Origin of the sequence: Kitasatospora sp. NBC_01300 (assembly GCF_041435235.1) — a bacterium.
In the GTDB taxonomy this organism is placed as follows: Bacteria; Actinomycetota; Actinomycetes; order Streptomycetales; family Streptomycetaceae; genus Kitasatospora.
Genome location: NZ_CP108408.1, coordinates 1,135,243 through 1,363,847, shown reverse-complemented (window position 1 = coordinate 1,363,847; position 228,605 = coordinate 1,135,243). Strand labels below are relative to the sequence as shown.

At 73.6% G+C, this 228,605-nt stretch carries 193 protein-coding genes, 3 pseudogenes and 1 riboswitch (2 of these 197 only partly in view); of the genes and pseudogenes, 106 read left to right on the top strand and 90 right to left on the bottom strand.

Features of this window, described 5'->3' with window-relative positions; all coding sequences use genetic code 11:
* Both metK and OG556_RS05845 read left to right on the top strand, forming a co-directional pair.
* A protein-coding gene (metK, locus tag OG556_RS05850; protein ID WP_371516183.1) for a methionine adenosyltransferase crosses the window boundary here: on the top strand, positions 1-815 show its 3' portion. The gene continues 394 nt to the left of window position 1, outside the view; 815 of the gene's 1,209 nt are visible here — the last part of the coding sequence; its start codon lies beyond the left edge, outside the window; its stop codon occupies positions 813-815.
* A 94-nt stretch (positions 816-909) separates the two neighbouring features.
* Positions 910-3,006 carry a primosomal protein N' gene (locus OG556_RS05845; RefSeq protein ID WP_371516182.1) on the top strand — a complete coding sequence of 699 codons (2,097 nt, stop codon included), beginning with the start codon at positions 910-912 and terminating at the stop codon, positions 3,004-3,006.
* Positions 3,007-3,158: 152 nt separating this feature from the next.
* Here OG556_RS05845 and OG556_RS05840 read toward each other — a convergent pair.
* Positions 3,159-3,712 (bottom strand): annotated as a pseudogene (locus OG556_RS05840) (hypothetical protein); the annotation flags it as partial.
* Between the two features lie 313 nt (positions 3,713-4,025).
* On the opposite strand from OG556_RS05840, the gene def reads away from it, so the two are divergent.
* The 3 genes from def to OG556_RS05825 all read left to right on the top strand — a co-directional run bounded on the left by def (position 4,026) and on the right by OG556_RS05825 (position 7,058).
* Positions 4,026-4,571, top strand: coding sequence for a peptide deformylase (def, locus tag OG556_RS05835; protein ID WP_371516180.1), 546 nt, complete (start codon positions 4,026-4,028; stop codon positions 4,569-4,571).
* Between the two features lie 40 nt (positions 4,572-4,611).
* On the top strand, positions 4,612-5,556 hold the full coding sequence (gene fmt, locus OG556_RS05830; RefSeq protein ID WP_371516178.1) for a methionyl-tRNA formyltransferase: 945 nt from the start codon (positions 4,612-4,614) through the stop codon (positions 5,554-5,556).
* Between the two features lie 68 nt (positions 5,557-5,624).
* Entirely contained in the window at positions 5,625-7,058 is a 1,434-nt protein-coding gene (locus tag OG556_RS05825) for a transcription antitermination factor NusB (RefSeq protein WP_350877831.1), read from the top strand.
* Between the two features lie 46 nt (positions 7,059-7,104).
* On the opposite strand, the gene OG556_RS05820 is transcribed toward OG556_RS05825, so the two are convergent.
* Positions 7,105-7,575: a hypothetical protein gene (locus OG556_RS05820; RefSeq protein ID WP_371516177.1), complete on the bottom strand. Its 471-nt coding sequence runs from the start codon at positions 7,573-7,575 to the stop codon at positions 7,105-7,107.
* A gap of 135 nt (positions 7,576-7,710) precedes the next feature.
* The gene (locus OG556_RS05815) at positions 7,711-8,043 is read right to left on the bottom strand and encodes a sulfurtransferase TusA family protein (RefSeq protein WP_371516176.1); all 333 of its coding nucleotides are present in this window, start codon (positions 8,041-8,043) and stop codon (positions 7,711-7,713) included.
* Here OG556_RS05815 and OG556_RS05810 point away from each other — a divergent pair.
* Positions 8,042-8,365 (top strand): hypothetical protein, encoded by a 324-nt coding sequence (locus tag OG556_RS05810; protein ID WP_371516175.1) that lies wholly within the window; start codon positions 8,042-8,044, stop codon positions 8,363-8,365. The genes OG556_RS05815 and OG556_RS05810 overlap by 2 nt on opposite strands.
* Positions 8,366-8,436: 71 nt before the next feature.
* Here the strand turns inward: OG556_RS05810 and OG556_RS05805 are convergent, their stop codons facing one another.
* From OG556_RS05805 to OG556_RS05790, 4 genes are all read right to left on the bottom strand, one after another.
* On the bottom strand, positions 8,437-8,988 hold the full coding sequence (locus tag OG556_RS05805; RefSeq protein ID WP_371516174.1) for a MarR family winged helix-turn-helix transcriptional regulator: 552 nt from the start codon (positions 8,986-8,988) through the stop codon (positions 8,437-8,439).
* Positions 8,989-9,061: 73 nt separating this feature from the next.
* A complete protein-coding gene (locus tag OG556_RS05800; protein ID WP_371516173.1) occupies positions 9,062-9,415 on the bottom strand; it encodes a DUF6204 family protein in 354 nt (117 codons plus the stop codon).
* 50 nt (positions 9,416-9,465) lie between these two features.
* The gene (locus OG556_RS05795; protein WP_371516172.1) at positions 9,466-10,167 is read right to left on the bottom strand and encodes an alpha/beta hydrolase; all 702 of its coding nucleotides are present in this window, start codon (positions 10,165-10,167) and stop codon (positions 9,466-9,468) included.
* A 156-nt stretch (positions 10,168-10,323) separates the two neighbouring features.
* Positions 10,324-11,778, bottom strand: a complete 1,455-nt coding sequence (locus OG556_RS05790; protein ID WP_371516171.1) for a protein kinase — start codon at positions 11,776-11,778, stop codon at positions 10,324-10,326.
* A gap of 268 nt (positions 11,779-12,046) precedes the next feature.
* On the opposite strand from OG556_RS05790, the gene OG556_RS05785 reads away from it, so the two are divergent.
* Both OG556_RS05785 and OG556_RS05780 read left to right on the top strand, forming a co-directional pair.
* Complete coding sequence (locus tag OG556_RS05785; RefSeq protein ID WP_371516170.1) at positions 12,047-13,561, top strand: PQQ-binding-like beta-propeller repeat protein; 1,515 nt, start codon at positions 12,047-12,049, stop codon at positions 13,559-13,561.
* Between the two features lie 125 nt (positions 13,562-13,686).
* Positions 13,687-14,496 carry an alpha/beta fold hydrolase gene (locus OG556_RS05780; RefSeq protein WP_371516169.1) on the top strand — a complete coding sequence of 270 codons (810 nt, stop codon included), beginning with the start codon at positions 13,687-13,689 and terminating at the stop codon, positions 14,494-14,496.
* Between the two features lie 134 nt (positions 14,497-14,630).
* Here OG556_RS05780 and OG556_RS05775 read toward each other — a convergent pair whose 3' ends face one another.
* From OG556_RS05775 to OG556_RS05755, 5 genes are all read right to left on the bottom strand, one after another.
* Positions 14,631-15,233, bottom strand: a complete 603-nt coding sequence (locus OG556_RS05775; RefSeq protein ID WP_371516168.1) for a hypothetical protein — start codon at positions 15,231-15,233, stop codon at positions 14,631-14,633.
* Entirely contained in the window at positions 15,230-16,372 is a 1,143-nt protein-coding gene (locus OG556_RS05770; RefSeq protein WP_371522585.1) for a serine hydrolase domain-containing protein, read from the bottom strand. Before OG556_RS05770 ends, OG556_RS05775 begins: the two co-directional genes overlap by 4 nt.
* A gap of 152 nt (positions 16,373-16,524) precedes the next feature.
* Positions 16,525-18,048 (bottom strand): glycosyl hydrolase family 18 protein, encoded by a 1,524-nt coding sequence (locus OG556_RS05765; RefSeq protein WP_371516167.1) that lies wholly within the window; start codon positions 18,046-18,048, stop codon positions 16,525-16,527.
* Between the two features lie 216 nt (positions 18,049-18,264).
* Positions 18,265-18,498 (bottom strand): DUF397 domain-containing protein, encoded by a 234-nt coding sequence (locus OG556_RS05760; protein ID WP_371516166.1) that lies wholly within the window; start codon positions 18,496-18,498, stop codon positions 18,265-18,267.
* Positions 18,495-19,355 (bottom strand): helix-turn-helix domain-containing protein, encoded by an 861-nt coding sequence (locus OG556_RS05755; RefSeq protein WP_371516165.1) that lies wholly within the window; start codon positions 19,353-19,355, stop codon positions 18,495-18,497. Before OG556_RS05755 ends, OG556_RS05760 begins: the two co-directional genes overlap by 4 nt.
* A 178-nt stretch (positions 19,356-19,533) precedes the next feature.
* On the opposite strand from OG556_RS05755, the gene OG556_RS05750 reads away from it, so the two are divergent.
* The 4 genes from OG556_RS05750 to OG556_RS05735 all read left to right on the top strand — a co-directional run bounded on the left by OG556_RS05750 (position 19,534) and on the right by OG556_RS05735 (position 22,620).
* On the top strand, positions 19,534-19,977 hold the full coding sequence (locus tag OG556_RS05750; protein WP_371516164.1) for an ATP-binding protein: 444 nt from the start codon (positions 19,534-19,536) through the stop codon (positions 19,975-19,977).
* A complete protein-coding gene (locus OG556_RS05745; protein WP_371516163.1) occupies positions 19,974-20,165 on the top strand; it encodes a hypothetical protein in 192 nt (63 codons plus the stop codon). Before OG556_RS05750 ends, OG556_RS05745 begins: the two co-directional genes overlap by 4 nt.
* A 19-nt stretch (positions 20,166-20,184) precedes the next feature.
* Positions 20,185-20,934 (top strand): hypothetical protein, encoded by a 750-nt coding sequence (locus OG556_RS05740; RefSeq protein WP_371516162.1) that lies wholly within the window; start codon positions 20,185-20,187, stop codon positions 20,932-20,934.
* 240 nt (positions 20,935-21,174) lie between these two features.
* Positions 21,175-22,620, top strand: a complete 1,446-nt coding sequence (locus tag OG556_RS05735; protein WP_371516161.1) for a pyridoxal-phosphate dependent enzyme — start codon at positions 21,175-21,177, stop codon at positions 22,618-22,620.
* A 36-nt stretch (positions 22,621-22,656) separates the two neighbouring features.
* On the opposite strand, the gene OG556_RS05730 is transcribed toward OG556_RS05735, so the two are convergent.
* Positions 22,657-23,391, bottom strand: a complete 735-nt coding sequence (locus OG556_RS05730; RefSeq protein WP_371516160.1) for a TetR/AcrR family transcriptional regulator — start codon at positions 23,389-23,391, stop codon at positions 22,657-22,659.
* A 99-nt stretch (positions 23,392-23,490) separates the two neighbouring features.
* Here OG556_RS05730 and OG556_RS05725 point away from each other — a divergent pair, with 99 nt between their 5' ends.
* The 3 genes from OG556_RS05725 to OG556_RS05715 all read left to right on the top strand — a co-directional run bounded on the left by OG556_RS05725 (position 23,491) and on the right by OG556_RS05715 (position 26,415).
* The gene (locus OG556_RS05725) at positions 23,491-24,462 is read left to right on the top strand and encodes an ATP-binding cassette domain-containing protein (RefSeq protein ID WP_371516159.1); all 972 of its coding nucleotides are present in this window, start codon (positions 23,491-23,493) and stop codon (positions 24,460-24,462) included.
* Positions 24,462-25,304: an ABC transporter permease gene (locus OG556_RS05720; protein ID WP_371516158.1), complete on the top strand. Its 843-nt coding sequence runs from the start codon at positions 24,462-24,464 to the stop codon at positions 25,302-25,304. The genes OG556_RS05725 and OG556_RS05720 overlap by 1 nt, the downstream gene beginning before the upstream one ends.
* Positions 25,305-25,428: 124 nt before the next feature.
* Positions 25,429-26,415 (top strand): aldo/keto reductase, encoded by a 987-nt coding sequence (locus OG556_RS05715; protein ID WP_371516157.1) that lies wholly within the window; start codon positions 25,429-25,431, stop codon positions 26,413-26,415.
* Between the two features lie 69 nt (positions 26,416-26,484).
* Here the strand turns inward: OG556_RS05715 and OG556_RS05710 are convergent, their stop codons facing one another.
* The 5 genes from OG556_RS05710 to OG556_RS05690 form a co-directional block, all read right to left on the bottom strand.
* The gene (locus OG556_RS05710; RefSeq protein WP_371516156.1) at positions 26,485-30,648 is read right to left on the bottom strand and encodes a hypothetical protein; all 4,164 of its coding nucleotides are present in this window, start codon (positions 30,646-30,648) and stop codon (positions 26,485-26,487) included.
* Positions 30,649-30,782: 134 nt separating this feature from the next.
* Positions 30,783-31,820 carry a hypothetical protein gene (locus OG556_RS05705; protein ID WP_371516155.1) on the bottom strand — a complete coding sequence of 346 codons (1,038 nt, stop codon included), beginning with the start codon at positions 31,818-31,820 and terminating at the stop codon, positions 30,783-30,785.
* Positions 31,817-32,113 (bottom strand): DNA-binding protein, encoded by a 297-nt coding sequence (locus OG556_RS05700; RefSeq protein ID WP_371516154.1) that lies wholly within the window; start codon positions 32,111-32,113, stop codon positions 31,817-31,819. The genes OG556_RS05705 and OG556_RS05700 overlap by 4 nt, the downstream gene beginning before the upstream one ends.
* On the bottom strand, positions 32,110-32,862 hold the full coding sequence (locus OG556_RS05695; protein WP_371516153.1) for a hypothetical protein: 753 nt from the start codon (positions 32,860-32,862) through the stop codon (positions 32,110-32,112). The genes OG556_RS05700 and OG556_RS05695 overlap by 4 nt, the downstream gene beginning before the upstream one ends.
* A complete protein-coding gene (locus OG556_RS05690) occupies positions 32,853-33,632 on the bottom strand; it encodes a hypothetical protein (protein ID WP_371516152.1) in 780 nt (259 codons plus the stop codon). The genes OG556_RS05695 and OG556_RS05690 overlap by 10 nt, the downstream gene beginning before the upstream one ends.
* A gap of 237 nt (positions 33,633-33,869) precedes the next feature.
* On the opposite strand from OG556_RS05690, the gene OG556_RS05685 reads away from it, so the two are divergent.
* Entirely contained in the window at positions 33,870-34,586 is a 717-nt protein-coding gene (locus tag OG556_RS05685; protein ID WP_371516151.1) for a Crp/Fnr family transcriptional regulator, read from the top strand.
* Positions 34,587-34,615: 29 nt separating this feature from the next.
* On the opposite strand, the gene OG556_RS05680 is transcribed toward OG556_RS05685, so the two are convergent.
* The gene (locus OG556_RS05680; RefSeq protein ID WP_371516150.1) at positions 34,616-35,080 is read right to left on the bottom strand and encodes a hypothetical protein; all 465 of its coding nucleotides are present in this window, start codon (positions 35,078-35,080) and stop codon (positions 34,616-34,618) included.
* 106 nt (positions 35,081-35,186) lie between these two features.
* Between OG556_RS05680 and OG556_RS05675 the strand changes: the two genes are divergently transcribed.
* The 3 genes from OG556_RS05675 (at position 35,187) to OG556_RS05665 (ending at position 37,395) form a co-directional block, all read left to right on the top strand.
* Positions 35,187-35,816, top strand: a complete 630-nt coding sequence (locus OG556_RS05675; RefSeq protein ID WP_371516149.1) for a TetR/AcrR family transcriptional regulator — start codon at positions 35,187-35,189, stop codon at positions 35,814-35,816.
* Positions 35,817-35,928: 112 nt separating this feature from the next.
* Positions 35,929-36,537, top strand: coding sequence for a DUF4188 domain-containing protein (locus OG556_RS05670; RefSeq protein WP_371522583.1), 609 nt, complete (start codon positions 35,929-35,931; stop codon positions 36,535-36,537).
* 69 nt (positions 36,538-36,606) lie between these two features.
* A complete protein-coding gene (locus OG556_RS05665) occupies positions 36,607-37,395 on the top strand; it encodes a C39 family peptidase (protein ID WP_371516148.1) in 789 nt (262 codons plus the stop codon).
* 143 nt (positions 37,396-37,538) lie between these two features.
* On the opposite strand, the gene OG556_RS05660 is transcribed toward OG556_RS05665, so the two are convergent.
* Positions 37,539-38,390 carry a hypothetical protein gene (locus OG556_RS05660; protein ID WP_371516147.1) on the bottom strand — a complete coding sequence of 284 codons (852 nt, stop codon included), beginning with the start codon at positions 38,388-38,390 and terminating at the stop codon, positions 37,539-37,541.
* 264 nt (positions 38,391-38,654) lie between these two features.
* On the opposite strand from OG556_RS05660, the gene rpe reads away from it, so the two are divergent.
* The gene (gene rpe, locus OG556_RS05655) at positions 38,655-39,338 is read left to right on the top strand and encodes a ribulose-phosphate 3-epimerase (RefSeq protein WP_371516146.1); all 684 of its coding nucleotides are present in this window, start codon (positions 38,655-38,657) and stop codon (positions 39,336-39,338) included.
* 169 nt (positions 39,339-39,507) lie between these two features.
* Positions 39,508-40,467 carry a pirin family protein gene (locus OG556_RS05650; RefSeq protein ID WP_371516145.1) on the top strand — a complete coding sequence of 320 codons (960 nt, stop codon included), beginning with the start codon at positions 39,508-39,510 and terminating at the stop codon, positions 40,465-40,467.
* A gap of 25 nt (positions 40,468-40,492) precedes the next feature.
* Here the strand turns inward: OG556_RS05650 and OG556_RS05645 are convergent, their stop codons facing one another.
* A complete protein-coding gene (locus OG556_RS05645) occupies positions 40,493-41,155 on the bottom strand; it encodes a hypothetical protein (protein ID WP_371516144.1) in 663 nt (220 codons plus the stop codon).
* Positions 41,152-41,712 carry an RNA polymerase sigma factor gene (locus tag OG556_RS05640; protein ID WP_371516143.1) on the bottom strand — a complete coding sequence of 187 codons (561 nt, stop codon included), beginning with the start codon at positions 41,710-41,712 and terminating at the stop codon, positions 41,152-41,154. The genes OG556_RS05645 and OG556_RS05640 overlap by 4 nt, the downstream gene beginning before the upstream one ends.
* 423 nt (positions 41,713-42,135) lie before the next feature.
* Here OG556_RS05640 and OG556_RS05635 point away from each other — a divergent pair, with 423 nt between their 5' ends.
* Positions 42,136-42,951 (top strand): SAM-dependent methyltransferase, encoded by an 816-nt coding sequence (locus OG556_RS05635; protein WP_371516142.1) that lies wholly within the window; start codon positions 42,136-42,138, stop codon positions 42,949-42,951.
* A gap of 178 nt (positions 42,952-43,129) precedes the next feature.
* Here OG556_RS05635 and OG556_RS05630 read toward each other — a convergent pair whose 3' ends face one another.
* Positions 43,130-45,739, bottom strand: a complete 2,610-nt coding sequence (locus OG556_RS05630) for an ABC transporter permease (protein ID WP_371516141.1) — start codon at positions 45,737-45,739, stop codon at positions 43,130-43,132.
* A 384-nt stretch (positions 45,740-46,123) separates the two neighbouring features.
* Here OG556_RS05630 and OG556_RS05625 point away from each other — a divergent pair, with 384 nt between their 5' ends.
* The 3 genes from OG556_RS05625 (at position 46,124) to OG556_RS05615 (ending at position 51,353) form a co-directional block, all read left to right on the top strand.
* Positions 46,124-48,730, top strand: a complete 2,607-nt coding sequence (locus tag OG556_RS05625; protein ID WP_371516140.1) for a tetratricopeptide repeat protein — start codon at positions 46,124-46,126, stop codon at positions 48,728-48,730.
* A 51-nt stretch (positions 48,731-48,781) separates the two neighbouring features.
* Positions 48,782-49,735, top strand: a complete 954-nt coding sequence (locus OG556_RS05620; RefSeq protein ID WP_371516139.1) for a Gfo/Idh/MocA family protein — start codon at positions 48,782-48,784, stop codon at positions 49,733-49,735.
* 208 nt (positions 49,736-49,943) lie between these two features.
* Positions 49,944-51,353 carry a DUF2079 domain-containing protein gene (locus tag OG556_RS05615; RefSeq protein ID WP_371516138.1) on the top strand — a complete coding sequence of 470 codons (1,410 nt, stop codon included), beginning with the start codon at positions 49,944-49,946 and terminating at the stop codon, positions 51,351-51,353.
* A 161-nt stretch (positions 51,354-51,514) separates the two neighbouring features.
* Here the strand turns inward: OG556_RS05615 and OG556_RS05610 are convergent, their stop codons facing one another.
* Entirely contained in the window at positions 51,515-52,069 is a 555-nt protein-coding gene (locus OG556_RS05610; protein WP_371516137.1) for a hypothetical protein, read from the bottom strand.
* Between the two features lie 522 nt (positions 52,070-52,591).
* On the opposite strand from OG556_RS05610, the gene OG556_RS05605 reads away from it, so the two are divergent.
* Positions 52,592-52,795, top strand: coding sequence for a cold-shock protein (locus tag OG556_RS05605; RefSeq protein WP_371522581.1), 204 nt, complete (start codon positions 52,592-52,594; stop codon positions 52,793-52,795).
* A 16-nt stretch (positions 52,796-52,811) separates the two neighbouring features.
* Here the strand turns inward: OG556_RS05605 and OG556_RS05600 are convergent, their stop codons facing one another.
* Positions 52,812-53,864 carry a bile acid:sodium symporter family protein gene (locus tag OG556_RS05600; RefSeq protein WP_371516136.1) on the bottom strand — a complete coding sequence of 351 codons (1,053 nt, stop codon included), beginning with the start codon at positions 53,862-53,864 and terminating at the stop codon, positions 52,812-52,814.
* Between the two features lie 124 nt (positions 53,865-53,988).
* On the opposite strand from OG556_RS05600, the gene OG556_RS05595 reads away from it, so the two are divergent.
* From OG556_RS05595 to OG556_RS05585, 3 genes are all read left to right on the top strand, one after another.
* Complete coding sequence (locus OG556_RS05595; protein WP_371516135.1) at positions 53,989-54,867, top strand: LysR substrate-binding domain-containing protein; 879 nt, start codon at positions 53,989-53,991, stop codon at positions 54,865-54,867.
* 218 nt (positions 54,868-55,085) lie between these two features.
* Complete coding sequence (locus tag OG556_RS05590) at positions 55,086-55,367, top strand: helix-turn-helix domain-containing protein (protein ID WP_371516134.1); 282 nt, start codon at positions 55,086-55,088, stop codon at positions 55,365-55,367.
* Between the two features lie 39 nt (positions 55,368-55,406).
* Positions 55,407-55,571 carry a hypothetical protein gene (locus tag OG556_RS05585; RefSeq protein WP_371516133.1) on the top strand — a complete coding sequence of 55 codons (165 nt, stop codon included), beginning with the start codon at positions 55,407-55,409 and terminating at the stop codon, positions 55,569-55,571.
* Between the two features lie 70 nt (positions 55,572-55,641).
* Here the strand turns inward: OG556_RS05585 and OG556_RS05580 are convergent, their stop codons facing one another.
* Positions 55,642-56,016 carry a helix-turn-helix transcriptional regulator gene (locus OG556_RS05580; RefSeq protein ID WP_371522579.1) on the bottom strand — a complete coding sequence of 125 codons (375 nt, stop codon included), beginning with the start codon at positions 56,014-56,016 and terminating at the stop codon, positions 55,642-55,644.
* 486 nt (positions 56,017-56,502) lie between these two features.
* On the opposite strand from OG556_RS05580, the gene OG556_RS05575 reads away from it, so the two are divergent.
* Together OG556_RS05575 and OG556_RS05570 are read left to right on the top strand one after the other, a co-directional pair.
* A complete protein-coding gene (locus OG556_RS05575; protein WP_371516132.1) occupies positions 56,503-59,199 on the top strand; it encodes an SdrD B-like domain-containing protein in 2,697 nt (898 codons plus the stop codon).
* Between the two features lie 170 nt (positions 59,200-59,369).
* A complete protein-coding gene (locus OG556_RS05570; protein ID WP_371516131.1) occupies positions 59,370-60,134 on the top strand; it encodes a hypothetical protein in 765 nt (254 codons plus the stop codon).
* Positions 60,135-60,176: 42 nt separating this feature from the next.
* Here OG556_RS05570 and OG556_RS05565 read toward each other — a convergent pair whose 3' ends face one another.
* Positions 60,177-61,541: a nitrous oxide reductase family maturation protein NosD gene (locus OG556_RS05565; RefSeq protein WP_371516130.1), complete on the bottom strand. Its 1,365-nt coding sequence runs from the start codon at positions 61,539-61,541 to the stop codon at positions 60,177-60,179.
* Between the two features lie 85 nt (positions 61,542-61,626).
* Here OG556_RS05565 and OG556_RS05560 point away from each other — a divergent pair, with 85 nt between their 5' ends.
* The gene (locus OG556_RS05560; protein ID WP_371516129.1) at positions 61,627-62,781 is read left to right on the top strand and encodes a Dyp-type peroxidase; all 1,155 of its coding nucleotides are present in this window, start codon (positions 61,627-61,629) and stop codon (positions 62,779-62,781) included.
* Positions 62,782-62,857: 76 nt separating this feature from the next.
* Here the strand turns inward: OG556_RS05560 and OG556_RS05555 are convergent, their stop codons facing one another.
* Positions 62,858-64,069: a cytochrome P450 gene (locus tag OG556_RS05555; RefSeq protein ID WP_371516128.1), complete on the bottom strand. Its 1,212-nt coding sequence runs from the start codon at positions 64,067-64,069 to the stop codon at positions 62,858-62,860.
* 149 nt (positions 64,070-64,218) lie between these two features.
* Positions 64,219-65,796: an FAD-dependent monooxygenase gene (locus tag OG556_RS05550; RefSeq protein ID WP_363627522.1), complete on the bottom strand. Its 1,578-nt coding sequence runs from the start codon at positions 65,794-65,796 to the stop codon at positions 64,219-64,221.
* 105 nt (positions 65,797-65,901) lie between these two features.
* Between OG556_RS05550 and OG556_RS05545 the strand changes: the two genes are divergently transcribed.
* Together OG556_RS05545 and OG556_RS05540 are read left to right on the top strand one after the other, a co-directional pair.
* Positions 65,902-66,525: a TetR/AcrR family transcriptional regulator gene (locus tag OG556_RS05545; RefSeq protein WP_371516127.1), complete on the top strand. Its 624-nt coding sequence runs from the start codon at positions 65,902-65,904 to the stop codon at positions 66,523-66,525.
* Positions 66,526-66,589: 64 nt separating this feature from the next.
* Positions 66,590-67,132: an MOSC domain-containing protein gene (locus OG556_RS05540; protein ID WP_363627524.1), complete on the top strand. Its 543-nt coding sequence runs from the start codon at positions 66,590-66,592 to the stop codon at positions 67,130-67,132.
* A 96-nt stretch (positions 67,133-67,228) separates the two neighbouring features.
* Here the strand turns inward: OG556_RS05540 and OG556_RS05535 are convergent, their stop codons facing one another.
* Positions 67,229-67,549, bottom strand: a complete 321-nt coding sequence (locus tag OG556_RS05535; protein ID WP_363627525.1) for a cation transporter — start codon at positions 67,547-67,549, stop codon at positions 67,229-67,231.
* Positions 67,550-67,799: 250 nt separating this feature from the next.
* Here OG556_RS05535 and metF point away from each other — a divergent pair, with 250 nt between their 5' ends.
* The 3 genes from metF (at position 67,800) to OG556_RS05520 (ending at position 72,456) form a co-directional block, all read left to right on the top strand.
* Positions 67,800-68,738: a methylenetetrahydrofolate reductase [NAD(P)H] gene (gene metF / locus OG556_RS05530; RefSeq protein WP_371516126.1), complete on the top strand. Its 939-nt coding sequence runs from the start codon at positions 67,800-67,802 to the stop codon at positions 68,736-68,738.
* Positions 68,739-68,841: 103 nt separating this feature from the next.
* A complete protein-coding gene (locus tag OG556_RS05525; protein WP_371516125.1) occupies positions 68,842-70,005 on the top strand; it encodes a permease in 1,164 nt (387 codons plus the stop codon).
* A gap of 210 nt (positions 70,006-70,215) precedes the next feature.
* Positions 70,216-72,456 carry a heavy metal translocating P-type ATPase gene (locus OG556_RS05520; RefSeq protein WP_371516124.1) on the top strand — a complete coding sequence of 747 codons (2,241 nt, stop codon included), beginning with the start codon at positions 70,216-70,218 and terminating at the stop codon, positions 72,454-72,456.
* Positions 72,457-72,599: 143 nt separating this feature from the next.
* On the opposite strand, the gene OG556_RS05515 is transcribed toward OG556_RS05520, so the two are convergent.
* Positions 72,600-74,390, bottom strand: a complete 1,791-nt coding sequence (locus OG556_RS05515) for a protein kinase (protein WP_371516123.1) — start codon at positions 74,388-74,390, stop codon at positions 72,600-72,602.
* A gap of 242 nt (positions 74,391-74,632) precedes the next feature.
* On the opposite strand from OG556_RS05515, the gene OG556_RS05510 reads away from it, so the two are divergent.
* The 7 genes from OG556_RS05510 (at position 74,633) to OG556_RS05480 (ending at position 85,253) form a co-directional block, all read left to right on the top strand.
* On the top strand, positions 74,633-78,814 hold the full coding sequence (locus OG556_RS05510; protein ID WP_371516122.1) for a hypothetical protein: 4,182 nt from the start codon (positions 74,633-74,635) through the stop codon (positions 78,812-78,814).
* A gap of 128 nt (positions 78,815-78,942) precedes the next feature.
* The gene (locus tag OG556_RS05505; protein WP_350883251.1) at positions 78,943-79,368 is read left to right on the top strand and encodes a hypothetical protein; all 426 of its coding nucleotides are present in this window, start codon (positions 78,943-78,945) and stop codon (positions 79,366-79,368) included.
* Positions 79,365-80,144: a nucleotide exchange factor GrpE gene (locus OG556_RS05500; protein ID WP_363585954.1), complete on the top strand. Its 780-nt coding sequence runs from the start codon at positions 79,365-79,367 to the stop codon at positions 80,142-80,144. The genes OG556_RS05505 and OG556_RS05500 overlap by 4 nt, the downstream gene beginning before the upstream one ends.
* Positions 80,145-80,175: 31 nt before the next feature.
* Positions 80,176-82,743, top strand: coding sequence for an Hsp70 family protein (locus OG556_RS05495; protein WP_371516121.1), 2,568 nt, complete (start codon positions 80,176-80,178; stop codon positions 82,741-82,743).
* Positions 82,740-83,150, top strand: a complete 411-nt coding sequence (locus tag OG556_RS05490) for a hypothetical protein (protein ID WP_371516120.1) — start codon at positions 82,740-82,742, stop codon at positions 83,148-83,150. Before OG556_RS05495 ends, OG556_RS05490 begins: the two co-directional genes overlap by 4 nt.
* 92 nt (positions 83,151-83,242) lie before the next feature.
* Positions 83,243-83,482 (top strand): chaplin, encoded by a 240-nt coding sequence (locus OG556_RS05485; RefSeq protein WP_363585957.1) that lies wholly within the window; start codon positions 83,243-83,245, stop codon positions 83,480-83,482.
* A gap of 139 nt (positions 83,483-83,621) precedes the next feature.
* Positions 83,622-85,253, top strand: coding sequence for an AMP-binding protein (locus tag OG556_RS05480; RefSeq protein WP_371516119.1), 1,632 nt, complete (start codon positions 83,622-83,624; stop codon positions 85,251-85,253).
* Positions 85,254-85,390: 137 nt separating this feature from the next.
* Here OG556_RS05480 and OG556_RS05475 read toward each other — a convergent pair whose 3' ends face one another.
* The 4 genes from OG556_RS05475 to OG556_RS05460 all read right to left on the bottom strand — a co-directional run bounded on the left by OG556_RS05475 (position 85,391) and on the right by OG556_RS05460 (position 88,607).
* Positions 85,391-85,792, bottom strand: coding sequence for a YccF domain-containing protein (locus tag OG556_RS05475; protein ID WP_063346584.1), 402 nt, complete (start codon positions 85,790-85,792; stop codon positions 85,391-85,393).
* A 173-nt stretch (positions 85,793-85,965) separates the two neighbouring features.
* Positions 85,966-86,493: a hypothetical protein gene (locus OG556_RS05470; protein ID WP_371516118.1), complete on the bottom strand. Its 528-nt coding sequence runs from the start codon at positions 86,491-86,493 to the stop codon at positions 85,966-85,968.
* Positions 86,490-88,202, bottom strand: a complete 1,713-nt coding sequence (locus tag OG556_RS05465) for an alpha/beta hydrolase (protein WP_371516117.1) — start codon at positions 88,200-88,202, stop codon at positions 86,490-86,492. Before OG556_RS05465 ends, OG556_RS05470 begins: the two co-directional genes overlap by 4 nt.
* Positions 88,203-88,205: 3 nt before the next feature.
* On the bottom strand, positions 88,206-88,607 hold the full coding sequence (locus OG556_RS05460; protein ID WP_363585961.1) for a hypothetical protein: 402 nt from the start codon (positions 88,605-88,607) through the stop codon (positions 88,206-88,208).
* A 199-nt stretch (positions 88,608-88,806) separates the two neighbouring features.
* Between OG556_RS05460 and OG556_RS05455 the strand changes: the two genes are divergently transcribed.
* The 3 genes from OG556_RS05455 to OG556_RS05445 all read left to right on the top strand — a co-directional run bounded on the left by OG556_RS05455 (position 88,807) and on the right by OG556_RS05445 (position 93,156).
* Positions 88,807-89,217 carry a DUF6153 family protein gene (locus OG556_RS05455; protein WP_363585962.1) on the top strand — a complete coding sequence of 137 codons (411 nt, stop codon included), beginning with the start codon at positions 88,807-88,809 and terminating at the stop codon, positions 89,215-89,217.
* Between the two features lie 98 nt (positions 89,218-89,315).
* Positions 89,316-90,917 carry a multicopper oxidase family protein gene (locus OG556_RS05450; protein WP_371516116.1) on the top strand — a complete coding sequence of 534 codons (1,602 nt, stop codon included), beginning with the start codon at positions 89,316-89,318 and terminating at the stop codon, positions 90,915-90,917.
* A 235-nt stretch (positions 90,918-91,152) separates the two neighbouring features.
* Positions 91,153-93,156, top strand: a complete 2,004-nt coding sequence (locus OG556_RS05445) for an amino acid transporter (protein ID WP_363627536.1) — start codon at positions 91,153-91,155, stop codon at positions 93,154-93,156.
* A 76-nt stretch (positions 93,157-93,232) separates the two neighbouring features.
* Here the strand turns inward: OG556_RS05445 and OG556_RS05440 are convergent, their stop codons facing one another.
* Entirely contained in the window at positions 93,233-93,877 is a 645-nt protein-coding gene (locus OG556_RS05440; RefSeq protein ID WP_371516115.1) for a transglycosylase family protein, read from the bottom strand.
* A gap of 243 nt (positions 93,878-94,120) precedes the next feature.
* On the opposite strand from OG556_RS05440, the gene OG556_RS05435 reads away from it, so the two are divergent.
* A complete protein-coding gene (locus OG556_RS05435; RefSeq protein WP_371516114.1) occupies positions 94,121-94,972 on the top strand; it encodes an S-methyl-5'-thioadenosine phosphorylase in 852 nt (283 codons plus the stop codon).
* On the opposite strand, the gene OG556_RS05430 is transcribed toward OG556_RS05435, so the two are convergent.
* Positions 94,947-95,369: a hypothetical protein gene (locus OG556_RS05430; protein WP_363579888.1), complete on the bottom strand. Its 423-nt coding sequence runs from the start codon at positions 95,367-95,369 to the stop codon at positions 94,947-94,949. The genes OG556_RS05435 and OG556_RS05430 overlap by 26 nt on opposite strands.
* On the bottom strand, positions 95,369-96,472 hold the full coding sequence (locus OG556_RS05425; RefSeq protein ID WP_363579889.1) for a molybdopterin-dependent oxidoreductase: 1,104 nt from the start codon (positions 96,470-96,472) through the stop codon (positions 95,369-95,371). The genes OG556_RS05430 and OG556_RS05425 overlap by 1 nt, the downstream gene beginning before the upstream one ends.
* 113 nt (positions 96,473-96,585) lie before the next feature.
* Here OG556_RS05425 and OG556_RS05420 point away from each other — a divergent pair, with 113 nt between their 5' ends.
* Complete coding sequence (locus tag OG556_RS05420; protein WP_371516113.1) at positions 96,586-98,001, top strand: glycosyltransferase 87 family protein; 1,416 nt, start codon at positions 96,586-96,588, stop codon at positions 97,999-98,001.
* Here OG556_RS05420 and OG556_RS05415 read toward each other — a convergent pair.
* The 3 genes from OG556_RS05415 to OG556_RS05405 all read right to left on the bottom strand — a co-directional run bounded on the left by OG556_RS05415 (position 97,922) and on the right by OG556_RS05405 (position 102,426).
* Positions 97,922-100,336: an ATP-binding domain-containing protein gene (locus OG556_RS05415; protein WP_371516112.1), complete on the bottom strand. Its 2,415-nt coding sequence runs from the start codon at positions 100,334-100,336 to the stop codon at positions 97,922-97,924. The genes OG556_RS05420 and OG556_RS05415 overlap by 80 nt on opposite strands.
* Positions 100,337-100,426: 90 nt before the next feature.
* Positions 100,427-101,641, bottom strand: a complete 1,215-nt coding sequence (locus tag OG556_RS05410; RefSeq protein WP_371516111.1) for a glycosyltransferase — start codon at positions 101,639-101,641, stop codon at positions 100,427-100,429.
* 311 nt (positions 101,642-101,952) lie between these two features.
* The gene (locus tag OG556_RS05405; RefSeq protein ID WP_363579893.1) at positions 101,953-102,426 is read right to left on the bottom strand and encodes a hypothetical protein; all 474 of its coding nucleotides are present in this window, start codon (positions 102,424-102,426) and stop codon (positions 101,953-101,955) included.
* A gap of 298 nt (positions 102,427-102,724) precedes the next feature.
* On the opposite strand from OG556_RS05405, the gene OG556_RS05400 reads away from it, so the two are divergent.
* From OG556_RS05400 to OG556_RS05385, 4 genes are all read left to right on the top strand, one after another.
* On the top strand, positions 102,725-103,438 hold the full coding sequence (locus OG556_RS05400) for a molybdopterin-dependent oxidoreductase (RefSeq protein WP_371516110.1): 714 nt from the start codon (positions 102,725-102,727) through the stop codon (positions 103,436-103,438).
* On the top strand, positions 103,422-104,030 hold the full coding sequence (locus OG556_RS05395) for a cytochrome b/b6 domain-containing protein (protein WP_371516109.1): 609 nt from the start codon (positions 103,422-103,424) through the stop codon (positions 104,028-104,030). The genes OG556_RS05400 and OG556_RS05395 overlap by 17 nt, the downstream gene beginning before the upstream one ends.
* Before the next feature lie 321 nt (positions 104,031-104,351).
* Complete coding sequence (locus tag OG556_RS05390) at positions 104,352-105,875, top strand: amidase (protein ID WP_371516108.1); 1,524 nt, start codon at positions 104,352-104,354, stop codon at positions 105,873-105,875.
* Positions 105,872-107,116 (top strand): MFS transporter, encoded by a 1,245-nt coding sequence (locus OG556_RS05385; RefSeq protein ID WP_371516107.1) that lies wholly within the window; start codon positions 105,872-105,874, stop codon positions 107,114-107,116. Before OG556_RS05390 ends, OG556_RS05385 begins: the two co-directional genes overlap by 4 nt.
* 115 nt (positions 107,117-107,231) lie before the next feature.
* Here the strand turns inward: OG556_RS05385 and OG556_RS05380 are convergent, their stop codons facing one another.
* The 3 genes and pseudogenes from OG556_RS05380 to OG556_RS05370 all read right to left on the bottom strand — a co-directional run.
* Entirely contained in the window at positions 107,232-107,888 is a 657-nt protein-coding gene (locus OG556_RS05380) for an SAM-dependent methyltransferase (protein ID WP_371516106.1), read from the bottom strand.
* Positions 107,885-108,412, bottom strand: a complete 528-nt coding sequence (locus tag OG556_RS05375; protein WP_371522577.1) for a DUF2064 domain-containing protein — start codon at positions 108,410-108,412, stop codon at positions 107,885-107,887. The genes OG556_RS05380 and OG556_RS05375 overlap by 4 nt, the downstream gene beginning before the upstream one ends.
* A 99-nt stretch (positions 108,413-108,511) precedes the next feature.
* Positions 108,512-109,225 (bottom strand): annotated as a pseudogene (locus OG556_RS05370) (glycosyltransferase family 2 protein); the annotation flags it as partial.
* A gap of 244 nt (positions 109,226-109,469) precedes the next feature.
* Here OG556_RS05370 and OG556_RS05365 point away from each other — a divergent pair.
* Entirely contained in the window at positions 109,470-110,273 is an 804-nt protein-coding gene (locus tag OG556_RS05365; RefSeq protein ID WP_371516105.1) for a response regulator transcription factor, read from the top strand.
* Positions 110,270-111,442 carry a HAMP domain-containing sensor histidine kinase gene (locus tag OG556_RS05360; protein WP_363618462.1) on the top strand — a complete coding sequence of 391 codons (1,173 nt, stop codon included), beginning with the start codon at positions 110,270-110,272 and terminating at the stop codon, positions 111,440-111,442. The genes OG556_RS05365 and OG556_RS05360 overlap by 4 nt, the downstream gene beginning before the upstream one ends.
* Positions 111,443-111,476: 34 nt before the next feature.
* On the opposite strand, the gene OG556_RS05355 is transcribed toward OG556_RS05360, so the two are convergent.
* Both OG556_RS05355 and OG556_RS05350 read right to left on the bottom strand, forming a co-directional pair.
* On the bottom strand, positions 111,477-113,018 hold the full coding sequence (locus OG556_RS05355) for an AMP-binding protein (protein ID WP_371516104.1): 1,542 nt from the start codon (positions 113,016-113,018) through the stop codon (positions 111,477-111,479).
* Positions 113,019-113,057: 39 nt separating this feature from the next.
* Positions 113,058-114,176: an NAD-dependent epimerase/dehydratase family protein gene (locus tag OG556_RS05350; protein ID WP_371516103.1), complete on the bottom strand. Its 1,119-nt coding sequence runs from the start codon at positions 114,174-114,176 to the stop codon at positions 113,058-113,060.
* A gap of 253 nt (positions 114,177-114,429) precedes the next feature.
* On the opposite strand from OG556_RS05350, the gene OG556_RS05345 reads away from it, so the two are divergent.
* The 4 genes from OG556_RS05345 to OG556_RS05330 all read left to right on the top strand — a co-directional run bounded on the left by OG556_RS05345 (position 114,430) and on the right by OG556_RS05330 (position 118,092).
* Positions 114,430-116,064 carry a purple acid phosphatase family protein gene (locus OG556_RS05345; RefSeq protein WP_371516102.1) on the top strand — a complete coding sequence of 545 codons (1,635 nt, stop codon included), beginning with the start codon at positions 114,430-114,432 and terminating at the stop codon, positions 116,062-116,064.
* Positions 116,065-116,418: 354 nt separating this feature from the next.
* On the top strand, positions 116,419-116,886 hold the full coding sequence (locus OG556_RS05340) for a hypothetical protein (RefSeq protein ID WP_371516101.1): 468 nt from the start codon (positions 116,419-116,421) through the stop codon (positions 116,884-116,886).
* Positions 116,886-117,320: a cupredoxin domain-containing protein gene (locus OG556_RS05335; protein ID WP_371516100.1), complete on the top strand. Its 435-nt coding sequence runs from the start codon at positions 116,886-116,888 to the stop codon at positions 117,318-117,320. Before OG556_RS05340 ends, OG556_RS05335 begins: the two co-directional genes overlap by 1 nt.
* Before the next feature lie 142 nt (positions 117,321-117,462).
* Positions 117,463-118,092 (top strand): hypothetical protein, encoded by a 630-nt coding sequence (locus tag OG556_RS05330; protein WP_371516099.1) that lies wholly within the window; start codon positions 117,463-117,465, stop codon positions 118,090-118,092.
* 10 nt (positions 118,093-118,102) lie between these two features.
* Here the strand turns inward: OG556_RS05330 and OG556_RS05325 are convergent, their stop codons facing one another.
* Positions 118,103-118,555, bottom strand: a complete 453-nt coding sequence (locus OG556_RS05325; RefSeq protein ID WP_063346563.1) for a hypothetical protein — start codon at positions 118,553-118,555, stop codon at positions 118,103-118,105.
* A 505-nt stretch (positions 118,556-119,060) separates the two neighbouring features.
* Between OG556_RS05325 and OG556_RS05320 the strand changes: the two genes are divergently transcribed.
* The 4 genes from OG556_RS05320 to OG556_RS05305 all read left to right on the top strand — a co-directional run bounded on the left by OG556_RS05320 (position 119,061) and on the right by OG556_RS05305 (position 125,665).
* Positions 119,061-119,960 (top strand): xanthine dehydrogenase family protein subunit M, encoded by a 900-nt coding sequence (locus OG556_RS05320; RefSeq protein WP_371516098.1) that lies wholly within the window; start codon positions 119,061-119,063, stop codon positions 119,958-119,960.
* Positions 119,957-122,692 carry a molybdopterin-dependent oxidoreductase gene (locus OG556_RS05315; RefSeq protein ID WP_371516097.1) on the top strand — a complete coding sequence of 912 codons (2,736 nt, stop codon included), beginning with the start codon at positions 119,957-119,959 and terminating at the stop codon, positions 122,690-122,692. Before OG556_RS05320 ends, OG556_RS05315 begins: the two co-directional genes overlap by 4 nt.
* Before the next feature lie 61 nt (positions 122,693-122,753).
* Positions 122,754-123,965: an alpha/beta hydrolase gene (locus tag OG556_RS05310; RefSeq protein WP_371516096.1), complete on the top strand. Its 1,212-nt coding sequence runs from the start codon at positions 122,754-122,756 to the stop codon at positions 123,963-123,965.
* A 188-nt stretch (positions 123,966-124,153) separates the two neighbouring features.
* Complete coding sequence (locus OG556_RS05305) at positions 124,154-125,665, top strand: ABC transporter ATP-binding protein (RefSeq protein WP_371516095.1); 1,512 nt, start codon at positions 124,154-124,156, stop codon at positions 125,663-125,665.
* Between the two features lie 35 nt (positions 125,666-125,700).
* Here the strand turns inward: OG556_RS05305 and OG556_RS05300 are convergent, their stop codons facing one another.
* Entirely contained in the window at positions 125,701-126,189 is a 489-nt protein-coding gene (locus OG556_RS05300; RefSeq protein ID WP_371516094.1) for a universal stress protein, read from the bottom strand.
* 169 nt (positions 126,190-126,358) lie between these two features.
* Entirely contained in the window at positions 126,359-128,581 is a 2,223-nt protein-coding gene (gene kdpB, locus OG556_RS05295) for a potassium-transporting ATPase subunit KdpB (protein ID WP_371516093.1), read from the bottom strand.
* A gap of 379 nt (positions 128,582-128,960) precedes the next feature.
* Between kdpB and OG556_RS05290 the strand changes: the two genes are divergently transcribed.
* The gene (locus tag OG556_RS05290; protein WP_371516092.1) at positions 128,961-129,161 is read left to right on the top strand and encodes a hypothetical protein; all 201 of its coding nucleotides are present in this window, start codon (positions 128,961-128,963) and stop codon (positions 129,159-129,161) included.
* 50 nt (positions 129,162-129,211) lie between these two features.
* Positions 129,212-130,603 carry a diaminopimelate decarboxylase gene (gene lysA / locus OG556_RS05285; RefSeq protein ID WP_363579911.1) on the top strand — a complete coding sequence of 464 codons (1,392 nt, stop codon included), beginning with the start codon at positions 129,212-129,214 and terminating at the stop codon, positions 130,601-130,603.
* Positions 130,604-130,659: 56 nt separating this feature from the next.
* Here lysA and OG556_RS05280 read toward each other — a convergent pair whose 3' ends face one another.
* The gene (locus OG556_RS05280) at positions 130,660-130,848 is read right to left on the bottom strand and encodes a hypothetical protein (RefSeq protein ID WP_371516091.1); all 189 of its coding nucleotides are present in this window, start codon (positions 130,846-130,848) and stop codon (positions 130,660-130,662) included.
* 191 nt (positions 130,849-131,039) lie between these two features.
* On the opposite strand from OG556_RS05280, the gene OG556_RS05275 reads away from it, so the two are divergent.
* The 8 genes from OG556_RS05275 (at position 131,040) to OG556_RS05240 (ending at position 140,105) form a co-directional block, all read left to right on the top strand.
* On the top strand, positions 131,040-131,633 hold the full coding sequence (locus OG556_RS05275) for an isochorismatase family protein (protein WP_371516090.1): 594 nt from the start codon (positions 131,040-131,042) through the stop codon (positions 131,631-131,633).
* Positions 131,634-131,925: 292 nt separating this feature from the next.
* Positions 131,926-132,660, top strand: coding sequence for a hypothetical protein (locus tag OG556_RS05270; RefSeq protein WP_371516089.1), 735 nt, complete (start codon positions 131,926-131,928; stop codon positions 132,658-132,660).
* A 20-nt stretch (positions 132,661-132,680) separates the two neighbouring features.
* Complete coding sequence (locus OG556_RS05265; protein ID WP_371516088.1) at positions 132,681-133,907, top strand: radical SAM protein; 1,227 nt, start codon at positions 132,681-132,683, stop codon at positions 133,905-133,907.
* A gap of 210 nt (positions 133,908-134,117) precedes the next feature.
* Positions 134,118-135,461, top strand: coding sequence for an extracellular solute-binding protein (locus OG556_RS05260; RefSeq protein WP_363579917.1), 1,344 nt, complete (start codon positions 134,118-134,120; stop codon positions 135,459-135,461).
* Positions 135,458-136,378, top strand: a complete 921-nt coding sequence (locus OG556_RS05255; protein WP_363579918.1) for a sugar ABC transporter permease — start codon at positions 135,458-135,460, stop codon at positions 136,376-136,378. Before OG556_RS05260 ends, OG556_RS05255 begins: the two co-directional genes overlap by 4 nt.
* A 71-nt stretch (positions 136,379-136,449) precedes the next feature.
* Positions 136,450-137,280, top strand: a complete 831-nt coding sequence (locus tag OG556_RS05250) for a carbohydrate ABC transporter permease (protein ID WP_363579919.1) — start codon at positions 136,450-136,452, stop codon at positions 137,278-137,280.
* A 2-nt stretch (positions 137,281-137,282) separates the two neighbouring features.
* Complete coding sequence (locus OG556_RS05245) at positions 137,283-138,995, top strand: glycoside hydrolase family 36 protein (protein ID WP_371516087.1); 1,713 nt, start codon at positions 137,283-137,285, stop codon at positions 138,993-138,995.
* A 57-nt stretch (positions 138,996-139,052) separates the two neighbouring features.
* A complete protein-coding gene (locus tag OG556_RS05240; protein WP_371516086.1) occupies positions 139,053-140,105 on the top strand; it encodes a LacI family DNA-binding transcriptional regulator in 1,053 nt (350 codons plus the stop codon).
* 8 nt (positions 140,106-140,113) lie between these two features.
* On the opposite strand, the gene OG556_RS05235 is transcribed toward OG556_RS05240, so the two are convergent.
* Entirely contained in the window at positions 140,114-140,938 is an 825-nt protein-coding gene (locus OG556_RS05235; protein WP_371516085.1) for a DeoR/GlpR family DNA-binding transcription regulator, read from the bottom strand.
* Between the two features lie 199 nt (positions 140,939-141,137).
* Here OG556_RS05235 and galT point away from each other — a divergent pair, with 199 nt between their 5' ends.
* Both galT and galK read left to right on the top strand, forming a co-directional pair.
* Entirely contained in the window at positions 141,138-142,238 is a 1,101-nt protein-coding gene (galT, locus tag OG556_RS05230; RefSeq protein ID WP_371516084.1) for a galactose-1-phosphate uridylyltransferase, read from the top strand.
* Between the two features lie 56 nt (positions 142,239-142,294).
* Positions 142,295-143,437 (top strand): galactokinase, encoded by a 1,143-nt coding sequence (gene galK / locus OG556_RS05225; RefSeq protein ID WP_371516083.1) that lies wholly within the window; start codon positions 142,295-142,297, stop codon positions 143,435-143,437.
* 43 nt (positions 143,438-143,480) lie between these two features.
* On the opposite strand, the gene OG556_RS05220 is transcribed toward galK, so the two are convergent.
* On the bottom strand, positions 143,481-144,194 hold the full coding sequence (locus tag OG556_RS05220; RefSeq protein WP_371516082.1) for an NADPH-dependent F420 reductase: 714 nt from the start codon (positions 144,192-144,194) through the stop codon (positions 143,481-143,483).
* A 99-nt stretch (positions 144,195-144,293) separates the two neighbouring features.
* On the opposite strand from OG556_RS05220, the gene OG556_RS05215 reads away from it, so the two are divergent.
* Together OG556_RS05215 and OG556_RS05210 are read left to right on the top strand one after the other, a co-directional pair.
* A complete protein-coding gene (locus OG556_RS05215; protein ID WP_363579926.1) occupies positions 144,294-145,112 on the top strand; it encodes a glucose 1-dehydrogenase in 819 nt (272 codons plus the stop codon).
* A 159-nt stretch (positions 145,113-145,271) separates the two neighbouring features.
* Positions 145,272-146,117, top strand: a complete 846-nt coding sequence (locus OG556_RS05210; protein WP_371516081.1) for a helix-turn-helix domain-containing protein — start codon at positions 145,272-145,274, stop codon at positions 146,115-146,117.
* Positions 146,118-146,229: 112 nt separating this feature from the next.
* Here OG556_RS05210 and OG556_RS05205 read toward each other — a convergent pair whose 3' ends face one another.
* The 4 genes from OG556_RS05205 to OG556_RS05190 all read right to left on the bottom strand — a co-directional run bounded on the left by OG556_RS05205 (position 146,230) and on the right by OG556_RS05190 (position 151,265).
* Positions 146,230-148,107: an acetolactate synthase large subunit gene (locus OG556_RS05205; protein WP_371516080.1), complete on the bottom strand. Its 1,878-nt coding sequence runs from the start codon at positions 148,105-148,107 to the stop codon at positions 146,230-146,232.
* 258 nt (positions 148,108-148,365) lie between these two features.
* Positions 148,366-149,586 carry an MFS transporter gene (locus tag OG556_RS05200; RefSeq protein ID WP_363632354.1) on the bottom strand — a complete coding sequence of 407 codons (1,221 nt, stop codon included), beginning with the start codon at positions 149,584-149,586 and terminating at the stop codon, positions 148,366-148,368.
* Between the two features lie 78 nt (positions 149,587-149,664).
* The gene (locus OG556_RS05195; RefSeq protein ID WP_363587036.1) at positions 149,665-150,144 is read right to left on the bottom strand and encodes an Rrf2 family transcriptional regulator; all 480 of its coding nucleotides are present in this window, start codon (positions 150,142-150,144) and stop codon (positions 149,665-149,667) included.
* A gap of 134 nt (positions 150,145-150,278) precedes the next feature.
* Positions 150,279-151,265, bottom strand: a complete 987-nt coding sequence (locus OG556_RS05190; RefSeq protein ID WP_363587037.1) for an NADPH:quinone reductase — start codon at positions 151,263-151,265, stop codon at positions 150,279-150,281.
* 273 nt (positions 151,266-151,538) lie between these two features.
* On the opposite strand from OG556_RS05190, the gene OG556_RS05185 reads away from it, so the two are divergent.
* The gene (locus OG556_RS05185) at positions 151,539-152,768 is read left to right on the top strand and encodes an IS701 family transposase (RefSeq protein WP_371516079.1); all 1,230 of its coding nucleotides are present in this window, start codon (positions 151,539-151,541) and stop codon (positions 152,766-152,768) included.
* Between the two features lie 38 nt (positions 152,769-152,806).
* Here the strand turns inward: OG556_RS05185 and OG556_RS05180 are convergent, their stop codons facing one another.
* Complete coding sequence (locus OG556_RS05180; protein WP_371516078.1) at positions 152,807-154,678, bottom strand: helix-turn-helix domain-containing protein; 1,872 nt, start codon at positions 154,676-154,678, stop codon at positions 152,807-152,809.
* 318 nt (positions 154,679-154,996) lie between these two features.
* On the opposite strand from OG556_RS05180, the gene OG556_RS05175 reads away from it, so the two are divergent.
* The 6 genes from OG556_RS05175 to OG556_RS05150 all read left to right on the top strand — a co-directional run bounded on the left by OG556_RS05175 (position 154,997) and on the right by OG556_RS05150 (position 161,808).
* Entirely contained in the window at positions 154,997-155,746 is a 750-nt protein-coding gene (locus tag OG556_RS05175; RefSeq protein ID WP_363632359.1) for a 50S ribosomal protein L11 methyltransferase, read from the top strand.
* Positions 155,747-156,241: 495 nt separating this feature from the next.
* A complete protein-coding gene (locus OG556_RS05170) occupies positions 156,242-157,414 on the top strand; it encodes a 3-deoxy-7-phosphoheptulonate synthase (protein WP_371516077.1) in 1,173 nt (390 codons plus the stop codon).
* A 106-nt stretch (positions 157,415-157,520) separates the two neighbouring features.
* The gene (locus OG556_RS05165; protein WP_363587042.1) at positions 157,521-158,291 is read left to right on the top strand and encodes a 2,3-dihydro-2,3-dihydroxybenzoate dehydrogenase; all 771 of its coding nucleotides are present in this window, start codon (positions 157,521-157,523) and stop codon (positions 158,289-158,291) included.
* Positions 158,292-158,333: 42 nt separating this feature from the next.
* Positions 158,334-158,963 carry an isochorismatase family protein gene (locus OG556_RS05160; RefSeq protein ID WP_063346539.1) on the top strand — a complete coding sequence of 210 codons (630 nt, stop codon included), beginning with the start codon at positions 158,334-158,336 and terminating at the stop codon, positions 158,961-158,963.
* Entirely contained in the window at positions 158,960-160,915 is a 1,956-nt protein-coding gene (locus tag OG556_RS05155; protein WP_371516076.1) for an anthranilate synthase family protein, read from the top strand. The genes OG556_RS05160 and OG556_RS05155 overlap by 4 nt, the downstream gene beginning before the upstream one ends.
* 35 nt (positions 160,916-160,950) lie before the next feature.
* Positions 160,951-161,808, top strand: coding sequence for an arylamine N-acetyltransferase (locus OG556_RS05150; protein WP_363587044.1), 858 nt, complete (start codon positions 160,951-160,953; stop codon positions 161,806-161,808).
* 56 nt (positions 161,809-161,864) lie between these two features.
* On the opposite strand, the gene OG556_RS05145 is transcribed toward OG556_RS05150, so the two are convergent.
* The 7 genes from OG556_RS05145 to OG556_RS05115 all read right to left on the bottom strand — a co-directional run bounded on the left by OG556_RS05145 (position 161,865) and on the right by OG556_RS05115 (position 170,543).
* Entirely contained in the window at positions 161,865-163,433 is a 1,569-nt protein-coding gene (locus OG556_RS05145; protein ID WP_371516075.1) for a class I adenylate-forming enzyme family protein, read from the bottom strand.
* 73 nt (positions 163,434-163,506) lie between these two features.
* Entirely contained in the window at positions 163,507-165,030 is a 1,524-nt protein-coding gene (locus OG556_RS05140) for an adenylosuccinate lyase family protein (RefSeq protein WP_371516074.1), read from the bottom strand.
* A complete protein-coding gene (locus OG556_RS05135; protein WP_371516073.1) occupies positions 165,027-167,018 on the bottom strand; it encodes an FAD/NAD(P)-binding protein in 1,992 nt (663 codons plus the stop codon). Before OG556_RS05135 ends, OG556_RS05140 begins: the two co-directional genes overlap by 4 nt.
* 73 nt (positions 167,019-167,091) lie before the next feature.
* Positions 167,092-168,663 (bottom strand): class I adenylate-forming enzyme family protein, encoded by a 1,572-nt coding sequence (locus tag OG556_RS05130; protein WP_371516072.1) that lies wholly within the window; start codon positions 168,661-168,663, stop codon positions 167,092-167,094.
* Positions 168,664-168,891: 228 nt separating this feature from the next.
* Positions 168,892-169,437: an SRPBCC family protein gene (locus OG556_RS05125; protein ID WP_371516071.1), complete on the bottom strand. Its 546-nt coding sequence runs from the start codon at positions 169,435-169,437 to the stop codon at positions 168,892-168,894.
* A gap of 181 nt (positions 169,438-169,618) precedes the next feature.
* Complete coding sequence (locus OG556_RS05120) at positions 169,619-170,020, bottom strand: GNAT family N-acetyltransferase (protein WP_371516070.1); 402 nt, start codon at positions 170,018-170,020, stop codon at positions 169,619-169,621.
* Positions 170,021-170,126: 106 nt separating this feature from the next.
* Entirely contained in the window at positions 170,127-170,543 is a 417-nt protein-coding gene (locus OG556_RS05115; RefSeq protein ID WP_371516068.1) for a Fur family transcriptional regulator, read from the bottom strand.
* 200 nt (positions 170,544-170,743) lie between these two features.
* Between OG556_RS05115 and katG the strand changes: the two genes are divergently transcribed.
* Positions 170,744-172,978 carry a catalase/peroxidase HPI gene (gene katG / locus OG556_RS05110; RefSeq protein ID WP_371516067.1) on the top strand — a complete coding sequence of 745 codons (2,235 nt, stop codon included), beginning with the start codon at positions 170,744-170,746 and terminating at the stop codon, positions 172,976-172,978.
* 168 nt (positions 172,979-173,146) lie between these two features.
* Here the strand turns inward: katG and OG556_RS05105 are convergent, their stop codons facing one another.
* Positions 173,147-173,716 (bottom strand): hypothetical protein, encoded by a 570-nt coding sequence (locus OG556_RS05105; RefSeq protein ID WP_371516065.1) that lies wholly within the window; start codon positions 173,714-173,716, stop codon positions 173,147-173,149.
* A 367-nt stretch (positions 173,717-174,083) separates the two neighbouring features.
* Here OG556_RS05105 and OG556_RS05100 point away from each other — a divergent pair, with 367 nt between their 5' ends.
* From OG556_RS05100 to OG556_RS05090, 3 genes are all read left to right on the top strand, one after another.
* Positions 174,084-174,263, top strand: coding sequence for a hypothetical protein (locus tag OG556_RS05100; RefSeq protein ID WP_371516064.1), 180 nt, complete (start codon positions 174,084-174,086; stop codon positions 174,261-174,263).
* A gap of 163 nt (positions 174,264-174,426) precedes the next feature.
* Complete coding sequence (locus OG556_RS05095; RefSeq protein ID WP_371516063.1) at positions 174,427-177,678, top strand: type 2 lanthipeptide synthetase LanM family protein; 3,252 nt, start codon at positions 174,427-174,429, stop codon at positions 177,676-177,678.
* 377 nt (positions 177,679-178,055) lie between these two features.
* A complete protein-coding gene (locus OG556_RS05090; protein ID WP_371516062.1) occupies positions 178,056-180,041 on the top strand; it encodes an ATP-binding cassette domain-containing protein in 1,986 nt (661 codons plus the stop codon).
* Between the two features lie 125 nt (positions 180,042-180,166).
* On the opposite strand, the gene OG556_RS05085 is transcribed toward OG556_RS05090, so the two are convergent.
* The gene (locus tag OG556_RS05085) at positions 180,167-181,189 is read right to left on the bottom strand and encodes a JmjC domain-containing protein (protein ID WP_371516061.1); all 1,023 of its coding nucleotides are present in this window, start codon (positions 181,187-181,189) and stop codon (positions 180,167-180,169) included.
* Between the two features lie 39 nt (positions 181,190-181,228).
* Positions 181,229-182,275, bottom strand: a complete 1,047-nt coding sequence (locus OG556_RS05080; RefSeq protein WP_371516060.1) for a cytochrome P450 — start codon at positions 182,273-182,275, stop codon at positions 181,229-181,231.
* 506 nt (positions 182,276-182,781) lie between these two features.
* On the opposite strand from OG556_RS05080, the gene OG556_RS05075 reads away from it, so the two are divergent.
* Positions 182,782-183,252, top strand: a complete 471-nt coding sequence (locus OG556_RS05075; RefSeq protein WP_371516059.1) for a DUF5990 family protein — start codon at positions 182,782-182,784, stop codon at positions 183,250-183,252.
* 90 nt (positions 183,253-183,342) lie between these two features.
* On the opposite strand, the gene OG556_RS05070 is transcribed toward OG556_RS05075, so the two are convergent.
* On the bottom strand, positions 183,343-185,646 hold the full coding sequence (locus OG556_RS05070) for a M9 family metallopeptidase (RefSeq protein WP_371516058.1): 2,304 nt from the start codon (positions 185,644-185,646) through the stop codon (positions 183,343-183,345).
* A 277-nt stretch (positions 185,647-185,923) separates the two neighbouring features.
* On the bottom strand, positions 185,924-186,985 hold the full coding sequence (gene tsaD, locus OG556_RS05065; protein ID WP_371522575.1) for a tRNA (adenosine(37)-N6)-threonylcarbamoyltransferase complex transferase subunit TsaD: 1,062 nt from the start codon (positions 186,983-186,985) through the stop codon (positions 185,924-185,926).
* 175 nt (positions 186,986-187,160) lie between these two features.
* Between tsaD and OG556_RS05060 the strand changes: the two genes are divergently transcribed.
* A complete protein-coding gene (locus OG556_RS05060) occupies positions 187,161-187,763 on the top strand; it encodes a superoxide dismutase (RefSeq protein WP_363587062.1) in 603 nt (200 codons plus the stop codon).
* Positions 187,764-187,818: 55 nt separating this feature from the next.
* Here OG556_RS05060 and OG556_RS05055 read toward each other — a convergent pair whose 3' ends face one another.
* The 4 genes from OG556_RS05055 to OG556_RS05040 form a co-directional block, all read right to left on the bottom strand.
* The gene (locus OG556_RS05055) at positions 187,819-188,979 is read right to left on the bottom strand and encodes an XRE family transcriptional regulator (RefSeq protein WP_371516057.1); all 1,161 of its coding nucleotides are present in this window, start codon (positions 188,977-188,979) and stop codon (positions 187,819-187,821) included.
* Between the two features lie 3 nt (positions 188,980-188,982).
* Positions 188,983-189,843, bottom strand: coding sequence for a tetratricopeptide repeat protein (locus OG556_RS05050; RefSeq protein WP_371516056.1), 861 nt, complete (start codon positions 189,841-189,843; stop codon positions 188,983-188,985).
* Between the two features lie 319 nt (positions 189,844-190,162).
* Positions 190,163-191,362 carry a methyltransferase domain-containing protein gene (locus OG556_RS05045; protein ID WP_371516055.1) on the bottom strand — a complete coding sequence of 400 codons (1,200 nt, stop codon included), beginning with the start codon at positions 191,360-191,362 and terminating at the stop codon, positions 190,163-190,165.
* Positions 191,359-191,532, bottom strand: a complete 174-nt coding sequence (locus OG556_RS05040; RefSeq protein WP_371516054.1) for a hypothetical protein — start codon at positions 191,530-191,532, stop codon at positions 191,359-191,361. The genes OG556_RS05045 and OG556_RS05040 overlap by 4 nt, the downstream gene beginning before the upstream one ends.
* A 265-nt stretch (positions 191,533-191,797) precedes the next feature.
* On the opposite strand from OG556_RS05040, the gene OG556_RS05035 reads away from it, so the two are divergent.
* The 3 genes from OG556_RS05035 to OG556_RS05025 all read left to right on the top strand — a co-directional run bounded on the left by OG556_RS05035 (position 191,798) and on the right by OG556_RS05025 (position 194,178).
* Positions 191,798-192,910, top strand: a complete 1,113-nt coding sequence (locus OG556_RS05035; protein ID WP_371516053.1) for a helix-turn-helix domain-containing protein — start codon at positions 191,798-191,800, stop codon at positions 192,908-192,910.
* A gap of 13 nt (positions 192,911-192,923) precedes the next feature.
* Positions 192,924-193,505 (top strand): HD domain-containing protein, encoded by a 582-nt coding sequence (locus OG556_RS05030; protein ID WP_350887191.1) that lies wholly within the window; start codon positions 192,924-192,926, stop codon positions 193,503-193,505.
* 85 nt (positions 193,506-193,590) lie between these two features.
* On the top strand, positions 193,591-194,178 hold the full coding sequence (locus OG556_RS05025; RefSeq protein ID WP_371516052.1) for a class IV adenylate cyclase: 588 nt from the start codon (positions 193,591-193,593) through the stop codon (positions 194,176-194,178).
* 14 nt (positions 194,179-194,192) lie between these two features.
* Here the strand turns inward: OG556_RS05025 and OG556_RS05020 are convergent, their stop codons facing one another.
* The 3 genes and pseudogenes from OG556_RS05020 to OG556_RS05010 form a co-directional block, all read right to left on the bottom strand.
* Positions 194,193-194,726 (bottom strand): hypothetical protein, encoded by a 534-nt coding sequence (locus OG556_RS05020; protein ID WP_371522573.1) that lies wholly within the window; start codon positions 194,724-194,726, stop codon positions 194,193-194,195.
* A gap of 45 nt (positions 194,727-194,771) precedes the next feature.
* Positions 194,772-194,996 (bottom strand): annotated as a pseudogene (locus OG556_RS05015) (putative quinol monooxygenase); the annotation flags it as partial.
* Between the two features lie 3 nt (positions 194,997-194,999).
* Positions 195,000-196,340, bottom strand: a complete 1,341-nt coding sequence (locus OG556_RS05010; protein ID WP_371516051.1) for a hypothetical protein — start codon at positions 196,338-196,340, stop codon at positions 195,000-195,002.
* 168 nt (positions 196,341-196,508) lie between these two features.
* Here OG556_RS05010 and OG556_RS05005 point away from each other — a divergent pair, with 168 nt between their 5' ends.
* Complete coding sequence (locus OG556_RS05005) at positions 196,509-196,988, top strand: ATP-binding protein (protein ID WP_371516050.1); 480 nt, start codon at positions 196,509-196,511, stop codon at positions 196,986-196,988.
* 228 nt (positions 196,989-197,216) lie between these two features.
* On the opposite strand, the gene OG556_RS05000 is transcribed toward OG556_RS05005, so the two are convergent.
* On the bottom strand, positions 197,217-197,453 hold the full coding sequence (locus OG556_RS05000) for a hypothetical protein (protein WP_371516049.1): 237 nt from the start codon (positions 197,451-197,453) through the stop codon (positions 197,217-197,219).
* A 476-nt stretch (positions 197,454-197,929) separates the two neighbouring features.
* Between OG556_RS05000 and OG556_RS04995 the strand changes: the two genes are divergently transcribed.
* Complete coding sequence (locus OG556_RS04995; protein WP_371516048.1) at positions 197,930-198,748, top strand: hypothetical protein; 819 nt, start codon at positions 197,930-197,932, stop codon at positions 198,746-198,748.
* A gap of 140 nt (positions 198,749-198,888) precedes the next feature.
* Complete coding sequence (locus tag OG556_RS04990) at positions 198,889-199,362, top strand: DIP1984 family protein (protein WP_371516047.1); 474 nt, start codon at positions 198,889-198,891, stop codon at positions 199,360-199,362.
* 299 nt (positions 199,363-199,661) lie between these two features.
* Here the strand turns inward: OG556_RS04990 and meaB are convergent, their stop codons facing one another.
* The 3 genes from meaB to OG556_RS04975 are packed head-to-tail and all read right to left on the bottom strand — an operon-like array spanning position 199,662 to position 204,745.
* Positions 199,662-200,663, bottom strand: a complete 1,002-nt coding sequence (meaB, locus tag OG556_RS04985) for a methylmalonyl Co-A mutase-associated GTPase MeaB (RefSeq protein ID WP_371516046.1) — start codon at positions 200,661-200,663, stop codon at positions 199,662-199,664.
* A 12-nt stretch (positions 200,664-200,675) separates the two neighbouring features.
* Positions 200,676-202,880, bottom strand: coding sequence for a methylmalonyl-CoA mutase (scpA, locus tag OG556_RS04980; RefSeq protein ID WP_371516045.1), 2,205 nt, complete (start codon positions 202,878-202,880; stop codon positions 200,676-200,678).
* On the bottom strand, positions 202,877-204,745 hold the full coding sequence (locus OG556_RS04975; RefSeq protein WP_371516044.1) for a methylmalonyl-CoA mutase family protein: 1,869 nt from the start codon (positions 204,743-204,745) through the stop codon (positions 202,877-202,879). The genes scpA and OG556_RS04975 overlap by 4 nt, the downstream gene beginning before the upstream one ends.
* Positions 204,746-205,047: 302 nt before the next feature.
* On the opposite strand from OG556_RS04975, the gene OG556_RS04970 reads away from it, so the two are divergent.
* From OG556_RS04970 to OG556_RS04960, 3 genes are all read left to right on the top strand, one after another.
* On the top strand, positions 205,048-206,118 hold the full coding sequence (locus tag OG556_RS04970) for an NlpC/P60 family protein (RefSeq protein ID WP_371516043.1): 1,071 nt from the start codon (positions 205,048-205,050) through the stop codon (positions 206,116-206,118).
* Between the two features lie 214 nt (positions 206,119-206,332).
* Positions 206,333-207,832, top strand: coding sequence for an APC family permease (locus OG556_RS04965; protein WP_371516042.1), 1,500 nt, complete (start codon positions 206,333-206,335; stop codon positions 207,830-207,832).
* Positions 207,829-208,848, top strand: a complete 1,020-nt coding sequence (locus OG556_RS04960; RefSeq protein WP_371516041.1) for an acetamidase/formamidase family protein — start codon at positions 207,829-207,831, stop codon at positions 208,846-208,848. The genes OG556_RS04965 and OG556_RS04960 overlap by 4 nt, the downstream gene beginning before the upstream one ends.
* 41 nt (positions 208,849-208,889) lie before the next feature.
* Here the strand turns inward: OG556_RS04960 and OG556_RS04955 are convergent, their stop codons facing one another.
* From OG556_RS04955 to OG556_RS04940, 4 genes are all read right to left on the bottom strand, one after another.
* A complete protein-coding gene (locus tag OG556_RS04955; RefSeq protein ID WP_371516040.1) occupies positions 208,890-209,837 on the bottom strand; it encodes a M56 family metallopeptidase in 948 nt (315 codons plus the stop codon).
* The gene (locus OG556_RS04950; RefSeq protein WP_363589677.1) at positions 209,834-210,202 is read right to left on the bottom strand and encodes a BlaI/MecI/CopY family transcriptional regulator; all 369 of its coding nucleotides are present in this window, start codon (positions 210,200-210,202) and stop codon (positions 209,834-209,836) included. Before OG556_RS04950 ends, OG556_RS04955 begins: the two co-directional genes overlap by 4 nt.
* Before the next feature lie 145 nt (positions 210,203-210,347).
* The gene (locus OG556_RS04945) at positions 210,348-213,098 is read right to left on the bottom strand and encodes an FtsX-like permease family protein (RefSeq protein ID WP_371516039.1); all 2,751 of its coding nucleotides are present in this window, start codon (positions 213,096-213,098) and stop codon (positions 210,348-210,350) included.
* Positions 213,095-213,961, bottom strand: a complete 867-nt coding sequence (locus tag OG556_RS04940; protein WP_371516038.1) for an ABC transporter ATP-binding protein — start codon at positions 213,959-213,961, stop codon at positions 213,095-213,097. Before OG556_RS04940 ends, OG556_RS04945 begins: the two co-directional genes overlap by 4 nt.
* A 167-nt stretch (positions 213,962-214,128) precedes the next feature.
* A riboswitch (M-box (ykoK) riboswitch) is annotated at positions 214,129-214,305 on the top strand.
* A gap of 360 nt (positions 214,306-214,665) precedes the next feature.
* Between OG556_RS04940 and OG556_RS04935 the strand changes: the two genes are divergently transcribed.
* From OG556_RS04935 to OG556_RS04925, 3 genes are all read left to right on the top strand, one after another.
* Entirely contained in the window at positions 214,666-216,315 is a 1,650-nt protein-coding gene (locus OG556_RS04935; protein WP_371516037.1) for an NRAMP family divalent metal transporter, read from the top strand.
* Positions 216,316-216,444: 129 nt separating this feature from the next.
* Positions 216,445-217,179, top strand: a complete 735-nt coding sequence (locus OG556_RS04930) for an MgtC/SapB family protein (RefSeq protein WP_350883503.1) — start codon at positions 216,445-216,447, stop codon at positions 217,177-217,179.
* A gap of 262 nt (positions 217,180-217,441) precedes the next feature.
* Complete coding sequence (locus OG556_RS04925) at positions 217,442-218,119, top strand: YoaK family protein (protein ID WP_371516036.1); 678 nt, start codon at positions 217,442-217,444, stop codon at positions 218,117-218,119.
* Between the two features lie 42 nt (positions 218,120-218,161).
* Here OG556_RS04925 and OG556_RS04920 read toward each other — a convergent pair whose 3' ends face one another.
* The gene (locus tag OG556_RS04920; protein WP_371516035.1) at positions 218,162-218,830 is read right to left on the bottom strand and encodes a hypothetical protein; all 669 of its coding nucleotides are present in this window, start codon (positions 218,828-218,830) and stop codon (positions 218,162-218,164) included.
* A 533-nt stretch (positions 218,831-219,363) separates the two neighbouring features.
* On the opposite strand from OG556_RS04920, the gene OG556_RS04915 reads away from it, so the two are divergent.
* From OG556_RS04915 to OG556_RS04905, 3 genes are read left to right on the top strand one after another with little or no spacing between them, the layout of a single operon-like run.
* Positions 219,364-219,888 (top strand): PadR family transcriptional regulator, encoded by a 525-nt coding sequence (locus OG556_RS04915; RefSeq protein WP_063346498.1) that lies wholly within the window; start codon positions 219,364-219,366, stop codon positions 219,886-219,888.
* A complete protein-coding gene (locus OG556_RS04910; protein WP_371516034.1) occupies positions 219,885-220,595 on the top strand; it encodes an ABC transporter ATP-binding protein in 711 nt (236 codons plus the stop codon). The genes OG556_RS04915 and OG556_RS04910 overlap by 4 nt, the downstream gene beginning before the upstream one ends.
* Positions 220,592-222,832, top strand: a complete 2,241-nt coding sequence (locus tag OG556_RS04905; RefSeq protein ID WP_371516033.1) for an FtsX-like permease family protein — start codon at positions 220,592-220,594, stop codon at positions 222,830-222,832. The genes OG556_RS04910 and OG556_RS04905 overlap by 4 nt, the downstream gene beginning before the upstream one ends.
* Before the next feature lie 77 nt (positions 222,833-222,909).
* Here the strand turns inward: OG556_RS04905 and OG556_RS04900 are convergent, their stop codons facing one another.
* Positions 222,910-223,362, bottom strand: a complete 453-nt coding sequence (locus OG556_RS04900) for an NUDIX hydrolase (protein WP_371516032.1) — start codon at positions 223,360-223,362, stop codon at positions 222,910-222,912.
* Between the two features lie 41 nt (positions 223,363-223,403).
* Positions 223,404-224,912 (bottom strand): SDR family NAD(P)-dependent oxidoreductase, encoded by a 1,509-nt coding sequence (locus OG556_RS04895; RefSeq protein WP_371516031.1) that lies wholly within the window; start codon positions 224,910-224,912, stop codon positions 223,404-223,406.
* A 279-nt stretch (positions 224,913-225,191) separates the two neighbouring features.
* On the opposite strand from OG556_RS04895, the gene OG556_RS04890 reads away from it, so the two are divergent.
* Positions 225,192-226,631, top strand: coding sequence for a GuaB1 family IMP dehydrogenase-related protein (locus tag OG556_RS04890; protein ID WP_363623589.1), 1,440 nt, complete (start codon positions 225,192-225,194; stop codon positions 226,629-226,631).
* Here the strand turns inward: OG556_RS04890 and OG556_RS04885 are convergent.
* The 3 genes from OG556_RS04885 to OG556_RS04875 form a co-directional block, all read right to left on the bottom strand.
* Positions 226,592-227,518, bottom strand: a complete 927-nt coding sequence (locus OG556_RS04885) for a DUF5995 family protein (protein ID WP_371516030.1) — start codon at positions 227,516-227,518, stop codon at positions 226,592-226,594. The genes OG556_RS04890 and OG556_RS04885 overlap by 40 nt on opposite strands.
* A gap of 113 nt (positions 227,519-227,631) precedes the next feature.
* On the bottom strand, positions 227,632-228,021 hold the full coding sequence (locus tag OG556_RS04880) for a DUF3224 domain-containing protein (protein ID WP_371516029.1): 390 nt from the start codon (positions 228,019-228,021) through the stop codon (positions 227,632-227,634).
* Between the two features lie 140 nt (positions 228,022-228,161).
* Positions 228,162-228,605 carry the 3' portion of a PP2C family protein-serine/threonine phosphatase gene (locus OG556_RS04875; RefSeq protein ID WP_371516028.1) on the bottom strand. 645 nt of this gene lie beyond the right edge of the window, so only the last 444 of its 1,089 coding nucleotides appear in the window; the start codon falls outside the window, past its right edge — the gene reads right to left on this strand; the stop codon is at positions 228,162-228,164.

The window sequence follows — 228,605 nt, the reverse complement described above, 5'->3', positions numbered from 1 at the left end:
TGATGTTCGGCTACGCGTCCGACGAGACGCCCGAGCTGATGCCGCTGCCGATCACCCTCGCGCACCGCCTCTCGCGCCGCCTGACCGAGGTCCGCAAGAACGGGACCATCCCGTACCTGCGCCCCGACGGCAAGACCCAGGTCACCATCGAGTACGACGGCGACAAGGCCGTCCGCCTCGACACCGTGGTGGTCTCCACCCAGCACGCCAGTGACATCGACCTGGAGTCGCTGCTCACCCCGGACATCCGCGAGTTCGTGGTCGAGCCCGAGCTGAAGGCGCTCGCCGAGCAGGGCATCAAGCTCGTCACCGAGGGCTACCGCCTGCTGGTGAACCCGACCGGCCGCTTCGAGATCGGCGGCCCGATGGGCGACGCCGGCCTCACCGGCCGCAAGATCATCATCGACACCTACGGCGGCATGGCCCGCCACGGTGGCGGCGCCTTCTCCGGCAAGGACCCGTCCAAGGTCGACCGCTCGGCCGCGTACGCGATGCGCTGGGTGGCGAAGAACATCGTCGCCGCCGGCCTCGCCCGCCGCGCCGAGGTGCAGGTCGCGTACGCGATCGGCAAGGCCGAGCCCGTGGGCCTGTTCGTCGAGACCTTCGGCACCGAGACCGTGCCGGTGCTCACCATCCAGAAGGCCGTCACCGACGTCTTCGACCTGCGCCCGGCCGCGATCATCCGCGACCTGGACCTGCTGCGCCCGATCTACTCCCAGACCGCTGCGTACGGCCACTTCGGCCGTGAGCTGCCCGACTTCACCTGGGAGCGCACCGACCGGGTGGAGCAGCTGAAGGCGGCCGTGAAGGGCTGAACGGCCTGATCGTCCGGAAGCGGCGCCTACCCCGGGGCGGGGTGGGCGCCGCTTCTGTGCGTTCTGTCGGTGTGACCTGGTAGTACTGGGAGCGATGAGCAGCACAGGGGAGACGGAGAACACGGAGAACGGGGCCGAGCCGGAGCAGCTGGCGTTCATCCGGGAGACGGTCAAGCGGGCCAAGCCCCGGACGTGGCGCGGCGCCAAGCGGGCCGAGCACCTGCCGGTGGCCCGGGTCGTGGTGGACAAGGGCGTGCTCACCATCGACAAGTTCTTCGACTACGAGGTGCCGGCCGCGATGGCCGAGGAGGCCCGCCCGGGCGCCCGGGTGCGGGTGCGCTTCGGCGCGCGCGTGGTGAAGGGCCAGCGCGAGGGAGGGGAACTGCACGACGGGTTCATCGTCGCCCGGCTGGAGAAGAGCGACTTCCCCGGCCCGCTCGCCCCGCTCGCCCAGGTGCTCTCGCCCGAGCCCGTGCTCACCCCCCAGCTGCTCCGGCTCTGCCGGACCGTCGCCGACCGCTACGCCGGCACCCTCGCCGACGTCCTCCAGCTGGCCGTCCCGCCCCGGCACGCCAAGGCCGAGGCCGAGCCCTCGCCGCCGGCGCTCCCGCGCCCCCCGGCCCCCGCCCCCGGGGGCTGGCAGCGCTACCCGGCCGGGCCCGACTTCCTCACCGCGCTGGCCGACGGCGGCGCGCCGCGCGCCGTCTGGGCGGCGCTGCCCGGCCCCGGCTGGCCGTACGAGATCGCGCGCGCCGTCGCCGCCACGCTGTCGGGCGGGCGCGGCGCGCTCGTCGTGCTGCCCGAGGGGCGGTCGGTGGCCCGGGTCGACCAGGCGCTCACCGAACTGCTCGGCGCGGGCCGGCACGTGGCCCTGGAGGCCGACCTCGGCCCGCGCGAGCGCTACCGGCGCTGGCTGGCGGTGAGCCGCGGCTCGGTGCACGCCGTGATCGGCACCCGCGCCACCATGTTCGCGCCGGTGCGCGACCTCGGGCTGGTCGTCGTCTGGTCCGACGGCGACAACAGCCACAGCGACCCGCGCGCCCCGCACCCGCACGTGCGCGAGGTCGCGCTGCTGCGCGCCGCCGACGAGGGCGCGGCCGTGCTGCTCGGCGGCCACGCCGTCACGGTGGAGGGCGCGCAGCTGGTCAGCACCGGGTGGGCCCGCCCGCTGGCGGCCGACCGGGAGACCGTGCGCCGGATCGCGCCGCGGGTGCGGACCGTCACCGACGAGGACCAGCACCGCGACGGCGCGGCCCAGGCCGCCCGGCTGCCCTCGGTGGCCTGGGAGGCCGCCCGGGAGTCGCTGGCCGCCGGGCACCCGGTGCTCATCCAGGTGCCCCGGCGCGGCTACGTGCCCCGGCTGTCCTGCGGGCGCTGCCGCACCCCCGCCCGGTGCCGGCGGTGCGAGGGCCCGCTGGAGGCGCCCGCGGCCGACGCCGCGCTGAACTGCGGCTGGTGCGGGGAGGCGGAGACGGACTGGCACTGCCCCGAGTGCGGCTCGTTCCGGCTGCGCGCCCAGGTGGTCGGCGCCCGGCGCACGGCGGAGGAACTGGGCAAGGCGTTCCCGCGCATCCCGGTGCGCACCTCCGGACGGGACGCGGTGCTGGCCACCGTCCCGGACGAACCGTCGCTGGTGATCTCCACGCCCGGTGCGGAGCCGGTGGTGGACGGCGGCTCCGGGTACGGGGCGGCGCTGCTGCTGGACGGCTGGGCGCTGCTCGGCCGGCCCGACCTGCGGGCCGGGGAGGAGACGCTGCGGCTCTGGCTGACGGCCGCCGCGCTGGTCCGGTCCGCCGAGGAGGGCGGCTCGGTGGTCGTGGTCGCCGAGCCGTCGGCGCGGCCGGTGCAGGCCCTGGTCCGCTGGGACCCGCTGGGCCACGCCGGGCTGGAACGCGACGAGCGGGCGCAGCTGCACTTCCCGCCGGTGTCGCGGATGGCGTCGGTCAGCGGCAGCCCGGCGGCCGTGGCCGACCTGCTGGGGCTGATCCGGCTGCCCTCGGAGGCGGACGTGCTCGGGCCGGTACCGGCCCCGGCCCTGCGCGGGGAGGAACAGGAGCGCGCGCTGCTGAGGGTGCCGCCCGGGCAGGGGGCGGCGCTGGCGGCGGCCCTCAAGGCGGCGCAGATCGCGCGGATCGCGCTGCGGACGCCGGAGGCGGTACGGGTGCGGGTGGATCCGACCGACATCGGGTGAGGCCGGCGGGGGCGGGGTGAGTGGCCACCCCGCCCCGGATGGCGCTGGTCGGACGGCGGCGTCAGCCGCGCAGCGGGATGCCGGTGCGGTCGACCGGGGTGCGGTCGATCGGGGCGCGGTCGATCTGGGTGCGCTCGGGGGTGGTGCGGTCGACCGGGGGGCGGTCCGGGAGGGGGGTGCGGTCGTGGCTGCCGCGCTCCAGGGCGTTGCGGTCGAGGCTGCTGCGGTCCAGGCCGCCCTGGCGGGCCGCCGGGACGGTCGCCGCCAGGCCGCCGGACGGCGCGGCGGGCAGCTCCTCGGAGCGGTCCGGGCGGCTCTGGCCCGGGACGGCGCCGCTGGCGGCGAGGAGCTCGCTGGTCGGGCGGCGCATCCCGTACCGGCGGTGCACGGCCTGCTTGGTGACCCCGAGGGCCGAGCCCACCGAGTCCCAGGAGAAGCCCAGCGCCCGGTCGAACTCGACCGCCGCCGCGACCAGGGTCTCCACGCTCTCCCTCAGCTCCTGCGCCAGGCGCACGGTCGGCGCGGGCGCCCGCCCGTACACGACGAAGCCGGCCGACGTACTGGGCCGGCGCGGACGGTAGACGTTGCCCAACTGGGCGGTGAGCGTCCGCAGCGCGTCGACCTGCCGCCTCACCCGCTCGATGTCCCGCACCAGCAGGTGCAGGCTCGCCCGCGCCCGGGCGTCGTGGTTGATCTGCTCGGCCATGGCCTACGTGCCACCTTCCGTACGGTTCAGCTCGGCCGGGGCGCGGTGTCCCGTGCGCCCGGCCCCGGTCAATCTCACTTGACCAACGCCGAAGCGGGGGCCGGGGTAACGCCGCCGGGCACACTCGGGATATGCCAGAAGCCGCTGCCGGGGTGGGCGAGGGGCGTTCGGGGCGGTGTGAGGGAGGCTCCGAGGGGCGGTGCGAGGGGCCGCGTGAGGGCATGGGCGGCGGGCCCGGTGCGTTGCATAGACTTGCCGGGAACCCGTAGTTGCCCGCAGCCCCGGACCCTCGACGGACAGGAGCCCGTACCCCGTGGCGATCCAGCCGATCCGGCTCTTCGGAGACCCCGTCCTGCGGGCCACCGCCCAGCCGGTGACCACGTTCGACAAGGAACTGCGCACCCTGGTCAGCGACCTCACCGAGACCATGCTCAACGCCCCTGGTGCCGGCCTCGCCGCGCCCCAACTCGGCGTCTCCCTGCGGGTGTTCACCTACCACGTGGACGGCGTCACCGGGCACCTGATCAACCCGGACCTGTCGCTGACCGAGGAGGAGCAGGACGGCCCCGAGGGCTGCCTCTCGCTGCCCGGACTGCGCTACGACACCAAGCGCGCCTACGGCGTGGTCGCCAAGGGCTTCAACATGTACGGCGATCCGGTCACCCTGGAGGGCACCCAGCTGCTCGCCCGCTGCATCCAGCACGAGACCGACCACCTCGACGGCATCATCTTCATCGACCGGCTCGACCGCGAGCAGCGCAAGGCCGCGCTGAAGGCGATCCGCGACGCCGACTGGGGCGGCGCGCCCGCGCCGGTCGTCAAGGTCTCCCCGCACAGCACGTTCGGCGCCGCGCGCTGACCCCTCTGATCCCCAACGTTCTCTTGCAGAAAGGCACTTGATGCGTCTCGTCTTCGCCGGCACCCCCGAGGTCGCCGTTCCCGCCCTGGACGCCCTGCTCGCCTCCGACCGGCACGAGGTCGTCGCGGTGGTCACCCGCCCCGACGCCCCCGCCGGGCGAGGGCGCAAGCTGGTCGCCAGCCCCGTCGCCCAGCGCGCCGAGGAGGCCGGGATCGAGGTCCTCAAGCCGGCGAAGCCCAGCGACCCGGAGTTCGTCGCCCGGCTCACCGAACTCGCCCCCGACTGCTGCCCGGTGGTCGCCTACGGCGCGCTGCTGCGCCCCGGCACCCTGGAGATCCCCAAGCACGGCTGGGTCAACCTGCACTTCTCGCTGCTGCCCGCCTGGCGCGGCGCGGCCCCCGTCCAGCACGCGGTGCTGGCCGGCGACGAGGTCACCGGCGCGGCCACCTTCCTGATCGAGCAGGGCCTGGACTCCGGCCCGGTCTACGGCGTGATCACCGAGGAGATCCGCCCGACCGACACCAGCGGCGAACTGCTCACCCGCCTCTCGGTGTCCGGCGCGCGCCTGCTCACCGCCACCATGGACGGCATCGAGGACGGCTCCCTGCACGCCCTCCCGCAGCCGGCCGAGGGCGTCACGCTCGCCCCGAAGATCACCGTCGAGGACGCCCGCATCGAGTGGAGCCACCCCGCCCTGCGGATCGACCGCGTGGTGCGCGGCTGCGCCCCGGCGCCCGGCGCCTGGACGGAGTTCCGCGGCGAGCGGCTGAAGATCACCGGGCCGGTGAAGCTGCTGACCGACTCGTCCGCCCTGGCGCCCGGGGAGCTGGCCGTGGTCGGCAAGAACAGCGTGCGGGTCGGGACGGGCAGCCACGACGTCGAACTCGGGGAGGTCCGCCCGCAGGGGAAGAAGGAGATGCGGGCGGCGGACTGGGCGCGCGGGGCGCGGCTGGAGTCCGGGGAGCGCTTCGGCTCCGAGGGCTGAGGCTCAGGTTTAGCGTTACTGTTCGTCTGATAACCACCGATAACCACCGCAGCACCTTGAGGCACCCTGTGACCACCCCCAGCGCCCAGCGCGCCCCCCGCCCGCACCGCCGCCCGAAGAAGGACCCGGCCCGGATCGTCGCGTTCCGCGCGCTGCGCGCCGTCGACGAGCGCGACGCGTACGCCAACCTGATCCTGCCGTCGCTGCTCCGCGAAGCCGAGCAGAAGGGCATGGACCGGCGCGACGCCGCCCTCGCCACCGAGCTCGTCTACGGCACCCTGCGCCTTCAGGGCACCTACGACGCGATCATCGCCGCCTGCATCGACCGGCCGCTCAGCAAGGTCGACCCGCCGGTCCTGGACGTGCTCTCGCTCGGCGCCCACCAGCTGCTCACCACCCGCATCCCCAGCCACGCGGCGGTCTCGGCCACCGTCGAGCTGGCCCGGGTGGTGCTCGGCGACGGCAAGGCCAAGTTCGTCAACGCCGTCCTGCGCCGGATCAGCGCCCACGACCTGGACGCCTGGATCGAGAAGGTCGCCCCGCCGTACGAGAAGGACGCCGAGGACCACCTCGCCGTCGTCCACTCGCACCCGCGCTGGGTCGTCTCCGCGCTCTGGGACTCGCTCGGCCGCTGGCAGCCCGACGCCTCCGGGCGCAGCGCACTGGAGGACCTGCTGCGCGCCGACAACGAGCGGCCCGAGGTGACCCTCGTCGCCCGACCCGGCCGGATCGACGTCGGCGAACTCGCCGACGCGCTGCCCGAGGCCGAGCCCGGCCGCTGGTCCCCGTTCGCGCTGCGGCTCGCCGAAGGCGGCGACCCGGGCTCGCTGGAGGCCGTCCGGGACAACCGGGCGGGCGTCCAGGACGAAGGCAGCCAGCTGGTCGCCCTCGCCCTGGCCAACGCCCCGCTGGACGGCCCGGACCGGCTCTGGCTGGACGGCTGCGCCGGCCCCGGCGGCAAGGCCGCGCTGCTCGCGGCGCTGGCCGCCGAACGCGGCGCCGGACTGGTCGCGAGCGAGAAGCAGCCGCACCGCGCGCGGCTGGTCGCCCGGGCGCTGGAGGGCAACCCCGGCCCGTACACGGTGATCACCGCGGACGGCACCCGCCCGGCCTGGCGCTCCGGCGGCTTCGATCGGGTGCTGGTCGACGTGCCGTGCTCCGGCCTGGGCGCCCTGCGCCGCCGCCCGGAGGCGCGCTGGCGCCGCCGCCCCGCCGACGTCGCGGCCTTCGGCCCGCTCCAGCGGGACCTGCTGCGCTCGGCGATCGACGCCACCCGGGTCGGCGGGGTGGTCGGGTACGCGACCTGCTCGCCGCACCTCGCGGAGACCCGGGCCGTCGTGGACGACGTGCTGCGGGCCGAGGGCGGCCGGGTCGAGTGGATCGACGCCCGCCCGCTGCTGCCCGGCGTCCCCGCGCTCGGGGACGGGCCGGACGTGCAGCTCTGGCCGCACCTGCACGGGACGGACGCGATGTACCTGGCGCTGCTACGGCGGACGGCGTGATCCGCTGATCCCGTGACCCGGTGGGGGGCCGGGGAGGTCGGTGTGCTCAGCCGGGTGAGGGGGGCTGCGGCCGGGCGGGCGTGGGGCCGGGGAGGTCGGTGAGGAGGGCGTGGGCCTGGGCGCGGAGGCGGTCGACCGGGGGGTCCTCGCAGATCACCTCCAGGCCGAGCCCGCTCGCCTGCCCCCAGTGGTAGTACGACTGGTAGGCGAGGTAGGGCCGGTGGCCGTCGGTGGGGTCCAGCCCGACGGCGAGCGTCGCGAAGTGGGTGCGCTCGTTCTCGGTGCGCTCGAACTCCGTCCGGGAGAGCCGCCATTCGAACTCGTACGGCTCCGGATCGGACGGCAGGTCCAGCAGCGCCTGGGCGAGCCGGCGGACGTCCTCCGGCTCGGCGAACGGGAGCGACTCCGACCAGTGGGGCGCGGCGGCGAGCAGCTCCCAGCCGTCGCCGTTGCGGCTGACGGACAGTGCCCACTCGCCGTCCTGGTCGTGCCAGTGGCAGCTGAGGATCGGATCCATGGTGGTCAACCTCCCTGTGAGGCTTGGCCGTTCGGCTCTCCTCATCGTGGCACACCGGACCGCCGAACGGAGCCTGGCGGCCGGCGGTGGGCGGGGGCGCGCGGGGCTTTCGGGCCGGAGGCGGGGCCGGGGTGGTCAGTCGGTGGCTGGGTCCGGCGCGGGGTGCCAGGGGCGGTCGGCGCGGGTCGGGCGGGCCGCGGCGGTGAGGCCCAGGGCGTACACCTCGCGGTCGGTGGCCGGGTGCGGGACGGGGCCGAGGTACTCGTGGCCGGTCAGGTGGCACCAGGCGGGCAGGTCGAGGGGGGCGGCGGGGTCGGTGGTGTGGATGTGCACCACCGCGCCGGCGGGCAGGTCGGCGATCCGGGCGCGCAGGCGCAGCAGCAGTTGGACGCAGAGCAGGCCGGTGCCGTCGACGGTCAGGTCGGGGGCGGGTTCCTGGCCGGGCTGCTGTCCGGGGGTGTGGGTCATGGGGGTGCTGCCCTTCGAGGTGGTGCGGCGGTGCCGGGGTGCAGGGGTGCAGGGGTGCCGGGCTCAGCCTAGGAGGTGGGCCCGGGCGGGGCGCCGGGAGGGTTCGGAAAGCCGCGCCCTGCTGACGCGCCGCCACGTCGGCGACGCCCCGGCGCTCTGCCTGGCATCCGTCGCTGTCCTGCCCGAGTACCAGCGCACGGGTGCCGGCTCCGCCGCCACCCGTGCCGCCCTGGACGAGGCGCTGATGGCCCTCGCCCTGGACCCGGAGCGGCACCCGTTGCCGTCCGGGACGGTGCGGTACGCGGCGCCGTTCGGGATCTAGCGGTTTCTTAGTCCGGCAGTCCGGCAGTCCGGCAGTTCGACAGTTCGACAGTTCAGCAGTCCGCTGGTTCGTCAGTCGCGGGTTGTGGCCGCCCCCGGCCGTTGGTCGGGGGCGGTGCCGCCGAGGCGGGTGAGTAGGACGGCGAGGCGGCCGAGGTCGTCGGGGCTCCACTGGTCGTCGGCGAAGAGGTCGTCGGCGACCTTCCGGGCCGTGTACAGCATCTCGGTGAGCCGTTCGCGGCCGGTCGGCGTCAGGGCCGCGTAGGCGACCCGGGCGTCGCGGGCCGCCGCCTCCCGGCTCACCAGGCCGATCCGCTCCAGCGGCGCCAGCCCGCGGGTGACGCCCGAGGCGGTGAGGCCGAGGGCCTCGGCGAGGTCGACCCGGCGCATCCGGCCGCCGGGGGCGTGGCCGAGGTGGAGCAGCAGGGTGAAGTCGGACAGGCTCACGCCGTGCAGGCCGCCGAGGCTCGCGTCGAAGCGCTTGGCCACGGCCGCCTGGGCGCGGACCAGTCGCAGGGCGGTGTCCAGCGGGTCGGGCCGGGTGTCCGGGTGTGGGTCGGCCGGGGGGTCGGTCTGCGGGTCGGCCTGCGGGTTCGGGTGCGGGTCGGCGTGCGGGTCTGTCATTGCTACCTCCTTGACCACTCAAGCATACCGGTGCGGAGAGCCGTCAAGGAGGTAGCGGGAGGGGGGGAGGGGGCTAGCCGGCGTTGGCGGCGCGGCGCTGGCGCTTGCCGAGCGGTGCCTGCGAGAGGTCCTCGGCCTGGGACCGCAGGTTCTTGTGGTCGTAGCCGCGCTCGGCCAGCCAGGCCCGCGCCGCCTGCTCGGCCCGCTCGGCGGCCGCCAGGATGTCCTCCTCCGCCTCGCCCGAGTCGAGGAAGCGGAAGGTGAAGGCGGCCCGCGCGCCGAGGTCGTAGCTGAGGTGTCCCTCGGGGGTGAAGGCCGCGCGCAGCACGTCGTGTTCGGGCGCGCGGGCGAGGAGTTCGGCGTGCTGCTCGGCGCTGAGGTCGTCGAAGACGCCGCGCACCATGATGCGGAAGGTTCGAGTGGTCATCCACCGACCATAGGCAGAGCGAGCGGTCGACCGCCAACCCGATTTCGACGCTAGGCGCGTCTGGTGGGCAGGCGGGTGCAGACGGTGCCGGTGGCGAGCTGGGCCGGTTCGGCCTTGAGGGCGTCGAGGGTGAAGTCCGTGGTGAGGGCGCTGATGTCGGCGGTCTGCCGGATGAGGTAGTGGTTGGCGCCGGGGGCTTCGTAGCGGGCGAGGTCGGGGACGACCGGGCGGGCCCGCAGGGCGTATTCGAGGGACTGGTTGGCGTTGGCGGCGCTGTGGTCGCCGGTGCCGTGGACGATCAGGACGCGCCGGCCGGCGAGGTGGTCGACGGGGTCGCCGCTGGGCAGCCAGGGTGCGATGCCGGCGACGCCGACGACGTTGGGGTGCCCGGCGCACCAGAAGGCGGCGCGCCCGCCGAGGGAGTTGCCGATGAGGACGACGGGCACGTCGCCGTAGCGGCGGGCGAGTTCGTCGAGGGCCCAGCGGGTGTCGACGGCGGTGTCGGCGTCGGCGCCGTTCCAGCCGCTGTAGCGGTAGCGCAGCAGGTGGACGGCGAGGCCGTGCGGGCGGCCGCGGTCGGCGAGTTCGGCGGTGAGGTCGCGCAGGCCCAGTTCGGCGACCTTCAGCGGTCCGCGCCGGCTGCGCAGGAACCCGCCGGGCAGCAGCAGGGCGACGCCGTCGACCCGCCCCGTCCCGTCGTCGCCGAGTCGTGGGGTCAGTTGTGCGGTGCGCGGCCGCTGCGCCTGGAACACGCGAAATCCCTCCCTGGTGTCTACCTGCGGATTCTACGGTTCCGCGGGCGGGTCGCGGTGCGCGTGCGGGGGCCGCGGGGCCCGGCCGGTGGCGCGGGTGCGGGGCGTTGGGTGGTCGGCCCAACTCGCCTTCGGGTGCGAGGCGTTGCGGCGAGGTCAGGTGGAGCGGCCCGGCTGGTCGCCGCCGGTGGAGCGGCTCCGGCCGGAGAGCAGGTCCTGCATGCTCGGGAGCTTCCGGCGCTGCGAGCCGGTCGGCGAGCCGGGTTGGGAGCCGGTCTGCGAGCCGGCGGGCGGGGCGATCGAGCGGCGGGGTTCGGGGGCCGGGCCGAGGCCGGCCTTGGCGGCCGCGTCGGCGAGGAAGTCGGAGGCCTGGCGGCGGGCGTTGTCGACCGTGCGGCGCAGGCTCTCGGCGTCGTTGCGCAGCTTGTCGGTCTGCCGGCGCAGCAGGTCGGTGCGCTGTTCGGCCTCGGTGAGCTGCTTGAGGCTGGCGGCCGCCCGGGCGGCGGCCTCCCGTTCGAGTTCCTCGCCGCGCTGCTGGGCCTCGGTGACGATCTGCTGCGCCCGGGCCTCGGCGCGGGCCCGCTGGTCGGCGAGGTCCTGGTCGAGCCGGCGGCGGCGCTGGGCGATGCTGGTCTCGAACTGCAGCGCGACCTGGGCGGCCTGGTCGCGGGTGCGCTGGAACAGCGCGTCCGCCTCCTGCCGGCGGGCGAGGACGTACGGGTCCTCCTCGGCGGCGGGGACGTCCCGGACGGTGGCGTGGTAGCCGGCCGGGGGCCGTTCTGCCTGCTCGGCGAGGCGGAGCAGGCGTTCGGCGACCTGGTCGGCGTGCGGCGGCCGCCGGTCGGGGTCCTTGGCGAGCAGTTCGAGGACGAGGGTGTCGACGTCGGCGGGCAGGCCGGGCCGCAGGGTGCCGGGGGCGGCCGGGTGGACCTCGCCGTGCTGGCGGATGAGTTCGTAGAGGGTGCCGCGGAACGGCGTGCGGCCGGTGAGGAGTTCGTACAGCAGGCAGCCGAAGGCGTAGAGGTCGGAGCGGGCGTCGAGGCCGCCGCTGTCGAAGCGTTCGGGGGCCATGTAGGCGGGGGTGCCGACGATGACGTTGGTGCTGGTGATGCCGTCGTCGGCGGTGCCGACCCGGGCGATGCCGAAGTCGACGACCTTGACCTCGCCGGAGGACTGGATCATCACGTTGGCCGGCTTGACGTCCCGGTGGACGACGCCGGACCGGTGTGCGGTGGCGAGGGCCTGGGAGATCTGGACGGCCCAGGTGAGGGCCTGGCGCAGGGGCAGCGGCCCGTCGCCGAGGTGGCGGCTGAGCGGGGCGCCGTCGAGCAGTTCCATGACCAGGAAGTAGAGCGGCCGACCGGCCTCGTCGTGCCGGCCGAAGTCGTGCACGGTGACGATGGACGGGTGGTTGAGCGCCCCGGCGGTGGCCACCTCGCGGACGAACCGGGCCGCGTCCTTGGGGGTGTTGTTGCTGCCCGGGAGCATCACCTTGACGGCGACGAGCCGTTGGATCCGCGCGTCGCGGGCCTTCCAGACCGCGCCGAAGGCGCCCTCGCCGATCTGCTCGACCAGCTCGTACCGCCCGTCGAGTACGTCGCCCGGCTGCATCCCCGCCCCTTTCGCGCCCCGGTGCCGCGCCCCGGCCCCCGGGCCAACCTACCGCCCCCGGCCGGGAGCCCACCGGGGTGGCCGTGTTCCCGGGGCTGCACGGCAACCGGGTGGGGAGCGGTCGCCGGGCGGGGAGTAGCACCGGGGTCGGTTCGTCGGTGCGGCTGGGAGTTTTCCGTTGTCTTTGTTCAGGATCGAGCCAGGCTCTGCGATCATCCGATGATCGTCGTTCGTGCGGTGGGCGGCGCTTGACGGGGGAGTGACCGACATGGCCGAGGGGCCCGTGGACAGTGCCGCCGGGGCCGGGTGGGCCCGCAGGTCCGTCCGCCTCGCCAGGGGCGGGTTCGCGATGGACAAGGAGGCCTGGATGGTGGTCTCCGGCGGGGTGCTGGGGGCCATGTTCGCGAGCATGGGCCTGGCCGTGCTGATCGGGCCGTCCCAGGGCTACGGCGGCGAGAGCCTCGACTTCATGGGCATCGTCAGCATCCTCGGCCTGATGCCCTGCGGGGCCGGCCTGCTGTGGGCGCTGCTCCACCCCCGGCGCGGCTTCCCCGCGGTCGCCGTCGGGATCCTGTTCGGGCTCGCCGTGTTCGTCTCCTTCGCCGGGACCGGCCTCAACGACGCCTGGGAGGCGCCGCTGGACCGGCCGTCGTCGATCCGCGCCGTCGGCAGCTGGACCAGCGGGGACGTGGTGGTGCGGGTCCGCCCCGACCAGGTGGTTGCCTACCGCGGCACCACCGGGCAGGTCGCGTGGCGGTGGACGCCGCCGGGGGAGGACTCCGTCTGCGCCATGAGCCGCGGGACGGGCCACGGCCTCGGACTGCTCGGCCACTCCCCGCACGACCGGCCCTGCGCGGCGGTGACGGCGCTCAACCTCGCCAACGGCACGGCCGCCTGGACCGCCGCTGCGGACGCGCCCGGCCGGGTCGGGGACACGGCGGCGCCCGATCTGCTCGCCGTCGCCGGGGACGAGGCCGTCCTCCAGGAGCGGACCGGCTGGCGCGCGGTGCACCTGGCCGACGGGCGCGCCGCCTGGCGCGGCGACGCGGACGCCGGCTGCTCGCCGCTGCAGGTGGCGGGCGGGCCGGCGGAGGTGGTGACGGTCGCGCAGTGCGGCGACGCCGCGCCGGTGCTGCGGTCGCTGGCCCCGGCGGACGGGCGGGAGCGGACCAAGGTCGCCCTGCCGGTCACGGGCGGGCTGAAGGACGTCGCGGTGGTCTCCACCGAGCCCCTCGCGGTCTGGGTCGACGCGCAGGGCGAGCGCGGGACGCACGCCGTCCTCAGCTTCGACGGGGCGGGGAGGCAGCGGGCGTCGATCCCGGTCGCGGGGGACGAGTACGACCTCGACGTCATGCTGGGCGGCGCCCACGCCTACGACGCGTTCGCCGCCCGCCCGCTGTTCGGCGGGGTGGTCGTCGGCGACCAGCTGATCGTCCCCGGCGAGAAGCCGGACGACGTCCGGATCAGCGGGGGGAAGAACCCCAGCCGCATCGCCACCGGGCGCCTGGTCGCCTACTCGCTCGCCGACGGCGGGAAGCGCTGGACGTCCGGGCTGGACGACCAGGTGACGGGGCTGCTGGTGGACGGCGCGTCGGTGTGGGCGCTGACCCGGGACAAGCTGACCCGGGTCGACGCCGCGACCGGGCGGAAGAGCAGTGAACTGGACGTCAACGACTCGAAGTCCGTCCACCCCGTGGACCTGTCGGTCTCCGGGCCCGGCCGGTTCACGGTGGTGGCGGAGGACGGCACGCGGGACGAGCCGCCGGCCCGGGGCATGGGCTGAGCCCGTCCGGGGCCCTCGACCGCCCGCTCTTCGTCACGCTCGGTCACGGCGGCGGCTCGGGGGTGCCGCCCCGAGCGGCTGTGTCAGGCTGGTGGTGGAGCACCGCCGAGATCGGGAGGCTCATGATGGCCGAGATCAGGGTGAACGGGGTGTCGCTGCACTACGAGGCCCGTGGCGAGGGGCCCGGAGTCGTCCTGGTGCACGGCTCGTGGAGCGACGCCGACAGCTGGGCGCGCGTGATGCCGGGCCTGGCCGAGTCGACCACCGTCGTCGCCTACGACCGGCGGGGCCACAGCCGCAGCGAGGACCCGCTCACCCAGGGTTCGGTCTACGAGGACGCGGCCGACCTGGCCGGACTGATCGACGGGCTCGGACTCGCGCCGGCGTTCGTCTGCGGGAACTCGTACGGTTCGCTGATCACGCTGCGGCTCGCCGCCGCCCGGCCCGACCTGCTGCGGGGGATCGCCGTGCACGAGCCGCCCGGCGCCAGTATCCTGCTCGCCGACCCCGAGCTGCGGCCGGTCGCCACCGCGCTCGCCGACCGGATCACCGCCGTCCGGGAGCTGCTGGAGCAGGCCGAGTCGGCCGCGGCGGCGGAGCTGTTCGTGGAGACGGTCACCTTCGGGCCGGGGGCCTGGGCGCAGCTGCCCGCGCCGGTGCGGCACACGTACGTGCGCAACGCGCCGACCTACCTGGACGAGCTGCGGGACCCGGACGCCCTGGACCTCGACCTGAACGCGCTGGCCCGCTTCACGGAACCGGCTCTACTCACGCAGAGTGACAACAGTCCGCCGATGTACGGCGAGGTGCTGGACATCATCGACCTCACCCTGTCGAAGGTGGAACGGCACCTGTACCCGGGGGCCGGGCACGCGCCGCACCTGTCGCAGCCGGAGGAGTGGGTGCGGGTGGTGCTGCCGCGCGCCCTGGCGTGAGCCCTCACGCCGGGGGCGCGCCCGGCCCGTTGCGCGCGGGGGCGCAGCGGGCCGAGCGCAGCGGGCTGAGAGCAACGGGCCGAGCGCAACAGGCCGAGCACAACGGGCCGAGCGCAACGAGCTGACCGTGCAGGTCAGTTGGGCGAGGCGCCCCAGCCGTCGTCCGGGAGGGTGCGGTCCGGCTCGGGGCAGTCGGTGTGGTCGTAGCCCCACAGCAGGGCCTTGTTCAGCAGCCAGTCCTCGGGCGGCGGCGCGTCACGGCCCTCGCGGTCCGCGCGGCCGTCGCGGGCCTGGTGACCGTCGCGGTCGGTGAGGACGAACGCCACCCGGACCTCCTCGGCCACCGCCACCTCCAGGGTGCGCTGGTCGGGGACGTTCTCGTACGTCACGGTCTCCCAGCGGCAGCCGGCGGAGGTCAGCGCGGCGATCAGCGCCGACTCGGCGACGTGCGTGTCGAGTGTCACCAATCCGCCACCGGCCACCGGGAGTTCGAGTTCGCCGTGCCACACGGGCAGGGACAGCGACTGGAGCCGGCGGCAGTGGCAGAACACCGTCTGCACGTCGCCCCAGCTGAAGCCGTGCGGCCAGCGGGACTCGCGGTGGATCCGCCCGCCGTCCCAGGGATCGCCGTAGTGGGCGGCGAGTTCGGGCAGCGAGGCGTTGTAGCGCAGCCCGTCCGGGCCGTCCAGGCCGCCGGTGGCCGCCAGCGCGGTGAGCCGCGCGAGGAAGTCCGTCACCCCAGGCACCCGCGCACCGCCTCGATCAGCCGGTTGGCGCGGGCGTCGCCGTGACCGATCATCCGGTTGGCGACGTAGCCGAAGCCGACGCCGAACTCGTCGTCCCCGAAGGCGAACTGGCCGCCCGCGCCGTCGTTGCCGAAGCTGCGCGCGCCCAGCAGCGGGCGGAAGGCCGGGGAGTCGAGCAGCAGGCCGGAACCCCAGCGGGCGCCCATGTCGAAGCCCAGGAAGCCCGCGCCGGAGGAGACTTCGCGCACCGCGTCGGTGACGGTCCCGTGCGAGAGCAGGCGCGGGCCGCCGTCCAGGCCGGTGGCGGCCGCCGCGTACAGCCCCGCCAGCCCGGTGGCGGAGGCGACCGCGCCCGCACCGGGCAGCTCGATCGCGTGCAGGGCCGGGTCGTTCCAGCCGTGCGGCACGTCCAGGCCGGGGAAGACCAGGGCGCCGTTCATCGTCACGATCCGGGTCAGCAGGTGCTCCGGGCCGGGCATCGGGCGGCGGCCCTCCGCCTCCACCAGCCGGGCCAGGCGCGGGAGTTCGCTCTCCGGCAGGCCGATCCAGAGCGGCAGGCCGAGCGGCTCGGCGATCTCCTTGCGGAGGAACCCGCCCGGCGTGAGCCCGGTGATCCGGCGGATCACCTCGCCGACCGCGAAGCCCAGGACGTGGCCGTGGTACTCGTAGGCCGTGCCGGGCTCCCAGAGCGGTGCTTGTTCCTCGATCGCGCGGACGACGGGAGCCCAGGCGGCGATCTCCTCGAAGGGGAGCACCGCGTCCAGGGCCGGGATGCCCGCGCGGTGGCCGAGGATCATGCGGGTGGTGATGTCCTGCTTGCCGTGGCGGGCGAACTCGGGCCAGTAGCGGGCGATCGGCGCGTCGAGGTCGAGGCGGCCCTGCTGGGCGAGCAGGTGGGCGCTGATGCTCACCGCGCCCTTGGCGCAGGAGAAGACCGGGACGAGGGCGTCCTGCGTCCAGGCCCGGCCGGTGCGTTCGTCGGCCGTCCCGCCCCACAGCTCGACCACCTTGCGGCCGTCGGCGAACACCGTGACGGCGGCGCCCAGTTCGGGGAACTCGTCGAAGTTGCGGGCGAACACGTCCGCCACGGCGCCGAACCGTTCGTCGGCCCAGCCCTGGTACTGCTGCATGGTGTCCAGCCCCGTCCTCTGGTCCTCGTGGAGTCGCTGCCCCAAGATCGTCGACCGGACCACGGTACGGCGTCGGGCCGCTCGGCACGACCGGTTTCCCACCCGGGCGGCGGTGGGGAGCCGGCGCCCGGGCGGTGGTCCGTCACCCGCCGTCAGCTGCGGCCGGTGACGTAGAGGGGCTTCATGTCGACGGCCGTCGCGGTGGCGGTGTGCCCCAGGCCCTCGCGGGCGGCGTTGGTGAGCACGCCGGGGTCGGCCTCGGCGTGCTCGGCGAACAGGCCGCCGAGGCCCCGGGCGCGGGCGTACTCGGCCTTGGCGCGGACGGAGCGCGGGGTGTCGAGGGAGAGGAAGACGCCGGTGCTCGGGTTGTGGAGGTAGTCGGCGTCGGCGACGGCGTCCGTGTACAGCTCGAAGCCGTTGCGGCCCTTGCCCTGCTCCAGGTCGAGGTAGTTGCGCAGCACGTCGGCGTAGGTGCTCGTGCCGGGGGCGAAGGAGCCGACCGTCTCGCCCGAGCCGTTGTCGTACCTGCCGCGCAGGGGCGAAAGGCCGGTGATGTGAGCGCGCTTGGCGTTGCGGGTGGTGGTGGCGTAGCCGAGGTGGATGCGGTGAGGAGCCACGCCGGCGTGCTCGATGAGGTGGGTGACGGCGTTGTCGACGCAGTCCGTCTGACTGCTGTTCTGGTCGCGGCGCAGCGAGGTGTGGTGCCCGAGCTTCTCGGACCAGGGGCTGCCGAAGAAGTCGAAGGACATCAGGTCCAGCCGGTCGGCGCCGGCCTCGATGAGGAGCGGGACGTTCATCGCGTCCAGTTGGGCGGCGGAGGCCGGCACCGCGACGGCGATCGTCGCGCTCAGGTCGGCGGCGGCGGACAGTGCGGCCCTGGTCTCGCGGATGAGTTCGGCGAAGTTCCCGGCGTCCTCCGGGCCGTACCCGGCCTCCGGGGCGCCGGCCGAACCGGGCCAGCGCCAGTCCAGGTGGAGGGTGGAGAACATCGGGAAGACGCGGAAGATCCGTACGACGGACTGGGCGAACCGCTGCCGGGAGGCGGGCTCCTGGGCGATGGCGTGGAAGGCCTCGCTCAGGTCCCAGCCGCCGATGTGCAGGCCGACCGAGAGGTCGGGGTTGCGCTCCTTGAGGCGCCGGACGGCGCCCAGCAGGCCCTGGGCCTTCGGCTGGGTGAACAGGTCCTGGTAGTCGTTGGAGACCCAGCCGTCGAACCCGTAGCCGAGGTAGGCGGCCGCCGCGCTCCAGGCGTCGATGAAGGTCACGGCGCCGCGCTCGGAGGAGGCGATGCCGAAGTCCTGGGCGGCCTGGGAGGTGGCGGCCGCCAGGCTGCCCTGGCCGCCGACGAGGCCGACCAGGCCGAGGACGACCTCGTCGAAGGCGCCGTTCGCGGCCTCCAGCCGGGTCAGGTCCGCGCCCGGCCCGCCGGTGGGGCCGCCGCTGTCGTCGGTCAGGCGGCTGTCGTAGGCCCAGGTGGTGTCCAGGAAGCCGGACACGGTCTGCTCGCCGCTGCGCCGGTAGGTGTTGAAGGCGGGCTTGGCGACCCGGCAGGGGGTGTAGGAGAGCTTCGAGTCCTCCCGCGCCGGGTCGAAGCCGTTCATCTCGTACGTGCGCTCGGCCGCGTCCACGGCTTGGCCGTTGAGGCCGGGGTCGGACGGGTACACCAGCTCGCTCATGGCATGCGCTCCCTGTGGTGGTGATGACGGAATGCGCCCGGATCGACGCCGGGCGTGATCACGCTTGGGAGCGTAATGGCGGGAGCTGTGCGTGTGGGGCAGTTCGGATGAACTGGTTGACGGTCGATCAGATGAGCGGTAATGCCGACGCCGCTCACCGCAGGGCATGCGGTGAGCGGCGCCGGGTGGTGCGGGGCGGGGCGGGGCGGTGGGTGGTCAGGCGGTGAAGCGGGGGTCGCGGGCTTCGATGGCCTGGACGAAGGCGGTCCATTCGGCTTGGTCGAAGGCGAGGTGGGGGCGGTTCGGGTTCTTGTCGTCACCGAGCCAGACGTCGCCGTTGGGGAAGCGGGCGATGATCACGCAGTTGCCATTGGAGTCGCCGGAGAAGGGGGACTTGGTCCAGTCGGCGTCGGCGGGGTTGTGGTTGTACGGGTCGCGCTTCTCGCTCACGTGATCTCTTCCAACTTGCGTTCAAGGGCGGCAATGGTGGCGGTCGGCGAAAGCGCGTACCGCTTCAGCCGAGCGAAGGCCCGCTCGGCCCGACGGACTTCACGTCCCGATTTACGCGGGAGCATACCGCCGACGGCTTCGACGAATGCGAAGCTCTCACCTGGCTCCCCGGGGAAGCGAAGAAGCGTAAGCCCTGACGCCAGAATCCCAGGTCGCCCGGCGCTGAGCGGAACCATGCGAAGGATGACGTTGGGGTACTGAGCCACCTTGAGAACGTGCCGGATCTGACCGGCAAGAACATCTTCGTCGCCGCCAACGAGTAGGGCTACCTCGCCAAAGTAGGCGTCGAGATTGAGCAGTGGCGCTTTGGTGAGCCTGCGTTGGCGAAGAATGCGGATCTCGGCAGCAGCCTCGTTCTGGTCCTCACTGAGACCGTCGAGACCGGCGGCGATCACCTCGCGTGCGTAATCCTCGGTCTGCAGCAGTCCGGGGAAGGCCGACAGGTAGTAGTCGAGCATCTGAGTGGCATCGGCCTCAAGACTGAGGTACTCAGCGAAAGCGGAGCTGATCGTGTCGGCAAACTCGTGATCCTGCCACCAGTGCCGTGAAGGGCCGTCAGCGGCCAACGCCTCGATCTCTGCTCTTTCCGGGCCGGTGATCCCGCAGTGGTCCATGAACGCGGCCAAGTCGACTGCGGTCACCGGCAGCAGCGCCCTCTCAACCTTGCTGAGCCGGGCCGGGTTCCAGCCCTTCAGGCCGGCGGTCACGTCGGCGAGCGTCTTGTTGTTCTCTGTGCGCCATGCTCGTAGCTCGTCTCCGAGCCGGATCTGCCTGATCGCTGACGGGTCCTTGCTCAACGCGTCCCTCCCTTGGTCTGCGGCCCCAGTCTTGCTGGCCGTGCTACAGGGCTCAAGCCAAGTCCAAGATCAAATAATTTATTTTTCTCTTGGCACTGTTCGGGTTGCAAATTCGATTTTTGATGCTCCACACTCACCGTGACCGCACGAACACGCCACTGAAGGTGTGGGGTGACTCATGTCCACCTTGCGTAACCCGGTCCTCCGAACCTGGGAGACCACCCTCACCGAGCACGAAACCTCGGTCCGTACCGCCCGTCGCCTGGTCCGTGACCAGCTCACTTCCTGGGGCTGGGTCGGTGACCCGGTCGACGACCTCGTCCTCATCGCCTCCGAGTTCGTGACCAACGCCGTCGTCCACGCCTGTCACGGCGACGGTGAAGTCCGGCTCTACCTCCAGGAGTTCGACGGCGAATGCCGCCTCGAAGTCTGGGACCCCCGCAGTGACCTCCCGCTCCTGGAGCGGCGGCCGGGCCGTCTCAACGAGTGCGGCCGCGGGATCGAACTCGCCCGCCGGCTCGCCGTCGACTTCGGGGTGATCGCGCGGTGCGGCACGGGCAAGCGCGTCTGGGCGCGCGTCCTCCGTGCCGCGAACAGCAACGTTCCCTCGCCCGAAAGTTGAGCGTCATCAAGCTCGCCACCACGGCCGCGATCACCGCCGCCAGCCTCGCCCTCGCCTGCTTCGCCGCGGACCTCGTTCCGCCGCGCGAGCCGGCCACCGCCGACGTCGTCTGGTGGACCACCCTGGCCGCCGCCCTGATGACCGGCATCAACCGTCACAGCGACAACTCCGACGACGACAACGACTGAACCGAGGCTCGCTCACCCCATGACGACCATGCACCCCGCCGCCATCGCCTTCCGCGACCCGGAGGCCCTCCGCGCCCGCTGCGACATCGGCAACGTCCGCAGAGTCCACGGCGAACTCGACTACGAAAACGGGGCCGTCGTCCCCGCCGGCGACTGGTCCCCGCTCCCCGAGGACCACCCCGAGCGCTACGCGCCGGGCCCCTTCACCAAGGACAGCGGCCTGATCGAGTTCTTCCGCCTCCCCGGGACCGTCACCGACGTCCACACCGTCGCCGCGCTCGTCGACCTCCTCGGTGATCCGCTGCACGTCGCCCTCGAACCGGCCGAGGACCCGCCCGGCGAGCTGGTCACCCACCGGTTGCCCGAGAACGGCCTGTGCCTCGGCCTGCATGTCGACAACCACCAGAACCTGCTGTACCCGGACCGCGACACCGCCCGCCGCCGCCTCTGCGTCAACCTCGGCCCCGGCAGCCGCTACCTCCTGCTCGCGGACACCGACATCAAGTCCATCTGCCGTACCGTCCACGACCGTTACGAGACCCACTGCCCCCACACCGACGACCTGCGGATGTTCGTCGCCCTGCGCAGACCGCTCAAGGTGCTGCGGGTCCGCATCGACCCGGGGGAGGGCTGGCTCGCCCCGACCGCCGTGCTGCCGTACGACGAGTCGACGGAAGGTACGGAAGGTGCGGAAGGTCGGGCCCGGTGGTCGACCACCGCGTCCTGGCTCGGCCACTGGGGGCGCGACCTCTTCGACCCGCTGATCTGATCGCGCGCCGATCACTCTCCGCACACACCCCGATCGGCGGGGCGGGCGCGGGCCGCACCGTTGCGCACTTTGGAGCGCGGCAAATCTGAGGGGCGCGCAAGAGGTGCCACGCGCCTTTGTTCGCGCCCCTTTGCGGTCGGGACCTCTCGTGTGCCCGGCCTCGACGATCCGGGGCTGCCAGCGACTATCTGACCGCGCGTTCGGGCAGGCTCGGGCGGACACCGATCGAAGGAGGCCGTGATGGCCGCAGTGCACGAATCCGTACTCGACGCGATCGGCGGGACGCCGCTGTTCCGCCTCGCCCGGCTCGGCGCCGGGCTGCCCGCGCCGATCTACGCCAAGGCCGAGTTCCTCAACATCGGCGGCAGCGTCAAGGACCGCGCCGCGCTGTCCATGGTGCTGGCCGCCGAGCGGGACGGCCTGCTGCGGCCGGGCGGGACGATCGTCGAGGCGACCTCCGGCAACACCGGCATCGGGCTGGCCATCGTCGGGCGGCAGCGCGGCTACCGGGTGATCGCCGGGGTGTCCGACAAGTCGGCGCCCGAGAAGTCCGACATCCTGCGGGCGTACGGCGCCGAGGTGGTGCTCGCCCCGACGGCCGTGCCCGCCGAGGACCCGGCGCACCTGTTCAACGTCGTTCAGCGGCTGGTGGAGGAGATCCCCGGGGCCTGGCTCGCCAACCAGTACGACAACCTGGCCAATCCTGACGCCCATGTGCGCTCCACCGGCCCCGAGATCTGGGAGCAGACCGGCGGCCGGGTCACCCACTTCGTCGCGGGCGTCGGCACCGGCGGGACCGTCACCGGCACCGGCGGGTACCTCCAACAGGTGTCCGGCGGCTCGGTGACCGTGATCGGCGCGGACCCGGAGTCCTCGATGTACGGCGGCGGGGACGGCAGCCCGTGGTTCGTCGAGAGCATCGGGCACTTCCTCCACCCCGGCACCGTCGAGGACCGCTGGCCGCAGGCCTACCGCTCGGAGGTGGTGGACGCCTTCGAGCGCATCCCCGACCGCGAGTCGCTGCTGACGGCCCGTCGGCTCGCCCGCGAGGAGGGCATCCTGGCCGGGCCCTCCTCGGGCACGGCGGTGGCGGCGGCGCTGCGGGTGGCGCGGGGGCTCGGGCCGGACGACCTGGTGGTGGTGCTGCTGCCGGACTCCGGGCGGTCCTACCTGTCCAAGGTGCACAGCGACGACTGGATGCGGCAGTGGGGCTTCCTGGAGTCGGAGTCGGAGGCGGGGTCGGAGGCAGCGGACGGCCTTCGGCCGCTGCTCGCCGGGGCCGGCCCGCTGGTCGCGGTCGACGCCGGTGCGACGGTCGGCGAGGCGCTGGAGGCGCTGCGCGCCGTGCCCGGCGGGGTGGCGCCGGTGGTGCTGACGCGGGCGGTGAGGCCGTACGGGGTGAGCGCGACGGAGGTGGTCGGCTCGGTGTCGCGGGCGGTGCTGGAGGCGGCGCTCGCGGACGGCGGCGCCAAGCCCGGCGATCCGTTGGGTGATTCGTCGGGAGATTCGCCGGGTGGTCCGTCGGGCGCGCTGGTCGGGCCGGCGCTGCCGGCGGTGGGCGTCGGGCAGTCGCCGGCCGAGGCGCGGGCGGCGCTGGGGGGCGCGCACGAGGCCGTGTCGGTGCTGGTCGACGGGCGGGCGGTGGCGGTGCTGTCGCGGGCGCGGCTTGAGGACGCGGTCGGCTAGCGGGGCCGGTCAGCGGTTTCAGCGGGCCCAGCGGTTTCAGCGGGGCGTCGGCGTGGCCAGGATGGCCGTGATCACCCGGTCCAGCGAGCGGTCGAAGGCGGCGTCCGGATCGGAGGGCGGTCCGGACGCCGCGAACGCCTGGGCCAGGTGCGGGTATTCGCCGCTCATGGCGGCCCGGGTGAGGTAACCGACCAGCTCCGCCTGCCACTTGGCGCCCGAGGCTGCCGTCTGCTCGTACTGGGCGTACTGGCAGACGAAGCCGTTGAACAGGGCCATGGCCTCCATCCGGGCGCCGCCGTCCAGGCCGGTGGAGGCCGTGACGGCGAGGAAGTGGTCGGTGTAGCGCAGGGCGTTGGGGCCGATGCCCGGGCGGGCGAGCACCAGGGCCGGCAGCCAGGGGTGGCGGCGGAAGATGGCGAGTTGCTGGCGGGCGAGCGCCGCCAGGTCGGCGCGGACGTCGCCGCTCGGCGCGGCCGGCAGCTCGTACTCGGCGGTGACGGCGTCGAGCATGAGGTCGAGCAGGTGCTCCTTCTTCGGCACGTAGTTGTAGAGCGACATGGTGCCCGCCCCGAGGGCGGCCGCGACCCGGCGCATGGAGGCGGCGTCCAGGCCCTCCGCGTCGGCGATCTCGACGGCCGCGGCGGCGATGGACGTCCGGCTGTGGGCCGGTTTCGGTCCGCGGCCGGTGCGTTCGGGGCGCAGCCAGATCAGTTCGGGCGCCTCGGGGGCGGCCGGGCGCTCGCTGTTGCTGGGGGGTTCGTTGGACGGCACTGGATGATCACCTCGCCCCCATCTTAGATACGTACGACGTACGTAGTAGCATCTGACCCACGCTTCTACGTACGCTGTACCTAGAGAAGGGGCAGAGCCATGTCCGACACCGCCCGACCCGCCATCGAGATGGCAGGCGTGGAGAAACGATTCGGGACCACCGAGGCCCTTCGCGGCCTCGACCTCGCCGTCCCCGCCGGCACCGTCTGCGGGTTGCTCGGCCCCAACGGCGCCGGCAAGACCACCGCCGTCCGCGTCCTCGCCACCCTCGTCGCCCCCGACCGGGGCACCGCCCGCGTCGCCGGACACGATGTCGCCACCGCCGCCGAGGACGTCCGCCGGGCCATCGGCCTCGCCGGGCAGTACGCCGCCGTCGACGAGGGCATCACCGGGCGCGACAACCTCCACCTGTTCGGCCGGCTGCACCGCCTCGGCGCCCGCCGCGCCCGCGCCCGCGCCGACGAACTGCTCGAACGCTACGGCCTCACCGAGGCCGGCGACCGGCTCGTCCGCACCTACTCCGGCGGCATGCGCCGACGCCTCGACCTCATCGCCAGCCTGGTCACCAGCCCCCCGGTGCTCTTCCTCGACGAGCCCACCACCGGACTCGACCCGCGCAGCCGCCAGGAAATCTGGGACACCGTCAAGGAGTTGGCCGACGGCGGCACCACCGTGCTGCTCACCACCCAGTACCTGGAGGAGGCCGACCGGCTCGCCGACGACATCGTCGTCGTCGACCACGGCGCCGCCATCGCCACCGGCCCACCGGCCCGGCTCAAGGCCGCGATCGGCAGCCAGCTGTCCGTCACCCTCGCCGACCCGGCCCAACTCGCCGCCGCCGCCGTGGTGCTGTCCACCCTCTCGGGCGGCGACGCGCAGGTCGACGCGGCCGAACGGACCGTGACGGTGCTGACCCGGCCCGGCGTCTCCGTCCTGCTGCCCTCGCTGGTACGGGAGTTGGACACCGTCGGGATCACCGCCGAGGACGCCGCCGTGCGGGCCCCCTCGCTGGACGACGTGTTCCTCGCGCTCACCCGCGAATCCGCCGAGAACCTGAGGAGGGCCGCCTGATGGCCGCCGTGTACGCCCCCGCGCCGACACCGCCCCGCCCCGCGCCGACACCGTCCCGACCGGCCCGGCTGGCCGTCGACACCTGGACGTCGATGCTCCGCATCTTCCTCAACTACCGCCACTCGCCGGGCCTGTTGGCCGCCTCGCTGGGCGTCCCGGTGATCATGGTGGTGGTCTTCGGGTACGTCTTCGGCAGCGCCATGCGGATCCCGGGCGGCGGCGACTACCGCGAGTTCCTGATGCCCGGCCTGTTCGCCATGGTCGCCACCAACGGCGTCATGGTGACCATGGTCGGCGCCGCCCGCGACGTCGGCCGCGGCATCACCGACCGGCTGCGCTCCATGCCCGTCTCCCGCACCGGACTGCTGCTCGGGCAGACCCTCGCCGACCTGCTGGTCAGCGTCGTCGTCCTGACCCTCCTCGCGCTCGTCGGCCTCGCCGCCGGCTGGCGCGTGCGCGAGGGCGCCGGGGACGCGGCGGGCGCGTTCGCCCTGCTGCTGCTCTTCCGCTTCGTGATGACCTGGGTCGGCACCTGCCTCGGCCTGGCCATCGGCAAGGAGGACGCCGCCGGCCAACTCTCCGTCGCGGTCTTCCCGATCGCGATGGTCACCAACGCGTACGTCCCCACCGGCGGCATGCCCGGGTGGCTGCGGGTCGTCGCCGACTGGAACCCGGTCAGCGCCGTCGTCCAGGCCTGCCGCGAACTCTTCGGCAACCCCTCCGCGGCCGGCGACGCCTGGCCCATGCAGCACGCCCTCCTCGTCGCGCTGCTCTGGAGCGGTCTGCTGCTCGCGCTCTGTGTGCCGCTCGCCGTAAGGAAGTTCGCCACGCACGGGCGCTGAGCGGGGCGGTCGGACGTTCGTCCGCCCGTCGGTCCGTTTGCCCGTCCGCCAGTCCGTCCGTCCGCCTGTTTCGTCTGACGGAATGTGCTGGACACCGACGCCGGTACGGCCGAAGGTGGGCGCCATGGAGTACACCCACCTCGGCCGCACCGGCCTGACCGTCTCCCGACTCTGCCTGGGCACCATGAACTTCGGCCCCCACACCGAGGAGTCCGAGGCCCACCGCATCATGGACACCGCCCACGAGCGGGGCATCAACTTCTTCGACACCGCCAACGCCTACGGCCGCGACAGCGAGGGCAACCTCAGGGGCCGGACCGAGGAGATCATCGGCCGCTGGTTCGACCAGGGCGGCGGCCGCCGCGAACACACCGTCCTCGCCACCAAGGTGTACGGGCCGATGGGCGACTGGCCCAACGAGGGCAAGCTCTCCGCCCTCGGCATCCGCCGCGCCGTCGAGGCCAGCCTGCGGCGCCTGAACACCGACCACATCGACCTGTACCAGATGCACCACATCGACCGGGACACGCCCTGGGAGGAGATCTGGCAGGCGATGGAGGTCCTGGTCACCCAGGGCAAGATCATCTACGTCGGCTCCAGCAACTTCGCCGGCTGGCACCTCGCCCAGGCCCAGGAGGCCGCCCGCTCCCGCCACTTCCTCGGCCTGGTGAGCGAGCAGTCCCTCTACAACCTCCTCGACCGCACCATCGAGCTGGAGGTCATCCCCGCCCTCCAGCACTACGGCCTCGGCCTGCTGCCCTGGTCCCCGCTGCGCAGCGGCCTCCTCGGCGGCATCCTCCGCAAGGAACGCGAAGGCACCCGCGTCCGCGGCGCCCTGCCCCAGACCGACGCACTCCTCGCCACCCACCGCGACCGCCTCCAGGCCTACGAGGACCTCGCCGCCGACCTCGGCACCGAGCCCGCCGACCTCGCCCTCGCCTGGCTCCTCACCCGCCCCGCCGTCACCGCGCCCATCATCGGCCCCCGCACCCCCGCCCACCTCGACGCCGCCGTCGCCGCCCTCGACCTGAAGCTCGACCAGAAGACCCTCGACCGCCTCGACGAACTCTTCCCCGGCCACCAGCCCGCCCCGGAGGACTACGCCTGGTAGCCGCGCCCGGGCGCTGTCCTGCCCCGGCGGTACGACCGGGGCAGGACAGCGGGGCGGACATCGGCGAGGTCAATCGGACCCGTTCGAGGAGGCGTCGGGCCAGTCGGTCAGGCCCAGCTGCGGCCATCTCGTCGCCGGTACCCACCAGTTAGTCGATGGCCCGGGGCACGGCAGCGTGTGGACCGAACTCGAGTCGAGGACGCAGTACGACGACCAGCTAGGTGCTCGCCCGTCACTCGGGTTGACCAGCGTCACGGCCCAGAGCAGCACGTTGTCGTCCCCGGCCAGGCGGTCGACGGCGGATCCTGCGAGGAGGACGGCATTGGGCCCTGCGCCGGCGAACCCGGGGTCGGTCAGTAGGAGGTCACCTGTGGACGGGTCGGTGAAGTCCAGGTGGTGGCCGGTCCAGCGGCCCCTGAGCGCCTCCGTGAGCCGGCGACTGGGGACGGGCTGGGAGGCCGGGTCGGCGAAGCGCCCGTAAATCGGAGGCCCAGCTTGGCTTCCCGGGTGATTGACGACGGTCGGCAGTGCGACGGACCAGTCGACGCGCGGCACGCCGAAATCGGGTCGGGTGTAGTACTCCGCCAGGAAGCTCTGGCACGGCCAGCTCTCCAGAGGCTGCAGCCGCCTTGGCACGCCGTCGCCCTGCGTCAAGGCCCTGCTGAGTGCGGCCCGTGGCACCAGGTGGGACTCGACCCGTAGAACGGGAGGAAGCCGGGGGATCGGGTGTGCGGGCGAGGCACGCCGCCAGGAGTCGGTGGGGCGGATGATGTGTGGCGGTAGATGCAGGAGTGGCAGGACCTCCTTCGGCTGCTCCTCGTCGCTGCGTAGGTGGTAGAGGCCGTTGAGCAGCAGCCATGGTGCGCCGTTGGGATCGGAACGGATGATCACCTCTGCCAGAGACGCCGGAGGCCCGACCGTCGAGGCCACCACCTCGGCAGCCGAGAACGGTGGTGTCCACCAGTTCCCCGATCGTGCAGAGGTGTTGAGCTGGGTTCTCCATCCAGCGCCAAGGGTCGGATCGACGGCGCGCCGACAGTATCGGGCCTCCTCCTGTTCTTTCGGATCCGGCGGGGACGCCGTCTGCAGGACACGGGTGGCCTGTTCGGCGAACCACTCCTGTTGAGCACGCTGGAGGGCCTTGGCCACGGCGGGGCTGGAGGTGTCGAACTCCCCGGCGTCGGTTCTGTGGAGAAGTCGACCGGGCAGTCCGAGGGTGAGGAACCACGCCCGAGAGGTCAGCCAGGACTGACGGGGCCTCGGGCTTTCTTCCTCGAACGGACACCAGGAGAGCGTTGAGGCCGCCCGCGCGACGATTCGACTGCCGAAGGGGAGGACCGCTACACGCGGGCGGCGCAGAGGGACGGCGGGGAAAGTGCCGTCTGTGGAGTGGTCCGGGCGGAGCACGCCCCGGACGGCGAGGACCGCGTCGTGGATGCGCAGGTGCGGCCGAGCGATCGCACGCGTGATCGCAGCTGCGATCGGATCCGTGATCCGGTGGTCCGAGCCCGCCGGCGAGCTGCGGGCGAGGGCCCCGTATGCGGCGAGCCAAGTCGCCTCCGCCACGAGTTCGTCCCGGTGGTGGCCCAATCGGGTGAGCTGTCGGCTGATCAGTTCCGGCCGGTTCACCCAGAGGTCCGCCGCTGTGCGAATGCAGGCGTCGCGGAAGCTGTGGTGTCCGACGCCGGAGAGCCAGAGCAGCAGGGAGGTGACCTCTTCGACCACTGCGTCGCCCCGAGGGCCGACGGATTCGGCCCAGGAGACGAGCCTACGGAGAAGGGTGATTCCGTTCGGATCGGCGAGGAGGTCGACGATGGGCCCCGCGAATCGGCGCTCAAACCGGCTACGGCGCCAGGCGGTCAGCTGATCCTGCAGGAACTCCACGCCCAGCGGGTGCTTGTGGCAGGTCGCATTCACCAGGACGGAGTACAGCGCATTCGGGGCGGACCCGGGGTCGCGAAGCTGTCGGATCAGGAAGGCCCGAGATGAGCGGCCGGCCAGCTTCGGGTCCCGGCCCTCCATGGACTCCAGAACGGCGCCGGCGACGAGGGACCGATGTCGACGGGGCACCAGGTCCGACAGCTCGGCGCCCTCGACGACATGCGGCGTCGCACCCGCCAATGCCTCCAGCATCCTCAGGTGGTCGGCATGTTGGGCGGAATTCGGATCGCCGTCGCGCGCCAGGTGCACCGCGTGAACGATCCGGGCGACGGCTCGGGAGGGACGTCGGCCACGGAGCAGGTTCACAGCTCGGACGTGTTCGGCGAACCGCTGGATCGCGAAGCGGACGCGCCGGGTGTTCGGATCCAGGGCCAGGACGCCCGCATTCTCCAGCCAACGCAGGAGCGCGGCCGGATCGCTCAATCCGGGAGTGTCCGCCAGTACCTGGCAGGCTGCGCGGTATTCGAGGGTGCCCTCCTCGCCGACCCGCTCGGACAGGACCTCACAGGCGAGGGTGACCAGGGGCGGCGGGGTTGGCGACGGACAGGCGCGGAGCGCGTGCGCCTCGTCCAGGTGTGCGGCGTAGTCGCCGTCGAGGATGAGCAGCCAGGACTGGAGGAGGTCGCCGACGGTCGGTGTGACGATCGGCCCAGGGGCCGGCTGCGGGGAGCGGTGTAGGCACCAGGCCAGCACGGCGAGCATCAGCGGTCGGCGCAGTTCGGAGACGTCTGGCGGGAGCAGCAGTTCCGGGAGCCCGTACATGTCCTGGTACACCCGCCAGGCCTGGCCTGGGCGCGAGATCCCGGGATTCCAGAGAAAGCCGTGAACCCGGGCGCCGGCCGCCTCCGAGATTCCCGCGGGGCCGACCGGTCGGGTGTCCATCCGGACGGTGCCGACCAGAGTCACCAGTGGGTAGCACCGCACCAGTTCGGCCAAGGAGGCGAACGCCGTCCGGACGTCCCCGTGCAGGCAGCAGACCTCGTTCAACGCGTCGATTGCGAGTACGGCGCGACGGCCGGTCAGCAGGGCCTGCTGTTGGAGGGCCGCGAGCAGGTCGCGCAGACCGTGGGCCCGGGTGCCGGGTGAGACTCGAAGAGGGAGTTGGGCCTCGAAAGCCTCGCCCGGACCGAACTCGTGTCCACAGACGAAGGCCGTGGGCGCGCCGTCCGTGATGCGTTCCTGGACCCAGCCGCCCAGCCCGTAGGACTTGCCGGTTCCCCAGCCGCCGCCGACGAGGAGGGCGCCGGTCTGTCGGGCCGCGAGAGCGGGGTCGTCACATACGGTCCGGAGCCGGTGCCCGCAGGTCTGGAGGTCGTCGAGCGTGGCGAGCAGGCGGCCCACAGAGTCGCGTTGCACGTACGGGAGTGGATCGAACGGTTTGGCCGCGCACACGGCGGCCATCAGCTCGTCGTGCATGCCGGTGATGCTCTCGGCCGCCCGGCCGCAGAGCTGGAGCACCTGGTCGATCTGTCTGCGAAGGGACTGCGGGTCGGTTCGGCTCTCAGTGCCGAGCAGGTTCGCGGTCGTGTCCAGCTGTTCGGCGCAGAGGGCGCGGTCGCCGTCGGAACGGGTCCATCTCTGAGTAGCCTGCGTCACTGGTCCGGTGGACGGGGTGGGCAGGTCGTCGAGTGCCGGTCGCCAGCCGTCCCATACCCGAAGGGCGGATGCGGTCTCGGCAAGCCGGTTGGCGAGTGCCGAAGGGTTGTCGAGCTCGGCGAGGGTGTCGGACAGGAAGGTGGCGAGCAGCGGAGACTGGATGTCGACCCGCCCCCGACAGTGGCGAACGGTGTGGGCGGCGGCCGCGGCGTGCCGGTGGAGGTCGGACAGGCGCAGGTAGGCAGGGTCGAAGTACGCCGGGATGGCCTCCTCGGCGAGCGATACGAGGGCGCGCTCGATATCGCTTCTGGTGTAGGCGAGGAACCGCATGGGCGAACCGGGGCGTGCACGGTGAACCTGCGCCGCCCATCGCTCGGCCGCCGCCTCCCACTGCTTCGTACCAGGCATGGTGCCTCCCCCCGCGGTGAGGTCCTGGGGGAGGAAGACCAGGAGGTCGGTGAGGTCAGGGTGGTGGGTGAGGGCTGATTTGATGGACTTGTCCACGGCGCCGAGCGCGGAGCTCAGTTTTCCGTGGTACTTCGCCTGGATCCCGACCATCCGACCGTCCGCGAGCCGCGCGCAGGCCTCCAGTCCGCCGTCGGGGGGCCGGAGAGCCAGCAGTGTGCCGGCGATGGCGGGGGCGAAGTCGCGTTCAAGGATCGCGGGGAAGAGATGGACGCAGAGCTTCTCGAACACCTGGGCCGGTGCGGCTCCGAGGTCGCTACGGAGCCGGGTGAGATCTACTCCGAGAGGCAATTCGTCGTCCTTTCCGCGGAGTTTGGCCTGTGCAGGGGGAGGCGCGGGGAACCGGCGGTTCCCCGCGCCTCAGATCACGTCAGAGAACGGGCGATGCGGTCCCAGGTCTCGACCCGGGCCATGGCATCGGTGACGAGGTCGAGCGCGGCGGCGATGTCTCTGCCCGGCCCGTGGAGAGTGGGAGCGGTGGTGGTGAGCCAGTCCAGGGTGATGCGGAGGAGCCGGAGGGTTTCGAGAGCCTCGCGAGCGAACCGGGACATGTCGGTGAGCTGGCGTGCGACGTCACGGTTCTGGATGTTGTCGCGGGTCTGCGGGTGGTGGTCGAGTCTGCTGAGTGCGGTGTGTACGGCGGCATCGATGTCGGGAATCAGCGCGGCGAACTCCGCTGCACAGGACCTGAGTTCCACGGCGGGGCGGGCGATCGCGGTGCTGAGGCGTTCGGCCGCCGTGCCGTCCGGTGCGGTAGCCAGGTCCGGCACGAGCTCCTCGGCGAGCGCGGCGATGTCGTTCACCAGCCCGGTGACCGCCTTGAGGCCCTCGGTCAGTGGGGGCATGGTTCTCTGGAACGTGGCGAGGAGGTTGGTCGGGGTGGTGACGGCGGTCGGCATCGGCTCCTGCCGGGGACGGAGGCCGAGCAGGATCCGCACGGGGAGGAACGGCGTGAAGCCGTTCCGGAGGGCTCTGACCAGTGCGCCCTGGAGATCCCGGCGGGCGTGTGCGAGCCCGGTCTCGGATCGCTCGAACACGATCCTGCCGGTGCGTGGAAGGCCGGGCGGTTGCCGACTGCGTTCACCGATCTGGAGGGTAGGCCGCCCGGTGGTGTGGCGCAGGCCGAGCTCGTACATGACGGACGGCCTGCCGTCGGTCACGTCGGCGATGACGATGTCGGCCCCGAGCACCTGCCGGTAGCGCAGCTCGTCCGGTTGGGCAGGGTCCGAGCGGAGTGGCCGGAGGCCGAGGGCGGCACAGGCGGGGCGGACGATCCGCTGGTAGACCTCCCGGCCGGCGTCGTACGCGTTGCGGTCCCCGGCGGGACCGATCACGACACAGGTCAGGTGGCCCGGTGAAGGCTCCGGGAGGCTGGGCTTGGGTACCGTGGCCGCAGCGATCATGCGAGGTCCTTCCAGCTGAGCCCCGGGAGCGGTGGCGCAATTGTCAGGTGGGACAAGTCATCCTCATAGATGGGGAGTTCCTCGATGCCCAGGGCGCTGAGCAGGCCGACGGTGGGCACCCGGTAGCGGTACCCGGTGCGGATGACGGGGCAGGGAAAGGCGCCGCGGTGGACGAGGTTGTAGGCGGTGGCCAGGCAGATGCCGAACGCGCGCGCAGCGGTCCGCAGGTCGACGGCCAGGGGGAGCCCGAACAACTCGGGGAAGGTGAGTGCCCCCTGGGCGTGGGTGGTCATCGGTCGGCCCCCGCCGAGCGGAGGGGGAGCGTCCCGAGCCGCTGGCCCCGGCGGCGCCGATGGGCGCGCTGGACGACCTCGCGCAGACCGAGATGGTCGGCGAGCTCGCCGAGCCGCGCGCCCTCGATCGCCGAACGGGAGGAGAGGCGCAGCGGTGCGGTCAGGCCGTCCGGGCGGTCCGGCGGGGTGATCGCGAGATCCCAGAGGTCCTCGGCGGACTCCGAGGTGCGGGCGTCGGCCACCGCGACGATGTCCTCGACCGGTCGTCCGCCTGAGGCCGATCGGCGGGCGAAGTCCCAGCCCCGGCGGTCTGCGGCGCTGAGCAACCGCGGGCCGACGTCGGGGTCGTCCGGCGAGACCTCGGCCAGTCGTTCGATCAGGGCGAGCATGATCTCGGATTCGACATCGCGGCGGTCCGCCCCCAGCCGGGCTGAGGCCTGCCGGGCGACCCGCCTGAGCCGAGGCAACGCGAGCCAGACCACGGCCTCGACCCACCCGGCTACCTCCGTCGAGCCGATGGCCATGGCCAGCGAGTCGTGCTGAGCGAGTGCGACGGCACGACGCCAGATCTCGCGGCGCAGCGACTCGTCAACCGGCTGCTCGTACAGGGCTGCGCGCGCCTGCGGCAGGTCGAGGAGGCGGGTTGCTCCGCCGATCTCGACCTGGAGAGCGTTCGGCCGCAAATGGGCGGCGCTGGTCACCCGCTGGTGGATGACGTCGAGCACACTGTTGTACGTGATCAGAGCCATGGGGCGGTTCCTCCAGTCGAACGGTGCGTGTCGATGTAGGGCTTGAGTGCCGAGTGAAAGCGGTTGATCGCGCGGGAAAGCCTTCCGACTTCCTTGGGGGGCTGGTGTGGGGCGCTGTCGGGGGCGATGAGGAGGTTGCCTGAGGGAGTGGGGATGTACAGCCATGCCCGACGGGCGAACTCCTTGTCGGGGACGGTCGCCAGGATGCGGCGGAACCGGTCGGGGTGCAGACCGGTGTGCCGGGACACGACCGCGTCCTCGTACACCCGGTCGGAGACGATCGCCACCAGGTGCGTCGTCTCCTCGCTGGCCTTGGCCAGGACGGCCTTGACCTCCTGGGAGTCGAGCAATCGGTGCAGCTCGTTCCTTGCAGGCCCGTTGCCCTCGCCGGGTACGCCTTCGGGCGCCACGTGGCCGGAGTGGACGCTGACCCGCATCCGCAGTCGGACGTGGCCCGCATCGGCGTTGTGCTTGGCGAGTTTCTCGTCGAGGCGGTCGAGGAAGGGGTGGACGACAAATCCCAGCAGTGTGGGATCGAAGCCGAACGTGACCCCGTCGCCGGAGTTGACGGGGAACCGCTTCGTGGTCCGGAGGTCGTCGAGGCCGGCTGCGGTGAGGGCGGCGTCCAGGATCTCCTCAAGGTAGGCACTGACCGGTGCGTGGACGGCACCGGGCAATTTGGTGAAGCCCTTCAGGTCGACGCAGAGCAGGCCGGAGAGCGGCGGCAGGGGCCGACTGACGATGCCGGGGAGTGACGGGGGTTCGGGCATGGCGGTCTCCAGGAACGCAAGGTTCGGCGGTCGCCGGGCTGACGACGAAGAGTCTGCGGTCGGCCGGCGAGGATTAGGGGGCCCGCGACCCCTTAGCGGTGTGTCCTGCACCACACTTCGTTCGTGGTCGGCGAAGGGGCGCGGCAGGGTAGCAGTCGGTGCCGGGCGGATCGCGCCTCATGCGCCAACTCGTCTTACCTGGGCCTTGGTTGGCGATCGCTCCCCTAATCTCCCGCCATGAACTTGTGCAACAACTCCTCGTCGGGGCTGCTCATGGGCCCGAATCGGACCTTTCAGGCGCTCGTAGGCCCGGCCGCGTGGAACGGCGTCCTCAAGGGCACCGAGCGGAGGAAGCTCCCGGCGGGCCGGAAGCTGGTAGGGCAGGGCGACGTGGGCGCCTTCGTGATCGTCGTGATCAGTGGTGTGGTGAGGGTCGACCAGATCGGGGGTGGTGCCGGCGCCGGTAAGCGGCTGCTTGCCTTCCGGCGTGGCGGCGATCTCATCGGGGACCTCGCCGTGCTCGGTTTCGGCGTGCGGACGGCCACGGTGACGGCGTACACCGACTGCGAGGTGGCGATCGTGCCCGGGGAGACGTTTCGGAGCCCCGGTTTCCAGCGCGACTACGGCTTGGCGATCTCGTCGTACATCGCCGGCCGACACTGGGAGGCCCAGATGCTGGCGCAGCCCGGCGACAACCGGGCTCGGGTCGCGTGGGTCCTTGTGCCGCTGCTCGACCACGAGGAGAGGCGTACTCGGAGTGTGGCGAATGACATCCAACTTCCGGTTGTCCAAAGGGATCTCGCAAGTTGCCTGGGCATCGGCGCCAAGCAGGTGCGGCAGGTCGTGTCGGTGACGCCGTTCGGCGGGACGCTGGCCGGTCGGCGGGGGCGGCTCGTGGTCGAGGACCCCGAGGGGCTGCGCGCGGCCGCTGCGCGGCTCGGCGGGCTGCCGTGAGCGGTTGACGGCCGTTGTCACGTCGCGTGTCACGTCGCGGCGATCAGGGCGGCGCCGGTCTCGAACACGTGGTGCCAGGCCTGGTCCAGGAGGTAGGCGCCGTTCATGCCGTGTTCGGCGAGGCGGAGGAAGTCGCCCCGGCGGGTGAAGTCGGCGGCCCGGCGGAGGGGTTCGCGGCGGTCGGCGAGGTAGTGGGTGGCGGCGGACAGGGCGAGGGCGGCGAGGAGGCGGCGGGGTTTGGGGCGGAGGCCGAGGGCGCGGGTGCCGAGGAGGAGGGCGGTGGCCTGGGTGGCGGTGTAGGCGGCGACGTGTGCGGTGCAGGCGCGGCGGCCGGCCGGGGTGGGTCGGCCCTTGGTGCCGGCCTGGTGGTCGGTCTGGATCCAGTGGTCGGCGAGGGTGGCGGAGGCGCGGAGGAGGGCGTAGGCGGCGGCGAACGCGGCGGCGCGGGAAGCGGGTTGGGGGGTGGGGGTCGGCGTGGACGTGGGCGTGGGCATGGGTGCGGGCGTGGGCGTGGGTGCGGGCATGGGCATGGGCATGGGGCTCCGATCGGTGGGGTGAAGGTTTCCTGGTGGGGCGGCCTGCTGTGGTAGCAAGGCAGGCATGACGGAACGGCCGGGCGGGCGCAGCTCGTACCACCACGGATCGCTGCCGGAGGCGCTGGTCGCCGCGGCGTTCGAGCTGCTGGACGAGTACGGGCAGGAGAAGGTGAGCATGCGGGAGGTGGCGCGGCGGGCCGGGGTGTCGGCGGGGGCGCCGTTTCGCCACTTCGCGGACCGGCAGGCGTTGTTGACGGCGCTCGCGGACCGGGTGCTGGCGGACTTCGCGCGGTGCCAGGAGGCCGAGGTGGCGGCGGTGGATCCGGCCGAACGGTCGGCCAGGGGGTCGGTGATGCGGGCGGTCGGGCTCGGGTTCGTCCGGTACGCGCTGCACCATCCGCACCGGTTCGATCTGGTGCGTTCGCGGGTGTTCGTGGCCTCGCGGGAGCCGGAGCTGCGGGATCAACTGGAGGGCATGGACCGGGCGTTCACCGGTCTGATCGTGGCGGACCAGGAGGCGGGCCGGTTGCGCCCGGGGGATCCGGGGCTGATGGGGCTGGCCGGGCAGGCGCTGGTGTTCGGGCTGGCGCAGATGATCGTGGACGGCTACCTGCCGGAGGAGGAGGCGGAGGAGCTGGCCGGGAAGGTGCTCGACACCTTCGGTCAGGGAATCGCCAACCTTCCTTCGCAGTAACCGATTTGTGCGTGCAGCGAGCCTTGACCGGGTTTCCCGGCCCTGATGTAATCACCGATTACATGGGGTGCGGGAGGCTGAGATGTCCATGGGAACGACGTTCGTCCGATCGATGTTCGCCAAGCCGACGCCGGGCTACACCACCGCGGGCGCCACCGGCGACACCGTGGTGCTGCTGATCGGCATGCGGATCAACCGCTTCTGGGCCGTCCACCACTGGGGCCCGGTGATGTTCGCGATGTTCCGGATGCTGTACGAACTGGGGCGCAGCCCCGAACGCGGCCTGCGCGGGCGGATCCTGCTCACCGCCTCGCCGCGCACGTACTACGTCGTCCAGTACTGGGAGTCGAAGGAGAAGCTGTACGGCTACGCGAGCGCGCCGGACGGCTTCCACCACAGCGTCTGGGGCATCGTCAACCGCAAACTGCGGGAGGGGAAGGCCCGTCGGCACGTCGGGCTGTGGCACGAGACGTACGTGGTGCCGGAGGGCGGGTACGAGTCGATCTACTTCGACATGCCGCCGTTCGGCCTCGCGGGCGCCACCGGCTCCCTGCCGCTGGAGGCGCGCGGGCGCCGCGCGTCGCAGCGGCTGGCGTACCGGTCGGGGGAGGGCCCGCAGGAGGGCTCGAAGGAGGGCCGGCAGGAGGGCGCCCAGGAAGGCTCGAAGGAAGGCTCGAAGGAGGTCTCAGGGGAGGCCTCGGGGCAGCGCGTGCCCGAGTAGGGGTGCTCGCCGGGCGCTCAGGGAGTGTCGCGGGTCGGCCCGGGCGCCGCGGCGTGAGAGCGTCGGGGGATGGCGGAGGAGCAGGGCGGGATGCCGACGGGCGCGCCGAGAGGTGTACGGGCGGGCGCGCCGACCGGCGCATCGACCGGAGCACCGGCGGGCGCACAGCCGGGCGGGCCGACGGGCGGGCCGGTGGTGCACGAGGTGCCGTACCACGCGCAGTGGGAATCGGCCGAGCTGGTGCGGGTGATCATCGACGGGCAGGTCGACGCGGCCGAGGACCCTCGGTGGGGGCAGTCCGGTGCGGCCAGCCCGGAGGAGTACGCGTGGTGGTCGTGGCGGCTGTGCGGGGTGGCCTGCCTGCGGATGGCGCTCGACCACTGGTGGGGCCTGGCGCCGCCGGCGCTCACGCTGGCCGGGGAGTGCGTGGCGGCGGGGGCCTACGTCCGGGACGGCGAGAGCCTGCGCGGACTGATCCACACACCGTTCGCCGACTACGTCCGGCGGCGGTGGGGACTGGCCGCGCAGGCACGGGAGTTGGCGCCCGCGGAGCTGGCGGCCGAGGTGGCCGGCGGGCGGCTGGTGATGGTGTCGGTGCACCCCGCGATCCGGGAGCCGGCCGGTCCGGCGCCGGTGCGGCGGGGCGGACACCTGGTGCTGGTGGTGGGCGCCACGGACACGGCGGTGGTGATCCACAACCCGTCCGGATTCCCGGGGGAGTCGCAGTCCTTCGCGCACGTGCCGTGGCGGTCGTTCGAGCGCTTCTACGCCGGGCGGGGGATCGTCCTCGGCCCGCCGGGCACGGGTGGTGCGGTGGGCGCCCGATCGGTCCCCGACCAGCAACCGGTCGGGAGCTGACCGGCGGCTGGTCGGGACCTCGTGAGGAGCTGGTCAGGGGCTGGTCAGAGGCTGACCAACCCCCGGTCGGGGGCTGATCATGGGCTGACCGGCCCCTGGCCGGGGGCTGATCAGAGGCTGACCAACCCCTGATCAGGGGATGATCAGGGGTTGTCCGGCAGGCCGGCCGGGTTGACCGGGAGCTGGCTGCGACAGAGCGTCGATATCGGCTTCAACGCGCCGGCCAGGCGGTCGAGTTCGGCGCGCGGGTAGTCCTCCCAGACCCGCGCGGCCGCCAGGTCGGTGGCGGCCTCCAGGGACTGGTGCCGGATCCGGCCGAGTTCGGTCACCGAGCCCGCCGTGGTCAGCCAGCCCCGTTCGACCAGGCGCGCCGCGGCCGCGTCCCACTCCTCGTCCGTCCAGCCGCGCATCGGCTGGAGCATCTCGCGCCGGACGTCCATCGCGCACCGGATCACCAGCGCCTCGCACCCGTCCAGGCCGGCCGCCACCAGGGCCGCCACGTGGCCGTCCCCGCGGTGCTCGCGCATCACCGTGGCGGCCTGCCACAGCCGTTCGTACAGGCCGGAGGGGCGGGGCAGCGCGGCGTTGGCGGCGGCCAGCACCCGGCCGACGCAGTCGAGCCGGCCCGCGGCCCGCTCCAGGGCCTCTACCACCAGTTCGACCTGCGCCGGGTCCACGTGCTCCAGCAGCCGGGCCAGCGCCGCCGCGGAGCCCTTCAGCCGGGCGGCCAGCGCCTCCTCCGGGCTGGCGTGCGTCCACACCTCCGGCAGCGCGCGCTCGACCATCGCCGGGGAGAAGCTGAAGAACGCGGCGATCACCGGCGGCGCGTCCACCGCACCCAGCGGCGCCGACCGGCTGGCGAAGTAGCCGCGCCAGCCGCCGCGCAGTCCGGCCGCCTCGTAGGCCTCGCGGCTCTCGGGCAGGAAGTAGGTGACGGAGTGCACCGGTTCGAAGAGCCACCACAGTGCACGGGCGGGGTGGACGAGATCGGCCATCGAAGGACCTTCCTCGGAGAGGGGCGGGGCGAACCCGGCCGGACGGGGCGGCTCGGCGGGCGCCGACGGATCGGGCGCGCGCGGGCCGCTTCAGTGCTGATGACCACGGCGGCGGCCGCGGTAATCCCGGACCGGGTGTGATGACGGTCACGGGGAGGTCCCGGCGTGCGCCCGGCGGGGCGGCGGCGCGAGATGATGGGACGAGGTGCCCGCTCCCGGGACGCCGCAGCCCTCCTGTGACCCCTCGTGTGAAGGTAGTCGGTAATGGCGCAGATCAACCCCAGCATCCTGTCCGCGGACTTCGCCAGGCTCGCCGACGAGGCCGAGGCCGTCAGGGGCTCGGACTGGCTGCACGTCGACGTGATGGACAACCACTTCGTCCCCAACCTCACCCTCGGCGTCCCGATCGTCGAATCGCTCGCCCGCGCCACCGACATCCCGCTCGACTGCCACCTGATGATCGAGGACCCGGACCGCTGGGCCCCCCAGTACGTCGAGGCCGGCGCCGGCTCCGTCACCTTCCACGTCGAGGCCGCCGCCGCGCCCGTCCGCCTCGCCCGCGAGATCCGCGCCAAGGGCGCCCGCGCCTCCATGGCCCTCAAGCCGGGCACGCCCATCGAGCCGTACGAGGACCTGCTGCCCGAGCTCGACATGCTGCTGATCATGACCGTCGAGCCCGGCTTCGGCGGCCAGGCGTTCCTCGACATCATGCTGCCGAAGATCCGCCGCACCCGGGAGCTGATCGCCAAGCACGACCTGGAACTGTGGCTCCAGGTCGACGGCGGCGTCTCCGCCGGCACCATCGAGCGCTGCGCCGAGGCCGGCGCCGACGTGTTCGTGGCCGGCTCGGCGGTGTACGGGGCCGAGGACCCGGCCGAGGCCGTGCGCAAGCTGCGGGAGCTCGCGACGAAGGCCTCGGCGGACGCCTGGTGGGCCTGCGGGCACTGAGCCCGGGCGATCGTTCAGGGGCCGGGGCGTTCAGGGGCCGGGCCGGGCGTCGTCCAGGGGGCCAGGCCCGGCCCCGCTCGGCGAGGGGTGGAGGATCCACCGGCCGTCAGGGATGATCGTTGGCGAACGCCCCTCGCCCGGCCCCTCTCGCACGGTGGTGGAACCGCACATGAGCAACCTCGATCGCAAGCCCTCCCCGACCACCTGCGGCCGCGAGGCCGACACCGGACCGGTCAAGGACCTGCTGACCGGGCGCCAGGTCCAGCTCGGCGAGAGCACGATGGTCCGCCGCCTGCTCCCCAACCTGGGCCGCCGGATGGTCGGCGCCTGGTGCTTCGTCGACCACTACGGACCCGACGACATCGCCGACGAGCCCGGCATGCAGGTCCCGCCCCACCCCCACATGGGCCTCCAGACGGTCAGCTGGCTCCACCAGGGCGAGGTGCTGCACCGCGACAGCCTCGGCAGCCTCCAGACCGTCCGCCCGTACGAACTGGGCCTGATGACCTCCGGCCGGGCGATCTCCCACTCCGAGGAATCCCCGCGCCCGCACGCCCGCTTCCTGCACGGCGCCCAGCTCTGGGTCGCCCTCCCGGACGCCCACCGGCACACCGCCCCCACCTTCGAGCACCACGCCGACCTGCCCGTCGTCACCGCCCCCGGCCTGCACGGCACCGTCATCCTCGGCACCCTCGACACCGCCACCTCGCCCGGCACCGCCTACACCCCCCTCGTCGGCGCCGACCTCGCCCTCACCGAGGGCGCCGACCTCAAGCTCCCGCTCGTCCCCGACTTCGAGTACGCCGTCCTCTCCATGTCCGGCAGCGTCGACGTCGACGGCGTCCGCGTCGAACCCGGCTCCATGCTCTACCTCGGCTGCGGCCGCCCCGAACTCCCCCTCCACGCCCGCACCGACGCCGCCGTCCTCCTCCTCGGCGGCGAGCCCTTCGACGAGAAGATCCTCATGTGGTGGAACTTCATCGGCCGGTCCGGCGAGGAGATCACCCAGGCCCGCGAGGACTGGATGTCCACCGCCCGCTTCGGCGACGTCCACGGCTACGCCGGCGACCGGCTGCGGGCGCCGGAGCTCCCCGCCCTCCCGCTGAAGGCCCGGGGGCGCGTGCGCTGAGGCGGGGAGACGGGGGGCGCGGTCGCTAGCGTTCGTCGGTGAGGTCGCGGACGAGGGTGCTGCTCATCTGGGGGAGTTCGCCGTACTCGGGGTCGTCGGCGGCGACGGGGAGTTGGTGGATGACGGCCGCGAGGCGGGGGGGCAGCTTCACGTCGAGGCCGTAGTGGCAGCGGGCGAGGATGTCGGTGAGCACCTGGGCCGGCAGCAGTGCGTGAGGGGTGCTCAGGACGTGCTGCGGCGGGCGGGGTTTGGTGGCCAACGCTTCGGCCTGTTGGCGCCAGACCTCCGCGTCCAGGAACTCCCCGAGGCTGCGGTGCAACAGGCTCAGGAACGATGCGGAGGTGTAGGAACCGCCGCCGGCGGCGAACTGCCACCAGAACTGGGCGCCGTCGCGATGGCCCGCGACGTACAGCAGCGCGCCGAGGACGAGGGCGCCCTCGGGGTGGATCTGCTCGCCGTTGACGAGGAGGCCCAGGGAGGCCGCGGCGGACGGCATCGAGAGGACCAGGGACGCGGCGAGGTCGAGTTCGTGGGCCGCCTGCTTGTGCTCGGAGGACAGGGGGCTCGGGGCGGTCAGCAGCCGGTCCCAGGAGACGCCCGTGCCCCCCGGCTGTGGCCGCGGGGCCCGGGTGGGCAGGTGGATGCCGGCCATGTTCGGGTGCAGGGCCCGGTCGTGCTCGGTGCTCACCGGTTCTCCCCGCGTCGGCCGCCGAGCGCCGCGGCCAGACGGTCGAGAGCCTGGCTCGCGGTCGAACGGACGTTGGCCTCGGTCGTCCCCAGGCAGTCGGCGATCTGCTCGTCCGGCAGGTCGAGCAGGTAGCGCAGCACGATCACGTCGTGCCGCCGCTCGGACAACCGCCGCAGTGCGACGTACAGTTGCTCGTGAGTGCCGCCGGTCTCCATCAGGTGCTGCGCCCGCTCGGCGGCGATCCGCACGGCGTAGACCCACCCGGGGACGCTCGCCTGGGTGGGCAGCGGCTCGCCGTTCATCATCAGTTCCGCGAGGGCGGCGCCGATCTCCTCCTTGAGGATCGTCCAGGCGTGGAACGGTGGGATCTTCTCTCGGAGGATGCGCGGCCACTCCTTCCACACGCGGACCTTCGCGATCTCCACCGCTCTGTGTGCGGCGGCGTCGTCGCGAAGGCGCGCGCGGGCGAACCCGCTCCACGCCCCCTCGTGCGTGTCGCAGAACGCGTCGAACGTCAGGCGGTCCCGGTCTCCGACCACCCAGTCGCTCTCGGTCACGTCCCATTCCTCCCCTGCGGCACGCCTGTCGGCTGCCATCCGGCGCGGGCCGCCGACCGTGGTCGAACCCCACGGCCGTACGGCGGTCACAGTGTGAACTCGCTTCCCTGGTAGGAACATTAAGGCGGATTGGATGCCGAGATGTTAAACCGCGACAAGGTGTTTCGAGATCAGACATAAGGTGCGGCGGATGATGGAGATACCGTGCAGGAACATGGTCAGAGTGAGTCACCACATGCTCTGATTCGGTCGTCCTGCTTCACGGTCGCGTCGTCACCGGTGGCGGCCCTTGCTTGGCCGTTCGGGCGTGTGGGCATAGTGGAAGGGGCCGCGCCAGGGGCCGCCACCGCTCGCCACGGTGGCGCGGGCGCGGATCGGTCCTGTCCCGCGCAGGGCGAGTCGATGACGTATCAGGGGGAACGCATGACGGACGGCACCGCCAGGACCGACGACGTAGAGGTCAACCTCGACATACACCTGGCCCACTCCGCACGGATGTACGACTACTACCTCGGCGGCACGACGAACTTCCCCGCCGACCGTGAGGCCGCCGGCCGGGCCCTGGCGGTCTTCCCGTACGCCCGCTCCGCCGCGCGCGCCAACCGCGCCTTCATGCGCCGGTCGACGCAGCTGCTCGCCGAGGCCGGGATCCGGCAGTTCCTCGACATCGGCACCGGGATCCCCACCTCGCCGAACCTGCACGAGGTCGCGCAGTCGGTCGCACCGGACGCCAAGGTCGTCTACGCCGACAACGACCCGATCGTGCTCCTCCACGCCAAGGCACTGCTGCACGGCACCGAGCAGGGCGTCACCGCCTACGTCCAGGCCGACGTGCGTGAGCCCGGAGACCTGTTGGACTCGGCCCGTGCCGTCCTGGACTTCACCCAGCCGATCGCGCTCAGCATGAACGCCCTGCTGCACTTCGTGCCGTTCGACGCCCAGCGGATCACCGAAGGGCTCAAGGCACAACTGCCCAGCGGTTCCGCGCTGGTGGTCAGCCACTTCACGCAGGACTTCGCCGCCGAGGAGACCGCCCGGCTCATCCAGGTCTACACCGCCGCGGGAACCCCCGTCGCCGCCTGCACCCGCGACGAGTTCGCGCAGTTCTTCACCGGCTGGAACCTCCTGGAGCCGGGCGTCGCGGCCACTCCGCGCTGGCACCCGGCGCCTGCGGACGACACCGAGCACATCACCGACGCAGGGGCCTCCTGCTACGGGGCCGTCGCCATCCGCCCCTGAGCCGTCCTCCCCTGAGCCGTCCGCTCCTGAGCCGTCCTCCCAGTCCGGTAGCTCCCCGTCCAGCAGCTCCCAGTCCGGCAGTTTCCAGTCCGACGGCTTCCAGTCTGGCAGCTCCGGAGCCCGGATGTTCAAGCCCGTACACCGGCATTCCGGGGCCCGGGCGCGCTCGCCGGACGGCTCACTCGCGCCCGCCGATCGCGTCGACCGGCGCCGGCCGCAGGGCGGACCGGGTCGCCACCGCGATCGAACCCCAGGAGAGCGCGACGGTGACCGCCACGATCGCGACGAGGCCGACGGGGGAGACGGACGGAACGGGCGACCCCGTCAGCCCGAGGCTGATGCCGACCAGGGGCGGGATCGTCGCCAGCAGGCCGAACAGCAGCGCCGAGAAGACCACGATCCTGGCCTCGCCGTTCATCATCGCGCGGACCTGGGACCGCTCGGCGCCGATGAGGCGCAGCATCGCGAACTCGCGCACCCGCGCCGCCGTCGCCATCACCAGGGTGTTCACCACGGCGATGGCGATGTAGCCCAACAGCACGGTCTGGAACAGGAGGTTGAGCGCCCAGTCGCCCGAACCGCCGCCCCCGGGCGCGGCCTTGAACGCCTCCTGGCCGCCCACCTGGACCGTCGGGTAGCGCCCGACGGCGCCGCGCAGCGCGTCGGCGAGCGCCTTCGGGTCGGCCCCGTCCGCGGACCTGACCAGCACGGCGGTGTCGACCCGCGCGGTGGTGTGCGCGACGACGAGGTCGTTGGGCAGGGTGACGTCCCCGAAGCCCGGGCCCCGCTCGTAGACCGCCACCACCCTCGGCCTGACCGCCGTGCCGTCGCCGAGCCGCAGGTCGACCGTCCCACCGCGCCGCGCGTGGACGGTGTCCGCGACGGCGCGGCTCAACGCCACCGTCTCGCCGCGCAGTTCCGCGGTGTCGCCCTCGACCACCTTGAGGTCCATGGTCTCGGAGAGCCGTTCGGGCGCGACGCCCTGGGCGGTGAAGACCTTGGTCGCGGTGCTGTCCTCGGACGGGAACGTCAGCAGCACCCGCATCCGGGCCACCGGCGTCGCCACGGCGGCGCCGGGCACGCCGCGCACGGCGTCCACGACCTCCGGGGACACCCCGGCCCCGGACGACGAGGTCAGCACGTGGTCGGCCCGCAGGCCGGCGTCGAGTTGGTCCTGCGACGCGGCGACCGTCGTGGAGGCGCCGAACACCTGCACGGCGGCCAGGGTCACGCCCATGGCCAGCGGGGTGACGGCCGAAGCGAGTCGCCGCGCGTCGGCCCGCGCGTTGGCCTGGGCGAGGAAGCCGGCGGCCGTGGACTGCCGGTTCAGGCGCGGGCCGAACAGCACGACGGCGCCTCTGATCAGCAGCGGGCCGACACAGCCCAGCGCCACGACGAACAGCAGGACCGCGCTCGCCGCGGTGTCGGCGGCGGAGTCGCCCGACACCGCCACCTCGCCCGAGGTCAGCAGCAGCCCGAGCGGGACGAGCAGGAAGCCGACGGCCAACCGGACCCGGCCGATCCTCCCGGGCTCGACGGCGGCGTCCCCGAGCGCCTCGACCGGGCTGGTCCCGGACACCCGACGCGCGACCAGCCAGCCGCCGAGCCGGGCGCCGGCCATGCACAGCACCAGGGAGGCGAGGAAGGGCGGCCACCCCACGTCCATCCGGAAGTCCGCGGGCATCGCGCCCGCGAGGACGAACACGCCGCGCATCACGAACGCGATGACGACGCCGGGGACCGCGCCGACCAGGGCGCCCGCCGACGACACCAGGGTCATCTCGGCGCCGATCATCCGGTGGATCTGCCGGGGCGTCGCGCCGACGGCGCGCAGCAGGGCCAGTTCGCGCCTGCGCTGCCGCACCGACAGGGCGAGCGTGCTCGCCACCACGAACACCACGATCAGCACCATGGTGCCGCCGAACGATGCCGACGTCTCGACCACGAGGCTGCGGGCGTCGCCCACGTCCAGGAACTCCACGTCGCCGCGCTCCGCGCCGGTGTGCGCCACCACGCCGGGCACGGCGGCCGTGATCCTGCCGGCCAACTGCTCCGGGGTGACGTCGGGCCCGGCCCGCACACCGATCGCGTCCACCCGGTCCGGACGGCCGGACAGCTCCGCCGCCCGGCCGTCGGTGAAGAACACCGCGGACTGGCGGCCCAACCCGCCCCCCGGCGGGGAGGCGATGCCCACCACGCGGTACGACGACGCGACCGAGCCGACCACGAGCCGCACCGTCGCGCCGGGCGCCACGTGGGCGCGCGCGGCGAGGCCCGCGTCGAGCACGACCTCGTCGGGCCCGGCGGGCGCGCTGCCCGCTTGCACCGCGAACGGCCCGAGCACCGCGGCGGACCAGCCGTGCCCGACCACGGGGAAACCGTCCGGACCGCCCACCGCGCGGCCGTCCGGGGCCAGCACGCCGAGCTCGACGTCGACATCGCCGACGGCGGACCGGACACCGGGCACGGCGGCGACGGCGGCGACCTTGTCGGCGGGCAGCGTCACGCGCTCGCCGTACCGGACCTCGGAACTCTCGTCCAGCCAGTACGACTGCTCCGCGCCGAGGACCACCGCCGCGCCCGAGTAGCGTTCGGGGGGCACCCCGGTGCTGAGCCCGGACATCAGCAGGATCCCGCAGGCGGTGATCACCGCCGAGCCCGCGACGATCGCGACGAAGGAACCGACGAAGCCGCCCTTGCGCCCCCTGATCGTGCTCCACGCCAGCGCCAGGTCCCTGCGCTCCGGCACCACGAGGCGCACCAGCCGTCGGACGCGACGGATCACCACGCGCCCAGCTGCGTCATGCGCGCCGCGACCTGCCCCGCGGCGATCTCCTCCACGGTCAGCGTGGTCGTCGTGGTCATCGGGTCGCACACCCGGGGAAGGCACTCGTTGTACCCAAGCGGATCGACCAGCCGGCGGATGCGGCACCCCACGCAGGTTGAGACATGCTCGGGGAGCCTACCCGAGGCCCCGCCGCGCCCCATCGTCGTGGCCGGGGAGCGCACGGCGGCGGCCGCCCGAAATCCCCATGGGCGAGATTGTGGCGTCGCAGTAATCACTGACAAGATTTCAGCACGGCATCCAGCTGCGGGAGATGCCGCCGAACCGACCGTGGCTCGACGCACGCTAGGAGGCCCCATGGCACGGGTGAACCTGAGAGCCGCATTCATGAGCGGCCTGTCGTCCACCGTCACGGCTCAGCAGGTCTTCACCAACCGGGTCGACGAGGTGGCCGCGTTCGCCCGGTCGGTCGACGAGCTCCAGCGGATGCTGGACGAGGCCGAGGTCTCGCCGGTCGTGGACCGCGGGCAGGGCCGCCGCAATGTGCTGACCTTCTACGGCGTCGGTGGCATAGGCAAGACGACGCTCTCCCACGAGTTGGAGCGCCGCCTCCTCGCCGAAGCGCGGGAGAAGGAGCGCGACGACGTGGTGACCGTGCGGATCGACCTCTCGGAGGAGGGCGCCGGCGACATCGAGAGTCTGCTGCTGCGCCTGAGGGCCGCCCTGGGGCAGTTGGGGAACCGTTGGCCGGCCTTCGACCTGGCTCTGGCCTCCTACTGGGCTCGCGCCCACCCCGGTGAGGCCTTGCAGGAGTTCCTGGACGCCTCGCCGGCGCTGCGGCGCGCCTCGCGGAGCATCGCGCTGGGCGACCAGATCGCGGAGGCCGTGAAGCAGGTCGACCCGGGCGGTCTGGGAGGTCTGACCGGACTGGCCCACCGGGCCGCGCTGGTCACGTACCGCGCTGTCCGGGACCGGGTGCGGGAGGGCCGGCTGCTGGCCGACTGCGACCTGTTCGCCGAACTGGTCGAGGCGGACGCCGACTACGAGACGCTCTCGTACTTCCCGTACCTGCTGGCCTGGGACCTGGAACGGCAGCCCAGGGGCGGTCGGGCGGGTCGGCGGCCCCGGGTGTGCGTCTTCCTCGACACCTTCGAGGTGGTCAACGGTCAGGCCGATCGCGCAGTGGAACGGCTCGTCCAGCGCTGCGCCTATCTGATGCCGAACGTGCTGTTCGTCATCACCGGCCGGAACCGGATCGACTGGGCCGACTCGGGCGCGGGCGGCGAGCTGGACTTCGCCGGCCCGGAGTGCTGGCCCCATCTGCACTTCAGCAACGACACGGCCGAACCACGGCAGCACCTCGTGGGGTACCTGTCGGACTCCGACGCGGACAGCTATCTCCGTGAGGCCCTCGTCCGGGACGGTGAGCCCGCGATGTCGGCGGAGATCCGGGAACGCGTCATCTCCGGCGGCCAGGGGCTCCCCCTGTACCTGGACCTGTCGGTCTCCCACTGCGCCGCCCTGCTGGCACGCGGCGGGCAACCTTCCGTGGCGGACTTCGGCGGCTCGTTCACGGCGGTCGCGACCCGGTCGATCAGGGACCTCCCCCGGGAGGAGCGCGACCTGGTCCGAACCGCCGCGCTCACCGACCGGGTGGGTGCAGAGCTGCTGCGTGCCGGCCAACCCGGAGTCTCCGACGGGAGCGTGGCGCGGTTCCTTCGCCGACCGTTCCTGACACACGACGACGCCTATGCGTTCCCGTACGCGTTGCACGTGGCGTTGCGGCAGGCCATCGGCGAGGCGGACCGGACGCTTCCGGACGGCTGGTCGGATCGTGACCGCAGTGAGGTCGCCGCCCGGCTGCTGAGCTGGCTGGGCGAACGCCTGGGCCCCTCCGGCGGGCGGGTGGCGACGGCGCAAGCCCTCGAAACCGGGCTCAAGCTCTCTGCCGAGCACGGTGTCTTCGACGACTGGATGACGCTGGCCACGCAGCGGCTCGTCGAGGCCGGCCAGTGGTCGGAGCTCGGCGCCGGCCTCACCGGCGGCCCGGTGGGACTCCCCGAGTACCGGGCGATCCGGGCCGCCATCCGAGGGGTCCAGCTCCGCCGGACCGGCCGCGTCGAGGAGGCGATCGAGTTGCTCGGCGGCGCGGCCGGAGACGTGCGGCACGGTGGCCGGACGGCACAGCTGGTCCGCATCCACCTCGCCCACGCCCTGCGCAACCACGGCGACTACACGCAGGCCGCGGAGATCTACCGGGGTTTGGTGGGGGGTGAGTTCGACGCGGCCGCCCGCTACTGGCTCAGCGACTTCGACTACCTCAACGGGCGGTTTGCGACCGCTCTCGCCTCCCTGCACGAACAACCGGTCCGTGGCCCGGAGGACGAAGGCGAACGCCTCCGGCTGACCGGGCACATCTGGCGGGTCAACGCCCGCTTCGAGGAGGCGACTTCCGTCTACCACGAGGCGATCGACCTGGCGAGGCGCGAGGGACTGGCCGCCGCAGAGGCGAAGGCACTCGCCAACCTGGCGCAGACCGCCTGCTGGTCCGGGGACACGGCAGCCGTCGCCGACGCGGCGGGCCGGGCCCGGGAACTGCTCGACCTGGTGCCCAACCCCGTCGAACTGGTCAAGCTCCGGTCCGCCGAGGCGGTGGCCCACGCCATGGCCGGAGCCGCCGATGCCGCCCGGTCCGCAGTGGGAGACACCCGGCACCTTGCGGACGGGATCGCCTACCGGGGCGGCCACAACCTGGCGGACGTGGCCGAGATCCTCCTCGGCGTGCTCGCCGGTGACCACGAGGGTGCTCGTCGCACGCGGTCCGAGCTCGATGCGCGCACCCGTACGTCCGGAGGCAACACCTACTGGGTTCCCATCGCGACGTCCTGGATCGACGGCTCCCTCGCAGCCGCGGAGCACCTGCCTGCCGTCGGCTGGGTGGACGGCCCCGTCGCGTCGTTGGGCCGCTGGGCAGCGGTGGTGGCACGTCGATGACGCTCCCCGGCCCCACACCTCGGCCGAGTCGTCCGCAGAAAGCAGAGTTCGATGACTGACCTCGTAAGCGTCGGCCTCGTCGGCGTCGGCACCATCGCGCAGACCCATCTCGCGGTCCTGGCCGAACGGGCCGACGTGCTGGTCGAGTTCACGGTCGATCCGCACCGGGCGGAACCGCCCCCGTTCCGTGGAACCACCCCGCGTCACTACGCCGGCCTGGACGAAGCGCTCGCGGAGCACCGACCCGATCTGCTCGTGCTCGCCACTCCCACGCACACGCACGCGGAGCTGGCGGCCCAGGCTCTCCGGCTCTCCACGGCCAAGGTGCTGGTCGAGAAACCCCTCGTCCACGACCTCGCCTCGCTCGGGCGGCTCCGCGCACTGGACGAAGCGGTCGACGTGCGGGGCCGGTTGTTCACCGCGCACCACTTCGCCTTCTCGCCCGAGGTCGGCTGGGCGGCGGAACTGCTAGCCGAGCACCCCGAGTGGGGGCCCGTCACAGCCGTCACCTCCGCGTTCTACGACCCCTACGTCCTCAAGGGCGCCGATGCCTACGAGTCCTACGGCTCCAGCTGGATGGACTCCGGGGTGAACCAGCTCAGCATGCTCACCCGCCTGGTCGACCTCACGGCGCTCACCTCCGCCCGGCAGCTGGACGGCGGCGCCAGCGCGTGGTGCACCGCCGAGTACCGGTCCCGGGGCGAGTCGGGCACCGCACGTCTGCGCAGCAGCTGGCTCACGGGCTCCAGCAGCAAGGAGAGCACTCTGGTCCTCGGCCGGGCGGGTGTGGAGGTGTGGATCGACCACACCTCCATGACCGGCTTCGCAGCCCGGGGCGGTGACCTGCTCGCCGCCTTCGGGACGGACGGTCGGACGGCCCGGAAGGTGGCCCATTACCGGCCGCTGTACGAGAGCCTGCTCTCCGACCGCCCGGACCCGGTCCTCGGGTTCGACGCGGCCGCGAGGATCACCGAGATCCATCACGCGGCGCCCGGCGCGGAGTAGTCCCCGGGGCGCGCGTACGCCCCCGCACCCGCGTAGGCGGGTGCGGGGGCGTCGCGGTTCCTGAAGGGGTGCTCAGACTTCTTCAGCGGATCTTCAGCGGGTTGGTCGGAGGCTTCTGGGGTCACTCCCCGTCCGCCCCGTCGCAAGTGAGCTCCCGTTGCCCCTGAGCCCGATCCGTGCAGCCCGCGCCACGGCCGAGACCCGGCCCGTGCCCGAACGGCGGGGGTCCGCCGCCGAGGGGGCGGGGGTGGCGCTGCTGCCCTGGGTGCTCGCCGCCGTGCTGTTCGCCGCCTACACCGCGCTGTCCGTCTCCCGTCACCTGCACCTGCGGACGAACGGCTTCGACCTGGGGATCTTCGAGCAGGCCGTGCGCGGCTACGCCGAGGGCCGCGCGCCGGTCTCCGAGCTGAAGGGGCCGGGCTTCCACCTGCTCGGGGACCACTTCCACCCGATCCTGGTCACCCTCGCACCGTTCTACCGGGTCTTCCCCTCCGCGCTCACCCTGCTCGTCGCCCAGGCGGCGCTGGTCGCCGTGTCCGTCGTCCCCGTGACCAGGGCCGCGGTGCGGGCGGTCGGCCGGTGGGCGGGCGCGGGCATCGGGGTGGCGTACGGGCTGTCGGTCGGCCTGCAACAGGCCGTCGGCTTCGACTTCCACGAAATCGCCTTCGCCGTACCACTGCTGGCGTTCTCGCTGGAGCGGCTGATGCTCCGGCACTGGCGGGCGGCGGTCGGCTTCGCCCTGCCGCTGCTGCTGGTCAAGGAGGACCTCGCGGCGACGGTCGCCGTCATCGGCTGCTACCTGTTCTGGCAGGGCCGCCGCCGACTGGGCGCGAGCGTCGTCGGGCTCTCCGCCGCCACCCTGCTGCTGGTGCTGCTGGTCGTCATCCCGGCCCTCAACCCGGGCGGCGCCTACACCTACCTCTCCAGTGTCGACGGCCCGGCCGGCAACCCCGTGACCAGGCTGCTCCTGCCCGGCGAGAAGTGGCACACCGTCGTCACGATCCTGGCCCCCACCGCGTTCCTGGCGTTGCGTTCCCCGCTGATCCTGCTCGCCCTGCCGACGCTGGGCTGGCGCTTCTGGTCCACCAACCCGTTCTACTGGGGGACGGGCTTCCACTACGGCGCCGTCCTGATGCCGATCGTGTTCCTCGCCTTCGTCGACGCCCTGACCCGGCTTCGGCTCCGGTTCCGGGCCCGGCGCGGACTGCGGCGGTGGACGGTCCGCGGTTCCGTGGCCGTCGGGCTCGCCGTGACGGCCGCCGCCCTGCCCGCCCAGCCCCTCGCGGAACTGGCACGCCCCGCCACCTGGCAGCGCGACGCGACCGTCGACGCGGTGAGCGCGCTGCTGCGTCGGATCCCGGACGGTGCCGAGGTGGCCGCCGCCAACGGCTTCGCGGCCCAACTCACCGGCCGCACCCGGGTCTTCCTCTTCCCCCGTTACCCGGGCGGCCCCGGTGCGCGGCCCGACTGGGTGGTGGCAGCCGACCGCCCGCGGGACGGGCTCCTCCCCGCCCGCGACGAGGTCGAAGCCCTCCGCGCCCTCCCCGGCGCCGGCTACCGCCCCGTCGCGAGTGCCGCCGGCATCACGGTCTACCGGCTCACCGACCCTGCGGGCTGACCCGGGGCGGTGGTGGGACGGCGGGAGGCGTGGCGACAACTCGGCGCCGACGTGCGGTGGTTGCGCCGACGCGCGCAGGGCCCGCCGGTTGCGGGGTGGCCCTGCGCGCGTCGGAGGGACGACAGGTCAGCGGGACGGAGGGACGGCAGGTCGGCCTGGTGTCAGCTGAAGGAGATGTCGGCGGTCAGGGTCGAGTCGGCGATGGGCCGGCCGGTCCCGAGCAGGACGTCGACGCAGTTGTCCACGAGCGGCTGGTCGCTGGTGACGTCCACGAGCGCGGTCAGCTTCTGCCCGGCCAGGCGGGTGGAGGAGTCGGTGACGGTGCCGGTGAGGGTCCCGGACCCGTCGACCTCGACGATGGCGATGTCGGTGACGGTGCTGGTCGCCTGCGTGCCGTCCTTCAGGTTCCAGGTGAAGGTCGCCGAGGAGCCCGGCGCCAGTGCCGGCGGCGTCGCCGGGCTGCAGCTGAGCGTGCCGAACCTGAGCGTCGCGGTGACGGTGCCGCCCGTCACCGCCGTCGGGTCGTCCAGCGAGTCCGTGCACCCGCTCGCGGTCCCGTCGACCGCCATGGTGATGGCCTGCGGGTCGGCCGAGAGCGGCGGGCTGAAGGTGACGGCGGCCTTCACGGCGCAGTCCAGGACTTCCGGGGCGGCTGGCGGGGCTGCGTCGGCGGCGGGGGCCACGCCGGTGGACAGCGCGGCGAGGACGGCGGACACGATCACAACGCTTCGGCGTACGGACACGTGGGTTCCCTTTCTTTCGTCGGACCGGAGGGTGCGGTCCGCGCGTGGGGCTAGGCGGGCCGCAGGGCGTCGAGGAGTGGCGTCGGAGGGCGACGCCGAAGGGTGACGGTGGCACGGCGCGACGGATCCCGGCCGTCGCCATCCCGGGAACCCCGCCGATGCGCCTCGAATGGTCCAGGACCGGGGCCCGGCCTCGCGGGCCCGAGGGCGGCCGGGACGGACGACCGCCCGGTCGGTCGTCCGGGCTTGCGGGACGGGGCGGCCGCGGACACCGTGAGTACGCGATCAGTCGCGCGTGCCACTGCTGAACGGCCCGGTCCCTCTCCAGCCAGGAGGCTTGTGATGTCCCCTCTCGTCCTTGTGCGTGGCCGCGTGGCGGCCGTGGTGTGCGCGGCGGCCGTCGCCCTCGGCGCCCTGGCGGCGGTCGGCGCCCCGGCGTGGGCGGACAGCGGGCGGGCGGACACCGGGCAGGTAGCGTCGGGCCGGCGCGCCTTGATCAACTTCGGCACGGTGAAGTGGTTCAACGCCGAGAAGGGGTTCGGGTTCATCGTGCCGGACGTCCCCGGCCCGGACCTCTTCGTCCACTACTCGTCCATCGTCGGGGTCGGGTACCGGACCCTGGAGGAGGGCCAGCGGGTCGAGTACCAGGTCGAGCAGGGCCCCAAGGGCCCGCAGGCCGTCGACGTCATCGGTCTCTGAGGCCGCGCGGGGCCCGTCAGGCCACGTGGTCGAGGGCCCGCGCGGCCGTCGGCTGCGCCGAGGACCCGGCGCCCTCGGCCTGCGCGCCCCAGCGGCGGGCCAGGACGGCGCAGACCATCAGTTGCAGCTGGTGGAAGAGCATCAGCGGCAGCACCATCAGCCCGGCCGCCGCGCCCGGGAAGAGGACGGCGGCCATCGGGACGCCGCTGGCCAGGCTCTTCTTGGAGCCGCAGAAGACGATCGCGACCAGGTCTCCCCGGCCGAACCCGAGCCGGCGGCCGACCAGCAGCGTCGCGGTCAGGACCACCCCCAGCAGCGCCGCCTCCACCCCCAGCAGTGCCGCCAGCCGGGGCAGCGAGAGGGCGCCCCACACCCCGCCCACGACGGCGGCGCTGAAGGCGCTGTAGACGACCAGCAGGATCGAGCCGCGGTCGACCAGGCCGAGGACGGCGCGGTGGCGGGCCATCCAGGCGGCGATCCAGCGGCGCAGCACCTGGCCGGCGGCGAAGGGGAGCAGGAGCTGCTCGGCGATCTCCAGCACGGTGCCCGGCGAGACGCCGCCCTCGGTGTGCAGGAGCACGGCGGCGAGCAGCGGGGTCAGGACGATGCCGAAGAGGCTGGAGAAGGTCGCGCTGCAGACCGCCGCGGCCGTGTTGCCGCGGGCGATGGAGGTGAAGGCGATCGAGGACTGGACGGTGGAGGGCAGCAGGGTCAGGAACAGCAGGCCCTGGTAGAGCTGCGGCGACAGCACCGCCGGCACCAGCAGGTGGGCGGCCACCCCGAGCAGGGGGAAGAGGCCGAAGGTGACCGTGAGCACGGTGCCGTGCAGCCGCCACTGCTTGAGCCCTTCCCAGGCCTCGCGGGCGGAGAGCCGGGCGCCGTAGAGGAAGAACAGGACGGCGACCGCGCCGGTGGCGGCGTCCGAGAAGGCCGGTGCGGCGGCGCCGTGGGCGGGGAGCAGGGCAGCCACTGCCACGGTGCCCAGCAGGGCGGCGATGAACGGGTCGACCCGGAGGCGGGCGGGGCGCCGGGGCAGGCGGGAGCGGAGCGGGCGGTTCGGGCGGGGCATGGTTCTCCGCGGTGGCGGTTCGGGTGGGACGGCCCCAGCCTGCCGCCCGCCGGGGTGATTGTGAATCCCGCTGGCGGCGATCACTGTCATCATGACCCGTGATATCAGCGGATAGAATGGCCACGTGTTCGATCCGGTGCAGTTGAGGTCCTTCCTCGCGGTGGCCCAGACCGGCGGCTTCACCCGGGCCGCCCAGCGGCTGGGGCTGCGGCAGTCGACGGTCAGCCAGCACGTGCGGCGGCTGGAGACGGCCGCGGACCGGCAGCTCTTCCTGCGCGACACCCACTCCGTGCAGCTCACCAGCGAGGGCGAGGCCATGCTCGGCTTCGCCCGGACGATCCTGGAGGCGCACGAGCAGGCGCTCGGCTACTTCGCGCAGACGCAGGTGCGCGGGCGGGTGCGGTTCGGCGCCTCGGAGGACTTCGTCCACACCGAGCTGCCGCAGATCCTGCGGAGCTTCCGGCGGAGCAACCCCCAGGTCGACCTCGAACTCACCGTCGGCCTCAGCGCCGTGCTCTACGAGCAGCTGGCCGACGGACGGCTCGACCTGGTGCTCGGCAAGCGCCCGCCCGGCGACGGCTCGCAGGGCCAACTGGTGTGGCAGGACAAGCTGGTGTGGATCGCGGCGGAGGACTTCCGGACGGACCCGGCGGAGCCGCTGCCGCTGATCGTCTACCCGCCGCCCAGCTTCATCCGGGTCCGGGCCCTGGAGGCCTGCGAACGCGACGGGCGGCCCTGGCGGATCGCCTGCACCAGCACCAGCCTCTCCGGGGTCCGGGCCGCCGCGCTGGCCGGCCTCGGGGTGGTGCCGCACGCCCGCAGCCTGATCCCGTCGGGCCTGCGCGCGCTGCCCGACCAGCCGGGCCTGCCCAGCCTCGGCACCACCGAGTTCGCCCTCACCACGGGGCGCACCACGGCGCGCGGCCCGGCCCGGGTGCTGGCCCAGGCCGTCCTCGCGGACGCGTTCCGCCTGCAACGCGCACCGGAGCGGGCGGAGCCGTGACGGGGGGCGACGGCCGGGGCGCCCCCGGTCGTGGGCGAGCGTACGGCAGCGGCGAGGCGGCGGATCCGGCGGTTGGTTCCTTCCGTCGATGGTGACAGAGAGTCAAGGGCGCTTTCCCCAGCCGGACTTCACGCCGCTCGGCCGTTGAACCCGACGGTTCCCCGGTCGCGTTACGAAGGCTAGAGCAGCCGGCTGACGCGGACAGGGAAAGGTCGGAAATGATGCGATTTGGCGACATGCTGCACGGGCACCGGAAGCACCGGGGCCTGACCCAGCAGCAACTGGCCGATCTCGCCACGCTGAGTGTTCGCGCGGTGCGCAACCTGGAACGGGGCGGGGCGCTGCGGCCCCGGCGGGAGACGGTGCGGCTGCTCGTGGACGTGCTGCGGCTGGACGCCGACCAGCGGGCGCAGTTCGAGTCGGCGGCGTTCGCCGAGGCGCCGGGCGGGGCGCCCCGTGATCGCGGCCCCGGCTTGCGGGTGCCCGGGGCGCGCGTTTGAGTGGGAAGGTACCGGCGGAATCGGGGGCGAGGAGGCGCCATGTCGCACCACAAGCCCAACAAGGACGTCGAAGGCGACCCGGACACCGGGCACGGGCGCGGTCTGCCCCGGAGGCCCGACGAGGAGGAGCTCGACGAGCGCACCGAGGAGGACCGCGAGGAGGTGGGCCTGCCCCCGGAGCCGGACTCGGACGACACGCCCTGAGAGGCGACACGCTCTGAGAGGCGACGCGCCCTGAGGCGTGTCGGCTGCCGAGCCCGGGTGGAACGCCGCGCTACGGGCCGGTGGGGTCGCCCGCGCCCCCGGTCCTGGTCGGCCGGGTGTGGACCTTGGCGACGCAGGCCGGGAGGGCGGCGGCGTGGCCGTGGTCCCGGGCCCGGTACGCGCTGGGGGTCTCGCCGACCAGCTGGGTGAACCGCGAGCTGAACGAGCCCAGCGAGGTGCAGCCGACCGCCATGCAGACCTCCGTCACGCTCAGGTCGCCGCGCCGCAGCAGGGCCTTGGCCCGCTCGATCCGGCGGGTCATGAGATAGCCGTACGGGGTCTCGCCGAAGGCGGCGCGGAAGCTGCGGGAGAAGTGGCCCGGCGACATCAGTGCGGTGTGCGCCAGTGCCGGCACGTCCAGTGGCTGGGCGTAGTCGCGGTCCATCCGGTCGCGGGCCCGGCGCAGCCGGACGAGGTCGGGTAGGGGGACTCGGGGCACCTGGGGCACGTCTGCCACGCTACCCGCCCGGTCCGACAGGGTCGCGCGGAGGCGTGCGCCGTCCCGGGCCCCCGCCCACACCCCTGCGCCCCCACCCGTTCCCGCGCCCCCGCACCCGCCCCTGCGCGCTGCGCCACGCCCCCGCACCCCACCGCCCCGTCCGGACGAATTCCGGTCGAAGGCGGTGTTTTCGAGCAGGGCGGACGGTATCGGACCAACGAGTCCAGATTCGAACTGGTGGTGGAGCGGGTGTGGCGCTCTTGTCACGCGTGCACATGAAGTTTCGTCAATTCCCTTGCGGACAACTAAGATTGCCGATCTGCTGATGACTCCTGATCAGCTCGGGTGTGATAACCCGTCGATGATGAGAGCGGGACATTGGGACCAACGAGGCAGCGAACAAGGTACGCCGCGCAGGTCGCGGCACTGACGGTGGGACTGTCCGCCACGGCGCTGGTGACGGCGCCGGCGGCCTTCCCACAGCCCGGCGACGGGACGGTGACCGTCCGGGTGATCCGGGCGGTGGACACCAGCGGAGTGTGGACACCGGCCCTGGAGCCAGGGCTCGCGGGCGTGAAGGTGACGCTCACGGATGACGCCGGGGTCGCGATCGAGGGGACGACGGCGGCCGACGGTACGGTCACCCTGGCCCCGGCGGCGGCCAAGCCGACCGGGGGCAAGTACCGGGTGCAGGTGGTGAATCCGAAGCCCGGGGTGCTGTTCCCGGCCTTCGCCTCGCGGCAGGGGCTGGACGGCGCGCCGACCCAGCTCAGCAGCAACGAGGAGTTCGTCGACCTCTCGGGCGGCAAGAACGTGGCGTACACCACCGGGCTCTGGAACCCCGGTGACTACTGCCAGAAGAACGCTCCGCTGGTCGCGGCCTGCCAGCCGATGGACCGCGAGGGCGGGGCCCAGCGCACGCTGGTCTCCTTCCCGTACAGCGCGCGCGGCCAGGACGGCGAGGGCGTGACCGCCACGAACCTCGCCACCAACGGCGACACCGGCACGCTGTACGGCATCGCCTGGAACAAGGCCGACCGGCGGCTGTTCTCCTCGGCGGTGGCCAAGCGCACCACCGACTACGGCCCGGGCGGTGCCGGGGCGATCTACGTCACCGACATCGCGCAGAAGAAGACGACGCTGTTCACCACCGTCCCGAACGCGGGCTCGACGGCCCACGGCGGCGGCACCGACGACGCCTTCCTCGACACGCCGGGCAAGGAGAGCCTGGGCGGCATCAAGATCACCGACGACGGCAAGGACCTGTTCGTCGTCAACCTCAACGACCGCAAGCTCTACCGCTACAACGCCACCCTGCCGACCGCCGGGAACCCGACGGCCTCCTACCCGATCCCCGACCCGGGCTGCCCGGCGGCGGGGGACTGGCGCCCGTTCGGCCTCGGCATCCAGGACGGCACCGGCTACCTCGGCGGAGTGTGCTCCGGCGAGTCCACCGGCAAGCTCACCGACCTGCGCGCGGTGGTCCTGCCCTTCGACCTCGCCACCGGCGTGTTCGCCAAGCCGGTGCTGGACCAGCCGCTGGACTACCCGCGCCAGTCGACCGTCGGCTCGGGCCCGTGCGACGGTGCGAGCTGGTTCCCGTGGACGAGCACCTACCCGACCTCGCAGAACGGTCGTCCGTGCGGCAACGCCACCATCGCCCAACCCGAACCCGAGCTGGGCGAGATCACGTTCGAGACCGACGGCTCGATGCTGCTGGCCTTCCGCGACCGCTTCGGCGACCGCGCGCCGGGCGCCCCGGCGCCGAACTCCGTCGCCGTCGTCATGTCCGGCGGTGACCTGAACAAGGCCTGCCGGGCGAACGGCACGTACGTGATGGACACCAACAACGGGTGCGGGCTCGCCCCCCGGGGCACCCGGTTCTTCGACACGACCTGGGGCGGCCACCGCAACACGGCGTTCGCCGGCATGGCGCTCTCCAAGGTCGAGAGCACCGTCGCGGTCTCCGCCTTCGACCCCAACCACACCGCCCTCGGGTACGGCACGTCGTTCCTCCAGCGGGCGAACGGCCAGCAGGACCCGCAGTTCGGCTTCCGGCTCAACCCGGCCGGGACGATCGCGCCGTTCGGCAAGGGCGCCTCGATGGGCGACCTGGAGGTGCTCTGCGACCAGGCACCGCTGCAGATCGGCAACCGGGTCTGGTACGACCCCGAGCGCAAGGGCATCCAGAACCCGGGCCAGCGCCCGGTGGAGGGCGCGACCGTCCACCTCTACGACGAGTCGGGCAAGCTGGTCGGCACGACGAAGACGACGAAGCGCGGCGAGTACTACTTCGACGACTCGAACGTCACCGGCGGCCTCAAGCCGAGGACCAAGTACACGATCCGGCTCGACAACCCGGCGGACTACGCCAAGGGCGGGCCGCTCTACCAGTGGGTGCCCACCGACGCGGACGTCGGCGACAACCACTTCATCGATTCCAAGGGCCTGGTGCCGCCCGGTACGAAGTTCCCCGAGCGGGCGCTGACCACCGGCGGGCCGGGCGAGAACGACCACACCTTCGACTTCGGGTTCCGGCAGCAGGAAGGCGCGCTGCGCCTGGTCAAGCACGACCAGGACGGCAAGCCGCTGGCGGGGGCGAAGTTCCAGCTGTGGCACGAGACCAACGGCACCGACGGGTTGCAGACCGGCGGTGACAAGCCCGACACGGCGGTGGGCGGCCCCTGCACGACCGGGGCCGACGGCCTCTGCCAGGGCGCCGGGGTGCCGGGGACGTACTACTGGCAGGAGCTCAGCCCGCCCGACGGCTACTCGGCCCCGGACACCACCGTGTTCGGCCCGCTGACGCTGACCTCCGACAACCTCGCGGACGGTGTCTCGGTGACGGCGGTCAACAAGCTGCTGCCCACCCCGACGCCGACGCCGACCCCGACCCCGACGCCGACCCCGACCAACTCGTCGAGCCCGACGAGTTCGCCGAGCACGCCGCCGGGGCCGACGGAGTCGCCGAGCCCGTCGACGGCGAACCCGCCCCCGGCCGGGGGACAGCTGCCCAGCACCGGCGCCAACGCCCTGGTGCCGATGGGGATCGTCGGCGGCGTGGTGCTGGTGGCGTCCGGCGGTGCGCTGGTCCTCGTCGCCCGTAAGCGCAGGGCGCGGCACCAGTAGGAAGCGGTGAGGAGGGGCGGGCCCGTGGCGCGATTCATGCCACGGGCCCGCCCGCCGCTCGTTCGCACGACGGTGACGACAGGCACGCCGGCGACGACAGGCACGACGGTGATGGCAAGCACGCCGGCGACGACAAGCATGACGGTGATGACAAGGAGGAGGGCTGCCAGATGGCCCGCAGGAAGATCGGGAAGAGGGCGCGGTTGGGCCTGCTCGTCGGGGTGGTCGGCGCGGTGGTGGTCGCCGGGGCCACGGTCCTCGGGGTGACGGCCTGGGGCGAACCGGAGGAACGGGCGGTGACCATGGACGAGGCGTCCCGGCTGGCGCTGTCCCGGCTGACGCTGTACCAGGCCAGCCCGGCGGCCGTGACGCTCACCGCGGCGGAGGGCGGCGGCGTGCAGATCCGGGTGGAGGGCGTGGTGGACTACCGCACCCGCCGGGGGGTGGGCCGCTACCAGGTGTCCGGGGCCTCGGGCCAGCTCGACCACGGCCTGATCATCTGGGACGGCGACGGCCTCGGGCTGGCCCCGGAGCCGGCCGCCTCCGGCCCCGCCTGGGAGCAGGCCGAGCACGTCCCCCGCTCCGGCTGGTCGCCGCGCTCCTACACGGCGGACCCGCTGGACGCCGGGCTCGGCCTGCTGGTCCGCCTCGGCGCGGACCGGCCGGACAACCCGCTGCTGCTCGCCCAGTCCGGGGCGCGCCTGCTCGGCCGGGACCGGATCGACGGCCGCGACTACGACCGCTTCTCGGGCCCGCGCGCCCAGGGCGCCGCCCCGGACGGCGGGCCGTCGCCGCTGACCTACTGGGTCGACGGCGCCGGCTCGCTGCGCCGGGTCACCATGCGGATGTCCGGCCTGGGCACCCCGACGACCGTCGACCTCACCGGGCGGCAGGACGGCGTGCGGATGCCGGAGGCGCCGTGGGCCGCCGGGTGAGGCCCCGGGGCCGCCGGGGCCGCGGCTCACCGGGGCCCGGGCTCACCGGGGTTGCGGCACGGCGGAGGTGTCCGTGGGCAGGGCGTAGCGGTCCGGGTCGACGGGCCCCGGCAGGTCCGTCGCCGGCCGGCCCGGCGCCGAGGGGTCGGGCAGGGAGGGCTGCGCGTCCGGGGCCCGCACCTGGTGGAACGGCACGCCGGGCGGCGCCATGACGGTGGCGGGCCGGCCGCCGGGGAGCGGGCCGCGGCCCTGCGCCCCGCACGCCGCCAGGCCCTCCAACTGCTCCGGGCTCTGGGTGTCGGGCGTGTTGCCGGTGAAGCAGTTGCCGGGGTCGGTGGAGGCCAGCACGAGGTCGACGCCGTTGCCCGTGGCGCGGTTGCCCTCGACGCGGTTGCCGCTCGCCGGGTGCCCGGGCGGGTCGGTGACGATGACCCCGGCGGCGCGGTTCCCCTGGACGAGGTTGCGCAGCACCTGGTTCGCGGTGCCGCCGCCGATCCCGAGGCCGATGCCGAAGCCGCCGTCCGCCTGCTCCGGGGTGTCGGCGGCGTTGTTGTCGGCGATCACGTTCCCGGCGATCACCGCGCCGTGCTGCGGGGCGAGGGATTCCAGGTCGTTGGAGTTCACCGTCACGCCGACCCGGTTGCCGACCACCCGGTTGCCGAGGATGCTGAGCCCGTCGGAGGCGTTGGTCAGCTCGATGCCGACCGCGTTGCGCTCCACGGTGTTGCCGTGCACGAGGGTGTCGCAGGGCTTGCACTGGCCGACGTAGATCCCGGAGTCGGCCTGCCCGGAGGCGTAGGAGTCCTCGATCACGCCGCCGCGCGCGTCGAAGGCGTAGATGCCGTACAGGCCGTTGTCGTACGCCGTCACCCGGGAGGCCCGGAAGCCCTGGACGGGCGGGAAGCGGTTGGTGTCGAGCGGGTCGTACGCGGAGCCGCCGGCGCCGTGCCGTTGCAGGTGCTCGTCGGTGACGCCGGTGAACAGGACGCCGTTGGCGAGGTAGCCGTGCACGGTGAGGTTCTCCACCACCGAGCCGGCGCCGGTGACGGTGATGCCGTTGACGAGCCGCACCCCGCCGTCGAGGACGACGCCGTTGCGGTCCGTCCCGCGCAGGACGATGCGCGGCTTGGTGATCCGGACGCTCTCCGGGTACACGCCCGGGTGGACCAGCACCGTGTCGCCCTCGCGCGCGACGTCCACGGCCTGCTGCACGGTCGGGAAGTCCTCCGGGACCTGGACGACCGTACCGGCCGGATGGCGCGCCTCGTCGGAGGAGGAGCCCGATGCCGCGCAGCCGGCCAGCGCCAGGGTGGCGGCGAGCAGCGCCGCGGACAGCCGTCGCAGCGGTCTCGTCGCACGTGCAGGTGAGGGTCGGTGGGTGAGTTGACGCATCATCGGGATTTGCATGAGAGGTGTTCTATCGTCTCCAATGTCGCCCATGCATGCCGAAACCGGAAAAGTGCGGAAACAGACGGAAGCCGCCGGATCCGGTGTGGAGCGGAGGGCGCTGCTCGCGGCCGGAGCGGTGCTCGCCGCCGGACTCGGCGCCGGCGTCCAGGCGTTGGCGCACGGCGGCCACGAAGGCGCCGCGCCGCACCCGGCGGCCCCGCCACCCGGACCGGCACCCCTCTTCCACGGCCCCCGCCAGGCCGGCGTGACCACACCGCCGCAACCCGCCACCCAGCTGCTGGCCTTCGACCTCGCACCCGCGACCACCGCCGGCGGCCGGGACGCCCTGCGCGGCCTGCTCGCGGACCTCACCCGGCTGCTGGCCGCCGCGACCGCCGGGAGCTCGCCGGACCTGCGGCTCCAGGGCGCCGAACCGGCCCGGCTCACCAGCCTGGTGGGCGTCGGCCCCGACCTCGCCGCCCGGCTCGGCCTGAACGTCCCGACCGCGCTCGCCGACCTGCCGGCCTTCGCCGGCGACCGCCTCGACCCGGCGCGCGGCGGCGGCGACGTCCTCCTCCAACTCTGCGGCGCCGACCGCTGGACGCTGACCGTCGTCGCCGAACTCGCCACCGCCGCCGCCCGCGCCGCCGGGGCCACGCCCCGCTGGACCCAGTCCGGCTTTCTGCCCGCCACCGCCCCGGGCACCACCGCCCGCAACCTGTTCGGCTTCAAGGACGGCACCGCCAACCCCGACGAGTCGACCGCCCGGCAGTGGGTCTGGGGTCCGGCGGGGGCGCACGAGAACGGCACCGTCCTGGTCTACCGGCGGATCCGGATGGACGTCGCCGCCTTCGCGGCCCTCCCCGCGGACCGGCGCGACCTGGTCATCGGCCGCCGCGCGGGCGACGGCGCCCCGCTCACCGGCAGCGCCGAACACGACGAACCGGACGTCTACGCCAAGAACCCGGACGGCTCCTACGTCATCCCCGCCACCGCCCACGTCCGGCTCAGCAGCCCCCGCCTCGACGGCGGCGCGCGCATGCTCCGCCGCGGCTACAGCTACGACGACGGCCCGGACGACCGCGGCCTGCTCTTCTGCGCCTTCATGCGCGACCCCGCCCAGTTCACCCGCGTCCAGACCCGCCTCGCCACCCGCGACGCCCTCAACCCGTTCGTCCAGCACCAGGCCTCCGCCGTCGCCTACGTCCTCCCCGGCGCCCCCGAGGGCGCCACCCTGGGCGAGCAGCTCTGGGGCTGAGGGGGAGCAGGGGCTTGCCCGCGACGGCCCGGGGGCCGGCGCGGGCTGCTCGCTGCGGGCGGCCCGGCGCCCCCGGCTACCAGGTGACCGGCAGGTGGGCGGGGCTGCGGGTGGTGGTGCCGAGTTGCCAGGTGAGCCGGTCGACGGGGGTGGTGAGGCGCAGGCCCGGGAGGGCGGCGGCGAGGCGGCGGAGGGATTCGCGCATTTCCAGGCGCATCCGCCAGGCGCCGAGGCAGTAGTGGGGGCCGGCGCTGAAGGCGAGGGTCGGGGCGGGCAGCGGGTGGTCGAGGCCGGCGTCGAGGCCCTCGGGGAAGACGGCGGTGTCGCGGTTGGCGCTGCCGAGGCTGACGGCGAGGACGGCGCCGGCGGGGATCCGGACGCCGCCGAGGTCGACCGGTTCGGTGGCGCGCCGGGTGGTGGCCTCGTCGTCGCCGAGCGGGATGAAGTGGAGGAGTCGTTCGGTGACGCGTTCGGTGGTGTCGGGATCGGCGAGTCGGGGCCACTGCTCGGGGCGTTCGCCGAGCAGGTAGACGAGGGCGTTGCCGAGGGCGCCGGTGACGCTCTCGTTGCCGCTGGCGGTGAGCCCGCAGACCAGGTAGACGAGTGATTCCTCGGGGACGCCGCCGTCCTGGTCGGCGGCCTGGACGAGGCGGCTGACCAGGTCCTCGCCGGGGTGGTGGCGGCGGCGGGCGATCAACTCGCCGGTGTAGGCGGCGTATTCGGCGAGCGCCTCGGCCGGGTCCAGGGTGCCGTCCGCCGCGTCGCCACTGTCGTCCGGGGTGCCGTCGGCGAGGATCGCCCTGGTCCAGCGGCGGAGCCGTTGCTCGTCGAGGCGGTCCGGGCCGTCGCCGTCGAGCCCCATCAGGCGGCTGGTGACGGCGAAGGGCACCGGCCGGGTGAAGGCGGTGACCAGGTCGGCGGGGGTGCCGCCGGCCGCGAGGGCGTCGACGGCCTGCTGGACGCTCTCCGCGACCCAGGGCTGCCAGCCGGCGATGGCGCGCGCGGTGAAGGCCCGTTGGACGGTGCTGCGCAGCCGGCGGTGTTCCGGCCCGTCCTGGTTGAACATCGACGCCGGGTTGCTGGAGACGTCGGCGCCGCCGCCGGGGGTGCCGACGGTGGCCAGGTCGCCGCGGGTGAAGCGGGGGTCGGTGAGGGTCTGGCGGACGTCGTGGTAGCGGGTGACCAGCCAGGCGGGGGTGCCGTCGGGGAGGGTGGTGGGGTGGGGCGGCTGGGCGGGGGTGACGGGGAGTCGGTGCAACGGGGGGAGGGCGGGTGCGGCGGTGGACATGGGTCCCTTCGGGGTCGGCGGTCCGGCGCGGGATGAGAATCCAACTGTCTTATTTACGTAGATCGTTGGATTCCGCTGCTGCTTGTCCCGTTGGTCCCGATGGTAGCGATTCCACCTCCCCCGGTCAGGGTTTCACCGGGCCCGGCCCGTCAGCCCGTCAGTGGGCCGGTCCGTCGGTCGGCCAGCCCGAGGTCGCGCAGGTGGGCGGTGAGCGCGGCCGGGTCGACCGCCCCCGCGGTGAGCCCGACGTGGCCGTCGGGGCGGACCAGTACGACGGCGTCGCCGTCGATCCCGTAGGCGCGGCGGGCGTGGCCGCCGGGGTCGAGGACGCCGGCCCGGTGCACGCCCGGGAGGTCGGGCAGGGCGGTCAGGGCGGGGTGCTCGCCGAAGGCCAGCAGGGTGGCGTGCGGGCCGCGGAAGAGGTCGAACAGGCGGGTGGGGGCGCCGTCGGCGGTGGCGCAGGGCGCGTCCGGGGCGCGGTCCCCGGCGCGGATGCCGGTGGCGTCGTCCAGGTCGCGGCCGAGCGGCCCGCCCCGGTAGTGGACGGACAGCCCGGTGAGGTCGGCGCCGGCCGAGTTGGCCAGGCTGAGGAGCTGGTCGGTCAGGGCCCGGGCCCCGCCGTCGCCGCTGAACAGTGCCCGGTGCTGGGCGGAGGAGGCGGCCAGGACGGCGCGGGCGACGGGCAGCCGTTCGGCCTGGTAGCTGTCGAGGAGCGGGTCGGGGGCGCCGCGCAGCGCCGCCGCCAGCTTCCAGCCGAGGTTGTGCGCGTCCTGGATGCCGGTGTTCATGCCCTGGCCGCCGGCCGCGGACTGACAGTGGGCGGAGTCCCCGGCGAGGAACACCCGGCCCTCGCGGTAGCGCTCGACCATGCGTACGGTCGGCCGCCAGACGGTGGACCAGGTCGGCTCGTGCAGCCGGGCGCCGGGCAGGCCGGCCCGTTCGGCGAACAGCTGCCGGAAGGTGTCCAGGGTGGGGGCGGGCAGCCGCCCGTGCCCGTCGGGCGTGACGGAGGCGTGGACGGCCCAGGTGTCGTCCTGGCGCAGCGGGACCAGTACCAGGGCGCCGACGCCGAACCGGGGGTCGTCCCAGACGTGCAGGGCGTCCGGCGCGAACCCGTCCAGGCGCATCGTGGCCATCAGGAAGCGCTCCTCCTCCCAGGTCTCGCCGAGGAACGGGATGCCCGCGAGTTTGCGGACGGTGCTGCGGCCGCCGTCGCAGCCGACCAGGTAGCGGGCGGCGATCCGCTCGGTGGCGGCCCCGGCGCGCTCCCCGTGCTGGACGATGGCGAGGACGCCGTCCCCGTCCTGGGTGTGGTCGACGAGCCCGGTGTCCAGTTCGACCGTGACGCCGTAGTCGGCGAGCCGGTCGCGCAGCACGGCCTCGGTGTGGTGCTGGGCGAGCATCAGCAGGCCGCCGTAAGGGCGGTCGGGGGTCGGGGCGTTGGCGGGTGCCGGGTCGACCTCGTGGCGGAGCCGGTCGCCCCGGTAGCTGCGGATCTTGAGGTTGAGGTCGCCGCGGGCGAGGATCTCGCCGGCCACGCCGAGGTCGTCGAACACCTCCAGCGTCCGGGGGTTGACGCCCTTGCCGCGGACGCCGCGGTCGCGGAAGGCCGGGTCCCGTTCGATGATCCGGCAGTCGACCCCCGCGCGGGCCAGTCCGACGGCGAGCGTCAGTCCGACCGGGCCGGCGCCGACCACGAGGACGTCGGTCGTACGGGCAGTGCTCATGGCGGGCCCCTCCTCGACATAAGATACGAATCGTTTCTTAATCTCGACTGTAGACTCGGCCCGATAAGAAACGCAACGTATCTACAAGGATGGGTGCGGACCTCGGTGACGACCGGCAGCACAACGGAGGACGGACCGGCGGGCGGCAGGGCCTCCCGCCGGCGCGGCGACGAACTGGAACAGGCGATCCTTGACGCCGTCTGGGCCGAACTCGCCGACCACGGCTACGACCGGCTCACCATGGACGGTGTCGCCGCCCGCGCCCGGACCAGCAAACCGGTGCTCTACCGCCGCTGGCCCAACCGCGCCGCGCTGGTCGTCGCCGCCCTCGGCCGCAACGCCCCCGACTACCGGGAGCCGCCCGACACCGGCGAACTGCGGGCCGACCTCTCGCTCTTCCTGCGCAGGCTGCTGCACCGCTTCGACGACCTGCCGCAGGACGCCGTGCACGGCCTCCTGGTCGACCTGATGCGCGACCCCGAACTGCGCGAGCACTTCCGCGGGCTGGTCTCCCAGGGGCCGGTGGGCGGCCTGACGGCGATGCTGCGCCGCGCCGCCGACCGGGGCGAGATCAACCCCGCGCGGCTCACCCCCCGCACCTGCTCCCTCCCGCTCGACCTCCTGCGCGAGGCCGCCCTGCTCGGCGGCGGCGTCCCGCCCGACCGCGTCGTCGACGAGATCCTCGACGAGGTCGTCCTGCCGCTGCTCAGGGCGCCCTCCGCGGGCTGACCCGCGAGGCCGGGGTCCTATGCTCGGAGCCGGTCGAACATCCGTACGCGAAAGGGGTCCGCGCATGAGCGGCAGCGTGGTGGCGGTCAGCAGCAGCGCCGAGTACTCGTTCACCAAGCCGAACCGTGACGGCATCGTGCTGCTCACCGGGCTCGGGGTGGAGGGGGACGTGCACGCCGGGGTGACGGTCAAGCACCGTTCGAGGGTCGCCCAGGACCCGGACCAGCCCAACCTGCGCCAGGTCCACCTCATCCACGAGGAGCTCCTCACCGAACTCGGCGAGTCGGGCTTCGCGGTGGCGCCGGGCGCGCTCGGCGAGAACATCACCACCCGGGGCCTCGACCTGCTCGGCCTGCCGGTCGGCGCGGTGCTGCGGATCGGCCCCGAGGCGGTGCTGGAGGTCACCGGCCTGCGCAATCCGTGCCGGCAGATCGACGCCTACCGGCAGGGGCTGTTGAAGCAGGTCGTCGGGCGTGACGAGAGCGGCGCCGTCGTCCGCCGGGCCGGCATCATGACCGTCGTGCGCGCGGGCGGACCGGTCCTTCCCGGCGACGCGATCTCGGTGGAACTGCCGCCCGGCCCGCACCGCCCGCTCGACCGGGTCTGACCGGCTGCCCGGCCCGCATCCCGCCAGGCATACCCCCACCCCGTACACCGAACGCCCCCGACGGCCCTGCCGTCGGGGGCGTTCGGCGGACAGGGCCTAGCCGAGGCGGCCGACCAGGTCGTAGCCGGCCTCGTCCACGGCGGCGGCGACGGCCTCGTCGGCGAGCGGCAGGGTGCTGTCGACGGTGACCTGGCCGGCGGCGAGGTCCACGGCGACGTCGGTGATGCCGTCGATCTTCCGCAGTTCGGCGGTCACCGAGGTGACGCAGTGGCCGCAGGTCATGCCCTTCACCTGGAAGACGGCCCGCCCGGCGGTCCCGGTGGCGGGGGCCTCGGTGGCGCCGGTGCCGCAGGAGCCGCAGCAGGAGGCGGTGGTCTCGGCGGCGGGGGACTCGACGGCGACGGTGGTCTCGGACATGGGGGTGCTCCTGTCATCAGTGCCCGGCGCCGGCCGCGGGTGCGGCCGGCCGCTTCGCCTGGAGAACGTACCATACCCCCCAGGGGTAATTGAGGGCGGCGCCCGCGACGGCCGCGAACGGACTCGACCGATCGTCAACCGATCCTTGTGGCACTCTCGTTGCGCCCTTCCGGCAGGGTGGAAGCGGCCGCCCGCATCCCGGCGGCCGGCGCCGGCAGGCGGCCGATCCCATCACCCGAGGTGACACCCCATGGACCACACCACCCGACCCGGAGCGCGCGGGCCGCGCGGACTGCGCGAGATCCTGGCGGCCGGCGAGCGGACGTACTCCTTCGAGTTCTTCCCGGCCAAGGACGACGCCGGTGAGCGCTCCCTGTGGGCCGCGATCCGGCGGGTGGAGGCGGTCGCGCCGACCTTCGTCTCCGTCACCTACGGCGCCGGCGGCTCCTCGCGCGACCGCACCATCGAGACCACCGAGCGGATCGCCGCCCAGACCACGCTGCGGCCGGTGGCCCACCTGACCGCCGTCGGCCACTCCACCGCCGAACTCCAGGCCGTCCTGCGCCGCTACGCGGACGTCGGGATCCGCGACGTCCTCGCCCTGCGCGGCGACCCGCCCGGCAACCCGAACGGCGTCTGGCAGCCGCACCCCCGGGGCCTGCGGCACGCCGCCGAACTGGTCGAACTGGTCAAGAGCTGCGGCGCGTTCACGGTCGGGGTGGCGGCCTTCCCGGAGCGCCACCCGCGCTCGGCGGACTGGGCGGACGACATCCGGCACTTCGTCGCCAAGTGCCGGGCGGGCGCCGACTACGCCGTCACCCAGATGTTCTTCGACGTCGAGCACTACCTGCGGCTGCGCGACCGGCTCGCCGAGGCCGGCTGCGACACCCCGGTCATCCCGGAGATCATGCCGGCCACCGACGTCCGCCAGATCGCCCGCTTCGCCGAACTCAGCGGCGCCTCCTTCCCGGCGGGCCTGGCCGCACGGCTGGAGGCGGCCCGCGGCGACCGGCCGGCCGCGCACCGCATCGGCGTCGACCACGCCACCCGGATGGCCGAGCGCCTGCTCCGCGAGGGTGCGCCCGGCCTGCACTTCATCACGCTGAACCGCTCCACCGCGGCCCTGGAGATCCACCGCAACCTCGGGCTGGACCGGCCGGCGTGGCCGGCCCCGCTGGCGGCGGCCTGACGGGGGAGTGCCGCCCCCGGCGAGGTGCGAGGGGTGATACCCGGTACGGGTATATGGTGCTCGGCGCTGGCGAACCCGGGGCACCAGGGAAGGCGGACCCACCATGCACGCGATCCTGCACGCGCTGTCCATCGCCGGATCGATGACCTGGGAGATCACCTGGGCGCTGATCCTCGGCTTCCTGTTCTCCGCCGTCGTCCAGGCCGTCGTCCGCAAGTCCACCGTCGTCCGGCTGCTCGGCGACGACCGCCCCCGCACCCTCGGCGTCGCCGCGCTCCTCGGCGCGGCCTCCTCCTCCTGCTCGTACGCGGCCGTGGCCCTCGCCCGCTCGCTGTTCCGCAAGGGCGCGGACTTCACCGCCGCGATGGCCTTCGAGATCGCCTCGACCAATCTGGTCGTCGAACTCGGCGTCATCCTGGCCCTGTTGCTCGGCTGGCAGTTCACGGCGGCCGAGTTCGTCGGCGGGCCGGTGATGATCCTCGTCCTCGCCCTGCTCTTCCGGCTGCTGCTGCGTGACCGGCTGCTGCGCGAGGCCCGCGCCCAGGCGGAACGCGGCCTGGCCGGCTCGATGGAGGGCCACGCGGCGATGGACATGTCCGTCGCCGGGGAGGGCTCCTTCACCCGGCGGCTGCTGTCCCGGCGGGGCGTCACGGCCGTGTCGCACGTGTTCGTGATGGAGTGGGCGGCCATCCTCATGGACCTCGTCCTCGGGCTGCTCATCGCCGGTGCCATCGCCGCCTGGGTGCCGGACTCCTTCTGGCAGGCCTTCTTCTTCGCCGACCACCCGCTCGTCGGCCGGCTGTGGGGTCCGCTGGTCGGTCCGGTGGTGGCGATGGCGTCCTTCGTCTGCTCGATCGGCAACGTGCCGCTCGCGGTGGTGCTGTGGAAGGGCGGGATCAGCTTCGGCGGGGTCGTCGCGTTCATCTTCGCGGACCTGCTGATCCTGCCGATCCTCAACATCTACCGGAAGTACTACGGGCGCCGGACGGCCCTGTTCCTGCTCGGCACCTTCTACGTGGCCATGGTGGTGGCCGGCTACACCGTCGAGTTCCTCTTCGGCGCGCTCGGCCTGGTCCCCGACCGGCGCGAGGCCGAGATCCCGATGGCGGGCATCGAGTGGAACTACACCACCTGGCTGAACATCGCCTTCCTGCTCCTCGCCGCCGCCCTGCTCGCCCGCTTCCTGCGCACCGGCGGCCGCGCCATGCTCCGGATGATGGGCGGCGAGCCCGCGGCCGGGGACGGGCACCGGCACGACCAGCGCTGACGCCCGGCAGCGGGTACCTCCCGGGGGTTTCGGGCCGGGCGGATCGCCGGACCGGAAAATACCAGCCGGGGGTATCGGTCCATGCTTGCCTCGGGTACCCCTAGGGGGTATAAAGGAACCCGACGCCGACCGATACCCCCCTAGGGTATGAAGGCCGGGCCGGAGACGCTCAGCGCGTTCCCGGAACGACGACTGTCACGAGGAGCAACGATGACCACCCAGGCACCCGCCTCCACGGAGGTGGAACTCTCGATCGGCGGTATGACCTGCGCCTCGTGCGCGGCCCGGATCGAGAAGAAGCTGAACCGCATGGACGGCGTCTCGGCGAGCGTCAACTACGCCACCGAGAAGGCGAAGGTCGCCTTCCCCGCGGGCGTCGACGTCGCCGACCTGATCGCCACCGTCGAGGCCACCGGCTACAGCGCCGCGCTGCCGAAGCCGCCGGCCGCCGAAGGCCCGGCCGGGCAGGCCGAGTCGGCCGACGAACTCGCCCCGCTGCGCCAGCGGCTGGTCACGGCGGTGGCGCTCGCGGTGCCGGTGATCGCGATGGCGATGGTGCCGGCCCTGCAGTTCGACAACTGGCAGTGGCTGTCGCTGGTGCTGGCCGCGCCGGTGGTCACCTACGCCGCCTGGCCGTTCCACCGCGCCGCCTGGACCAACCTCAAGCACGGCGCCGCGACCATGGACACCCTGGTCTCGCTCGGCACCGGCGCCGCGTTCCTCTGGTCCCTGTGGGCGCTGTTCCTCGGCGACGCCGGAATGCCGGGCATGCGGCACGGCTTCGAGCTGACCATCGCCCGCAGCGACGGCCCGTCGAACATCTACCTGGAGGCGGCGGCCGGCGTCACCGCCTTCATCCTGGCCGGCCGCTACTTCGAGGCCCGCTCCAAGCGCACCGCGGGCGCCGCGCTCCGGGCGCTGCTGGAACTGGGGGCCAAGGACGTCACCGTGCTGCGCGGCGGGGCCGAGGTCCGGATCCCGGTCGGCGGTCTGGCCGTGGGCGACCGGTTCGTGGTGCGGCCCGGCGAGAAGATCGCCACCGACGGCGTGGTGGCCGAGGGGGCCTCGGCGGTGGACGCCTCGATGCTCACCGGCGAGTCCGTACCGGTCGAGGTCTCCGTCGGCGACCAGGTCACCGGCGCCACCGTCAACGCCGGCGGCCGGCTGGTCGTCGAGGCCACCCGGATCGGCGCGGACACCCAGCTGTCCCGGATGGCCCGGCTGGTCGAGGACGCGCAGAACGGCAAGGCCGCCGCCCAGCGCCTCGCCGACCGGATCTCCGCCGTCTTCGTCCCGATCGTGATCGTCCTGGCGGTGGCCACCCTCGGCTACTGGCTGGGCACCGGCGAGGGCTGGACCGCCGCCTTCACGGCAGCGGTCGCGGTGCTGATCATCGCCTGCCCGTGCGCCCTGGGCCTGGCCACCCCGACCGCGCTCATGGTCGGCACCGGCCGCGGCGCCCAGCTGGGCGTCCTGATCAAGGGCCCCGAAGTACTGGAGTCCACCCGCAAGGTCGACACCGTCGTCCTGGACAAGACCGGCACCGTCACCACCGGCCGGATGACCCTGCTCGCCGTGCACACCGCCGAGGGCGTCGGCGAGGCCGAGGCGCTGCGGCTGGCCGGCGCCCTGGAGCACGCCTCCGAGCACCCGATCGCCGCCGCGATCGCCACCGCCGCCGCCGAGGCCGGTGAGCTGCCCGCGGTCGAGGGCTTCGAGAACGTACCGGGCCTGGGCGTCCAGGGCGTGGTCGACGGCCACGCGGTGGTCGCCGGCCGGGAGGCGCTGCTGAACGACTGGTCGCAGTACCTGCCGGAGGGCCTGGCCGCGGCCAAGCGCGCCGCCGAGGCGGCCGGGCGGACCGCGATCGCGGTGGGCTGGGACGGCGAGGCCCGGGCCGTCCTGGAGGTCGCGGACGCGGTCAAGCCGACCAGCGCCGAGGCGATCGCCCGGCTGCGCGGCCTGGGCCTGACCCCCTTGCTGCTGACCGGCGACAACCGGGCGGTCGCCGAGGCCGTCGCCGCCGAGGTCGGCATCGCCCCGGAGCACGTCATCGCCGAGGTCATGCCGCAGGACAAGGTGGAGACCGTCAAGCGGCTCCAGGCCGAGGGCAGGGTCGTGGCGATGGTCGGCGACGGCGTCAACGACGCGGCCGCCCTCGCCCAGGCCGACCTGGGCCTGGCCATGGGCACCGGCACCGACGCCGCGATCGAGGCCGGCGACCTCACCCTGGTCCGCGGCGACCTGCGCTCGGCGGCCGACGCCATCCGGCTCTCCCGCAAGACCCTGGCCACCATCAAGAGCAACCTGTTCTGGGCCTTCGGCTACAACGTCGCCGCCCTGCCGCTGGCCGCGGCCGGGATGCTCAACCCGATGATCGCGGGGGCCGCGATGGCCTTCTCCTCGGTCTTCGTGGTCGGCAACAGCCTGCGGCTGCGCCGCTTCCGCTGAGCCCGTTCGAACGCCGAACCGCCCACCCTGCTGGACCCGCCCGAGCCGCCGGCGCCCCGGAACCGCACCAGGTTCCGGGGCCCTGGCGCATCCCGGACCCCGGCCTGTCGCCGGACACTCCGCTCAGCCCCGCGAAGCCCCGCTCAGCCCTGCTCGGGCAGCGCCACCGCCTGCCACCGGTACGCCGCGTCCTCCTGCCAGCACTGCAACTCGCCCTCCACCACCGCGGCCAGGCACAGCCGCCAGTCCTCGCCCATCGCGAGCGCGACCCGGGTGGCCGGGCGCAGCGTCGGCCGCCACCAGCGCGGACGCCGGGAGGCGCCGCCGGCCGGCAGTCGCAGCCGGACGCCGCCCGCGCCGGCCAGCGCCACCGTCGGGCCGCCCCGGTGGCCGGCCATCGCGACGCCGAGGGAGGGCTCGCCGTCGCCGATCTCGGGGGCCGTGCCGGCCGTGCCGAGGGTGTGCAGCTGGACGGAGCCGTCCGGGCGCAGCGTCGCGGCCTGCGGGCCGGCGGAGGTGCGGGCCAGCGCCCCGGCGCGCAGGGCGCCGGGCGGCCCCAGCGGGGCGGGGCCCTGCGCCGAGCCCGGTCGCCAGCTCAGCACCCGCTCCCGGTGCTCGACCAGGACCAGCCAGGATCCGGCCCGCTCCTCCAGGGCGGCGAGCACCCGGTCGGCCGGGCAGCCGGGCAGCTCCTGGCCGGTGAGGGTGAGGCCGGGCGCCCAGCGGTAGGAGCGCAGGGCGCCGCCGGCCGCCGTCCAGACCGTCATCTCCCCGGCGGAGTTGACCGCCCCGGCGAGCCCGCTGACGCCGCGCGCGGCCTCCCACCAGCCGGCCGAGGTGCCGACCCAGAGCGTCCCGCCGCGGTCCTCGGCGCAGACCACCAGTTCGCCCTGGCCGCCGGCCCAGCCGGCCAGCAACTCCCTGACCGGGCCGGGCCCCTGGCCGGCCGGCAGGCGCTGCCCGTGGTGTCCGGGGCCGGCCAGTGCGGTGCCGTCGGCGCCGCCGGTGACCAGCAGCGGCCGGCCGGCCCGGTCGGGCAGGACGGCCAGGCCCGCGGTGCGCGCCACCGGCCGGCGGGAGCGCAGGAGTTCACGGCCGCGGCCCACCCAGGGGCCGAGCGGGGAGGGGCGGCGGTCCGGTTCGCGGGCGAGCGGTTCGCAGGCCCAGCGCGCCAGGTCCTCGCCGTAGCCGGCGGCCAGGAGTTCGGCGCGGGCCTGTTCGGCGGCGAGCCGGTGGTCGAGCCGGCCGTGGTCGGGCAGCAGCAGGGTGCGGGCGAGGGTGCCGACCGCGAACAGGTCCTTGGCGGTGGTGGGGAAGCCGCCGACCTGCTCGGCCTCCGGCGGGACGTGCCCGGGGGTGAACACCGCGACGGTGAGGGTGTGGTCGAGCGGGGCCAGGAAGGTCAGGTCGATCAGCTTGACCTGGTTCTGGGCGTCCACCAGGACGTTGGCGGGGGAGATGTCGCGGTGCACCCAGCGTTTGCGGTGCAGTTCGTCGACGATCCGGCAGAGCCGGGCCAGCACCTCGGCCACCGCCGCCGGGCCGCCGCGCTGGGTGCGGGCCCAGGTGTGCAGCGGCACGCCCTCGACCCAGGGGGAGATCTGGTAGCCGAGCAGCCCGGCGGAGGGCGCGGCGCCGGGCCGGTGCGGGGAGGGGCCGAGCAGGAAGCTGGGCACCACCAGGTCGGTCACGTCCAGGCGGTGGGCGTTGTGCGAGACGTCGTCCCAGCGGCCGAGCCAGCGCCGCACCTCGGAGGGGTCGCGCTCCAGCATGATCTTCGCGGCGACGAGTTCCTTGAGCCCGCTGTGGCCGGTCCGCACCGCCCGCCACACCTCGGCCTCGCCGCCCCGGTGGTGGAATTCCAGGAGCTCGTACTGCTCGGGGTCGAACTCCGGCCCGAACCGGAGCCCGGGCACCCAACGCGACTCGGACACGCATCCCCCGACTGGACCCTGTTGGCCTGTTCGCCCTGACCCGGCCTCGGGCCGGTTCCCGCGCGGTGGTTCTCGCACCGCTTCCGCTGCGTCGCCCAGGATAGTGCTCAATTCTGTTCGTCTGTCCGGTGGAGGGCCTATTCTGATGGGCGCCCGAGCAACATCGAAACAGCGTCAAGTCATGATCACACACCGTGTGTTGATCATCGAGTGGCGTATTTCCAAACGCAGGGGGACAGTGCATGGTGCAGCTCGCGGTGCTGCTGATCGTGGTGGCACTGGCCGGTGCGGCAGCCGTCGTACTGGCCCGCCGCCGACGGAGCCTGGACACCCAGGCCGTGGCCAAGGCCCTGGCCGCGGCCGCCGAACGGCTCGCCGCCGGCAAGGCCCCGCAGGCCCGTCGCCGCTACGCGCGCCTCGCCCAACGGCTCGCCGCCGGCCCCGAGGAACTGCGCCCGCAACGCGGCCTCGCCCTGCTCGGCCAGGCCGAGGCCACCGTCCCCACCGGCGACCAGCAGGCCACCCTCGCCCTGCACCGCGAGGCCTTCCCGCTGCTCGCCGACCCGGCCCGGCAACTGCCCCGGTGGAGCCTGCACCGCCTCGCCGAGGAGCGGATATCCGCCCCCGAGGGCGACCTCGGGCCGCTGCTCGCCTTCCTCCAGGCCACCGCCGACGGCGCCGAACCCGGTGAGGAGGCCGCAGCCGCCGCCCGTGCCACGGACTGGCTCCAACGGCTCTGCCACGAGGGCTCCCCCGAGCAGCGCGAGAGCGCCACCACCCGGTCGCTGGCCGCACTGCCCGGCCGGGACTGGCCGGTCCTGGCCCGGGCCGCCCTGCTGCGCGGCACCGACCGCGCCGCCGAGGCCGAGACCCTGCTCGCCGCGGCAGCCCCCGGCGGCAGCGGCGAACTCTGGTTCCGCTGGGGCGCCCAGCTGTTCACCCTGCACCGGGACGAACCCGCCGTCACCGCCTTCGACGAGGCGCTGCGCCGGGGCCCCGGCGAGCCCTCCCCGTGGGGGCGCGGCCCGGCGCTGCGCACCGAGAGCCTGCTCTTCCGGGGCCTGGCCCGGCAGCGACTCGGCGCCACCGACGCAGCCTGGTCCGACCTCGCGGCCGCCGCCACCGAGACCCCCGGCGACCCCCGCCCCCGCTACGCCCTCGGCAGGCTCGCCCTGCTGCTCGGCGCCGACGATCAGGCCCGGGACCAGTTCACCGCCGCCCTGACCGTCCAACCCTCCTTCGCCCCGGCCCGGTTCGGCCTCGCCCTGGTGCACGAGCGGGCCGCGCGCCCCGCCGAGGCGGCCGCCGACTACCGCACCGGCCTCGACCTCGCCCCCGACTGGCGCCCCGCCCGGGTCCGGCTCGGCGCGGCCCTGCTCGCCGCCGGGCAGGCCGCCGAGGCTGCGCCCGTCCTCGGCGCCGAGGCGGACGTCGAACCGGACTCCCGCTGGGCCCGGATCGCCGCCTTCCACCACGGTCTCGCCCTTGCCCGCACCGACGACCCGGCCGGCGCCCTCGCCCGCTGGGAGCCGCTGCACGACGAGGACCTGCGCGAACGGCAGGCCCTGGCCCGCGACCGGCTCGCCCGCACCCGGCTGGCCGACGACCCGGTGGCCGCCCGGGAGCTCTGGCAGCAGGCCGCCGCCGACCACCCGGCCGCCCCCGGCTACCGGGCCGCGCTGCGCGAGGCCGCCCTGCGCGAGGCCGCGCACCTGCTGATCACCGGCCGCGACCGGCCCGAACCCCGCGAGCGGGCCGCCGCCGCCCTCGCCCTCGCCGACACCCTGCCCGGCTCCGTCACCCACCGGCAGGCCCGGCTGCGCGCCGCCCTCGCCCTGGCCGGGGGCTCCACCGAACCGCTGGGCACCCTGCTCGACGCCGCCACCGGGCCGCGCGACCGCTACCACCTGGCCGCCGCCGCCCTGCTGACCGGCCGTCCGGTCCAGACCATCGCCCTGCTCGCCCCGCTCGCCCCCGACCCGGCCGGTGACCCGGCCCTCGCCCGGCTGCGGGCGCTGCTCGCCGAACGGGCCGGCAACTGGGCCGCCGCACTGGACTGGTACCGCCACTTCCTGACCGCCGGCCAGGCCCCCGAACCGCCGCAGCCCCCGCCCGCGACGGCCGACTGCGCCATCTGCCCCGCCCCCGCCACCGCCACCGCCACCGGCACCTGCCCCGTCCCCGCCACCGGCACCTGCGCCGGCTGCGGCCGGGAGGTCTGCGCCGCCCACCTGCACCGCCCCGCCGACGACGCCTCGCCGCGTTGCGTGCGCTGCGTCGGCCCCGCACTGCGCGCCGTCCTGGACTGCGCCCGCCGGGCCGGGGTGCCCGAGCAGGCCGAACCCGTCCTCGCCGCCTGGGCGCAGGCCCTCGGCGACAGCCCCGCCGCCGCGCCCGCACGGCTGGACCTCGCCCTGCTGCGGGCCGAACTCGGCCGACTGGACGAGGCGTTGGCCGACCTGCCGGCGGACGCGGCCGCCGCGCGCGGGGCCGTCCTGATCCGCCGGGCCGGCGCCGCCCTCGACGCCGGGGAGCCCGGACGCGCGGCCGGCGACCTGCGCCAGGCCCTCACCCTCGCCCCGGGCCGGCCGCAGGCCGCCGCCGCGCTCGTCCTGCTCGCCGAGCACGAGGCCCACCAGCACGCCGTCGAGGGCCGCCACCGCGAGGCCTGGGACGGCTACCACGCCCTGCTGCTCAAGGACCCGGCCCACCCCCGGCTGCTGCACGCGCTCGGCCTGGCCGGCTACCGGCTCGCGGTCTCCCTCCAGGCTGGCCCGGAAGCCCCGGAGAGTCCGGACGGCGCCGGGCCGGACGAGCGGATCTGGACCTGGACGCTCGGCTGCCTGGTCGCCGCCCTGCACCAGCCCGACCTGTGGGCGGAGTCCGCCCGGATCACCGGCCGCCCGGCCGAACCGCAGCGGATGTCCACCGCCCGCGGCGCGCTCACCGACCGCCTCCGCGAGGACCTGCGCGCCCTGGACCGGGCCGCCGGCCGCACCGGCGACGAGGTCACCGCCTGGACCCTGCGCCTCGGCATGGAGGCGCACAGCGCCGAAGCCTTCGCCCAGGAGGGCGTCCGGATCGCCCTGCCCGGCCGCCCCGCCCGGCGCCTCGCCCTCGGCCCCGCGCTCGACCGGCTGCTCCGCCAGGAGCCCGAACTCGCAGCCTGGGCAGCCGGGTTCGACGAGGCCGTACGGGCCTGGCGGCAGCCGGAAACCCCCGACGGGCACCCGCTGACCAGGGCCCTCGGCCTGTTCGGCGACCTCGGCCCGCAGCGCTACCTGCTCCTCCAGGGCCGCCAGGCCGCCGCGGTCGGCGCCCTGGACGCGGTGCCCGAGGCCGAACGCGGAACGGGCTGGCGGGACCTGCTCGGCGAGAGCCTGGTCAGCGAGGCCCGCGAGCACCACCGCAACCAGGACTGGCGCGAGGCCCTGGACTGCCTCACCCGCGCCCGGGCCGTGCCCGGCGCCGTCCTGCCCGCCGACGCGCCCGCGATCGCCGCCGAGTGCGGCGTCCGGGCCGCCCGCGCCCTGCTCAAGAGCAGCGACGACGACCAGGCGGGCGCCACCGAACTCCTGGAGAAGGCCCTCGCGCTGGCCCCCGACCACCCCGAGGTGCGCGGCGACCTCGGCGCCACCTACGCCCAGTGGGCCCGCAAGATCAACAACGAGGACAAGGACTACCCCCGCGCCCTGGTCCTGCTGCGCAAGAGCATGGAACTCGCCCCCGGCGACCCGACCGCCGTCCACTTCCTGGAGGCCGCCCTCGGCAACCGGGCCGGCCAGCTCAGCCGCCCCGACGCCCCCGAAGCGGAACTGGAGGAGGCCGCCGACGCGTGGCGGGAGCTGATCGCGCTCAACCCCGACCCGGACCACCGGCTCGGCCTCGCCTTCGTGCTGCGCCACCTCTCCCGCATCGCCGCCTTCGCGGACCACCGCGCCCTCGCCGTCGACCGGATGGCGCAAGCCCTGCGCGCCGACCCGGAATGGGACGGCGACACCGAGGAGGAGGCCCCGCGCCGGGTCGCCGTGATGCTGGCCAACCACATGCTGGACAACCTCCAGGGCAGCCCGTTCACCACCCAGGCCGCCATGCTCCAGAAGGCCCGGTCCTACGACGACTCGGACGAGATCCGCCGCCTGATGGTCAGCGTCTGGCGCGGCGAGGCCATCGGCCACTACGAGGCCCACCGCTACCGCGACGCGATCCGGCTGCTGGAGGAGGCGCTCGCGCTCTCCCGCACCCCGGAGGACGTCGCCAAGCTGCACGTCGAACTCAGCGTCGTCTACAGCTCCTACGCCGTCAGCCGGGCCAACCTGCGCCAGTTCCGGGAGGCCCGCTCGCTGATCGGCAAGGCCGTCGAGTACAACCCGGACGACCGCGACCTGCGCGCCCTGCAACGGAGGATCGGCGCGCTGCGCTGACGGCAACCGCGGCGCCGCCGTCGTCGTCGTAGCCCATGCACCCGTTCCTGATCCGCAGCCGCAGCCAATCCCTGAGCCGCAACCGATCCCTGAGTCCCCGTCAGCCGTGAGGAGAGAAGCCGCCCGCCATGCCACTGCACGAACCGTCGCCGTACGAGGTCCTGGGCGTTGCGCTCACGGCCGGCGTGCGCGAGATCAACCTCGCCGTCGGCCCGGCGATGAAGGCCGGCCGCTACAGCCGCCAGCAGATCCAGGACGCCGCCGCCCTGCTGCGCAACCCCGACCGGCGGCTGGAGCTGGACCTCCAGCGGCCCCTGCCGCCGGAGCCGGTCGACCAGGCCGCCGAACTGTTGGCGCCCGCCCTCGCCGAACCGCTGCTGGTCGTCGAACGCCCGCCGCTGCCGCCCGCCGCCGCCCTCCTGGTGCTGCACCGGGCCGAGGCGGCGGCCGACTTCGCCGAACCCGCCCCCGGCGGCGCCGACCCCGAACCGCCCGTCCCCGCCCGCTACGCGGCCGACCTGTCCGTGCTGCCGCAGATCGAGGTACCCGAATGACCGACACGCCGACCGCTCCCGCGCCCGCCGGACACCGGCCGCTGGACGTCCCGCAGCGCGCCCTGGAGGTCGACCTCGACCAGGCGTTCAGCCAACTGCTGTACCGGGCCTCCCTCCTGCAGCGCCTGCGGGCCGAGGAGGCGCAGACCGCCCGGGCCACCCAGCGGGACCTGCTGGGCATCCTGGTCGAGGTGGACGACGCCCTCGCCGCGCTCGGCCTGGACCGGGAGCTGGTGCTGCTCGGGCGCGGCACCGGGATCGAGGCCACCCGCCGGCGGCTGCTCGGCCGCCTCGCCAAGGCCGGGGTGCGCCCGATGCGGCTGGAGGGGCTGGCGGCGGACCCGGCGCTGACCGAGATCGTCGGCACCGAGCCGCGTCCCGGAGTGGCGCCGGAGACGGTCGTCCGGACGGTGGTCACCGGGTTCTTCTGGGAGGAGGAGGTGCTGCGCCGCGCCCAGGTCGTCGTCGCCGCGGTGCCCGAGCCCGCCCCGGTGGGGGAGCCGGTCCTCGCGGAGGACGTCGAGCGGGCCCTGGAGCCCGCACCGGAGCAGGCCGAGGCCGAGGAGGCCGGGCCCACCGAGGATCCCGCACCGGCGGATCCCGAACCTGCGGACCCCGGGCCCACGGAAGCCGAGGGTGCGGACACCGAGCTGGAGGACGGCGGCACCGAACCCGCCGTCGCGCCGGTGAACCCCGCCGCCCGGGCCACGGCGGCCCCGCCCCGGGCCCGCCGGAAGGGAACGGCCGCGGGCGGCCGGCGCAAGCGGAAGAAGTAGCCAGGACCACGAGGGGCAAGAGGGGAACGACATGTACCGCACACTCGGCATCGACCTGGGCACCACCAACTCGGTGGTGGCCCACCTGCGCCGGGGCGAGCCGGAGATCATCTTCAACCGGCAGAACCAGGAGGCCACGCCCTCCGTGGTCGGCAGCGGCCGCAAGGGCGAACTGCTGGTCGGCTCCACGGCGCGCAGCCGGGTCGCCATCGACGGCGCCAACGTGATCCGCTCGGTCAAGCGCTTCATGGGCCGCAAGTTCAAGGACCCGCAGGTCCAGGCCGCCCTCAAGGAGGTCGACTACAAGGTCACGGCAGGCACCGACGGCGACGTCAACGTCTGGTTCAACGGCCGCTCCTACACCCCGATCGAGATCTCCGCGATCATCCTGCACCGCCTCAAGGAGGACGCCGAGCAGCGCTTCGGCGAGCCCTTCCACCGGGCCGTCATCACCGTCCCCGCGTACTTCGGCGAACGGCAGGTCGCCGCCACCCAGGAGGCGGGCCGGATGGCCGGCCTGCACGTGCTGCGGATCATCAACGAGCCGACCGCCGCCGCGCTCGCCTACGGGATCACCTCCGAGGCCGGCGACGAGGGCCGGACCGTCCTGGTCTACGACCTCGGCGGCGGCACCTTCGACATCTCCATCCTGCTGCTGGTCCCCGGCTCGGTCTCGGTGCTCGGCATCGAGGGCGACAACCTGCTCGGCGGCGACGACTTCGACCGGGCCATCACCACCGCACTGCTGGAGGACATCCGCGAGGAGTACGGCGCGGACTACCAGCCCGACCTGCGGGACCGCCCCAAGATCGCCTCCACGGCCGAGACCATCAAGATCGAGCTCTCCCACCAGGAGGCCTCCGAGGTGATCCTGCCCGGCCTCGGCGCCGGCCAGCTGGTGCTGGAGACGGAGTTCGAACGGGCCCGCTTCGAGGAGCTGATCGAGGCCCAGATCGAACGCACCATCGAGCTGACCCACAAGGCCATCATGCAGGCCAACCTCACCGTCGGGGACATCGACGAGGTGGTGCTGGTCGGCGGCTCCACCGCGATCCCGCTGGTGGCCCGGCGGCTCGGCGAGGTCTTCGGGCCGCGCCGGATCCGGCGCGGCGTCAACCCGATGCAGTGCGTGGCGCTCGGCGCGGCCGTGCAGTCCGCGCTGGTCGGCGAGGTGGAGTGCCCCGAGTGCCGGGCCCCCGGCGACCTCTCCGCCTCCAACTGCGCCAACTGCGCCACCACGCTGCTCGGCGGGCCCCGGGTCTCCTGCACCGGCTGCCACCTCCCGGTCGACGCCGAGGCCGGAGCCTGCCCCAAGTGCGGCCAGGAGCTGGGAGGTTCGGCCGCCGGCGCGGCCATCCCGGCGCAGTCCCAGGCGGCCACCGCCGTGCGCAGCGACAACTGCCCGCGCTGCGGCACACCCGCCGCCCCCGGCGTCACCGCCTGCGAACTGTGCGGCGAGGCACTCAACTCCGCCGCACCCGGCCAGACCAGGGTCGGCTCGACCGCCGCCGAGGACGTCGGCCTGCGCTGCGCGGCCTGCGGCGTGGTCAACCCGCCCGGCAGCGAGGCCTGCCAGGGCTGCGGCGAGCTGATGCAGGTCACCAACCCGTTCGACATCACCCCGAAGAACCTCGGCATCGAGCTCAACGACGGCCGACTGGCCGTCATCATCCCCAAGAACACCAGCTACCCGACCAGTTCGCCGGTCAGCCGCGAGTTCGTGGTCTCCGGCAGCGGCCGCCAGCGGCTGGAGATCGCGGTCTACGAGGGCGAGCACGAGATCGCCCAGCAGAACGAGCTGATCGGCCACCTGACCCTGCGGCTGCCCGCCGGGCTCGGCGGCCGCACCCCGGTGGAGGTGTCCTTCGGTCTCGACCGGGACCGCACCATCACCCTGTCGGTGCGGATCCAGGGCGGCGGCGAGAAGACCGTCAAGCTGGAGCGCGTCACCCTCGACCCCGAGCTCAAGGTCCAGGTCGAGGAGCAGCAGCGGCAGATCGAGACCTTCACCGACCGCTGGGGCGGCGAGCTCACCGAGGCCGAGATGCGCGAGGCGCAGCGCCTCATGGACAGCCTGGACGACCTGGCCGCCGGCCAGACCCGCGGCCAGTCGGTGGACGAGGCGCTGGAGCGGGCCCAGCGCCAGCTGAAGGCCCAGCGCTGGGTGCGCGGCTCGGAGGCGTACCTCAGCCTGTTCATCCACTACTGCGAGAAGCACCTCGACCCGAGCGACCTCGACCGGCTGCGGTCGGTGGCCGCCGACCTGCGGCTGCGCCGCGAGGCGGCCGACTGGGAGGGCGCCATGCGCGCCGCCCAGCGGGCCGACGAGCTGTGCGACTCGCTCGGGCACACCTTCCGGATGCTCACCATGTGCAACGTCTACGTCAACCAGAACATGGTCTCGCCGGCGCTGGCCCAGCGGATCATGGCCGAGTTGCGCGGGCTGGACGAGGCGGTGGAGTCGGCCAACATGGAGGCCGCCAACCAGCACAGCTCGGCGCTGCTGGCGCTGTACGCGCAGGCGCAGCGGGAGCTGGGCAGCGAGCCGCTCGCGGAGTCGCTCGGCCCGGTCCGCCCGGAGGAGGCCGGTCCGCGATGAACTCCGACGTGACTCCGTCCGAGGTACCTCCGTCCGAGGTGTACCGGTCCGAGCTGTCCCCGGCCGACGTGCACCCGATCGGCGGGCGGGCTGCCGACGTTCCGCCGATCGAGGTGCTCTGCCCGCAGTGCGCCGTCCCGGCGGACCCGCAGGGCCTGCGCTGTCCGTCCTGCCGGGAGGATCTCGGCGTGCTGTTCCGGCTGCGTTACGCCGCTCGGATCGACTACAACCGGGCGCTGGCGGTGCTGGCGGCCGGCGACGGGGCGTTCGCGCTCGGACTGCTGCACCGCGCGGTGGCGGCCGAACCGGGGCTCGAACCGGCCCGGGACCTGCTGGAATGGGTGAGCGCGTCCGGGTCCGCAGGGCCGGAGCCGGGGGAGCGGGAGGACGACACGCCCTCTGAGTGACCAATTCGGCCGTTCCCGGCCTGCCATCGAGTTCGATCGGTGCGAGTGTGTTCGTCACATGGATGTTCGCTGCCCTCACAAGGAGTGACGCAATGCGTATTCGTACCACCCTCGCCGCCACCGCACTCGCCGCCGTGGCCGTCCTGGCCGGTGCCGGCACCGCCGCCGCGGGCGACGCCACCGCGAACGGTGTCGCGTTCGGTTCCCCCGGTGTGCTCTCCGGCAACCAGATCCAGATCCCGATCAACCTCGAGGCCAACGTCTGCGGCAACTCGATCGGCATCATCAGCATCCTCAACCCGGCCTTCGGCAACACCTGCGTCAACGCCTGACCCGACTGCTGGGGCCGTCCGTCGCACCCGACGGGCGGCCCCAGCATCGTGTCCGCACCCCCGTTCGGGGGTGGCGGCGCGGGGCACGCGGTGGAGACCATGGGGTCCGACCCGCACGCGCCCACCCAGGAGCCAGAACGTGCCGACCACGCCGACCCCGCGCAGCTACGCCTCCGGCACCTCGGACGTGCCGCTGCTCGGCGACACCATCGGGGAGAACCTCGACCGCGCGGTGCGCGCCTTCCCCGAACGGGACGCCCTGATCGACCGGGCCACCGCCCGCCGCTGGACGTACGCCGAACTCGCCGCCGACGTCGACGCGTTGGCCCTGGGCCTGCTCGACCTCGGCATCGCCAAGGGCGACCGGGTCGGCATCTGGGCGCCCAACTGCGCCGAGTGGACGCTCACCCAGTACGCCACCGCCAAGCTCGGCGCGATCCTGGTCACCATCAACCCGGCGTACCGCTCGCACGAGTTGGCGTACGTGCTGAACCAGGCCGGGATCCGCCTGCTGGTCGCGGCCGAGCGCTTCAAGGCCTCCGACTACGCCGGAATGATCGAGGAAGTGCGGCCCCGGTGCCCCGAGTTGGAGAGCAGGGTGCTGATCGGCGGCCCCGACTGGGACGCCCTGCTCGCCGCCGGGCGCCGCGCCGACCCCGGCCTTCTCGCGCAGCGGCAGCGGGAGTTGGCGCCGGACGACCCGATCAACATCCAGTACACCTCCGGGACCACCGGCTCCCCCAAGGGCGCGACCCTGTCGCACCACAACATCCTCAACAACGGCTACTTCGTCGGCGAACTGCTCAACTACACCGAGCAGGACCGGATCTGCGTCCCGGTGCCGTTCTACCACTGCTTCGGCATGGTGATGGCGAACCTCGCGGCCATCTCCCACGGCGCCTGCACGGTGATCCCCGCACCCTCCTTCGACCCGGGCGCCACCCTGGCCGCCGTCGCCGCCGAGCGCTGCACCTCGCTGTACGGGGTGCCCACCATGTTCATCGCCGAACTCGCCGACCCGGACTTCGCGCGCCACGACCTCACCAGCCTGCGCACCGGCATCATGGCGGGCTCCCCCTGCCCGGCCGAGGTGATGAAGGACGTCATCGGCCGGATGGGCATGGCCGAGGTCGCCATCTGCTACGGCATGACCGAGACCTCGCCCGTCTCCACCCAGACCCGCGCCGACGACACGGTCGACCGCCGGGTCTCCACCGTCGGCCGGGTCGGCCCGCACCTGGAGGTCAAGGTCGTCGACCCGGCCACCGGCCGGACCGTCCCGCGTGGCGAGCCCGGTGAACTCTGCACCCGCGGCTACTCCGTCATGCTCGGCTACTGGGGCGAGCCCGGGCGCACCGCCGAGGCCGTCGACGCCGCCCGCTGGATGCACACCGGCGACCTCGCCGTCATGGACCAGGACGGCTACCTCGCCATCACCGGCCGGATCAAGGACATGGTGATCCGCGGCGGCGAGAACCTGTACCCGCGCGAGATCGAGGAGTTCCTGTACACCCACCCCGACGTCCTCGACGTCCAGGTCGTCGGCGTGCCCGACGCCAGGTACGGCGAGGAGCTGATGGCGTGGATCCGCATGCGCGCGGGCGCCGAGCCGCTCACCGCCGACACCGTCCGCACCTACTGCGCCGGCCGGCTCGCCCACGTCAAGATCCCGCGGTACGTGCACGTGGTCGAGGAGTTCCCGATGACCGTCACCGGCAAGGTCCGCAAGGTCGAGATGCGCGCGGAGGCCGTGCGCCTGCTCGGCCTCTGACCCGACCCGCAACCGGTCGACGGGCCGCCGCCCCACCGCCGCCCGGTCCGAGCCCGCCCGTACACGCCGAACGGCCCCGGGCCGGCGGTTCTTCCGCCGGCCCGGGGCCGTTCGTCCTGCGGCTGCTTCTCCTGCGGTTACCGGGCGCCCCAGGCCTGGTCGGTGGGGACGACCTCGCGGCCGAGCGGCATGAGGGAGATCGGGATCATCTTGAGGTTTGCCCAGCCGAACGGGATGCCGATGATCGACAGGAACAGCGGGATGCTGGTCACCAGGTGCGCGATCGCCAGCCACCAGCCCGCGAAGATCAGCCAGATGACGTTCCCGACGCAGGACGCCGCCCCGGCACCCGGCTTCTCCACGGTCGTCCGTCCGAACGGCCAGAGGATGAACCCGGCGATCCGGAAGGACGCGACGCCGAACGGGATGGTCACGATCAGCACGCAGCAGATGATTCCGGCGACGGTATAGGCAATAGCCATCCAGATACCGCAGAAGATCAGCCAAATGACATTGAGGACGAACTCGATCACCTTCATGGCCGACACCTTCTCACGGCTGCTGCTCGGGGTTCCACGATCCAGCCATGCCCGCCCCCGGGCGCGTCTACGCCCTTAGGGGACGTTCCTCGGGGTTTGTTCCGGGGTCGGCGCGGGCGGACGTGCCGGGGCCGCACCCTCCGGAGGGTGCGGCCCCGGTGTGGCGGCTCGGATCAGGCCGGCGGGGTGCCGTCGGGCCAGACGCAGGGGGAGCTGACCCGGAGGGTGAGGTCGTGGCTGGCGTCGGAGACCCCGTCCAGGGTGGCGAGGAAGTCGTCCTTGGGGTTCTTCAGCCTGATCCAGTCGTTGTGGAAATTGGGGGGATCCTGAACCGGTTGGAAGCCCTGGCCGGTCAGGAATGTTCGGAAGGCGTTCACCGCCTCGGCTTTGGGCGCGGACGGGACGTCGCCGAAGTCGTATCCCCGACGGGTCTGCGTCCTGCCGTGCGGGCCGATGTCGTTGGCGTCGCATTCCATGTCGAAGAAATCGTCCGAGCTCGCGGTCGGCTTGACCGGCAGCTTGGCCAGGGTGTCGGCGAGGTAGGCGTCGATCTGCTTCTTGGCCTGGTCGAGCGTGATCGTGGACTTCGACCGCTCGTTCAAGGTCTGCACGCCGCAGGAGTTCAGGGCCAGGACGGCGACCGCCAGTACGGCGGTGGCGGTGACCCGTTTGATCAGCGGGGTGTGCTCGGTGGTGCTCATGAGACCCGCTTTCCGGCGATGATCTGACCCATGGAGGTCAGGGTGGGCGAATCGTCGTTCCAGTAGTCCGAGTGCCCCGCGTTGGGATTGGTGGGCAGGATCTGCGCGCCGAACTGGGGAACGGTGGTCTGTCGGCCGTGGATCAGGTGGTGGTCACCGTCGCCGAGGCCCCACGAGCCGGCGACGTTGTCGACGATGTTGTCCGTCATCCCGCCGGGGTCGGTGGCGGCGGCCCAGCCGATCGCGTCGGCCGGGCTCTGCGCCACGTACACGCGGGACGGGTCGATGTTCAGGTCCTTGGCGTTTTCGACGCCGCAGCCGGGGCTGGCGATGAGGACGACGTTGTCGACGGGAAGGCCCTTGTCGCGCATGGCGTAGCCCACGGTCGTGGTGCCGTAGCTGTGGGCGAGGACGGTGTTGTTCGACAGCTTCCCCTCGTGCGTGGCGTGCAGCCCGGTCTCGAAGGCGTGCAGCTTGTCCTCCGCGTTCTTCGCGTACTTGTCGTCCGCGGCCTCGGGGATGATCGTCTGCGGAGCGTCGTAGCCGACCCAGGTGATCGACGAGGTGGTGCCCGGGTCCTGCGCCTTGCGGTTGGCGTCGTCGGCCGACTTGACCATCAGATCGGAGCGGTTGATGTCACTGCCGATGCTGCCGAGCCGGGCGCCGGTGCCGGGTACGTACGTGGAGACGTTGTCGGCGGTGTCGGGGTTGTTGGCCGCGATGATCGCGTGGCCCTTGCCGTTGGTGTCGAAGCCCAGCAGGAAGGTGGGCGGGTGTTCGGCGTTGACCGGGGTGTTCAGCCGGTTCTCGATGGCCGTCACGCCCTTCAGCTTGTCTTCGAGGTCGTCGCGCTTCTGCTTCCACTCCGTGTAGTCGGGGTTCTGGACGGGCCCGCCGTTGGTCTCGGCGACGGACAGGTAGTGCTTCGGCTCCGGGCCGAGGCTGTCGAGCTGGTGTTGGAGGTCCTGTTTGCCGCGCTGGAGGTTGATCCGGTTGGCCTGGTCCCGGGCGAGCGCGGGGACGCCGTCGAGGGCGCCGACCTGATCGGGGTGGTTGAGGATCATCCGGTGCTGCTGCTCGTCGGTCAGGCCGTTCCACCAGCCCTTGACGCTGTTCGGGTCGGTGCCGGCGGCGGGGACCTGTTCGAGCGCGTTCGCGGCGGCCAGGTCGGTCTTCGCCGTGGCGGCGTCGAGCCCGGTGCCGTCGCTCGCGTTGCCGGCCAGGTGGGCGAGCCGGGCGCTGATCGTCTGGTCCGCGTGGGCGGCTTCGGTGAGCGCGGCCGTGATCCGGCTGCTGATCTGCTGGGCCTGCGACTCGGCGTCGGTGCCGGCGAAGGTGGCGGATCCGGGGTCGTTGTCCCAGGTGATCCCGCCGTCGGCGGCGACGGTCAGCTTGTGGGTCTTGGCGTCGTCGAGGGCGTTGATCAGGTGCGCCTGGGCGGCGGCGAAGCCCTCGGCCGCGTCGTGCAAGGCCCTGCTGACGAGGCCGATCTCCTGTTGGGCGGCCTGGAGTTCGTTCTCCAGGAGCTGGATCCGGGCCTGGGCGTGACCGGCGGCGTTCCCGGTCCACTGCGAGTGGTTCAGCCGGTCGACGACCTCGTGCTGCCAGTTCTCCACGTGCTGGCCGAAGGCGGTGGCCAGGGTGTCGAAGGCGGTCTTCGCGGTGGTGAGGTTGATGAGGTCGGCGTCGTGGAGGGTCTTGATGTCCATCGCCTACTCGGCCGCCTTCGCGCCGGCGGGCTTCACGGGGCCCGGGACGAAGGTCGTGCTGAAGGGGTCCGGTTCGTCGGGGACCGGTGCGGCCGGGTTCCGCATGCTCCCGTGGATGTCCTTCTCGACCTGGCGGTAGTAGGCGGCCGACGTGGCGAGCTTGGTGCCGACGTCGCCCATGTCGCCGCCGAGCTTGTCCAGCAGCGTCTTCCAGTTCGTGCCGCAGTTCTGGATGGCGGCGGCGGTGAGCCAGCCCTTCAGGCCCCCGGCGGCCTGGTTGCACGGATCGGTGATCTTCGAGGTCTCGCCCGGTATGAGACCGCCGATGTGCTGAGCGCTCTGTCCGCAGCCGTCCAGTTCGGCTGGGTTGACCTTGAACTCCAAGGCCAGATCAGGACCTGCCATGTCTTTCCCCCACTGATGAGCTCCCGGGCCGGCGCGCCGCCCGGGTCCGTGTCGACAAACTGCTGACGGATGCTAACGGATCGATCTTCCGGCGGTGGGGAGGGCATGGGCCGGGCGACCCGCCCCGGCTCGGCCGGTGGGCGCGGCTCGGGATACCCTGCGGGGGTAACTGGTGGCGAGGTCGGTCGGGAGGTGGACGATGGCGGAGCCGCGTCCGACCGTCCCCCGGGCCCTGCGCCTGCTGCTCCTCGCGGCGCTCCTGCTCGGCATCGTGACGATGCACACGCTCGGCCATCCGGCCGCCGGCGGGCACGGGGTGGAGCACGGGACGGACCACGGGCCGACGCGGCACGCCGTGAGCGCCGGTCACCCGGCGGGCGCCGGGGAGACGGTGCACACCGCGGCGGCCGACGGCATGGATCCGATGACGGTGTGTCTGGCCGTGCTCGCCGGCTGGACGTTGCTGCTCCTCGCCGCCGGCCCCCTGCTGCGGCACGGCGGTGACGCCGCCGCCGAGGTGAGGGCCCGGCTGCTGCGGGCCGTTCGCGCGTTGCCGCCGCCCGGAGGCGGGCGGATCCTCCTCGCCCGGTTGTCGGTGCTGCGTCAGTAGGCGTACGCCGGCCGCCCCGGGTCCGCGCTCCGGCGCGGGCGGGACGGCCGTCGCGACGTCCTGCTCACCCACACCCACCGCACGAGGTGCACTCCGTCATGCGCACACCCACCCGTCGTACCGTGCTCGGCGCGGCGCTCGCCGCCGCCGGCACCGGTCTGCTCGCCGCCTGTTCCGCCGATCCGATGAAGGGCATGGACCATGGGGGCGCCGCCCCCACCACCCCGGGCGGCTTCGTCGCCCCCGGCGGCCCCGAGGTCGCCGCCGCCGAGGCGCGGCGCGGGCCCGGGCCGGAGCGCAAGGTCGCGCTCACCGCCACCGAGACGATGCTCGACCTGGGCGGACGCACCGTCCGCAGCTGGGCGTACGGCGACCGCCTGCCCGGCCGGGCGGTGCGCGCCACGGTCGGCGAGACGCTCGCCGTCAGTCTCGCCAACCACCTTCCGCAGCCCACCTCGTTGCACTGGCACGGCCTCGCGCTGCGCAACGACATGGACGGCGTACCCGGGCTCACCCAGGACGCGGTGCGGGCGGGCGCCGGCTTCGAGTACCGCTTCGCGCTCGCCCACCCGGGGACGTACTGGTTCCACCCGCACTCCGGCGTCCAGCAGGACCGCGGCCTGTACGCGCCGCTGATCGTCGAGGACCCGAGGGAGCCGCTGCGCTACGACCAGGAGTGGGTCGTCGTCCTGGACGACTGGGTGGACGGGGTCGACGGCAGCACCCCGGACGCCGTGCTCGCCGAACTCACCCGGGGCATGGGCGGGATGGACCGCGCGGGGATGGACCACCCGGCGATGGGCGGCCACGACATGGCAGCCATGGGCGGCGCTCCAACCGGTGCCCCGAGCACCGCCCCGCCCGCCGCCGGCCCGTCCCGGATGCTGATGGGTGCCCGCAGCGCGCTGCTCGGCGGCGACGCGGGCGACGTCGGCCACCCGTTCCACCTGGTCAACGGCCGGCTCGCCGGCGCGCCCGAGACCTTCACCGCCAAGCCCGGCGACCGGGTCCGGATCCGGCTGATCAACGCGGGCGGCGACACCGCCTACCGGGTCGCGCTGGGCGGCCACGAGTTGACCGTCACCCACACCGACGGCTTCCCGGTCGAGCCGGCCACCACCCAGGCGCTGCTGCTCGGCATGGGCGAGCGCTACGACGTGCTGGTGACCGTCCAGGACGGCGTTTTCCCGCTGACCGCGCTCGCCGAGGGCAAGAACGCCGCCGCACTCGCCCTGCTGCGCACCGGCGGCGGCGCCGCGCCGGACGCCTCGGTGCGCCCGGCGGAGCTGGACGGCAGGCTGCTCGGCGCGGCACAGCTCAAGGCCGACCCGAGCGTGCGACTGCCCGCCAGGGCGCCGGACCGGACGGTGCGGCTGGAGCTCACCGGCGGCATGGCGAAGGCCGACTGGGCGTTCAACGGCCGCCGGTACGACCCGGCGCAGCGTTACCCGGTGGCGGCGGGGGAGCGGGTGCGGCTGGAGTTCCGCAACACCACGAGCATGTGGCACCCCGTCCACCTGCACGGCCACACCTTCGCGCTGCCCGGTGACGGGCCCCGCAAGGACACCGCGATCGTGCTGCCGGGCGCGACGCTCGCCGTCGACTTCGACGCCGACAATCCGGGCCTGTGGATGGTGCACTGCCACAACGTCTACCACGCGGAGACGGGCATGATGACCGTCCTCGGTTACCGGGCCTGACCTTCGCGGCACGCGGCGTCGGGGCGGGGGAGCGGCCCTGCCCCGACGCCGCGTGCCGCCGGTCGGAGCCCCGTCGCGGGCGCACTGTCACCGGCCGCACCACCCGCCGCGACCTGCGGAGCAATGACGCTTTCTTAACGCGGGGCGATGACGCGTCCTTAACGCCGGTCGCATAGCCTGTCGCACTGCCGTCGCCCGACGGCGCTTTTACGGGGTCTTTAACAAGAGGTGCAAGGTGGTTTCGTCGGGTTCGACGGAGGCGGCGACGGCGGAACCGTCGTCGGCGCGAATACGGTTGCGGGGCTGGCTGCTGGAGGGCGTGTCGGCGGACAAGCCGGCCACCGGGCAGGCCGGTCAGGACGGTTCGCAGGGCGGCGCGCAGGCGGGGGACTCCGGCGCGCACAAGGGCCGGCGCTGGTGGCGGGTGATGTGCCTGACCGGCCTGGACTACTTCTCCACGCTCGGCTATCAGCCGGGCATCGCCGCCCTGGCGGCGGGCGTGCTGTCGCCGATCGCGACGATCGTGCTGGTGGTCGTCACCCTGCTGGGCGCGCTGCCGGTCTACCGGCGGGTCGCGCAGGAGAGCCCGCGGGGTGAGGGCTCGATCGCCATGCTGGAGCGGCTGTTGTCGTTCTGGAAGGGCAAACTGTTCGTCCTGGCGCTGCTCGGTTTCGCGGCGACGGACTTCCTCATCACGATCACCCTGTCGGCCGCCGACGCGAGCGCGCACCTGGTGGAGAACCCGCACCTGACCAGCGTCCTCGGCGGCAAGCAGGTGCTGATCACGCTGATCCTGGTCGCGCTGCTCGGCGCGGTGTTCCTGAAGGGCTTCAGCGAGGCGATCGGCCTGGCGGTGGCCCTGGTCGGGGTCTACCTGGCGCTGAACGTGGTCGTGGTGGCCGTCGGCATCTGGAAGATCATCGAGGCGCCGCACGTGGTCACGGACTGGACCAGTGCGCTGACCGCCCAGCACGGCAACCCGGTGATCATGGTGGGCGTGGCGCTGGTGGTCTTCCCGAAGCTGGCGCTCGGCCTGTCCGGCTTCGAGACCGGCGTCGCCGTGATGCCGCACATCGAGGGTGACCCGGACGACACCGAGGAGAAGCCCACCGGCCGGATCCGCGGCACCCGCAAGCTGCTCACCACGGCCGCCGTGATCATGAGCTGCTTCCTGATCACCACCAGCTTCATCACCACCCTGCTGATCCCGGCCGACCAGTTCAAGCCCGGCGGTGACGCGAACGGCCGCGCCCTCGCCTACCTGGCCCACGAGTACCTGGGCGGCACCTTCGGCAGCGTCTACGACCTGTCCACCATCGCCATCCTCTGGTTCGCCGGCGCCTCCGCCATGGCGGGCATGCTCAACCTGCTGCCGCGCTACCTGCCCCGCTACGGCATGGCCCCGCACTGGGCGCGTGCGGTGCGGCCGATGGTGATCGTGCTGACCCTGATCGGCTTCCTGGTCACTTGGCTGTTCGACGCCGACGTGGACGCCCAGGGCGGCGCGTACGCGACCGGTGTGCTGGTGCTGATCAGTTCGGCGGCCATCGCCGTCACCATCGCCGCGTACAAGGCGAAGCAGCGGGGCTGGACCACCGCCTTCGCGATCATCGCGGCGATCTTCCTGTACACCACCGTGCTGAACTGCCTGGAGCGGCCGGACGGTCTGAAGATCGGCGCCTGCTTCATCGCCGGCATCATCCTGGTCTCGCTGCTCTCCCGGCTGCGCCGCGCCTTCGAGTTGCGCGTCACCGACGTGGTACTGGACGACGTGGCGGAACGTTTCGTCAGGGACTACGCGCACCGCCCGCTGCGGCTGATCGCCAACGAGCCGACCCGCCGCGACGTCGCCGAGTACCGCGACAAGATCCGCCAGATCCGCGCCGACAACGACATCCCCGGTGAGGACGACCTGGTCTTCGTCGAGGTGACCGTCCGGGACGCCTCCGACTTCGAGACCGAGCTGACCGTGCGCGGCGAGGTGCTGCACGGCCGCTACCGGGTGCTGACACTGGAGAGCTCCAGCATCCCGAACGCGATCGCCGCGCTGGCCCTCACCATCCGGGACCGCACCGGGCAGCAGCCGCACCTCTACTTCGAGTGGACCGAGGGCAACCCCTTCGCCCAGTTCCTGCGGTTCTTCCTGTTCGGCCAGGGCGAGGTGGCCCCGGTCACCCGCGAGGTGCTGCGCGAGGCCGAACCCGACCGCAGCCGCCGCCCGCGCGTCCACGTCGGCTGACGCTCCGCCGCACGACGTCGTCGGCCCGCCCGGTCCTGTGCGACCGGGCGGGCCGACTGCTGTGCGGGAGCCGGGTTCAGGACGGCAGGCGCAGCGCGGTGCCCGGCTGGATGAGGTCGGGGTCGTCGCCGATGGCGGCGCGGTTGAGCGCGTAGAGGGCCGGCCAGCCGCCGGGCACGCGCAGGGTTTCGGCGATGTCGCCCAGGGTGTCGCCCTCGCGGACCGTCCACCCGCCGTCGCCGGCCTCGGCGCCGGCGCCGGCGCCGGCGCCGTCAGCGGCAGGCGCGGGTGCGGGTGCGGGCGGCGGGGGAAGGGCGGCGTCGCGCTCGCGGTCGTGGCCGCGGGTGGCGCGGGCGCCGCAGGCGGGCCAGGGGGAGAGGCCGCGCCGCCCGGCGAGGTGCTGGGCCACCGCGATCTGCTCCTCGCGGCTGGCGAGGTCGGCGCGCGGTGCGTAGGCGAGGCCGCCGTTGTCGCGCCAGGTGGGGGTGTCGAACTGGAGGCCGCCGAAGTAGCCGTTGCCGCTGTTGACGTGCCAGTTGCCGCTGCTCTCGCAGGCCGCCACGCTCTCCCAGTCGTACCTCCCTCCGTCGTACCCCCGGCCGGGGTCGGTGCCCGGGCCGCGGCCCGGGGGAGCGGCCTGGGCCGCGGGAGCGGTGAGGGCCACGGCGAGCACGCACAGGGCGGCGGGGACGAGGCGGCGAAGACGAACGGTGGGAGGCATCGGCGGCTCTCAGCTTCGGGAACAGGGCGTGCACCGCCCGGAGGCGGCGCACACCAACCGACGCACGCCGGGTGGGGCGCGTCGCCTCCGACACGTCCGGCAGGTCACCCGCTCGGCCGCCCCGGACCACCCCGTCGGCCCGCGGCCATCCGGCCCCGCCCGCCGTCCCGGAACCGTAAGGACCCGTGCCGCCGCGTGGACCCTAGAGTGGCCGGGACGCCTCCCCGAGGAAGGGTACGAACGATGACGATCGATCAGGGAACCGGTGCTCCGCGCGCCGAACTGGGCGTGATCGGCGGCTCAGGGCTCTACGCGCTGCTCGACGACGTGACCGAACTGCGCGTCGACACGCCGTACGGGCCGCCCAGCGACGCGCTGTTCCTGGGCGAGGTGGCCGGCCGCCGGGTCGCCTTCCTCCCCCGGCACGGGCGCGGCCACGGCCTGCCGCCGCACCGGATCGACTACCGGGCCAACCTGTGGGCGCTGCACTCCCTGGGCGTGCGCCAGGTGCTCGCACCGTGCGCCGTCGGCGGGCTGCGCCCGGAGTACGGGCCCGGCACGCTGCTGGTGCCCGACCAGTTCGTCGACCGCACCTCCGGCCGGGTGCAGACCTACTACGACGGCCTGCCGCTGCCCGGCGGGGCGGTGCCCGAGGTGGTGCACGTCTCGATGGCCGACCCGTACTGCCCGGACGGGCGGCGCGCCGCCCTGGACGCCGCCCGGGACGCGGCCTGGGAGCCGGTGGACGGCGGCACCCTGGTGGTGATCGAGGGCCCGCGCTTCTCCACCCGCGCCGAGTCCCGCTGGTTCACCGCGAACGGCTGGTCGGTGGTCGGCATGACCGGTCACCCGGAGGCCGTCCTCGCCCGCGAACTCGGCCTCTGCTACACCTCGTTGGCGCTGGTCACCGACCTCGACGCGGGCGTGGAGAGCGGCGAGGGCGTCACCCATGCCGAGGTGCTGGAGGTCTTCGCCGGAAACGTCGACCGGCTGCGCACGGTGCTGTTCAAGGCGCTGGAGAGCCTGCCCGCCGTCCGGGACTGCGTCTGCTCGCACGCGCTGGACGGGCTCACGACGGGTCTGCCGGGCGTCTGACCCGCGGGCGACGCCGCCACCACCGGACGAGTGCGAACAGCAGCACCGGCCCGGCGGTGGCGGCCAGCACCAGCAGCCAGTTGCGCAGGTACGGCAGCGGCAGGAGGGAGGAGTTGCCGTGGTTCTCGCCGTCCCGCAGCACCGCCGGCAGCCCGATCGCGCTCACCGCCGCCGCGACGACCAGCCAGCCGCGCAACGCCCAGTCGCGCGCCAGTCGCGCGCCGACCAGGCAGAGCAGCGGCACCCACAGCCCGTCGTGCAGCAGCACCCCGCCCACCGCCCAGACCAGCACGTCGAGCGGGGCGGTGATGTAGGAGTCGGTGAGCAGGCCCGACAGGCCGAAGCCGATCAGGGCGAGGCCGCCGAGCAGCAGTACCGCGCGCAGCCACCGGGGCATCAGATCACCTCCAGGCGCGCGACCCACTTGGTCTGCAGCACCCCCGGCCGGTTGGGCGCGATGATCCGCGCCGGGAATCCGTGGTCCGCCGTCAGCACCTCGCCGTTGATCCGCAGGGCGAGCAGGGTGAGCGGGTCGACGGCGTACTCGGCGGGCATCCGCATCTCGCGGTACGGGCCGTCCGCCTCCAGCGAGGTGATCAGCAGGCCCGAGCCGGCCGGGGCCCCCGCCCGGACCAGCAGATCGGCCACCCGCACCCCGGTCCAGCGCGCCGAGAAGCTCCACCCCTCCACACAGGAGATCGGCAAGTGCACGTCGTACTGGGGGAGTTGGTTCAGCTCGGCGAGGGAGAGCCGGTACGGCTGCGGGCCGTCCACCCGGAGCCGCCAGTCGGCCGGCACGGTGACCGTCCCGGCCTGCGCGGCGGTCCGGTTGACCGGCAGCCCCTGCGGGCCCAGGTCGGGGCGGCGCGGGGCCAGCAGGACCAGCCGGCGCAGGAAGGGGACGGTCTGCCCGGCCGTGGTGAGCGTGACCACACCCACCGCGGCCGTCACGGCGGCGAGGAACGCCCGCCGCTGCGGCAGCCCGGCCGCCGGGCGGCGCCAGTGCCGTGCGATCACCGGGCCCTTGGCCGCGAGGTGGACGAACAGGCCGCCGGTGGCCAGCCAGGCCAGCCAGAAGTGCGTCTGGCGGAACGGGAACGGCCACGGATACCACTGCAGGGTGTCGAACAGCCCGGTGAACAGCTCCAGCAGCATCGCCGCGACCAGCACGAAGATCCCCAGCCGCTCCAGCGCGTGCGCCGCGCCGCGCACCGGCGGCCACGCGAACAACTGCGGGTAGACCGTCCACAGCTTCGCCCCCAGCAACGGGACGGCCGCCAGGCCGCTGATCACGTGCAGCCCCTGGGTCACCCGGTAGCCGTTCACCGGGCGGCTCAACAGATACGGCGTCAGCCAGCCGGGCGGGTCCTGGAGGGCGTGGCTGACCAGCCCGGTCAGGAAGCACACCAGCAGCGCGGAGCCCAGCCAGCGGCCGAGCACCACGGCGGTGCGCGGCTCGTGCAGCGCCGAGCGGAATCGCGGAAGGAGGTTCGGAGTCACCCGTCCATAGAACCGCCGGGCCCCGGTTTCGCGGCGGTACGACGTGCTTACGGAATCCGAACGGCGCCACGCCGCTGCGGTCGCGCGCCGCCGCCCGGTGGCAGGGTGGGCGGGTGCCCACCCGCCTCCCGCTCACCCGCCTCCGGCCCGCCCGCGTGCTGCCCTGCCTGCTCGCGCTGGCCGCCCTGACCGCCGCGCTCGTCCTCACCGTCACCGGCGGCGGCACGCTCGGCCACCGCGCACCGCTGTACGCCTGGTACGCCGTCGACGCCGCCCTGTACGCGCTCGCCCTGCTGGCGCTGCGCCGGGTGGGCGGCCGTCAGATCGTGCCCCTGGTCCTGGCCGGGAGCGTCGCCGTCGCCGCCGTCGGCCTGCTCGCCCCGCCGCGCACCAGCGACGACGCCTACCGCTACGTCTGGGACGGCCGCGTCCAGGCCGCCGGCACCTCCCCGTACGCGCACACCCCGGACGACCCGGCGCTGGCCCGGCTGCGCACCTCCGACCTGTGGCCGGCCGGCGGCGCCTGCGACGGCTGGGACGAGCGGCGCACCGCCGCCGGTGACTGCACCCGCATCAACCGGCCCGCCGTGCACACCATCTACCCGCCGGTCGCGGAGGCCTGGTTCCTCGCCCTGCACCCCTTCGGGGGAGGGGTGCGCGGGATGCAGGCCGCCGGCGCCCTGCTCGCGGTGGCGACCACGGGGGCGCTGCTCGTGATCGGACGGGGCAGCCGGCGGGCCGCGCTGTGGGGGTGGTGCCCCGGCGTGGCGGTGTGGTCGGTCAACGACGCGCACGTGGACACCCTCGGGGCGCTGCTGCTGGTCGTGGGCCTCGGGTACGCGGCCCGGCGGAAGGCGACGCGGGCCGGCGCGCTGCTCGGCGCGGCCGTGGCGGTCAAGCTGATCCCCGCACTGGCCCTGCCGGGCGCACTGGCCCGCCGACGCCCGCGCGAGAGCGCCCTGCTCCTGGGCGCCTCGCTCGGCGCGTTCGCCCTGGCCTACCTGCCCTACCTCGCCGCCTCCGGCACCGGCGTGCTCGGCTACCTGCCCGGTTACCTGAAGGAGGAGGGGTACGAGCAGGGGCACCTCGACCGCTTCGGCCTGCTCGCCCTCCTCCTGCCGGACGCCCTGCTGCCGTGGGCCGCCGGGGCGGTCCTGGCCGCCGTCGCCCTGTGGGTGCTCCGGCGCGGCGACCCCGCCCGCCCCTGGGACGGCGCCCTGTTCGTCACCGGCACGGCCCTGCTCCTCGCCGCGCCCGCCTACCCCTGGTACGGCCTGCTGGTGGTGGCCCTGGTCGGCCTCACCGGCCGCTGGGAGTGGCTCGCCGTCCCCGCCGCCGGGCAGTACCTCTATCTGACGGGCGGGGTCGAGGCCCAACAGGCCGCCTACGGCGCCGCGTTGGCGTGCGTCGCGGTCGGCGCCCGGCGGCGCGGGAGAACGGCCGCCGTCCTCAGCGGGGCTCCAGGCCCTGGAGCATCTCCGGCAGGTCCCGGCTGTGCAGCACCCCGAGGGACTTCGTCGCCCGGGTGAGGGCGACGTAGAGGTCGTTCACGCCGTGGGCGTGCGCCGCGAGGATCTCGGCGGGCTCCACGACCAGGACGGCGTCGAACTCAAGACCCTTGGACTGGGCGGCCGTCAGCAGGACGGCCGGCGAATCCAGCGCCGCCGGACCGTCGTTGACGCAAATTCCTTCCAACCCGGCGATCCCGTCGAGCAGTTCGGCCGGGGCGTCCGGGGCGTGGATGACCGCCAGCCGACCGCCGTCCAGTGCCGCGAGCTCCCGCTCGACGGCGCCGCGCAGCGCCGCCGCCCGGCCGTCCGCGGGGATCCGCAGGCTCCACGGGCGGGTTCCGCCGCTGCGCACCGCGGTGGGGGCGGCGAGCGAGGGGTCGAGCGCCCGCAGGACGCCTTCGGTGACCTGCATGATCTCGGCCGGGGTGCGGTAGTTGATGGTGAGTTCCACCGTGCGCCAGCGCCCCGCCGTGTACGTGTCGAGGGCCTGGCCCCAGGAGCTCAGCCCGGCCGGCGCGCCGGTCTGCGCCAGGTCGCCGACGATCGTCATGGAACGGCCGGGGCAGCGGCGGGCCAGCATCCGCCAGGCCATCGGGGACAGCTCCTGGGCCTCGTCCACGATCACGTGCCCGTAGCCCCAGGTCCGGTCCTCGGCCGCGCGCTCGGCCAGCGGCCGGAGCGACTCCTCGCCGCGGTACTGGCGGGCCAGCATCTTCGCGTCCATCTCGACCAGCCCCACGCCGAAGTCGTCGAGGACGATCTTGGCGAACTCCAGCTCCGCCGCCTCGGCGGCGGCCTCGGCCCGGCGGGCGACGGCGGCGCCCGGCAGCGGGCCGAGCAGTTCGGCGGCCTCGTCGAGCAGCGGCACGTCGTCGGTGGTCCAGGTGGTCCAGGTGGTCGGGGCGGTCGCAGCGGTCGAGGCGGCCTCGGCGGCGGACTCCCGTTCCGGGCCGGGCAGTTCGCGCAGCAGCGCGGCGCGTTCGGCCTCGGTGAAGTCAGGCATCGCGCTCGCCAGCAGCTCCGGGGAGCCGAACAGGCTCGTGAGCACCTGCTCCGGGTTCAGCAGCGGCCACAGCTTCTGGGCCACGGCCTGGAACTCGGGCTCGTCGACGAGCGCGTCGGCGAGGTTCGCCACGGCGTCCAGGTCCATCTCCCCGCCCTGGTCCCGGGCGATCCGCAGGGCCAGCTCCGAGGAGAGCCGCTCCACCAGGTCGGCCCGGGCCGCGTTGTGCGGCCTGCCGCTCCGGTGCGCGGCGGCGTGGGCCCGCTCGCAGAGCGCCCGGCCGATCCGGAGCTGAAGGTTGTAGGGCGAGGTCCGGCCCACGGTGATGGTCCACGACTCCTCGGGCAGCTGCCGCAGGCCCTCCAGCGCGGCGGCGAGGACCTGTGCCATCCGGGCGTCGCCCTTGACGGCGGCCGCCTCGGGCGTCTCGGTGCCGGTCCCCGTCACCCCCGGGTAGAGCGTGCCGATGCTGCTCAGCACGACCTCGCTCTCGCCGAGCGCGGGAAGCACCTCGTCGATGTAGCGCAGGAACGTCGTGTTCGGCCCGATGACCAGCACGCCGTGCTTGGCCAGCCGGTCGCGGTGGGTGTAGAGCAGGTACGCGGCGCGGTGCAGGGCGACGACGGTCTTGCCGGTGCCCGGGCCGCCCTGCACGACCAGGACGCCGCCGAGCGCGTCGCGGATGACGCGGTCCTGCTCGGCCTGGATGGTGGAGACGATGTCGCCCATCCGCCCCGTCCGGGCCGCCGTCAGCGAGGCGAGCAGGGCGCCCTCCCCGCTGAGCTCGGCGTTGTCGCGGCCCGCGTGGGCGCCCACGCCGAAGGCGTCGTCGTCGAAGTCGACGACGGTCCGGCCCTTGGTCCGCAGGTGCCGTCGCGCCACCACACCGCCGGGTGCGGCGGGCGTCGCCCGGTAGAACGGCTCCGCGGCCGCCGCCCGCCAGTCGGTGAGCAGCGGCTCGTGGTCGTCGTCCGACAGGGCGATCCGGCCGATGTACTGCCGCTCGCCGTCGGCGTCGTCGATCCGGCCGAAGCACAGCCCGTACTCGGCGGCGTGCAGCGCCGCCAGCCGGCGGGTGTGGTGGATCTCCATGGTGTCGCGCTCCAGGAGGGCCTGGATCGTCCCGCCCTTGTCCTGGAGGTGGACCTCGCGCAGTCGGCCGGCCGCGAGCGCGCGCTGGGCTTCGAGCCGCTCGTACAGCCTGCCGACGTACGCGTTCTCCGCCCGCAGTTCGCCGGACCGCCAGCCGTCGGCGGGTGAATTCGGTTCGGGCGAGGAGGATTCGGGCGAGCGGGATTCGGGCGAGGAGGATTCGAATGAGGAGGATGAGGAGGACGAGATGGGGGACAAACCTGGCTCCAGGTGTTCTGAGCTTTTCGATTCCGCGGGCGGTCGGCCGAGGAATCGGGGGTGGCGGCGGGTGGAATTATCCGGCACGCCTCAGCGGCCGGCCGCGTCGAGCAGCAGTTGTGCGGCCAGCGCCGCGCCGTCGGTGCGGATCATGGTGGCCACGGCGGTCGCCCACACCCGGGTCTCGGGGGCGAGGGCCGTCCTGAGCGCGGCCGACAGGGACTCGGTGGTCGGGGTCGGCCCGTCGAGTGCCACGCCGATGCCCAGCCGGGCCACCCGGCCGGCCCAGTACGGCTGGTCCGCGGTCTGCGGGACGACGACCTGGGGCGCGCCGGCCCGGGTGGCCGTCGTCGTGGTGCCCGCCCCGCCGTGGTGCACGACGGCGGCCACCCGGCCGAACAGCGCCTGCTGGTTGACCTCGCCGACGACGAAGCAGTCGCCCCGGTCGTCGATCGGGGCCAGACCGGCCCAGCCGCGGGCCACGACCGCGCGGCGGCCCTGCGCGCGGACCGCCTCGACGGCCACCTGGGCGGCGTCCTGGGAGGCGAGCATCGGCATGCTGCCGAAGCCCACGTACACCGGCGGTGCGCCGGCGGCCAGGAAGGCCTCCAACCCGGCCGGCAGCGGGCGCCGGTCCGGCAGGATCCACGCGCCGGTCTGCACGACGTCCAGGTCGGCGGGCTGCTGCCACGGGTCCAGGACCGGGTCGGTCGCCAGCCACGGCCGGTCGCCGATGACGTAGTCGCGGACGTCGTCCACCGGCGGCAGGCCGATCGACGCCCGGTTGGTGTTGAGCGCCGCGCCGAACAGCGCGTTGATGCTCTCGGCGTCCAGGCCCCACAGCACCCGGTTGTCGGTCACCTCCGGCGGGAACGGCCGGCCCGGGTACGCCAGCGGCGGGCGGCCCGGCGAGGGCAGGGTGAGCTGCTGGAAGGTCACCGACACGGAGCGGATGCCCAGCTTCTCGGCCACCGACAGCGCGCCCGCCGCAGCCGGCAGCATGCCGGTGGCCACCAGCACGTCGCAGCCCTCGGCCGCCGCCGTGACCGCCTCCAGCTGCCCGGCGATCACCGCGGCCGCGCGCTCCGGCAGGGACGACGGCGGCGGCGCCGCCACCGTCAGCGCCCGCGCCGACGGGCCGACCGGCACCAGCGGCACGTCGATGTGGTCCAACCGCTGCGCGAAGTCCTCGTCCGGCGGCGCACACACCCGCACCTGCGCGCCGGACTCCCGCAGCCGCGCCGCGAGCCCCACCAGCGGTTCGACATCCTCGCGGGACCCGTACGTCGACAACAGCACACGCATTTTCGCGACCCCAAATTTCCGCGGATTCCGGTTCAGGTCGACGATTGTGCGGCACGACCAGGGCCTTGCCGCAAGGCCCCCCGTACGCTATAAGTTGGAAGTGGCCGGGAGTGGTTTTTCCTCCTGTGCCTTTTTTCTCGTCCGCTGCGGGCGGACTTCTTTTCTGCTGGTGAGACGCTGTGTGCGGCGCGTGTCGCATGTGCTGCGTGTGCGGAGTGTTCGGCGCGCGATGCGGTCTTCGCCCGGAATGACGACGCGACGACGTCGGCGGGGCCCGACCGGAGTTCCGGTCGGGCCCCGCCGGGTGTGGGTCAGGCCTTGATGGTGAGCCAGGCGCCGAGGCCGTTGCAGCCGCGGGCGTCGTAGCTGGTGCTGCGGTAGCCGGCCGGGATCGGCGAGTAGGGGCAGGTCCAGATGCCGTTGCGGACCAGTTCGTGGAACCAGGCGCCGACGCCGCTGCACCCCTGGGGGTTGTAGTTGGTCAGGACGTAGCCGGAGACGATCGGCGAGCCGGAGCAGGTCCACAGGCGGTTCTGGGCGGGTGCCTGGAACCAGGCGCCGTGGTTGTTGCAGCCGCTGGAGTTGAACATGGTGATGACGTAGCCGTCCGGGACGGGCGTTCCGGGGCAGGTCCAGCCGCCCACCGAGGCGGTTGCCGCGGGGGCGGCCGGGGCGGCGGCGGTGGCGGTTCCGGCCGCCGTGCCGGTGAGGGCGGCGGCGAGGAGGGCGACGACGGCCGCCGCTCTTCCCGCGTGGGTCCACAGTCGACGGAGGATTCTGGTCACGGCGCACCGGTCCGATCGGTAGCCCCGGCGGTCGCGGCCGGCCGGGGAGGGGGGAACAGCGGGGATGCGTGGCACCGTAGTGGCGTGGCCGGAGCCGGGGGAATACGGGGTTCGAAAGATCGTCGAACTTGACTGGAAAACGATCTCCCGCCGCTCGGACGCTCGGCGTCGCTCGGTCGCTCGCCCGCTCGCCCGCTCGCCCGCTCGGCCGTGGAGCCTGCGGGCGAAGATGACGAAAGGCTGACGGACCGGTGCCGGGCCTCGCGCCGGCCGGGCTCGGGCTGGTGCAATCGGGGGCGTGGACAGAACAGGCGAAGAGGGCCGGGGCGCCCCGGTGGGGCGGCGGGTGGTGCTCGGACTGCTCGGGCTCGGGGCCGTCGGGGTGGCGGCGGGGCCGTACCTGCAACGGGCCGAGTCGGGGTTGGCCGAACGGGACCCGAGCGGGCTGAGCGGGCTGCTGCCGGGCAACAACGGATTCCGGTACTACTCGGTGGTGTCGTCCGTCCCGGAGCGGAGCGTGGCGGACTACACGCTCAGCGTCGACGGGATGGTCGAGCGGCCCGCGACGTTCCGCCTGCCGGACCTGCGGGCGATGCCGCAGCGGCGGCTCGTGCGGGACGTGCAGTGCGTGACCGGGTGGCGGGTGCCGGACACCCCGTTCGAGGGGGTGCCGCTCGCGCACCTGCTGGACGCCGCGGGCGTGCGGCCGGGGGCCGGGGCCGTCCGGTTCAGCTGCTTCGACGGCGCGTACACCGAGAGCCTGACGCTGGCGCAGGCCCGACGGGACGACGTACTGGTCGCGCTGCGGATGCAGGACGGCCCGATCTCCCACACCCACGGCGGCCCGGTGCGGCTGTACGTCGCGCCGATGTACTTCTACAAGTCCGCCAAGTGGCTCTCCGGGATCACCGTGACCGGTTCGGTGGAGCCGGGCTACTGGGAGCGCGGCGGGTACGACGTCGACGCCTGGGTCGGCCGGTCGAACGGACGTGACGATGCGCCCACCGGCTGAACTCCTGCTGCGCTTCACCCGGGCCGAGCGCTGGGTGCACCGGACGACCGCCGCGCTGACCGGCGTCTGCCTGGCCACGGCGGCCTGCCTCTACCTCGCCCCGCTCGCCGAACTGGTCGGCAACCGGCGGCTGGTGGTGACGGTGCACGTGTGGTGCGGCCTCGCGCTGCCCGTGCCGCTGCTGCTCGGGCTCGCCTCGCGGGCGCTGCGCGCGGACGCCGCCCGGCTGAGCCGCTTCACCCCGGCGGACTGGGACTGGCTGCGCGCCGTCCGGCGCCGCGCCCCGCACCGGCCGGCGGGCAAGTTCAACGCCGGGCAGAAGCTCTACGCGCAGTGGACGCTGGGCTCGATGCTGGTGATCGTCGGCACCGGGCTGCTGATGTGGCTGCCGCGTCTCGCCCCGCCCGTCTGGCGGACCGGGGCGACCTTCGTCCACGACTGGCTGGCCGCCGCCATCGCCGTGGTGGTGGTCGGACACGTCCGGATGGCCTGGCGGGATCCGCAGGCGCGGCTCGGGATGCGGACCGGGCTGGTGGAGCGCCGGTGGGCCGAGCGCGAGCACCCGCAGTGGCGGCCGGTGGGCCGGGAGTAGCGGGCCGGTCGGACGTCTTGTCGTGGCCTGGGGGGTGTGGCAGGCTCGGCCGGGACGCCTCGAAGGGTGCCGCCGGGGCACCCCTGACCGTGGGGCCAAGAGGCGGTTGGGCGACAGCCGCACGCGTGGTGCACGACCGGCATCCTGCAAGGCTCCTTGGACCCCGGCGCCAATCTTCCTCAGCCGCCCTGTCGACCGCGGGCGGCCCTCCGGCTCCGCGGGTGGCCGACAACCAGGTTAGGCATGCCTTGCTTTCGCTCTGACCAGCACTCTAAGGTAACTCCTCAGAGGACCTGAGAACCTGAGGACTTGAGAGTGACCGTGACAGAACTCCATGAACTGACCCTGGCCGAACAGGCCACCGCGATCCGGGAACGGACCGTCTCCCCGGTCGACCTGGTCGACCACCACCTCCGCAGGATCGACCGGCTGAACGACGCGGTCGGCGCGTACCGCACCGTCGACCACCGGGGCGCGCGGCAGGCGGCCGCGGCCGCCGAGGCCCGGCTGGCCGCAGCCGAGGACACCTCGCAGCTGCCGCCGCTGCTCGGAGTGCCGATCTCGGTGAAGGACACCTGGCCGGTGGCCGGACTCCCGTTCACCGCGGGATCGGCCGTCTTCGCCGACCGGATCGCACCCGGCGACGCCGCCGTGGTCGGCGCCCTGCGGGCCGCCGGCACCGTCCTGCTCGGCACCACCCTGGCGGCCGAATTCGGCTGCTCCTCCTACACCGAGACGGCCCACGGCACCGCCCGCAGCCCCTACGACCTGAACCGGGGCGCCGGCGGCTCCAGCGGCGGGGCCGCCGCCTCGGTCGCGGCCCGCCTGGCCGCCGGCGCGCTGGGCAGCGACGGCGGCGGCTCGATCCGGATCCCCGCCGCCGCCTGCGGGCTCGTCGGCCTCAAGCCGAGCCGCGGCCGGGTCACCCCCGCGCCGGGCACCGACGCGCTCGGCCTGGCCACCGCCGGACCGCTGGCCAGGACGGTGTTCGACACCGCCCTGCTGCTGGACGTGATGGCGCACAGCACGCCCGGCGACAGCGGCACGCTGCCCGCCGGTCCCCCCGGAACCTTCCGGGCGAGCGCCGAGCGGGCGCCCGGAAGGCTGCGGATCGGCGTCCTGCCCGAGACGGCCGGACAGGACCGGCCGAGCCGGCTCGGCTGCCGCCGCACGGCCGACCTGCTCGCCGAGCTGGGCCACCAGGTGGACGAGGCCCCGCCGTTCGGCCCGGCGGAGTACCTGGCCGCCTTCACCGTGGTGTGGAGCGTCCTGGCCGCGTCCGTACCGGTACCGCCCGGGCGGGAGGGCGACCTGCTCGCGCTGACCGCCTGGCTGCGGTCCGAGGGGCGCGCCCGCAGCGCCCCCGACCTGCTCGCCGCACACGCCTCGCTCACCGCGACGGCCCGCGAACTCCTCTCCCGCTACGCGGAGTTCGACGTCATCCTGAGCCCGACCACCGACACGCTCGCACCGCCGGTCGGCTCGCTGGTCGACCAGGACGCCCCCGAACGGACCTTCGCCAGGATGCTCGACTTCACCCCGCGCACCCCGCTGGCCAACCTCACCGGGCAGCCGTCGATCAGCCTCCCCCTGCACTGGACGCCCGACGGCCTGCCGGTCGGCATCATGCTGACCGGCCGGCCGCACCAGGAGGCCACCCTGCTCGCCCTCGGCGCCCAGCTGGAGCAGGCCCGGCCGTGGCTCCACCACACCCCGCAGCCGGTGCTCGACCGGGACTCCGCGCTCCAGGCCGCCGCGCACCGGGACACCGGGCGCCAGGACGCCGGGCACCGGGACACCGCACACCGGGGCCTCGCGTTCCAGGCCGAGGGAGGAACCACGTGAAGCGCGGCCGGCTGGCCTTCCTGACCGGCACCCACGTCGTCAACGACCTCTACCAGGGCGCCGTCCCGGCCCTGCTGCCCTTCCTGATGTCCGAGCGGCACTACAGCTACACCGCCGTCTCAGGGATCGCGCTGGCCGCCACCGGCCTGTCCAGCGTGGTCCAGCCGCTCTTCGGCCTGCTCGTCGACCGCCGCCACCGCGGCTGGCTCGTCCCGGCTGGCTTCCTGACCGCCGCCGGGGGCCTCGGCTGCGCCGGGCTCGCCGACAGCTACCTGCTCACCTGGCTCTGCGTGGCCCTCGCCGGGATCGGCGTCGCCGCCTACCACCCGCCCGCCACCAACCAGGCCAGGGCGGCGGGCGGCCAGTCCCAGCAGGCGATGAGCCTGTTCTCCGTCGGCGGCACACTCGGCGCCTCGCTGGCGCCGGCCCTGGTGACGCTGGTGGTCGGCTCGCTCGGCCTGGCCGGCAGCTGGCTGCTCGCCGTCCCCGCAGTGGTGATGGGCGCACTGTGGGCGGCCCAGGGCCCGTGGCTGCGCCGTCGGGGCCACACCCCCGCGCCGCCGCTGGTGACGGGCGGCGCGGCCGGGAGCGGGCAGCCCGACGACTGGCGGGCCTTCGGCCGGCTGGTGGTCGCCACGGTCTGCTGGTCGGTGCCGTACGTCACGGTGACCTCGATGCTCGCCCTGCACCTCCAGCGCGACCTGCACACCTCGACGGGCGCGGGGGCGGTGGCCCTCACCTCCCTCACCCTGGCCGGTGCGGCGGGCACCCTGCTCGGCGGGCGGCTGGGCGACCGGTACGGGAGGCTCCTCCCGATCCGGCTGGGCTACCTGCTGGCCGCCCCCGCCCTGGCCGGCGTGGCCTTCGCCCCCACCTTCGCGCTGGCCGAACTCGCCACCGTCGCTTTCGGGTTGGCGATGTTCCTGCCGTTCGCCGCCCAGGTGACGCTGGCCCAGGACTACCTGCCCAACCGGCCCGGCACCGCCAGCGGACTGACCCTGGGCCTGGCGATGTCGGTGGGCGGGCTGGCCGCTCCGCTGCTCGGCCGGATCGCCGACGCGTACGGGCTGCGCACCGTACTGGGATCGGTGCTCGGGGTGCTGCTGGTCGCCCTGGCCTGCGGACTGCGGCTGCGTGACCGGGTGCTGCCGACGGACGAGCCCGCCCCGCCGCCGGGCCCGCCGCCGGAGCCGGCGTCGGTGGGCGCGGCGGCGGAACGGGCAGGTGGGCGGGCCCGCTGAGGGGCTGCGGGCCCGTCCTGACGGCAGCGGGACCGGGACACCGTCGTTGCCGAGGACCCGCCGACACGTCAGGGCGGTGGGGGCGCGTCCGTCAAGGGCAACGGCCCTGTGCGCCTCAGTACTTGTGCAGGGCGAGGAAGCGGCGGCCGTGAGAGGTCCAGCGCTCCGCCTCGACCAGTCCGGCGGCGGCGCGGGCCCGTCTGAGGGCGGCGGCCGTGCCGAGCCGGGCCCAGGGGAAGGCCGGACCGAGCCGGCCGTCCGGGCCCTCGACCTGGACGGTGACCTGCTCGTCCACCTCCTCGGGCTCCACCTCGACCAGCAACAGCCCGTCCGGCGCGATGAGTTCGGCGCCCCGCTGGAGCAGGGCGTCCGGGTCGCCGCCGATGCCGAGGTTGCCGTCGGCGAGGAGCGCGGCACCCCAGCGGCCCTCGGCGGGCAGCCGGTCGAAGACCGAGCGGCAGAGCGCCGGGCCGCCCAGTCCGACCGTGCGGGCGACGGCCGCCCTGGTCACGTCGACCCCGAGGGCCGGGACGCCGAGCGCGAGCAGCGCGGCGACCAGCCGCCCGGGCCCGCAGCCGAGGTCGAGGACGGGCGCGGCCCGGCGGGCGCAGCGCCGGAGCAGGCTGTGGTCGGCGCCGGCCGCCGGGGCGCACCAGCGTTCGATGTCCAGCCGCAGGCGGTGGCCGTCCTCCCGGCGCAGCCAGAGCGGGCCGCGCCCGGTGCGGACGGCTTCGGCGAACGGGTCGTCCACCCAGGCGGTGGCGGTCGTCAACTCGCCACCTCCGGCTCCAGGTCGACCGTCCCCAGCTGGGCGGCGAAACGGCTGTCCGGGGCCTCGGCGGCGACGCGGCGGGCGTCCTCGGCGGTGTCCACGTCGGTGAGCAGCGGAAGATGATGGATCGTCGAGTCGGCTTCGGCTAGGCGTTCCAGGAGTGCCGCGCCGGTCCTCGGGGTGGACATCGGCACGCCGTGCAGCAGGCGCGCGGCCAGTTCGGCGGTCGGCCGGGCCAGGCCCAGTGCCCAGAAGCCGCCGTCCGCCGCCGGGCCGTACCAGGCGTCCGTGCCCGCCCGCCGCGCGGCCGACAGCGGCTCGGCCAGCGCGGCGGCGCTCAGCTGCGGGGTGTCCATCCCGACCAGCAGCGCCGGGGCGTGCGGGGCCACCCGGGCCGCGTGCGCGAAGGCGGCGGCCAGCCGTTCGTCCAGCCCGCCGCCGGTCTGTGCGACGACCTCCCAGCCGGGCGGCAGCCAGTCGCCCGGTTCGCCGTCCAGGACGAGCACGCGCCGCCCGGCCGGCATCGTGCCCAGGGTGTGCAGGGTGTCGGCGAGGGCGGCCGCGGCCAGGGCGGCGGCCTGTTCGGGGGTGAACGGCGGGGTGAGCCGGGTCTTCACCCGGCCGGGGGCGGGCGACTTGGCGATCACCAGCAGGGTCGGCGGCGGCGCGGCCAGCACGGCCCGCATGTCGCGGACGGCCTGGCGGGTGCCGCGCAGGGTGCCGGTGACCTTGGAGCGGCCCGCGCGCGGCAGGTACTCGACGGGGGTCTCGGTGATCCGCAGCCCGGCGGCCGAGGCGGCGAGCACCATCTCCAGCGGGTAGCCGGACCGGCGGTCGCCGAGCCCCAGGGCCAGCAGCTGTTCCCGGCGGGCGGCCCGCATCGGGCCGAGGTCGTGCAGCGGCGCGCCGGTGCGGGCGCGCAGCCGTCGGGCCAGGACGGTGTTGGCCAGCCGGGCGTGCAGCGGCCAAGCCCCGGCCGTGGCCGGGCGGCGGCGGCCCAGCACCAGGTCGGCGGTCCCGGCCAGCACCGGGCCGGTGACCAGGGGGAGCTGGGCGGGATCGAGGGAGCCGTCGCAGTCCAGGAAGCAGACCAGGTCGGCGGTGGCGGCGCGCAGCCCGGCGTGGCAGGCGGCGCCGAACCCGCGCCGGGGCTCCTCGACCACCGTCGCGCCGAGCGAGCGGGCGAGGTCGGCGGAGCCGTCCCGGGAGCCGTTGTCGACGACGACGGCCCGCCAGCCGTCCGGGATCCGCCCCAGCACCCAGGGCAGCGCGGCGGCCTCGTCGAGGCAGGGCAGCACGACGTCGACGGGGGAGACGGGGGAGGTGGGTGAGGTCACCCGGCCACGCTAAGTGCGGGACGGCGGGGTGCGGTGGCGGCGCAGCCTTACGGAAGTCGGACGCCCCGGCGGCTGACCCGTCCGGCGGATCGGGCCGGGCCGCATCCGGCCGTGCTGGTCCGGCCGTGCTGGTCCGGTTGGGCTGGTCCGGGTCGGGCGAGCTGCGGGCGGCGGATCTTACGGAACGCGAACGCGGGCCCGCTTCCGCCCGCGTCCGCCGCCGGGGCCTCCTATCCTCGGCGAGGTGAACGACACCTCGCACATCCTGGTGATCGACGACGACCCGACCGTGGCCGAGGTCGTCGCCGGCTACCTCACCCGCGCCGGGCACCACGTGGACCGGGCCGCCGACGGTGCGCTGGGCCTGGACCTCGCCGAGCGCACCCGCCCCGACCTGCTGGTGCTGGACCTCATGCTGCCCGGCCTCGACGGGCTGGAGGTGCTGCGCCGGCTGCGGGCCTCCGCCGGGGGCGCCGCGCTGCCGGTGGTGCTGCTCACCGCCAAGGGCGACGAGGCGGACCGCATCCTCGGCCTGGAGCTGGGCGCGGACGACTACGTCACCAAGCCGTTCAGCCCGCGCGAACTGGTGCTGCGGGTGCAGTCGGTGCTGCGCCGCGCCCGGGCGGGGAGCGGGGCGGCCAACGGGACGGGCGACGGGCCGGTCGGCGGGGTGCTGCGCTCGGGGGACGTCACGCTCGACCCGAAGGCCCGCCGCGCCCACCGGGGTGCGCGGGAGCTCGCCCTCACCCTGCGGGAGTTCGACCTGCTGGCGTTCCTGCTCCGGCACCCCGGCACGGTGTTCTCCCGGCAGAGCCTGATGCGGCGGGTGTGGGGCTGGGACTTCGGCGACCTCTCCACCGTCACCGTCCACGTCCGGCGGCTGCGCGAGAAGATCGAGGACGACCCGGCCGCGCCCGCCCTGATCAGCACCGTCTGGGGCGTCGGCTACCGCTACGACCCGGCGCCCCACGACCCGGCGCCCCACGACCCGGCGCCCCACGACCCGGAGTCCCGCGACCGGGACCGCCCGCAGGGCGGTGCGGCGTGAAGGACCTGCTGCTGATCGCCCTGTTCGCCGCCCTCGGCGCGGGCGGGGCCGGCCTGCTCGGCTGGGCGGCGATCCGGCTGCTGCGCCGCCGCTCCGTCGCCCTGTCCCTGTTCTGCGTGGCGGTCGTGACCGTCCTCGCGGTGACGTCCGGGACGTTCGCGGTGGCGCAGGCGATGTTCCTGTCCACCCACGACCTCGGCGTGGTCATCACGGTGCTCGGCATGGCCGCCGTCGTCTCGCTGCTCACCGCCGCGCTGCTCGGCCGTCAGGTGGTGGCCGGCAGCCGGGCGCTGACCGAGGCCGTCCGGACGGTCGGCAGCGACGCCGGGTTCACCGCGCCCGCGCATCCGCTCGGCGCGGAACTCGCCGCGCTGAGCGAAGAGTTGGCCGCCACCAGCGCCAGGCTCGCGGAGTCCCGGGCACGGGAGCAGGCCCTGGAACACTCCCGCCGGGAGCTGGTCGCGTGGATCTCGCACGACCTGCGCACCCCGCTGGCCGGCCTGCGGGCGATGGCCGAGGCGCTGGAGGACGGCGTCGCCGAGGACCCCGACCGCTACCTGGTGCGGATCGGCACCGAGGTCGAACGGCTCACCGGCATGGTGGACGACCTGTTCGAGCTCTCCCGGATCCAGGCGGGCGCGCTCGCCCTCTCGCTCACCCGGGTCTCGGTGTACGACCTGGTGGACGACGCGCTCGCCGGGGCGTACCCGCTGGCCCGGCGGCGCGGCGTCCGGCTGGAGGGGCGGCAGGTGGCCGACGAGCCGGCGGCGGCCGAGCCGGTCGAGGTGGACAGCGGGGAGATCACCCGGGTGCTCGGCAACCTGCTGGTCAACGCGATCCGCTCGACCCCCGCGGACGGCGTGGTGGCCGTCGCCGCCCGCCGGGAGGCCGACGAGGTGGTGCTGTCGGTGACCGACGGCTGCGGTGGCATCCCGGAACAGGACCTGCCCCGGGTGTTCGAGACGGGCTGGCGCGGCGGCTCCGCCCGCACGCCCCGCCGCGACGACGGCCGGGCCGCCGGCGAGCCCGGCGAGAGCGGTGCCGGGCTCGGGCTCGCCATCGTGCGCGGCATCGTCGAGGCGCACGCCGGGCGCGCGGAGGTGCGCAACGTCGCGGGGGGCTGCTGCTTCGAGATCGCCCTGCCCGCGCCGCGCGCCCGGAGGGAATGACGGAACAGGTCCTCGGACGCGCGGCCTGCTCGGCCTACTCGGCCACGGCCTCGCGCAGCCGCTTCTTGTCCGGCTTGCCGACCGACGTCAGCGGGATCTCGTCCACGAGGTGCAGGGCCTCCGGCGCGTAGATCCGCCCCTTGCGGGCCGTGACGAACGCCTGGAGGTCCGCCAGCTCGGGCCGCTGCCCCGGAGCGGGGACGGCGGCGACGTGGACGTGCTCCGCCTCCTGCGCGTCGCGCACGCCGAAGACCGCGCAGCGGGCGATCGCCGGGTGGGTGAGCAGCAGGTCCTCCACCTCGGACGGGTAGACGTGGCCGCCGACCACGATGATCAGGTCCTTGACCCGGTCGGCCAGGTAGAGGTTGCCGTCCGCGTCGAAGTAGCCGACGTCGCCGGTGTTCAGCCAGCCGTCGCGCAGCACCTCGGCGGTCAGGTCGGGCAGCTTCCAGTACCCGGCCATGAGCCCGGCCGATCGGACGTGGACCTCGCCCTGCTCTCCGGTCGGCAGCGCGGTGCCGTCCTCGGCGCGGACCTCCACCTCGACGCCGGGGATGGGTCGGCCGACCGAGACCTGGCCGCCCTGCGCGATCCGGTCGTGCCCCTCCGGGGTGAGGAAGGAGATCAGCTGCGCCTCGGACATCCCGTAGACGCCCACCAGGACCGGCCCGAACACCTTGAGCGCCTCGCGGATCCGGGTCGGCGAGGCGGCGCAGCCCCCGTACGTGATCTGCCGCAGGCTGGACAGGTCGGTGCGGCCGACCGCCGGGTGGTCGAGCAGCTGGTAGAGCAGCGGCGGCAGCACCCAGAGGCTGGTGATGCGCTCGCGCTCGACGGCGGCCAGGACCTCGCCGGGGTCGAAGGTGCGCTGGAGGACCACCGTGCCGCCGTGGTGGAGCGTCAGGTCGGAGAAGATCCCGGCGAGGTGGGCGAGCGAGGTGGCGGCGAGGAAGCGGGGCGCCTCGTCGGCCGTGCCGGCGGAGCCGAACGAGGTGTCGAAGACGCCGCGGTAGGGGCCGTGCAGGCTGAGGATGCCCTTCGGGACCCCGGTGGTGCCGCCGGTGTGGCGGATGCCGAGGTCGTCGTCCGGGCCGATCCGGACGGCGGGCGGCTCGGCGGGCCGGTTCGCGGCGGCGGCGATCACGTCCTCGCCGATCGCGTCCGGTCCGGGGCCGAGGCGGAGGACCGTCGGCACGTCGATCAGGGGCAGCAACTCGGCGGCCTCCGCGTACCGTTCGGCGTCCACGAGGAGGACGGCGGTGTCGACGCTCGCCGCGATCTCGGCCAGGACGGGGGTGCTCATGCCGTCGTACAGGGTGACCACCCGCGCACCCGCGAGGCCCGCGGCGTAGCGGGCGCTCAGCGCCTCGGCGGTGTTGCCGGTGAGCAGGGTGACGGTGTCCCCGCGGGTGACGCCCCGGGCGATGAGCTCGTGGGCGAGGCGGTAGGTGGCGGTGGCGAAGTCGCCGGCGGTGATCCCGACGCCGTCGGCGGTGACGATGGCCCGCCGCTCCGGGTCGGCGGAGAGGGACCGGAGGATCAGGGCGGGTGCGCTGACGAATTCCTGGTCGTTCATGGCCACTTCTTCCTTGTAGTTTGCAACCATGTTGCAAGGCTAACTCCATCCTCCGCTCTTCACCGGCGAGTTCCGGCCGATATCGGACGGACAGTCAGGTGTGGCGCCGGACCGCGGTGCCGCCGCGAACTCGGCCATCCCGGCGGGGAACGGCACCTGCGGGCGCCAGCCGAGTTCGGCGCGCAGCCGGGAGGAGTCGGCGGTGATGTGCCGGACGTCGCCCAGGCGGTACTCGCCGGTCACCAGCGGTGCCGGGCCGCCGTACGCCGCCGCCAGCGCCCCGGCCATCTCGCCGATCGTGCGGACCTCGCCGCTGCCCACGTTGTAGGCGCGGGAGCTGCCCGGCGCGCGGGTGGCAAGGGCCTCCAGCGCGGCGAGGTTGGCCGCGGCGACGTCCTCGACGTGGACGAAGTCCCGGCGCTGGCCGCCGTCCTCGAACACCCGGGGGGCCTCGCCCCGGGCCAGCGCCGAGCGGAACAGCGAGGCGACCCCCGCGTACGGGGTGTCGCGCGGCATGTCCGGGCCGTACACGTTGTGGTAGCGGAGCGTCAGGACGGCGCCCTGGCAGGCCCGGGCCCACGCGGAGGCCAGGTGCTCCTGGGCGAGCTTGGTGGCCGCGTACACGCTGCGCGGGTCGGCCGGGGCGTCCTCGGCGACCAGGCCGGGGCTCAGGGCGCGGCCGCAGGCCGGGCAGGGCGGCTCGAAGCGACCGGCCTCCAGGTCGGCCGGGCGGCGCGGGCCCGGGGCGACGTCGCCGTGCGCGGGGCAGCGGTAGCGGCCCTCCCCGTACACCACCATCGAGCCGGCCAGGACGAGGCGGCGGACACCGGTGCGGGCCATCGCGGCGAGCAGGACGGCCGTGCCGAGGTCGTTGCAGCCCGCGTAGGCGGGGGCGTCGTCGAGGTCCAGCCCGAGGCCGACCATCGCCGCCTGGTGGCAGACCGCGTCCACCCCGGCCAGCGCCCGCTGGACGGCGGCGGCGTCCCGGACGTCCCCCTGCTCGAAGGCCACGCCGCCGGGCAGTTCGGGGGCCCGCCCCGAGCGGTGGACGGCGGGCAGCAGCGCGTCCAGCACCCGTACCCCGTGCCCGGCCGCGACCAGTGCGCGGACCACGGCCGACCCGATGAACCCGGCTCCGCCGGTGACCAGAATCTCCATGCCGCCGACGCTAGCCGCGCGGTGCGGCGGATCGGGCGTGGACGGACCGGCCGTCAGGGATCGGTAATCCTCCCGGCGTAACCGGTGTGATCGGCGCAACCGGCTTGACGGGCCTGACCGGTGTCGCGGTCGATCGCCGCCCGGTCCGATCCGGCGTTCAACTGGCGTTCGCCGGAAGAACCTTCGCCGGTGGCCCGGGCGCCCGGTTCGGCTGGGACTCTCCTGGGCGTTTCCCGGAGCCTTGGAGGCGGCAGTGTCACATCCCTCGCGCAGAACGGTCCTTCGGACGGGTACCGCGGCAGGCGCGCTGGCCGCGCTGCCCGCGTCCACCCTCCTCTGGACGCAGCCGGCCCTGGCGGGCACCCCCGGGCCGGAGCAGATCCACCTCCAGTGGGGCAACGAGCCGTCCCGTGAGATGACCGTCTCCTGGGCGACGGCCGCCAGTGTGCGCCGCCCCCGGGTCCGGATCGGCACCCCGCGCGGCGGCGCCGGCCACACCGTGGACGCCGAGACCCGCACCTACGTCGACGGGCTCAACAAGGTCGAGACGTACACCCACCACGTCCGCCTGGACGGCCTGCGGCCCGACACCACGTACGTCTACGAGGTGCTGCACGACGGCTCCGGCCCGGTGCGCGGCACATTCCGCACCGCGCCCGCGCGCGGCCGGGCCGCGTTCCGCTTCACCAGCTTCGGCGATCTCGGCACCGGCGACAACGTGTTCAGCAAGTCCTCGATCCACGGCGCCGCCGCCGTCCGCCAGGTCGAGCAGTTCGCGCCGCTGTTCCACCTGCTCAACGGCGACCTCGCGTACGCCAACAACAACCCGCAGCGCCAGCCGCAGTGCTGGAACGCGTTCATGAACAACCTCGCCAAGTCGGCGGCCAGCCGGCCCTGGATGCCCGCGCCCGGCAACCACGAGGTCGAGGCCGGCGGCGGGGACCTCGGCTACGCCTCCTACCTGACCCGCTTCGAGCTGCCCGACAACGGCACCCGCGACTACTGCGGCAACTGGTACAGCTTCCAGGTCGGTTCGGTGCTGTTCGTGAGCCTCGACGGCAACGAGATCGCCGTCGAGGACGACGCCAGCCTCGACCCGGCCACCGGCCAGTCCATCTACATCAGCGACTACAGCGAGGGCGCCCAACTCCGCTGGCTGGAGCGCACCCTGGCGCGCGCCCGGCGCGGCCGCGCGGTGGACTGGGTCGTCGTCAACCTGCACCAGTTCGCGATGTCCTCGTCGGCCGCCAGCCACGGCGGTGACATGGGCATCCGCGAGAAGCTGCTGCCGCTGCTCGACCGCTACGGCGTCGACCTCGTCCTGGCCGGGCACGACCACGACTACGAGCGGACCCACCCCGTCCGCGGCACCGAGCCGGGCGGCCTGCTCACCCCGGCCGTCGCCGACGACGACCTGCGCCGGATCGACACCTCGCAGGGCACCGTCCACCTGATCCTCGGCGGCGGCGGCACCGCCGGCCACGACGACGTCTACCTGCCCGCCGACGCGGACGGCGTCCGCCAGGCCTCCGTGCGCACCCAGCGGCTCACCTTCAAGGCCGACCCGGACGCCAAGGAGAAGGCCCACTGGTCCGCGGTCACCGACCCGGACACCGCCTTCCCGTACGGCGTCGCGGTCTTCGACGTCGACCCCGGGGCGCTGCCGGGCGGCCGCACCACCATCACCGTCAGCTACTACCACTCCCCGTCCGCCACCGCGGCCGACCCGTTCCCGACGCCGGTGCTCTTCGACCGCTTCACCCTGTACCGCGACCGCAGCGACAGCTGGGGCGACCGGGACCGCAGCGACGACCGGAACGACGACCGGAACGGCGACCAGGGCGAGGACGAGAACACCGGCTCCGAGGTCGGCGCCGGGCGCCGGTAACGCCTCGCGTCCTTGAGGGGCCCGTCGCGCGCACCGCGCGGCGGGCCCTTCGTCCGTTCGGGCGGCTCCGGGGAGGGCGGCCGAAGGGGCGCTGGTCCATACGGGGCGGCTGGTGACGGAGGGTCGTCGCGGCGGTCCGGTCCGGTGGTGACGGTCGGTCGGGCGGCGGGTTGGGCCGTTGGTGATGCCAGGTCACCGCCGTTCCGGGCCGTTGGTGACGGCGGGCCGCCGCCGTGGCTGGGCTGTCCGTGCGACGGGCGCCCGCCTCGGCGCGCGGGCCACTGGCGGGGCGGTTAGCGTCGGCCGCAACACGGTTTCAGTTATGGGAGGTTGGCAGTGCAGCGGTGGATCATTGTGACGGCCCTCACTACGGCCCTCGGCGGGCTCACGGCGCCCGCCCTGGCCGCCGACCCGGCGCCGGCCGCGGCTTCGGTGGCCGCCCCGGCCCGGGTGCGGGACGGGGACTCGGCCCCCACGGGCGTCACTCTCGGTGAGGCCAGGATCGACCCGAAGGTCCCCGGCCGGGTCCGGGTCGACGTCGAGTACGTCTGCGGGGTCGCGGAGGAGGCCCGGTCGCTCACCGTCTCGGTCGAGCAGCGGGACCCGGAGGACACCTCCTCGATGGCCTTCGGCTCCAGCCGGACGGCCGAGGCGGACGTGATCTGCGACGGGACGGCGCGGCAGCGGCAGCTCGTCGTCCAGTCCAAGACGGTCAACTGGATCCCGGGCGCGGACGCCGTGCTGATCGCCACGGTCTCCGACCTCGGCGCCACCCCGCCCGCGTCCTCCGACGCCCGGCGGGTCCCGCTCTTCAGCTCCTGATGCGGTCGCGGGCCCAGGCCGTGGCCGCCGTGCTCCTCGGCGCCGCCCTCGCCGCCTGCTCCGTCCGCGTGGGCGGCCCGGACTCGGGACCGGACTCAGGCCCGGAGTCGGGCTCGGCCTCTGGCCCGACCGGGGCCGTTTCGGCCGCCCCGGCCGCCTCGCCGTCCTCGGCCACCGCTCCCGCCCCGGGGGCGGTGGCCATCAGGGACTTCGCGTTCGAGCCGGCCGACTTCACCGTCCGCCCGGGCGCCGTCGTCACGGTCCGCAACGCCGACACGGTCGACCACACCCTGACCGCCCAGGACGGCGGTTTCGACACCGGCACCATCGCCCCGGGCGCGTCCGCGACCTTCACCGCGCCGGCCCGGCCGGGCGCCTCCTCGTACCTGTGCACCCTGCACCACTTCATGCGGGGGATCCTGACGGTGTCCTGAGCCGACCGGTCCGTCGGCCGCGCGGGTGCCGGGTGCCGGCCGCTCCTGAATCGCAAGCCCACAGGTGAACGGGGCTGCTGCTATCCGCCGCCATGTTCTACAGTTCTGTAGAACTAGGAGAAACAGCGAACGGGGGCACGGCATGGACAGGCCGCTTCGACTGCCGCAGCAGGATCGGGCCGACTTCGAGACGGAACTGGGGAGGGCGCTGGCCGGGTCGCAGGTGCGGGCGGCCCTGCGGGCGGTGGGGGACGAGGGGCCGGGGGTGGAGCGGTTGCGGCGCACCGCCCGGGAGAACGCGGAGTTCGTGCTGGCGGCGGCGGCGCCCGAGTACGAGCGGTACGCGGCGCTGCGGGCGGACCAGGACGCGGTGGCGCGACTGCCGGTGGACGAGCCGGGGCGCCAGCGGGTGTCCGGGTGGTGGGGGGTGCTGGGGGTGATCGTGCCGATCATCGCCGGGGTGGCCGCCGCGATCTTCCTGCTGCTCGGGTACGCGCTGGGGCTGGCGGACGACGCCGCGGTGCTGGGGCACGCGCTGGTCGGTGCCGGGTGGGTGGCGGCCGGGGTGGCCGCGGTGAGCCTGCTGGTGGGCGGGCTGGGGCTGTTGGGCGCGGCCTCGCGGTCGAGGGCGGCGGACTCCGGTGGGGAGGCCGGCGTCCTGGGGGAGCTGGGGCTGGCGCGGGACGCCTGGCGGTCGGCTCTGGCGGAGCGCGGCCTGGTGCCGTTCCTGCTGGCGCAGGCCGGCGCGGGGGCGCCCGGCCGGCGCCGCTGACGCCGTCGGCTCAGTCGTGGCGGGTGCGGGCGGCGTCGACGAGGAGGTGGGCGGCGTCGAGCGGGATGCCGAGTCGGCGGGCGATCCACGGGGCCGGTCGGCCGGCCCGGGCGAGCATCCAGGCGGAGTACAACTGGCCCAGCTGCGGGGCCTGGTGGGCGAGGAGGAGCGGGCGCACGGCGTCCATCGGGAAGTCTTCGAGGGCGCGGGCGCTGTACTCGCGGCCGTTGGGGCCGGGAGGGGGTAAGGGGAGCGGGCGGCGGGTGTCGAGCCAGCGTCCGAGCAGCACCGCGCCGACCGCCAGGAGGCCGGAGCCGGAGGCGCCGATCAGGATGGCGTTGATGACCGGGCGGTCCTCCTCCTCGGCCAGGCCGAGGGCGAGTTCCTCGGCGACGAGGAGGGCGAGGACGGTGAGCAGCACCGCGGCCTCGGCGGGGCGCGGGTAGGGCCGGGACGTCGTCATGGGATACCTCTCCTCGGCGGGGGAGACCGGGGCGGGCGAAGGGGCCGCGGACGGCGGTGGCGGCAGGGCCGACGGGTGGGACGTGGCGCCAGGAGGACTTGACGTGGCGTCAGAAAGCCAGTGCGACGGGTGTGTTCACCGTCGCGACCGTGCTCACCGTCTGCCGGAGGCGGACCGGGGCATGCGGGGGTGGGGGTGGGTGGTGCGGCCCGCACTGCTGCTGTCCATGCGTCTCGCCTCCTTCCGGTCGGGCGCGCCATGCTGGTGCGTTCGTCGACGGGGCAAGGGGGGGGTCATCCTCGGACTTCGGGACAGCATAGCCCGGCCCTCAGGTCAACTTCGACACCCTTGTCGAAGTTGGCGCCGTTGGGAGGGCCCGCCGTTGGACGATCGACCAGGTGGGGCCGGGTGCGGCTGGTGTGCGGGCCCACTCGTGCCCGGCCGGTCGCCGCCGCTTCAATCGCCGTACCGAAGGAACGGGACCGGCCGGGGGCGATGGAGCGACATGGATCTGAACACGGTGGCCGAGCTGTGCGACGCCCGCCGGGGCGGCACCTGGCGGCCCGGGGACGCCTGGCTCGGCGGCGGGACGTACCTGTTCTCCGAACCGCAGCCGCACATCCGCCGGCTGATCGATCTCGGCCGGATGGGCTGGGAGCCGCTCACCCCGACCCCGGACGGCGGCCTGGAGATCGCCGCGACCTGCACGATCGCCCAGCTCTCCCGCTACCCCAAGCCCGCGGCCTGGGCGGCGGCGCCGCTGTTCGAGCAGTGCTGCCGGGCGTTCCTGGCCTCCTGGAAGATCTGGAACACGGCCACCGTCGGCGGCAACCTGTGCAACGGCCTGCCCGCCGGCCCGATGATCTCGCTGACCGCCGCCCTGGACGGGGTCTGCCTGCTGCGGGCCCCGTCGGGGGAGCAACGCCGCGTCCCGGTGGCGGAGTTCGTCACCGGCGCCGGTGCCAAGGACCTGCGGCCGGGTGAGCTGCTGCGCTCGATCACCCTGCCGGGCCGGGCGCTGGCGGCCCGGACGGCGTTCCGCCAGGCCTCGCTGTACGGGCTGGGCCGCTCCGGCGCGCTACTGATCGGCACCCGCGATCCGGTGGACGGTTCGCTGACCATCACCGTCACCGCCGCCACCGTCCGCCCGATCCGGCTCTGGTTCCCGCCGGGGCCGAACGCGGCCGCCGTCGAGGAGGCCGTCCGAGGCGGCATCCGGCCCGAGGAGTACTTCGACGACATCCACGGACTGCCCGCCTGGCGGCGGCACCTGACCTTCCGGTTCGCCGAGCAGATCCGCCGCGAACTGGACCCCGCCCGGCCGGCCCTGCCGAGTACGGCCGGACCGGACCCGGCTGGACCGGGCCTGGTCGGACCGGGCCGGGCCGAGGAGGAGGCCGCATGAGCTTCTCGATCCGCGTCAACGAACGGGACTTCGACGCCGAGCCCCGCCCGGGCCAGTGCCTGCGCACCTACCTGCGCGAGCGCGGCTGGTTCGGGGTGAAGAAGGGCTGCGACGCCGGCGACTGCGGCGCCTGCACCGTGCAGGTGGACGGCACCCCGGTGCACAGCTGCCTCTACCCGGCGGCACGCGCCGAGGGGCGGTGCGTCACCACGGTGGAGGGCCTGGCCAAGGACGGCGAGCTGCACCCGATGCAGCAGCGGTTCCTGGACGCCCAGGGCTTCCAGTGCGGCTTCTGCACGGCCGGCTTCCTGATGACCGCCAGCGCCCTGGACGAGGAGCAACTCGCCGACCTCCCCAGGTCGTTGAAGGGCAACCTGTGCCGCTGCACCGGATACCGGGCGATCGAGGACGCGATCCGCGGCGTCCGGCACACCGAGGAGCCCGAGGCCGGCCGCGCCGTCGGCCGCAGCCTGGGCGCGCCCGCCGGGCCGCAGGTCGTCACCGGCACCGCCCGCTACACCTTCGACGTGGAGGTGCCGGGGCTGCTGCACCTGAAGCTGCTGCGCTCCCCGCACCCGCACGCCCGGATCGTCGCCATCGACACCGCGGCCGCCCTGCGGGTGCCCGGCGTGCACGCGGTGTTCACCCACCACGACGCGCCCGAGCGGCTGTACTCCTCGGCCCGGCACGAGCACCCGACCGAGGACCCGGACGACACCCGGCTGCTGGACGACGTCGTCCGCTTCGTCGGCCAGCGGGTCGCCGCGGTGGTCGCCGACAGCGAGGCCGCCGCCGAGGAGGGCTGCCGCCGGATCGCCGTCGAGTACGAGCGACTCCCGTACGTGCTGGACCCGGAGGAGGCGATGGCGCCCGGCGCGCCGGTGCTGCACGCCAAGGGGCCGCAGGCCCGGATCGCCCGGCCGGAGAACAACGTGTGCGGTGAGGTGCACGGCGAGATCGGCAGCGTGGAGCAGGGCTTCGCCGAGGCCGACGCGGTCTACCAGGAGACCTTCCGCACCCAGCGGGTGCAGCACGCCAGCCTGGAGACGCACGGCTGCGTCGTCTCCTTCGAGGAGCGCGAGGACGGTGCCGGCGAGCGGCTGGTGGTGCGCTCCAGCACCCAGGTGCCGTTCCTCACCCGGCGCGCGCTCTGCGCCCTGTTCGACCTGCCGGAGGAGGAGGTCCGGGTGGTGGCGGGCCGGGTCGGCGGAGGCTTCGGCGGCAAGCAGGAGATGCTGACCGAGGACATCGCGGTGCTGGCGGCGCTGCGGCTGCGCCGGCCGGTGAAGCTGGAGTTCACCCGGGCCGAGCAGTTCTACGGGGCCACCACCCGGCACCCGTTCACGATCACCGTCAAGGCGGGCGCGAAGGCGGACGGCACGCTCACGGCGCTGAGCTTCCGGGTGGTGTCCAACACCGGCGCGTACGGCAACCACGGCCCGGCGGTGATGTTCCACAGCGTCGGCGAGTCGATGGGCGTCTACCGGGTGCCGCACAAGAAGGTCGAGGCGTACTCGGTGTACACCAACTGCGTGCCGGCCGGCGCCTTCCGGGGCTACGGGCTCGGGCAGGTGACCTTCGCGGTGGAGTCGGCGATGGACGAACTGGCCCGCCGACTGGGCATCGACCCGCTGGAGTTCCGCGAGCGCAACGTCATCGGCCCCGGCGAGCACATGCTCAGCCCCGGCGGCGAGGAGGAGGACCTGCACATCGCCAGCTACGGCCTCGACCAGTGCCTGCAAGTCGTCCGCGACGCGCTCGCGGACGACCGCAGCGCGGCGGACGCCCCCGAGGGCTGGCTGGTCGGGCAGGGCTTCGCCATGGCGATGATCGCCACCGGCCCGCCCGGCGGGCACTTCGCCGACGCCGCCGTCGCCCTGCTGGAGGACGGCAGCTACGACGTCGCCGTCGGGACGGCCGAGTTCGGCAACGGCACGACCACCGTGCACCAGCAGATCACCGCGGGCGCGCTCGGCACCACCGTCGACCGGATCGCGATCCGGCAGTCCGACACCGACGTCGTCCGGCACGACACCGGCGCCTTCGGCTCGGCCGGGACGGTGGTCGCGGGCAAGGCGGTGATGCGGGCCGCGAACGCGCTCGCCGAACGGCTGACCGACTTCGCCGCCGAGTACGCGCGGACCCCGCGCAGCCTGGTCCGGCTCGGCGCCGAGGCCGTCGACTGCGACGGGCGCGGCATCCCGTTGAAGGAACTGCACGCGGCGGCGCGCGAACGCGGCGTCGACCTCGTCGGCACCGGGCACTGGGGCGGCTCGCCGCGCTCGGTGGCGTTCAACTTGCAGTGGTTCCGCCTGGCCGTCGACCCGGACACCGGGGAGATCCGGATCCTGCGCAGCGTGCACGGCGCCGACGCCGGGCGGGTGATGAACCCGATGCAGTGCCGCGGGCAGGTCGAGGGCGGGGTCGCCCAGGCGCTCGGCGCGACGCTGTTCGAACGGGTGCTGCTGGACGACCGGGGCGAGGTCACCACGGCCGCCTTCCGCCGCTACCGCCTGCCCGCGTACGCCGACGTGCCGCGCACCGAGGTGCACTTCTCGACCACCTCGGACGCGATCGGCCCGCTCGGCGCCAAGTCGATGAGCGAGAGCCCGTTCAACCCGGTCGCCCCCGCCTTCGCCAACGCCCTGCGCGACGCCACCGGCATCCGCTTCACCGACCCGCCGTTCCTGCGCGACCAGGTCTGGCAGGCGCTCGCCGACCGGCGGGAGTGACGTTCGGTCCCGCCCTGGTTACCCTGGGTCGCGCCGTCGGACGCGCGCCCAGGGAGGCCGGATGGGACTCACCAGCCACAAGCTGCTGGCGCTGGCGGCGCTGTTCGCGGTGGGCACGGTGCTCGGCACGCTCTGGGTCTGGCCCCGGCTGGCCGTCCGCAGCTGGCCCGCGGTGTTCCTGCGGCTCGGGACGATCGCCGTCACCCAGTTCGCCCTGCTGGCCACCCTCGGGCTCGCCGTCAACGACGACTTCGTGTTCTACAGCAGCTGGTCCGACCTGTTCGGGCGCGACCGCGGGGCGGGCGTCATCCAGGTGGGCGGCCCGACCGGCAGCCCGTCCGTCAGCCCGCCCGTCGTTCCGTCCGTGGTTCCGACCGGCACGCCCCCCGGCACCCCCGGCGGCACCCCGACCGAGGTGCCCGCCGGGGTGCAGGTGCTCGGCACCGCCGAGATCACCGGTGCGGACGGGGCCAACCGCGACCCGGCCACCATCGGGCGGCTCGACCGGGTACGGCTGCCCGGCGGCACCACCGGGCTCAGCACCGACGGGTACGTCTACCTGCCGCCGCAGTACTTCCGGCCCGGCGCCGAGACCCGGCACTTCCCGGCCGCGCTGGTGATGACCGGCTTCCCGGGGGACGCCGCCAACCTGGTCACCAAGCTGCGCTACCCGGCGTACGAACTCGACCTGCTGCGCCGGGGGGCGATGAAGCCGACCGTCCTGGTGCTGGTGCGCCCCTCGCCGTCGATGCCGCGCGACAGCGAGTGCGAGGACGTCCCGAACGGCCCGCAGGCCCAGCGCTACTTCACCACCGACGTGCCGGCCGACCTGCGCGCCTCCTACCGGGTGCTCGACGGCACCGGCAGCCTCGGCGTGATCGGCGACTCCACCGGCGGCTACTGCGCCGTCAAGCTCGGCATGGTCCACCCGGAGACCTTCCCGGTGGCGGTCTCGCTGTCCGGCTACTTCAAGGCCGCCGAGGACGTGACGACCGGCGACCTCTTCGGCGGCAGCCGGCAGCGGCGCGACGAGGCCGACCTGAACTGGCGCCTCGCCCACCTGCCGATGCCCGCCCTCGCCGTGCTCCTCGCCGACAGCAAGGAGGACGGCCACGGCTACGCCGACTCCGTGGCCTTCGCCGCGGCCGCCCGCCCGCCGCTGGTGGTCGCCCAGGCCACCGTGGAGACCGGCGGGCACAACTTCACCACCTGGACCAGGCTGCTCCCGCCGTCGCTGACCTGGCTGAGCGACCACCTGCACGACCCGCAGTGACACCGGCCGCGTGCCGGGCCCGCGCCGGGCCCGCGCCGGGCATGTTCCGGTGCCGACGGCCGGACGGCGGCCGAGAACGTCGGCGGGGTGGTCACTCCTGAGCCATTGTGTGACAGGAGGGTTGTCGAGGGCTCAACTTTAGGATAGGCAAACCTAAGTGATTTCGGTTCGGGGGGAGGACGCGCGGAATGACTGTGACCGAGGACCCGACCGCCCGGGTCGACCGGCTCGCCATCGCCCTCGCGGACGGCACCCCGCTGCTCGCCCCGGTCAGCCTCGACCTGCGCCCCGGACGCGTGCACGCCGTCACCGGCCCCTCCGGCGCAGGCAAGAGCACCCTGCTGCACGCCCTCGCCGGCGCCCTGCCCCCGGGCGCCCGGGCCACCGGACTGGTCACCGTCCTCGGTCAGGACGTCCTCGCCCTCGCCCCCGAAGCGCTGCGCCGGTTGCGCCGTCACCGGCTCGCCTTCCTCGGCCAGGGCCAGGGCTCGGGCCTCGACCCCCGGACGCGGGCCGCCGGACTGCTCGCCGGGGCCGCCGCCGACCGCGGCCCCGAAGCCGTGCGCGACCTGCTCGCCCGGGTCCGCCTGCCCGCCGACCAGCGGCTGGAACGCCGCCTCCCCGGTGCTCCCGCCCTCCCGGGTGCCCCCGCCGGCGGTCAGCAGCGCCGCGTCGCCCTCGCGCGGGCCCTCGCCCGCCGCCCCGACCTGCTGCTCCTCGACGAACCCGGCGCCGGCCTGGACCCCGCCCTGCGGGACGAGATCGCCGACCTGCTGCGCGAACTCGCCTGCCGGCACGGCATCGCCGTCGCGCTCGCCAGTCACGACGCCGCCTTCGTGGCCCGCTGCGCCGACGAGGTGCTCGTCCTCGCCCCGGCCCGGCCCGGGGCGGGCGGCGGCCCCATCCGGGCCGGGGCGGGCCGTACGTCCGGACCGGTCGCGGCGCGCACCGCCGTCGGGCTGGCCGCGCTCGGCGTCGAAGCCCACGTCGGGTACGGGCGCGGGCGGCGCCGGATCCTCACCGGGGTCGACCTGCACCTCGCGCCCGGCAGCTGCACCGGCATCATCGGACCCTCCGGCGCGGGCAAGACCACCCTCGTCCGGGTCCTCGCCGGGCTCCACCCGCCCACCGGCGGCGCCCTCACCCTGGACGGTGCCCCGCTGGCCGGCTCGCACCACGCCCGCACCCGCGAGCAGCGCCGCCGCGTCCAACTCGTCCCGCAGGACCCGCTCGGCGCGCTCAACCCGGCCCGGACGGTCGGCGCCACCCTCACCCGGCCGCTGCGGCTGCACCACAGCACCCCGCACGAGCAGTGCCCCGGCCGGGTCGCCGAACTGCTGGCCGCCGTCGACCTCCCCGCCGACCTGGCCGCCCGGCGCCCGCCCGAGCTGTCCGGCGGCCAGCGTCAACGCGTCGCCATCGCCCGGGCGTTGGCGGCCGGGCCGGACGTCCTGCTGTGCGACGAGGTGACCTCCGGGCTGGACGCCGACACGGCCGCGGGCATCATGGCCCTGCTCGGCCGGCTGCGCGTCGAGCGCGGGGTGGCGCTGGCGCTGATCAGCCACGACCTGCCGCTGGTGCGCGAACACGCGGACGCGGTGGTGCAGTTGGGGACGGCGCCGGGGCGGGGCCGGACCAGGGGCCCCGCCCCGGCGGGCCCGGGCACGATGGCGCCCGCCGGCTCGACGTGGGTGAGGTGACGCGCCGAGCCGGCGGGCGGGTTCGGGGGACAGGACTAGGCGCGCCCCAGCAGCGGGAGCGGTGCCCCGGTGCGGGCGGGGAGTTCGAGCCGGGTCAGCAGCGCGGAGGGCGAGACCTCGACCACCCGGCAGCCCGCGCGGTGGCGGCAGTGCCGGGCCACCGAGCCGTGCCGCAGCCGGTCGAACCGGCGGCGGGTGGCGGCGCCGAGGACCAGCAGGTCCTCCGGCCCGGTGACGGCGCCGACCAGGGCGGGCCCGGGGTCGGCCCTGACCACCAGCGGGTGGATGACCAGGCCGGACGGGTAGCCGCCGTAGGCCTGTTCGAAGGCGATGTCCAGCCGCCGCCGGGCGGCGTGCTCCAGTTCGGACAGCGGGCGCAGGCCGTCGCGTTCGCCCGCGTTCCACGCGGCCACCGGCACCAGCACGGCCTCGCTGCGGGCCGCCTCGCCGACGGCGTGGTAGAGGGCGGCCAGACTGCTCAGTGATCCGCTCAGGCCGACGATCACTCGGGTGGTCCCGGTCATGGCCGTTCGCCTCCGTTTCTCCGGTCGGGTACTCCCGGTTCCGTACTCCTTGGTTCGGATGATTCCAGTGAACCCCGGAACCGGTCCGTCCGTACCGCCGCTGATGGCTCCATGACGCCGGTCGCACACTTCTTGACGGCCTTCTGACAGCTCCGATGCGCGCCGTGCCTCAGCCGAGGCCCGGCACGAACTGGATCAGCAGGTCGATCGCCTTGATGCCGAGGAACGGCAGGACCAGCCCGCCCAGTCCGTACACCCGCAGGTTGCGGCGGAGCAGGTCGGTGGCGGAGGCGGGCTGGTAGCGGACGCCGCGCAGGGCCAGCGGGATCAGGGCGACGATGATCAGCGCGTTGAAGATGATCGCGGAGGCGATCGCCGAGGTCGGGCTGTGCAGTTCCATGATGTTGAGGTGGTGCAGCCCGGGGTAGGCGTTCGCGAACATCGCGGGGATGATCGCGAAGAACTTGGCCACGTCGTTGGTGATCGAGAAGGTGGTCAACGCGCCGCGGGTGATGAGGAGTTGCTTGCCGACCCGGATGATGTCGATCAGCTTCGCCGGGTTGGAGTCGAGGTCGACCATGTTGCCGGCCTCCTTGGCGGCCGGGGTGCCGGAGTTCATCGCGACCCCGACGTCGGCCTGGGCGAGCGCGGGGGCGTCGTTGGTGCCGTCGCCGGTCATCGCGACCATGTTCCCGGCGGCCTGCTCGCGGCGCAGGTGGGCGAGCTTGTCCTCGGGGGTGGCCTCGGCGAGGAAGTCGTCCACCCCGGCCTCGGCGGCGATGGCGCGGGCGGTGAGCGGGTTGTCGCCGGTGACCATGACGGTGCGGATGCCCATCCTGCGCAGCTCGGCGAAGCGCTCGGCGATGCCCTCCTTCACCACGTCCTTGAGTTCGACCACGCCCAGCGCGCGGGCGCCGTGCCGGTCGTGGACGGCGACCAGCAGCGGGGTGCCGCCGGCCTCGGCGATCCGGTCCACCAGCGGCTTGGCCTCCATCGGCATCCGCCCGCCGGAGTCCACCACCCAGCGGGCGACGGCTCCGGCGGCGCCCTTGCGGATCAGGCAGTTCGTCCCGTCGGGCCAGGTCAGGTCGACGCCGCTCATCCGGCTGTGCGCGGTGAACGGGACGGGACGCTGCTCGCCGAGTTCGCCGGGGGCGCGGGGCGGCACCCAGTACTGACGGTTCGTCAGTTCGACGAGTGAGCGGCCCTCCGGGGTCTCGTCCGCGACGGATGCCAACTGGGCCGCCTCGGCGAGCTGTTCGGTGCTCGCGCCGGGCAGCGGGTGCAGCGCGACGGCCCGGCGGTTGCCGTGGGTGATGGTGCCGGTCTTGTCGAGCAGCAGCACGTCGACGTCCCCGGCGGCCTCGACGGCCCGGCCGGACAGGGCGACGACGTTGCGCTGGACCAGCCGGTCCATCCCGGCGATGCCGATCGCGGACAGCAGCGCGCCGATGGTGGTCGGGATGAGCGCGACCATCAGCGCGACCAGCACCACGGTGGTCTGCGGTGCGTGCGCGTAGATCGCCATCGGCTGGAGCGAGACCACCGAGAGCAGGAAGACGATGGTGAGCGAGGCGAGCAGGATGTTGAGCGCGATCTCGTTCGGGGTCTTCTGCCGGTTGGCGCCCTCCACCAGGGCGATCATGCGGTCGACGAAGCTCTGCCCGGGCCGGGAGGTGACCCGGACGACCAGGTGGTCGGAGAGCACCCTGGTGCCGCCGGTGACGCCGGTGCGGTCACCGCCGGACTCGCGGATCACCGGCGCGGACTCCCCGGTGATCGCCGACTCGTCGACGGAGGCCACCCCCTCGACCACCTCGCCGTCCTGCGGCACGACCTCGCCGGCCGGCACCAGCACCACGTCGTGCAGCATCAACTGCTCGGCGGGGATCACCTCGTGGCGGTGGTCGCGGGTGCCGACCCGCCAGTGCAGCAGCCGCCGGGCGGTCGTTCCGGCCTGGGTGCGGCGCAGCGACTCGGCCTGCGCCTTGCCCCGGCTCTCGGCGACGGCCTCGGCGAGGTTGGCGAACAGCACGGTCAGCCAGAGCCAGAAGCCGATCACCCAGGCGAACACGCTCGGGTGGATCACGGCGCTGAGCGTGGTGAGCGCGGAGCCGGTCTCCACCACGAGCATCACCGGGTTGCGCATCATGGTGCGCGGGTGGAGCTTGCGGACGGCGGCGGGCAGGGCCTCGGTGAGCTGGCGGCGGGTGATGAGCCGGCGGCGGCCGCCGTCCGGGCCGGTCGGCCGGTGGCTCGGGTGGTGCTGCGGTTGGTGCGGCCGGTCGTCCGGTCGGTCGTGCGGGGGTTGCTCGTGGACGCCGTCCGGGCGGCGGAACCAGTCGGTTCGGGGCGTGGTGGTGTCCGGGGGAGTGAGGGCCGAACGGCGCATCGTCTCGGAAGACCTTCCGGGCCGCCCCGGGCTGCGGGGCAACGGGGCGGCGGACTCGGTGGCGGCGGGGACGGCGGCCAGCCCACCACCGGATCCGCGCCCGCCACGCGCCTCTTGACGCGGGCTTGGCGTGCGGGCGGCCGTCCTTGACGGCTCCCTGACATCCGGACCGGGTGGGCGTTCGAGGGCTCGTACGGACGTTCGGGGGTGCGTGCGGCCGTACGGGTGATGGCCGTGGCGGCGGATGTCAGGAAGGCGTCAAGGACGCCCGGCGGAGCGTAGGCCACGCGTCAAGGCCCGGTGCGATCGGTGTCCGGTGGGCATCCACTGGAACCGAGGGCCGCACCACGGCGGCCCGCCCGAGCCCGAGGAGCCTTCCGTGAGCAGCACGATCGCCACCGCCACCGCCGTCGACCAGTCGCCGCGCCGCCTGGTCCGCCTGGTGCCCGCCGGTGTCCGGCAGGAGCGACAGGAGCTTCAGGACAGCCCCGAGCCGCCCGAACCGGCGCCCGCGCCCACGGTCGGCCACGACCGCGGCCGCCCGGCGCACTGCCGGATCGCGATGCAGTTCGAGGACTGACCCCGCCCACCGCGTGCCGCAACCCCGCCCCGCCCCGTAGGAGTACCGCCATGACGCAGCTGACCGCCCCGTCCGTCCCCTCCGCCGTCCCCGCCCCCTCCACCGGCACCTCCACCGCCCGCCCCGACGCCCCGGCCGTCGACGCGCTCGGCGGCCCCTGGCCGGCCTCGGCGCGGCCCGGCCCCGGCGGCGACGTGCTGGTCGGCGGGGTGGGGCTGGCGGAGGCGGCCGAGCGCTTCGGCACCCCGCTGTACGTCCTGGACGAGGCCGAGGTGCGCAACCGCGCCCGGGCGTACCGGCGGGCGCTGCCGCACGCCGAGGTGCTGTACGCCGCCAAGGCGTTCCTGTGCAGCGCGATGGCCGACTGGGTGGCCGAGGAGGGCCTGGGCCTGGACGTCTGCTCCTCCGGCGAGCTGTGGCTGGCCGCCTCGGCCGGCTTCCCGGCGCAGCGGATCCTGCTGCACGGCAACGCCAAGTCCCCGGAGGAACTGCGGCTGGCCCGGCGGCTGCGGGTCGGGCGGATCGTGATCGACGGCCCGGCGGAGATCGCCCGGCTGGCCGCCCTGGTGGCCGCCGACACCCCGCAGCGGGTGCTCGTCCGGGTCGTCCCGGGGATCGCCGCCGGCCACCACACGGCGGTTCAGACGGGAGTGGGCGGGCAGAAGTTCGGCTTCCCGATCGAGGGCGGCGACGCGGCCGACGCGATCGCCCGGGTGCTCGACCAGCCCGGGCTCGAACTGGCCGGCCTGCACTGCCACCTGGGCTCGCAGATCACCGAGGTCGAGCCCTACCTCCAGGCGGTGGACGCGCTGGTGCGGCTGCTCGCGGAGATCCGGGAGCAGCACGGCGTGGAACTGCCCGAACTGGACCTCGGCGGCGGCCACGGCATCCGCTACCTGCCGGGGGACGCCGAGTTCGACGTCGCCGACTTCGCCGTCCGGGTGACCGACCGGCTGGCGGTGCGCTGCGCCGAGGCGGGCCTGGAGGTGCCGCGGCTGATCGTCGAGCCCGGCCGCGCGCTGGCCGGCCCGGCCGCCGTCGCCGTGTACCGGGTGCTGTCGGTGAAGCACACCGCGGACGGCCACTGCTTCGCCGCCGTGGACGGCGGGATGAGCGACAACCCGCGCCCGGCGCTGTACGGATCGCCGTACAGCGTCCGCCTGGTGGGCCGCCGCTCGGAGGCGGGCGCGGCCCGGGTGGACGTGGTGGGCCGGCACTGCGAGGCCGGCGACGTGCTGGTCCGTGACGCCGTGCTGCCCGCCGACCTGCGCGCGGGGGACCTGCTGGCCGTCCCGGCGGCCGGGGCGTACCAGCTGTCGATGGCCTCCGGCTACAACCTGGTCGGCCGCCCGGCGGTGGCCGCCGTGAAGGACGGCCGGGCCCGCCTGCTGATCCGCCGGGAGACGGTCGAGGACTTCCGCCTCCGCGAGGTCGGCCGGTAGCCGAACGCCGTCGCGCGAGAAGTCGGGCCGGCCGACTTCTCGCGCAACTCCGTGAGCTAGAAGGCCGTGTGGGCCAACCAGTGGTCCAGCAACGCGCGGTCGCCCGTCACCGTCACCCGGTCGTCCTGCGGCGGGACGCGGCGGGAGACCACCAGCATGAGGTCCGCCACCGCGCCCGACACCACCACGTCGGCCTCGACCGGCCCGCGCTCCCACCGCAGCGCCTCGGGCGCCCTGGTGACCACCCAGCCCTCCCCGGACCTCGGCCGGAACCCGACCCACTCGCCCCGGCCGCGCCCCCTGGCGGCGCTGCCGGGGCGGGCTGATCGTCGCGCCAGGACCGTCCGGGTGAACGGCAGCCCGGGTTGCTTCGTCCACGTACCTCGAAGGCGTCAAGCTGGCCGCGAAATCCGTACCCCCGAGGAAAGGCCGGTCGATGGCTCGCGCGCTGATCGTGGTGGATGTGCAGAAGGACTTCTGCGAGGGAGGGAGCGTCCCGGTCGGCGGGGGCGCCGACCGGGCCCGGGCGATCGCCGAGCTGGTCCAGGGCCCGGAGCGGGAGGGCTGGGCGCGGGTGGTCGCGACCCGGGACCACCACATCGACCCGGGTCCGCACTTCTCGGCGCAGCCGGACTTCCGGGAGTCCTTCCCGGTGCACTGCGTGGTCGGCAGCGAGGGCGGCGAGTTCCACCCGTCCTTCGCGCCCGCCGTCGACGCGGGCGCGGTGGACGAGGTGTTCTTCAAGGGCGCGCACTCGGCGTCCAAGAGCGGGTTCGAGGGCTTCGCGGCGGACGGCACCCGGCTCGCCGACTGGCTGCGCGGCCAGGGCGTGGACGCCGTGGACGTGGTCGGGATCGCCACCGACCACTGCGTGAAGGCGACGGCGCTGGACGCCGTGAAGGCCGGGTTCGCGACCAGGGTGCTGCTGGACTACACGGCGGGCGTGGCCACCGACACCACGGTCACCGCCCTCGGCGAACTCCGGCAGGCAGGAGTCGATCTGACGGGCACGCCGGTCGTGCTGGCCTGACGAGGTCTGCGCGAGAAGTCGGCCCGGCCGACTTCTCGCGCACGCGTGGTTCGGATGTCTCGACGCCCACCCGATCCGGGTGCGGGCGGGCGGTACGTGAGTGACTGGTGGAGACCGCTTGTGTCGGTCCGTCAGCCGTGATGTGTGAGATATGTGGTGCGAACGCGACCATTTGTGGTGGGTCGCTGTTAGGCTGCCCATCTGAACGCCAACTCTCCGTGATGTGAGCGGACTTGGAAGAGTGGGCGAAGACTCTCGACTTCACCGCCGTAGCCGACACCCGAGGAAGCGCGTGAGACCCGAAGACGTCCCCCGGCTGTTCCAGGAGCTGGCCCGCGAGTTCGCGGACGTGACCGGCATGTCAGTGGCGGCGACCGGTTCGTTGGCCCGTGGCGACCACCGCACCGGGCCCACCGGTGACATCGTCTCCAACCTCGACCTGATCCACGTCGTGGCCGACGGGGCCGACGTGCCGGAGGTCCGGGCCGTGCTGGGGCGGACGATGCGGCGGATCTCCGACACCTTCCGGATCGAGACGACGTCCGTCATAGCCAGGCTCCCGGCGTTCCGGCTGGCCGGTCACGCCCACTACCGGATCAGCATGCGGCCCGAGTGGTTCTGCGACGGCCTCGGGCTCGGGTCGGAGGCCTTCGACCGCCCCGGCCACGACGAGGACGACCCGGGGGAGGCGCTGGCCTGGATGATGCAGCCCGTCCCCTACTACCTGGCGAAGGCGACCGCCCTGGACCCGACGACCAACCTCGCCAAGGCCCGCAGGGCGGCGATGCGGTTGGCCGACCGGTTCGACCTGGAGGACGTGCGCGAGGGCCTCGACGACCTGCCGGGTTCGCTGCGCACCCTGATCGCCGAGCGCGACATCACCCCGCTCGAATCCACCGCCCGCTACCTCGCCGCCCCCACCCACCCCGCCATCGCGCAGCTCGTCCGCGACGCGGTCTTCGTCGAGGGCATGGGCCTGTCCTCCGCCGACTCGATGGTCGTCATGCTGCCGTCCGCCCCGAACTGACCCGTACCGGAGAACACCGAATGCCCACCCGGCAGCACGTGGAGATCCTGCCCCCGCACCCGTTGCGGGCCGGCTACGACCGCTCCCTGGAGCGCGGGTCGATCGCCGACGCGTTCCAACGGCGCCTGGAACCCGCCAACTTCACCCCCGGCTACCTCGGCGCCCTGACCGAGCGGGTCGAACAGGCCCTGGGCCAGGACCGGGGGGACGAGACCATGCGGTGGCGCCTGGCCTTCCTCCTGCTCCAGAACAACGCCACCGCGGCCGCCGTCGAACGGGCCGGGGAACTGCTCGCCGGCGCCACCCTCCCGCAGGCCGTCCGCCTGGCCCGGCTGGTGGCCGGGATCCGCGGCAGGGCCGACCGGCCGCGCACCGGCCGACGGGTCCGGCGGGTCAACTGGTCGATCAACAACCGCTGTCCGATGTCCTGCCAGGGCTGCTACAACCCGTTCGCGGCGGAGCAGATCGACCTCGACCAGGCCAGGCGGATCGTCGGGAAGCTGGCCGCGCACGGGACCACCGACCTGGTCCTGGCCGGCGGCGACCCGCTGCTGTGGCCGCCGGTCTTCGACGTGGTCGACCACGCCATCGCCAGTGGTCTCAAGGTCGGCCTCGACACCACCGGCTACACGCTCACCGCCGAGAAGCTCTCCCGGCTCCACGGCCTGTCCTCGCTGCGGCTGCCACTGGACGCCGTCACGCCGGAGGTGCAGCGCGCCTTCCGCCGGAGCCCGGACGACAGGCTCCTCGACGCGCTGCTGGAGTCCCTCGCCCTGTGCGACGCCGAGGGCTTCGACCGGGTGCGGGTGCACACCGTGGCGAGTGCCGAGAACCTCCACCAGCTGCCGGAGCTCGCCGCGGAGGTGCTGTCCCACCCGTCGGTCGCCCAGTGGGTGATCTTCCAGTGGTGGGGCCGGCGGGCCTCGCCGGCCACGGTGCGCAGGCTCGGCGTGGCGGTGGAGGACGTCCGGGCGGTCGTCGACGGGATCCGGCGCGACCACCCCGGCCGGGAGATCCACCTCGCGGAGAGCAGCGAGCGGGAGCTGCTGAACTGGATGATCCAGTCGAGCGGGCAGGTGGTCACCTTCGGGTCGGGCGCGGAGGAGGAGTTCATCCTGGGCAACCTCCTGACCGACGAGGTCGAGGAGATCCTGACCCATCCGATCCTGGACTTCGAGGCCATGGCGCGGGGGATCCCGGTCACCCCGGGAACCGTCTTCGGCCCTCCGGACGCCGCCCTGGCATAACGGAACGGTTTCGGAGCCCACCCTCTCCGCGCCCAGGTCTTGACGGCGCGGGGAGGGTGGGCGTTTGCTGTGACCCGCTCGTTCGAACCTGTTTGGTTCTGGTCTGTTTTGTGTATTTGAACGTTCAAAACCCTTCAAGACCCCCCTCCTGCCTCACCCACCACCCTTCCTGCTTCACCCCTTCCTCGCCACCCCTCAGAGAGGAATGCAATGTCACACCTTTCCCGTCGTGATCTGCTCCGAGCCTCAGGAGCGGGCCTGCTGGCCCTGACCGCCGGCGGCACGCTCGCAGCCTGCGGCGACTCCGGCTCCGGGGGCGCCTCGGGCGGGGACGCCGACACCGGCAACATCACCGTCTGGTCCTGGGCCACGGCCGCCGAAGCCCTGCGCGGGATCGTCCCGGCCTTCCAGAAGGACAACCCGGGGATCACGGTCGACGTCCAGGACATCGGCGAACCGGCCATCTGGGACAAGATCACCGTCGGCCTGGCGGCCGGCGGCCAAGGCCTCGGCGACGTGCTGCACATCGGCTGCGACTACCTGCCCGGATACCAGGAGAAGTTCCCCGGCGGCCTGGCCGACCTCTCCGCGCTCGGCGCCGACGCGCACAAGGACAAGTTCGCCAAGGGCCTGTGGCCCGTCGTCAGCGGCAAGGACGGCCACGCCTACGCACTGCCCTGGGAGGTCAACCCGCTCGGCTTCTTCTACCGCAAGGACTACTTCGACAAGGCGGGCATCGACCCCGAGTCCTTCGCCACCTGGGACGACCTGCTCGCCGTGGCCGACCGTTTCAAGGCCGCCAACCCCGGCGTCGCCCTGATCGGCATCAACAGGGCCGCCAACCCCACCCCCGACCTGGACTTCGTCCAGGCCCTGATGCAGCTCCAGGGCGCCTTCTACTTCGACCTCCAGGGCAAGATCACCGTCGGCTCGGAGGCGGCCGTGCGCGCCCTGACCATCGTCAAGCGGCTGGACGAGGCCGGGCTGATCGGCGACACCCCCGGCGTCCAGAGCTGGCCGCCCGTGATGAAGGCCGGCAAGCTCGCGGTGGCCGCGATGCCCGCCTGGGTCGCGCACTACCTGGAGAAGAAGATCCCCGACCAGAGCGGCAACTGGCGTCTCACCAAGCCCCCGGCGGTCACCCCCGGCGGCAAGCGCACCGCCCTGGTCAACTCCACCCACCTGGCCGTCGCCGCCTCCAGCCCGCGCCGCCGCGCCGCATGGAAGTTCGTCGAGTACACGGTCACCCGCCCGGCCTCGGTGAACGCCATGTTCAACGCGGGCGGCGTCTTCCCGGCCCTCACCGAGGCCTACACCGACCCGCTGTACGCCGCGCCGAGCGCCTACTACGGCGGGCAGCCGGTGCTCAGGACCTTCGCCGACCTCGCCACCGAGGGCGGCTACCCCACCAACTACTCCGGTGACTACGCCCGCGCCCTCAAGCTCGTCAGCGACGCCCAGGTCAAGGTCCTCCTCAAGGGCGCCGACCCGGCCGCCGTCCTCCAGGACGCCGCCAAGCAGCTCGCCCAGCAGACCGGGCGCGGTATCGCATGAGTGCCGCCAGCCCGCCCGCCGCCCTCTCCAGGAGGTCCGCAGCGCGGCGCCGGTCCCGCCGGCGGCGCGCCGCCGTACCGTACCTGCTGCTCGCGCCCGCCCTGCTGACCTTCGGCGTGTTCAAGGCCTACCCGGTCGTCGAGTCGCTGCTGCTCTCCTTCACCACCGGCTCCGGCGCCGCCACCCGCGACGCAGGCCTCGCCAACTACCGGCGCCTGCTGGACGACCCGCTGTTCTGGACGGCCCTGTCCAACACCGGCGAGATCCTCGTCATGCAGGTCCCGCTGATGCTCGGACTGGCCCTGCTGATGGCCGTCGGCATCAACTCCGCGGTGGTGCGCTGGCGCACGGTGTGGCGCCTCGGCGTCTTCATGCCCTCGGTCACCGGCCTGGTCGCCACCGGCGTGATCTTCGCCTACCTGCTCAAGACCGACGACGGTGCGGTCAACTGGGTGCTGAACGCCGTCGGCCTGCCCTCCGTCGACTGGCTGGGCCAGCCCGTCTGGGCCCGGGCGGCCGTCGTCGTGGTGCTCACCTGGCACTACACCGGATACAACGCCGTCATCTACCTCGCCGGACTCCAGTCCATTCCTAGGGAGTTGTACGAGGCCGCGATGGTCGACGGCGCCGGACCGATCCGCCGCTTCACCTCCGTCACCGTCCCCGCGCTGCGCCCGGTGCTGCTGTTCACGGTCGTGCTCTCGACCATCGGAACGCTCCAGCTCTTCGACGAGCCGTACGTACTGACCGGCGGCGGGCCGGACAACGCCACCCTGACCGTCTCCATGTACCTGTACCAGAACGGCTTCCGGTACTACGACTTCGGCTACGCCTCCGCCGTCGCCTACGCGCTCACCCTGCTCGTGACGGTGCTCGGCGCCGTCCAGATGCGCCTGATGGGAGAGCGCGACAAGTGACCTCCCAAAGCGATACCTCCCAAAGCGATACCTCCAAGAGCGATACCCCCCAGAGCGAGGCCTCCGAGCGCGTGAACCCCCTCAAGAAGCTGCGCGGCTGGCCGCTGACCTTCCTCCTCGCCGGCATCACCGGGCTGTCGATCGCCCCCTTCTACTGGCTGGTGGTCTCCGCCACCCGCAAGGACACCGAGGTCTTCGACTGGCCGCCCAAGCTGCTGCCCGGCGGGAGCCTCGGCGAGAACCTGAGCCACCTGGAGCAGAAGATCGGCCTGCTCAGGGTCGTCGGGAACTCCCTGCTGGTGGCGGGGGTCCAGACGCTGGGCGCCCTCGTGGTGGCGCTGCTCGCGGGCTACGCCTTCGCCAAGTTCCGCTTCCGCGGCCGGACCCTGCTGTTCGCCCTGCTGTTCTCCACTCTCGTGGTGCCCGAACAGGTCATGCTGGTACCGCTGTTCAAGATGATGACGAACTTCGGCCTGCTGGACACCTACCAGGCGCTGATCCTGCCCGGCCTGTGCGTGCCCTTCGCCATCTTCCTGATGCGGCAGTCACTGAGCAGCCTGCCGGACGAACTCCTGGACGCCGCCCGGGTCGACGGCGCGGGCGAGTTCCGGGTGCTGTTCAGCGTGGTGGTACCGGTCATGAGGCCCGTGCTGGCAGCCCTCTCGATCTTCCTCTTCCTCGGCTCCTGGAACCAGTTCGTCTGGCCGCTGATCGCTCTGCGCAGTCCCGGGATGCACACCCTGCCGGTCGCCCTCGCGACCCTGCACGGCAACAAGAGCAACACCGACTACGGCGCGATCCTCTCCGGCACCGCGCTGTCCACCCTGCCGATGATGGTCCTCTTCCTGGTCCTCCAGCGGCAGTTCATCTCCGGCCTGCTGGCCGGCGCCACGAAGGGCTGAACATGACCGAGATCTGGGAACCGCACGCCCCCGCCGTCGCCGGCGGCCTGCGTTCGCTCTACGCAGAGGGCCTGGACCTGCGGGTCAGCGGGAACGCGAGCGCCCGCGGGGCGGGTGACGGAATCGTCGAGGTGACCGCCGAAGGGACGGGCGACGTCCGGATCGAGTGGCGGGTGCCGTGCGTGGACGCCACCGCGTTCTGGACGCCCGAGCCGCGCGGCACCGGCTGGCTGCCCGCCGCGTGGAGCGCTCCGCGCCGCACCAGCCTGGCCAACGGCGCCCCGATCGCCGCCCTGATCGGCACCGGCGACATCGCCATCTGCGCCTTCGCGGCCGAGCGCGCCGACGTCCTGGCCGGCGCCGGAGTGCTGGAGGAGACCGGGGAGTTCCGGTTCTGGGCGCAGGCCGCCGGCCGGCTGACCGTCCGCATCGACACCTCCCGCCGGCACTTCGCCCGCTGCCTGGCCGGCCTCGCCGCCTGGTGGTGGACCGACCGCGAGGCCGACATCCCCGAGGCCGCGCGCCGCCCCGCGTACTCCACCTGGTACTCGATGCACCAGGACGTCACGCCCAAGGGCGTCGAGACCCAGGCCGCGCTCGGCAAGGAGCTCGGCATGGACGTCATCATCGTCGACGACGGCTGGATGACCGCCGACCGCACCCGCGGCTACGCGCACTGCGGGGACTGGGAGCCGGTCTCGCTGCCCGACACCGCCGCCCACGTCCAGCGCGTCCACGACCTCGGCGTGCAGTACCTGCTCTGGTACGCGCTGCCGTTCATCGGCAAGGACAGCGCAGCCTTCGAGGCGATCGGCCGCTACGCGCTCGCCGACGCCGCCCACCTGGGCGCGGTCGTCGCCGACCCGCGCTACCCCGAGGTCCGCGAGTTCCTGACCGGCCGGCTCGCCCGCGCCGTCGAGGAGTGGGGCATGGACGGACTGAAGGTCGACTTCGTCGACTGGTTCGCCCGCGCCGACGCGCCGGAGGCCGGGCCCGAGGCCGACTGCGCCACCGTGGACGAGGGCGTCGAGCGGCTGCTCGCCGCCATCCGCCGCCGGATCACCGCGGTCAAGCCGGGGGCGATGATCGAGCACCGCCAGCCGTACGTCAGCCCCGGCCTGTGGCCGTACGTCACCATGGTCCGCGCCACCGACTGCCCGCTCAGCCCGCAGGAGAACCGGCAGCGCACCATCGACGTGCGGCTCGCCGCCGGGCCCGTCCCGGTCCACGCCGACATGCTGATGTGGCACCCGGCCGAGCCGCCCGAGCAGATCGCCTGCCACCTGATCAACGTGCTGTTCTCGGTGCCGCAGGTCTCCGTCGACCTCGCGGCGCAGAGCCCCGGGCAGCGCGAGGCGATCGCCTTCTGGCTCGGCGTCTTCCGCGAGCACGTCGCCACCCTGCAGCTCGGCGAGCTGCGCCCGGCCCGGCCGGACCTCGGTTACCCGATGGTCACCGCCGTCGGCGGCGGCACCGTCGCGGTGGCCCGCTACGCCGCGCTGCCGGTGGACGTCTCCGGTGCGGACTGGCGCACCCTGCTGGTCGCCAACGCCGACGCCGATCCGGACGTCCGGCTCACCGGCGGCGGCGGGACGGCCGAGGCCACCGTGCAGGACGCCCGAGGGCGTATCGTCCGGCAGGGCGAGGTCGAGCTCGACCGGGCGGGCGGCATCGCCGTGCCGCGCGGTGGGCTGCTGACCCTGCGCCGTCCGTAGAACCGAGCAGTGGAACCGAGCACCCGTCAGACCCGAGCAGCCGTCCTGGAGCCTCCGATGCCCGAGGGAACACCCCGACCGCGCCGCGGCGCCACCACCATCGAGGAGGTGGCCCGCGCGGCCGGGGTGTCCCGGCAGACCGTCTCCAACGCGCTCAACGCCCCCCAGCGGGTCCGCCCGGACACGCTGGCCCGGGTGACCGCGGCGATCCGCGAACTCGGCTACCAGCCCGACCAGTCGGCGCGTTCGCTGCGCAGCGGCGCCCGGCGCACCCTCGGCTACCTCGCCCCGGTGGACGACCCGTTCGACCCCAACCCGCTGATGGCCGGCTTCCTGGAGGCGCTGGTCGACGCGGCGGGGGCGCAGGGGCAGCGGGTGCTGCTGTTCCGTCCGGGGCAGGGTGCGGCCGAGAGCGGGGTCCCGCGGGCGGCCGGCCCGCTGGCGGCCATCGACGAACTGGTGGCGGCCCGTCAGGTCGACGGGCTGGTGCTGGCGGACGTGCTGGGCGATGACCCCCGGATCGGGCACGTCGTCCGGGCCGGCCTCCCGTTCGTCGCCTTCGGACGGACGGGCCCGGGGCAGCCCCAGCACTGGGTCGACATCGCCAACGACACGGCGATGGCCGTGGTGGTGCGGCATCTGGCGGGGCTCGGCCACCGCCGGATCGGGTACGTCGGCCGCGCCGAGGACCTGCCGTGGATGGCCGCCCGGCGGGCGGGCTTCCTCGCCGAGGCGGCCCGGCTGGGCCTGTCCGCGGTGACGGCGGCGCGGCCGGACGTCGCGGCCGTGCGGGAGCTGCTGCGCGGGCCCGAGCGGCCGACGGCCTTCGCGGCGGGCAGCGACCTGCTGGCGCTGGACGTCTACGAGGCGGTCCGGGCGGAGGGATCGGCGGTCGGGCCGGCGGGGGTGGCGGTCACCGGTTTCCACGACACGCCGCTCTGCCGCCACCTGCACCCCGCGCTGACCTCGGTGCGGCTCCCGCTGCGGGCGATCGCCGCCGCCCTGGTGGAGCGGCTGCTCGGCAAGGTGCGCGGGGAGGCGCCGCCGGCGGGCGGTCTTGAGCTGGCCGCCGAGCTGGTGGTGCGGGCGAGTTCCCGGACGGGTCCTTAGGGGGCCCGTCAGGCCTGGGGGTCCTGCTCCCCGGTCGGAGCGACGATCAGCTCGCCCACCAACTGGGCTGCCGCCGCCCGGTGTTCGGCCGCCAGTGCGTCGTCGGTCACCAGCACGTCCAGTTGCTCCAGTGCGGCGAAGGAGGCCAGGCCGACCGCGTTCCACTTGGTGTGGTCGGCCACCACGACGACCCGGCGGGCGGACTGGAGGAAGGTCCGGTTGGTCTCCGCCTCGGCCAGGTTCGGGGTGGTCAGCCCGGTCTCGGCCGAGAGGCCGTGGCAGCCCATGACCAGCACGTTGACGTGCAGCGAGCGGATCGCCTGGTCGGCGACCGGCCCGACCAGCGCGTCGGAGGGCGTGCGGACGCCGCCGGTGCGGATCACCGTCGCGGTGGCGGGGGTGCCGTCCTCGTCGGGTTCCTCCAGCAGCTCCGCGATCCGCAGCGAGTTGGTGACGACGGTGAGGCCCTCGACGGCGCGCAGCTGCCGGGCGACCGCGAAGGTGGTCGTCCCGGCGGCCAGCCCGACCGCCGAGCCGGGCGGCACCAGGGCGGCGGCGGCCCGGGCGATGGCCTCCTTGGCGGGGAGCTGCCAGTTGGCCTTGGTCTCGAACCCGGGCTCGCCGCTGGCCGCCGCCTCCGTCCGCACCGCCCCGCCGTGCACCTTGTGCACCAGCCCGCGGCGGGCCAGCGCGTCCAGGTCGCGGCGGATGGTCATGTCGGACACCCCGAGGTCCCGGACCAGTTCGGTCACCCGGACGCCGCCGCGCGCGCGGACCCGCTCCAGGATCAGCACGCGGCGCTGTCCGGCGAGCGGTTGGGCGCTGTCAGCCATCGGGGGGCTCCTCGGGTCGGTGTGGTCCGCGTGACCGTTCGGCCGGCCGTCCGTCCAGCCGTCCGTCCGGCCGCCCGACTGGCCGCCCGGCGGGCCACGGTCACCGCCATCATGGCAGGCGCGGGCCCCTTCCGGACAGCCGGGTCTGATGGATAATGTTGGATATTGTTGTTTCGTGTCGGATAGAGGGAAGAAGGCCATGGCCGGGACCCTGACCCAGCCCACCGCCAAGACCGTGACCACACTCGCGGACGGGCGACAGCTGATCTACTACGACAGCGGCGAGGCCGTCCCCCGGGACGCCGTCGACCGGCGCCCGCTCGACCCGCCCGCCCACGGCTCCGAGGTCCGGCTCGACCCGGCCACCGGAGCCTGGGTCACCGTCGCCGCGCACCGCCAGGCCCGCACCTACCAGCCCCCCGCCGAGGAGTGCCCGCTCTGCCCCTCCCGGGACGGCCGGCACAGCGAGATCCCCGCCGACAACTACCAGGTGGCCGTCTTCGAGAACCGCTTCCCCTCGCTGGCCGGCCCCCCGGCGGCGCTGGAAGGCGTCGGCGGACCGCGGGTCAGCGGCCCCGGCGCCGGGCGCTGCGAGGTGGTCTGCTTCACCGCAGACCACGACGCCTCCTTCGCCGACCTCGACGAGCGGCGGGCCCGCCTCGTCCTCGACGCCTGGACCGACCGCACCGCCGAACTCGCCGCCCTCCCCGGCGTCCGGCAGGTCTACTGCTTCGAGAACCGGGGTGCCGAGATCGGCGTCACCCTCGCCCACCCGCACGGCCAGATCTACGCCTTCCCCTTCACCACCCCGCGCACCGCCCGGATGGCCGCGCGCGCGGCCGAACACCGCGCCGCCACCGGCCGCAGCCTCTTCGACGACCTGCTCGCCGCCGAACGCGCCGACGGCGCCCGGGTGGTGCTCGCCGGAGAGCACTGGACGGCCTTCGTCCCCTTCGCCGCCCGCTGGCCGTACGAGGTGCACCTCTACCCGCACCGCCGGGTCGCCGACCTGACCGGCCTCGACGAGCCGCAGCGCGCCGAATTCCCGCGCCTCTACCTGGAGTTGCTGCGCCGCTTCGACCGCCTCTTCGGCGCCGGTCGCACCCCGTACATCTCCGCCTGGCACCAGGCGCCCGCCGGCCAGGAGCACGAACTCGCCCTCCACCTGGAGCTGTTCACCATCCGGCGCGCGGCCGACAAGCTCAAGTTCCTGGCCGGGGTGGAATCCGGCATGGACGCCTTCGTCAACGACGTCACCCCCGAGGACGCGGCCCGCCGGCTGCGGGAGGTAGCCCTGTGACCACGCCCGTAAGTACGTCCGTGACCACGCCCGTGACCACGCCCGTGGAGACTCCTGTGAACACCCCCGTGGCCTCCTTCGAAGAGCTCCACGGCCACGCCCCCGAGGGGGAGTGGGCCGCCCCCGGCCGGGTCAACCTGATCGGCGAGCACACCGACTACAACCTCGGGTTCGTGCTGCCGATCGCCCTCCCGCAGGCCGTCCGCGCCCAGGCCCGGCGCCGCGACGACGGCCGGCTGCGGCTCTGGTCCGCCCAGGGCGACGGGGTGGTCGCCGACCTGGCCGTCGCGGACCTGGCCCCGGGCTCGGTGCCCGGCTGGGCGGCCTTCCCCGCCGCCGTGGTGTGGGCGCTGCGCGAGGCCGGGCACCCCGTCGGCGGTGCCGAGTTCCGACTGGAGAGCGACGTGCCCGGTGGTGCCGGGCTGTCCTCCTCGGCCGCCCTGGAATGCGTCGTCGCGATCGCGTACAACGACCTGTACGGGCTGGGCCTGTCCGCACCCGACCTCGCCCTGATCGCACAGCGGGCCGAGAACGACTTCGTCGGCGTCCCCTGCGGGATCATGGACCAGATGGCCTCGATGTGCTGCCGCCCGGGCGCCGCCCTGCACCTCGACAGCCGGGACCTGGCGATGCGGCAGGTGCCGCTGGACCTCGCCGGTTCCGGCCTCGCCCTGCTGGTCCTCGACACCCGGGTCAAGCACGACCTCGGCGACGGCGCCTACGCCGCCCTGCGGGCGGGCTGCGAGCGGGCGGCCGCGCTGCTCGGACTGGCCGCGCTGCGCGAGCTGACGCCCGCCGCCCTGCCGGCCGCCCTGCCCCGACTTCCGGAGGAGCTGAGGCCGTTGGTGCGCCACGTGGTCACCGAGAACGAGCGCGTCACGGCCGCCGTCGCCCATCTGGACGCCGGCCGGCCTGCCGCGCTCGGCCCGATCCTCACCGCCGGCCACGCCTCGCTGCGCGACGACTACCGGGTCTCCTGCCCGGAGACCGACCTCGCCGTCGGGGCCGCCCTCGCCGCCGGCGCCCACGGCGCGCGGATGACCGGCGGCGGCTTCGGCGGCTCGGTGATCGCCCTCGTCGACGCACCGGCCGCCGACACCGTCGCCGCCGCCGTCACCACCGCGTTCCGCGCGGCCGGCTACGCCGCCCCGCGCACCCTCACGGCCGTCCCGGCCGAGGGGGCCCGCCGCACGGGCTGACCGGGCCCGTCGGGGTCGGCGCGGGGAGCACGCCTTCCCGGGGTCACGCCTTGTGGTCCGCCGGGCGCTCCGGAGACGCCTCCGCGAGCGCCCGGGTGACCGCCTCCACCCCGGCGCGCAGCCCGTACACCGGCGTGCCCGGCTGCTGGCGCCAGGACTCGTCGATCCCGCCCGCGTCCACCGTGTCGAAGCCCAACTCGTCGATCAGCGCCCGCACCACGTGCTTGGCCGCCTCGTCGTCCGCCGCCACCGGCAGGGCGATCCGCTCCGGGTCGCCCTCCGGGCGCGGCCGCTCCAGCAGGTCCTGCGCGTAGGTGCCGTTGAACGCCTTCACCACGGGGTGGCCGAGGTGCCGCTCCGTCCACCGGCTCTCGGTCAGCCCGTCGTCCTCGATCTCGTCGATCCGGCCGTCGCGCTGCTGCGGGTAGTAGTTGCCGGTGTCGATCACCGCCGCGCCCTCGGCCGCGCCGTCCAGCAGCCCGGCCGGCAGGTTCGGCACGTTCTTCAGCGGCACCGTCACCACCACGACCTGCGCCCCGCGCGCCGCCTCGGTGGCAGGCACGGCCGTCGCGCCCGTCTCCTCGGCCAGGGCGGCCAGCGACTGTGGACCGCGCGAGTTGGCCACCGAGACGTCGTGCCCGAGCGCCGTCAGCCGTCGGGTCAGGTTGCCGCCGATGTTGCCCGCACCGATGATGCCGATCTTCATGTCAGACCCCTGTTCGCGAGTGTCACACGCTTGTCGTCCTGCCCCAACCACCCGGTGGCGCCGTCGATTCCCGGTGCAGGGTGGTTCTTCCGGACCCAGGGTCGGGCCGGGCCTGGTCCCGGCTCCACGGCCGTCGGGAGAGTGGCTGCCATGACCGACAACGCCCCGTCCGACAACGCCATGACCCGGGATCCCGCCGACCCCCGGGAATTCGCCGACCGCACCGTCCTGATCACCGGCGGCACCAGCGGCATGGGCCTCGCCACCGCCCGCCGCCTCCTCGCCGCCGGCGCCCGGGTGGTCATCACCGGCCGTGACGACGCCCGGCTCGCCCGCGCCGCCGAACGGCTCGACGGCGGCGACCGGCTGCTCGCCGTCCGCGCCGACGTCGCCGCCCGGGCCGACCTCGCCCGGCTCGCCGCCACCGTCCGGGAGCGCCACGGCGCGCTCGACGGCGTCTTCGCCAACGCGGGCGTCGGCGTCTTCCAGCCCGCCGCCGACGTCACCGAGGACGACTTCGACCACACCGTCGACGTCAACTTCAAGGGCGTGTTCTTCACCGTCCAGCACGCCCTGCCCCTGCTGGAGGCGGCCGGCGGCGGCTCCATCGTGCTCAACGCCTCCTGGACCCCGCACCGCGGCCTGCCCGACGCCCCCGTCTACGCCGCGACCAAGGCGGCCGTCCTCAGCCTCGCCCGCACCCTCGGCAGCGGCCTCGCCGCGCGCGGCATCCGGGTCAACTCCGTCAGCCCCGGCTACATCGCCACCGAGATGTTCCACGCGGTGATCCCCGACCCGGCCGCTCACGAGCCGATCCGCGCGCGCATCCCGCTCGGCCGCCTGGGCCGGGCCGAGGACGTCGCCGAAACCGTCGCCTTCCTGCTCTCCGACCGGTCCTCCTACATCACGTCCCAGGACATCGTCATCGACGGCGGCCTGGTGCCCGCCGTCCAGGCCGTCGCGGGCTGACGTCCGGTTGATCCCCGGCTGCCCCCGGCCGCGCCCCGCTACCGCCTGCCCCCGGCCGCGCCCCGCTACCGCCTGCCCTCGGCCGCGCCCCGGTGCCGGCCGTGCCTGGTCCTGGCAGGGCCAGGCACGGCCGGCCGCCTCCGGGTGAGAATCATCCCCATGAACCCGACCAGTGCCCTGAGCGAGTTCCTCCGCACCCGCCGCGCCCAGCTGCGGCCCGAGGACGTCGACCTGCCCGACTACGGCGGACGCCGCCGGGTCGCGGGGCTGCGCCGCGAGGAGCTCGCCCACCTCGCCGGGGTCAGCGTCGACTACTACACCCGCCTCGAACAGGGCCGCGTCGGCAACCCCTCCGAAGCCGTCCTCGACGCCGTCGCCCGCGCCCTGCAACTCGCCCCCGACGAGTCCGGCCACCTCCACCGCCTCGCCCGCCCCACCCGCCGCGCGCCCCGCCGCCGCACCGCCCCGCAGCAGCCCCGCCCCTCCCTGCTGCGCCTGCTCGACCAGCTCGACCACGTCCCGGCGCTGGTGATGGGCCACCGGATGGACGTCCTGGCCTGGAACCGTGCGGCCGTCGCGCTGTTCGGCGACTACGGCGCCCTGCCGGTCGAGGACCGCAACATCGCCCGCGGCACCTTCCTCGACCCGGCCTCGCGCGAGCTCTATGGCGACTGGACGGCCTGCGCCCGCGAGAACGTCGCCTTCCTCCACCTGGAGGCGGGCCGCCGCCCCCACGACCCCCTCCTCGCCGAACTCGTCGGCCAACTCTGCGTCCACAGCGAGGAGTTCCGTCACCTCTGGGCCGAACACCCGGTCGCCGACAAGACCTCCGGCCGCAAGCTCTTCCACCACCCCATCGCCGGCCCCCTCGATCTCGCCTACGACACGCTCCGCCCCGCCGACGACCCCGACCAGGCCCTCGTCACCTACACCGCCGACCCGCACACCCCGTCGGACGACGCCCTGCGCCTCCTGCTCTCCTGGTCGGCGTCGGCGACCCGCTGAGCGGCCCGCTCCAACGGCCGTCTGCCCGGACGGCACGAGATCCTGGGCACAAAAAGGCCGGTCGTAGGCCCTCGCGGGGGTCGAGGGCCTACGACCGGGGTTCAGGGGGGTGTTAGTCGAGGTCGTCGCCGAAGTCGGGGCGGATGCCCTTGGCGAACTGGATCTCGTCGTTGCTGGTGCCGGCCGCGACCATCGGCCAGACCATGGCGTCCTGGTGGACGATGAAGTCGATGACGACCGGGCGGTCGTTGATCTCCATGGCCTGCTTGATGACGGCGTCCAGGTCCTCGGGGCGCTCGCAGCGCAGGCCGACGCAGCCCATCGCCTCGGACAGGAGCACGAAGTCGGGGATCCGGGTGCCCTGGGCCGGGGGCGCGATGCCGTCGTGGTCGGGGCCGGCGTGCAGCACGGTGTTGGAGTAGCGCTGGTTGTAGAACAGCGTCTGCCACTGGCGGACCATGCCGAGCGAGCCGTTGTTGATGACCGCGACCTTGATCGGGATGTCGTTCAGGGCGCAGGTGGCCAGTTCCTGGTTGGTCATCTGGAAGCAGCCGTCGCCGTCGATCGCCCAGACCGGGGTGTCCGGTCGGCCGGCCTTGGCGCCCATCGCGGCCGGGACGGCGTAGCCCATGGTGCCCGCGCCGCCCGAGTTGAGCCAGGTGCCCGGCTTCTCGAACCGGATGAACTGCGAGCTCCACATCTGGTGCTGGCCGACGCCGGCGGCGTAGATCGCCTCCGGGCCGACCAGTCGGCCGATCCGTTCGATGACCTGCTGCGGGGAGAGCCGGCCGGCCGGGGCCGGTTCGTAGCCCAGCGGGTAGGTCTTCTTCCACTCGTCGAGCTTCTCCCACCACTGCGAGTAGTCGCCCTTGTGCCCGGCGTCGAACTCGGCCTGGACGGCCACGATCAGATCGGCCAGCACCTCGCGGGCGTCGCCGACGATCGGCACGTCGGCGGGGCGGTTCTTGCCGATCTCGGCCGGGTCGATGTCCGCGTGGACGACCTTGGCGTGCGGGGCGAAGCTGTCCAGCTTGCCGGTGACGCGGTCGTCGAAGCGGGCGCCGAGGGTGAAGAGCAGGTCGGTCTTCTGGAGTGCGGTGACGGCCGGGACGGAGCCGTGCATGCCGGGCATGCCCAGGTGCTGCGGGTGGCTGTCGGGGAAGGCGCCGAGCGCCATCAGGGTGGTGACCACGGGGGCGCCGGTCAGCTCGGCGAGGATCCGCAGCTCGGCGGTGGCCTGTGCCTTGATCACGCCGCCGCCGACGTACAGCACCGGGCGCTTGGCGCCCACCAGCATCTTCGCGGCCTCGCGGATCTGCTTGGCGTGCGGCTTGGTGACCGGCCGGTAGCCGGGCAGCGAGGGCTCGTCCTGCCGATGCCTTGTCAGGCCCTGGAGTGCGTCCTTGGTGATGTCGACGAGGACGGGGCCGGGGCGTCCGGTGGCGGCGATGTGGAACGCCTCGGCGATCACCCGGGGGATCTCGTCGGGGTCGGTGACCAGGTAGTTGTGCTTGGTGATCGGCATCGTGATGCCGCAGATGTCCGCCTCCTGGAAGGCGTCCCTTCCGATCAGGGTCGAGGGGACCTGGCCGGTGATCGCGACGATCGGCACGGAGTCCATGTAGGCGTCGGCGATCGGGGTCACCAGGTTGGTCGCGCCCGGGCCGGAGGTGGCCATGCAGACCCCGACCCGGCCGGTGGCCTGGGCGTAGCCGGTGGCGGCGTGGCCGGCGCCCTGCTCGTGCCGGACCAGGATGTGGCGCACCTTGGCCGAGTCCATCAGCGGGTCGTACGCGGGAAGGATGGCCCCGCCCGGGATGCCGAAGACGGTGTCCACTCCGACCTCTTCGAGTGAACGGATCAATGCCTGGGCGCCGGTCATCGCGGACTCCACGGGCCCGGTCCGGGCGTCGGGGGTGAACGGCGCTGGGGTCGATCCGGTGGTCTCGGTGCTGTGGGTGGTCACGGGGGACTCGCTCAACTGGGTCATCTGGCAATCTCTCGGTTTCGTCGACGTGGTGGTCCGGCGGGGAGTGCCGGGTGGTGTCCGTGGCCGGGGCCGCTGCGGTGCGCGGCGCCGTTGGGCGGCCAGGGACGTGTCGGGGAAACCGGGGCAGCAGGGTCTGTCTCCGCGCCGGTCGTCGGTCGTCGCGTGCTGAGGGGTGTTTCAGCGCTCGGTGCGACGCCGTGCCGTCAGGAAGCGTTGGCCGGAAGGGAGTTGCCCGGCCCGCAAGGAGTGTCTCGCGTCTCAGCCCTTGTTCGTGGGCGAGTGGTGGGTGAAGAGCAGGAAGACCAGGGCGATGGCGGCGATGGCCGCGCCGAGGCCGTACACGGTCGCGGCGCCGGCGCCGAGGGTGGCGCCGCCGATGATGGTGCCGAGGCCGATTCCGAGGTAGATGGAGGAGGAGTTGAGGGAGACCACCAGCGGGGCCTCCTGGGGGGCGACCTCGATCAGGCGGTGTTGCTGCGGGGGTGTCTGGCACCAACTGCTGGCGCCCCAGAGGAGGACCAGCAGGCCGACGACGGGCTTGAGGTCGGAGTCGGAGGCGGCGAGCCAGGCGAGGGACCCGAGGGCGACGACCATGGCGGTGTAGCCGACGATCAGGACCTTGGTGGAGCCCCAGCGGTCGGTGGTGTAGCCCGCGGCGAGGTTGCCGATGACGGCGCCGAGGCCGTACAGGAAGAGCATCCACAGGATGGAGCGCTCGGGCACCTTGACGGCTTCCAGCATGGGCACGCTGTAGGCGTACGCGGTGTAGCTGGCGCCCATGCCGAGGACGGTGAGCGGCAGGACGGCGAGGACGGCCGGCCGGCGCAGGACGGCGAGGCGGGTGCGTAGCGGCACCCGGACGTTGCCGGGGAGCCACGGCATGATCAGGCGCAGTATCACGGCGACGAGCAGGCAGAGTCCGGCGACGAGGCCGAGGGCGGTGCGCCAACCCAGCCAGTGGCTGGCGGCGTTGCCGAGCGGCACGCCGAGTGCGGTGGCGATGGTGAGGCCGCCGATGACCACGGCGAGGGCTCGGGCCCGCAGTTCGGGGCGGACGAGGGAGGCGCTGACGGCTCCGGCGTTGGGGGTGTAGGCGGCGGCGCCGGCGGCGGCGATGATGCGGCTGATGATCAGCACGGCCATGTTGGGGGCCAGTGCCGAGCCTAGGTTGGCGATGCCGAGCGTGAACAGTGCGGTGATCAGCAGGGTTCGGCGGGGAAGCCGGGCGAGGAGGGTGGCCAGGACGGGGGAGAGGACGGCGTAGGCAGCGGCGAAGACGGTGATCGACTGGCCGGCCGTGGCCGGGGAGACGTGCAGGTCCTGGGCCATGGAGGGGAGGAAGCCGGCCACGACGAAGGCGTCCGTGCCGACGGCGAACGTCCCTAAGGCGAGGACGAGGGTGGAGGACAGGCCGCCCTGGGGTGGTGAGCCGGGTTCGGCCGGAGCTTTCCGGTCGGCCGGAATCGAGACACTGGACATCCAGATTCTCCTTGCGGGTCGGTGCGCGTGCTGTGGTGTCGCCGCGCGGTGAGGCGGTCGGACCGTCGGGCGGTGCGGTCAGCCGGTCATGCGGGCGTAGTGGCGTCGGGTGCGGTCGGCGGCCCCGCCCGGCGCGGCGGCCATGAGGTCGGCCACCGTCTGCCCGGCGAGTTCGCGGCGCCAGGCCAGTTCGGCCTTGCGCATCGCGGTGGCGATCCCGCACGGCTGTCGGAACTCCCGTGCGATGGCGCCACCGCCGTCCGCGCGCTGGCGGATCTCGGTGCAGCGGAACACGTCGTCGGGGCCCTCGATGGCGGCGACCACGTCCATCAGGGTGATCTTCTCCGGCCGTCGGCCCAGCCGGAAGCCGCCCTTGGAGCCCGGTGTCGAGCTCAGGATGCCGGCCCGGACCAGTGCCTGTAGGCGCTTGGTCAGGTAGGCCGGCGGCAGGTCGAACCAGGCCGCCAGCCGTGCCGTCGGAACCGGTTGCTCACTGTCGAGCCATGCCAGGGTGAGGCAGCAGTGCAGGCCCCACTCGACTCCTTCACCCATTCGCATAACCAGGACAATACACGTCCAGGTTCTGCGACGCAGGCCGGACACGCCGGAGGTCCGGAATATGTCAAGTCGCGGCCCGACGAGGGCGTTGCGGCCCTGCCGGACCTCCGGTACAACGGTTAGCAGCCGACCGGTCAGGCCCGCGAATCGGGCCTGAGGACCACCCGTCTGCCGTGCAGCTCGCCGCGTTCCATTCGGCCGTGGACCTCGGCGGCGGCGCTCAGCGGAAGGGTCTCGACCACCAGGGGGCGCAGCCGTCCGGCCGCGAGCAGGCGGTTGATGCCGACGGCGGCCTCGGCCAGTTCGGTGCTGGTCGCATGCGAGATCACGAAGCCGGCGATCGAGCAGTCCTTCATGTAGAGCGGCCCGACCGGGAGGATCGGCCGCGAGCGGGCGCCGGCCAGCAGGACGATCCGTCCGCGCGGGGCGAGCAGGTCGACGGCGGTGGCCAGGTCGTTCTCCCCGGACGTGTCGAGGTGGAGGTCGACGCCGCCGGGGCAGGCCTGGGCGAGCCGTTCGGCGAGGTCCGGATCGCGGTAGTCCAGGGCCTCGGCCGCACCCAGGGCGAGGCACTGTTCCAGGTCCCGGGCGGAGGCGGTGGCGACGACCCGGGCCCCGGCGTCGACGGCGAGGGTGACCAGCGCGGAGCCGACGTTCCCGGCCGCGCCGGCCACCAGGACGGTCTCACCGGCCCGCAGGCGGCCGTGTGTGAACAGGCCGAGGTAGGCGGTCGCGGCCGGATGGACGACGGCGACGGCCTCCTCGGGGAGGACGCCCTCAGGGAGGTGGTAGAGGCGGTCGGCGGGGACGACGACCTGCTCGGAGGCGGCGCCCTGGCGCCCGCCGTGGCCGAGGCTGTTGGTCCACACCCGGTCGCCGACGGCGAAGCCGGGGGCGGCCGGCCCGGCCGCGGCGACGGTGCCGACCAGGTCGCGGCCGATCACGAACGGGAACGCGACCGGGGTGCGGAAGAGGCCGGAGCGGACGAAGGTGTCCACCGGATTGACGGTGGTGGCCGTGACGTCGACCAGGATGTCGGTCGGCCCAGGACGGAGGGAGGGAAGTTCGCCGTAGCGGATGTTCTCGGGCGGCCCGAGGGCCTCGATGAAGGCTGCTCGCATGCTCGGAGAGTCTTCCACCGGTCAACGCCGGGGTGCCGCACGGAAGCCGTTTGTTCGTCAACTCGCGTGCGGTCGGCCCGCCCCTGATGGCCCCGGCACACCCCACCGGGCGGCTCCGGGGGCGATCGCGCCTGCTCGCGCGCTCTGTCCGGTGGTCCGGCCATAGGCCGCGCGTGCAGCCGTGTGCCCGGTGCACCTGGGCCCGGCCTGAGCCCTCTGCATACCGTCGACCCATCTGAAGATGCGTCTGCCATGTAGAGGTTGGGGATCTCGATGAGCGACTTCGCCCTGCACATCAGGGACACGCGAACACCCGGGCGCACGCCGGGCGTTGGCAGTTCCCACGACATCGTCCTCTCGGAGCTGTGCCCGGCGCTGTTCGCGTCGCTGCCCCGGGCGGACCAGCGCCGCAAGGGTGTGGAGTACCTGCGCGGACTGCTGGGCGCGGAGGGCCGCAAGTCGGTGCGCAACATCGCGCGGCTGATCGGCGGGCAGGCCACGGAGCAGAACCTGCACCACTTCATCAGCAGCTCCACCTGGGAGTGGGACCCGGTGCGCGCCGCGCTGGCGCACTACGTGACGTCCGTCGCGCCGCCGCAGGCCTGGGTGGTGCAGCAGACGGTCATCCCGAAGGCCGGGGAGCACTCGGTGGGCGTGGATCGCCGGTTCATCTCCTCGCTCGGCCAGGTGCTCAACGCGCAGCAGGCGGTGGGCGTCTGGGCGGCGTCCGAGGAGGTGAGCATGCCGGTGAACTGGCGGCTGCACCTGTCCCGGGCGTGGCTGGACGACGTGCCGCGGCGCAGCCAGGCGTCCATCCCGGCGAGTGTGGACACCCGGACGCTGGGCGACTGCTCGGTCGAGGCGGTGCTGGAGCTGACCTCGGACTGGCGGCTGCCCACGCTGCCGGTGGTGATGGACGTCCGGGAGCTGGACGGGATGAAGGCGCTGCGGCGGCTGCGCGCGGCGGGGGTGCCGTTCCTCGTGCGGATCAACAGCACGCTGCCGCTCCGCCCGGCCGAGGGGGCCGGGCACGGCGCGGAGGCGATGCCGGCCCACCGGATCATCGGGGCGTGCCGGGACCGCAGGCGGATGGTGACCTGGACCGACCACGGCCAGGACGCCGGGCTGCGTACCGCGCTGGTCGGTGCCGTCCGGGTGCGGACGGTGACCGGGGCGGCCCGCTCCCTGGGAGTGAGCCGCAGGCCGGACGGCCCGGACCGCGACCTGCTGCTGCTCGGCGCGGGCAGCTCCGGCCGGCGCTGGCCGCAGGAGCTGTGGCTGGCCGACGTCCCGGACGCCACGCCGGCCCAGCTGTTCCGGCTGAGCCTGCGGATCGGCCGGGTCGAGCGGGACTTCGACGAGATCGCGGACCGCACCGGCATCCGCGACTACACCGGCCGTTCCTTCAACGGCTGGCACCGCCATGTCACCCTCGCCTCGGCCGCACACGCGGTCGTGGCCCTCTCCCACACCGGCGGCCGCTCGCTCCGCCGCGTGAGCTAGGGGCACTCTTCCGGATCACGCCCGCGCCCCGACAGGCACTAGGTCGCTTGGTCGACTCCCGCCGACGGGCCGTCCTTGACGAGGAGGTCGCGGACGCGCGAGAGCCGTAGGGCGAGCTGGACTTCGAGCGCTTGGCCGGGGTCCTGCCAGCCGGGGCCGAGCAGTTCCGCGACGCGTTCCAGGCGGCGGGCGACGGTGTTCGGGTGGACGTGCAGCTTCTGGGCGGCCCGGGTGGGGCTGGCTCCGGTCTCGAAGTAGGCGTCCAGGGTGCGGCCGAGGTCGGTGAACCGCTGCCGGTCGTACTCGAGCACCGGACCGATGACCGAGTCGACGAAGGAACGGACGTCCCGGTTGTCGGCGAGCAGGACACCGAGGAAGCCCAGCTCCCGGGGGGAGGCCGAGCGGCCGGTGGCGTCGAGGGCGATCATCGCCTCCAGGCAGCGCAGCGCCTCCTGGTGGCAGTGGTAGACCGAGGCGGCGTCCGCGACCGGCCCGGCCGCCGCCACCGTGACCGGTTCGCTCAGCAGCGGGGCGAGTTCGTTCAGGACGGCCCGGGCCGTCGTGCCGGCGTCGGTGCCGGGCAGCAGCAGCACGGCGTTGCCGCCGTGCCCGACCCGCAGCCCGTTCAGTCGCTGGGCCAGGCCCGTGGCCAGGGCGCAGGCCCGGCCGACCGCTCGGGCCTCGGGGCGGACGACCACCACCACGTGCGGCGTGGCCAGGTTGATGCCGAGCCGGCGGGCGCGCTCCTCCAACTGCTGTGGCGGGCGCTGGGCGCTGGTGAGCAGGTCCTCCATCAGCTCGCCGTGGGCGCGGCCCTGCACGACGGTGGTGTCGCCGGTGCGCAGCAGCTGCACCGCCACCGCCTGGGCGGCCAGGTGCAGCAGTTCGTCGATGCCGGCCGCGGGGAGGTCCTCGGGGCGGAACACCAGGGTGCCGAGTATCTCGCCTCCGGCGGTGACCGGGGCCGCCCAGAGGCCGTCCGCGGTGTGGACCGGGCGTTTGGCGGCGTGCACCTCCGCGGCGGCGGGTCCGGTCTCGGGCATCCGGCCGGTGGTGGTCAGGACGGTGCCGTCCGCCGCGTGGATCCGCAGCGCGCCACCCAGGTTCCGGCTCACGGCTTCGGCGAGACCGTGGAGTTCGCAGTCGGTCAGCGCCCGTTCGATCAGCTCGTGATGGATGCGCCGGTGCTCGCTGAGCTCCCGCAGCGACTCGGTGGTGCGTCCGTGCTCCTCGCGCAGGGTCTGCGCGGTGGCCTTGGCGTCGTCGAGGACGAGGGCGCGCTGCACGGCCAGGCCGGCGAGCTCGCCGAGCAGGTTCGTGGTGGAGATCTCCTCCGGGGTGTAGTGCCGCACATTGCGGTCGGCGACGTAGAGCGCGCCGAAGGGGTGTGGGCCGTAGCTCAGCGGGACGGCCATGATCGCGCGCAGCGCCTCGGCCCGGACCACCTCGTCGATGTCGGTGCTGTGCTGGATCCGGTTGTCGTCGAGGTAGTCCGGGGTCCAGACCGGCGCGAGGTTGGCGACGGCGGCGTGGCCGAGTCCGGAGCCGCCGGTCAGCTGGAGGCCGACGTTGAGCGTGGAGGTGTGGCCGTCCGACGCCCGGATGTAGGACAGGCCGTCCTCCGGTCCGGGGAAGCTGACGTACGCCATGTCCGAGCCGAGGAGCAGTCGCGAGCGCCGGGTGACGACCTTGAGCACCCCGTCGAGGGTGTCGGGGACGAGGAGGTCCCGGGCGGTGTCGAGCAGCGCGGACAGGCCCGCCTCGCGTTGCTGGCGCCCGCGGCGCTGGGCGCAGATGTCCAGTCCGAGCCGGACGGCCCGCTCCAGTGCGGCCGTCTCGGCCTCGCGGGCGCCGCCGCGGGCGGCCTCGGCAAGCAGTGACTCGATGCGCGCCGGTGGTGCCTCCGCCACCAGCAAGGTCAGTACCGTCAGCGCGTCAGGCCGCTTACGGACCCCCTGTTGGGCCATGCCCTACCCCCACCCGTGCACATCAGCCTTTTTGCCTGGCACATGCCAGGTAATGCAAAGTGTTTATCATGTCACTTTGGGTGGGGCTCGGATGATTCCACGGTTTGGACGGTGGAGGGGGCACCGCCGAGTGGCCCCGATGTGTTGCCGGGTCACCTTCCCGCCGCCCGTGCCGGTTGAGGAGGATGACGTGGTGGCCACCGGGGAGGTGGTCCGGGCGACAACGCCCAGCTGGCGCGGTGGGGGGCACAGGCGGACGACATGAAGGCGCTACAGGACTACCGCCGTTCGCTGGAACGGAGCAGGGCCGCGCTGGAGCACCCGCACCGGCCCGCGACCTTCCGGCTCTGCGGCCGTGAATGGGACCTGCTGCCAGGGATTTTCGCCCCGGTCTACTCGCCCACCAGCGAGATCTCCATGCGCCTGCTCGGTCTGGACGACCCGCGGGCCGCCGGGCGCTCCGGCTCGCTGCTGGAGATCGGCTGCGGCACCGGCGTCATCGCGGTGGCCGCAGCACTGGCCGGGCATGCACGGGTGGTGGCCGGCGACATCAACGAGGCCGCCGTCCGCAACACCGAGATGAACGCCCACCGGCACGGCGTCGCCGACCGCGTCCACAGCGTGCACAGCGACCTGTTCGCCGCGCTCGCGCCCGAGGAGCGCTTCGACACCGTCTTCTGGCACTCCAACTACGTGCTCGCGCCGGAGGACTACCGCTACCGGACGATGCACGAGCGCGGCTACGTCGACCCGGGCTACGCCGCCCACCGCCGCTTCCTCGTCGAGGCTCCGGGCCGGCTGGCTCCGGGCGGCTCGGTGCTGCTGCACTTCAGCGAGCGCGGCGACCTGACGGCGCTCCTCCGGATCGCCGAGGAATGCGGGCGCACCCTGCGGGTGGTGCGCAGCGGCGTCTTCCCGGAGGGCGAGGAGGAGGTCGCGCACATGTTGATCGAGGTGACCGTGGCGCGCGGCCGGTCCGGCGGCGAGACGGCACCTGGTACCGGCTTCTGACGTCCGAGCCCGGCGGCCCGATCTGCCACGCCGACTTCGGCACATGCCACGAGGTGCCTGCGCACGGTGGTCCGCCCACCCCGGGGGATGCGTGGGCCACCGGAGTCCGGCCGTGCTGTACGGCGTCCAGATGGGGCGCGCGCCCGAGCCGTTCCATGGCCGGATCTCGCCGGTCCGCCACCTCGGGACGGACCTCGTCGAGGGCCCGCCGTCACCGTTCTCGGTCGCGCCGGGGCGACATCTGACGGAGTGTGCCGCCACCTGATGGAGTATCCGCCACCTGACGAAGTGCGGGGGCGGGCGTTGGCGACACCTGGTGGCACGCCACAAGATCTGGAAGAGCCTCAGCCGTTCGGCGGCCGGCGGACCGCTGCCGGACCGGGACCCGGCCCGCGGGCCGGCCGCTCCTCCCTGACCCGTGCCATCCACAGCCTCGCCACGACGCCCTTCCGTGCGCGCCGCCGAGCCGGCGCACCTTCGCCCCGGGAGACCCCCATGGTCACCGCCCTGTCCGCGCTCCTGTCCCGGCCCGCACTCCATCAGCCCGACTGGGCCGACCACGAGCACCTTCCCGACATCAAGGACCGGCTGGCCGGTCTGCCGCCGCTGGTCGGCCCGGCCGACGTCCGGCGGCTGCGCTCCGTGCTCGCCGACGTCGCGGCCGGGCGGGCCCAGGTCGTACAGATCGGCGACTGCGCCGAGGACCCGGCGGAGTGCACCGCGGGCGACGTCGCCCGCAAGACCGGCCTGCTGGACGTCCTGGCCGGCATCGTCACGATGGCCACCCACCGGCCGGTGGTCCGGGTCGGCCGGATGGCCGGCCAGTTCGCCAAGCCCCGCTCCAAGCCGACCGAGTTCGTCGGGGGCCTGGAGATCCCGGTCTTCCGCGGCCACCTGGTCAACAGCCCCGAACCCGACCCGGAGCTGCGCCGCCCCGACCCGCGGCGGCTGCTCGGCTGCTACTGGGCGGCGGCCGAGGCGATGACCCACCTCGGCTGGTCGGATCCGGACCGTCGCTCGCCGCTCAGCCCGCCGGTGTGGACCAGCCACGAGGCGCTGCTGCTCGACTACGAAATTCCGATGATCCGTCAGATCGGTTACACCGAAAGCCTCTTGACGTCCACACACTGGCCGTGGATCGGCGAGCGGACCCGCGACGTGGCCGGCGCCCACGTCACGATGCTCGCGTCCGTGGCCAACCCGGTCGCGTGCAAGGTGGGACCCGGCATGGCACCCGAGGAACTGCTGGAGCTGTGCGCGCGGCTCGACCCGCACCGCGAGCCCGGGCGGCTGACCCTGATCGCCCGGATGGGCGCCGAGGTCGTCGCCGACCGGCTGCCCGCGCTGGTCAGGGCCGTCCGGGAGGCCGGCCACCCGGTCATCTGGCTCACCGACCCGATGCACGGCAATACCGTCACCACGCCCGGTGGGCTGAAGACCCGCTTCGTGGAGACCGTCGTCCGGGAGATCCAGCACTTCCAGTACGCCGTCCGCTCCGAGGGCGGCGTGGCCGGCGGCCTGCACCTGGAGACCACGCCCGACGACGTCACCGAGTGCGCCCACGACGCCTCCGGGGTGGCGCACGTCGGCGACAAGTACACCAGCTTCTGCGATCCCCGGCTCAACCCCGGCCAGGCCATCACCGTGGTCTCCGCCTGGGAGGGCTGACCCGCCGCGCCCGGAACGGCGCCACGCACCACCACACCGAGAGCGACCGAGAGCAACCGAGAGAGCAACGGGCCGGCCACGCGTCGGCCCCGAGGGAGGTCCGGCAGTGACGAACACGATCGCCCTGGTCACCGGGGCAGCAGGCGGCATCGGCGCGGCCGTGGTCCGCGCCCTGGCCGAACAGGGCACCGCGGTGGCCGCGGCGGACCGCGACGAGGAGGGCCTGCGCAAGACCGTGGCCGCCCTCGCCGAGGAGGGCCTGCGGGCCGAGGCCTACCCGGTGGACGTCAGCGACCACCGCGCCGTCGACCTGCTCGTCGACCGGGTGGAGCGCGAACTCGGGCCGGTGGACCAACTGGTGAACGCCGCCGGGGTGCTGCGCCTCGGCGAGGTCCGGGACTTCTCCGTCGAGGACTGGACGGCCACCTTCGCGGTCAACGTCAACGGCGTCTTCCACGTGTCCCGCGCGGTGGTCGACCGGATGATCCCGCGCGGGCGCGGCGCCATCGTCACCGTCGCCTCCAACGCCGCCCGCACCCCGCGCACCGAGATGGCCGCCTACGCCGCTTCCAAGGCCGCCGCGACGATGTTCACCAAGAGCCTCGGCCTGGAGGTCGCCAGGTACGGCATCCGCTGCAACCTCGTCGCCCCCGGATCCACCGACACCCCGATGCTCACCTCGATGTGGCACGACGAGTCCGGCCCGCAGGGCACCCTGCACGGTCGCGCGGACGCTTTCCGGGTCGGCATCCCGCTCAACAAGCTGGCCAGCCCTGCCGACATCGCCGCCGCCGTGCTCTTCCTGCTCTCCGACGCGGCCGGCCACATCACCCTGCACGACCTCACCGTCGACGGCGGCGCCGGCCTCGGCGCCTGACCGGCCCGCCCAACTCACCATTCCCCCAGGAGAGTCCACCGCATGGCAGGCATTCCGACCATCGAGCCCTATCCGATGCCGACCGCGGGCGAGCTGCCCGACAACACCGTGTCGTGGACCGTCCGCCCGGACCGCGCGGTGCTGCTCGTGCACGACATGCAGCGCTACTTCCTGCGCCCCTTCCCGGCGGACGAGGCACCCGGCCGGGAGCTGCTGCACAACGCCGCCCTGCTGCGCCGCCAGGCCGCCGAGCTCGGCGTGCCGGTCGCCTACACCGCCCAGCCGGGCGGCATGACCACCGAACAGCGCGGGCTGTTGCTGGACTTCTGGGGCCCCGGGATGCGGATGGACCCGGTCGACCGCGAGGTCGTCGAGTCGCTCGCCCCGGCCCCCGGCGACTGGCTGCTCACCAAGTGGCGCTACAGCGCCTTCTTCCGCTCCGACCTGCTCCAGCGGATGCGCGAGGAGGGCCGCGACCAGCTGATCCTGTGCGGCGTGTACGCCCACGTGGGCGTACTGATGACGGCCGTCGACGCCTTCACCAACGACATCCGGCCGTTCCTGGTCGCCGACGCCGTCGCGGACTTCTCCGCCGCCCACCACCGGCTCGCCCTGGAGTACGCCGCCGCGCGCTGCGCGATGCTGATCACCGCCAAGGAGACCTTCGCATGACCGACCGGACGACGGACCGGGCGAGCGAGCGGACGACGGGCCGGGCGAGCGGCCGGACGACGGACCGGACGGCCGAGGAACTGCTGCGCCGGGTGCTCGCGGAGCGGCCGCCCGCCTTCGCCCTCCTGCACCGGCCCGAGACCACCGGCCCGGGCACGCTGGACGTCCTGTTCGGCGAGGTCGCCACCGCGGACACGCTGGACGGTGTCCCGCTGGGCCCCGAGCCCGGCCGCCCGGGCCCGGAGGTCCTGGTCCTGGTCCCGTACCGGCAGATTGCCGAGCGCGGCTTCGAGGCCCAGGACGACGGTGCCCCGCTGCTCGCCATGACGGTGACCGAGCACGCCACCGTCGACCTCGGCGAAGCGCTGGCGCTGATCCCGGACCGGCCCACCGAGCTGACCGGCGCCCGCTTCGACCTCGGCGACGAGGAGTACGCCGACATCGTCCGACGGGTGGTCGCCGAGGAGATCGGGCAGGGCGTCGGCGCCAACTTCGTCGTCCGCCGCACCTTCCTGGCCGAGATCAGCGACTACACCCTGCACGCCGCGCTGGCCTTCTTCCGCCGGCTGACCGAGCGCGAGGCGGGCGCCTACTGGATCTTCGTCGTGCACACCGGGGAGCGGACCTTCGTCGGCGCCAGCCCCGAGCGGCACATCAGCCTGGCCGACGGCGTCGCCGTGATGAACCCGATCAGTGGCACCTACCGCTACCCGCCCTCCGGCCCCACCCTGGCCGGCGTGATGGACTTCCTCGCCGACCGCAAGGAGGCCGACGAGCTCTACATGGTGGTCGACGAGGAGCTCAAGATGATGGCCCGGATCTGCGAGGGCGGCGGCCGGGTGGTCGGCCCGTACCTCAAGGAGATGGCCCGGCTCGCGCACACCGAGTACCTCATCGAGGGCCGAACCGACCGCGACCCGCGCGAGATCCTCCGCGAGACGATGTTCGCCCCGACCGTCACCGGCAGCCCGCTGGAGAGCGCCGCCCGGGTCATCCGCCGTTACGAGACCGCCGGGCGCGGCTACTACAGCGGCGTGGCCGCGCTGATCGGCCGGGACGAGCGCGGCGGGCGCACGATGGACTCCGCGATCCTGATCCGCACCGCCGACATCGACACCGCCGGCCGGATCCGGATCGGGGTCGGCGCCACCCTGGTGCGCCACTCCGACCCGGCCTCCGAGGTCGCCGAGACCAGGGCCAAGGCGGCCGGGCTGCTGGCCGCGCTGGAAGCCGGAGGCCCGCGCACCTTCGCCGGCCACCCCCGGGTACGGGCCGCGCTGGAGCGGCGCAACACCGTCATCTCGGATTTCTGGCTGGCCGAGGACGCGGACCGCGGCCGGCGGCTCGCCGAATTCGCCGGGCGCCGGGTGCTCGTGATCGACGCCGAGGACACCTTCACCGCCATGATCGGCCACCAACTCCAGTCACTCGGGCTTGAAGTGACGATTCGTCGGTTCGACGAGCACTACGCCTTCGACGGCTTCGACCTGGTCGTGATGGGCCCGGGGCCGGGCGACCCGCGGCAGGCCGACCACCCCAAGATCGCCAGTCTGCGCGCCGCCGTGGCCGAGTTGCTCGCCCGGCGGCGCCCGTTCGTCGCGGTCTGCCTCAGTCACCAGGTGCTGTCCACCCTGCTCGGCCTGCCGCTGCGCCGCCGGGACGTCCCCAACCAGGGCGTCCAGCGCGAGATCGACCTGTTCGGCACTCGCGAGCGGGTGGGCTTCTACAACACCTTCGCCGCCGTCAGCCCGCACGACACGGTCGACGTGGACGGCGTCGGCACCATCGAGGCCGTCCGCGACCGGGAGACCGGCGAGGTGCACGCCCTGCGCGGCCCGCACTTCGCGTCCATGCAGTTCCACGCCGAGTCGGTGCTCACCCAGGACGGCCCCCGGATCGTCGGCGGCCTGATCGCCGAGGTCCTCCGTGCCGGGGCGATCCTTGCCGGGTAGTCTCCGGGAGACCGCACGGGAGAGGGGCCGACAGGATGGGCGATGACCGCGCCACCGGCGAATGGGGAGCGGAACTGCTCGACGTCGGGGCCTACCTGGCCCGCACGGGCGTTTCCGGTCCGCTGCCCCCCGAACCCGGGACGCTGCGCCGGCTGCACCGCGCCCACCTGCTGGCCCTCCCGTTCGAGAACCTCGACATCCCGCTCGGCCGCGGCGTCCCGCTCGACCTGGACCGCGTCCAGGCCAAGCTGGTCGCCGGCGGCCGCGGCGGCTACTGCTTCGAACAGAACCTGCTCTTCGCCGCGGTGCTGGAACGCCTGGGCTTCCAGGTCACCAGGCTCGCCGCCCGCGCCCTGCTGAACGCCGGCCGACCGCTGCCACGCACCCACCTGGTGCTGCTGGTGACGGTCGGCCAGGCGCGTTTCCTCGCCGACGTCGGCTTCGGCGACAAGGGGCCGCTGGAGCCGCTGCCGCTGACCGACGGCGCCCTGGCCGAGCCCGACGGCTGGACTCACCGGCTCCGCCGGGTCGGCTCGGAGCCGGACTGCTGGGTGCTCGAACTCCTTTGTCCCGACGGGTGGTTGCCGCTCTACCGGTTCGAGACGGGCCTGCCGCTGCACCAGGTCGACTGCGTGGTGATGAACCACTACACCTCCACCCACGAGCGCTCCCCGTTCACCGGCCGGGCCTACCTGTCCAAGATCACGTCGCAGCGCCGGCTCTCCCTCGACGGCCGGCGGCTGGTCGTCGGCCGCGCCGACGGCACGACGGAGGCCGCGGACCTCACCGACGAGCGGTACGCCACCGTCCTCGCGGAGGACTTCGGTGTCCGGCTCGGGCCCGGGGACCTGCGGTCCGTCCTGCGGAGCCTGCCGGCCATCGGCTCCTCCTGACACGCGTCGGCCCCGGCGGGTCTCACGACACCGCCGGGGCCGACGCCTTCCTCGGCTCAGGCCTCCTCGGCCGTGGCCAGTTCCCTGGCCAGCTCCAGCCGCTTCACCTTGGTCGTGGCGGTGTGCGGCAGTTCGTCCAGCCGGCGCTGCACCGGCGGGGCCAGCGTGGGCAGGCCGGCCACCGCGCGGTTCCAGCGGGCGAGGTCGAGCGGCTGGTCGTCCCGGGTGCAGACCACGGGCACCGGGGCCTTGTCCCCGCCGGGCACGATGATCACCTCCAGCAGCTCGGGCAGCCGGGTGAACAGCTTGTCCTCCAGGTCCAGGGTGCTGTTGATCCCCGGGATCTCGTCGACCTCGCGGTCCAGCAGATGCAGGCAGCCCCACCGGGTGCGGTAGCCGAGGTCGCCCATCCGCCACCAGCCGTCCCGCGAGAACTGGCCCTCGAAGCGCTCCCGTTCGCCGAAGTAGGTGACGATCTGCCCGCCGCTGCGCACCTCGATGTGGCCGGGGGAGTCCTTGGCCACCGGCCGGCCGTCCCGGCTGACCACCCGGACCTCGGTCATCCCGGGGAAGGTCCGCCCGACGCAGCGGCCGTCGGCGCCGCTGCGGCGGCGCCGGGTGTAGGTGCGGGCGGCGATGGCGCCGGTCTCGCTCTGCCCGTACGTCTGGGCGAAGAACGGCAGGCTGCGCTCGGACGCGCCCAGCAGGGTGTCGACCGTGCGCGGGTGGATGGCGTCGAAGGTGTTGCTGAAGCAGCGGACCTTGGCCAGCGGCTTCGCCGGGTGGTCCGCCAGGACCTCCCAGCTCAGCAGGGTGTTGGGGTGGGACTCGATCACCCCCGGGGGGATCCGGGCGAACAGCTTCGCGACGTGCTCCGGCTCGTCGTCCCGCAGGATGATCATGGGATGGCCGCGCAGCGCGAACAGCGCGGCCCCGCTGATCATCCGCGAGTGGACGAAGGAGACGTGCACGGCGATCGGCTCGTGCCGCCCGACCGGGGCGAGCAGCACCGACTGCGGGCGGCAGCGGGCCTGGATCGTGATGCCGGTCTGGACGGCGAGCTTGGGCAGGCCGGTGGTGCCCGAGGTGTGGGTGATCAGGGCCGGCCGGTCCTGCGGCATGGTCACCGGCGCCACCCGCTCGACCCCGGCCAGCCCGGCCAGCGCGGTCGCGCCCGGGAACTCCCCGGTGGCCACCAGCACCCGCTCGGTCAGGTCGAACACCTCGGACGGGAGTGCCTGCTCCAGCTTCGCCGCGTCGGTGAGCAGCGTCGGCCGGGACAGTCGCCCCAGCAGACGGGCGACGGTGGCGCCGTCCAGCTTCGGGGACAGCAGCACCGGTACCCCGCCGACCCGGGCGACGCTGTAGGCGAGCAGGGAGATGTCGAAGCTGTCCGACTTGTGGATCACCACGTGCGAGCCGGGGCGGACCTGGGAAGCCCACAACCGGGCGGCGAAGTCATCGACCAGGTCGGCGAGTTCGGTCAGGGTGACCCGCCGGCCCAGCTCCGGGGCGATGTCGAGGTCGTGGTCGAGGTAGACCGGGCTCGCCGGGTGACGGGCGGCCGCGCGGTCCCAGACCGTGCCCAGCCGGATGCCTCGATTGCCGACGCGTTGCAGGAACATGCTCCTCTTCCCCTTCGGTTGGTCGCGGATCGCTCGGGCGCCCGGTGCCGGGGCGCCGGACGCCGGGCCGGCCTCACGGCTCGCGCAGGGCCCGGTCGACGAGGGGGCCGGCCGCTCCGGTGTACGTGGTCGGATCGCACAGCCGAGAGAGCTCGACCCTGCCGAACATGCCGTCGAGAGCAGGCAGTTCGGCGAGCACCTGCTCCAGCGGCCGACCGTCGCGGTCGGCCTCGCCGGACGCCTCGGTGAGCAGCTGCTTGGCCGCCGCCTTGCCGAGCCGGGGTGCCAGGACGGCGACGATCCGCTCCGAGACGATCTGACTGCCCGTCAGTTCGAGGTTGGTGCGCATCCGTTCGGGCTTGACCTCCAGCCCCTCGGCGAGCTCCACCGCGGTGTGTGCGGCGCCCCCGGTCAGCCGCAGCGCCTCGCGCAGCAGCTGCCACTCGGCGTGCCAGGCACCCCCCGAGCGCTCGTCCTCGGCCAGCAGGCACTGGGTGAGCCCGGCGGCGATCACCGGCACCTGCAGCGCGGCGCTGCGGATCAGGGTGGCCAGCACCGGGTTGCGCTTGTGCGGCATCGCGGAGGAGCTGCCGCGCCCGGCCGCGGTGGGCTCGGCCACCTCGCCGACCTCCGTCCTGGTCAGCGACTGCACGTCGATCGCGATCTTGCCGAGGGCGCCGGCGGTGAAGGCCAGCGCGCCCGCGAGGTCGGCGATCGGGGTGCGCAGCGCGTGCCAGGGCAGCACCGGGCGGGCCAGCCCGGTCTCGGCGGCGAAGGCGGTGAGCAGTCGGTCCAGGTAGTCGCCCGGGTCCGGCGCCGCCCCGTTCGCCCCGCCCGCGGCCGCGCCGTCGATCCGGGCGTACTCCAGGTACCCGGCGAGGGTGCCGGCGGCGCCGCCGAGCGAGACCGGCAGGCCGTGTTCGGCGACCTGCCCGAGCCGCTGCTCGGAGTCCAGGACGAGCCGGCGCCAGCCGGCCGCCTTGAGGCCGAAGGTGGTCGGTACGGCTTGCAGGGCGAGCGTGCGGCCGGGGAGGACGGTGTCCCGGTGCCGTGCGGCGAGGACGGCCAGGGCCCGCGCGGTGCGGGTGAGGTCGGCGCGGATGATCCGCAGGGCCTCGGCGGCCACCAGCATCGCGCCGGTGTCCAGGACGTCCTGGCTGGTGGAGCCGCGGTGGACGTACTCGGCGGCGGCCCGGTCCTCGGCCGCCACCACCCCGGTCAGCGCCCGGACCAGCCCGACCACCGGGTTGGCGGTCTCCCGGGACTCGACCGCGAGGGCCCGCAGGTCCAGCAGCTCGGCGCGGGCCAGGCGGGTGATGGTGTCGGCGGCGGTCTTGGGCAGGGTGCCCAGCCCGGCCTGGGCCCGGGCCAGCGCCGCCTCGGCGTCCAGCATGGCCTGCAGCCAGGCCCGGTCGCAGACGGCGGCCTCGACCGGCGTCCCGGCGCGGACCGGGGAGAGCAGCCCGGCGTCGGTCAGGATGTCGGCCGCGTCGTGCGGGTCGTGCTCGTCGTGCGGGCCGCCGGGTCCGTCCTGGGCGTCCGGCTCGTCCGGGGCGTCCGGCTCGTCCGGGGCGTCCGGCTCGTCAGGGTCGGTCATATCAGCACTCCGGTCAGGTCGGTGACGGCCGCGTCCGGCCGGACGCCGAAGGGCAGCTGGGTGGTGGGCGGCAGGGCGAGCAGCGAGCGCGCGATCGCGTCCGAGTCGCCGAGGGTCACCGAGTCCACGCCGGGCCGGATGCCGGCCGCCGTCACCCAGTGCACCGACTCGGTCGGCACCCCGTAGGCGTAGCGCCGCGGGTGCGCGCGGCCCCGGGTGTCCAGCAGCCGGTACGGCCGTTTGGTGACGGCCAGGCCGCCGGTCTCGTAGTCGGTGCCGCCCGTGCCCGGGATCCGGTACGCGGTCGCCTGCTCGGTGCTCAGCAGGTGCTGCAGCAGCGGGTCGGTGGTGCGGCGCAGGTCGGGTTCGGGCAGCCGGGCCTCGATCAGGACGGTGGCGCGCACCGGCGGCTGGGGCACCGCCCGGGAGGTGAGCACGTAGGCGGCCGCCTCGGTGTCGATCCGGATCTCGGTGCCCGGGCCGGTGAGTTCGACCACCCCGGCCTCGATCAGGGCGATCAGCTCCTCGATCCGGGAGACCGGCGGGCCGATCGACAGGAAGGCGTTGAGCGGGGTGTACCAGCCCTCCAGGTCGTCCCGGTGCGAGTTCCCCTCCAGCCCGCCGTGGTCCACCGCGAGGCGGATCTCGTTGCGCAGGTCGCGCAGGATGTCCAGGGCGGCCTTGAGCGGGCCGCTGAGGTTGCCGGCGCGGGCCGCCTCGACGTCCTCGGCCAGGTAGCCGAGCAGCCAGTCGCGGAAGTCCTCCGGTCCGGTGAACTCCCGGCCCCCGTAGGGGCGGAAGAGCCGATCCCAGTCCCAGCGCTCCGACTCGGGGATGCCGTACTCGTCGAGCAGGGCCGCGAAGCCGCCGCCGTGGGCGACCGTCAGGTACCGATCGACGAAGGGCTCCCGCTCGGCGTCGCGCCCCTTCGCGTCGAGCAGCGTGCCGTAGTAGACGCTCTCCACCTCGCGCGCGATCAGCGGCCACAGGTCGGTGCGGAACTGCACCGGCTCGCCGGCCGCGGACTGCTCGCGCAGCCCGGCGATGTACTCGGCGGTCAGCAACCGGGGGAAGTAACGGCCGTACGCGCCCTTCTCGTTCTCGCCGCGGGCGTGGTACGGGATGCCGCGGCGCGAACTGGCGAACAGTTTCGGCTCCAGGCCCGACGGCCGGTACACCAGCCGTCCGTCCGCGCGGACGAAGGCGCCGCCCCGGCCGACCGTGAACAGGGCCATGTGGTCGAAGAAGTTCAGCCCGAGGCCGCGCAGCAGCACGTGCTGGCCCGGCAGGATGCCGCTCAGGTCGAGGTCCGCCGGGTTGGCCGGGGTGATGTAGGTGAGGTGGTGGATCCGGGACAGGCTCGCCGTCCGCTCCTCGTGCGGGGTCGGGCGGGCCGCGACGTGGCCCTGGGCGAGCACGATGGCGTCCAGGTGGTTGAGCCGGCTGCCGTTCTCCAGGCGGATGCCCTGCGGGCCGCCGGGGACACCGTGGGTGTCCGCCATCGCCACCGCCCGCGAGCGGTGCACCTGGACGGTGACGTGCGCGGGCGCGCCGTCCGCCACCCGGCGGAAGCTCGCGTTCAGGTAGCGCCCGTAGAACGCCCGGGTGGGGTAGCTGTCGGCTCCCAGGGCGCGGGCCTCGGCCACGCACTCCTCGTCCTGCCCGGAGGCGGCGCCGGCCTCGGCGACCTCCACTGCCCACTCCCACAGGCTCGGACCGGGCTCGATCGGGCCGTCGATCCGGGAGCTGTCGTCGGTGTACACGGTGATCTGCGAGGCGACGGTGTTCATCAGCAGGTGCCGTGACTGGTCCTGGCGCCAGACGGCGCCGGCGCCGGGCGCGGCCGGGTCGACCATGTGCACCGTGATGGAGTCGTGCGAGGGCGCCGCGCGCTCGTTGGCGCAGAGCCGCTCCAGAACGGACAGGCCGCGCGGGCCGGCCCCGATGACGCAGACCTCCAGTGCCGCCTTGCTGCCCACTCCGCTCATGCGCCCGCCTCGCTTCGCTCGGCAGGGGCATCCGCCCGCGCGCACCTCTCGATGACGGGCTCGGTTCGCTCACTCACGGCTTCACGTCCTCCACGTCTTCCACGTCCGCCCGGGTGCCCTGCGGGGCGTCGGCGAGCAGCAGGCGGGCGAGCTCCAGGCGCTTGATCTTGGTGGTGGCGGTCCTCGGCAGCTCGTCCAGCCGCCGGTGGACCGGCTCGGCCATCGGCGGCAGCGACGCCGTGGCGCGGCGCCAGGCCGCCAGGTCCAGTGGTTCGTCGTCCTTGGTGCACACCACCGGCACGGCCCTGCCGTCCGGGCCGGGGATGATGATGACCTCGGCGAGGCCGGGCAGCTGGCCGAACAGGGTGTCCTCGGCCGCGAGGGTGCTGCCGAAGCCCTCGATCAGGTCGACCTCGCGGTCCAGCAGGTGCACGCAGCCCCACTTGGTGCGGTAGCCGACGTCGCCCATCCGCCACCAGCCGTCCGCCGACACCTGGGCGTCGTATCGGTCCTGCTCGCCGAGATAGGTGACGATGCGTCCGTCGCTGCGCACCTCGATGAAGCCCGGGTTCCGCTCGGACGGCGGGTTGCCGTTCCGGCTGACGACCCGGACGTCGGTCATCCCGGGGAACGGCATGCCGACGCAGCGGCCGTCGTCGTCCAGGGTGCGGCGCCGGGTGAAGCCGCGGACGATGGCCGGGCCGACCTCGCTCTGCCCGTACAGCTGGCCGAAGAGCGGCGAGCGGCGCCGGGTGGCGCGCAGCAGCCGGTGCACGGTCCGCGGGTGGATCGCGTCGAAGGTGCTGCTGAACAGCTTGACGTTGGACAGCGGGCCGCGCGGGTCCTGCGCCAACTCCTCCCACTCCATGAAGGAGTTGGGGTGCGCCTCCAGGATGCCCGGCTTCAGCCGCGCGAACAGGTCGCCGACGTGCTTCGGGTCCGACTCGCGCAGCACGACCAGCGGGAAGCCGCGGTAGAGCGAGATCGCCAGCGCGGTGATCAGCCGGGAGTGGACGAAGGAGACGTGGATGGCGATGGTCTCCCGGCCCGGGATCAGCGGGGCGATGACGGAGGCCTGCGGGCGGTAGCGGGACTGCAGGCTGAACCCGGTGTGCACGGCCAGCTTGGGCGTCCCGGTGGTGCCCGAGGTGTGGGTGATCAGCGTCGGGTGGTCGGCCGGCATGATGACGGGCCTGACCCTCTCCACCCCGGCCAGCGCCCGCAGTTCGACGGCGTCCCGGTACGAGCCGGAGGTCAGCACCACCCGGTCGGCGAGGTCGAAGACCGTCTCGGGCAGCACGTTCTCCAGCTTCTCCTGGTCGGTCACCAGGAACGGCCGGTCGGTGCGGCGGACCAGCTCGGCGACGGTCGCGCCGTCCAGCGCCGGCGACAGCAGGACCGGGACCGCCCCGATCCGCGCCGCCGCGCACGCGAGCAGCGTGATGTCGAAGCCGTCGGCCTTGTACACCACCACCCGCCGGCTCGGGCGCACGCCCGCCGCCCAGAGCCGGGACGCCAGGTCGTCCACCAGGTCCGACACCTCGGCGACGGTCGCCCTGCGCCCCAACTCCGGTGCCGCGTCGAGGTCGTGGTCGAGGATGAGGACGTTCGCGCCGTGTCTGGCCGCGGCGCGTTCGAAGAGCATCCCGAGCTGAATTCCCCGGTTTCCGATACGTTGAAGAAGCACCTGTACGCCTCCCGGGCCTCGGCTGTGCGCCGTCGGCGCCTGACGTGAATGGAATGGACACCACCCGCGGTGAAAGAGACACCGTCCGAGGTGAATTGGCGTGCCCGGGCGTCCGAATGGCCGCGTGCCCGGGTACGGGCCCGGGAATTCCGGGCGAATCGCGGAAAGGCCGGATACCGCCCGGCGTCACGCCTCTTCGATGACGGCCTTGATGCGCTGCAGGGTGGCGGCCAGATCGCCGGAGATCTTGTCGCCCCACTCCGCGAAGAAGCGCTGCTTCTCGGCCGCGTCCATCTCCGCGGTGATGCCCTTGATGCCCTGGGTGGCCGAGTCCATGCGGAAGTGGTGGGTCAGCAGGCTGCCGCCGCCCTCGGCGGCCTCGATGTCGAAGCCCCAGACGCTCTCCTGCTTCTGGCCGTCCGAGTTGTGTATCGCCCACCGGAAGGTCCGGCCCGGCTCCGCGGTGACCACCTCGGACTGGGTCGTCCACCGGCCGCGGACCACCGGCGCCCAGGCGACGATGTCGTCGCCGCGGAGGTTGTCGCCGCGGAACACGGACCCGACGGCGGCCGGCTCGCCGACCGTCCATTCACCGCCCAGGCATTCCGGGCTCCATTCGCCGCTGCGCGGCAGGTCGCTGATCACCGCGTAGACCTCGATCGGTGTCGCGGAAATGCGAATGTCGGCGTCGGCGGAGAATATCGGCTGCTTCTCGTTGATGGTTTCGCCCATGCCGGGGATCGTCCCAGCCCGGCCCCGGCGGGGGTCAAGGGCGGGCCGGCGGGTCCGTCAACTCCGTGGTTCCGTGTCAACTCCGGCCCGGCGCCGCGGCGAACGGCCACGAACCGGCCGGCATCGCGTACCACGAACCGGCCGGCATCGCGGGCCGCGAACCGGCCGTCCCCTCGGAGGGTTACGAACCGGCCCGGATCTCGCGGGCGAAGTGCATGGCGACGATCGACATCCGGGCCGCGTGGTAGAAGCGGTGCGCGCCGTGGTTGGTCACCCCGGAGTCGAGCTCGATCCGGGCGCACCCCGCCCGCCGGGCCCGCTCGTCCAGCTCCGCCATCAGCCGCCCGCCGACCCCTGCCGACCGTACCGCGCGGTCGGTCACCAGGTCGTCGACGAACAGCAGCTGGCCGCGGCTGGTCGCCAGCACCCGGTGGGTCGCCACCCCGACGCACCGCCCGCGGCCGTCGTAGGCGGCGGTGAAGGCCAGCCCCTGCGCGTGCGCCTCGGCGGCGAAGGCGGCGAACCCCTCGGCGGTCAGGGCCGGTCTCAACTGCCGTATCAGCGGCCCGACATCGGTCGCCATGGCGGCGCTCCCCGGTGTGACGTCAACCATCGTCAGTTCCATCCCCCGATCTTCGCAGGGAACCCCGGTCCTCGGTCCGGGCGGGGATGTGGGTCCGGGCCCGTGGTCAGGCCGCCGCGCAGGCCGGGCAGAGGCCGCGGTAGGTGACGGCGGCGTCGGTGACGGTGAAGCCGAAGCGCTGGTCGGCGGGCAGGGCGGCGAGGGGGTCGTCGGTGGGGTGGACGTCGCGGATGGTGCCGCAGTGGGTGCAGACGAGGTGCTGGTGCGGGTGGTGGGCGTTGGGGTCGTAGCGCTTGGCCCGGCCGTCGGTGGAGACCTCGGTGACCTCGCCGAGGGTGACCAGTTCGCCGAGGGTGTTGTAGACGGTGGCCCGGGAGATCTCGGGCAGGCGTTCGGCGGCTCGGGCGTGGACCTCGTCGGCGGTGAGGTGCACGTGCTCGCCGTCCAGGACCTCCGCCACGACACGCCGCTGGGAGGTGAGGCGCCAGCCGCGTCCGCGCAGTCGCTCCAGCAGGTCACTCATATCGGTTCACCTATTCAGGTCAATGGGAGGCCAGGATTTTACCAAGTGATTTCGGCTTCGCTCCGGTTCCCGATCGGATATGCGTTTGGTGTCAATCTTGACGTGGATCGTGTCCATCGTAGGATCGGCTCCGGCGATAGCCTGGGTAGCAGGAAGTAGCAGTGAAGACACCGTGATCCGCCTTGTAGGGAAGGATTTCCATGTCTGAGAACCACGATCCGATCGTTACCGAACCCGAGCCGCAGGCGGAGGGCGCGGGTGGCTGCCCGGTGGCCCACGGGCGCGCGCCGCACCCCACCCAGGGCGGCGGAAACCGCCAGTGGTGGCCGGAGCGGCTCAATCTGAAGATCCTCGCGAAGAATCCGGCCGTGGCGAACCCGCTCGGCGCGGACTTCGACTACGCCGCGGCGTTCGGATCCCTCGACCTTCCGACCGTGAAGCGGGACATCGAGACGGCCCTCACCACCTCGCACGCCTGGTGGCCGGCCGACTACGGGCACTACGGCCCCTTCATCATCCGGATGGCGTGGCACAGCGCGGGCACCTACCGGATCAGCGACGGCCGCGGCGGCGCCGGAGCCGGGCAACAGCGCTTCGCCCCGCTGAACAGCTGGCCCGACAACGCCAGCCTGGACAAGGCCCGCCGCCTGCTGTGGCCGGTGAAGAAGAAGTACGGCCGCAACCTCTCCTGGGCCGACCTGATGATCCTGGCCGGGAACGTCGCCCTGGAGTCGATGGGCTTCGACACCTTCGGCTTCGGCGGCGGCCGCGTGGACGAGTGGGAGCCGGACGAGGACGTCTACTGGGGCCCGGAGACCACCTGGCTCGGCGACGAGCGCTACACCGGCGACCGCGAGCTGGAGCGCCCGCTCGCCGCCGTCCAGATGGGCCTGATCTACGTCAACCCCGAGGGCCCCAACGGCACCCCGGACCCGCTCGCCGCCGCCCGCGACATCCGCGAGACCTTCTACCGGATGGCGATGAACGACGAGGAGACCGTCGCGCTGATCGCCGGCGGCCACACCTTCGGCAAGACCCACGGCGCGGGCCCGGCGGAGAACGTCGGCCCCGACCCCGAGGACGCCCCGATGGAGCAGCAGGGCCTCGGCTGGAAGAGCACCTTCCGCACCGGCAAGGGCGGGGACGCGATCACCAGCGGCCTGGAGGGCGCCTGGACGGCCACCCCGGTGACCTGGGACAACAGCTTCTTCGAGACGCTGTTCGGCTACGAGTGGGAGCTGGCCAAGAGCCCGGCCGGCGCCTTCCAGTGGAAGCCGAAGGGCGGCGCCGGAGCGGGCACCGTCCCGGACGCCCACGACCCGTCCAAGCGGCACGCCCCGACGATGCTGACCACCGACCTGTCGCTGCGCCTGGACCCGATCTACGAGCCGATCTCCCGGCGCTTCCTGGAGCACCCCGAGGAGCTCGCGGACGCCTTCGCCCGCGCCTGGTTCAAGCTGACCCACCGCGACATGGGCCCGATCGCCCGCTACGTCGGCGCGGAGGTCCCGACCGAGCAACTGGTGTGGCAGGACCCGCTGCCCGCGGTCGACTACCAGCAGATCGACGCCGCGGACGTCGCCGCCCTGCGGGAGCGGATCGCCGCCTCCGGGCTGTCGGTCTCCGAGCTGGTGTCCACCGCGTGGGCGGCGGCCTCCTCCTTCCGCGGCAGCGACAAACGCGGCGGCGCCAACGGCGGCCGGATCCGGCTCCAGCCGCAGATCGGCTGGGAGGTCAACGAGCCGGACCGGCTGGCCTCGGTGCTGCGCACCCTGGAGGGCGTGCAGCAGGAGTTCAACGCCCGGTCCGGGGCCAAGCAGGTCTCGCTGGCGGACGTGGTGGTGCTGGCCGGCGGCGTCGGCGTGGAGAAGGCCGCCCGGGCGGCCGGCCGCGACGTGGTGGTGCCGTTCACGCCCGGCCGGGTGGACACGACGCAGGAGCTCACCGACGTCGACTCCTTCGCGGCGATGGAGCCGGCCTCGGATGGCTTCCGCAACTACGTGGGCAAGGGCAGCCGGCTGGGCGCCGAGTACCTGCTGCTCGACAAGGCGAACCTGCTGACCCTGAGCGCGCCCGAACTGACCGTCCTGGTCGGCGGTCTGCGGGTGCTGGGGGCCAACCACCAGCAGTCCCCGCACGGCGTCCTCACCGAGACCCCCGAGGCCCTGACGAACGACTTCTTCGTCAACCTGCTGGACCTGGGCACGGAGTGGAAGGCCACCTCGGAGGACGGGCACACCTTCGAGGGCCGGGACGCGGCCACCGGCGCGCTCAAGTGGACCGGGACCCGGGCCGACCTGGTGTTCGGCTCCAACTCCGAACTGCGCGCCGTCGCCGAGGTCTACGCGAGCGACGACGCGAAGGAGAAGTTCGTGGCGGACTTCGTCGCGGCGTGGGTCAAGGTGATGAACCTGGACCGGTTCGACGTCGCCTGATCCCGCGCCGGCCTGACCCCGTGGGCCTGTGATCCCCGGCGGCAGACGGGAGTTGGCGTCAGCCCGCCATCGGCCCGGAGGCGTACACCTCCGGGTCGATGGCTGACCGCTACCGGGGGTGCGCCGCCGTGCTGATCGCGGTGCTCGGGGCGCTGCGTGGGCGGTGGGTCAGGCGCCCTCGCCGGGTCGGTGGCCCTCGGCCTTGGGCTCCTCCGCCACGTTCTGCTCGGCCGCGTCCTGCTCTGCCGTGTCCTGCTCCGCCTTGTGCTCGGCGGCCCGGACCTGCTCGGCGAAGGCCTGCGCGTCGATCCGCTCGACCGTGGCCCCGTGCCGGGAGGCCAGGTCGTCGGCCCGGTCGGGGGAGGACTCCCGGAGCTCCAGGACGAGCAGCGCGCCGCCGTCCGGGACGCGCGGCGAGAGCATGATCAGCCCGGCGCCGCCCTCCGTCGCCCGGCCCTCCTCGGCGGCGTTGCCGAGCGCCGCACCGGCCGCGAAGCCGAGCAGGACGCCGATCGGCCCGCCGACCAGGCCCACCAGGCCGCCGAGCACGCCGGAGCTGACGGTGGTCACGCCCGCGCCCCGGGTGAAGGTGTCCTGGACCTCCAACAGGCCGTCGGCGCTGCGCTCCAGCGCCGCCAGCTGCCGCAGGCCCGGCAGGTGCTGCGCCTCGTCGAAGGCCGTCCGCCAGGCGGCGGCGTCCGGGAAGGTCAGCAGGACGACGTTGTGCTGCTCGCTCATCGCGCTCCGATCGGGCCGGGGGCGGGGGTCGCCGGATTCCATCGTGACCTTCGGTGCCCGGCCCGGCCACAGGAGCGACGGGCGGCGCGGACTGCCCGGGGTCCGGCCGTTCAAACGTGGGGCCCGGTTCAGGGTCCCGTCACCGCCCGGATTCCGGACAGGTGTAGGGCGACGGGAGGTTCGCCGGGTGGCCGGGGGAGTGGGTGCGGCCTGCGGGAGCCGGACGGGAGGGGAGACCTCGTCCCTATTTCGACCCTGGCCGAAATTGTGCCCGGTGCGCGGCAGACCCCTGGTGCGGTGGGTGGGGCGGTGCCAGGATCCCGACCCGGCACGACCGTGCCAGACCCGAATGTCTGAAGGAGGCACCATGCAGCCCACGGCAGAGCAGGTCCGCGCGCTCAAGGACGAGGACTTCCGGCTCACCCTCGGCCAGGGCCACCAGGTCCACCCGGCCGGCGACCTGTCGGACGAGCTCTACGTGACCGCCGCGGTGCAGTCCAGCACCTGTGGCGGCTGGAGCAGCTGCGCCCACGTCTGCAGCTTCTGAGTCCGCCGTCCGCGGCGCGGACCCCGGTCGCACCGCCGGGGCCCGCGGCGCGGACGCACGATACGGCCGGTGAGCGCGCGCCCGGCCGCACCGCCGGGGCGCGTACGCCCGGTACCGCAACCGTCGAGCGCACAGCACCGCAACCGTCGCGCACGAACCGAGCATGGAGAGACCGCCCGTGGTGGACGCGTCCGAAATCCGTCGGGCCGCCGCCCGAGCCGTCCCGCTCGGCGCCCGCCGTCCGCTGCCCGACCCGGAGGCCCAGCGCGCCGAACGGGCTGAACGGGCTGAACGGGCCGACCGTGCCGGGCGGATCCTCGACCGCTGGCGCGCCCAGCCGCCCTTCGACCGGGACGACTGGTTCGAGCGCCGCCTCGCCGCCGACCGCCTCGACCCGGACGGGCTGCGCGCCCTGCTCGCCGAACACCCGGCCGACCTCGCGGACCGCCTCGGCACCCCCGACTGGGCCGAACGCCTCGCCGCCGCCTTCGAGGCCGGGCACACCCTCGACCTCCCCGGGGAGCACGCCTTCGCCCGGCTCGTCGCCCCGCTGCTCGCCGACGCCCGCGACCGCCTGCGCACCGGCCTCGCCGAACTCGGCCCCGCCACCCCGGGCGAGGCTTCCCCCGGTCCCGCCACCCCCGGTCCCGCCACCCTCGGCACCCCCGACCAGCTCGTCGCCCTCGTCCTGCCCGCACTCACCGCGACCGCGCACGCCACGGCCGTCCGCACCGTCATCACCGAACTCCACGTCGCCCGCCTCTCCGGCGAGTTGACCGGAGAGACCCCCGAACAGCGCTACCGGAACTTCCTCGACCGGCTCACCGAACCCGGCCGCGCCGTCCGACTCCTCGCCGAATACCCGGTGCTGGCGTACCGCCTGGCCACCGCCGCCGAACAGTGGACCGCCACCTGCCTCACCCTCTACCGCCGCCTCGCCGCCGACCTCCCCGCCCTCGCCCGCACCTTCGCCGACGGCCGCCCGCTCGGCCGCCTCACCGAACTCGCCACCGGCCTCGGCGACCCGCACCGGGGCGGCGCCACCGTCAGCGCCCTGCGCTTCGAACACGGCACCCGGATCGTGTACAAGCCGCGCCCGCTCGGCGCCGAGACGCACTTCCAGCACCTCCTGCGCTGGCTCAACCCCATGCTCCGGTTGCCACTGCACGACCTCGCCCACCTGGCCCGCGACGGCTACGGCTGGGTCGCCCACGTCGCCGCCGAACCGGCCTGCGACGAAGCCGAGTTGAGCGACTTCTACCACCGCGCCGGCACCCTCGCCGCGCTGCTCCACACCCTCGACGCGGTCGACTGCCACGCCCAGAACCTGATCGCCGTCCGCGACCAGCCGGTCCTGATCGACCTGGAAGCGCTGTTCCACCCCGACCTGCCCGAACCCGCCAAGGACCTCTCCGAGTCCGAACGGCTCGCCCGCCACCAGGCCCGGCACTCGGTGCTGCGCTCCGGCCTGCTGCCCGAGCGCATGTGGGACGAGGGCAACGGCGGCACCGACCTCTCCGCCCTCGGCTGGGATCCGGGCAGCCTCCCGCCGCGCCCCGCCCCCGTCCTGGTCGACCAGGGCACCGACCGGCTCCGCCTGGAGTACCGCCGGATGCCCGTCGCGGCGCCCGGCAGCCGGCCCGTCCCGCCCGGGCGGCCGCTGCGCCTGGCCGACCACGTCGGCGAACTCGAAGCCGGCTTCACCGAGGCCTACCGGCTGCTCGCCGCCCACAAGGAAGAACTCCGGGAGCTCATACGGGCGTTCGCCGCCGACGAGACCAGGATGCTGCGCCGCGACACCTTCGAGTACCGCAGCCTGCTCGCCACCGCCTGCCACCCCGACCTGCTCCGCGACGGCCTCGACCAGGACCGCCACCTCGACCGGCTCTGGGCGCTCCCCGCCTGGGAGGAGCACGCGCTCGCCTACGTCGACCACGAACGCGCCGACCTCTGGCGCGGGGACGTCCCGGTCTTCACCATCCGCCCCGACAGCGTCGACGCCCGATCCTCCACCGGCGCCCTGATCCCCGGCGTCACCGACCGGCCCGCACTCGACCTCGCCCTCGCCAAGGCGGACGCCCTCGGCGAACCGGACCTGGCCCGCCAACTCCAGCTGCTGCGGCTGTCGGTGACCACCGCGGACGGCGCCCGCGAGCCGCGCCGCCACCCGGTCACGTCCCCTCCCGCGCTGCCCGGGAAGCCCGCCGAAGACCTGGACCTGGCGGCCCGCGCCCTCGCCAAGGCCGTCGACGCCGGCGAACAACTCCTCCGGGAGGCCTACCGGGGAAGCGCGGACCTCGCCTGGGCCGGCCCCAACTGGGCCCCGCCCGGCCGCTGGGCACCCGCCGAACTCGGCCCCGACCTCTACAGCGGGACGGCCGGAGTCGCCCTCTTCCTCCACCAGCTCGCCACAGTCACCGGCGATCGCGAGCACCGGAACACCGCCAGGGCCGCCGAACTGACGTTGCGTCACCAGATCCGGCGGCGCGCCGACCGCCTCGGCGGCGGCCTCTCCGGCGCCGGCGGCGTCCTCTACGCCCTCGCCCACCTCGCCGCCCACCACCCCGACGCCGAACTCGACGCCCTGGCCGCCCAGGTGGTGCGCCGCGGCGCCGCCACCGCCGCCGACGACGCCCAGCACGACCTGCTCGCCGGCAACGCGGGCACCATCGGCGGACTGCTCGCCTGGGCGGCCGTCCGCCCCGGCCCCGCCGTCACCGACGCCCTCGCCGCCTGCGCCGAACGCCTCGTCCGGGCCGCCGCCCCGCACCCCGAGGGCGGCGCCGGCTGGCTGCCCGCCTCCCTCGCCGGCACCGTCAAGCGCCCGCTGGCCGGTTTCGCCCACGGTGGCTCCGGTATCGCCTGGGCGCTCGCCCGCGCCGGCCGGCACCTCGGTGACCCGCGACTGCCCCAACTCGCCCTCGCCGCCGTCGAGTACGAAAACACCCTGTTCGACCGGGCCGCCGCCAACTGGCGCGACGTCCGCGAGGACGGCGGCCCCGACGCGCCCCACTACCCGTCCCTGTGGTGCCACGGCGCCTCGGGCATCGCGCTCGCCCGCACCGAACTCGCCGAACTCCTCCCCGAAGCCCGCGAGTTGCTCCTCGCCGAACGCGACACCGCCCTGACCACCGTCCTCCGCGAGGGCTTCGGCCACAACTTCTCGCTCTGCCACGGCGACTTCGGCAACCTCGAACCCCTCCTGCTCGCCGGCGACCGCTGGCGCACCGCCGCCCTGCGGCAGGCCCACGCCACCCTCGACGACCTAGACACCCGCGGCTGGATCTGCGGCCTCCCGCACGGCGTCCACAGCCCCTCCCTGATGGTCGGCCTCGCCGGCACCGGTCACGGGCTGCTCCGCCTCGCCGCCCCCACCACCCCCTCCCTCCTCGCGCTCCACCCGCCGACCCCCTGAGACGTTCGGTGAGGTCGGTGAGGTCGGTGAGGTCGGACGGCGCGGGCTCGGCCGGGATGTTCCTGTGATCGTCGGACCGCACGCCCGGAGGGTGCCGCAACCGGCCCCCGAATCGAACATCGCGGACCCTCCCGGTGATCGATTGCCACCAACTCGCCGCCGCCGACACGGAATCGCCCGGATCGAGTGAGACCGGCCGGGACACGCCGGACGGCCCGGCGGACCGCTGCCAGGATCGGGGTCCGCACCGCAGCCAGCCCCTCGCAGAGTGCCCTCCGGCACCGCTGCCGACCCCACACGCCCACTCGGCGGTGAGGGCTGCCCGCGCGCGGATCCGCCGCGGCCACCGGCCGCCGTACCAGGGAGCAGGGAGCACTGTGTCCGAACAGATCGTGAAGCCCGAGAGGCCCCACACCCCGCCCGACCAGCCCGTTCAAGACCAGGACCACGACCAGCCCGACGAGGAACTGCACGACGAGGACCAGCACGACGAGGAACTGCGCCTGCGCTTCCCCGGCGACCGCCGCGCCGAGGCCGGCGCGTCGATGTCGGCGAGCGCGATGCTGCGCCGCCTCCCGCACCTGGTGCGCCGCGCGCTGGCGCTGGCGTGGGCGGCGGACCGGACGTCCACCGTGCTGCTGCTGGTGTGCCAGGCGCTGGCGGGCGTGTTCGGGGCGTTGGCGCTCTACGCGACGACCGGCACCCTGGGCGCGCTGCTGGTGGCGGGCCCGGTGGGGGAGCACCTGCGGACCGCTGCGCCGTCGCTGCTCCTGCTGACCGTCTCGGCCGCGCTGCGCGCGGTGCTGGGGATCGCGGTGGTGGGGCTGTCCGGCCGGGTGTCGCCGAGGGTCACCCGGGAGGCGGAGCTGGCGCTGATCGCCGCCGGGTGCGCGGCCGAGCTGCGGGCGTACGACGAGCCCGCGTACAACGAGCAGTGGGAGGCGGCCGATCGGGGTGCCTCGACCACGCCGGACCTGCTCTCCAACGCCCAGGACGTGATCGCCTCGACGGTCTCGCTGGCCGCCGCGGCGGGCGTCCTGGCGACGCTCCACCCGTGGCTGGTGCCGCTGCTGCTGCTGGGTTCGGTGCCGACCGGGGTGGCGGCCGTCCAGACGGCCCGGATCCACTACCTGGCGGCCGTGGCCACCAACGAGGACCGTGGCGCGCTGCGCGTCTACCGCTGGTTCCTGATCGACAAGACCCGCGCGGACCAGGTCCGTTCGGACCAGGTCACGCCGTTCCTGATGGCCAAGTACCGCCGCGCCGAGGAGAAGATCGTCGAGGCGACGGACCGGGCGACCAGGGAGGCGGCGAAGGTCTCCCTGCTGGCCTCGCTGGGCACGGGGGCGGGCAGCGCGCTGGTCTGGGGCACGCTGCTGTACCTGGTGGCGAGCGGCCGGATCGACCTGGCGGCGGCGGGTACGGCGACGTTCGCGCTGCGGACGGCCTCGTCCGGGCTGCAGGGCCTGGTCGGCAACGGCGCCCGGCTGTACCGGATGGGCCTGTACCTGGACGACTACTTCACCTTCCTGGACGAGGCCGGCGGTCACCGGATCCGGCGCGGCGGGATCGTGCCGGACGCGCCGCAACTGGTGGAGGTCGCGGACCTCGGGCACACCTACCCCGGCGAGCAGCAGGAGCCGGCGCTGTGCGGGGTCAGCATGACGCTGCGGGCCGGGGAGGTGGTGGCGGTGATCGGGCAGAACGGCAGCGGCAAGTCGACGCTGCTGAAGCTGCTGTCCGGCCTCTACCTGCCGCAGTCCGGCCGGATCTGCTGGGACGGCGTGCCGGTGGAGGAACTGGACGCGGACGGCATGTGGTCGCGGGTGGCCCGGGTGCCGCAGGAGTTCGCGCGCTGGCCGCTGGGGGCGGCCGAGAACGTCCACCTGGGGCACCTCACCGAGCAGGTGATGGCGGACGTGGAGCGGGCGGCCGCGCGGACGGGCTTCGACGAGATCGTGGCCCGGCTGCGGTCGGGCTGGCGCACGCTGCTGGCCCAGGGCTGGTGGGGCGGCGCCGAGTTGTCGGGCGGCGGCTGGCAGCGGGCGGCGGTGGCCCGGGCGCTGTACCGGACGGTGCGCAGCCCGGGGCTGCTGATCCTGGACGAGCCGACCTCGGACCTGGACCCGCGCGCCGAGCACCGCATCCTGCACGCGTTGCGGGCCCTCGCCCCGGGGCGGATCACGCTGCTGGTGACGCACAACATCGCCAACGCGGCGGTGGCGGACCGGGTGATCGTGATGGACCGGGGCCGGATCGTGCAGACCGGCACCTGGGCGGAGCTGGCGGCGCGCCCGGACGGGCTGTTCCGTGAGCTGCTGGACCTCCAGCGGGACCGGACGGTCCCGGCGCAGCGGGTCTAGCGTCCTCGGCCGTCGAGGGCCGGTGCCGACCGTCCTCCGTACCGTCGTCGTCATCACGGCGGTACGGAGGACGGGCGGCGCTTGCCGGGCGCGGCGTGTGTCTTTGACGAACCTGCGCCAGCGCGTCAGTGCGAGGTGCGTGCCGCGTCGCGCAGCCTGCGCCAGGTGCGGCTGACGGACGCCAGCCCGGCCCGCCCGGCGTCGGTCCCGCCGCCTTCCCAGGTCCGGGCCGCCTCGGCGAACGTCTCCGCGCGCTCCGCGTTCTCCGCCGCCTCCACCCGGGCCGCCCGTGCCTGCGCGGCCCGGGCGGTGAGCCGCAGGTCCTCCGGTTCGATCATGTCGAGCCTGGCCCGGACGTGGTCGAGCAGCGCGGCGCAGGAGTCGTCGATCGCGCCCTCGCCCAGCGGGCGCGCCGGGAGGCCCAGCCCGTCCGTCAACCGCTGCTCCAGGGCGGCCCGCAGGTCCGGCACGGAGACGTCGCGGATCGTGAGGGAGAGGTGGGCGGAGAGGCCGGCGGCGCCGACCGCGCGGTGTGCGAAGCCGCGCGGGACGTAGAGCACGCTGCCGGGTTCGAGGACCCTGTGCAGGAGGCGCGGGGAGTGCTCGTCGTCGGGGAGTTCTCCCGGCGACCAGTCCGCCGTGCCCGGCGCGTCGTGGACGTACCAGGTCTTGCGTCCGGCCGCCTGGAGGACGAACACGTCGGCGTCGTCGCGGTGCACCGCGAGGCCCTGGCCGCCGGCGGGCGTGACGAAGAAGAACGCCTCGACGCGCCGGTCGAGTTCTTCGGACAGCCGCGCCACCAGCTCGCCCGTCGGGCGGTGCCACTGGTCGACGCAGCGCAGCAGCAGCGTCGCCCCGACGCCCAGGAGTGCGAGGACCTTCGCGCGGTCGGCGAAGCCGTGGTGCGTCACGCCGTTGACCGTGCGTGACGTGGTGTAGGCCTCGGGCGGGACGGTCACCTTGGTGGAGCGGACCATCTCCAGGTAGGGGGTGCGCAGCAGCCCGGTGTCGAAGGCGGCGTCCAACGCGTCCAGGTCGAACGGCGAGGCGAGCTTCTCCGGGGTGAAGACCGCGGGCTTGCGCTGCCACTGGTGGCCGGTGAAGCTGCGGACGTCGCCGACCCAGTCGGCCAGCGTGGGCGATTCCATGGTGTGTCCCGTGGTGTCAGGGTGTTCGGGGCTCGTGGGTCAGGCCCTGATCCCGGCGTCGAACCGTACGGAGAGCAGGGAGCGCAGGGGGACGTGCGTCTCCTGCTGCGGGCCGCGGATGGTGAGCCGGTGGTCGAGGGCGACGTTCAGCAGGCGTTCGGCCAGGGGCACGATCAGGTGCTTGGCCCAGCAGCGGGCCCCGTCGAAGCCGAACGGCATGAACCCGGGCGTCTTCTCCGGGTCCGCCACCCCGGCCCACCGTTCGGGCCGGAACTCCAGCGGGTCGGACCAGTGCTCCGGGTGGCGGTGCATCAGGAGCGGGAAGAGCGCGACGCGGTCCTCGGGGCGGATCTCGGGGTGCAGCCCGGTGTAGGCGTGGCCGTCGTTGCGGAACAGCATCCACGCGGGCGGGAGCAGCCGCAGGGTCTCCCACAGGACCTCGGTGAGGTCGGCGCGGGCGCCCTCCCGCTCCCGGTCCGGCCCCATGAGCCACAGGGCGTTGCCGGCCAGTGCGGCCACCCCGTCGCAGAGGGTGGCCGTCGACCGCCGGTACAGCGCGATGGCCTGCCTGCGCTCCCGGGTGCCGTCGGCGTCGCGGATCTGCCCGGCCAGCGCGGTGCTCCTGCCCTCGGCAGCGGATCCCGGCCAGACGGTGACGGCGCGGTCGACGATCCGGGAGAGCCGGTCGGAGCGGGTGACGCCGCGTTTCGACAGGAGCGAGACCGGCAGCGGGTCGGACGCGAAGAGCCATCGGCGCAGGTAGGAGGTGGCCGCGTAGGGCCAGGCGCCGGAGAGCCCGGGTGCCGGGGGCGGCGGGGTCCTGATGCCCGCCATGACGTCCTGCCCCAGCGCGCGGATCGTCCGGGTCGCGCTGTCGTGGTGGATGTCCGCTCCCGCGGCGGGCTTGTAGACCGAGCGCTCCGCCGACCGCACGGGGCGCGCCGCGACGATTTCGGCCATCAGCCCGCTGTCGGAGACGCCGACCGTGCGGGCGTCGATCCGGAATACCTTTTCTTCCCTGGTCAGCAGGTCCTGGATCTTCGGGGCGTAAACGATGGAATGGGCGCGCCCGGCTGTCGGCGCCATTTCTTCCATGAGAATCCCGCCTCCAATGAAATGGCGATGAAATGGATTCCCCCGGCGGGCGGAGAGCTCCGGGCGGCCGGGAGAACTCCGGGCAGGTGAACGGGTGGGGCGCTCTGCAGCGCCGGCGGGGGCCGCGGCCCGGCCGTGGCCCGGCCACAGCCCCCGATGGTGACGGTGCGTCAGATGACGTGCGCGATCCACGAGTGGTCGGCGAGGTCCTCGTCACGCTTGAACTTCTTCACGATCGCCTTGATCATCTTCATGGGTACTCTCCATTCCCGGGATGGCAGGCACGGTGGAGCAAGGATGCCCGCGGCTTGGCGGAAATTCGGCATTCCGATCGGAACCCCGAACCGACTTTCATCTAACCCCGGACCTTAACCGAAAGCCAGTGCTCCTGACGCTCTTTTGACAAAGGATGGCCAACTGCCGGTCCGGATTGCGCGGCGCATTAGATGGCCGATCGTTATAACTTTCCGGGGCGTGCGGTGGGGGACCATATCGGTATGGAGCTGAGGATCGAGGCCACCGACCTGCCGGGGCGTGAGTGTGCCGCCGCGCCGGGCTTCCCGGGCTACCGGGACCTGCACGTCGCCGTCCAACGCCGGGGTCGCCCGGCCGAGTTGCTCGGCCCGGTCCCGGGTGACGCGCCGCGCGCCCGCTGGTCGCTGGAGTGCGAGGCGAGGCCGGTGCCGGGCGGCGCGGACCTCCCCGGAGGCGTGGACCTCACCGGCCGGTACGTGCAGGGCGGCCCCGGCGCCCGGTTCGTCTACCTGAACTGGGTGACCAGGGACGGCGACGGCTGGGCGCTGCTCCGCCGGGCCAAGCTGCTGCTGGCGGCGGTCGACCGGGAGGTCGCCGGGGCGGCGGTGGAGCGCGGCGTCCTGGTGGCCCGGCTGCGCCTGACGGACGCCAAGGGCCGTCCGCTGTGCGCCGCCGTCCGCCCGCCCGTGGTGACCTGGTCGGCGGAGGGCTGAGCGCGAGGGGCCCGAACGCGCGAGGGGCCAGAACGCGCGAGGAGGGCCCCGCCGCACGCGGGGCCCTCCTCGATGTCCTTTGTGCGCGGGTCAGTTGTACGTGGTGGTGACCGTCACGCCGCCGAAGCCCTGCTGGGCGTAGAGGCTGAAGTACACCCAGCCGGACGGCGGGTTGGTGATGGTGAGGGTCTCGCCGTTGCCGGCGTTGGTGGACTTGGCCAGGTTCGACCCGGTGGTGGCCCACGCACCCCCGTTGTAGTAGAGGTCGGCGTTGCCGGTGCCGCCGGTGGTGGTGATGGTCAGCTGCTTCACGCCGGCGGGCAGGTTGAGGAAGCTGTAGCTGTAGTTGCCGGTGGTGGCGGCGACGCCGTCGCGACGGCAGTTCTTGTCGTACTGCCGGGTGTCGCCGGCGGTGCACAGCGGGGCCTGGCTGGTGGGCAGGCTGCCGCAGTTGTCGGCGCCGCAGGCCTTGAGCCAGGTCGCGAAGTCGGCGTCGTAGCGGGTGCCGATGGTGGTCTTGAGCAGCGTGCGGGCGCCGTTCCAGTCGCCGACGCGGTACTTGGCGAGGAGCGCGTCGACGTCCTGCGGGTGCGACTGGAGCATGTAGCGCACGGCCAGGTAGCCCCAGTTGTAGACCTTGGTGGAGTCGGAGTTGTCGTAGGTGTTGTCGAAGAGGGTGCTCAGCGCGTAGGTGCCCTTCGCGGCCTGGGCGACGGCGTCGTCGTAGTGGACGCCCCGGTAGCTGTACGAGATGTACTCGGCGAGGCCCTCGACCCACCAGACGGTCGGGGTGGTCATGCCGGCGTCGAAGTCGCCGTAGAAGTCGTAGCGGCCGTCGAGGTAGTGGGTGTACTCGTGGTTGAGGTTCCAGATCTGGAAGGCGGGGCGCAGCCAGTCGGCCTCGTGCGCGATGAAGCGGGCCTGGTTGCCGGGCTTGGCCGGGTCGCCCTCCTCGTACATGCCGCCGTTGTCGACGGCGATGCCGTACATCTCCCAGGCGTAGAGGCTGTAGTCGTAGTAGTCGTCGAAGACGACGACCTCAAGGCTGGTGTTGTTGTCGTTGGCGACCGGGCCGTTGTCCTTGACCACCTTGTGGAAGAACTGGTCCTCGTTGATCAGGCTGGTGCAGGTGTCGGCGAGCTGCTGCGCGGTCATGTCCTGGGCGCGGATGCGCAGGTTGGCGTTGCAGGTGTGGTCGACGGTGAGCACGAGCGGGACGAGCCGGGTGGGCAGGTCGCAGGTGCCGTAGTAGGCGCAGTTGCCGGTGTCCTTCTTCTCCGCGAACCAGACCAGGTTCATGGTGAGCGGCGCGGTGGCGCCGACCAGCGGGTACCGGTTGACCAGGTCCTTGACGATCGGTCGGCCCTGGGCCCTGGTGGCGTCGTTGGCGACCAGGTTGCCGATCTGGATGCCGATCGAGGTGACCAGGTCGGAGCCGTTCAGCTGGGAGCTGTTGCGGGTGACGAAGGACGCCATGGTGGTGGCGAAGGAGGGGTCGGCCTGGAGGGCCGCGGTGAAGGCGGGGAGGTCGAAGCCGCGCTCGATGACGGTCTTGGTGTTGGCGACGGCGGTGGCCATCGAGCCGGTCCAGGAGCCGGTGTAGTCGGTGAGCAGGCGCTTGACGACGCCGGTGTAACGGGCGTTCTCCTGGGCGCTGTCGATCAGGGTGACGGCTTCGGCGAGGGTCGCGCCGTTGGCCTCGGTGACGTCCTTGCTGTGCGGGGCAGCGAAGAAGCCGTCGAGGGCGCCGCGGACGGCGGTCTGCAGGGTGGCGCCGTACGGGCCGACCACGTCCGGGTTGTACCACTGCACGTAGTAGCCGGCGCGCAGGAACAGGACCAGCTGGCCGGCGGAGGTGGAGTCGTCGCCGGGATAGGCGGCGGAGACGTCCCGCAGGGCGTTGGCGACGGTGGCCATCTGGGCCTCGTTGAACGCGGCCTTGGCGTCGTTGCCGGTCAGGGTGAACAGCGTGTTGACGCAGTCGAGGCCGGCGGCCTTGACCCGCTGGACGAGCGCGGCCCCGGTGTTCCCGGTGAAGGCGGAGACGTCGCAGGCGGGGGCGGCCGCGAGCTGCCTGGCGGCCTTGTCGGCCTTGTCGGCCTTGTCGGCCTTGGCGTCGAGGCCGGCCCCGGTGGCACTGGCCGCCGTCGGGGCGGTCGCCTTGGCCTGCTGGTCGGCGGCCAGCGGGCGGGCGTCCTTCGGGGTGTCGGGGGACTTGGGCACGGGCACGGAGTGCGGTGCGGCCGCCTTGCCGGTGGGGGTGGTCGAGGGGCGGGCCGCAGGGGTGTCGGCGGCGTGGGCCTGGGGTGCGAAGAGACCGAGCGCGAGGAAGAAGGCGACGCCGAGCGCAGGGAGTCTGCGCGCGCCGGCCTTCGCTATCCGGGAGGGACGCATCTGTGGGGGCCTCCGGGGCCGTTGAGGGTTGCCGTGCGGTTGGGGGCACACGGTTCCTGATGTGTGACATGTAAAATGTCACACCCGTTGCGGCTGGGGGAAGGCTTGGGAACGGATTCGCGTCGGGCGAGATCGAACCGTTGTCGGGTCGGCGCGCCGCGAGGGCCGACGCGCCGTGTCGGGCCAACGCGCCGTGTCAGGTCGACCGGCCGCCGGGTCGACCGGCTGTCAGCTCAACCCGCCGTCGGGATGAACCCGACGGCGGGCCGACGCGCCGTCAGGCCGCGGCAGTCCGCCCCAACGGCGCCAACGGCGTCAACGCCGCGAACTCCAGCGGCGCCGACGGATCCACCGACAGCTCCGCCGGAGCCGGCTCGGCGCCGGAGCGGACCAGCAGGTCGCCGATCGCCGCCACCATCGCCCCGTTGTCCGTGCAGAGCCTCATTGGCGGCACCCGCAGCGCGATCCCGGCCGCCGCGCAGCGCTCCTCGGCCAGCGACCGCACCCGGGAGTTGGCCGCGACCCCGCCGACCACCACCAGGGTGTCGATCCCGTGATCGGTGCAGGCCCGCACCGCCTTGCGGGTCAGCACGTCGGCGATCGCCTCCTGCAGCCCGGCCGCCGCGTCCGGGACGTACGGGTCCGAGCCGCCCGAGCGCTGCGCCTCCACCCAGCGGGCGGCCGCCGTCTTGAGCCCGGAGAACGAGAACGCGTACGGGTCGTCCCGCGGTCCGGTCAGTGGGCGCGGCAGGCGGACGGCCGTCGGGTCGCCGTCCCGGGCCGCCCGGTCGATCGCCGGCCCGCCGGGGTAGGGGAGGCCGAGGATCCGGGCGACCTTGTCGAAGCACTCGCCGGCCGCGTCGTCCAAGGTGTCGCCGAGGTGGACGATCGGGTCGCGGGCGAGGTCGCGCACCAGCAGCAGCGAGGTGTGCCCGCCCGAGACGATCAGCACCACGCAGGGGTTCGGCAGCGGCCCGCCGTCCAGCGTCGCGGCGGCGACGTGCCCGGCCAGGTGGTGCACCCCGTACAGCGGGACGCCGAGCGAGAACGCGTAGCCCTTGGCCGCGGCCACCCCGACCTGGAGCGCCCCGGCCAGCCCCGGGCCGGTCGTCACCGCGACGGCGCCGATGTCGTCGAGCGTCAGCCCGGCCCGCGCCAGCGCCTCGCCCACCACCGGCGCCATCGCGTGGACGTGCGCCCGGGCGGCGATCTCCGGCACCACCCCGCCGAAGCGGGCGTGCTCGTCCATCGACGACGCCACCGCCTGCCCGAGCAGTACGCCGTCCCGGACCAGACCCGCGCCGGTCTCGTCGCAGGAGGACTCGATCCCCAGCACCACCGGTGACCCTGTCACAGTCACTCACCCTCATCACTCATTACATGCACTCGCGACCATTGTGCCCGACGAGACGTGAGGAATAAGCAGGAGCCCATGCTTCGTTCCTGCAACTCATACGCAATAGTGTTGTCCCGGCACGATCATCACTGTTCATCGAAAGGGGCTGTGTCCCAGCATGGGCACCTACTCGCTTCCCGACCTGCCGTACGACTACTCCGCGCTCGAGCGGGCGATGTCCCCCGAGATCCTCGAACTGCACCACTCCAAGCACCACGCCGCCTACGTCAAGGGTGCGAACGACACCCTGGACCAGCTGGCCGAGGCGCGCGACAAGGAGCAGTTCGGCGGCCTGGTCGGCCTGCAGAAGACCTTCGCCTTCCACCTGTCCGGCCACGTGCTGCACTCGCTGTTCTGGCAGAACCTCTCCCCGGAGGGCGGCGACCGCCCCGAGGGCGAGCTGGCCGACGCCATCACCGAGCACTTCGGCAGCTTCGAGGCCTTCCGCAAGCAGCTCACCACCGCCACCACCGGCGTGCAGGGCTCCGGCTGGGGCATCCTCTCCTGGGAGCCCCTCGCCAAGCGCCTGATCGTCGAGCAGGTCTACGACCACCACGGCAACGTCGGCCAGGGCACCACCCCGCTGCTCGCCTTCGACGCCTGGGAGCACGCCTACTACCTGCAGTACCGCAACGTCCGCCCCGACTACGTCGAGAAGCTCTGGGACGTCGTCAACTGGCAGGACGTCTCGTCCCGCTTCGCGGCCGCCAAGACCGCCTGACGCGCACGTGGTGAACGGCCCCGGACCGGTCGGGCGGTCCGGGGCCTTCCCTGTGTCAGGAGAGCTGCAACAGCGCCTTCCGGTGCCGCCAGGCGAGCCGCAGGAGCGCCGCGCCGGCGGGCTGCATCGGCTCGGTGCTGGTGAGGCGATCCACCTGCTCGGCCGCGAACGGGATGCCGGCCGAGCCTCCCGTGGCGTCCTCCAGCCCGACGCGGTGGCCCTCGTCGTTGGTCGAGACGATGTGCCGGAACGTCTCGTCGAACAGGTCGGCGTCGAACACGGCCACGGTCAGCATGTCGGTGACGAAGGTCAGCGGATCCATCCCGAGGCCCAGCCAGAACACCCGCAGACGGCCGTCCGCGCGCGCCGCGGTGAGCGACGTGTCCAGCGGCCAGGCGGCGTAGTCGATCGGCGCCCTGTCGCTCCCGTAGTCCTCGGTGCTGCCGAGCAACTCCTCGCTCAGCTCCCGCAGGATCGCCCGCCAGAGGTCGAAGTCGTTCCCCTCGTTCCACGGCGCGTCGTGCGAGGCCTGGAACATCCCGACCGGCATCACCTGGAAGAGACCCCCGCCGCTGGCGACCTTCCCGGGATCACGCCAGTGCAGCACGAACTCCGCCTCGCCGGTCCTGCGATCGTGCCGGATCGTCAGCGTACTGATGGCCGCCATGACCGGCCGGCGCGCGAGGTCGGTCGGATCGCCGATGGCGGCGCGGAAGGGCGTGGCGGCCCCGCCGGCCAGGACCGCCGCCGCGTACTCGTGCGCGACGGCCTCACAGATGTTGATCACGTCGAAGTACCGGCCGCGGCCGAAGGCCAGCGTCGGATCGCCCGCAGACGTCCCGACATCAAGCAGGCGGTAGCAGCTTCGGTCCTCGAACAGCCTGGGCCTGGCGAGATCCCGCACCGCGTCGGCGTAGCGGTGGTAGGCCGTTCCGTCCCTCCGGCGCGGGCGGATGCGGTCGAGCTCCGGCTCGCCGCCGTCCAACCCGGCCTCCGGCGCGTCCGGCACCCACCGCAGCCGAACGCGCTCCAGCGGCACCGGCTGCTCCGGAATCCAGTGCCGCCGAGCCAGCAACGGAGCCCCCGGCACCAGCCGTTCGGGACCGCGCTCGGCGAGGAGCCGCTTGGTCAACTCGAAGCGGTGGTCGTTGAGGAAGCCCCGCACCCATCGCCAGTGCTCCCGACTGTCGGACGGGCCCGGTCGGTCGTCTGCCACGGTTCACCCTAACGCCGCGGCTCGCTCGTCGAGTTCCCCGGCACCGGCCACGTCGCGGAGGCGGTAGAGGCGGGCCCGCAGGTCGCGGACGGCGTCCTGGACCTTGACCGAGCGGATGCCGTCCGCGCAGTCGAGGAACTCGTTCCAGGACGCGAGGGCGCCGTCGACGTCGTCCTGCCGGAGACGGACGGTGCCGAGGTCGGCGAGGACGATCGCACGGGTGCGGCGGCGGTCGAGGCCGTGGATGTCGAGCGCGTGGTGGAGGTGTTCCTGCGCGCTGCTGTAGTCGCCGAGCCGGGCGAGGACCATGCCGGACTCGTGGGCCCACCGGCCGATGCTGTAGTGAGAGGCCCACGACCCGCCGGGCGCGCCGGTGGCCCGTTCGATCGCGCTCTGGGACGCGGCGAGCGAGCTGGTCGCGGTGCGCCGGTCGCCGTCGAGGGCTGCGGCGTTGGCGAGGGTGGCCTGGTAGTAGGCCAGGGCCCGGGAATCGTCCAGGTGTTTTGCCTGGTCGACGCACTCTTCCGCTATCCGCACGGCGGTGGGCCTGAAACCCAGATCGATGGCCTGGACGGCCAGGCCGCGCAGGGCGGTGGCGGCCAACTCGGCGTCGCCGGCCTCGGAAGCGAGCCGGAAGGAATGCGCGTAGTACTGCTGGGCGGCGTCCTGGTTCCCCTCGTCCTGGGCCATCCACCCGGCCAGGTGGACGAGTTGGGAGGTCGCCGCGAACAGCTCCCGGCCGACGGCTTCACTCCAAGTGCCGTCCAGCCAGGGCGCGACGTCGTCGTGCAGGTAGCGGACGGCGAGATGGCGGGCATGGCCGCCACCGAGCTCGGCGGCCGCGTCGCCCAGCGACTTCGTCATCTGACGGATCGCTGCGACCTCGCCCCGGCCGACCTTCACCTTCGCATCAGCCTTCAGCCGTGTCCGCCGCAGGACGGCGTCCGGATCAGGCAGCCCCAATGCCGCAAGCGCGTACGCGCTGGAGGCGGACACGAAACCCCGGCGATCCACCACGTCCCTCCGGCTCAGCTCGACAGCCGATCCACGGCAACGCCAATTCCACTCTCTAAATGCCCAGTTGTTGGGATGTTGACCACCTGGCGCACCCGATCGGATTCAGGCAAGCAGCCCCGGACTGGCGGTCCGGGGCCGTGCCGAATGCGACGGGCGATCCATTCCCCTACGGCAGGGGCCACGCATTCGTCGGGTCGTCCAGCCAGGCCTGATGGCCGCCGGGACCGACGGTGAGGCCGAGGCGGCTCGGCCCGGGGCGGTCGTTGTCCAGCCACCAGCGGTGGGCGGTCTCGACTTCGTCCCACAGGCGGCGCGGGCCGTGCTGCCACACCGTGTACCGCTCGGTGCCCTCGGTGTCCTCGGTGCCGTCCCAGTCGACGGCGGCCCAGGAGTCGCCGTCGGTCGTGGCCACCCAGAGGCGGGTCTTGACGTCGTCGAGATCGGGGTCGTGGTGCCAGGCGTACCAGAGGTCGCCGAGGCGGTGCCCGAGGGCGAACTGGGTCTCGAACTCCGAGTCGGCGACGGCCCAGGGGTCGAGCGTGGTCGTGGACTCGTCCGGTACGTGCTCGTCCATGACGACATCCCGGAAGAGGCGGAGGTCGCGGCGCTGGGTGCGCATCAGCATGAAGGCGCTGTCGGGGGTGTAGCGGCCGGTGGCAGTTCCGTCGTCGCCCACGGTGAGGCGGAGCAGGCCGCCGTGGCTCCAGTCGTCGCACCAGGGAGTGAGGATGACGCCGCCGGGCCTGGTCTGTTCGATCCAGGCGTACGGAACCCGTCTCACCGAACAGGTGGCCACCACGCGGTCGAACGGTGCTTCGCCGCTCCAGCCGAGGCTTCCGTCCCCACAGACGACGGCGGGGGCGTAGCCGTTGGCCTTGAGGTTGGACCGGGCGAGTTCGGCCACGGTGGGGTCGATCTCGATCGTGGTCACGTTGGTGTCGCCCAGCCGGTGGGAGAGGAGCGCGGCGTTGAACCCGGTGCCCGCGCCGATCTCCAGGACCCGCATTCCCGGTGCGAGGCCGAGGAGTTCGAGCATCTGGAAGACGATCGACGGGGCGGAGGCCGAGGAGGACGGTGAGGCGTCGGCCAAGTCCTCCGGGTCCTGTCCGTCGTTGATCTGCGTCACCACGGGTTCGTCCGCGTACGCGGCGGCGAACCAGTGATCGGGCTCGTGCCCGCGATCGCAGGGCACGAGAACGTCGTCGTCGCCGCTCAGCCAGACGCGGTCGGGGAGGAAACGGTGGCGCGGCGTCGCTTCGGCGGCCTCGCGCCAGTCGGGGGCCAGATCGCGGCCGAGGTGCCGGGAGACGGCTTGGAGCAGGACGCGCACGCCGGCCCGCTCCAAGCCCTGCTGGTGAGTTGTCACTTGCTCTCGTCGCCGTCCTTGCCGTGCTTGCCGCCGGCCTTTCGCGACTGGTGATCCTGATTCTGCGGGGCCGTGTTGAAGTCCTTGTCGCCCGCGTGCTTGCCCTGCCCGCCGTCGTTGCCGCCGCTGCCGCCACCGGAGCTTCCGTCCTTGCCGGTTCCCCATCCCATGGGTGCCTCCTACCTGCCCTGTTCGCGATGATTATCGTGTGGAGCGCTTGCCCAGGTGCACGGACGTGACAGTGCCCAACTGACGTGCCCGGGCCGATAGGCTCCTTGATGAGAGCGGGACCGCCGTCGCAGGGAGCGAGACCCCCGACGAGTCTCCGACCGCTCTCGGTCGGGGACGCCTACGACGGTAGGGTCCCGGAGTCGGAACCTGAAGTGACCACGAGTACAGGTGTGTTGGCACGAACTCCCGAAGTGGGGGGCTCTCATGCAGTCAAGCCCGCATCTTTCCCTGACTGCTGGTCAGGGAAGGCCTCGGCGCCCACGCGTGGGCATCATCTCCGGGTACGTCTTTCGGGTGATCCGAGAACAGCACGGTGCCACCCAGGACGAGTTCGCCGGGCGGTTGGCCGTGTCGACCGACATGATCGCCGGGTGGGAGAGTGGTCGGCGCCCACTCACGGCCGTACCTGTCGGGCAGATGCTCACCCACCGCCATCGGCTGATGCAGCTGGGCACAGCGCCCGCACTCCTCCAAACACTGGAGCGATCCTTCGAGGCGGACATTCTGCTCGCCGGCATCGTTGAGGAGAAGTCACCGGCTGCCGGGAGCCCCCTCGGGGCGATGGTGATACGGCGCGACCTCGTGGAGATTCTCATGTGGCCGCTCAGCGGTGCAGCGCCGAAGGCCGTGCGCGACCTCCCGGCCCCGCCGCGTCCACGCAAGGGCCCGGCGCCGGCCGGACCGGAACTCCTCGCCCCCGACCGCACCCGGTTCTACGCCCACCTGCGGCGCGCGGCCGAGGAAGCGCGTGGAACGGACCAGTTCCTCGCCCGCCGCCAAGCGCTGTACCTGGCCGGATACGACGAACAGGGTGACACGCGGGAGTGGCTGGCCCACCAGCAGCGATCCGAGCGGCCGAACGACTGGCTGAGCCACTGGCTCAACTCCCGCTCCGTCGCCATGGTCTCTGCCCGCCACGGTGACCGCGATCGGATCAGCCACTTCATCGAAACGGCCCTCGCCGATGAGGCGGGCGCGCTGGCGAACCTCAACTACTGGGCGTACTGGATCGGCGAGGCCCCGTACCTCGAACTCTCCGACGACTTCATCGCTGCCCGGGCGCCGGGCCCATGGCCCGGGGACAAGCTCCTCGCGCACCTCGTTCAGGGTCTCGGCCCGCAGTGCGGGTACGCCGAGTTGAACATCCACAGTGTGTGGTCACTGCTCCAGGTCCGGCCGGATCTGCTGCGCTCCGGAACTGCGGCCCGTGCCCTGCGCGAACGGCTTCCGGTGCTGTTGGATGGTCGGGAGCTGTCGCGGCGCGGCCGACGCGAACTCGACGGCATCCGCTACGCGATCCGCCTTGTCGAGGCGTGAGAGGAGCCAGACAGTGACAGACGACCTGACACCGGTGGCGAGGTTCCTGTTCGAAGCCGGGACGCTCAAGCAGACCAAGCGTACGGGCTGGTGGATGGCCGGCGTCCGCGATCCCGAGTCGGTCGCCGAACACTCCTGGCGGACCGCGTTGATCGCTTCGATCATTGCCAAGCTCGAAGGCGCGGACCCGGCGCAGGCCGCCTTCCTCGCGGTCTGGCACGACTCCCAGGAGACGCGCACCGGGGACGTCAACCATCTGGGCAAGAAGTACGCGCCCGGCGCCGATCCGGCGGCGGTGACGGCCGACCAGGTCGGCGGCATGCCGGAGATCCTCGCCTCGACCATCCGGGATCTCGTCGCGGAGTACGAAGCGAAGGACTCTCCGGAGGCGGTCTGCGCGCGGGATGCCGACAAGCTGGAGTGCCTGATCCAGGGAGTCGAGTACAAGGCGCAGGGCTACGCGAACGCTCAGCGCTGGATCGACAACAGCCGTGGCCGTCTCACCACGAAGACCGCCAACGCACTCGCCGACGCTGTCCTGGCAACCGACTCCCTCGACTGGCTCCGTGCTGCCCTCGGCGAGAAGTCGAGCTGACGCGGTTCGTGGGTCGCGCCCTGAATGCGGCAGTTCGATGTGATGGTGGACGGCGCGGAGCGCGTGATCTGACGGAGGGGCGAGGATGGCGATCGAGGCGGAGCTCAAGGCGGTCGTGCGCGATCCGGAAGGCGTGCGCGGGCAACTGGCGGCCCGGCACGGCGCCGGCCGTGTCGAGGTCTACCGCGACACGTACTACGACGCGCCGGACGGCAGCCTGATGGGCGCCGATCGCGAGTTGCGGATCCGTACCGTGCACGGCCCGGACGACACGCGCACGGTGCTCACCTACAAGGGGGCCCGGGTGGACGAGGCGTCCGGGTCGAAGCCGGAGTCCGAGACGGAGGTCGAGGACGCCGATGCCGCGCACGAGATCGTGCGGGGCCTGGGCTTCATCCCTCGCATCGCGTTCGAGAAGCGGTGCCGCAACTACGGCTTCCAGCGCGACGGGAGGCACCTGCTCGCCACGCTCGTTCGCGTTCCCGAGTTGGACGACGCCACGTTCATCGAGGTCGAGACGACGGCCGCCACGACGGCCGCCACGGAGGCCGACCTCGGGCCCGCCCTCGCCCTCGTCCGCGCGGTGCTGGCCGAACTCGGCATCAATGAAGCCGACTTGATCACCGAGCTCTACACCGACGCCGTCGCGGCGGCGCGACCGGCCCACTGGTAGACCTCCTTCCGTATTTACCGGCGCGCTCCCTGGGGCCACAGCACCTCAACCGGGACGCCGCGCTGCCGGGCGTAGGCGACCACGTCCGCCGTCCCGCCGTAGCCGCGGGCCGGCAGGCCGTCCCAGACGGCGAGGAGCTTGTCGACCTGGGCTACCAGGACCTCGCTCCCCGCCATGTGGGCGGCTTCGTTGGACTCGGAGTACCGGGTCCGGTGAACGGCCGCGGCGGATTCCAACAGCCGGTCGTAGACGGGGTGATGCCAGTCCGGCAGCCCGTCCCGGTACTGATCCGCGGGAACGACGACCTCCAGCCGCGCCCCCCGTTCGAGCGCGATTTCCGCGATCCATGCGTCCGGCCCGTCCGCGATGCAGGAAACGATCGTTAGCCCGATCGGGTCCTCGCCCGCGAGAGCATCTTCGAGCAGCCGTCGAACCTGCTCCTCCACGCCGGCCGCCAGCCCTCGGTGCCCCGTGATTCCGATCCGTAGACCGCTCTGGTCGGCCTTCACGGCGTACGTGCCCTTGCCGGAGGTTGCATCCAGGAACATCACCTCGAACGATTCGAGGTGCTGCGCGCGTTCGGCCAGGAACCGGCGGACGTGAGGTTGCCGTTCGTGTTCCTCGAAGGCCGCGCGGTCCGCGTACAGCTCGTAGAAGACCCGGACGTGTGGCTTGCCCGGCACGGTGTGAGTGACGTAGAGGAGAGTGCCGGGTTCCTTGGCGCGGATTTCTTCGAGGGCCGCAGCTGCCAGCTGGTCGAAGGCGCGGGCTGCTGTGGCGTCGTGGGTGATGAAACGTACGACCAGACCGAATCCCACAGGTCACGCGGCCTTCTGGCTGGCGACCTCGCGCGAACGCTCGTGGAGCTGGCGGACCGTACGGTTGGTGGCGCGTGCCGGGAGGCCCTTGCCCAGGGCCTGGAAGTGCTCGTCGCCACGGACGGAGCTGATCGTGACGTAGTCGTCCAGGAACGCGTCCCAGGTGGCGCAGGCGGCGTCGATGTGCCCGAGTTCCATCTGACGGCGGGCCAACAGGCCGTTGCCGTGCACGCGACCCTGCTTCTCGTTGGCGGGACGGGCTCGGTTGGAGAGTCGAAGTTCCTTGATTGATTCCGAGAGATCGCCGAGTTCGTACAACACGTGCGAGACGTGGAAGTGGTAGGCGGCCTGGTCGTACCCGCCGACGGAGTCGTTGCGACCCTCGGCCTGGGCCAGCGCGGTCTCGGTCTCGGCAAGGCGCGCGAAGGCCTGCCGCTGGTCCTTCACCATGGCGGCGCCGTGCGCCTGTTGGCCAGCCAGGAAGGCCCGCAGTCGCGGGCCGGAGGCCGGAGCCGCTTCGGCGGCCGAGTCGGCCAGTTCCAGCGCCTTCGGGCCGTATCCGAGATTGGACGCCTGGAGCGCCATGCCCCGTAGGGTGCGGCAGTACGTCACGTGGTCCTGGGCCTCGCGTGCGAGCTTGAGGGCCTGGACGTAGTACTTCTGACCGACACCGTGGGCAGTCTCGTACATCGCCATCCACCCGGTGAGGTAGGTGAGATCGGCGGCGGCCGACAGTAGGCCGGATTTCACCTCCGTGGTGCCGGATGCCTGGAGCCAGGGTCCGACCGAGTTGACCAGGAAGGCCGCCGCCATCGGGCGGGCGTGGGCGGCGCCGAGCTCGTCGAGGATGTCGGCGATCCGGTCCGTCATCCTCCGAACGGTCTCGACCTCGCTCTGGCTGACCCGTACGGTGCGGCCCGCGGCTGCGTGGGTCATTCGGTCAGCGGTGTCGTCGAACACGGGCAGTGTGAGGGCGAGCGAGTAGAGCCCGGCGGCGAGCACGCCACGGCGCGAAGGGTCCATGTCGGCTTTGCCGATCGACATCAGATCGGACAGGACTCCCTGGCTGCCCGCCTGCTCGGTACCGCGCCCGAAGCCGGTCTCCTCGGGTGTCACCGGTCGTCCGAGCCGACGTGAGAACGTCTCGCGGACAACCTCCTGTACGTCTGCCCGGGGCCGTGTGCCCGAGAGCCAGTACGAGATCGCCGACTTGTCATAGGTCAGCCGGAGCCCCGCCTCGCCTCCGACTCGATTCACGGCTCGGGCGAGCTGGCCGTTGCCCCACCCTGCCTGCTGCATGAGTGCTGCGATCTCAGTGTTCGGTGTGCGCGGTCGGTTGGTCATCGTGATCCCGTCCTCTGTTCAACCGGTTCAACGCCTGGACCAGCTTCGCTTGTTCTCCCTTCCTGTGTACCCGCGTTGACTTGACGTCAGCCATTCGGACGGTGGGTGTGGGCCCGAACGATCCAGCATGGTTGCCGAGTTGTCGATACGCGACCGAATAGAGTCCCAATGATCGTCAGTCCACTCAACACCGCTCGATTCCCGGTTCCGCTGGAGTGGGGTGAGCCGCCGGGGGCCGACGCTGTGCCGGCGGCGCGGCGGTTGGTGGGGGCGATCGTGCGGGAGTGGGGTGTGCCGCTGTCGGCGGACGGGCTTCAGGAGGTGGAGCTGTGCGCCAGCGAGGTGATCGCCAATGCGCTCGTGCACACCAAGGGGCGCTGTGCCGTGACCGTCCGGTGGTGTGCCGGGCGGGTGCGGGTGGAGGTCGCCGATCGGTGCCCGGAACTCCCGAAGCGCGAGCGTGGCGCCGGATCGACCAGCGGGCGTGGCCTCCTGCTCGTCGAAGCGCTGGCGCACACGTGGGGCTGGCGCCCGGCGGGGGCGGGCAAGGTGGTCTGGTTCGAGTACCTGGAAGTCGCCGAAGCGCCGTGCCCCACGCATGGATGGGGCGCGGCGCTGGACCTTCACGCTCTGCGCGAGGTGGCGTAGTGGCGACCGTCGGGCGCCTCGTGACGGTGACGGATCGTTGACTGACAGTAAGGAATTGGCTTGTGCGTCGGTGTCTCGGCTGCTGCCGAGATTGAGCCAGGACACGTTGGCTGGAACTTGGTCACGGTTGTTGGAACCGGAGTGCCCCAGCGCTGGAATCGCTCTTGGGGCTACTACTCCAGCTGTAGTTCGTGAGGCGTGTGTGACTGAAGGCGTGAAATGGGTTGATCATTCCCAGCCGTGCTCGGCGTAGGTCCGGTTGTCCCACTCCGGGTGCTCTGTGGTGTAGGTGCCCCAGCCCATGCGCTGGTAGTACAACGTCATCGCGTCGAAGTAGCTCGCGGCGTCAACGGTCCACACGAGCCGGGCACCTTCGGACAAGAGCGCACGAGCCCCGTCTCCGCGCGGTCCGGCCAGGCAGAACATCTTTTCCTCCTCGCCTTCGTCCCACAGCTCGTGAAGCATTGGCTCAGGATAGGTCCCAAGCGGCGCGGTGTGACGACAACGGCTGAACCGCTGTCGTCCCCGCCGCTCCAGTTGTCCTGCGTACGCGCTCGCTCGGTTCCAAGTCCCTCAGCGGAGCGGCCACGGACGCCGCGAGCCCGGGTAGTTCGGAACTGGTTCCAACAAACGTGTCCCACCGGGTCAAAACGGCCAGGTCACCACACCGCGTCAGTTTCACCTACCGTGTCCCGGCTCAGAGACACCGACGTCAGGCCCTGTGCTGGCAGTTGTGCCCGACTGGCTCAGAGGGTGTCGGTGGTGGTCAGTCCACTGAGTAATGCGTCGGGGTGGGGTGAGCCGCCCGAGCATCCTCGGCAACTGATTTTGATCGGGTGTCAGGTGATGCCGGTGGATCGAGTGGCGGCCCGGGGGTCGTGCTCGCGTAGGCGCGTCAAATGCGGTGGCGGCCCGGTGCCGGGGGTGGTCATTCTGGGCGGATGGGTGATCGTGCGAACTTTGTCGTCGTCCGCGAGAGCGGTGAGTTCGAGCTGTACCTGTCGCGGTTCGGGGCGGTAGGAATCGACCTCGACCTCCTGGCCGGGCCGGCGGAGGCTCTTTCGACGGTCCGGCGCCTGAGAGCGGTCGACTGGTGGCTGGACGATGTGCACTGCCAGGGTGCGGCACTGATCGACCTCGGGCGGAAGGTGCTGATGCTGTTCGCCTGGGAAGGGCCGAGCGCCGAGATGCGCCACAGGGCAGCCACGCTGGAGTTGTTGCAGGAGGCGTGGGCGGGGTGGGACGTCCGGTGGATGTACGACGCCCCTGCCGAGTTGAGGACGTATCTGGGGTTGGACCCCGAACACGTCCGTGCCCGTGGGTGCGGGATCGCGGTGGGGCCGCTGCTCGAACCGGGCGACGAGGAGTTGGCTGACCCCGAGCCGATGGTCGCGGTGGTGACGGTCGGGACGGAGCGCTGCTACGTGTTGGCGAACGTCAACGACCATCCGGTCCGGGAGGGGGCCGCGCTGCTCGACCGGCTGGCGGGCGGTCCCGAGCACGGGGTCTGCCGGGCGTCGGCCGATGCCGGGATCCACGTCGATCCGCTGCGCCGGCGGGTGGGCTGGTGGGTGCTGGGGGCGTCGGCGGAGGCGTACGAGATGCCGCAGCGATGGCCCGGTTGGACGGTGGAGTTCTGGCAGGACCGTTGGGAGGAGCACGTACTGGCGGCGCCCGGGCGCTTCTCGCCGCCGCCGGTCGACCGTGCGAGGGCGCTGGCGGACGTACGGGCAGCGGCCGGACGCTGTCGAGAGGCATGAACCGGCCCGGTGCCCGCCGGGTCGGTCCGGCTGACCGACCGGACCGACCCGGCCGACCGACCCCACCCCTCGAACCGTGCCGCCAGGCACCGACGTGCATACTTGCCGGACGATCAGCAGGGCGTAGAGGTGATGACGCGGTGAAACTGGCTGAGGCGCTCGCGCAGCGCGCGGCTGCGGTGCGGCAGGTGGAGCAGTTGCGGGCGCGCGTCGTCGGCAGTGCTCGTTACCAGGAGGGCGAGGAACCGGCCGAGAGCGCGGCGGAGGCCCTGGCCCAGGCCGGTGAGGTGCTGGACGAGCTGGAGCGGCTGATCCGTCAGATCAACCGGACCAACTCCACCGCGCTCATCGAGGGCGGCGGCACGCTGACCGACGCCCTCGCCCGCCGGGACGTCCTGCGGCTGCGCCACTCGGTGATCACCGCGGCCGCCGACGCCGCCTCCGGGCGCGACCAGCGCGGAGCCGTACGGCAGTTGCGGTCCGAGCTCAGGATCCTTGCCGCTCTGCCGGTCGCCGAGCTCCGGGCCCGGGCGGACGCCCTGGCGAAGGAGATCCGCGAGGTGGACACCCTGATCCAGCGCACCAACTGGGAGATCGACCTGATCGAGGACTGACCCCACAAGCCGGGTGTGGGAAGCAGGTAGTCGCCACGGAGGCGTGCACACACCGCGGGCCGGCGGTTCATCCGGCCCCTGGCGCGTGAAGAGCAACGCAAGGGGTTCGATTCCCCGTCAAACAATGCAGCTCAGCACCGCGTACAGGTGACAGAGCACACGGCACAGCTCACCACCACGTGCAGATCCGGACGACGAGGGCGGGAACGGGGCGCCCCACACCCCGGTGCGAGGGCCGTGCACACCAGCACGGCCCTCGCGCCTGTTCCTCCCCGCAGCCACCCGAGAGGCGCCTCTCGTCAGGGCGCGCCGATGAAGCCGAAGAACGCGTCCAGGATCTGCTGCGCGGCCAGCCCCGCCGGCATGGTGCCGGCGCGGACCTGGGCCTCCAACTCGCCCGAGAGCCGCCGCACTTCGGGGTGTTCGTGCAGCCGCGCGTAGAGCTGGTCGTGGACCATCGTCCAGGTCCATTCGACCTGCTGTTCCCGCCGCTTCGCGGCCAGCGCGCCGGTGGCGTCGAGGACCTTGCGATGTTGCTGGAGCCGTTCCCACAGCACGTCGAGTCCGGCGCCGTCCCGGCCGCTGCAGGTCAGCACGGGCGGCGTCCACGCCGCGTCGGGGGCCTGCAACAGGCGCAGGGCGCCGGCGAGTTCGCGGGCGGCGGCGCGGGCGTCGGGTTCGTGCGGGCCGTCGGCCTTGTTGACGGCGATGACGTCGGCCAGCTCCAGGACGCCCTTCTTGATGCCCTGCAACTGGTCGCCGGTGCGGGCGAGGCTGAGCAGGAGGAAGGTGTCGACCATCCCGGCGACGGCGGTCTCGGACTGGCCGACTCCCACGGTCTCGATCAGGACCACGTCGTAGCCGGCGGCCTCCATCACCACCATGGACTCCCTGGTGGCCTTGGCGACGCCGCCCAGCGTCCCGGAGGTGGGCGAGGGGCGGACGAAGGCGTGCGGGTCGACGGCGAGGCGTTCCATCCGGGTCTTGTCGCCGAGGATGGAGCCGCCGGTGCGGCTGGACGTGGGGTCGACGGCGAGCACCGCGACCCGGTGGCCGAGCCCGGTGAGCATGGTGCCGAAGGAGTCGATGAAGGTCGACTTGCCGACACCGGGCACGCCGGTGATGCCCACCCGGACGGCGCCGCCCGCGTGCGGCAGCAGCCGTTGGAGCAACTGCTGCGCGAGCGCGCGGTGGTCGGGCCGGGTGGACTCGACGAGGGTGACGGCGCGCGCGATCCAGGCGCGCGAGCCGTCGAGGACACCCGTCACATAGCTGTCGAGGTCGATCGTCCGCGGAGGCATACGATCAAAATCTCACAGCTCGTGGCCGAGGTCGGCCGCCAGCGAGGTGAGCAGGTCGTAGGCGGCGTCCGGGATGACGGTGCCCGGCGGGAAGACCGCCGCCGCTCCCGCCTCGTACAGCGCCTCGAAGTCCTGCGGGGGGATCACCCCGCCGACCACGATGGTGATGTCCTCCCGGCCGGCCTCGGCGAGCGCGGTGCGCAGCGCGGGGACCAGGGTGAGGTGCCCGGCGGCGAGCGAGGAGACGCCGACGATGTGCACGTCCGCCTCGACGGCCTGGCGGGCGACCTCGTCGGGGGTCTGGAAGAGCGGGCCGACGTCCACGGTGAAGCCGAGGTCGGCGAAGGCGGTGGCGATCACCTTCTGGCCGCGGTCGTGGCCGTCCTGGCCCATCTTGGCGACCAGGATGCGCGGGCGCCGGCCTTCGGCCCGCTCGAACCGCTCGACCAGGTCGCGGGTGCGCTGGAGGGAGGCCGAGGGGCCCGCTTCGTCTCGGTACACACCGGAGATGGTACGGATCTGGCCACTGTGCCGGCCGTACACCTTCTCCAGGGCGTCCGAGATCTCGCCGACGGTGGCCTTCGCCCGGGCCGCGTTGACGGCCAGGTGCAGCAGGTTGCCGTCCAGCGAGCCGCCGCTCTGCGGGCCGGCCTCGGCGGCCAGGGTGAGCGCGTTCAGCGCGTCCTGGCAGGCCGCCTCGTCGCGCTCCTCGCGCAGTCGGCGCAGCTTCTCGATCTGGCGGGTGCGCACCGAGGAGTTGTCGACCTTGAGCACGTCGATCTGCTCGTCGCTGTCCACCCGGTACTTGTTGACGCCGATGACCGGCTGGCGGCCGGAGTCGATCCGGGCCTGGGTGCGGGCGGCGGCCTCCTCGACGCGCATCTTCGGGATGCCCGCGTCGATGGCCTTGGCCATGCCGCCGGCCGCCTCGACCTCCTGGATGTGCTGCCAGGCGCGGCGCGCCAGGTCGTGGGTGAGCTTCTCGACGTAGGCGGAGCCGCCCCACGGGTCGATGACCCGGCAGGTGCCGGACTCCTGCTGGAGCAGCAGCTGGGTGTTGCGGGCGATCCGGGCGGAGAAGTCGGTGGGCAGGGCCAGCGCCTCGTCGAGCGCGTTGGTGTGCAGCGACTGGGTGTGGCCCTGGGTGGCGGCCATCGCCTCCACACAGGTGCGGGTCACGTTGTTGAACACGTCCTGGGCGGTGAGCGACCAGCCGGAGGTCTGCGAATGGGTGCGCAGCGACAGCGACTTGGCGTTCTTCGGGTCGAACTGCTTGACCAGCTTGGCCCACAGCAGCCGGGCCGCGCGCAGCTTGGCGACCTCCATGAAGAAGTTCATGCCGATCGCCCAGAAGAACGACAGCCGCGGCGCGAACGCGTCGACGTCCAGGCCCACGTCGAGGCCCGCGCGCAGGTACTCCACCCCGTCGGCCAGGGTGTAGGCGAGCTCCAGGTCGGCGGTGGCCCCGGCCTCCTGGATGTGGTAGCCGGAGATGGAGATGGAGTTGTACCGGGGCATCTTCTGCGAGGTGTACGCGAAGATGTCCGAGATGATCCGCATCGACGGCTGCGGCGGGTAGATGTAGGTGTTGCGGACCATGAACTCCTTGAGGATGTCGTTCTGGATGGTCCCCGCCAGCTTCTCGGGTGCCACCCCCTGCTCCTCGGCGGCCACGATGTACAGGGCCAGGACGGGCAGGACGGCGCCGTTCATGGTCATCGACACCGACATCTTGTCCAGCGGGATGCCGTCGAAGAGTTGGCGCATGTCGTAGATCGAGTCGATCGCCACGCCCGCCATGCCGACGTCGCCGGTGACGCGCGGGTGGTCGCTGTCGTAGCCGCGGTGGGTCGGCAGGTCGAAGGCGACCGAGAGGCCCTTCTGGCCGGCCGCCAGGTTGCGGCGGTAGAAGGCGTTGGACTCCTCGGCGGTGGAGAAGCCCGCGTACTGGCGGACGGTCCACGGCTGGTTGACGTACATGGTCGGGTACGGCCCGCGCAGGTACGGGGCGATGCCCGGGTAGGTCTCCAGGAAGTCCAGGCCGGCCAGGTCCGCCGGGGTGTACAGCGGCTTGACGCCGATGCCCTCGGGGGTGTCCCAGAGCAGCTCGTCGACGTCCTTGCCGGTGGACTGCCGCCAGGCGGCCCGCCACTGGCCGTCGGTGACGTCCCCGGAGGGATCCCCGTTCAGCCCGATTCCGGTGAAGTCGGGGATCATCGTGCCACTCCGATCTGGTCGAGCAGGGAGGTGAGGACGGCGATGGCGTCCCCGCCCGCGTGGATGAACTCGTCTACTCCTGCCGGGGTTTCGCCGAGCCGACCGGCCAGCAGCACCCGTCGGGCTCCGGCCGCCTTCAGCGCGCCGGCGACGGCCTCGGCGTGCTCGCCGTACTGCGCGTCGCTGGAGCACAGGCAGGCGGCGGTGGCGCCGGAGGCGGTGAAGGCCTCGGCGAAGGCGGCCGGGTCGACGGACTCCAGCGAGGTCGTCGCGATGCCGCCGGCCTGGAACAGGTTGGCGGCGAAGGTGGTGCGCGCGGTGTGCGCGGAGGCGGTGCCGATCGAGGCCAGGAACAGCTTCGGCCGCTCGCCGGTGGCCGCGAGCTGCGCGTCCGAGCGGTCGCGCAGCGCCTCGTACGCCTCGGCGCGGCGCACCTGCGGCAGCCCGCCGCCCGGTGCGGCCGGGGCCGGTTCGCGGACCAGCGGCTGTTCGTCCAGGTGCGGGAACTCGCTGACGCCGGTGACGGGTTCGCGCCGCTTGGCGAGCTTGACGGAACGCTCCGCCCAGGTCGCGGCGATCCGCTCGCGGACCGTCCCGTCGGTGAGCGCCGCCTGCTGGCCGCCGGCCCGCTCGATCTCCTGGAACCAGGCCCAGGCGGCCGCCGCCAGCTCCTCGCTCAGCTGCTCGACGTACCAGGAGCCGCCGGCCGGGTCGATCACCCGGGCGAGGTGGGACTCCTCCAGCAGGATCGACTGGGTGTTGCGGGCGATCCGGCGGGCGAAGGCGTCCGGCAGGCCGAGGGCGCTGTCGAAGGGCAGCACGGTGACGGCGTCGGCGCCGCCCACGCCGGCGGCGAGGCAGGCGACGGTGGTGCGCAGCATGTTCACCCACGGGTCGCGGGCGGTCATCATCACCCGGGAGGTGACGGCGTGCTGGCGCTGCGCCGAGGCCGCCGCGGAGGCCCCCGACACCTCGGCGACGCGGGACCACAGACGGCGCGCGGCACGGAACTTGGCGATGGTGAGGAACTGGTCGGCGTCGGCCGCGTAGCGGAACTCCAGCTGGCCGAGCGCGGCGTCCACCGACAGTCCGGCGGCGGTGAGCGCCCGCAGGTAGGCGACGCCGGTGGCGAGCGAGCAGCCCAGCTCCTGGGCGGGCGAGGCGCCGGCCTCGTGGTAGGGCAGGGCGTCCACGGTCAGCGCCCGGACGCCGGGGTACTCGGCGGCGCAGCGGGCGGCGAGCGCGGTGGCCTCGGCGAGCAGCGCGGTGGTGCGCCCGGTCTCGCCGGTGCGGGCCTGGAGGCCCAGCGGGTCGGCGCCGAGGTTGCCGGCGGCGGCGCCGGGGGAGACCTCGCGCTCCTCGTACAGGGCGAACAACTGCTCGGCGGCGGCGGTGAATTCGGGCCCGGCGTCGAGTGCCACGGCGGCCAGGTCGAGGTACACGCCGGTCAGCGTCTCGGGCAGGGCCGTGACGGGCAGGCCCGCGCCGCCGAGCTCCAGCCAGAGCGAGCCGACGCCGTTCTCCAGGTCGGCCAGGACCGCCTCGTTGGTGCGCCGGCGGTCCGGGTCGGCGTGCCGCTGGCGGACGTCCCAGCCGGCGACGGCGGCGCCCTGCGGCCGGCCGCCGCGGACGAACGGGGGGAAGCCGGGGTAGCCGGCTTCGGCCGGGGCGTCCTCGGCGGTGTACAGCGGGTGGGCGCGCAGCCCGTCCGGGAGTTCGGTGGTGAGCGCCCGCTCGGCGGCGGCGCCGTCCGCGGGGTGCGCGCCGGACTTGCGCAGCACGCCCTCGACGAGCTGCTGCCACTGCTCGCGGTGTGCGGCCGGGAATTCGGCGGCGAGGGGGAGCCCTTCGGGCAGGACGTTCATGACCGCAGGTTAGCGCTCGTTCGCAGGCCCGCAGGAGGGGCGGTCCGTGTGACCTTTCCCTCGATTTGGCACGTTCTCAGCACTCCGGGCGGCGAGGAGTGCCGCGGACGGCGGCACCCGAGGTCAACGCCGGTGTCGGGGGCCACGATCGATCGCCCGGAACGGCCCGGAACAGGGGGATTGCGGAACCCCTCCACTCATCTATTAAGTTACTTCGAAGAAGGTGGGTGGGGACCGAACCCCCGTAGGTCCTCGCCCGCCTTCGCCGTCCCCTGCCGTCCCCCGAAGGAGAGCCCCCCGCCATGGGAAAGCGTCGCAAGCCCAGCCCCCCGAGCCGGGCCCGCATGGCGGTCCTCACCACGGCCATGGCCGGCGGCGCCGTCCTCGCCTCCGGCACCGCCCACGCCGAGCCCGCCCCCAACCTGGCCTCCGTCAAGGAGCAGGTGGACAAGCTCAACGAGGAGGCGGAGCAGGCCGTCGAGCAGTTCAACGGCTTCCAGGAGAAGCAGCAGAAGCTCCAGGGCGACGCCAGCAAGATCCAGGAGAAGGTCGCCCGCGGGCAGGAGGCGATGAACGAGCTGCGCTCCCAGCTCGGCGCCGTGGCCGCCGACCAGTACCGCACCAACGGCATCGACCCGTCCTTCCAGCTGATGCTCGACTCCGACCCGGCCGCCTACCTGGAGCGCGCCTCGGTGCAGAACCACCTGGCCGACTCCCAGATATCCCTGCTCAAGCAGGCCCAGAACGAGCAGCGCAAGCTCGACCAGGACCGCGCCGAGGCCACCGCCACCCTGGCCCAGCTCGACTCCGTCGGCACCGAGCTGGGGGAGAAGAAGAAGCAGATCCAGGCCAAGCTCGCCCAGGCGCAGGGCATGCTCAACAAGCTGAGCGCCGAGGACCGCGCCAAGATCAACGCCCAGCAGAACGCCGAGAAGGCCAAGGCCGAGGCCCAGGCGGCGGCCGCCGCCGACCGGGCCTCCCGCTCCTCGGAGCGCCAGAACATGAACACCCCGGCGCCGCCCGCCAGCGGTCGCGCCGCCGCCATCCTCCAGTTCGCCTACGCCCAGCTCGGCAAGCCCTACGGCTGGGGCGCGACCGGCCCGAACAGCTTCGACTGCTCCGGCCTCACCGGCGGCGCCTACCGCTCGGCCAACGTCAAGCTGCCCCGGATGTCCCAGGACCAGTGGAACAGCGGCGCGCGCGTGCAGCGCGCCGACCTCCAGCCCGGCGACCTGGTCTTCTTCTACCCCGACATCCACCACGTGGGCATCTACATCGGCGACGGCAAGATGATCCACGCCCCGCGCACCGGCAAGAACGTCGAGGTCCTCCCGATCAGCGCCATGCCGTACGTGGGCGCCGTCCGGCCGTAGGAAGTCCGGCACGGGCAGCCAGACAGCCCGGTAGTCCGGCAGCCCGGCAGTCCGACAGCCCGCTCCCGCCTCGGCGGGGGGCGGGCCTTCGCGTTCTCCGGGGACGCCCGATCGGGCCTCTTCGTGTGGCGGAACGCAGAAAACCGGACCATCCCGAAGTGCTTGCCCCTACAGTCTCCCCACACCCCCAGGGTCGTCACGGAGAGGGAGCACCATGGCTGACACGCCCGCGCCCCGGAGCATCGAGAGCTACGGCTACCAACAGGAGCTCCGCCGGTCCCTGACCTTCACCGACCTGCTCGTCTACGGGCTGGTCTTCATGGTGCCGATCGCGCCGTTCGGCATCTTCGGCAGCGTGTTCCAGGGCTCCGGCGGCATGGTCGCGCTGGCCTACGTCCTGGGCATGGTCGCGATGATGTTCACCGCCCTGTCCTACGCCCAGATGTCGCGGGCCTTCCCGATGGCCGGCTCGGTGTACACCTACGCCGGGCGGGGCATCGCGGCGCCGGTCGGCTTCCTGTCCGGCTGGATGATCCTGCTCGACTACGTGCTGGTGCCGGGGCTGCTGTACCTGGTCGCCGGTGTCGCCATGAACTCGCTGGTCCCGTCCGTCCCGGTGTGGCTCTGGCTGGTCGGCTTCGTGCTGCTCAACACCGTGGTCAACTACCTGGGCATCGAGACCACCTCCAGGGTCAACAAGGCCATGCTGATCGGCGAACTCGCCGTGCTGGCGCTGTTCGTGGTGGCCGGTGTGATCGCGCTGGCCTCCGGCAAGGGCCGGGGCTTCGACCTCACCCCGCTCTACAACGCGCACACCTTCTCGTGGAGCCTGGTCTTCGGCGCGGTCTCGATCGCGGTGCTCAGCTTCCTCGGCTTCGACGGGATCTCCACCCTCTCGGAGGAGAACCGGGACTCCACCAAGGCCATCGGCCGGTCGATGGTCGCCGCGCTGCTGCTCGCAGGCACGCTGTTCATCGTGCAGACGTGGGTGGCGTCGCTGCTGGTGCCGGACCCCAACGCCCTGATCCGCGACGGCGATCCGAACGGCACCGCCTTCTACGACGCGGCCCGCACCGCCGCCGGCGACTGGCTCGCCACGCTGACCGCCGCCTGCACCGCCGTCGCCTGGGGCTTCGCCAACTCCCTGGTCGCCCAGGCCGCCACCTCGCGGCTGCTGTACGCGATGGCCCGGGACCGCCAGCTGCCCGCCTTCCTGGCGCGGGTCCACCCCACCCGCCGGGTGCCGGTCAACGCCACCCTGCTGACCGCCGCGATCTCGCTGCTGCTCGGCCTCTACATGGCCTCGCGCGACGACGGCATCACCCTGCTGAGCACCCTGGTCAACTTCGGCGCGCTGACCACCTTCCTGGTCCTGCACGTCGCCGTCGTCGTCCACTACCTGATCCGCCGGCGCAGCAAGGACTACTGGCGCCACCTGATCGCGCCGGTCCTCGGCTTCGCGATCCTCGCCTACGTGGTCGTGAACGCCAACATAGCGGCGCAGCGGCTCGGCTTCGTCTGGCTGGCCGTCGGCGCGGTCGTGCTGGCCGGGCTGGTGGCCACCGGCCGCAAGCCCCGACTGGCCGTCACCGACGCCGAATCCGCCGTCGAGCCCGAATCGGCCGCCGAGCCCGGATCCGGCACCGATCCTGATCCCGCCACCGGGCCCGAATCCGCCGCCGATGCGCCCACCACCCGCGAGGAGAACCCGTGAGCCTGCCCGAGACCGTCCAGCTGGCCCCCGCCCCGGCCGACTACGCCTACACCTTCGGCGGGCGCGCACCGCTCGTCACCGTGCAGCCCGGCACCATCGTCGAACTGACCACCGAGGACTGCTTCGGCGGCAAGGTGCGCGGCACCGGCGACCTGCCCAGCCAGGTGTGCGTCTTCCCCTACCTCAACCCGGTCACCGGGCCGATCGCGGTGGCGGGCGCGGAGCCCGGCGACGTCCTCGCGGTGCACTTCGTGGAGATCACCCCGGCCCGGGAGTACGGCGTCTCCAGCACCTTCCCGCACTTCGGCGCACTGACCGCGACCCACAGCACGGCGATGCTGCACCCGCCGCTGGAGGAGCGGGTCTGGGTCTACGACCTGGACCTCAAGGCGGGCGTCTGCCGATTCCGGGCCCGGAACAGCGACTTCACGGTGGACCTCCCGCTCGACCCGATGCACGGCACCGTCGGGGTCGCCCCGGCGGCCGGCGAGGTGCTGGCCTCGATCACGCCGGGCGCGCACGGCGGCAACCTGGACACCCCCGAGATGCGGGCCGGCACCACCGCCTACTTCGGGGTCAACGTCCCGGGCGGGCTGCTCGCCATCGGCGACGGCCACGCCCGCCAGGGGGAGGGGGAGGTGTGCGGGACGGCGGTGGAGGCGGCCATGCGCACCACCGTGATCGTCGACCTGGTCAAGGGCGGCGGACCGGCCTGGCCGCGGCTGGAGGACGACCGCTTCCTGATCAGCACCGGCTCCGCCCGCCCCCTGGAGGACGCGTTCCGGATCAGCCAGCACGACCTGGTCGGCTGGACCGGGCACCTGCTCGGCCTGGACCAGCTCGACGCCTACCAACTGGTCAGCCAGGCCGGGTCGGCGCCGGCCGCCAACGTCTGCGACACCAACTACACGATGGTCGCCAAGCTGCCGAAGAGCCTGCTCGGGCGGGTCCGCGCCTACGACGGCCTGCACGACCGCCTGCGCGAGACCGCCGAGGCATACCTGCGGCACCGCTAGGGCGTGTCAGCCCGGCATCGTGACCGGGGGCGGCGGACGCCCTACGGGTGCGGCGCGCAGGCCAGCAGGTACGGCAGCAGCGGGAGCGCCGACACCGCCGTCCAGGAGGCCGGTCGGCGCCTTCGCCGGCCGTGCCCCGGGCGGGCCAGCCGGCGGACCCGGGCCAGTACCCCGGTGGCGGCCACCGCCAGCGACCCGTCGGGCGCGATGCCGTACGCCGTGCCCGGTGCGGTGCCGTGCGCGGTGCCGTGCGCGGCGCCCGTCGGGGCCCCGGACGTCGCCAGGGCGCAGAGCGCGGAGGCCAGTTCGCTGCGCGACACCCGCGCCAGCGCGGCGTCGTCGGCCGCCATCTCCAGCAGCAGCCCCACCTCGGCCCGCCCGCGCCGGGCCAGCGGCAGCGGGCCGAACAGCAGGGCGAAGGTGTCCGCCGGCAGCCGGAACAGGTGGTGGCGGCCGCGGATGTGTCCGTGTTCGTGCGCCACCGCCGCGGCCAACTGCCGGTCGTCCAGCAGCCGCAGCGCCCCGCGCGACATGACCACCCGGGAGCTGCGGCCGGGCAGGCAGTAGACGGTCGGGTGGGCGTGCTCCAGGATCAGGGCGCCCCAGCGCCCGTCCCGGACGGCGACCACGTCCAGCACCGCCCGGTGCCGCCGGCGCGCCCGCCCGGCCCGGACGCCGACGGCCGCCACCACCGTGGCGATCGCGGCCCCGGCGGCGGCCAGCACCCACCAGTCGTGGGTGTGCGGGGCGACGGGCCCGGGCGGCTCCGGGTGCGGGAACAGCCCGACCAGCCCGGCCGGCTCGTGGGCGAACGGCTCCACCGCGTGGTGCGCGGCCAGCAGCAACGCGACCAGGAAGGAGGCCATCAGGGACAGCCAGAGCGCGGCGCCCGCCGCCGGGTGCGCCTGCAACCGGGCCGAACCGGCCAGCCGGCGCGGCAGCAGGACCCCGGTCACGGCCAGGTGGAGGCCGAGCAGCGCGAGGGTCACTCGGCGTCCCGGGCCTTCACCTGCTCCAGCGCCGCCAGCAGCGCGGACGCCTCGTCGCTGCTCATCCCGTCGACGAAGTGCAGCAGCGCACCCGCCCGGTCCGGCGTGGTCTCCAGCGCCTGGCGCATCAGCCGCGCGGTGTACGCCTCCCGGGTGCAGGTCGGCTCGTACGCCCAGGCCCGGCCCACCTTGTCCCGGCGCAGCCAGCCCTTGGTGTGCAGGATGTCGGCCACCGTGGTGACGGTGGTGTACGCGACCGGCCGCTGCCGCTGGAGGTCGTCCACCACCTCGCGTACGGTGGCCGGCCGGCCCCAGGACCACAGCCGGTCCATGATCTCGGCCTCCAGGTCGCCGAACCCGCGCAGCACCGCCGTTCTCTCCCTCGCCGACCGCCGGCGCCCTTCGCCCGCTAGAACCCGCCCATGGTACGGCGCTCTCGCGCGTGGGTCGCCCGCGCACGCCGAAGCCCGCCCTCCGGATCGGGGGGCGGGCACCGGCGTGTGCCAGGGGTCAGGACAGCCGCCGCCCCATCGGGATGCGGGAGCGGGTCAGCAGGGCGGCGAGCAGCCCGGCCAGCACCGGGAGCACCAGGACGACCAGCAGCAGCTGGCCCCAGGGGGCGGTGATCAGGGCCGGGTGGCTGCCGAACCCGCTCGCCCGGGACTTCAGCAGGCCCACCGCGGGGACGAAGCCGTTGACCGCCCCGAGCAGCGCCCCGAGCAGGGCGATCATCGCGCACTGCAGTCCCGCCATGGTGCGGCGGATCCGCGGTGGTGCGCCGACGGCGGCCAGGGTGGCCTGGTCCTGGCGGGAGTCGGCGGCGGCCAGGCCGGTGGCGATGCCGGCGGCGCCGAGGACGACCAGTCCGGCGAAGCCGCTGAGGGCCAGGGTGAGCGCGTCGCCGCGGGGCTGGTAGCCGCGCTCGACCTCCAGCTGGGCGGCCCGGTCGAGCCGGACGACGGCGGCCTCGGCGCGCTGCTGGGCCTTGCGGTCGGGCGGGGTGGCGGGCACCCAGATCGAGCCGGTGGGCTTCGCGGTGAGCCCGGGCAGGAGCTTGGGCAGCGCCGAGGGCAGGATCAGGCCCTGGGCGAAGCGGGCGGCGGTCGGGTTCTCGACCAGGACGGCGTCGGCCGGGATCTCCTGGAGATCGGGCTTGGGGATCTCGCCGGGCTGGAGCGGCGCGCCGGAGCTGCCGCGCAGCTGGAGCACCGCCCGGCCGTCGCCGGCGAGGAAGGCGCGGTCGAAGACCAGGACCTTCCCGGCGGCCAGGGCCTGTTCGGCGGCCGGGTCGTGGACGCCGAACTGGGTGCGGAGCATGGCGGCGTCCCCGGAGGCCAGGTGCGGCGGGCCGGATGCGGTGCGCCAGTTCACGGTGCCCTTGAGCTGGACGGTGCTGGAGCAGTTCGTGCAGAACTGGTACACCGCTTCGCCGAGGTCGGCGCGCGGCCCCAGGTCGGTCAGCTGCTTGCCCACCTCGGCGCGCAGGCCGTCGAGTTGCGGTCCGTCGACGGTGGAGAGGAGCTGCACGGCGCCGTACGGGGCCTGCGGCCGGTAGTCGCGGCGGTTCTCGGCGTCGGTGCTGGTGCTGTAGACGCCGATGGCGACGGCCCCGGCCACGGCGGCCATCACGGCGGCGACGGCCGGCGCGGTGCGCGAGCGGTGCCGGGCGGAGTCGCGCAGGGCGAGCCGGGGGCCGAGCGGCAGCCGCTTGGCGAGCCGGCCGAGCAGGGCGACGAGTGCGGGGGTGCAGGCGAGCAGGCCGAGTTCGGCGATGACGGAGCCGCCGAGCACGGTCAGCGTGCGGGTGTCGTAGGTGCCGACGACGGGCATGCCGCCGTGTTGCACCGCGCTCGCGCCGTACAGGGCCAGGGCGGCGCCGGCGGCGAGCAGCAGCACACCGAGCACGGTGACCCAGCGGTTCGGGGCCTGGACGGTGTCCCGGTCGGTGAGTCCGGCGGTGACGCTGCGGCGGGCGGCCTGCCGGGCGGGCAACGCGGCCGCGAGGAGCGCCGTGACCAGGCCGATCCCGCCGATCGCGAGCAGGTCCAGTGGCGGCAGGGCGAAGTGCCCGAAGCGGGCGCCGCCGGCCCGTTCGATCCACGGGCGCAGCCCGGCGACGAGGCCGCTGCCGAGGACCACGCCGACCACGGCCCCGGCCGCGCCGAGGACGATGGCACCTCCGAGCACCACCGCGCCGACGTGCGTCCGTCGGCCGCCGGCGGCGCCGAGCAGCGCGAGCTGGCGGCGGGAGCGGCGGGCGCCGACCGCGAAGGCGGGGCCGGCGAGCAGGGCGACCTCCAGCAGGCCCATGCCGGTGACGGTGGCCACCACGACCTTGGTGTTGTCGTCGGCGGAGGGGCCGAAGGAGCGGTAGGAGTCCCGGTAGTAGGGGACGGCGGCGCGCGGCGGCGGGGCGAGCGCGACCGAGCGGGCGGTGAGGGTGTAGCCGTGGGCGTTGAACTCCTGGACCTTGGCCCAGTCGAGGGTGGCCCCGGCGGGGAGCCGGACCAGCCAGGCGCCGCGTTCGGGCTCCGGCGGTGCCGCGGCCGGGCTGCCGGGAGGCGTGGCGTTGGCGAGTTGGCTCAGCAACGCGCCCGGCTGGGCGACGAGTTCGACCCGGCGGAGGTCGTCCGGGTGCTCGACGACGCCGGTGATGGTGAAGGTGGTCCGCTCCAGGCCCGGGAAGGTGGTGGTGCCGCCGACGGCCAGCCCGGCGTTGTCGAGGAAGGCCCGGGTGGCGGCGAGTTCGTGCGGGCCGGCCGGGGCGTGGCCGTCGACCAGGTCGAGCCGGCCGTGCCAGAGCGGGTCGGAGAGGTCGGCCTCGGTGGTGAGGGTGCGGACCAGGCCTTCGGGGGAGGTCGCGCCGGTCTCCGGGCCCTGCCGGGCGGAGGTGAGCACGCTGCCGGGCGGCAGCAGCCCGGTGACCAGGGTGACCGGGTCGGTGCCGGCGCCCTTCTGCTGCTCGGCCGTGGGCGGCTGCCCGGGGCGGGGCTGGGCCGCGAAGGCGCCGTCCTCGGCGACCGGGGCCTGCTCGACGGCCCGGCCGGGGGCGAGCGACGTGACCAGGGCGTCCGCGCCGCCCAGCACCCGTTCGACCCGTTCGGCCGGGGTGAGCTGCCCGCTGCGGTGGACGACGTCGGCGCCGGTGACGCCGAGGACGGGCAGTGCGATCATGGCGACGATCAGGGCGCTGCGGCCCTTGGCGCGCAGCGCGTCGCGGCGGGCGATGCGCAGGGCGACCTTCCAGGCGCCGAGTCTCATCGGGACACCTCGCCGAAGCCGCCGGCCGTGTGGCCGAAGTCGCCGGACGTGTGGCCGGTGCCGGTGGCCGAGTGCCCGGCCCCGTCGGCCGCGTGGCCGTAGCCGTCGGCCGGGGCGCCGAGCGGTTCGGCGGTCAGCCGGCGCTTGCCGGTGCGCCGCCCGTGGCTCTCGGAGGCGACCGCGCCGTCCTTCAGGTGGACCACCCGGTCGGCCCAACTGGCGTGCGCGGCCTCGTGGGTGACCATCATCGCGGCGGCCCCGGCGTCGCAGCGGGCGCGCAGCACGGCGAGCACGGCCTCGCCGGTGGCGGAGTCGAGGGCGCCGGTGGGCTCGTCGGCGAGAACGAGGCGGCGCTCGCCGATCAGCGCGCGGGCGATGGCGACGCGCTGCTGCTGGCCGCCGGACATGTCGTCGGGGAAGCGGTCGGCGAGTTCCCCGATGCCGAGTTCCTCCAGGGCGGCGAGCGCCTCGCGGCGGGCGGTGCGTCCGGAGACTCCGTCGAGTTCGCGGGGCAGCGAGATGTTCTCGGCGGCGGTGAGGGCGGGGATCAGGTTGTAGTCCTGGAAGACGTACCCGATGGAGCGCCGCCGGAGGTCGGCGAGCCGGCCGCGGCTGAGGCCGCCGAGGGCCACGCCCTCGACCAGGATCTCGCCCTCGCTGGGCGCGTCGAGTCCGCCGGCCAGGGTCAGCAGGGTGGACTTCCCGGAGCCGGACGGGCCCATGACGGCGACGAACTCGCCGGGGTGGACGGCCAGTTCGACGCCGCGCAGGGCGTGTACCTCGGCGGCGCCCCGCCCGTGCACCCGGGTGACGTTGGCCAGGTGCAGGACGGGTGCGGATCGGGTCGGATCGCTGTGGGACACACTTCCCCCTCGTGAGCTGTTGAGCTGCATATGTCGGTGAACTATATATGCCGGACGGGGGTGCACGTCGAGGGGTGGGTTTGGTCAAGCTTCTACAAAGCTGTCGAAGCTCGGTCGAAACGCCGCTATCCGGGTGAAGGGGAGGGTCTATGCTTGACGAGGTTTGAAAGGCACCTCGTTCGGTGAGGCGTCTTCACGGACACAGGCCACTGACCCGACGACGTCGAGAGACGCCCAGGTTCAGGACAGGTCTTCCCGAGTTAAGGGTTGACCCCAAGTGGCTTCCGGCCGACCAGGCTGGACACGCCGTGGAGTGCCAAAGCTCTGACGAGTTGGGGTGTGCCGGTCCTGTGGGGTCGGTCCGCTCCTTGCCGTGTCGCGATGCGGTGCACAGACGGTGCACCCCCGACCGGGAGGAGGCGAGAGACATGGACTGCGATAGTCCGGGCCATAGTCGCCCCTACCCCCGCATGCTCTCGATCACCTCTGGCACGCGGTAACAACCTTCCCTGCGCGCGTTCACCTGACGCTGCGTCATGCGCTCAACCGCGCCCCGACGCACGACGTCTGACGCTCCGTCATGCCCTCACGGCCGCCGCCGCTCAGCGCCGCCGTGCGGTCCGGCGGCGTGCGCTCTCGCAGGGAGGATCGCTGCTGCGTGCCCCCTGTCGCCCCCTCAAGGAAGGGGGCAGGGAGGCCCTGCCATGACCAACGTGATGCTGGACCCGAAGGTCCCCACCACCACCCGCACCGCCGTGCTCGACGACGCCCACGTCGGCGACATCAAGGGTGCGCTCGGCACCATCCGGCTCGACGACACCACTCCGCGCCACGGTCTGTCCGCGCGGCTCAAGACCCTGCTCGCCATCGTGGGCCCCGGCCTGATCGTGATGGTCGGCGACAACGACGCGGGCGCCTTCTCCACCTACGGTCAGGCCGGGCAGAACTACGGCACCCAGCTGCTGTGGACGCTGCTGATGCTCGTCCCGGTGCTGTACGTGAACCAGGAGATGGTGCTGCGCCTGGGCGCCGTCACCGGTGTCGGCCACGCCCGGCTGATCCTGGAGCGCTTCGGCAAGTTCTGGGGCGCGTTCAGCGTCATCGACCTGTTCCTGCTGAACGCGCTGACGCTGGTCACCGAGTTCATCGGCGTCACCCTGGCCGCCGGGTACCTCGGGCTGCCGAAGGTCGCCTCGGTGGTGCTGGCCGCGGTGATCATCATCGCCTCGGCGTTCACCGGCTCGTTCCAGCGCTTCGAGCGCGTCGCGGTCACGCTGTGCGTGGGCTCGCTGCTGCTGGTGCCGATCTACTTCATGGTCCACCCCAAGACCTCGCAGATGGCGCACGACTTCGTGGTGCCCAGCATGCCGGGCGGCTCGGGCCAGCTGGCGGCCGTGATGCTGGTGATCGTCTCCATCGTGGGCACCACGGTGGCCCCGTGGCAGCTGTTCTTCCAGCAGTCGTACGTCATCGACAAGCGGATCACGCCGCGTTTCATGAAGTACGAGAAGGTCGACCTGTGGATCGGGATCGCCATCGTCATCATCGGCGCCGCCGCGATGATGGGCTTCACCGCCGCGGCGTTCGCCGGCACCGACGGCTTCGGCCAGTTCTCCGACGCGGGCGCCGTCGCCAAGGGCCTTGAGGACAAGGCCGGACACGTGGTGGGCGTGCTGTTCGCCATCGCGCTGCTGGACGCCTCGATCATCGGTGCCTTCGCGGTGTCGCTGTCCACCGCCTACGCCATCGGCGACGTGTTCGGCATCAAGCACTCGCTGCACCGGGGCGTCAAGGGCGCCAAGGGCTTCTACGCGATCTACGCGGGCCTGGTGGTCGCGGCGGCCGCGATCACGCTGCTGTCCACCGACTACACCCAGGGCCTGATGACGCAGTTCGTCCAGGTGCTGGCGGGTGTGCTGCTGCCCTCGGCGACGGTGTTCCTGCTGCTGCTCTGCAACGACAAGGCCGTCCTCGGACCGTGGGTCAACGGGCCCAAGACCAACGCCTTCACCTCCGCCGTGGTCGGCGTCCTGGTGATGCTGTCGCTGATCCTGACCGCCGCCGTGGTCTGGCCGGACATCAGCTCGCAGGCGATCCTGTGGATCATGGCCGGCTGCGGCGTGGCCGGCGTCCTGGTCGCCGGGTACTTCTTCACCTTCGGCCGCACCGCCACCAAGGAGGACCCGATCGACCGCACCGGCCGCGAGGAATGGCGGATGCCCCCGCTGGACACCCTCGGCAAGCCGGTCATGTCCACCGCCCGCAAGGTCGGCATGGGCGCCCTGCGCGCCTACCTGCTGGTCGCGATGGTGATGGTCATCATCAAGATCGTCCAGACCGCGCTCAACCACTGAGCCGCAGACCGCAGCCCGGACGGACGGGTGGTGGGCAGCGGCCCGCCACCCGTCCGTCCGTCTGCCCGCTCCTCCAGCTCTCCCCGCTCCTCCAGCTCTCCCCGCTCTCCCAGTGAAGGAGGTGCCGTCGTGCACACCCTGACCACCGTCGACTTCCTCGTCCGGCTCGCCACCGGGGTCGCCTGCGGCGCGCTCATCGGCGTCGAACGCCAGTGGCGGGCCCGGATGGCCGGCCTGCGCACCAACGCCCTGGTCGCCGCCGGCGCCACCCTGTTCGTGCTGTACAGCGAGGCCGTCGGCGACGCCGCCAGCCCCACCCGGGTCGCCTCCTACGTCGTCTCCGGCATCGGCTTCCTCGGCGGTGGCGTCATCCTGCGCGACGGTGCCGGCGTCCGGGGCCTCAACACCGCCGCCACGCTGTGGTGTTCGGCCGCCGTCGGGGTGCTCGCCGCCGCCGGGAAGCTCGAATTCGCCGCCCTCGGCACGCTCGGCGTCCTCGCCGTCCACCTGATCCTGCGCCCGGCCGGCCGGATGCTCGACCGGGCCCCGCAGTCCGGCAGCGACCCCGACTCCACCGTCCGCGCCACCGTCCACCTGGAGTGCGAGCGCAAGGCCGAGACCCACATCCGGGCCCTGCTGCTCCAGGCCCTGTCGGCCTCCGGCCTCGCCCCCACCGGCCTGCGCGCCCGCCGCACGGACAGCGGCGACGCCACCAGCCTGCGCGCCACCGTGGCCATCACCGGGCAGGTCGCCCCGGCCCTCGAACAGGTCGTCAGCCGGCTCTCCCTCGAACCCGGCGTCCGCGACCTGCACTGGCACCTCGACGACGAACCCGACGACCCGAGCCGCCCCGCGCTCGCCTAGGGCGTGTCTTCAAACCCCCGTCGTCCGCCCGGAGGGCGGGCGTGGCGGCGTTGGGGTGCGTGCATCGCAAGGCGGAGGAGGGAGTCCATGCGGTGGGGGCACCTCCCGGCCGGAGGCTGGGGGCCATCGGCGACTGACGACAACGCGGCGAGGTGCGTGCCCCGGCGCCGACGCGCAGGCGGGGGTTCGAAGACACGCCCTAGGGACCGGCCCGGGGGAGGTAGAACGGAGGCACCGTCACGAGGCCGACCAGGAGGTCCCGATGCTCACCCCCGATCCCAGGCACGGGCCGCTGGTGCCGATGCTGCTGGTGCTCACCGTCGTCACCGGACTGGTGGACGCGGTCAGCTACCTCCGGCTCGGCCACGTCTTCGTCGCCAACATGACCGGCAACGTGGTCTTCCTCGGCTTCGCCCTGGCCGGCGCCGCCGGACTCTCCGCCACCGCCTCGCTGAGCGCCCTCGCGGCCTTCGTACTCGGCGCCCTGGCCGGGGGCCACCTCGCCCGACGCCTGCCCGACCACCGCGGGCGGCTGCTGACCACGGCGGTGGTCGGCCAGGTGGTGCTCGTCGCCGCGAGCACCGCCCTGGCCGCCATGGTCGGCTACACCTCCGACCCGGCCCGCTACGGCCTCATCGGGCTGCTGGCCTTCGCCATGGGCGGCCAGAACGCGGTGGTCCGCTCCCTCAAGGTCCCCGATCTGACCACCACGGTGCTCACCATGACCATCACGGCCCTCGCCGCCGACCGGACCGGCCCCCGCCGTCTGGCCTCCGCCGTCTGGATGTTCGTCGGCGCCCTCGTCGGGGCCCTCCTCATCCGCCAGGCCGACGTCCCCGTCGCCCTGGCCCTCGCCCTGGCCCTCCTCGTCGCCGTCGCGGCCCTCACCCACCGGGCCGCCGGAGCCCGCCCCGCCCCGGACTGGACCCACCCGCTCTGACCCGGCGCCGCGTTCCTCCGCTCGCCGCTTCTCTCTCGTGGGTCAGTCGTCCTGGCGGTGCCCGGCGCGGCCGCTCCAGAGGGGTTCGAGGCGGGCCCAGCCCTGGGTCCAGGCCTCGTCGGCGCGGCGGTCGAGGACGTGCAGGCGAAGGCGCAGCGCGAGGGTGAGCAGGGCCAGGAGGGCGAGGAGGGCCCCGGCGCCGGTGCAGACGGCGGAGACGGCGACGGCGGCGCGGTTGGTCGGGGGTGAGGAGAGGGCGCCGGCGGGGTCGACCCAGACGGGGACGACGGTGCCGGTGACGGCGGTACGGGGGGCCTGGACGGTGCCGGTGTGCGGCTGGCCGTCGGGGTAGGTCCAGGCGGCCTCGGCCTCGACGCGGGTGCTGTAGCCGGCGCCGAAGCGCCCTCCGGCTCCGGAGCCGGCACCGGAGCCGTGGTCGGGGAGGGTGAGCACCACGGCGTCGACCTTGTGGAGGCGCAGGCGGTCGCTGTCGGCCTGGGGTGCGGTGGCGTGGTAGGCGAGCAGGGCGCTGCCGGTGGCGAAGGCGAGGGAGAGCAGGGCCCCGAGGGTGCTCAGCAGCCAGGCCCGGGCGCGGGCCCGGTCGACGGGCCGGACCAGCGGTTCGTGCCGGGCACCGAAGGCCCGCCGCAGCCGGCGGCCGGTTCGCGGCGGGCGCGACGAGGGCCGGGCGGGGCGGGGTGTGCTGGACACGTCGACGGCTCCTCAGGGGGGTTGGGGCGGCGCGCTGGTGGGGTCGCGGGGTTTCTTCACCCAATTTCCACCCGGTGGCCGCCCGCGCACAAGAGTCGTGCGGGCTCGTACCACCGGGACCTGCGGACGGCGCCGCCGCGCGCCGGTCGCGTTCCGGGTCGCGCCCGGGCACGCGGACGCCCGGCGCCCCTTCGCGCACCCGGGACGTTCGGCCCTCGGCAGCGGCCGGGCGGGCGGGCAGGCTGGGGTCCGGCCGCATCCTTCGTGCCAGGGGACGGCTTGGCCCGGTTGACCGTGGGGGTGCCGGGCCGTGGTGCGGTGCAGGGGGTGAGCGTGGGGCTGCCTCCTGCCCGCCCGCACCCGGCTGACGGTGTCTCCGCCGGGCTTCCGACCGCGTCCTGACCGGCTTCTGGCTCGCTTCCGGCTCGCCTCTGACCGGTTCTCGCACGGGTTCTGACGATGTTTCCGCAGGCAGGGGCCGTATTCTCGCCAGCTATACACTCGGAGTATACGCGTGGGGTATGGTCTCGCCCATGAGTGTTCCTTTGACCCTGCTGGGGCTGCTGGAGCGAGAGCCGAGCCATGGCTACGACCTCAAGCGCGACTACGACTCCCTCTTCGGCCGCGGCAAGCCCCTCCCGTACGGACAGGTGTACGCGACCCTCGGCCGACTGGCCCGGGACGGCAAGGTGGTCGCGGGCGAGGCGGAGCCCGGCGACGGACCCGAACGCAAGCGCTACGTGATCACCGACGCGGGGGTGACGGAGTTCGAGACCTGGCTCCGGGATCCGGTCGCGCCCGAACCCAACCTGCAGAGCGTGCTGTTCACCAAGGTGGTACTGGCCCTGATGCTCGGCCGCGACGCCGAGGAGTACCTGGACACCCAGCGCGCCGCCCACCTGCGCCGGATGCGCGAACTCACCGAACTGCGCCGCACCGGTGCCCTGGTGGACGCCCTGCTCGCCGACCACGGCCTGTTCCACCTGGACGCCGACCTGCGCTGGATCGACCTCACCGCCGCCCGCCTGGACGCGCTCGCCGAGGCGGTGCGCTCATGACCGCCGTGATCGAGGCCCGCGACGTCACCCTGTCCTTCGGTGAAACCCCCGCCCTGCGTGGGGCGAGCCTGTCCGTCGAGGCCGGCGAGGTGCTCGCCGTCATGGGCCCGAGCGGCTCGGGGAAGTCGACGTTACTGCACTGCCTGGCCGGCATCCTGGTGCCCGACGCGGGCGAGGTGCTGTTCGACGGGCGGCGCCTGGACACCCTGAACGAGGCGGGGCGCAGCGCCCTGCGCCGCGACAAGTTCGGCTTCGTCTTCCAGTTCGGCCAGCTCGTCCCGGAGTTGACGGCGGAGGAGAACGTGGCGCTGCCGCTGCTGCTGAACGGCGTGCGCCGCGCGGAGGCGCTGGCGCAGGCCCGGCCGTGGTTCTCCCGGCTGGGCCTGGACGGCATGGAGCGGCGCCGCTCCGGCGAACTGTCGGGTGGTCAGGCGCAGCGCGTGGCGCTGGCCCGGGGCCTGGTGGCCCGGCCGCAGGTGCTGTTCGCCGACGAGCCGACCGGCGCGCTGGACTCGCTGACCGGCGAGCAGGTGATGGACCTGATGGTCGGCTCGGCCCGGGAGCAGGGCACCACCGTCATCCTGGTCACCCACGAGCCGCGGGTCGCCGCCTACGCCGACCGCGAGGCGATCGTCCGCGACGGCCAGGCCCGAACGCTCTCCGCCGGTGCCGGTGCCGGTGCCGGAGCCGGGTCGGTGGCCCCGTGATCCGGTTCTCGCTCCGGCTGGCGGTCAGCGGCGGCCGGGAGGCGGTCGCCCGACTGCTGATGATCGCGGCGGCGGTGGCGATCGGGGTCGGGCTGCTGCTGTCCACGCTCGCCAGCATGAACGCGATCGACCGCGCCAACCAGCGCCAGGTCTGGCTCGACTCCGGGGCCCGGAGCCGGACCGAGAGCGCGCAGGTCGACCCGCTGTGGTGGCGGCCCCACAACGACTACTACGACGGCTCGGAGATCCGCGAGATCGACGTCGCCGCGACCGGGCCGACCTCGCCCGTCCCGCCGGGGCTCGACCGGCTGCCGGCCCCCGGCGAGTACTACGCCTCCCCGGCACTGGCCGCGCTGCTGCGCACCGTCCCGGCCGTCGAGCTCGGCGACCGCTTCCCGGGCCGGATGGCCGGCACCCTGGACGACTCGGCGATGCCCTCCCCGGACACGCTGGCCGTGGTCGTCGGCCGGACGGTCGGCGAGGTCGAGGCCGCGCCCCGGGCCGTCGCCGTGACCACCATCGCCACCACCCGGCCCGAGTGCGGGAACGGCGACTGCCTGAGCCGGGGCATCCGGGGTGACGCGATGACGCTCATCCTGTCGGTGGTGGGCAGTGCGATGATCTTCCCGGTGCTGATCTTCATCGGCACCGCGACCCGCCTGTCCGCCGCCACCCGGGAGCAGCGGTTCGCCGCGATGCGGCTGGTCGGTGCCACCCCGCGGCAGATCTCGGTGATCGCCGCGGTCGAGTCCACCGTCGCCGCGGTGGCCGGTACGGCCGCCGGCTTCGGCCTCTACCTGGCGCTGCGCCCGCTGGTGGCCGACGTGCCCTTCACCGGCGGCCGCTTCCACCTCGACGACCTGCGCCTGACCGGTCTCCAGGTGCTGGGCACCGTCCTGGCCGTGCCGCTGGCCTCGGCGGTGGCGGCCCGGCTCGCGCTGCGCCGGGTCACCGTCTCCCCGCTGGGCGTCAGCCGTCGGGTCACCCCGCGACCGCCCCGGGCCTGGCGGCTGGTCCCGCTGCTGGCCGGGCTCGCGGAGCTGGCGTACTTCCTCGGCCGCCGCCCGGCCACCGGGAACGGACAGGCGGCGGCCTACCTGCCCGGGTTCCTGCTGGTGATGCTCGGCCTGGTGATCGCCGGGCCGTGGCTGACCATGGCGGCCGCCCGTACGGTCGCCCGCCGCACCAGCCGTCCGGCCACGCTGATCGCGGTGCGCCGGCTCGCGGACGACCCGAAGGCCGGGTTCCGCGCGGTCAGCGGCCTGATCCTGGCGCTGTTCGTCACCACGTCGACGGTCTGCGTCATCGGCACGATCAACGCCAACCGCGGCTCGCTGGACGGCGACCAGCCGTCCCGCGCGGCCGTGGTGCAGGGCGTCTACCGGGCCGGCGAGCAACTGGCGGACGCGGTGCCGGAACAGGTCCTGGCGCAGGCGCGCGCCGTGCCGGGCCTCCAGGGCCTCGCGGTGCTCCACACCAATCCGGCCGGCCTCGGCAGGATCCCGGCGGGCCCCCGCCCGGGCGCCCCGCTCCTCACCCCCGGCCTGGTGTCCTGCGCGGACCTCGCCGAGGTCCCGGTGGTCGGCCACTGCGCGGCCGGGGCGGTCGTGGCGGCCGTCCCGTCGCGCGAGTTCCTCAACCTCACCTCGCGCCCGGACGCCGAGTGGCCCGCCGCCCCGGTCTCCGCGGAGGAGGTCGCGAAGCTCCCGGTCCAGCTGCTCTACGCCACGACCGACGGATCGACGGCGGCGAAGGAGCAGGTCCGGACGGTGTTCACCGCGGCATGGCCCGACCACGACGCCCACACGGTCGGCGACTGGGCCACCGAAGGCCAGCAACGGCTCGCCGGCTGGCGGCAGTTGGCGAACGTGGTGCTGCTGACCACGCTCCCGATCGCCGGGTGCAGCCTCGCGGTCAGCGTGGTGGCCGGACTCTCCGACCGCAGGCGGCCGTTCGCGATGCTGCGGCTCACCGGCTCGCCGCTGCGCCTGCTCCAGCGGGTGATCGCGCTGGAGAGCGTGCTGCCGCTGCTGTCGGTGGCGGTGATCTCGATCGGCGCGGCCCTCGCCGCCTCGGCCCTGTTCCTCAGCTCCCAGATGGACTACCACCTGGTGTCGCCGGGCGCGGTGTACTTCGGCTTCGTCGCCCTCGGTGTGGTGGCCTCGGTCGGGATCATCGCCTCGACGCTGCCGCTGCTGAAGCGGATCACCGGCCCCGAGGCCGCCCGCAACGGCTGACGGTCCGTCGCCGTTCGGCACGGGCCGCCCGGGGGGCTCTCTCGGCGTCCGGGCGCCGCCGGCGTACCCCGTCGCCCTCAGCGGGTGACGGGGTACCCGGTCGTTCCGGCCCGGACCACCGAGGGCCGTTCCGGCAGCCAGCTGCCGAGGACCAGCGAGGACGGGTAGAACATCGGCTCCGGCAGCGCGTCCACCGCGACGCGCTCCCAGCCGCCGCAGGCGTGCGGCTCGGTGACGACCGCCTCGGCCAGGCTCGGCGGCGCCAGCACGGCGGCGGTCAGCCGGGGCCGGCCGAGCTCGTGGTCGAGCAGGAGGGCGAGCACCCGCATCTCCTCGGCGGGCAGCACGATGCCGGTCTCCTCGGCGAGTTCGCGGGCCGCCGTCTGCTCGAAGGACTCGCCGGGATCGACCTTTCCGCCGGGCAGGCTCCAGGTCGGCGGCTCGCCGGCGGTGGTGCGCCGGCCGATCAGCACCCGGCCGTCCCCGGTGGGCACGATGATTCCGGCGCCGAGCAGCGGTGCGGTGGTCAATTCGCCATCTCCTTCGCGGGGGTCCTCGCCAGGATCGGGGACTACCAGTTGGAGCGCTCGTAGTCCTTCAGGAAGCAGCCGTACAGGTCCTCGCCGAGCTCGCCGCGGACGATCGGGTCGTACACCCGGGCCGCGCCGTCGACCAGGTCGAGCGGGGCGTGGAAGCCCTCGTCGGCCAGCCGCATCTTGTCCGGGTGCGGCCGCTCGTCGGTGATCCAACCGGTGTCGACGGCGGTCATCAGGATGCCGTCGGTCTCGAACATCTCGTGCGCGCTGGTGCGGGTGAGCATGTTGAGCGCGGCCTTGGCCATGTTGGTGTGCGGGTGGCCGGCGCCCTTGTAGCCGCGCTGGAACACGCCCTCCATCGCGGAGACGTTGACCACGTACTTGCGGCGGGAGGCGGAGGCGGCCATCGCCGGGCGCAGCTGGCTGATCAGGATGAACGGCGCGGTGGAGTTGCAGAGCTGGACCTCCAGCAGCTCGACCGGGCCGACCTCCTGGACGGTCTGCACCCAGCTGTTGGTGGGCGCGAGGTCGGGCACCAGCCCGCCGGCGTCGATCGCGGTGCCGGCCTCGATCCGGGCGGGGGTGGCGGAGCCGGTGACGAGCGCGAGCGAGGTGACGTCCTCGGCGGCCATCCGCTGCGCGTCGCCGCTCGCCTGGTGGGGGAGGGCAGGCAGGTCGACGCTGCCGCTGCCGAAGCGGCCGATGGTGGTGGCCTGCGGCAGCTCGCCGGCCGGCAGCGGCGCGGACTCGGCGGCGATCAGCTCGCGGTAGGACTCCGGCGGGCGGCGCACGGTCTGCGCGGCGTTGTTGATCAGGATGTCCAGCGGGCCGTCGGCGGCGACCTCGTCGGCGAGCGCCATGACCTGGGCCGGGTCGCGCAGGTCGATGCCGACGACCTTGAGGCGGTGGATCCACTCGGCGCTGTCCGGCATCGCGGTGAAGCGGCGGATGGCGTCGTTGGGGAAGCGCGTGGTGATGGTGGTGTGGGCGCCGTCGCGCAGCAGCATCAGCGCGATGTACATGCCGATCTTGGCCCGGCCGCCGGTGAGCAGCGCGCGCTTGCCGGTGAGGTCGGCGCGGGCGTCCCGGTGGGCCCGGTTCTTGACGGCGCAGTCCTGGCAGAGGTTGTGGTAGAAGGCGTCGACCTCGACGTACCGCTGCTTGCACGTGTAGCAGGAGCGGGGCCGCTCCAGGATGCCGGCGATCTCGGTGCTGGTGACGGTGGTCAGGCCGAAGGCGCCGGCGGTCTCGTCGTCGATCCGGGTGGGGGCGCCGGTGGCGGTGCGCGCGGTGACCTCGCGGTCGTTGGCGGTCTTGCGGGCCCGGGTCTCCTGGCGGCGGCGCTGCTTGAGCGTCCGGAATATGCCGCCGACGGCCTGGCGGACGGTGATCGCGTCCGGGTGGTCGACGTGCAGCTGGTCGAGCTCGGCGAGCACGTCCAGGCAGAGCCGCAGCCGCTCGGGGTCGAGGCCGGGACCGTAGTCGATCTCCTCCCCGGTGTCCGTGCCGCTCTGGTCCTGCTTGATGTCCACGCCCGCCGTCATTGCCTGTCGCCGCTTCCCGCTCGCCTCGCCGTTACCGCGTGAATGCTACGGGAGTGGCCCTGGCCGGGGCGAAAACCGCCGGCCTTGGATGATCGTCCAAGTCTACGCGCGGAGCATTGATCATGGTTTGTACACAGTGCCAGCAAAGGGCCTCGAACTGGCTTTTGATCCCACCGTCCCGGAGAATCGAATGCTGGGTGCCGGGCGCCCGAGTGCGCCCGGCGGCAGTGCCGCAACCGCACCCGAGGTGTAATTTCTCCCAGCCAGAGAGCCCCCTTCATGCGCTTCCTGAACGACCTCAAGCCCTCGTACGACCTCACGTACGACGACGTCTTCATGGTCCCCAGCCGTTCCGCCGTGGGCTCCCGGCAGGCGGTCGACCTCTCCTCGAACGACGGCACCGGCACCACCATCCCGCTGGTCGTCGCCAACATGACCGCCATCGCGGGCCGCCGGATGGCCGAGACCGTCGCCCGCCGCGGCGGCCTGGTCGCCATCCCGCAGGACATCCCCACCGAGGTCATCGCCGAGGTCGTCTCCTGGGTCAAGCAGCGCCACCTGGTGCACGACACCCCGATCACCCTCGCCCCGGGCGCCACCGTCGCCGAGGCGCTGTCGCTGCTGCCCAAGCGCGCGCACGGCGCCCTCGTGGTCGTCGAGGACGGCAAGCCGGTCGGCGTCGTCACCGACTCCGACTGCCAGGGCGTGGACCGCTTCACCAGCCTCGCCGACGTGATGTCCCGCGACCTGCTGCTCCTGGACGAGGGCATCGACCCGCGCACCGCCTTCGACAAGCTCACCGAGGCGCACCGCAAGCTCGCCCCGGTCGTCGACGCCGAGGGCCGGCTCGTCGGCATCCTCACCCGCAAGGGCGCGCTGCGCGCCACCCTGTACACCCCGGCCGTGGACGCCGCCGGCAAGCTGCGGATCGCCGCCACCGTCGGCATCAACGGCGACGTGGCCGGCAAGGCCAAGGCCCTGATCGACGCCGGCGCCGACGTGCTGGTCGTGGACACCGCGCACGGCCACCAGGAATCGATGATCAGCGCGCTGCGCGCGGTGCGCGGCCTCGACCCGCGGATCCCGATCGTGGCCGGCAACGTGGTCTCCGCCGCCGGTGTCCGCGACCTGGTCGAGGCGGGCGCCGACATCCTCAAGGTCGGCGTCGGCCCCGGCGCCATGTGCACCACCCGGATGATGACCGGCGTCGGCCGCCCGCAGTTCTCCGCCGTGCTGGAGTGCGCCGCCGAGGCGCGCCGGCTCGGCAAGCACGTGTGGGCCGACGGCGGCGTCCGCCACCCGCGCGACGTCGCGATGGCACTGGCCGCCGGCGCCTCCAACGTGATGATCGGCTCCTGGTTCGCCGGCACCTACGAGTCCCCGGGCGACCTGCAGACCGCCGCCGACGGCCGCCAGTACAAGGAGAGCTTCGGCATGGCCTCGGCCCGTGCGGTGAGCAACCGCACCGCCCAGGACTCCTCGTACGACCGGGCCCGCAAGGCGCTGTTCGAGGAGGGCATCTCGCACTCCCGGATGTTCGTCGACCCGGCCCGCCCGGGCGTCGAGGACCTGATCGACTCGATCGTGGCCGGTGTGCGCAGCTCCTGCACCTACGCGGGCGCCAACACCCTGGAGGAGTTCCAGGAGAAGGCGATCGTCGGCATCCAGAGCGCGGCCGGCTACGCCGAGGGCAAGCCGCTGCACTCCAGCTGGGCCTGATCGGGCCGGGCCCGAGCGCCCGCTCCTTCACCGGCCGGCCGGTTCCTCGCCTCGGGGAGCCGGCCGGCCGCCGTGCGGGGGGCGTCCGGCGCGTGTGGTGAGCAGCAGCAGCCCGCGTCCGGTGCGGGGTGCGGGCCGAGCGGGAGCAGCAGGGCGTGGCCGAGCAGGCCGGCCGAGCAGTCCAGGGCGGCGGCGAAGGCGCGCGCGGCGGCCGGCACCGTGCGCAGCTCCCAGAGCGCCTGGACGGCGGACCACGCCCCCTCGCGGGCGGCCTCCACCGACCAGACGCCGAGCAGGTGGGTGAGCGGCTCGGCGCGTTCCAGCAGGTCGGGGCCTGGCATCAGCTGCTCCCGGACGGTCGTCTCCACCTCCGCCAGCAGGCCGTTGATCCGGTGGTAGTCCGCCGCGAGCCCGGCAGGCTCGCAGCCCCGCCGCAGGCAGGTGTCCACGACGGCGAGCGGCAGGTCGTGCTGGATGTGGGCGTTCATCCCGGCCAGCGCGAACTGCAGCGGGTGCACCCCCGGGTGGGCGCGCAGCGCGAACAGCGGACGCCAGCAGGCGGGCGGCTCCTGCCCGGCCGCGTCGGCGGCCACGGCCAGCAGGTAGCGCCCGGCGAACACCGTGTCCAGCTCGGCCATCGCCGCCGGATCGGCGAAGTACGAGCCGGCGAGCCGGTCGCGGACGGCCTCCGTGACGGTGAGGTAGAGCCGGTTGAAGACCGCCACCCCGTCCGCCGGGGGCAGGCCCTTCCCGATCTCCCGCAGCCGACCGACCACCTCCTCGACCGTGACCGGCGCCGGGACCTGAGTCGTGACCTGAGCCGTGACCGCGTTCGCGGCCAGCACCGCGACCGGCGTGCCGTCCGCCGTCATCGTCGTACCGGGCATGCGCCACCCTCCGATGTCGATCGTGCACTGATCGCATCATCGTGACAGCGCGGACGGCAGCCCGGTGCGTGCGGCGCGCGGTACGCGGCGGAGACCAGGCGGACACCAGATGATCAGCCCAGCTCGTGCTCCAGGACGTAGGTGTGGGTGCCGGCCTCGTCGACGGTCAGGCGGAACTCGCCGGTGAGCCCGGCCAACTCGCCCGACCCGGTGCCCGGCACCACGCGTATGGTCGTCCCGCCGGTGTCCCACGCCGCGTGCTGGAGCACGAACGAACCCTTCCGCCCGTCCAGTTCGCCCGTCACGTGCTCCACCGCGACGTACGACGCCGGGCCGCCCGAGGGGCCCGCGACGGAGAGCATCCGCACCTCGCTGGTGCCGCTCAGCCCGCCCGTGAAGTTCTTGGAGATCCGGACCCGCCCGAAGGACGCACCCTCGCGCTCCTCCGTCTCCACCGGTTCGAAGCTGGTCAGCTCGAACGACCCGCTGGCCTTGGCCCCCATGGCGCTCTCCCTCCGACGATCGCTACCCGGCCGGCCCCTCACCGACCGTGTGCGAAGCCTTGCACACGGCACTGACAATCGGCCGGGCCGTCACTGCTCCCGCCTGCCCGTCCGCCCTCCGCCCGTCCGCCCTCCGCCCGTCAGTGCTCCCAGCGGAGCGCCAGCAGCGCCGCGTCGTCCGTCAGCCCGGCGTCGCCGACCCAGCCGTCGACGTCCGCGAGCAGGTCCTCCAGCAGGTCCGCCGGGCTCCCCGCGGGCAGCCCCGGCAGCCGCTCCTCCAGCGGGTAGAACCGCCCCTCGGCGTTGCGGGCCTCGGTGATGCCGTCGGTGTACAGGAGCAGCAGGTCCCCCGGCAACGGCTCGAAGCCGCCCGTCGGGTACCCGTCACCGGTCAGCCCCCGCAGCCCGAGCGGCGGCGCGGCGTACGCCGGCGTCAGCGCGCGCACCCGGCCCGCGCGGCGCAGCAGCGGGGGCGGGTGCCCGCAGTTGACCACGCCGACCGGTCCCTGCTCCGCGGGCACGGTGAGCAGCAGCGCGGTGGCGAAGCGCCCCTCGTCCGGCCGGGCGGCGAGCGCCGCGTCCAG

Coding starts and splice junctions, on each gene's coding strand:
- OG556_RS05845 (WP_371516182.1), top strand. CDS start 910: ATGAGCAGCACAGGGGAGACGGAGAACACGGAGAACGGGGCCGAGCCG.
- fmt (WP_371516178.1), top strand. CDS start 4,612: ATGCGTCTCGTCTTCGCCGGCACCCCCGAGGTCGCCGTTCCCGCCCTG.
- OG556_RS05820 (WP_371516177.1), bottom strand. CDS start 7,575: ATGGATCCGATCCTCAGCTGCCACTGGCACGACCAGGACGGCGAGTGG.
- OG556_RS05810 (WP_371516175.1), top strand. CDS start 8,042: ATGGGGGTGCTGCCCTTCGAGGTGGTGCGGCGGTGCCGGGGTGCAGGG.
- OG556_RS05815 (WP_371516176.1), bottom strand. CDS start 8,043: ATGACCCACACCCCCGGACAGCAGCCCGGCCAGGAACCCGCCCCCGAC.
- OG556_RS05805 (WP_371516174.1), bottom strand. CDS start 8,988: ATGACAGACCCGCACGCCGACCCGCACCCGAACCCGCAGGCCGACCCG.
- OG556_RS05800 (WP_371516173.1), bottom strand. CDS start 9,415: ATGACCACTCGAACCTTCCGCATCATGGTGCGCGGCGTCTTCGACGAC.
- OG556_RS05790 (WP_371516171.1), bottom strand. CDS start 11,778: ATGCAGCCGGGCGACGTACTCGACGGGCGGTACGAGCTGGTCGAGCAG.
- OG556_RS05785 (WP_371516170.1), top strand. CDS start 12,047: ATGGCCGAGGGGCCCGTGGACAGTGCCGCCGGGGCCGGGTGGGCCCGC.
- OG556_RS05780 (WP_371516169.1), top strand. CDS start 13,687: ATGGCCGAGATCAGGGTGAACGGGGTGTCGCTGCACTACGAGGCCCGT.
- OG556_RS05770 (WP_371522585.1), bottom strand. CDS start 16,372: ATGCAGCAGTACCAGGGCTGGGCCGACGAACGGTTCGGCGCCGTGGCG.
- OG556_RS05765 (WP_371516167.1), bottom strand. CDS start 18,048: ATGAGCGAGCTGGTGTACCCGTCCGACCCCGGCCTCAACGGCCAAGCC.
- OG556_RS05750 (WP_371516164.1), top strand. CDS start 19,534: ATGTCCACCTTGCGTAACCCGGTCCTCCGAACCTGGGAGACCACCCTC.
- OG556_RS05740 (WP_371516162.1), top strand. CDS start 20,185: ATGACGACCATGCACCCCGCCGCCATCGCCTTCCGCGACCCGGAGGCC.
- OG556_RS05735 (WP_371516161.1), top strand. CDS start 21,175: ATGGCCGCAGTGCACGAATCCGTACTCGACGCGATCGGCGGGACGCCG.
- OG556_RS05725 (WP_371516159.1), top strand. CDS start 23,491: ATGTCCGACACCGCCCGACCCGCCATCGAGATGGCAGGCGTGGAGAAA.
- OG556_RS05720 (WP_371516158.1), top strand. CDS start 24,462: ATGGCCGCCGTGTACGCCCCCGCGCCGACACCGCCCCGCCCCGCGCCG.
- OG556_RS05715 (WP_371516157.1), top strand. CDS start 25,429: ATGGAGTACACCCACCTCGGCCGCACCGGCCTGACCGTCTCCCGACTC.
- OG556_RS05705 (WP_371516155.1), bottom strand. CDS start 31,820: ATGATCGCTGCGGCCACGGTACCCAAGCCCAGCCTCCCGGAGCCTTCA.
- OG556_RS05700 (WP_371516154.1), bottom strand. CDS start 32,113: ATGACCACCCACGCCCAGGGGGCACTCACCTTCCCCGAGTTGTTCGGG.
- OG556_RS05695 (WP_371516153.1), bottom strand. CDS start 32,862: ATGGCTCTGATCACGTACAACAGTGTGCTCGACGTCATCCACCAGCGG.
- OG556_RS05690 (WP_371516152.1), bottom strand. CDS start 33,632: ATGCCCGAACCCCCGTCACTCCCCGGCATCGTCAGTCGGCCCCTGCCG.
- OG556_RS05685 (WP_371516151.1), top strand. CDS start 33,870: ATGAACTTGTGCAACAACTCCTCGTCGGGGCTGCTCATGGGCCCGAAT.
- OG556_RS05680 (WP_371516150.1), bottom strand. CDS start 35,080: ATGCCCACGCCCACGTCCACGCCGACCCCCACCCCCCAACCCGCTTCC.
- OG556_RS05675 (WP_371516149.1), top strand. CDS start 35,187: ATGACGGAACGGCCGGGCGGGCGCAGCTCGTACCACCACGGATCGCTG.
- OG556_RS05670 (WP_371522583.1), top strand. CDS start 35,929: ATGTTCGCCAAGCCGACGCCGGGCTACACCACCGCGGGCGCCACCGGC.
- OG556_RS05665 (WP_371516148.1), top strand. CDS start 36,607: ATGGCGGAGGAGCAGGGCGGGATGCCGACGGGCGCGCCGAGAGGTGTA.
- OG556_RS05660 (WP_371516147.1), bottom strand. CDS start 38,390: ATGGCCGATCTCGTCCACCCCGCCCGTGCACTGTGGTGGCTCTTCGAA.
- rpe (WP_371516146.1), top strand. CDS start 38,655: ATGGCGCAGATCAACCCCAGCATCCTGTCCGCGGACTTCGCCAGGCTC.
- OG556_RS05650 (WP_371516145.1), top strand. CDS start 39,508: ATGAGCAACCTCGATCGCAAGCCCTCCCCGACCACCTGCGGCCGCGAG.
- OG556_RS05635 (WP_371516142.1), top strand. CDS start 42,136: ATGACGGACGGCACCGCCAGGACCGACGACGTAGAGGTCAACCTCGAC.
- OG556_RS05625 (WP_371516140.1), top strand. CDS start 46,124: ATGAGCGGCCTGTCGTCCACCGTCACGGCTCAGCAGGTCTTCACCAAC.
- OG556_RS05620 (WP_371516139.1), top strand. CDS start 48,782: ATGACTGACCTCGTAAGCGTCGGCCTCGTCGGCGTCGGCACCATCGCG.
- OG556_RS05600 (WP_371516136.1), bottom strand. CDS start 53,864: ATGCCCCGCCCGAACCGCCCGCTCCGCTCCCGCCTGCCCCGGCGCCCC.
- OG556_RS05590 (WP_371516134.1), top strand. CDS start 55,086: ATGATGCGATTTGGCGACATGCTGCACGGGCACCGGAAGCACCGGGGC.
- OG556_RS05585 (WP_371516133.1), top strand. CDS start 55,407: ATGTCGCACCACAAGCCCAACAAGGACGTCGAAGGCGACCCGGACACC.
- OG556_RS05580 (WP_371522579.1), bottom strand. CDS start 56,016: ATGGACCGCGACTACGCCCAGCCACTGGACGTGCCGGCACTGGCGCAC.
- OG556_RS05570 (WP_371516131.1), top strand. CDS start 59,370: ATGGCCCGCAGGAAGATCGGGAAGAGGGCGCGGTTGGGCCTGCTCGTC.
- OG556_RS05565 (WP_371516130.1), bottom strand. CDS start 61,541: ATGCAAATCCCGATGATGCGTCAACTCACCCACCGACCCTCACCTGCA.
- OG556_RS05555 (WP_371516128.1), bottom strand. CDS start 64,069: ATGTCCACCGCCGCACCCGCCCTCCCCCCGTTGCACCGACTCCCCGTC.
- OG556_RS05550 (WP_363627522.1), bottom strand. CDS start 65,796: ATGAGCACTGCCCGTACGACCGACGTCCTCGTGGTCGGCGCCGGCCCG.
- OG556_RS05540 (WP_363627524.1), top strand. CDS start 66,590: ATGAGCGGCAGCGTGGTGGCGGTCAGCAGCAGCGCCGAGTACTCGTTC.
- OG556_RS05535 (WP_363627525.1), bottom strand. CDS start 67,549: ATGTCCGAGACCACCGTCGCCGTCGAGTCCCCCGCCGCCGAGACCACC.
- metF (WP_371516126.1), top strand. CDS start 67,800: ATGGACCACACCACCCGACCCGGAGCGCGCGGGCCGCGCGGACTGCGC.
- OG556_RS05525 (WP_371516125.1), top strand. CDS start 68,842: ATGCACGCGATCCTGCACGCGCTGTCCATCGCCGGATCGATGACCTGG.
- OG556_RS05520 (WP_371516124.1), top strand. CDS start 70,216: ATGACCACCCAGGCACCCGCCTCCACGGAGGTGGAACTCTCGATCGGC.
- OG556_RS05510 (WP_371516122.1), top strand. CDS start 74,633: ATGGTGCAGCTCGCGGTGCTGCTGATCGTGGTGGCACTGGCCGGTGCG.
- OG556_RS05505 (WP_350883251.1), top strand. CDS start 78,943: ATGCCACTGCACGAACCGTCGCCGTACGAGGTCCTGGGCGTTGCGCTC.
- OG556_RS05500 (WP_363585954.1), top strand. CDS start 79,365: ATGACCGACACGCCGACCGCTCCCGCGCCCGCCGGACACCGGCCGCTG.
- OG556_RS05495 (WP_371516121.1), top strand. CDS start 80,176: ATGTACCGCACACTCGGCATCGACCTGGGCACCACCAACTCGGTGGTG.
- OG556_RS05490 (WP_371516120.1), top strand. CDS start 82,740: ATGAACTCCGACGTGACTCCGTCCGAGGTACCTCCGTCCGAGGTGTAC.
- OG556_RS05485 (WP_363585957.1), top strand. CDS start 83,243: ATGCGTATTCGTACCACCCTCGCCGCCACCGCACTCGCCGCCGTGGCC.
- OG556_RS05475 (WP_063346584.1), bottom strand. CDS start 85,792: ATGAAGGTGATCGAGTTCGTCCTCAATGTCATTTGGCTGATCTTCTGC.
- OG556_RS05470 (WP_371516118.1), bottom strand. CDS start 86,493: ATGAGCACCACCGAGCACACCCCGCTGATCAAACGGGTCACCGCCACC.
- OG556_RS05465 (WP_371516117.1), bottom strand. CDS start 88,202: ATGGACATCAAGACCCTCCACGACGCCGACCTCATCAACCTCACCACC.
- OG556_RS05460 (WP_363585961.1), bottom strand. CDS start 88,607: ATGGCAGGTCCTGATCTGGCCTTGGAGTTCAAGGTCAACCCAGCCGAA.
- OG556_RS05455 (WP_363585962.1), top strand. CDS start 88,807: ATGGCGGAGCCGCGTCCGACCGTCCCCCGGGCCCTGCGCCTGCTGCTC.
- OG556_RS05450 (WP_371516116.1), top strand. CDS start 89,316: ATGCGCACACCCACCCGTCGTACCGTGCTCGGCGCGGCGCTCGCCGCC.
- OG556_RS05440 (WP_371516115.1), bottom strand. CDS start 93,877: ATGCCTCCCACCGTTCGTCTTCGCCGCCTCGTCCCCGCCGCCCTGTGC.
- OG556_RS05435 (WP_371516114.1), top strand. CDS start 94,121: ATGACGATCGATCAGGGAACCGGTGCTCCGCGCGCCGAACTGGGCGTG.
- OG556_RS05430 (WP_363579888.1), bottom strand. CDS start 95,369: ATGCCCCGGTGGCTGCGCGCGGTACTGCTGCTCGGCGGCCTCGCCCTG.
- OG556_RS05410 (WP_371516111.1), bottom strand. CDS start 101,641: ATGCGTGTGCTGTTGTCGACGTACGGGTCCCGCGAGGATGTCGAACCG.
- OG556_RS05395 (WP_371516109.1), top strand. CDS start 103,422: ATGCGCCCACCGGCTGAACTCCTGCTGCGCTTCACCCGGGCCGAGCGC.
- OG556_RS05375 (WP_371522577.1), bottom strand. CDS start 108,412: ATGCCGGCCGGGCGGCGCGTGCTCGTCCTGGACGGCGAACCGGGCGAC.
- OG556_RS05355 (WP_371516104.1), bottom strand. CDS start 113,018: ATGAACGACCAGGAATTCGTCAGCGCACCCGCCCTGATCCTCCGGTCC.
- OG556_RS05350 (WP_371516103.1), bottom strand. CDS start 114,176: ATGGAGATTCTGGTCACCGGCGGAGCCGGGTTCATCGGGTCGGCCGTG.
- OG556_RS05335 (WP_371516100.1), top strand. CDS start 116,886: ATGCGGTCGCGGGCCCAGGCCGTGGCCGCCGTGCTCCTCGGCGCCGCC.
- OG556_RS05330 (WP_371516099.1), top strand. CDS start 117,463: ATGGACAGGCCGCTTCGACTGCCGCAGCAGGATCGGGCCGACTTCGAG.
- OG556_RS05325 (WP_063346563.1), bottom strand. CDS start 118,555: ATGACGACGTCCCGGCCCTACCCGCGCCCCGCCGAGGCCGCGGTGCTG.
- OG556_RS05320 (WP_371516098.1), top strand. CDS start 119,061: ATGGATCTGAACACGGTGGCCGAGCTGTGCGACGCCCGCCGGGGCGGC.
- OG556_RS05315 (WP_371516097.1), top strand. CDS start 119,957: ATGAGCTTCTCGATCCGCGTCAACGAACGGGACTTCGACGCCGAGCCC.
- OG556_RS05310 (WP_371516096.1), top strand. CDS start 122,754: ATGGGACTCACCAGCCACAAGCTGCTGGCGCTGGCGGCGCTGTTCGCG.
- OG556_RS05305 (WP_371516095.1), top strand. CDS start 124,154: ATGACTGTGACCGAGGACCCGACCGCCCGGGTCGACCGGCTCGCCATC.
- OG556_RS05300 (WP_371516094.1), bottom strand. CDS start 126,189: ATGACCGGGACCACCCGAGTGATCGTCGGCCTGAGCGGATCACTGAGC.
- kdpB (WP_371516093.1), bottom strand. CDS start 128,581: ATGCGCCGTTCGGCCCTCACTCCCCCGGACACCACCACGCCCCGAACC.
- lysA (WP_363579911.1), top strand. CDS start 129,212: ATGACGCAGCTGACCGCCCCGTCCGTCCCCTCCGCCGTCCCCGCCCCC.
- OG556_RS05275 (WP_371516090.1), top strand. CDS start 131,040: ATGGCTCGCGCGCTGATCGTGGTGGATGTGCAGAAGGACTTCTGCGAG.
- OG556_RS05265 (WP_371516088.1), top strand. CDS start 132,681: ATGCCCACCCGGCAGCACGTGGAGATCCTGCCCCCGCACCCGTTGCGG.
- OG556_RS05260 (WP_363579917.1), top strand. CDS start 134,118: ATGTCACACCTTTCCCGTCGTGATCTGCTCCGAGCCTCAGGAGCGGGC.
- OG556_RS05255 (WP_363579918.1), top strand. CDS start 135,458: ATGAGTGCCGCCAGCCCGCCCGCCGCCCTCTCCAGGAGGTCCGCAGCG.
- OG556_RS05245 (WP_371516087.1), top strand. CDS start 137,283: ATGACCGAGATCTGGGAACCGCACGCCCCCGCCGTCGCCGGCGGCCTG.
- OG556_RS05240 (WP_371516086.1), top strand. CDS start 139,053: ATGCCCGAGGGAACACCCCGACCGCGCCGCGGCGCCACCACCATCGAG.
- OG556_RS05235 (WP_371516085.1), bottom strand. CDS start 140,938: ATGGCTGACAGCGCCCAACCGCTCGCCGGACAGCGCCGCGTGCTGATC.
- galT (WP_371516084.1), top strand. CDS start 141,138: ATGGCCGGGACCCTGACCCAGCCCACCGCCAAGACCGTGACCACACTC.
- OG556_RS05215 (WP_363579926.1), top strand. CDS start 144,294: ATGACCGACAACGCCCCGTCCGACAACGCCATGACCCGGGATCCCGCC.
- OG556_RS05210 (WP_371516081.1), top strand. CDS start 145,272: ATGAACCCGACCAGTGCCCTGAGCGAGTTCCTCCGCACCCGCCGCGCC.
- OG556_RS05205 (WP_371516080.1), bottom strand. CDS start 148,107: ATGACCCAGTTGAGCGAGTCCCCCGTGACCACCCACAGCACCGAGACC.
- OG556_RS05200 (WP_363632354.1), bottom strand. CDS start 149,586: ATGTCCAGTGTCTCGATTCCGGCCGACCGGAAAGCTCCGGCCGAACCC.
- OG556_RS05195 (WP_363587036.1), bottom strand. CDS start 150,144: ATGCGAATGGGTGAAGGAGTCGAGTGGGGCCTGCACTGCTGCCTCACC.
- OG556_RS05190 (WP_363587037.1), bottom strand. CDS start 151,265: ATGCGAGCAGCCTTCATCGAGGCCCTCGGGCCGCCCGAGAACATCCGC.
- OG556_RS05185 (WP_371516079.1), top strand. CDS start 151,539: ATGAGCGACTTCGCCCTGCACATCAGGGACACGCGAACACCCGGGCGC.
- OG556_RS05175 (WP_363632359.1), top strand. CDS start 154,997: ATGAAGGCGCTACAGGACTACCGCCGTTCGCTGGAACGGAGCAGGGCC.
- OG556_RS05170 (WP_371516077.1), top strand. CDS start 156,242: ATGGTCACCGCCCTGTCCGCGCTCCTGTCCCGGCCCGCACTCCATCAG.
- OG556_RS05160 (WP_063346539.1), top strand. CDS start 158,334: ATGGCAGGCATTCCGACCATCGAGCCCTATCCGATGCCGACCGCGGGC.
- OG556_RS05155 (WP_371516076.1), top strand. CDS start 158,960: ATGACCGACCGGACGACGGACCGGGCGAGCGAGCGGACGACGGGCCGG.
- OG556_RS05150 (WP_363587044.1), top strand. CDS start 160,951: ATGGGCGATGACCGCGCCACCGGCGAATGGGGAGCGGAACTGCTCGAC.
- OG556_RS05145 (WP_371516075.1), bottom strand. CDS start 163,433: ATGTTCCTGCAACGCGTCGGCAATCGAGGCATCCGGCTGGGCACGGTC.
- OG556_RS05140 (WP_371516074.1), bottom strand. CDS start 165,030: ATGACCGACCCTGACGAGCCGGACGCCCCGGACGAGCCGGACGCCCCG.
- OG556_RS05135 (WP_371516073.1), bottom strand. CDS start 167,018: ATGAGCGGAGTGGGCAGCAAGGCGGCACTGGAGGTCTGCGTCATCGGG.
- OG556_RS05130 (WP_371516072.1), bottom strand. CDS start 168,663: ATGCTCTTCGAACGCGCCGCGGCCAGACACGGCGCGAACGTCCTCATC.
- OG556_RS05125 (WP_371516071.1), bottom strand. CDS start 169,437: ATGGGCGAAACCATCAACGAGAAGCAGCCGATATTCTCCGCCGACGCC.
- OG556_RS05120 (WP_371516070.1), bottom strand. CDS start 170,020: ATGGCGACCGATGTCGGGCCGCTGATACGGCAGTTGAGACCGGCCCTG.
- OG556_RS05115 (WP_371516068.1), bottom strand. CDS start 170,543: ATGAGTGACCTGCTGGAGCGACTGCGCGGACGCGGCTGGCGCCTCACC.
- katG (WP_371516067.1), top strand. CDS start 170,744: ATGTCTGAGAACCACGATCCGATCGTTACCGAACCCGAGCCGCAGGCG.
- OG556_RS05105 (WP_371516065.1), bottom strand. CDS start 173,716: ATGAGCGAGCAGCACAACGTCGTCCTGCTGACCTTCCCGGACGCCGCC.
- OG556_RS05100 (WP_371516064.1), top strand. CDS start 174,084: ATGCAGCCCACGGCAGAGCAGGTCCGCGCGCTCAAGGACGAGGACTTC.
- OG556_RS05095 (WP_371516063.1), top strand. CDS start 174,427: ATGGAGAGACCGCCCGTGGTGGACGCGTCCGAAATCCGTCGGGCCGCC.
- OG556_RS05085 (WP_371516061.1), bottom strand. CDS start 181,189: ATGGAATCGCCCACGCTGGCCGACTGGGTCGGCGACGTCCGCAGCTTC.
- OG556_RS05080 (WP_371516060.1), bottom strand. CDS start 182,275: ATGGCGCCGACAGCCGGGCGCGCCCATTCCATCGTTTACGCCCCGAAG.
- OG556_RS05075 (WP_371516059.1), top strand. CDS start 182,782: ATGGAGCTGAGGATCGAGGCCACCGACCTGCCGGGGCGTGAGTGTGCC.
- OG556_RS05070 (WP_371516058.1), bottom strand. CDS start 185,646: ATGCGTCCCTCCCGGATAGCGAAGGCCGGCGCGCGCAGACTCCCTGCG.
- OG556_RS05060 (WP_363587062.1), top strand. CDS start 187,161: ATGGGCACCTACTCGCTTCCCGACCTGCCGTACGACTACTCCGCGCTC.
- OG556_RS05050 (WP_371516056.1), bottom strand. CDS start 189,843: ATGACGAAGTCGCTGGGCGACGCGGCCGCCGAGCTCGGTGGCGGCCAT.
- OG556_RS05040 (WP_371516054.1), bottom strand. CDS start 191,532: ATGGGATGGGGAACCGGCAAGGACGGAAGCTCCGGTGGCGGCAGCGGC.
- OG556_RS05035 (WP_371516053.1), top strand. CDS start 191,798: ATGCAGTCAAGCCCGCATCTTTCCCTGACTGCTGGTCAGGGAAGGCCT.
- OG556_RS05025 (WP_371516052.1), top strand. CDS start 193,591: ATGGCGATCGAGGCGGAGCTCAAGGCGGTCGTGCGCGATCCGGAAGGC.
- OG556_RS05020 (WP_371522573.1), bottom strand. CDS start 194,726: ATGTTCCTGGATGCAACCTCCGGCAAGGGCACGTACGCCGTGAAGGCC.
- OG556_RS05010 (WP_371516051.1), bottom strand. CDS start 196,340: ATGACCAACCGACCGCGCACACCGAACACTGAGATCGCAGCACTCATG.
- OG556_RS05005 (WP_371516050.1), top strand. CDS start 196,509: ATGATCGTCAGTCCACTCAACACCGCTCGATTCCCGGTTCCGCTGGAG.
- OG556_RS05000 (WP_371516049.1), bottom strand. CDS start 197,453: ATGCTTCACGAGCTGTGGGACGAAGGCGAGGAGGAAAAGATGTTCTGC.
- OG556_RS04995 (WP_371516048.1), top strand. CDS start 197,930: ATGGGTGATCGTGCGAACTTTGTCGTCGTCCGCGAGAGCGGTGAGTTC.
- meaB (WP_371516046.1), bottom strand. CDS start 200,663: ATGCCTCCGCGGACGATCGACCTCGACAGCTATGTGACGGGTGTCCTC.
- scpA (WP_371516045.1), bottom strand. CDS start 202,880: ATGATCCCCGACTTCACCGGAATCGGGCTGAACGGGGATCCCTCCGGG.
- OG556_RS04975 (WP_371516044.1), bottom strand. CDS start 204,745: ATGAACGTCCTGCCCGAAGGGCTCCCCCTCGCCGCCGAATTCCCGGCC.
- OG556_RS04970 (WP_371516043.1), top strand. CDS start 205,048: ATGGGAAAGCGTCGCAAGCCCAGCCCCCCGAGCCGGGCCCGCATGGCG.
- OG556_RS04965 (WP_371516042.1), top strand. CDS start 206,333: ATGGCTGACACGCCCGCGCCCCGGAGCATCGAGAGCTACGGCTACCAA.
- OG556_RS04945 (WP_371516039.1), bottom strand. CDS start 213,098: ATGAGACTCGGCGCCTGGAAGGTCGCCCTGCGCATCGCCCGCCGCGAC.
- OG556_RS04935 (WP_371516037.1), top strand. CDS start 214,666: ATGACCAACGTGATGCTGGACCCGAAGGTCCCCACCACCACCCGCACC.
- OG556_RS04925 (WP_371516036.1), top strand. CDS start 217,442: ATGCTCACCCCCGATCCCAGGCACGGGCCGCTGGTGCCGATGCTGCTG.
- OG556_RS04915 (WP_063346498.1), top strand. CDS start 219,364: ATGAGTGTTCCTTTGACCCTGCTGGGGCTGCTGGAGCGAGAGCCGAGC.
- OG556_RS04910 (WP_371516034.1), top strand. CDS start 219,885: ATGACCGCCGTGATCGAGGCCCGCGACGTCACCCTGTCCTTCGGTGAA.
- OG556_RS04895 (WP_371516031.1), bottom strand. CDS start 224,912: ATGACGGCGGGCGTGGACATCAAGCAGGACCAGAGCGGCACGGACACC.
- OG556_RS04890 (WP_363623589.1), top strand. CDS start 225,192: ATGCGCTTCCTGAACGACCTCAAGCCCTCGTACGACCTCACGTACGAC.
- OG556_RS04885 (WP_371516030.1), bottom strand. CDS start 227,518: ATGCCCGGTACGACGATGACGGCGGACGGCACGCCGGTCGCGGTGCTG.
- OG556_RS04880 (WP_371516029.1), bottom strand. CDS start 228,021: ATGGGGGCCAAGGCCAGCGGGTCGTTCGAGCTGACCAGCTTCGAACCG.